This window comes from Serratia sp. YWN4, assembly GCF_055790845.1.
In genome coordinates this window covers 1613032-1843717 of record NZ_CM147696.1, presented here as the reverse complement: position 1 = coordinate 1843717, position 230686 = coordinate 1613032, and the positions used below count along the sequence as shown (strand labels likewise).

The 230686-nt window shown below is 53.6% G+C and carries 213 protein-coding genes, 5 pseudogenes and 1 riboswitch (2 of these 219 running past the window's edge); of the genes and pseudogenes, 95 read left to right on the top strand and 123 right to left on the bottom strand.

Going from position 1 to position 230686, the window contains the following annotated elements:
* On the top strand, positions 1-811 hold the 3' portion of the coding sequence (locus ACX9GT_RS08685; RefSeq protein WP_473189182.1) for an IS4 family transposase. It extends 563 nt beyond the left edge of the window; 811 of the gene's 1374 nt are visible here — the last part of the coding sequence; the start codon falls outside the window, past its left edge; it ends in the stop codon at positions 809-811.
* Positions 812-966: 155 nt separating this feature from the next.
* Here ACX9GT_RS08685 and apbC read toward each other — a convergent pair whose 3' ends face one another.
* Positions 967-2079: an iron-sulfur cluster carrier protein ApbC gene (gene apbC / locus ACX9GT_RS08680; RefSeq protein WP_473190703.1), complete on the bottom strand. Its 1113-nt coding sequence runs from the start codon at positions 2077-2079 to the stop codon at positions 967-969.
* Between the two features lie 162 nt (positions 2080-2241).
* Between apbC and metG the strand changes: the two genes are divergently transcribed.
* Positions 2242-4269: a methionine--tRNA ligase gene (gene metG, locus ACX9GT_RS08675; RefSeq protein WP_473190702.1), complete on the top strand. Its 2028-nt coding sequence runs from the start codon at positions 2242-2244 to the stop codon at positions 4267-4269.
* A 145-nt stretch (positions 4270-4414) separates the two neighbouring features.
* Here the strand turns inward: metG and ACX9GT_RS08670 are convergent, their stop codons facing one another.
* The gene (locus ACX9GT_RS08670; protein ID WP_473190701.1) at positions 4415-4804 is read right to left on the bottom strand and encodes an endonuclease domain-containing protein; all 390 of its coding nucleotides are present in this window, start codon (positions 4802-4804) and stop codon (positions 4415-4417) included.
* Between the two features lie 240 nt (positions 4805-5044).
* Here ACX9GT_RS08670 and ACX9GT_RS08665 point away from each other — a divergent pair, with 240 nt between their 5' ends.
* The 6 genes from ACX9GT_RS08665 (at position 5045) to sanA (ending at position 11398) form a co-directional block, all read left to right on the top strand.
* Positions 5045-6268, top strand: a complete 1224-nt coding sequence (locus ACX9GT_RS08665; RefSeq protein WP_473190700.1) for an MFS transporter — start codon at positions 5045-5047, stop codon at positions 6266-6268.
* A gap of 138 nt (positions 6269-6406) precedes the next feature.
* On the top strand, positions 6407-6814 hold the full coding sequence (locus ACX9GT_RS08660) for a CidA/LrgA family protein (RefSeq protein WP_473190699.1): 408 nt from the start codon (positions 6407-6409) through the stop codon (positions 6812-6814).
* Entirely contained in the window at positions 6811-7506 is a 696-nt protein-coding gene (locus ACX9GT_RS08655) for a CidB/LrgB family autolysis modulator (protein WP_473190698.1), read from the top strand. Before ACX9GT_RS08660 ends, ACX9GT_RS08655 begins: the two co-directional genes overlap by 4 nt.
* A 196-nt stretch (positions 7507-7702) precedes the next feature.
* Positions 7703-8587 carry a cytidine deaminase gene (gene cdd / locus ACX9GT_RS08650; RefSeq protein WP_473190697.1) on the top strand — a complete coding sequence of 295 codons (885 nt, stop codon included), beginning with the start codon at positions 7703-7705 and terminating at the stop codon, positions 8585-8587.
* Between the two features lie 190 nt (positions 8588-8777).
* Positions 8778-10475: an NAD-dependent malic enzyme gene (locus ACX9GT_RS08645; RefSeq protein ID WP_473190696.1), complete on the top strand. Its 1698-nt coding sequence runs from the start codon at positions 8778-8780 to the stop codon at positions 10473-10475.
* A gap of 176 nt (positions 10476-10651) precedes the next feature.
* The gene (sanA, locus tag ACX9GT_RS08640) at positions 10652-11398 is read left to right on the top strand and encodes an outer membrane permeability protein SanA (protein ID WP_473190695.1); all 747 of its coding nucleotides are present in this window, start codon (positions 10652-10654) and stop codon (positions 11396-11398) included.
* Here sanA and ACX9GT_RS08635 read toward each other — a convergent pair whose 3' ends face one another.
* Positions 11399-12517, bottom strand: coding sequence for a succinylglutamate desuccinylase/aspartoacylase family protein (locus ACX9GT_RS08635; RefSeq protein ID WP_473190694.1), 1119 nt, complete (start codon positions 12515-12517; stop codon positions 11399-11401). It lies immediately after the preceding gene.
* 14 nt (positions 12518-12531) lie between these two features.
* Between ACX9GT_RS08635 and ACX9GT_RS08630 the strand changes: the two genes are divergently transcribed.
* Positions 12532-12987, top strand: a complete 456-nt coding sequence (locus tag ACX9GT_RS08630; protein ID WP_473190693.1) for an Lrp/AsnC family transcriptional regulator — start codon at positions 12532-12534, stop codon at positions 12985-12987.
* A gap of 1 nt (position 12988) precedes the next feature.
* Here the strand turns inward: ACX9GT_RS08630 and ACX9GT_RS08625 are convergent, their stop codons facing one another.
* From ACX9GT_RS08625 to ACX9GT_RS08615, 3 genes and pseudogenes are all read right to left on the bottom strand, one after another.
* Positions 12989-13711: an ABC transporter permease gene (locus ACX9GT_RS08625; protein WP_473190692.1), complete on the bottom strand. Its 723-nt coding sequence runs from the start codon at positions 13709-13711 to the stop codon at positions 12989-12991.
* Positions 13711-14403, bottom strand: coding sequence for an ABC transporter permease (locus ACX9GT_RS08620; RefSeq protein ID WP_473190691.1), 693 nt, complete (start codon positions 14401-14403; stop codon positions 13711-13713). Before ACX9GT_RS08620 ends, ACX9GT_RS08625 begins: the two co-directional genes overlap by 1 nt.
* A gap of 43 nt (positions 14404-14446) precedes the next feature.
* A pseudogene (locus tag ACX9GT_RS08615) lies at positions 14447-14746 on the bottom strand (transporter substrate-binding domain-containing protein); the annotation flags it as partial.
* A 92-nt stretch (positions 14747-14838) separates the two neighbouring features.
* Here ACX9GT_RS08615 and ACX9GT_RS08610 point away from each other — a divergent pair.
* A complete protein-coding gene (locus ACX9GT_RS08610) occupies positions 14839-15981 on the top strand; it encodes an IS4 family transposase (protein WP_473187570.1) in 1143 nt (380 codons plus the stop codon).
* Positions 15982-16071: 90 nt separating this feature from the next.
* On the opposite strand, the pseudogene ACX9GT_RS08605 reads toward ACX9GT_RS08610, so the two are convergent.
* The 9 genes and pseudogenes from ACX9GT_RS08605 to ACX9GT_RS08565 form a co-directional block, all read right to left on the bottom strand.
* Positions 16072-16554 (bottom strand): annotated as a pseudogene (locus ACX9GT_RS08605) (transporter substrate-binding domain-containing protein); the annotation flags it as partial.
* Between the two features lie 24 nt (positions 16555-16578).
* A complete protein-coding gene (locus ACX9GT_RS08600) occupies positions 16579-17340 on the bottom strand; it encodes a dimethylarginine dimethylaminohydrolase family protein (RefSeq protein ID WP_473190690.1) in 762 nt (253 codons plus the stop codon).
* A gap of 257 nt (positions 17341-17597) precedes the next feature.
* Positions 17598-18608 (bottom strand): galactose/methyl galactoside ABC transporter permease MglC, encoded by a 1011-nt coding sequence (gene mglC / locus ACX9GT_RS08595; protein ID WP_473190689.1) that lies wholly within the window; start codon positions 18606-18608, stop codon positions 17598-17600.
* Between the two features lie 11 nt (positions 18609-18619).
* Positions 18620-20128, bottom strand: coding sequence for a galactose/methyl galactoside ABC transporter ATP-binding protein MglA (gene mglA, locus ACX9GT_RS08590; protein ID WP_473190688.1), 1509 nt, complete (start codon positions 20126-20128; stop codon positions 18620-18622).
* A gap of 70 nt (positions 20129-20198) precedes the next feature.
* Complete coding sequence (gene mglB, locus ACX9GT_RS08585; protein WP_473190687.1) at positions 20199-21191, bottom strand: galactose/glucose ABC transporter substrate-binding protein MglB; 993 nt, start codon at positions 21189-21191, stop codon at positions 20199-20201.
* A 178-nt stretch (positions 21192-21369) separates the two neighbouring features.
* On the bottom strand, positions 21370-22407 hold the full coding sequence (gene galS / locus ACX9GT_RS08580) for an HTH-type transcriptional regulator GalS (RefSeq protein WP_473190686.1): 1038 nt from the start codon (positions 22405-22407) through the stop codon (positions 21370-21372).
* A 129-nt stretch (positions 22408-22536) separates the two neighbouring features.
* Positions 22537-23718 (bottom strand): DUF418 domain-containing protein YeiB, encoded by a 1182-nt coding sequence (yeiB, locus tag ACX9GT_RS08575; protein ID WP_473190685.1) that lies wholly within the window; start codon positions 23716-23718, stop codon positions 22537-22539.
* Positions 23719-23790: 72 nt separating this feature from the next.
* Positions 23791-24453 (bottom strand): GTP cyclohydrolase I FolE, encoded by a 663-nt coding sequence (gene folE, locus ACX9GT_RS08570; RefSeq protein ID WP_473190684.1) that lies wholly within the window; start codon positions 24451-24453, stop codon positions 23791-23793.
* 255 nt (positions 24454-24708) lie between these two features.
* Complete coding sequence (locus ACX9GT_RS08565) at positions 24709-25860, bottom strand: YbfB/YjiJ family MFS transporter (RefSeq protein ID WP_473190683.1); 1152 nt, start codon at positions 25858-25860, stop codon at positions 24709-24711.
* 105 nt (positions 25861-25965) lie between these two features.
* Here ACX9GT_RS08565 and ptrR point away from each other — a divergent pair, with 105 nt between their 5' ends.
* The 4 genes from ptrR (at position 25966) to ACX9GT_RS08545 (ending at position 32122) form a co-directional block, all read left to right on the top strand.
* Positions 25966-26859, top strand: coding sequence for a putrescine utilization regulator PtrR (gene ptrR, locus ACX9GT_RS08560; protein ID WP_473190682.1), 894 nt, complete (start codon positions 25966-25968; stop codon positions 26857-26859).
* Between the two features lies 1 nt (position 26860).
* Positions 26861-27985, top strand: a complete 1125-nt coding sequence (locus ACX9GT_RS08555) for an S-(hydroxymethyl)glutathione dehydrogenase/class III alcohol dehydrogenase (RefSeq protein ID WP_473190681.1) — start codon at positions 26861-26863, stop codon at positions 27983-27985.
* Positions 27986-28001: 16 nt separating this feature from the next.
* Positions 28002-28844: an S-formylglutathione hydrolase gene (fghA, locus tag ACX9GT_RS08550; RefSeq protein WP_473190680.1), complete on the top strand. Its 843-nt coding sequence runs from the start codon at positions 28002-28004 to the stop codon at positions 28842-28844.
* Positions 28845-29029: 185 nt separating this feature from the next.
* A complete protein-coding gene (locus tag ACX9GT_RS08545; RefSeq protein WP_473190679.1) occupies positions 29030-32122 on the top strand; it encodes a beta-galactosidase in 3093 nt (1030 codons plus the stop codon).
* Positions 32123-32205: 83 nt separating this feature from the next.
* Here ACX9GT_RS08545 and dinQ read toward each other — a convergent pair whose 3' ends face one another.
* The 6 genes from dinQ to ACX9GT_RS08515 form a co-directional block, all read right to left on the bottom strand.
* A complete protein-coding gene (gene dinQ, locus ACX9GT_RS08540) occupies positions 32206-32301 on the bottom strand; it encodes a damage-inducible type I toxin DinQ (RefSeq protein ID WP_473191540.1) in 96 nt (31 codons plus the stop codon).
* Between the two features lie 372 nt (positions 32302-32673).
* Positions 32674-33582 (bottom strand): glutathione ABC transporter permease GsiD, encoded by a 909-nt coding sequence (gene gsiD / locus ACX9GT_RS08535; RefSeq protein ID WP_473190678.1) that lies wholly within the window; start codon positions 33580-33582, stop codon positions 32674-32676.
* Between the two features lie 8 nt (positions 33583-33590).
* Complete coding sequence (gene gsiC / locus ACX9GT_RS08530) at positions 33591-34511, bottom strand: glutathione ABC transporter permease GsiC (RefSeq protein WP_473190677.1); 921 nt, start codon at positions 34509-34511, stop codon at positions 33591-33593.
* A 53-nt stretch (positions 34512-34564) separates the two neighbouring features.
* Complete coding sequence (gsiB, locus tag ACX9GT_RS08525) at positions 34565-36100, bottom strand: glutathione ABC transporter substrate-binding protein GsiB (protein WP_473190676.1); 1536 nt, start codon at positions 36098-36100, stop codon at positions 34565-34567.
* Between the two features lie 24 nt (positions 36101-36124).
* Positions 36125-37975 (bottom strand): dipeptide ABC transporter ATP-binding protein, encoded by a 1851-nt coding sequence (locus tag ACX9GT_RS08520; protein WP_473190675.1) that lies wholly within the window; start codon positions 37973-37975, stop codon positions 36125-36127.
* 359 nt (positions 37976-38334) lie between these two features.
* On the bottom strand, positions 38335-38871 hold the full coding sequence (locus ACX9GT_RS08515) for a DUF924 family protein (RefSeq protein WP_473190674.1): 537 nt from the start codon (positions 38869-38871) through the stop codon (positions 38335-38337).
* A 114-nt stretch (positions 38872-38985) separates the two neighbouring features.
* Between ACX9GT_RS08515 and moeA the strand changes: the two genes are divergently transcribed.
* Together moeA and moeB are read left to right on the top strand one after the other, a co-directional pair.
* On the top strand, positions 38986-40224 hold the full coding sequence (gene moeA / locus ACX9GT_RS08510) for a molybdopterin molybdotransferase MoeA (RefSeq protein ID WP_473190673.1): 1239 nt from the start codon (positions 38986-38988) through the stop codon (positions 40222-40224).
* Positions 40225-40226: 2 nt separating this feature from the next.
* Positions 40227-40976, top strand: a complete 750-nt coding sequence (moeB, locus tag ACX9GT_RS08505; protein WP_473190672.1) for a molybdopterin-synthase adenylyltransferase MoeB — start codon at positions 40227-40229, stop codon at positions 40974-40976.
* Between the two features lie 38 nt (positions 40977-41014).
* Here moeB and ACX9GT_RS08500 read toward each other — a convergent pair whose 3' ends face one another.
* From ACX9GT_RS08500 to ACX9GT_RS08490, 3 genes are all read right to left on the bottom strand, one after another.
* On the bottom strand, positions 41015-42586 hold the full coding sequence (locus tag ACX9GT_RS08500) for a Fic family protein (RefSeq protein ID WP_473190671.1): 1572 nt from the start codon (positions 42584-42586) through the stop codon (positions 41015-41017).
* Between the two features lie 257 nt (positions 42587-42843).
* Positions 42844-44436, bottom strand: coding sequence for an ABC-F family ATPase (locus tag ACX9GT_RS08495; protein ID WP_473190670.1), 1593 nt, complete (start codon positions 44434-44436; stop codon positions 42844-42846).
* A 152-nt stretch (positions 44437-44588) separates the two neighbouring features.
* Positions 44589-44819, bottom strand: a complete 231-nt coding sequence (locus ACX9GT_RS08490; RefSeq protein WP_473190669.1) for a tautomerase family protein — start codon at positions 44817-44819, stop codon at positions 44589-44591.
* Between the two features lie 63 nt (positions 44820-44882).
* On the opposite strand from ACX9GT_RS08490, the gene ACX9GT_RS08485 reads away from it, so the two are divergent.
* Positions 44883-45362, top strand: a complete 480-nt coding sequence (locus ACX9GT_RS08485; protein ID WP_473190668.1) for a winged helix-turn-helix transcriptional regulator — start codon at positions 44883-44885, stop codon at positions 45360-45362.
* A 41-nt stretch (positions 45363-45403) separates the two neighbouring features.
* Here ACX9GT_RS08485 and ACX9GT_RS08480 read toward each other — a convergent pair whose 3' ends face one another.
* Positions 45404-45751: an antibiotic biosynthesis monooxygenase family protein gene (locus ACX9GT_RS08480; protein WP_473190667.1), complete on the bottom strand. Its 348-nt coding sequence runs from the start codon at positions 45749-45751 to the stop codon at positions 45404-45406.
* 2 nt (positions 45752-45753) lie between these two features.
* Positions 45754-46707 carry a cytochrome P450 gene (locus tag ACX9GT_RS08475; RefSeq protein WP_473190666.1) on the bottom strand — a complete coding sequence of 318 codons (954 nt, stop codon included), beginning with the start codon at positions 46705-46707 and terminating at the stop codon, positions 45754-45756.
* 80 nt (positions 46708-46787) lie between these two features.
* Here ACX9GT_RS08475 and ACX9GT_RS08470 point away from each other — a divergent pair, with 80 nt between their 5' ends.
* From ACX9GT_RS08470 to ACX9GT_RS08460, 3 genes are all read left to right on the top strand, one after another.
* Positions 46788-47471, top strand: coding sequence for an ArsR/SmtB family transcription factor (locus tag ACX9GT_RS08470; RefSeq protein ID WP_473190665.1), 684 nt, complete (start codon positions 46788-46790; stop codon positions 47469-47471).
* A 76-nt stretch (positions 47472-47547) separates the two neighbouring features.
* On the top strand, positions 47548-48255 hold the full coding sequence (locus ACX9GT_RS08465) for a glutathione S-transferase N-terminal domain-containing protein (protein WP_473190664.1): 708 nt from the start codon (positions 47548-47550) through the stop codon (positions 48253-48255).
* A 253-nt stretch (positions 48256-48508) separates the two neighbouring features.
* On the top strand, positions 48509-48955 hold the full coding sequence (locus tag ACX9GT_RS08460; protein ID WP_473190663.1) for a helix-turn-helix domain-containing protein: 447 nt from the start codon (positions 48509-48511) through the stop codon (positions 48953-48955).
* 80 nt (positions 48956-49035) lie between these two features.
* Here the strand turns inward: ACX9GT_RS08460 and ACX9GT_RS08455 are convergent, their stop codons facing one another.
* From ACX9GT_RS08455 to ACX9GT_RS08440, 4 genes are all read right to left on the bottom strand, one after another.
* Positions 49036-49284, bottom strand: a complete 249-nt coding sequence (locus tag ACX9GT_RS08455; protein WP_473190662.1) for a YdgH/BhsA/McbA-like domain containing protein — start codon at positions 49282-49284, stop codon at positions 49036-49038.
* Positions 49285-49345: 61 nt separating this feature from the next.
* Positions 49346-49636: a pentapeptide MXKDX repeat protein gene (locus ACX9GT_RS08450; RefSeq protein ID WP_473190661.1), complete on the bottom strand. Its 291-nt coding sequence runs from the start codon at positions 49634-49636 to the stop codon at positions 49346-49348.
* A 61-nt stretch (positions 49637-49697) separates the two neighbouring features.
* Positions 49698-50486, bottom strand: a complete 789-nt coding sequence (locus tag ACX9GT_RS08445; RefSeq protein ID WP_473190660.1) for a molybdopterin-dependent oxidoreductase — start codon at positions 50484-50486, stop codon at positions 49698-49700.
* 10 nt (positions 50487-50496) lie between these two features.
* Positions 50497-51108: a cytochrome b/b6 domain-containing protein gene (locus ACX9GT_RS08440; RefSeq protein ID WP_473190659.1), complete on the bottom strand. Its 612-nt coding sequence runs from the start codon at positions 51106-51108 to the stop codon at positions 50497-50499.
* 150 nt (positions 51109-51258) lie between these two features.
* Here ACX9GT_RS08440 and ACX9GT_RS08435 point away from each other — a divergent pair, with 150 nt between their 5' ends.
* Positions 51259-51972: a response regulator transcription factor gene (locus ACX9GT_RS08435; RefSeq protein ID WP_473190658.1), complete on the top strand. Its 714-nt coding sequence runs from the start codon at positions 51259-51261 to the stop codon at positions 51970-51972.
* Between the two features lie 3 nt (positions 51973-51975).
* Positions 51976-53442, top strand: coding sequence for a HAMP domain-containing sensor histidine kinase (locus ACX9GT_RS08430; protein WP_473190657.1), 1467 nt, complete (start codon positions 51976-51978; stop codon positions 53440-53442).
* 160 nt (positions 53443-53602) lie between these two features.
* Here ACX9GT_RS08430 and ACX9GT_RS08425 read toward each other — a convergent pair whose 3' ends face one another.
* From ACX9GT_RS08425 to ygbI, 3 genes are all read right to left on the bottom strand, one after another.
* Positions 53603-54223, bottom strand: coding sequence for a helix-turn-helix transcriptional regulator (locus ACX9GT_RS08425; RefSeq protein ID WP_473190656.1), 621 nt, complete (start codon positions 54221-54223; stop codon positions 53603-53605).
* Between the two features lie 191 nt (positions 54224-54414).
* Positions 54415-55212 carry a winged helix-turn-helix domain-containing protein gene (locus ACX9GT_RS08420; protein ID WP_473191539.1) on the bottom strand — a complete coding sequence of 266 codons (798 nt, stop codon included), beginning with the start codon at positions 55210-55212 and terminating at the stop codon, positions 54415-54417.
* 632 nt (positions 55213-55844) lie between these two features.
* Positions 55845-56609, bottom strand: coding sequence for a DNA-binding transcriptional repressor YgbI (ygbI, locus tag ACX9GT_RS08415; RefSeq protein WP_473190655.1), 765 nt, complete (start codon positions 56607-56609; stop codon positions 55845-55847).
* A gap of 261 nt (positions 56610-56870) precedes the next feature.
* On the opposite strand from ygbI, the gene ltnD reads away from it, so the two are divergent.
* The 6 genes from ltnD (at position 56871) to ACX9GT_RS08385 (ending at position 62586) form a co-directional block, all read left to right on the top strand.
* A complete protein-coding gene (gene ltnD / locus ACX9GT_RS08410) occupies positions 56871-57785 on the top strand; it encodes an L-threonate dehydrogenase (protein WP_473190654.1) in 915 nt (304 codons plus the stop codon).
* Positions 57785-59047, top strand: a complete 1263-nt coding sequence (otnK, locus tag ACX9GT_RS08405; protein WP_473190653.1) for a 3-oxo-tetronate kinase — start codon at positions 57785-57787, stop codon at positions 59045-59047. Before ltnD ends, otnK begins: the two co-directional genes overlap by 1 nt.
* The gene (gene otnC, locus ACX9GT_RS08400) at positions 59044-59694 is read left to right on the top strand and encodes a 3-oxo-tetronate 4-phosphate decarboxylase (RefSeq protein WP_473190652.1); all 651 of its coding nucleotides are present in this window, start codon (positions 59044-59046) and stop codon (positions 59692-59694) included. The genes otnK and otnC overlap by 4 nt, the downstream gene beginning before the upstream one ends.
* A gap of 3 nt (positions 59695-59697) precedes the next feature.
* Positions 59698-60474 (top strand): HPr family phosphocarrier protein, encoded by a 777-nt coding sequence (locus tag ACX9GT_RS08395; protein WP_473190651.1) that lies wholly within the window; start codon positions 59698-59700, stop codon positions 60472-60474.
* A 108-nt stretch (positions 60475-60582) separates the two neighbouring features.
* Positions 60583-61953 (top strand): GntP family transporter, encoded by a 1371-nt coding sequence (locus ACX9GT_RS08390; protein ID WP_473190650.1) that lies wholly within the window; start codon positions 60583-60585, stop codon positions 61951-61953.
* 102 nt (positions 61954-62055) lie between these two features.
* The gene (locus ACX9GT_RS08385; protein ID WP_473190649.1) at positions 62056-62586 is read left to right on the top strand and encodes a GNAT family N-acetyltransferase; all 531 of its coding nucleotides are present in this window, start codon (positions 62056-62058) and stop codon (positions 62584-62586) included.
* Between the two features lie 122 nt (positions 62587-62708).
* Here ACX9GT_RS08385 and ompX read toward each other — a convergent pair whose 3' ends face one another.
* Positions 62709-63227: an outer membrane protein OmpX gene (gene ompX, locus ACX9GT_RS08380; RefSeq protein WP_473190648.1), complete on the bottom strand. Its 519-nt coding sequence runs from the start codon at positions 63225-63227 to the stop codon at positions 62709-62711.
* 398 nt (positions 63228-63625) lie between these two features.
* Between ompX and rhtA the strand changes: the two genes are divergently transcribed.
* Positions 63626-64513 (top strand): threonine/homoserine exporter RhtA, encoded by an 888-nt coding sequence (gene rhtA, locus ACX9GT_RS08375; protein WP_473190647.1) that lies wholly within the window; start codon positions 63626-63628, stop codon positions 64511-64513.
* 211 nt (positions 64514-64724) lie between these two features.
* Complete coding sequence (gene nanQ / locus ACX9GT_RS08370) at positions 64725-65192, top strand: N-acetylneuraminate anomerase (RefSeq protein ID WP_473190646.1); 468 nt, start codon at positions 64725-64727, stop codon at positions 65190-65192.
* 44 nt (positions 65193-65236) lie between these two features.
* Here nanQ and ACX9GT_RS08365 read toward each other — a convergent pair whose 3' ends face one another.
* A complete protein-coding gene (locus ACX9GT_RS08365; RefSeq protein WP_473190645.1) occupies positions 65237-66442 on the bottom strand; it encodes an aldose 1-epimerase family protein in 1206 nt (401 codons plus the stop codon).
* A gap of 280 nt (positions 66443-66722) precedes the next feature.
* Positions 66723-67256: a shikimate kinase gene (locus ACX9GT_RS08360; protein ID WP_473190644.1), complete on the bottom strand. Its 534-nt coding sequence runs from the start codon at positions 67254-67256 to the stop codon at positions 66723-66725.
* Positions 67257-67790: 534 nt separating this feature from the next.
* On the opposite strand from ACX9GT_RS08360, the gene glnH reads away from it, so the two are divergent.
* The 3 genes from glnH to glnQ all read left to right on the top strand — a co-directional run bounded on the left by glnH (position 67791) and on the right by glnQ (position 70018).
* Complete coding sequence (glnH, locus tag ACX9GT_RS08355; protein WP_473190643.1) at positions 67791-68534, top strand: glutamine ABC transporter substrate-binding protein GlnH; 744 nt, start codon at positions 67791-67793, stop codon at positions 68532-68534.
* A 105-nt stretch (positions 68535-68639) separates the two neighbouring features.
* Positions 68640-69299, top strand: coding sequence for a glutamine ABC transporter permease GlnP (gene glnP, locus ACX9GT_RS08350; protein WP_459399242.1), 660 nt, complete (start codon positions 68640-68642; stop codon positions 69297-69299).
* Positions 69296-70018 carry a glutamine ABC transporter ATP-binding protein GlnQ gene (gene glnQ, locus ACX9GT_RS08345; protein ID WP_473190642.1) on the top strand — a complete coding sequence of 241 codons (723 nt, stop codon included), beginning with the start codon at positions 69296-69298 and terminating at the stop codon, positions 70016-70018. Before glnP ends, glnQ begins: the two co-directional genes overlap by 4 nt.
* 42 nt (positions 70019-70060) lie before the next feature.
* Here glnQ and rlmF read toward each other — a convergent pair whose 3' ends face one another.
* Positions 70061-71026 carry a 23S rRNA (adenine(1618)-N(6))-methyltransferase RlmF gene (gene rlmF, locus ACX9GT_RS08340; RefSeq protein WP_473190641.1) on the bottom strand — a complete coding sequence of 322 codons (966 nt, stop codon included), beginning with the start codon at positions 71024-71026 and terminating at the stop codon, positions 70061-70063.
* A 133-nt stretch (positions 71027-71159) separates the two neighbouring features.
* Between rlmF and ACX9GT_RS08335 the strand changes: the two genes are divergently transcribed.
* Positions 71160-71798, top strand: coding sequence for a flavin reductase family protein (locus ACX9GT_RS08335; RefSeq protein ID WP_473190640.1), 639 nt, complete (start codon positions 71160-71162; stop codon positions 71796-71798).
* Between the two features lie 48 nt (positions 71799-71846).
* On the opposite strand, the gene ACX9GT_RS08330 is transcribed toward ACX9GT_RS08335, so the two are convergent.
* From ACX9GT_RS08330 to ACX9GT_RS08290, 9 genes are all read right to left on the bottom strand, one after another.
* Positions 71847-72863, bottom strand: a complete 1017-nt coding sequence (locus ACX9GT_RS08330; RefSeq protein WP_473190639.1) for a family 8 glycosyl hydrolase — start codon at positions 72861-72863, stop codon at positions 71847-71849.
* 15 nt (positions 72864-72878) lie between these two features.
* Complete coding sequence (gene bcsD / locus ACX9GT_RS08325; RefSeq protein WP_473190638.1) at positions 72879-73355, bottom strand: cellulose biosynthesis protein BcsD; 477 nt, start codon at positions 73353-73355, stop codon at positions 72879-72881.
* Positions 73356-73357: 2 nt separating this feature from the next.
* On the bottom strand, positions 73358-77380 hold the full coding sequence (locus tag ACX9GT_RS08320) for a cellulose biosynthesis protein BcsC (RefSeq protein ID WP_473190637.1): 4023 nt from the start codon (positions 77378-77380) through the stop codon (positions 73358-73360).
* A 36-nt stretch (positions 77381-77416) separates the two neighbouring features.
* Positions 77417-79849, bottom strand: a complete 2433-nt coding sequence (bcsB, locus tag ACX9GT_RS08315) for a cellulose biosynthesis cyclic di-GMP-binding regulatory protein BcsB (RefSeq protein WP_473190636.1) — start codon at positions 79847-79849, stop codon at positions 77417-77419.
* On the bottom strand, positions 79846-81969 hold the full coding sequence (bcsA, locus tag ACX9GT_RS08310) for a UDP-forming cellulose synthase catalytic subunit (RefSeq protein WP_473190635.1): 2124 nt from the start codon (positions 81967-81969) through the stop codon (positions 79846-79848). Before bcsA ends, bcsB begins: the two co-directional genes overlap by 4 nt.
* 20 nt (positions 81970-81989) lie before the next feature.
* On the bottom strand, positions 81990-82793 hold the full coding sequence (bcsQ, locus tag ACX9GT_RS08305) for a cellulose biosynthesis protein BcsQ (RefSeq protein ID WP_473190634.1): 804 nt from the start codon (positions 82791-82793) through the stop codon (positions 81990-81992).
* Positions 82784-83299, bottom strand: coding sequence for a hypothetical protein (locus ACX9GT_RS08300; RefSeq protein WP_473190633.1), 516 nt, complete (start codon positions 83297-83299; stop codon positions 82784-82786). Before ACX9GT_RS08300 ends, bcsQ begins: the two co-directional genes overlap by 10 nt.
* A 387-nt stretch (positions 83300-83686) precedes the next feature.
* Positions 83687-84640, bottom strand: a complete 954-nt coding sequence (gene ybiB, locus ACX9GT_RS08295; RefSeq protein ID WP_473191538.1) for a DNA-binding protein YbiB — start codon at positions 84638-84640, stop codon at positions 83687-83689.
* Between the two features lie 37 nt (positions 84641-84677).
* A complete protein-coding gene (locus ACX9GT_RS08290; RefSeq protein WP_473190632.1) occupies positions 84678-85310 on the bottom strand; it encodes an FMN-binding negative transcriptional regulator in 633 nt (210 codons plus the stop codon).
* 131 nt (positions 85311-85441) lie between these two features.
* Here ACX9GT_RS08290 and ACX9GT_RS08285 point away from each other — a divergent pair, with 131 nt between their 5' ends.
* Together ACX9GT_RS08285 and ACX9GT_RS08280 are read left to right on the top strand one after the other, a co-directional pair.
* Positions 85442-85984: a LemA family protein gene (locus tag ACX9GT_RS08285; RefSeq protein ID WP_473190631.1), complete on the top strand. Its 543-nt coding sequence runs from the start codon at positions 85442-85444 to the stop codon at positions 85982-85984.
* 4 nt (positions 85985-85988) lie between these two features.
* On the top strand, positions 85989-88058 hold the full coding sequence (locus tag ACX9GT_RS08280) for a DUF2207 domain-containing protein (protein ID WP_473190630.1): 2070 nt from the start codon (positions 85989-85991) through the stop codon (positions 88056-88058).
* A gap of 64 nt (positions 88059-88122) precedes the next feature.
* Here the strand turns inward: ACX9GT_RS08280 and ACX9GT_RS08275 are convergent, their stop codons facing one another.
* Both ACX9GT_RS08275 and ACX9GT_RS08270 read right to left on the bottom strand, forming a co-directional pair.
* Positions 88123-88752, bottom strand: a complete 630-nt coding sequence (locus ACX9GT_RS08275; protein WP_473190629.1) for a LysE family translocator — start codon at positions 88750-88752, stop codon at positions 88123-88125.
* Between the two features lie 90 nt (positions 88753-88842).
* The gene (locus tag ACX9GT_RS08270; RefSeq protein ID WP_473190628.1) at positions 88843-89751 is read right to left on the bottom strand and encodes a DMT family transporter; all 909 of its coding nucleotides are present in this window, start codon (positions 89749-89751) and stop codon (positions 88843-88845) included.
* A gap of 135 nt (positions 89752-89886) precedes the next feature.
* Between ACX9GT_RS08270 and ACX9GT_RS08265 the strand changes: the two genes are divergently transcribed.
* Positions 89887-90321, top strand: a complete 435-nt coding sequence (locus ACX9GT_RS08265) for an Lrp/AsnC family transcriptional regulator (RefSeq protein WP_473190627.1) — start codon at positions 89887-89889, stop codon at positions 90319-90321.
* Here the strand turns inward: ACX9GT_RS08265 and dinG are convergent, their stop codons facing one another.
* From dinG to rfaQ, 5 genes are all read right to left on the bottom strand, one after another.
* On the bottom strand, positions 90322-92523 hold the full coding sequence (dinG, locus tag ACX9GT_RS08260) for an ATP-dependent DNA helicase DinG (RefSeq protein WP_473190626.1): 2202 nt from the start codon (positions 92521-92523) through the stop codon (positions 90322-90324).
* A 1059-nt stretch (positions 92524-93582) separates the two neighbouring features.
* A complete protein-coding gene (locus tag ACX9GT_RS08255; protein WP_473190625.1) occupies positions 93583-94068 on the bottom strand; it encodes a TspO/MBR family protein in 486 nt (161 codons plus the stop codon).
* A gap of 369 nt (positions 94069-94437) precedes the next feature.
* A complete protein-coding gene (locus ACX9GT_RS08250) occupies positions 94438-94929 on the bottom strand; it encodes a YjjA family protein (RefSeq protein WP_473190624.1) in 492 nt (163 codons plus the stop codon).
* Positions 94930-95175: 246 nt separating this feature from the next.
* On the bottom strand, positions 95176-96435 hold the full coding sequence (locus tag ACX9GT_RS08245) for an O-antigen ligase family protein (protein ID WP_473190623.1): 1260 nt from the start codon (positions 96433-96435) through the stop codon (positions 95176-95178).
* 41 nt (positions 96436-96476) lie between these two features.
* Positions 96477-97643 (bottom strand): putative lipopolysaccharide heptosyltransferase III, encoded by a 1167-nt coding sequence (rfaQ, locus tag ACX9GT_RS08240; RefSeq protein WP_473190622.1) that lies wholly within the window; start codon positions 97641-97643, stop codon positions 96477-96479.
* Between the two features lie 581 nt (positions 97644-98224).
* Here rfaQ and ompC point away from each other — a divergent pair.
* Positions 98225-99325, top strand: coding sequence for a porin OmpC (gene ompC / locus ACX9GT_RS08235; RefSeq protein ID WP_473190621.1), 1101 nt, complete (start codon positions 98225-98227; stop codon positions 99323-99325).
* A 65-nt stretch (positions 99326-99390) separates the two neighbouring features.
* Here ompC and ACX9GT_RS08230 read toward each other — a convergent pair whose 3' ends face one another.
* The 5 genes from ACX9GT_RS08230 to ACX9GT_RS08210 all read right to left on the bottom strand — a co-directional run bounded on the left by ACX9GT_RS08230 (position 99391) and on the right by ACX9GT_RS08210 (position 102855).
* The gene (locus tag ACX9GT_RS08230) at positions 99391-99876 is read right to left on the bottom strand and encodes a GNAT family N-acetyltransferase (protein ID WP_473190620.1); all 486 of its coding nucleotides are present in this window, start codon (positions 99874-99876) and stop codon (positions 99391-99393) included.
* Between the two features lie 23 nt (positions 99877-99899).
* On the bottom strand, positions 99900-100418 hold the full coding sequence (locus ACX9GT_RS08225; protein WP_473190619.1) for a GNAT family N-acetyltransferase: 519 nt from the start codon (positions 100416-100418) through the stop codon (positions 99900-99902).
* 59 nt (positions 100419-100477) lie between these two features.
* On the bottom strand, positions 100478-100789 hold the full coding sequence (locus ACX9GT_RS08220; protein WP_459399263.1) for an AzlD domain-containing protein: 312 nt from the start codon (positions 100787-100789) through the stop codon (positions 100478-100480).
* Positions 100786-101496 (bottom strand): AzlC family ABC transporter permease, encoded by a 711-nt coding sequence (locus ACX9GT_RS08215; protein WP_473190618.1) that lies wholly within the window; start codon positions 101494-101496, stop codon positions 100786-100788. Before ACX9GT_RS08215 ends, ACX9GT_RS08220 begins: the two co-directional genes overlap by 4 nt.
* Before the next feature lie 207 nt (positions 101497-101703).
* Positions 101704-102855, bottom strand: coding sequence for a glycerophosphodiester phosphodiesterase family protein (locus ACX9GT_RS08210; RefSeq protein WP_473190617.1), 1152 nt, complete (start codon positions 102853-102855; stop codon positions 101704-101706).
* Positions 102856-103162: 307 nt separating this feature from the next.
* On the opposite strand from ACX9GT_RS08210, the gene ACX9GT_RS08205 reads away from it, so the two are divergent.
* Positions 103163-103825 carry a helix-turn-helix transcriptional regulator gene (locus tag ACX9GT_RS08205; RefSeq protein ID WP_473190616.1) on the top strand — a complete coding sequence of 221 codons (663 nt, stop codon included), beginning with the start codon at positions 103163-103165 and terminating at the stop codon, positions 103823-103825.
* 493 nt (positions 103826-104318) lie between these two features.
* Here the strand turns inward: ACX9GT_RS08205 and ACX9GT_RS08200 are convergent, their stop codons facing one another.
* Positions 104319-104897: a hypothetical protein gene (locus ACX9GT_RS08200; protein ID WP_473190615.1), complete on the bottom strand. Its 579-nt coding sequence runs from the start codon at positions 104895-104897 to the stop codon at positions 104319-104321.
* Between the two features lie 591 nt (positions 104898-105488).
* On the opposite strand from ACX9GT_RS08200, the gene ACX9GT_RS08195 reads away from it, so the two are divergent.
* The 11 genes from ACX9GT_RS08195 (at position 105489) to ACX9GT_RS08145 (ending at position 113475) form a co-directional block, all read left to right on the top strand.
* A complete protein-coding gene (locus ACX9GT_RS08195) occupies positions 105489-106268 on the top strand; it encodes a MerR family transcriptional regulator (RefSeq protein WP_473190614.1) in 780 nt (259 codons plus the stop codon).
* On the top strand, positions 106255-106686 hold the full coding sequence (locus ACX9GT_RS08190) for a nuclear transport factor 2 family protein (RefSeq protein ID WP_473190613.1): 432 nt from the start codon (positions 106255-106257) through the stop codon (positions 106684-106686). The genes ACX9GT_RS08195 and ACX9GT_RS08190 overlap by 14 nt, the downstream gene beginning before the upstream one ends.
* Positions 106686-107402, top strand: coding sequence for an SDR family NAD(P)-dependent oxidoreductase (locus ACX9GT_RS08185; protein WP_473191537.1), 717 nt, complete (start codon positions 106686-106688; stop codon positions 107400-107402). Before ACX9GT_RS08190 ends, ACX9GT_RS08185 begins: the two co-directional genes overlap by 1 nt.
* A gap of 4 nt (positions 107403-107406) precedes the next feature.
* On the top strand, positions 107407-108675 hold the full coding sequence (locus ACX9GT_RS08180) for an NAD(P)/FAD-dependent oxidoreductase (RefSeq protein WP_473190612.1): 1269 nt from the start codon (positions 107407-107409) through the stop codon (positions 108673-108675).
* Positions 108672-109397: a DUF1365 domain-containing protein gene (locus ACX9GT_RS08175; protein WP_473190611.1), complete on the top strand. Its 726-nt coding sequence runs from the start codon at positions 108672-108674 to the stop codon at positions 109395-109397. The genes ACX9GT_RS08180 and ACX9GT_RS08175 overlap by 4 nt, the downstream gene beginning before the upstream one ends.
* Positions 109394-110623 carry a class I SAM-dependent methyltransferase gene (locus ACX9GT_RS08170; RefSeq protein ID WP_473190610.1) on the top strand — a complete coding sequence of 410 codons (1230 nt, stop codon included), beginning with the start codon at positions 109394-109396 and terminating at the stop codon, positions 110621-110623. The genes ACX9GT_RS08175 and ACX9GT_RS08170 overlap by 4 nt, the downstream gene beginning before the upstream one ends.
* Positions 110620-111111 carry a DUF2878 domain-containing protein gene (locus ACX9GT_RS08165; RefSeq protein WP_473190609.1) on the top strand — a complete coding sequence of 164 codons (492 nt, stop codon included), beginning with the start codon at positions 110620-110622 and terminating at the stop codon, positions 111109-111111. Before ACX9GT_RS08170 ends, ACX9GT_RS08165 begins: the two co-directional genes overlap by 4 nt.
* A complete protein-coding gene (locus ACX9GT_RS08160) occupies positions 111108-111623 on the top strand; it encodes a hypothetical protein (RefSeq protein WP_473190608.1) in 516 nt (171 codons plus the stop codon). The genes ACX9GT_RS08165 and ACX9GT_RS08160 overlap by 4 nt, the downstream gene beginning before the upstream one ends.
* Positions 111623-112144, top strand: coding sequence for a DUF3833 domain-containing protein (locus tag ACX9GT_RS08155; RefSeq protein ID WP_473191536.1), 522 nt, complete (start codon positions 111623-111625; stop codon positions 112142-112144). The genes ACX9GT_RS08160 and ACX9GT_RS08155 overlap by 1 nt, the downstream gene beginning before the upstream one ends.
* Before the next feature lie 171 nt (positions 112145-112315).
* Positions 112316-113245 (top strand): drug/metabolite exporter YedA, encoded by a 930-nt coding sequence (gene yedA / locus ACX9GT_RS08150; protein WP_473190607.1) that lies wholly within the window; start codon positions 112316-112318, stop codon positions 113243-113245.
* 71 nt (positions 113246-113316) lie between these two features.
* A complete protein-coding gene (locus ACX9GT_RS08145) occupies positions 113317-113475 on the top strand; it encodes a hypothetical protein (RefSeq protein ID WP_473190606.1) in 159 nt (52 codons plus the stop codon).
* Between the two features lie 5 nt (positions 113476-113480).
* Here ACX9GT_RS08145 and ACX9GT_RS08140 read toward each other — a convergent pair whose 3' ends face one another.
* The 9 genes from ACX9GT_RS08140 to ACX9GT_RS08100 all read right to left on the bottom strand — a co-directional run bounded on the left by ACX9GT_RS08140 (position 113481) and on the right by ACX9GT_RS08100 (position 121541).
* Positions 113481-114263, bottom strand: coding sequence for a phosphate/phosphite/phosphonate ABC transporter substrate-binding protein (locus ACX9GT_RS08140; RefSeq protein WP_473190605.1), 783 nt, complete (start codon positions 114261-114263; stop codon positions 113481-113483).
* Between the two features lie 5 nt (positions 114264-114268).
* Positions 114269-115021, bottom strand: a complete 753-nt coding sequence (locus tag ACX9GT_RS08135) for an ABC transporter permease (protein WP_473190604.1) — start codon at positions 115019-115021, stop codon at positions 114269-114271.
* On the bottom strand, positions 115018-115953 hold the full coding sequence (locus ACX9GT_RS08130; protein WP_473190603.1) for an ABC transporter ATP-binding protein: 936 nt from the start codon (positions 115951-115953) through the stop codon (positions 115018-115020). Before ACX9GT_RS08130 ends, ACX9GT_RS08135 begins: the two co-directional genes overlap by 4 nt.
* Positions 115953-117110 carry an ABC transporter permease gene (locus ACX9GT_RS08125; RefSeq protein WP_473190602.1) on the bottom strand — a complete coding sequence of 386 codons (1158 nt, stop codon included), beginning with the start codon at positions 117108-117110 and terminating at the stop codon, positions 115953-115955. The genes ACX9GT_RS08130 and ACX9GT_RS08125 overlap by 1 nt, the downstream gene beginning before the upstream one ends.
* A gap of 64 nt (positions 117111-117174) precedes the next feature.
* Complete coding sequence (gene osmF, locus ACX9GT_RS08120) at positions 117175-118098, bottom strand: glycine betaine ABC transporter substrate-binding protein OsmF (protein ID WP_473190601.1); 924 nt, start codon at positions 118096-118098, stop codon at positions 117175-117177.
* A 14-nt stretch (positions 118099-118112) separates the two neighbouring features.
* Positions 118113-119162, bottom strand: a complete 1050-nt coding sequence (locus tag ACX9GT_RS08115) for a fatty acid desaturase (RefSeq protein ID WP_473190600.1) — start codon at positions 119160-119162, stop codon at positions 118113-118115.
* Positions 119163-119257: 95 nt separating this feature from the next.
* Positions 119258-119926 carry a cell envelope integrity TolA C-terminal domain-containing protein gene (locus ACX9GT_RS08110; protein ID WP_473190599.1) on the bottom strand — a complete coding sequence of 223 codons (669 nt, stop codon included), beginning with the start codon at positions 119924-119926 and terminating at the stop codon, positions 119258-119260.
* Between the two features lie 40 nt (positions 119927-119966).
* Positions 119967-121100: a Gfo/Idh/MocA family protein gene (locus ACX9GT_RS08105; RefSeq protein ID WP_473190598.1), complete on the bottom strand. Its 1134-nt coding sequence runs from the start codon at positions 121098-121100 to the stop codon at positions 119967-119969.
* 252 nt (positions 121101-121352) lie between these two features.
* On the bottom strand, positions 121353-121541 hold the full coding sequence (locus tag ACX9GT_RS08100; RefSeq protein ID WP_473190597.1) for a DUF1127 domain-containing protein: 189 nt from the start codon (positions 121539-121541) through the stop codon (positions 121353-121355).
* Positions 121542-121716: 175 nt separating this feature from the next.
* Between ACX9GT_RS08100 and ACX9GT_RS08095 the strand changes: the two genes are divergently transcribed.
* Positions 121717-123174 (top strand): aminotransferase-like domain-containing protein, encoded by a 1458-nt coding sequence (locus tag ACX9GT_RS08095; RefSeq protein WP_473190596.1) that lies wholly within the window; start codon positions 121717-121719, stop codon positions 123172-123174.
* Positions 123175-123208: 34 nt separating this feature from the next.
* Positions 123209-123709 carry a 2-thiouracil desulfurase family protein gene (locus ACX9GT_RS08090; RefSeq protein ID WP_473190595.1) on the top strand — a complete coding sequence of 167 codons (501 nt, stop codon included), beginning with the start codon at positions 123209-123211 and terminating at the stop codon, positions 123707-123709.
* Here the strand turns inward: ACX9GT_RS08090 and ACX9GT_RS08085 are convergent.
* The gene (locus ACX9GT_RS08085) at positions 123706-124125 is read right to left on the bottom strand and encodes an NUDIX hydrolase (protein ID WP_473190594.1); all 420 of its coding nucleotides are present in this window, start codon (positions 124123-124125) and stop codon (positions 123706-123708) included. The two genes, ACX9GT_RS08090 and ACX9GT_RS08085, sit on opposite strands and share 4 nt — an antisense overlap.
* A gap of 115 nt (positions 124126-124240) precedes the next feature.
* Here ACX9GT_RS08085 and sseA point away from each other — a divergent pair, with 115 nt between their 5' ends.
* Complete coding sequence (gene sseA, locus ACX9GT_RS08080; protein WP_473190593.1) at positions 124241-125086, top strand: 3-mercaptopyruvate sulfurtransferase; 846 nt, start codon at positions 124241-124243, stop codon at positions 125084-125086.
* Positions 125087-125098: 12 nt separating this feature from the next.
* On the opposite strand, the pseudogene ACX9GT_RS08075 reads toward sseA, so the two are convergent.
* Positions 125099-125299, bottom strand: a pseudogene (locus ACX9GT_RS08075) (LysR substrate-binding domain-containing protein); the annotation flags it as partial.
* A gap of 53 nt (positions 125300-125352) precedes the next feature.
* Here ACX9GT_RS08075 and ACX9GT_RS08070 point away from each other — a divergent pair.
* From ACX9GT_RS08070 to ACX9GT_RS08060, 3 genes and pseudogenes are all read left to right on the top strand, one after another.
* A pseudogene (locus ACX9GT_RS08070) lies at positions 125353-125496 on the top strand (hypothetical protein); the annotation flags it as partial.
* 8 nt (positions 125497-125504) lie between these two features.
* Positions 125505-125663, top strand: coding sequence for a DUF4865 family protein (locus tag ACX9GT_RS08065; RefSeq protein ID WP_473191535.1), 159 nt, complete (start codon positions 125505-125507; stop codon positions 125661-125663).
* Positions 125664-125694: 31 nt separating this feature from the next.
* Positions 125695-126234, top strand: a complete 540-nt coding sequence (locus ACX9GT_RS08060) for a GNAT family N-acetyltransferase (protein ID WP_473190592.1) — start codon at positions 125695-125697, stop codon at positions 126232-126234.
* Here the strand turns inward: ACX9GT_RS08060 and ACX9GT_RS08055 are convergent.
* Together ACX9GT_RS08055 and ACX9GT_RS08050 are read right to left on the bottom strand one after the other, a co-directional pair.
* Positions 126209-127147 (bottom strand): cation diffusion facilitator family transporter, encoded by a 939-nt coding sequence (locus ACX9GT_RS08055; RefSeq protein ID WP_473190591.1) that lies wholly within the window; start codon positions 127145-127147, stop codon positions 126209-126211. The two genes, ACX9GT_RS08060 and ACX9GT_RS08055, sit on opposite strands and share 26 nt — an antisense overlap.
* Before the next feature lie 187 nt (positions 127148-127334).
* Positions 127335-127799: a YehS family protein gene (locus ACX9GT_RS08050; RefSeq protein WP_473190590.1), complete on the bottom strand. Its 465-nt coding sequence runs from the start codon at positions 127797-127799 to the stop codon at positions 127335-127337.
* Between the two features lie 638 nt (positions 127800-128437).
* Between ACX9GT_RS08050 and ACX9GT_RS08045 the strand changes: the two genes are divergently transcribed.
* Positions 128438-129796, top strand: a complete 1359-nt coding sequence (locus ACX9GT_RS08045) for a pectate lyase family protein (RefSeq protein WP_473190589.1) — start codon at positions 128438-128440, stop codon at positions 129794-129796.
* 109 nt (positions 129797-129905) lie between these two features.
* Here the strand turns inward: ACX9GT_RS08045 and ACX9GT_RS08040 are convergent, their stop codons facing one another.
* Complete coding sequence (locus ACX9GT_RS08040) at positions 129906-131363, bottom strand: tagaturonate reductase (protein WP_473190588.1); 1458 nt, start codon at positions 131361-131363, stop codon at positions 129906-129908.
* Positions 131364-131397: 34 nt separating this feature from the next.
* Positions 131398-132423 carry a zinc-binding alcohol dehydrogenase family protein gene (locus ACX9GT_RS08035; protein WP_473190587.1) on the bottom strand — a complete coding sequence of 342 codons (1026 nt, stop codon included), beginning with the start codon at positions 132421-132423 and terminating at the stop codon, positions 131398-131400.
* Between the two features lie 145 nt (positions 132424-132568).
* On the opposite strand from ACX9GT_RS08035, the gene ACX9GT_RS08030 reads away from it, so the two are divergent.
* Positions 132569-133474 carry a GntR family transcriptional regulator gene (locus ACX9GT_RS08030; protein WP_473190586.1) on the top strand — a complete coding sequence of 302 codons (906 nt, stop codon included), beginning with the start codon at positions 132569-132571 and terminating at the stop codon, positions 133472-133474.
* Positions 133475-133776: 302 nt separating this feature from the next.
* Entirely contained in the window at positions 133777-135066 is a 1290-nt protein-coding gene (locus tag ACX9GT_RS08025; protein ID WP_473191534.1) for an MFS transporter, read from the top strand.
* A 74-nt stretch (positions 135067-135140) separates the two neighbouring features.
* On the opposite strand, the gene ACX9GT_RS08020 is transcribed toward ACX9GT_RS08025, so the two are convergent.
* The 4 genes from ACX9GT_RS08020 to ACX9GT_RS08005 all read right to left on the bottom strand — a co-directional run bounded on the left by ACX9GT_RS08020 (position 135141) and on the right by ACX9GT_RS08005 (position 139177).
* Positions 135141-135668: a cysteine hydrolase family protein gene (locus ACX9GT_RS08020; protein ID WP_473190585.1), complete on the bottom strand. Its 528-nt coding sequence runs from the start codon at positions 135666-135668 to the stop codon at positions 135141-135143.
* A 120-nt stretch (positions 135669-135788) separates the two neighbouring features.
* Positions 135789-136892, bottom strand: coding sequence for a suppressor of fused domain protein (locus ACX9GT_RS08015; RefSeq protein ID WP_473190584.1), 1104 nt, complete (start codon positions 136890-136892; stop codon positions 135789-135791).
* Between the two features lie 92 nt (positions 136893-136984).
* Positions 136985-137860 carry an oxygenase MpaB family protein gene (locus ACX9GT_RS08010; RefSeq protein WP_473190583.1) on the bottom strand — a complete coding sequence of 292 codons (876 nt, stop codon included), beginning with the start codon at positions 137858-137860 and terminating at the stop codon, positions 136985-136987.
* An 18-nt stretch (positions 137861-137878) separates the two neighbouring features.
* Entirely contained in the window at positions 137879-139177 is a 1299-nt protein-coding gene (locus tag ACX9GT_RS08005; protein WP_473190582.1) for an SLC13 family permease, read from the bottom strand.
* Between the two features lie 497 nt (positions 139178-139674).
* Between ACX9GT_RS08005 and ACX9GT_RS08000 the strand changes: the two genes are divergently transcribed.
* A complete protein-coding gene (locus tag ACX9GT_RS08000) occupies positions 139675-140259 on the top strand; it encodes a hypothetical protein (protein ID WP_473190581.1) in 585 nt (194 codons plus the stop codon).
* Positions 140260-140442: 183 nt separating this feature from the next.
* Here the strand turns inward: ACX9GT_RS08000 and ACX9GT_RS07995 are convergent, their stop codons facing one another.
* A complete protein-coding gene (locus tag ACX9GT_RS07995) occupies positions 140443-141474 on the bottom strand; it encodes an IS630 family transposase (RefSeq protein ID WP_473187389.1) in 1032 nt (343 codons plus the stop codon).
* 249 nt (positions 141475-141723) lie between these two features.
* Between ACX9GT_RS07995 and amyA the strand changes: the two genes are divergently transcribed.
* Positions 141724-143214, top strand: coding sequence for an alpha-amylase (gene amyA, locus ACX9GT_RS07990; RefSeq protein ID WP_473190580.1), 1491 nt, complete (start codon positions 141724-141726; stop codon positions 143212-143214).
* Between the two features lie 128 nt (positions 143215-143342).
* Positions 143343-144194, top strand: a complete 852-nt coding sequence (locus ACX9GT_RS07985) for a PA4780 family RIO1-like protein kinase (protein WP_473190579.1) — start codon at positions 143343-143345, stop codon at positions 144192-144194.
* A gap of 46 nt (positions 144195-144240) precedes the next feature.
* On the opposite strand, the gene ACX9GT_RS07980 is transcribed toward ACX9GT_RS07985, so the two are convergent.
* Positions 144241-144705, bottom strand: coding sequence for a methyltransferase family protein (locus ACX9GT_RS07980; protein ID WP_473190578.1), 465 nt, complete (start codon positions 144703-144705; stop codon positions 144241-144243).
* Positions 144706-144840: 135 nt separating this feature from the next.
* On the opposite strand from ACX9GT_RS07980, the gene ACX9GT_RS07975 reads away from it, so the two are divergent.
* The gene (locus ACX9GT_RS07975) at positions 144841-145668 is read left to right on the top strand and encodes an AraC family transcriptional regulator (protein WP_473190577.1); all 828 of its coding nucleotides are present in this window, start codon (positions 144841-144843) and stop codon (positions 145666-145668) included.
* On the opposite strand, the gene ACX9GT_RS07970 is transcribed toward ACX9GT_RS07975, so the two are convergent.
* The 3 genes from ACX9GT_RS07970 to lsrG all read right to left on the bottom strand — a co-directional run bounded on the left by ACX9GT_RS07970 (position 145644) and on the right by lsrG (position 147572).
* Positions 145644-146237, bottom strand: a complete 594-nt coding sequence (locus ACX9GT_RS07970) for a LysE family translocator (RefSeq protein WP_473190576.1) — start codon at positions 146235-146237, stop codon at positions 145644-145646. The two genes, ACX9GT_RS07975 and ACX9GT_RS07970, sit on opposite strands and share 25 nt — an antisense overlap.
* Before the next feature lie 82 nt (positions 146238-146319).
* The gene (locus tag ACX9GT_RS07965; RefSeq protein ID WP_473190575.1) at positions 146320-147225 is read right to left on the bottom strand and encodes an EamA family transporter; all 906 of its coding nucleotides are present in this window, start codon (positions 147223-147225) and stop codon (positions 146320-146322) included.
* 50 nt (positions 147226-147275) lie between these two features.
* On the bottom strand, positions 147276-147572 hold the full coding sequence (lsrG, locus tag ACX9GT_RS07960) for a (4S)-4-hydroxy-5-phosphonooxypentane-2,3-dione isomerase (protein WP_473190574.1): 297 nt from the start codon (positions 147570-147572) through the stop codon (positions 147276-147278).
* A 173-nt stretch (positions 147573-147745) separates the two neighbouring features.
* On the opposite strand from lsrG, the gene lsrK reads away from it, so the two are divergent.
* Positions 147746-149311: an autoinducer-2 kinase gene (lsrK, locus tag ACX9GT_RS07955; RefSeq protein ID WP_473190573.1), complete on the top strand. Its 1566-nt coding sequence runs from the start codon at positions 147746-147748 to the stop codon at positions 149309-149311.
* A gap of 82 nt (positions 149312-149393) precedes the next feature.
* On the top strand, positions 149394-149735 hold the full coding sequence (yajD, locus tag ACX9GT_RS07950; protein WP_076941033.1) for an HNH nuclease YajD: 342 nt from the start codon (positions 149394-149396) through the stop codon (positions 149733-149735).
* Positions 149736-149759: 24 nt separating this feature from the next.
* Here yajD and ACX9GT_RS07945 read toward each other — a convergent pair whose 3' ends face one another.
* Positions 149760-150686: a LysR substrate-binding domain-containing protein gene (locus ACX9GT_RS07945; protein ID WP_473190572.1), complete on the bottom strand. Its 927-nt coding sequence runs from the start codon at positions 150684-150686 to the stop codon at positions 149760-149762.
* A 139-nt stretch (positions 150687-150825) separates the two neighbouring features.
* Here ACX9GT_RS07945 and ACX9GT_RS07940 point away from each other — a divergent pair, with 139 nt between their 5' ends.
* The gene (locus ACX9GT_RS07940; RefSeq protein WP_473190571.1) at positions 150826-151980 is read left to right on the top strand and encodes a methionine aminotransferase; all 1155 of its coding nucleotides are present in this window, start codon (positions 150826-150828) and stop codon (positions 151978-151980) included.
* A gap of 34 nt (positions 151981-152014) precedes the next feature.
* Positions 152015-152797 carry an ABC transporter substrate-binding protein gene (locus ACX9GT_RS07935; protein WP_473190570.1) on the top strand — a complete coding sequence of 261 codons (783 nt, stop codon included), beginning with the start codon at positions 152015-152017 and terminating at the stop codon, positions 152795-152797.
* 48 nt (positions 152798-152845) lie between these two features.
* On the opposite strand, the gene ddlA is transcribed toward ACX9GT_RS07935, so the two are convergent.
* Positions 152846-153952, bottom strand: a complete 1107-nt coding sequence (ddlA, locus tag ACX9GT_RS07930; protein ID WP_473190569.1) for a D-alanine--D-alanine ligase — start codon at positions 153950-153952, stop codon at positions 152846-152848.
* Positions 153953-154063: 111 nt separating this feature from the next.
* Between ddlA and ACX9GT_RS07925 the strand changes: the two are divergent.
* Positions 154064-154186 (top strand): annotated as a pseudogene (locus tag ACX9GT_RS07925) (type VI secretion system baseplate subunit TssG); the annotation flags it as partial.
* 32 nt (positions 154187-154218) lie between these two features.
* On the opposite strand, the gene ACX9GT_RS07920 reads toward ACX9GT_RS07925, so the two are convergent.
* The 8 genes from ACX9GT_RS07920 to ACX9GT_RS07885 all read right to left on the bottom strand — a co-directional run bounded on the left by ACX9GT_RS07920 (position 154219) and on the right by ACX9GT_RS07885 (position 163819).
* A complete protein-coding gene (locus tag ACX9GT_RS07920) occupies positions 154219-155160 on the bottom strand; it encodes a LysR substrate-binding domain-containing protein (RefSeq protein WP_473190568.1) in 942 nt (313 codons plus the stop codon).
* A 597-nt stretch (positions 155161-155757) separates the two neighbouring features.
* Positions 155758-156654, bottom strand: a complete 897-nt coding sequence (locus ACX9GT_RS07915) for a LysR family transcriptional regulator (protein ID WP_473190567.1) — start codon at positions 156652-156654, stop codon at positions 155758-155760.
* Between the two features lie 85 nt (positions 156655-156739).
* Positions 156740-157369: a helix-turn-helix transcriptional regulator gene (locus ACX9GT_RS07910; RefSeq protein ID WP_473190566.1), complete on the bottom strand. Its 630-nt coding sequence runs from the start codon at positions 157367-157369 to the stop codon at positions 156740-156742.
* A gap of 831 nt (positions 157370-158200) precedes the next feature.
* Positions 158201-158737 (bottom strand): fimbrial protein, encoded by a 537-nt coding sequence (locus tag ACX9GT_RS07905; RefSeq protein ID WP_473190565.1) that lies wholly within the window; start codon positions 158735-158737, stop codon positions 158201-158203.
* A gap of 50 nt (positions 158738-158787) precedes the next feature.
* Positions 158788-159855 (bottom strand): fimbrial protein, encoded by a 1068-nt coding sequence (locus tag ACX9GT_RS07900; protein ID WP_473190564.1) that lies wholly within the window; start codon positions 159853-159855, stop codon positions 158788-158790.
* Positions 159839-162397, bottom strand: a complete 2559-nt coding sequence (locus tag ACX9GT_RS07895) for a fimbria/pilus outer membrane usher protein (protein WP_473190563.1) — start codon at positions 162395-162397, stop codon at positions 159839-159841. Before ACX9GT_RS07895 ends, ACX9GT_RS07900 begins: the two co-directional genes overlap by 17 nt.
* Before the next feature lie 107 nt (positions 162398-162504).
* On the bottom strand, positions 162505-163188 hold the full coding sequence (locus tag ACX9GT_RS07890; protein WP_473190562.1) for a fimbrial biogenesis chaperone: 684 nt from the start codon (positions 163186-163188) through the stop codon (positions 162505-162507).
* 97 nt (positions 163189-163285) lie between these two features.
* Entirely contained in the window at positions 163286-163819 is a 534-nt protein-coding gene (locus ACX9GT_RS07885; RefSeq protein ID WP_473190561.1) for a fimbrial protein, read from the bottom strand.
* Positions 163820-164671: 852 nt separating this feature from the next.
* Here ACX9GT_RS07885 and map point away from each other — a divergent pair.
* The 6 genes from map to dld all read left to right on the top strand — a co-directional run bounded on the left by map (position 164672) and on the right by dld (position 172094).
* Positions 164672-165466, top strand: coding sequence for a type I methionyl aminopeptidase (map, locus tag ACX9GT_RS07880; RefSeq protein ID WP_473190560.1), 795 nt, complete (start codon positions 164672-164674; stop codon positions 165464-165466).
* Between the two features lie 533 nt (positions 165467-165999).
* Entirely contained in the window at positions 166000-166527 is a 528-nt protein-coding gene (locus ACX9GT_RS07875) for a fimbrial protein (RefSeq protein WP_473190559.1), read from the top strand.
* Positions 166528-166909: 382 nt separating this feature from the next.
* On the top strand, positions 166910-167743 hold the full coding sequence (locus tag ACX9GT_RS07870) for a TerY-P anti-phage system-associated VWA domain-containing protein (RefSeq protein ID WP_473190558.1): 834 nt from the start codon (positions 166910-166912) through the stop codon (positions 167741-167743).
* A gap of 7 nt (positions 167744-167750) precedes the next feature.
* Positions 167751-168470, top strand: coding sequence for a hypothetical protein (locus tag ACX9GT_RS07865; RefSeq protein WP_473190557.1), 720 nt, complete (start codon positions 167751-167753; stop codon positions 168468-168470).
* Positions 168471-168483: 13 nt separating this feature from the next.
* Entirely contained in the window at positions 168484-170148 is a 1665-nt protein-coding gene (locus ACX9GT_RS07860; protein ID WP_473190556.1) for a serine/threonine protein kinase, read from the top strand.
* Positions 170149-170387: 239 nt separating this feature from the next.
* Entirely contained in the window at positions 170388-172094 is a 1707-nt protein-coding gene (gene dld, locus ACX9GT_RS07855; protein WP_473190555.1) for a D-lactate dehydrogenase, read from the top strand.
* A gap of 78 nt (positions 172095-172172) precedes the next feature.
* On the opposite strand, the gene ACX9GT_RS07850 is transcribed toward dld, so the two are convergent.
* Positions 172173-172763, bottom strand: a complete 591-nt coding sequence (locus ACX9GT_RS07850) for a Yip1 family protein (protein WP_473190554.1) — start codon at positions 172761-172763, stop codon at positions 172173-172175.
* A gap of 302 nt (positions 172764-173065) precedes the next feature.
* On the opposite strand from ACX9GT_RS07850, the gene ACX9GT_RS07845 reads away from it, so the two are divergent.
* Complete coding sequence (locus ACX9GT_RS07845) at positions 173066-173470, top strand: acyltransferase (RefSeq protein WP_459402838.1); 405 nt, start codon at positions 173066-173068, stop codon at positions 173468-173470.
* 110 nt (positions 173471-173580) lie between these two features.
* Entirely contained in the window at positions 173581-174414 is an 834-nt protein-coding gene (locus ACX9GT_RS07840; RefSeq protein ID WP_473190553.1) for a DUF1460 domain-containing protein, read from the top strand.
* Positions 174415-174484: 70 nt separating this feature from the next.
* Here ACX9GT_RS07840 and ACX9GT_RS07835 read toward each other — a convergent pair whose 3' ends face one another.
* Positions 174485-174982: a 4Fe-4S dicluster domain-containing protein gene (locus tag ACX9GT_RS07835; protein ID WP_473190552.1), complete on the bottom strand. Its 498-nt coding sequence runs from the start codon at positions 174980-174982 to the stop codon at positions 174485-174487.
* Positions 174979-176919 (bottom strand): formate-dependent uric acid utilization protein YgfT, encoded by a 1941-nt coding sequence (ygfT, locus tag ACX9GT_RS07830; RefSeq protein WP_473190551.1) that lies wholly within the window; start codon positions 176917-176919, stop codon positions 174979-174981. The genes ACX9GT_RS07835 and ygfT overlap by 4 nt, the downstream gene beginning before the upstream one ends.
* A 418-nt stretch (positions 176920-177337) precedes the next feature.
* On the opposite strand from ygfT, the gene ACX9GT_RS07825 reads away from it, so the two are divergent.
* The 3 genes from ACX9GT_RS07825 to ACX9GT_RS07815 all read left to right on the top strand — a co-directional run bounded on the left by ACX9GT_RS07825 (position 177338) and on the right by ACX9GT_RS07815 (position 181773).
* The gene (locus ACX9GT_RS07825; RefSeq protein ID WP_473190550.1) at positions 177338-178786 is read left to right on the top strand and encodes a nucleobase:cation symporter-2 family protein; all 1449 of its coding nucleotides are present in this window, start codon (positions 177338-177340) and stop codon (positions 178784-178786) included.
* Between the two features lie 54 nt (positions 178787-178840).
* Positions 178841-180988 (top strand): formate dehydrogenase subunit alpha, encoded by a 2148-nt coding sequence (fdhF, locus tag ACX9GT_RS07820; protein WP_473190549.1) that lies wholly within the window; start codon positions 178841-178843, stop codon positions 180986-180988.
* A 158-nt stretch (positions 180989-181146) separates the two neighbouring features.
* A complete protein-coding gene (locus ACX9GT_RS07815; protein WP_473190548.1) occupies positions 181147-181773 on the top strand; it encodes a hypothetical protein in 627 nt (208 codons plus the stop codon).
* Positions 181774-181889: 116 nt separating this feature from the next.
* Here ACX9GT_RS07815 and ACX9GT_RS07810 read toward each other — a convergent pair whose 3' ends face one another.
* Positions 181890-182348, bottom strand: coding sequence for a (2Fe-2S)-binding protein (locus tag ACX9GT_RS07810; RefSeq protein ID WP_473190547.1), 459 nt, complete (start codon positions 182346-182348; stop codon positions 181890-181892).
* A gap of 80 nt (positions 182349-182428) precedes the next feature.
* Positions 182429-185644 (bottom strand): molybdopterin cofactor-binding domain-containing protein, encoded by a 3216-nt coding sequence (locus ACX9GT_RS07805; RefSeq protein WP_473190546.1) that lies wholly within the window; start codon positions 185642-185644, stop codon positions 182429-182431.
* A gap of 442 nt (positions 185645-186086) precedes the next feature.
* Here ACX9GT_RS07805 and ACX9GT_RS07800 point away from each other — a divergent pair, with 442 nt between their 5' ends.
* Positions 186087-186899, top strand: coding sequence for a MetQ/NlpA family lipoprotein (locus ACX9GT_RS07800; protein ID WP_473190545.1), 813 nt, complete (start codon positions 186087-186089; stop codon positions 186897-186899).
* A gap of 91 nt (positions 186900-186990) precedes the next feature.
* Positions 186991-188037 carry a MerR family transcriptional regulator gene (locus ACX9GT_RS07795; RefSeq protein ID WP_473190544.1) on the top strand — a complete coding sequence of 349 codons (1047 nt, stop codon included), beginning with the start codon at positions 186991-186993 and terminating at the stop codon, positions 188035-188037.
* Between the two features lie 136 nt (positions 188038-188173).
* Here ACX9GT_RS07795 and ACX9GT_RS07790 read toward each other — a convergent pair whose 3' ends face one another.
* Positions 188174-189547, bottom strand: coding sequence for an IS4 family transposase (locus tag ACX9GT_RS07790; protein WP_473190543.1), 1374 nt, complete (start codon positions 189545-189547; stop codon positions 188174-188176).
* Positions 189548-189871: 324 nt separating this feature from the next.
* On the opposite strand from ACX9GT_RS07790, the gene ACX9GT_RS07785 reads away from it, so the two are divergent.
* Positions 189872-190435, top strand: coding sequence for a GNAT family N-acetyltransferase (locus tag ACX9GT_RS07785; protein ID WP_473190542.1), 564 nt, complete (start codon positions 189872-189874; stop codon positions 190433-190435).
* 42 nt (positions 190436-190477) lie between these two features.
* On the opposite strand, the gene pbpG is transcribed toward ACX9GT_RS07785, so the two are convergent.
* A complete protein-coding gene (gene pbpG, locus ACX9GT_RS07780) occupies positions 190478-191407 on the bottom strand; it encodes a D-alanyl-D-alanine endopeptidase (protein ID WP_473190541.1) in 930 nt (309 codons plus the stop codon).
* Positions 191408-191567: 160 nt separating this feature from the next.
* Entirely contained in the window at positions 191568-192671 is a 1104-nt protein-coding gene (locus tag ACX9GT_RS07775) for an adenosylhomocysteinase (RefSeq protein WP_473190540.1), read from the bottom strand.
* An 83-nt stretch (positions 192672-192754) separates the two neighbouring features.
* Between ACX9GT_RS07775 and ACX9GT_RS07770 the strand changes: the two genes are divergently transcribed.
* Positions 192755-193444 (top strand): DJ-1/PfpI family protein, encoded by a 690-nt coding sequence (locus ACX9GT_RS07770; protein ID WP_473190539.1) that lies wholly within the window; start codon positions 192755-192757, stop codon positions 193442-193444.
* A gap of 122 nt (positions 193445-193566) precedes the next feature.
* On the opposite strand, the gene ACX9GT_RS07765 is transcribed toward ACX9GT_RS07770, so the two are convergent.
* The 3 genes from ACX9GT_RS07765 to ACX9GT_RS07755 form a co-directional block, all read right to left on the bottom strand.
* Complete coding sequence (locus ACX9GT_RS07765) at positions 193567-194250, bottom strand: outer membrane protein (RefSeq protein WP_473190538.1); 684 nt, start codon at positions 194248-194250, stop codon at positions 193567-193569.
* Positions 194251-194381: 131 nt separating this feature from the next.
* Positions 194382-195002, bottom strand: coding sequence for a response regulator transcription factor (locus ACX9GT_RS07760; protein ID WP_473190537.1), 621 nt, complete (start codon positions 195000-195002; stop codon positions 194382-194384).
* A complete protein-coding gene (locus ACX9GT_RS07755) occupies positions 195002-196321 on the bottom strand; it encodes a sensor histidine kinase (RefSeq protein ID WP_473190536.1) in 1320 nt (439 codons plus the stop codon). Before ACX9GT_RS07755 ends, ACX9GT_RS07760 begins: the two co-directional genes overlap by 1 nt.
* A gap of 127 nt (positions 196322-196448) precedes the next feature.
* On the opposite strand from ACX9GT_RS07755, the gene ACX9GT_RS07750 reads away from it, so the two are divergent.
* Positions 196449-197012 (top strand): DedA family protein, encoded by a 564-nt coding sequence (locus ACX9GT_RS07750; RefSeq protein ID WP_473190535.1) that lies wholly within the window; start codon positions 196449-196451, stop codon positions 197010-197012.
* Position 197013: 1 nt separating this feature from the next.
* Here ACX9GT_RS07750 and ACX9GT_RS07745 read toward each other — a convergent pair whose 3' ends face one another.
* The 5 genes from ACX9GT_RS07745 to ACX9GT_RS07725 all read right to left on the bottom strand — a co-directional run bounded on the left by ACX9GT_RS07745 (position 197014) and on the right by ACX9GT_RS07725 (position 204023).
* Entirely contained in the window at positions 197014-197637 is a 624-nt protein-coding gene (locus tag ACX9GT_RS07745; protein ID WP_473191533.1) for a LysE family translocator, read from the bottom strand.
* 71 nt (positions 197638-197708) lie between these two features.
* Positions 197709-200813 (bottom strand): efflux RND transporter permease subunit, encoded by a 3105-nt coding sequence (locus ACX9GT_RS07740; RefSeq protein WP_473190534.1) that lies wholly within the window; start codon positions 200811-200813, stop codon positions 197709-197711.
* Positions 200814-200823: 10 nt separating this feature from the next.
* The gene (locus ACX9GT_RS07735) at positions 200824-201912 is read right to left on the bottom strand and encodes an efflux RND transporter periplasmic adaptor subunit (RefSeq protein WP_473191532.1); all 1089 of its coding nucleotides are present in this window, start codon (positions 201910-201912) and stop codon (positions 200824-200826) included.
* 273 nt (positions 201913-202185) lie between these two features.
* Positions 202186-203754, bottom strand: coding sequence for a group II intron reverse transcriptase/maturase (gene ltrA, locus ACX9GT_RS07730; protein WP_473190533.1), 1569 nt, complete (start codon positions 203752-203754; stop codon positions 202186-202188).
* A gap of 116 nt (positions 203755-203870) precedes the next feature.
* Positions 203871-204023, bottom strand: a complete 153-nt coding sequence (locus ACX9GT_RS07725; protein ID WP_473190532.1) for a hypothetical protein — start codon at positions 204021-204023, stop codon at positions 203871-203873.
* 333 nt (positions 204024-204356) lie between these two features.
* Between ACX9GT_RS07725 and ACX9GT_RS07720 the strand changes: the two genes are divergently transcribed.
* The 3 genes from ACX9GT_RS07720 (at position 204357) to ACX9GT_RS07710 (ending at position 209223) form a co-directional block, all read left to right on the top strand.
* A complete protein-coding gene (locus ACX9GT_RS07720) occupies positions 204357-205118 on the top strand; it encodes an arylamine N-acetyltransferase family protein (protein WP_473190531.1) in 762 nt (253 codons plus the stop codon).
* 269 nt (positions 205119-205387) lie between these two features.
* Positions 205388-208069, top strand: a complete 2682-nt coding sequence (locus tag ACX9GT_RS07715; RefSeq protein ID WP_473190530.1) for a glycoside hydrolase family 3 protein — start codon at positions 205388-205390, stop codon at positions 208067-208069.
* Positions 208070-208158: 89 nt separating this feature from the next.
* Positions 208159-209223 (top strand): AraC family transcriptional regulator, encoded by a 1065-nt coding sequence (locus ACX9GT_RS07710; protein ID WP_473190529.1) that lies wholly within the window; start codon positions 208159-208161, stop codon positions 209221-209223.
* A gap of 5 nt (positions 209224-209228) precedes the next feature.
* On the opposite strand, the gene dusC is transcribed toward ACX9GT_RS07710, so the two are convergent.
* Positions 209229-210164, bottom strand: coding sequence for a tRNA dihydrouridine(16) synthase DusC (dusC, locus tag ACX9GT_RS07705; RefSeq protein WP_473190528.1), 936 nt, complete (start codon positions 210162-210164; stop codon positions 209229-209231).
* A gap of 164 nt (positions 210165-210328) precedes the next feature.
* Complete coding sequence (gene rhlE / locus ACX9GT_RS07700) at positions 210329-211693, bottom strand: ATP-dependent RNA helicase RhlE (protein ID WP_473190527.1); 1365 nt, start codon at positions 211691-211693, stop codon at positions 210329-210331.
* 304 nt (positions 211694-211997) lie between these two features.
* Here rhlE and ACX9GT_RS07695 point away from each other — a divergent pair, with 304 nt between their 5' ends.
* The 5 genes from ACX9GT_RS07695 to ACX9GT_RS07675 are packed head-to-tail and all read left to right on the top strand — an operon-like array spanning position 211998 to position 217744.
* Positions 211998-212696, top strand: coding sequence for a transcriptional regulator (locus ACX9GT_RS07695; protein WP_473190526.1), 699 nt, complete (start codon positions 211998-212000; stop codon positions 212694-212696).
* Positions 212697-212732: 36 nt separating this feature from the next.
* Positions 212733-213716 (top strand): secretion protein HlyD, encoded by a 984-nt coding sequence (gene hlyD, locus ACX9GT_RS07690; protein ID WP_473190525.1) that lies wholly within the window; start codon positions 212733-212735, stop codon positions 213714-213716.
* A gap of 9 nt (positions 213717-213725) precedes the next feature.
* Positions 213726-215495, top strand: coding sequence for an ATP-binding cassette domain-containing protein (locus ACX9GT_RS07685; protein ID WP_473190524.1), 1770 nt, complete (start codon positions 213726-213728; stop codon positions 215493-215495).
* Positions 215492-216628 carry an ABC transporter permease gene (locus tag ACX9GT_RS07680; RefSeq protein ID WP_473190523.1) on the top strand — a complete coding sequence of 379 codons (1137 nt, stop codon included), beginning with the start codon at positions 215492-215494 and terminating at the stop codon, positions 216626-216628. Before ACX9GT_RS07685 ends, ACX9GT_RS07680 begins: the two co-directional genes overlap by 4 nt.
* Before the next feature lie 9 nt (positions 216629-216637).
* Positions 216638-217744 (top strand): ABC transporter permease, encoded by a 1107-nt coding sequence (locus ACX9GT_RS07675; protein WP_473190522.1) that lies wholly within the window; start codon positions 216638-216640, stop codon positions 217742-217744.
* 52 nt (positions 217745-217796) lie between these two features.
* Here the strand turns inward: ACX9GT_RS07675 and ACX9GT_RS07670 are convergent, their stop codons facing one another.
* The 6 genes from ACX9GT_RS07670 to moaA form a co-directional block, all read right to left on the bottom strand.
* Positions 217797-218504: a Bax inhibitor-1/YccA family protein gene (locus ACX9GT_RS07670; RefSeq protein ID WP_459399368.1), complete on the bottom strand. Its 708-nt coding sequence runs from the start codon at positions 218502-218504 to the stop codon at positions 217797-217799.
* A 125-nt stretch (positions 218505-218629) separates the two neighbouring features.
* Entirely contained in the window at positions 218630-219082 is a 453-nt protein-coding gene (gene moaE, locus ACX9GT_RS07665) for a molybdopterin synthase catalytic subunit MoaE (protein WP_473190521.1), read from the bottom strand.
* Positions 219083-219084: 2 nt separating this feature from the next.
* Positions 219085-219330, bottom strand: coding sequence for a molybdopterin synthase sulfur carrier subunit (moaD, locus tag ACX9GT_RS07660; protein WP_473190520.1), 246 nt, complete (start codon positions 219328-219330; stop codon positions 219085-219087).
* Entirely contained in the window at positions 219327-219806 is a 480-nt protein-coding gene (gene moaC, locus ACX9GT_RS07655) for a cyclic pyranopterin monophosphate synthase MoaC (RefSeq protein WP_459399371.1), read from the bottom strand. The genes moaD and moaC overlap by 4 nt, the downstream gene beginning before the upstream one ends.
* A 3-nt stretch (positions 219807-219809) precedes the next feature.
* Positions 219810-220322 (bottom strand): molybdenum cofactor biosynthesis protein B, encoded by a 513-nt coding sequence (gene moaB / locus ACX9GT_RS07650; protein ID WP_473190519.1) that lies wholly within the window; start codon positions 220320-220322, stop codon positions 219810-219812.
* A gap of 121 nt (positions 220323-220443) precedes the next feature.
* Positions 220444-221430: a GTP 3',8-cyclase MoaA gene (gene moaA / locus ACX9GT_RS07645; protein ID WP_473190518.1), complete on the bottom strand. Its 987-nt coding sequence runs from the start codon at positions 221428-221430 to the stop codon at positions 220444-220446.
* Positions 221417-221560: riboswitch (molybdenum cofactor riboswitch) on the bottom strand. (Overlaps the previous gene by 14 nt.)
* Positions 221561-221822: 262 nt before the next feature.
* Here moaA and ACX9GT_RS07640 point away from each other — a divergent pair.
* Positions 221823-222743, top strand: coding sequence for a gluconeogenesis factor YvcK family protein (locus ACX9GT_RS07640; RefSeq protein ID WP_473190517.1), 921 nt, complete (start codon positions 221823-221825; stop codon positions 222741-222743).
* A gap of 1 nt (position 222744) precedes the next feature.
* Here the strand turns inward: ACX9GT_RS07640 and ACX9GT_RS07635 are convergent, their stop codons facing one another.
* Together ACX9GT_RS07635 and uvrB are read right to left on the bottom strand one after the other, a co-directional pair.
* Complete coding sequence (locus ACX9GT_RS07635) at positions 222745-222990, bottom strand: VF530 family protein (protein ID WP_459399375.1); 246 nt, start codon at positions 222988-222990, stop codon at positions 222745-222747.
* Positions 222991-223087: 97 nt separating this feature from the next.
* Positions 223088-225100, bottom strand: coding sequence for an excinuclease ABC subunit UvrB (gene uvrB / locus ACX9GT_RS07630; protein WP_473190516.1), 2013 nt, complete (start codon positions 225098-225100; stop codon positions 223088-223090).
* Between the two features lie 914 nt (positions 225101-226014).
* On the opposite strand from uvrB, the gene ACX9GT_RS07625 reads away from it, so the two are divergent.
* On the top strand, positions 226015-226725 hold the full coding sequence (locus ACX9GT_RS07625; protein ID WP_473190515.1) for an ABC transporter ATP-binding protein: 711 nt from the start codon (positions 226015-226017) through the stop codon (positions 226723-226725).
* A gap of 12 nt (positions 226726-226737) precedes the next feature.
* Here ACX9GT_RS07625 and bioD read toward each other — a convergent pair whose 3' ends face one another.
* Genes bioD through bioB form a run of 4 tightly spaced genes read right to left on the bottom strand, consistent with a single transcriptional unit; the run spans position 226738 to position 230356 of the window.
* A complete protein-coding gene (gene bioD / locus ACX9GT_RS07620; protein WP_473190514.1) occupies positions 226738-227424 on the bottom strand; it encodes a dethiobiotin synthase in 687 nt (228 codons plus the stop codon).
* Positions 227417-228184 carry a malonyl-ACP O-methyltransferase BioC gene (gene bioC, locus ACX9GT_RS07615; RefSeq protein ID WP_473190513.1) on the bottom strand — a complete coding sequence of 256 codons (768 nt, stop codon included), beginning with the start codon at positions 228182-228184 and terminating at the stop codon, positions 227417-227419. Before bioC ends, bioD begins: the two co-directional genes overlap by 8 nt.
* Positions 228168-229319: an 8-amino-7-oxononanoate synthase gene (gene bioF / locus ACX9GT_RS07610; RefSeq protein ID WP_473190512.1), complete on the bottom strand. Its 1152-nt coding sequence runs from the start codon at positions 229317-229319 to the stop codon at positions 228168-228170. The genes bioC and bioF overlap by 17 nt, the downstream gene beginning before the upstream one ends.
* On the bottom strand, positions 229319-230356 hold the full coding sequence (gene bioB, locus ACX9GT_RS07605) for a biotin synthase BioB (RefSeq protein WP_473190511.1): 1038 nt from the start codon (positions 230354-230356) through the stop codon (positions 229319-229321). Before bioB ends, bioF begins: the two co-directional genes overlap by 1 nt.
* Positions 230357-230447: 91 nt before the next feature.
* Here bioB and bioA point away from each other — a divergent pair, with 91 nt between their 5' ends.
* Positions 230448-230686 carry the start of an adenosylmethionine--8-amino-7-oxononanoate transaminase gene (bioA, locus tag ACX9GT_RS07600; RefSeq protein WP_473190510.1) on the top strand. It continues 1036 nt past the right edge of the window, so the window shows 239 of its 1275 coding nt (coding positions 1-239); the start codon lies at positions 230448-230450; its stop codon lies off the right edge, out of view.

The window sequence follows — 230686 nt, the reverse complement described above, 5'->3', positions numbered from 1 at the left end:
TATCTCGGTCTGTGACCGGGAAGCCGATATCTGGCATTACCTCGACTATAAAATCAGCCAGGGCCAGCGCTTCGTCGTCCGGGCGGCACAAAATCGCCGGCTTGAAGACAGCAGTGATAAACTCTTCGAGTTGCCTGCCACACTCACACAAACAGGCAGCCATTGGCTGAATGTCGTTCAAAAAGGAGGGCGCGCAGCCCGTCAGGCACAGATGTTCGTCAGTTACTGTCCTGTTGAAATAAAACATCCAAACCAGCCCGGAGCCTCCGTACCGTTGACGTATATCTGCTGCCGTGAAGAAGAGCCGGAAGGGGCCTGCTGGCATCTGTTAACCTCAGAAAAAGTGGGCTCGGCAGCAGAAGCGCGCGTCATCATCAGCTACTACGAACGTCGCTGGTTAATAGAGGAATATCACAAAGCGTGGAAAAGTGGTGGGACGCAGGTTGAGGCGTCTCGCATGCAAAGCCGGGCCAATCTGGAACGTATGGTGGTCATTCTTGCCTTTATTGCGGTTCGGGTGTTGGCGTTGCGTCAGGGCGGGCTGAGCGAAGAGACGTTGAATGCGTCCTGTGAACGCGTCTTAAGCCCAATAGAATGGAAACTGCTGTGGGTAAAACAGGAAGGAAAAGCGTTACCGAAGCAAGCGCCGACGCTGAAATGGGCGTATCTGAATCTGGCAAAACTGGGGCACTGGTATGACAGCAAACGAACGGGCCGTGCGGGCTGGGTAGTGATGTGGGAAGGCTGGTTCAAGCTTCAGGATATCGTTGAAGGGTATAATCTCGCGAAGTCTCTTGATCAGGAGATCTGATCAAGAGACAGCCCTGTGGGAGAGGGCCGGGGTGAGGGGCTTTAGTTCAGTGATCTTCCCCTCACCCTAACCCTCTCCCTGTGGGAGAGGGAACTGGTTAGCCTTAACTGACAAGCATTACGGCATGATGCCGGGTTGTCATAACTAATACGGTCTTATACCGCGCGGAAGAAAATCTCGGTCGGGATCGCTTCACCCTGCCAGTACATCTGCGCCGCAACGCGCCCCGCCAGTTGGCGATACATCTCGGCAAACTCGCTATCAGGGCGGCTGATGACCGTTGGCTGGCCGCGATCCAAATCTTCACGCAGTGAGATATGCAACGGCATCTGCCCTAACAGGCGGCTGTTGTATTTCTTCACCAGCTTCTCTGCACCACCGGTGCCGAAAATAGGTTCATGATGACCGCAGTTGCTGCAAATATGCATACTCATGTTCTCGACGATGCCCAATACCGGCACATGCACTTTCTCAAACATCACAATGCCCTTTGCGGCATCCAGTAATGCGATATCCTGCGGCGTGGTCACCACCAACGCGCCGGTAACCGGGATATTCTGCGACAGCGTCAGTTGAATATCACCGGTGCCCGGTGGCATATCCAGCACCAGATAATCCAGATCCGGCCAAATCGTATCCTGCAACAGTTGCAGCAGCGCTTTGCTGGCCATCGGGCCGCGCCATACCATGGCGTTGTCGTCAGTCACCAGATAGCCGATCGAGTTAGTAGCCAAGCCGTGTGCCATGATCGGTGCCATGTGCTGGCCGTCTGGCGACGTTGGCCGTTCATGTTCGGTACCCAGCATATTCGGGATCGACGGGCCATAAATGTCCGCATCGAGGATCCCCACTTTGGCCCCTTCGGCCACCAAAGCCAGCGCCAGGTTGACGGCGGTGCTGGATTTCCCCACCCCGCCCTTGCCGGAACTGACGGCAATAATGTTACGCACGCCCTTCACACCGGCCTGATCGTTGGCCCGTTTCAGGGTAACGATGTCCTGTTTCAGCTTCCAATCGATGGCTTGTGCGCCCGTTACGCGCAGCAATTCATCACTAACCGTCGCTTTCAGCGTTTCAAAACCGCTGTGCCAGGCGAATGGCATAATCAGTTCGATATGCAGAACCTTGTCCAGCATGGCACAGTGGTGGATCGCTTTCAGGGCAGTCAGGTTATTTTTTAACGTCGGGTGTTCAAAGGCGGCCAATACACCGGTCACCAGGGCACGCAGAACTTCAGGGTTGGTCTGCTCGGGGGATTTTGCGTTCATCCCGGCTCCTTGATTTTTTAAATGAATAGCATCCTCACAAGCATATCAGAACTGTGAGGTAACTCGCGCGTATAACCCGAAAGAAACCGCTCTGGCAGCAAAGAGCGCGATCGGTTAACATCAAAGCCCCTTTTTATTCATTACAGAAAGCAAGTTCTCACTATGGCTCAAGTCGCGAAAAAATTATTGGTGACGTGCGCGCTACCGTACGCAAATGGTTCCATCCATCTCGGCCACATGCTCGAGCACATCCAGGCAGATATCTGGGTTCGTTACCAACGAATGCGCGGCCACGAGGTTCATTTCATCTGTGCGGACGACGCACACGGCACGCCGATCATGCTGAAAGCACAGCAGATGGGCATTCAGCCAGAAGAAATGATCGCGGAAATGAGCCACGAGCACCAACAGGATTTCGCCGGTTTTGGCATCAGCTATGACAACTATCATTCAACCCATAGCGAAGAAAACCGTGAGCTGGCAAGCCTGATCTACGGCCGTCTGAAAGAGAACGGCTTTATCAAGAAACGCACTATTTCTCAGCTTTACGATCCTGAGAAAGGCATGTTTTTGCCCGATCGTTTTGTGAAAGGCACCTGTCCGAAGTGTAAAGCCCCGGACCAGTATGGCGATAACTGCGAAGTGTGCGGCGCAACCTACAGCCCGACCGAGCTTATCGAACCGAAATCCGTCGTCTCTGGCGCGACGCCGGTGATGCGCGACTCCGAACATTTCTTCTTTGATCTGCCTGCGTTCAGCGACATGCTGCAAGCCTGGACCCGTTCCGGCGCGTTGCAGGAACAGGTCGCGAACAAGATGCAGGAATGGTTCGAATCCGGCCTGCAACAGTGGGATATTTCCCGCGATGCGCCGTATTTCGGCTTTGAAATCCCGGATGCTGCCGGTAAATATTTCTACGTTTGGCTGGATGCGCCGATCGGCTATATGGGCTCGTTCAAAAACCTGTGTGACAAACGAGGCGATCTGGATTTTGATGAGTTCTGGCGCAAAGACTCCACCGCCGAGCTGTATCATTTTATCGGTAAAGACATCGTCTACTTCCACAGCCTGTTCTGGCCAGCGATGCTGGAAGGCAGCAACTTCCGCAAGCCAACCAACCTGTTTGTGCACGGTTATGTGACGGTGAACGGCGCAAAAATGTCTAAATCGCGCGGTACGTTCATTAAGGCGGGCACCTACCTGCAACACTTGGATGCCGACTGCCTGCGTTACTACTATGCCGCCAAGCTGTCCTCGCGCATCGACGATATCGACCTGAATCTGGAAGATTTCGTACAGCGTGTGAACGCCGATATCGTCAACAAAGTGGTCAATCTGGCTTCGCGTAACGCCGGTTTTATCAACAAGCGCTTTGGCGGGCAACTGGCCGACCAACTGGCCGATCCGGCCCTGTTCCAGACCTTCGTTGACGCCGCAGCCAGCATTGAAGAAGCCTATGCCAGCCGCGAAACCAGCCGCGCAATCCGCGAAATCATGGCATTGGCCGACTTGGCTAACCGCTATGTGGACGAGCAGGCTCCATGGGTGGTAGCGAAACAGGAAGGGCGTGACGCCGATCTGCAAGCGATCTGTTCGATGGGCATCAATCTGTTCCGCATCCTGATGACCTACCTGAAGCCGGTATTACCTGCGCTAACCGAACGTACCGAAGCCTTCCTTAACTGTGAACTGAGCTGGGATACCCTTGCACAGCCGTTGCTGGGCCATCAGGTGAACACCTTCAAAGCGCTGTTCAACCGTATCGATCTCGACAAAGTGAATGAAATGGTTAACGCCTCGAAGGAAGACATGGCCGCCGCAAAAGTGGTGACCGGTCCGCTGGCGGATGATCCGATCCAGGAAACCATCACTTTTGATGACTTCGCTAAGGTAGACATGCGGATAGCGCTGATCAAAAGCGCCGAGTTTGTGGAAGGTTCCGACAAGCTGCTGAAGTTGCAGTTAGATCTGGGCGGCGAATCCCGCCAGATTTTCTCCGGCATCCGCTCTGCTTATCCAGAACCGAAGCTGCTGGAAGGCCGCCTGACCATTATGGTGGCCAATCTGGCCCCACGCAAAATGCGTTTCGGCATCTCCGAAGGCATGGTGATGGCCGCTGGCCCTGGCGGGAAAGAGATCTTCCTGCTGAGCCCGGATAGCGGTGCGCAGCCGGGTATGCAAGTGAAGTAAAGCATCCGTGCAAGTCCCCTCACCCTAGCCCTCTCCCCCAGGGAGAGGGGACTGTTCAGCGCACATCTCAGCAATTTTATCTCACCTAACTTCCTTTGCCCTCCCTTCGGGAACTATTCCGTGAATTACTCAGTCGCCATCTCACCTAACGTCCTTTGCCCCCTCTCCCTCGGGGAGAGGGTCGGGGTGAGGGGCTGCTCTGCAAATGCTGTAAAATAATCTGCGCGACCCCCTCCCAGTTTTGAAAAATTTCATTGTTCCAAAAGCGAATCACCGTAAATCCCTGCTGCTCAAGAAAACGGGTCCGCTGCCGATCGTAAACAACCTGCTCCGCATGCTGGCCACCATCCAATTCAATAATCAACTTAGCTTGCCAGCAAAGAAAATCAGCAAAATAGGGCCCGACAGGGAATTGCCGGCGAAATTTAAACCCTGTGAAACGGCGATCGCGCAGTTGCAGCCACAACGCTTTTTCTGCCTCTGTCATGCAGGATCTTAAACGACGGGCCGTGCTCAAAGCGGTTACTTTCTTCATCAACACCTCCGCAACGAAGCCTATCGCCACAATTTCGGCTTAGCCATCCGTTCAAACGCACATTGCGTTCCTGATTCCAAAAAGTCGTCAGCCCTTTATTACTCGTTGGGAGGTTTATGACGGGCTACAGCCGTAGCCTCTTTTTTTAAACAATTTTTCAGATCCCCCCTTTCCAGTGCCGCAAAATCAGTTAATGTATCAACCTGGGTTAAATAACTGTATGCATTAACAGGGTAGGTTATGAAGGGATTCCCTCCGCTGATCAACACGTTGCTGGTAAGCTCGTTGGTATTGACTATCGGTCGCGGCGTGACGCTACCTTTTATCACCATCTATCTTACCGAGCACTTCCACCTGCTACCGAAAAGCGTAGGGATTATTCTCGGCATCAGCCTGGCAATCGGTATCATCAGCAGTTTTTATGGCGGCTATCTGGTCGATCGTTTTAATAAAAATTTCCTGATCCTGCTTGCCATCCTTTTATTTTCCCTGAGCTTCTTTGCTATTCCCTGGATCCCGCGCCCGGGGGGAGTCATCGCCGTCTTGGCCATCCTGCATACGGCCTATGCGGTACTTGGCATCGCCATCAAAGCCTGCTTTGCCCATTGGCTGCCAGTGGCTAAACGCATCAAAGCCTTCTCGATGAATTACACGCTGGTTAACGTCGGTTGGGCGGTCGGTTCATCACTGGGTGTTATGGTTGCCGGTTACAGTCCGCTGCTGCCGTTCTACCTCTCCGGAGTGCTGGCGTTACTGACGGTGACGGTGCTGAGTTTCCGCTTGCGCTATCAGCCTTCTTCTCCGATGGCGGAAACTTATGCTGCCCCGCTTGCCGTGCCCAACTTTCGCCAGACGGTGGGTATTCTGCGCCACGATCGGCGGCTGATCTATTTCACCATCGGCAGCGCGCTGGGTGCGGTAGTGTTCGGCCAGTTCACCGGCTATTTGTCGCAATATCTGATCACCGTATCCAACGCCGAATTTGCCTATAAAGTCATCGGCGTGGTGATGATCGTCAACGCCAGTATTGTGATCGCACTGCAATATCTGTTCAGCCGAGGTATGCGTCAGGACAACATGCTGCGCTGGTTGGCGCTGGGTACCCTGTTCTTCGTTCTGGGGCTGATCGGCTTTATGCTGGCAGGGCAATCAATAGGGTTATGGGCTGCGGCGATGGCCGTTTTCACCCTTGGGGAGATCATCGTGATCCCGGTCGAATATATGTTTATCGACTTCATCGCCCCAGCACACCTGAAAGGCAGCTATTACGGGGTGCAAAGCCTCAGCAATCTGGGCGGCGCGATCAATCCGGTCATGTGCGGCTTTCTGCTGAGCTACGCGCCGCCGCCGGTGATGTTCCTGGTGTTGATTGCTGCGGCACTGTTCAGCCTGCTGTTCTTTTTTCTGGGCCACCGCTTGGCAGAACGCCAGCGGCCACTTTCCACCCTCAGCAACGTGGAATAAGTGCAATGCCTACACTTAAACAGATCGGGATCCTGCCGAAGTGGCATACTATCCGCAAAGGTCATTCATGATGCGTTTTGTGGCGTAGCTCACAGTTTAATTGTATGATGAATACGTCAAGCTAAACGGGAAGGGGTTATGGGCAACGTATTCATGCTGTGCTGGAAATATGTTCGGGCAATCGTGCTGATTTATCTCAGTCTGTTTGCTGGCAACGCCATTGCGTCGCTGTTGCCTATCGCCATTCCCGGCAGCATCATCGGTATGCTGATCCTGTTTGCCCTGCTCTCCTCACAAATCCTGCCCGCCAAATGGGTCAAACCGGGTTGCCAACTGCTTATCCGCTACATGGTGCTGCTGTTTGTGCCGATCGGCATCGGCGTGATGCAGTATTATGACCAGATTATCGACGATCTCGGCCCGCTGGTGGTGTCCTGCCTGCTCAGCACCCTGCTGGTGTTTGTGGTGGTCGGCTATACCTCGCACTATTTCCACCGCGAACGCACTCTTCTCAGCAAGAACCAGAACGCGGGGGAAGATAAATGAGCCATGATATCTGGTGGTCTCTACCGCTGACGCTGATAGTGTTCTTCGGCGCACGCAAGTTGTCACAATGGCTTAAAATGCCGCTGCTTAACCCGCTACTGGTTTCCATGGCGGTGATCATCCCCCTGCTGTTGCTGACCAAGACGCCTTACGAGCACTATTTCCAGGGCAGTAAAATCCTTAACGATCTTCTGCAACCCGCGGTTGTCGCGCTCGCCTTTCCGCTTTATGAACAGCTCCACCAGATCCGCGCCCGCTGGAAATCCATCATTATCGTGTGCTTTATCGGCAGTATGACCGCAATGATCAGCGGTGGTGCTATCGCCCTGTTGATGGGGGCAAAGCCGGATATCGCAGCATCCATCATGCCTAAATCAGTGACGACGCCGATCGCCATGGCAGTGGCTGAGTCGCTTGGCGGCATCCCCGCCATTAGTGCGGTCTGCGTGATTCTGGTGGGTATTTTGGGGGCGGTTTTCGGCCATTCACTGCTCAATTTGCTGAAAATCACCACCAAATCCTCACGCGGTTTGGCGATGGGTACTGCATCACACGCGCTGGGAACCGCGCGCAGCGCAGAAATCGATTATCAGGAAGGCGCATTCAGCTCATTAGCGCTGGTGATTTGCGGGATTATTACTTCACTGGCTGCCCCATTCTTGTTCCCAATACTGCTGCATTTGTTCGGGTAATCATGCAAAACTTGCGAGACATCTCTTAAACTCGGTTTTAATTACATTTATTTCATTAAAAAAAAGACATCAATCACACTCGATTGTGAGAAGGTTACCTAGAATGTGTCAATGACTGGGGTAAGCGCCCGCAGCCAACAGAACTGCAACCTCACGTAATAAGCGCATATCCCGTTAACCTGTAGAGAGACTTTCTATGCACCCGCGTTTTCACACTGTTTACAGCGAACTGCCTGCGGCATTGCAATCTGCCCTGCTGCCTTATTTCGATGCGCCCGATTTCCCAGCCATGTTTCAAGCCGATCAGGTGGCAGCAATCAAGCAGCACTGCGGGCTGGATGATGATGCGCTGGCATTTGCCCTGCTGCCATTAGCGGCAACCTATTCGTTAACCCCTATTTCACACTTCCACGTCGGGGCGGTGGCTCGCGGCGTCAGTGGCAACCTGTATTTTGGTGCCAATATGGAATTCAGCGGTGCGCCGCTGCAACAAACCGTGCACGCTGAACAATCGGTGATCGCTCACGCCTGGCTACGGGGCGAAACCGGGTTGGTTTCTATTACCGTCAACTACACCCCTTGCGGCCATTGCCGACAGTTTATGAACGAGCTCAATAGCGGAACACATTTGCAGATTCTGCAACCAGGGCGCGCAGCGGCCACTCTGGGTGATTACCTGCCATACGCCTTCGGCCCGCAAGATCTTGAAATCAGCGAGCGGCTGATGAGCCCGATCGACCACGGTTTCCAACTGACGCTGGACGATGAACTAGCAAAAAGCGCGCTGGCGGCGGCCAACCACAGCCATGCGCCTTATAGCAACGCACACAGCGGCGTAGCGCTGGAAGCCGAAGATGGCACGGTGTATGCGGGCCGCTATGCAGAAAATGCCGCATTCAACCCCAGCCTGCCACCGTTACAGGCCGCGCTGGTGCTGATGAATCTCTCCGGTGGCGACTGCCTGCACATCCGCCGCGCGGTGTTGGCTGAAGCACAGGGTGCCATTTTGACCCAGTGGGACGCCACCCAAGCCACACTGGCAGCGCTGGGCTGCCAAAACGTCAGCCGAGTCACTTTCTAATCCCTGCGGCGGAACCCAGCAGTTCCGCCCTTATCCCTGCCAAAACACTTTCTTTGATTAAAAAGTCGTTTAACTGCCGATAATTACGTCAATTTGCTTCATAAACCCATAACAATTGCTGTACATCTTCTGCCGATCTTTTAGGATCTGCGGCTATTAAAGCTATCTGATACGTTTAAGAGTAAAACTGATGGAACTTGAATACGAAAGCAAACGCCCTCTCTACATCCCATACGCTGGCCCGATTCTGCTGGAATTCCCTTTGCTGAACAAAGGCAGCGCCTTTACCGAAGAGGAACGCAACCACTTCAACCTGCATGGCCTGCTGCCAGAAGCGGTGGAAACCATCGAAGAACAGGTTGAACGCGCCTACCGCCAGTACCAGGACTTCAAAAACGATAACGACAAACACATTTACCTGCGCAACATTCAGGACACCAACGAAACCCTGTTCTATCGCCTGCTGGATGCGCATCTGAGCGAGATGATGCCAATCATCTACACCCCGACGGTTGGCGAAGCCTGCGAGCACTTCTCAGATATTTACCGCCGTGCGCGCGGGTTGTTTATCTCCTACCCGAACCGCGAACACATTGACGATATGCTGCAAAACGCCACCAAGCAGAACGTGAAGGTGATTGTGGTGACCGACGGCGAACGCATCCTCGGCCTCGGCGACCAAGGGATCGGTGGCATGGGCATCCCGATCGGCAAACTCTCACTGTACACCGCCTGCGGTGGCATCAGCCCGGCGTACACCTTGCCGGTGGTGCTGGATGTGGGCACCAATAACCCGCAGCGCCTGAACGATCCGCTGTACATGGGCTGGCGTCATCCGCGCATTTCCGGCGACGAATACCACGCCTTTGTCGAAGAATTCATTCAGGCGGTGAAACGCCGCTGGCCAAACGTACTGTTGCAGTTCGAAGATTTCGCGCAGAACAACGCCACACCGCTGCTTAACCGCTATCGTGATGAAATCTGCTGTTTCAACGACGATATTCAGGGCACTGCCGCCGTTACACTCGGCAGCCTGATCGCCGCCAGCCGCGCTGCTGGCTGCCAGTTGCGCGATCAAACCGTGACCTTCCTCGGTGCCGGTTCCGCCGGTTGCGGTATCGCCGAGCAAATCATTGCCCAGATGAAGTCCGAAGGCCTGAGCGAAGAAGAGGCGCGTGCGCAGGTATTTATGGTTGATCGTTTCGGCCTACTGACCGACAAATTGCCGAACCTGCTCGACTTCCAGAGCAAACTGGTGCAGAAAAGCGAAAATCTGGCGCAATGGCAGGTGGAAAGCGACGCCATCTCCCTGCTGGAAGTGGTACGCAACGCCAAACCGACCATTCTGATTGGCGTTTCCGGCCAGCCAGGGCTGTTCACCGAAGAGTTGATCCGCGAAATGCACAAGCATTGCCCGCGCCCGATCGTCATGCCGCTGTCCAACCCAACCTCCCGCGTGGAAGCGCGGCCGGAAGACATCATCAATTGGACTGAAGGTGCTGCGCTGGTAGCTACCGGCAGCCCGTTCCCGCCGGTCACCTATAAAGATCAGGTATTCCCGATCGCCCAGTGCAACAACTCCTATATCTTCCCAGGGATTGGTCTGGGCGTTCTGGCCGCAGGGGCAAAACGCGTAACCGATGCAATGCTGATGGCTGCCAGCCGTGCGCTGGCCGACTGTTCACCGCTGGCTACCGACGGCCACGGCGCACTGCTGCCAAATATCGATGATATTCAGGGCGTTTCCAAATGCATCGCCATGGAGGTGGGTAAAGCCGCACAGTTGCAGGGAATGGCGGTGGTCACCTCAGAAGAGGCGCTGTCAAAAGCCATTGAGCACAATTTCTGGCGTCCGCAGTATCGCAGCTACAAACGCACATCGTTCTAAGATTTAAAGCTTGGGGGCACATCTTGCCCCCAATTTACTCTTTCATTCCCTTATCTGCACGAAACGCTGAAAAATACAGCGTAATACCTGCTGCAAGCGGCACAGCGCTTGCTTCAACCAGACAGGTAAAGTAGCCTTGAATTCTGTTTTTACCATTAAGCGCGTAAGGCAACACTATGTGGAAACGCCTGATAATTAGCCTATTAATCATCACTTCGCTGTTGATGGTAGCGGCTATCGCGCTCGATCGCTGGATAAGTTGGAAGACCGCACCCTACGTTTATGACGAGTTGCAAGGGTTGCCGCACCGCCAGGTTGGCGTGGTGCTGGGAACCGCCAAATATTACCGTACCGGTGTGATCAATCAGTATTACCGCTACCGCATTCAGGGGGCGCTTAACGCCTATAACAGCGGCAAGGTGAAATACCTGCTGTTGAGCGGTGATAACGCCCAGCAAAGTTACAATGAACCCATGACCATGCGCCGCGATCTGATCGCCGCTGGCGTTGCGCCAAGCGATATCGTGCTCGACTACGCAGGTTTCCGCACTCTCGATTCCATCGTGCGCACGCGTAAGGTGTTCGATACCAACGACTTCATCATCATCACCCAACGCTTCCACTGCGAACGCGCGCTGTTTATCGCGCTGCATATGGGCATTCAGGCGCAGTGTTATGCGGTGCCCTCGCCGAAAGACATGATGACGGTGCGCGCCCGTGAGATCTTTGCCCGCTTGGGAGCCTTGACCGACCTGTATATCCTCAAGCGCGAGCCGCGTTTCCTCGGCCCGCTGATCCCGATCTCTTCGATGCACGACGTGCCAGAAGACGCCCAGGGTTACCCGGCGGTATCGCCAGAGCAACTGGTGGAACTGGAGCACAAGCTGGCGGCAGAAAAGCGCAAAGCAGCGCCAAAACCCTAATCAGGCCGCCAAACCACCGCCCCCTTCAAAAGGCGTTTTCCCGGCAATCTTGGCGATCTCCGCGCCCAAGGTGACAAAAGGCGCGCTGCGGCAGGCATAAATCAGGCCACCAGCCTGGGCATACACGGCTTTTACCGTATCCGTCAGCGGATCGATAATTTCTGCCACAATCTCATTCGCCTCAACCCAATCACCGGGTTGGCGCAACAGCAGCAGAATGCCGCTGGCAGGGGCACGCACGATCTCACCGGCAGCAAACGGCAACATCAGCGTTTCCCGCTCAGGGACTACCGGCGTTTCCCCGGCAATTGCCCCGCAATATTGCAGATAACGGTAAAGGCGCTCGGCATCCGCGCTGGCCAGCGCGTGGCTGACATCCTGCTGACCACGTAGCTCCAGCGTAACCGCCATACAGCCCGGTTCAAACTGGTGCCACGCGCTATGGCTGGCCGCCAGCCGGTGCCAAGGCAAGCCACAGGCCTCATCAAACGAACCGCCGCCGCTGTCCTGCGACAGCAACACGGCACCGATATCCATAAAACGCGCCAGAATCTCCGCCTGTTGGCGGTGAGCCGGATCGGCATACATATGCAACATCGCCCGATCGTCACAGTGCAAATCCAGCACCAGATCGGCATCACACGCCAGCAACAGCAACTGCTGGCGCAGTGCGGCCACTTCAGTGCCAGCGGGCATTGCGCTGAGCGCCGCAGTCATGGCACTGCGTACCTGCTGCCGATAGTCGTTAGCATCGGTGAAACTTTGTGGCAGCAATGAATCACGCACCCACTGCGCCAGATCGGGAAAATCACGGTTAAAGTTGCCACCGCTGACCAGATCGAAACGGCCAACGCCACCGTTGAGCAACACCTGCGCCAGCCCAAGAGGATTGGCGACCGGCACCAAAATAATCTCACTGTGGATTTCGCCATGCCGCTCCGCCTGGCACAGCAACCTTTTGAGATAGTGCAACACCAACATCCCCGGCAGTTCATCGGCATGCAAACTCGCTTGCAGGTAAATTTTCTTGCCCACGCCAGGCTGGCCGAAATGAAAACTGGTTAATCGGCGCTGTCCGCCCAGCGCGTGTTCAGGTAGGTTATGGTGATTGATTTTCATTGGACGTCCCATCTATGGAAAAGAAAACGCGGCTTGACCGAATTGATAAAAAGATCCTTGAAATACTGCGCCAGGATGGCCGTATTTCCTATCGTAAGCTGTCCGAGTTGGTCAACCTGACGCCCCGCCCCTGCCTGGAGAGAGTGCGGATGCTCGAACGCGCTGGCATTATCCGTGGCTATAGCACCCTGATTGAGTTGCCGGAACCGGAGCATGCGTTTGTGGTACAGGCGCAAATTGCGTTGGCCGATCACGGCCAGTCGCAATCGGCGTTTGAGCAGGAAATGCGCCAAGCGCCAGAGGTGCTGGACTGCTGGTTGGTCAGCGGCAGCTTCGATTTTCTGGTGCGCATCGGTTGCCAGAGCATGGAGCACTACCGCCAGTTGGCCGACACCTGGCTGACCAGCAAAAAATTCCGCGTAGACAAAATCATGACGCTGACCGAATTGCAAACCATCAAACGCTCCTGAATCAACTCCGACGGGCAAACGCCAACCAGCGCCGTTCCGCACGGGAAAACAGGAAAATCAGCGCAAAAGTGCAGACCAGGTACAGCGCTGCCGCCAGCAAAAAGGGAATAAAGGGTGAATAGGTCGCCGCATAAAAGGAGCGTGCTACACCGGTGATATCCAACAGCGTGACGGTGCTGGCCAGAGAAGTGGCATGCAGCAAAAACACCATCTCATTGTTTAACGCCGGAATACCGCGCCGCAAGGTGGCGGGCAGCACCAACCGGCGGATAATCTGTGTGCGGCTCATGCCAAAGGCTTCACCGGCCACCCACTCTTGGCGCGGAAAGGTCACCATCATCCCGGCCAGCAGTTCGGCCACATAGGCGCTGGTATTGAGTACCAGCGCCAGCGTGGCACAGAAAGTGGCATCGCGGAACAGCAGCCAGAAGGGCTGATCGTTCTGCCAGCCCAGTTGCACCACATCGAACTGCGACAGGCCGTAGTAAATCAGCATCAGTTGCAGATAGAGCGGCGTACTGCGAAAGAAGTAACTCACGCTGCGGATCAGCATCGCCAGCGGGCGCGGGCCGTAAACCTGACCGACCGCCATCATGATCGCCAACATCATGCCGGGCACCACCGAGAGCAAGAACAGCTTGGCGGTCACGGCTAGCCCAGTGACATCGTTGCCGTCGCTCCACAGAAAAGTGGGTACCGCATCCAGTATCGTTTGCAGATTCATCAGTATGTATCTCTGGCCGTTGAGGAATACAGCGCATAGCGCCGCGCCAGGCGGCTGAACATCCAGCCGGAAAGTGCGGTAATCACCATATAGATCAGCGAGATCAGGAAATAGAACAGGAAGGGTTTCTGAGTGGCGCGCCCGGCCTGCTCTGCCAGCCACACCATATCCTCCAGCCCCAGGATCGACACCAGCGCCGACGCCTTCATCAACCCCAGCCAGTTATTGTTGATGCCGGGAATGGCAAAGCTCAGCATCTGCGGCAGCATTACGCGGCGGAACACCTGCCCTGGGCGCATACCGTAGGCCACGGCCGCTTCCAATTGGCCCTGATCCACCGTCTGAAAAGCGCCACGAAAGGTTTCGGTATAATAAGCGCCGAACACAAAGCCAATCGCCAATACGCCAGAGAGAAAGGTATTGAAGTGTACCGGGCCAATACCCAGCAGGCCGAGGAAACCGTTCACCAGCATCTCGCCACCAAAAAACAGCAGCAGCATAATCACCAGCTCAGGGATACCACGCACCAGCGTGGTATAGCCGGTCGACAGCCAGCGTAACCACGGCGGGCCAAACAGCTTGATGAGCGCATTGATCAGGCCAAGGATCAGCGCCAGCACCAGTGCCAACAGCATCACGCACAGCGACAGCCCGGCACCTTGCAACAGCAGCGGCAAATAGTCGATTACCATCCCGAACCTCCGTTAGCTCAATAGGCCCACAGCGTTGAACGCATTATTCGCCGTAGATATCAAAGCTGAAATATTTCTTCTGGATGGCGTCGTAAGTGCCATCGGCGCGGATAGCCTTGATCGCCTCATTAAGCGCATCGCGCAGCGCCGGGTTGGCTTTCGCCACGGCGATACCCACTTCCGAAGAGATGGTCTGATCGCGGATCACCGGGCCAGCAAAGGCAAAATTCTTGCCGCGTGGGGTATCAATAAAACTGTTGCCCGCCTGGATGTTGTCTTGCAGCGACGCATCAATACGCCCAGACATCAGATCGAGATAAACATTGTCCTGATTGGCATAGGAGCTTAGCTATCCCCTCATATGAGTGAGGCATGGTACGGCTTCTGAGGTATGATCTCCGTTATTGACCCGCTAATAACGAGCAGACAATCTCCATGCTTAACCACGAAATAATCCTTAACCACATTGATGACATATTCGGGCAGGACATGCATGCCAAGCGTGTATTGTCGCTCGCCAATGCAACCCACGGGGTGATTGAGTCGGGCTCATTGGCCATCCATGCAATTGGCAATGGGCTCTCTTTGGCAAGCGGCCTTGAGCGAAAGCACGCCGTCAAGCAGGTTGATAGACTGCTCACCAACACTAAACTAAACGTCTGGAGCCTGTTTGATGACTGGGTTCCCTATGTGGTGGCTGAACGTACTGACATCGTCGTCTCCATGGATTGGACTGAGTTTGATACTGATGACCACAGCACCCTGGTTATCAGCTTGCAAACCAACCATGGACGCAACACGCCGCTCCTGTGGAAAACCCACCAGAAATCCTTGCTCAAAGGGCAACGCAACGCTCATGAAAAGGCGCTGTTAACCAAGCTCAGGAAGACCTTGCCGCAAGGGGTTTTTGTCACCGTCGTGGCGGACCGTGGCTTCGGTTATATGGCGTTGTTTGAACGTCTTGAACAAGAGTTGGGTTTTGCCTATATCATTCGTTTTAAAAGCAATATTCTCGTTGGCTACCCAGGTATGGCTCAGGTGCCGGCGACTGAATGGCTTACCCCGACCGGGCGAACTCGCACGCTCAAAGAGGTGGAGCTTACCGGGCAACGACAGCGGGTCGAGCGGGTCTATTGCTGTCACAAGAGCGGTATGAAAGAGCCGTGGTTTCTGGCGAGTAATCGCGTCGATTTGAGCGCTGCCAAGGCCTTGAGTCTGTATGGTCAGCGCTGGGGTATCGAGAGCAGTTTTCGGGACATCAAGGACTACAGATTTGGCATGGGAATGGGTCAGGTTCGTGTCAAAAATCCGGCACGACGCGACCGATTATTTCTGTTCAGTGCGCTGGCGATAGTCCTGTTGACGCTGCTGGGCAAGGCGGGTGACAGCGTGGGTCTGGAACGAACGATCAAGGTCAATACCAGCAAAAGCCGAACGTATTCATTTTTCCGACAGGGTGTCATCTACTATCAGTTGCTGCCTAAAATGAAAGAAGCCTACGCGACGTTGTTGATGGAGAAGTTTACTTATTACCTGAGGCAGCATCGGTTATATACCCGCACACTTGGAATTATTTGAGTCTCTAAAAATGAGGGGATCATTGCAGCATCGGTTATATACCCGCACACTTGGAATTATTTGAGTCTCTAAAAATGAGGGGATCATTAAGGCATAGGAGACAATTTTCACCCCTTTCCCGGCCCACTGTTTTTTCGCGTAAGCCTCATGCACCGAACCGGTCTGCACACCCACCGTTTTGCCTTTCAGGCTTTGCACATCGGGCTGTAGCGGGCTGCCTTTGCGCGCCACCAGTTGAGCAGCGCTGCGATAATAACGGTCGGTAAAGTCGACCTCTTTCTGGCGATCTTCGGTGATATTGAGCGAAGCGATAATCGCATTGAACTTACCGGCGTTAAGCGCCGCAATCATGCTCTCAAACGGCTGTTTGACGAATACGCACTTTGCTTTCAGCTGCGTACACAATGCATTGGCGATATCAATGTCAAAGCCGGTGATCTCACCGCTGGGGGAAAGTACGTCGAATGGCGGATAACCGCCATCCACGCCAAAGCTGATGGTATCCAATGCCTTGGAGGAAAGCGGCGCGCACAGCACTGCGCTCGTCAGCAAAACCCTAAACCATTTTTTCATGATCTCATCCCCGTTGACTCAAACTCAGAAACGCAGTGACAGGCAGGTTAACCCACCGTCCATTTTTTTGAATTCGCTGGTATCCAGCGCGACAATCGGCATGCCCAATTTTTCTAATTGCGCCAAAGTGTAAGGGTAACCCTGCGGCGTCAACAAAGTATCGTTGATCCACAGCGTGTTGCCCGCATAGGATTCTTCTTCCGGGATCACCACAATATTGAAAGCGGCAAAGGCCGGATGCTGCCGGTAGCCTTCGGTCAGCAGCAGCGTATTGCGGCCAACGTAGTTGACGATCGATTTCAGATGCAGCCCGGCGCTCACCTCAATGGCAGTAACCCGGTAACCATGCGGTTCCACCGCAGCGGCAAATTCACTGATCCCCGCCTCATCGGTGCGAGCGGTCAGACCAATAAAAAACTGACGATCGACCAGCAGCACGTCGCCACCGTCAAGGTGCCCGCGGCTACTCATCTGCACCAGCGGGCGAAAACCCGCAAGCACCGGGGCAATGGTTTCTACTTCACCCTGGCGGCTGGGCGCGCCGGGATGGGTAATTACCGCCAACTCTGGCATCACCACCGCGGTATCTTCAACAAAGTGCGCATCGGGGAATGCCGGAGCGGCAGGCAATACCGTCACCTTCAGGCCGAGTTGCAGTAGCGCATTCACATATGCCAGAAACTGGCGGCGGCTTTCAGCCACATCGGGCGCCCCTAACTGGGCGGTGGTCTGGCCAGCACCGCAGGTATCGGCAGGCAATCGGGCAATGGCTTGGGTAAAGTGCATAGCGATTCTCTTGGTTGAAAAGTACAGAGGGTGTCTCTTTGATTATTAAACGGATTCCGCCGCCAAGCGGGTCGAATCACTGACCGGTACAACACATTTGCGCTGTATATTGCTCCGCTTTCGGCCTATTGGGCTGTTGCGGCAAAGCACGTGCGGATCGGGAAAGCAAAGCGGTCAAATCGGGGTAATTGGTATACGGCGAGGGTAAAACATGAGGAACCGCGTCCTTCAGGCTGAAGGGCGCGGTAAATAAAAGATTATTTCTTCTTGGCGTACTTCAGTGAATCCAACGCGACCGCAAAGATAATGATGCCGCCCTTGATGATGTACTGCCAGTAGGGGTTAACCCCGATATAGGTCAAGCCGTAGTTGATCACGGTGAAGATGATCACCCCGGTCACCACCCCCAACACCGTTCCTACCCCACCGGCAAACGACACCCCACCCACCACGCAGGCGGCGATCGCATCCAGCTCATACATAAAGCCGAGGTTGTTGGTGGCACTGCCGATGCGGCCCGCTTCCAGCAGCCCGCCGAAGGCATAGAACACCCCGGACAGCGCATAGATCATAATCAGGTTCAGCGGGACGTTAACGCCGGAGACTTTGGCCGCTTCCGGGTTACCGCCGATGGCGAAGATATTTTTGCCAAAGCGGGTTTTATTCCACAGGATCCAGACAAAGATAATCGCGATAATGGCGTAGAAGGTAATATACGACAGCTTAAAGTCACCAAAACGCAGAAAACCCTGGGCAAACGTGGAGAATTTCGGATCAAACCCCGCCACCGGTGAAGCACCCACAAAATCGTAATACAGCGAGTTGATACCGTAGACGATAATCATGGTGCCCAACGTGGTGATAAACGGCGTCACGTTGAGGTAGGCAATAATCAGGCCGTTCACCAGGCCGATCACCGCACCTATCGCACACACCAGCAGGATCACCAGCGGAATCGACCAGGTTTCCATGTGCGGGAACACTTTATTGACGTTATCCATCGATTGCAGCAAGGTCGCGGCCACCACCGCCGCCAAACCCACCTGCCGCCCGGCAGAAAGGTCGGTCCCTTGCGTGACAATCAGCCCGGCCACGCCCAGCGCAATAATGATACGCACCGAAGATTGGGTCAGGATGTTACTCAGGTTCATCAGGCTTAAAAACGTCGGATCCTGAATAATGATAATTGCCAGTAGCACCAGCAATACCACATAAATGCCACCCTCTTTAAAATAGGTGAACAAAGTTTTTTTATTAAGCGCGTTCATAATCACGATCCTTAAAGATGCAAGGAGGCTAATCGCAATATTTCATTTTGCGAGGTCTGTTTGGTATTCACAATGCCCGCAACCTGACCATTACTCATCACCAGTATTCTGTCGGTAATTCCCAGAAGCTCCGGCATTTCAGAAGAGATAATAATGATCCCCTTGCCCTTCTTCGCCAACTCGGTCATTAACTGATAAATTTCAAATTTAGCACCCACGTCGATACCGCGCGTCGGTTCATCCATCATCAATATTTCCGGCTGAGTCAGTAACCAGCGGCCAATAATGACCTTTTGCTGATTGCCCCCAGAGAGCGAACCGATATTGGTGCGGTGACCCGGCGTTTTTACCCGCATAGCATCGATCACCCATTGGGTATCGCTTTTCATCCGGGCATTATCCAGCAGGCCAACTTTATTTTTGTAATTACGGATATTAGAAATCAGCGAATTAAAACCGACGTCCAGATAAGCATAAATACCGGTTGAGCGGCGCTCTTCCGTCACCAGTGCAAAGCCGTGGTTAATGGCTTCGTTAGCGGTGTGATTATTGATGCTCTTGCCGTGTAGCTTAATGGTACCCGCCACTTTCTCGCGGATGCCGAACAGGGTTTCCACGATGTCGGTACGCTTGGCCCCCACCAGCCCGGCAATCCCCAGGATCTCGCCTTGGTGCAGATCAAAAGAGACATCGCGGATCGATGGCTGGCGCAAGGAAGTCAGGTTTTTCACCTCCAGAATCACCTCTCCCGGCGTATTCTGGCGATCGGGGAACCGTTGGCTCAGCGAACGGCCCACCATCATCGAGATGATCTTGTCCATATCCAGCCCTTCCAGCGGTTGGGTGGCGATCCACTGGCCGTCACGCAGAATGGTGATTTCATCACACAGCTGGAAAATCTCTTCCATCTTATGGGAGATATAAACGATGCCGCAGCCACGGTCTTTCAGCTTACGGATAATAGTGAACAGGTGATTGACCTCTTTCTCCGTCAATGAAGAGGTTGGCTCATCCATAATCACGATCTTGGCGTTATACGAGAAGGCTTTGGCAATTTCGATCATCTGCATCTGGGATACCGACAGCGTGCCCACTTTGGCACGTGGATCGATATCAATATCCAGTTCGTCGAAGATGGCCTTGGTATCTTTGTACATTTTGTCCTGATCGACAAACAGGCCTTTGGTCGGATAGCGCCCCAGCCACATGTTGTCCATCACGGTGCGTTGCAGAACCAGGTTCAATTCCTGATGCACCATCGATACGCCGTGTTCCAGCGCCTCTTTAGAACTCTTGAAATCTATTTCCTGCCCCTGGAACAGGATGCTGCCGGAATCTTTTTTATAAATGCCAAACAGACATTTCAATAACGTCGACTTACCCGCACCGTTCTCCCCCATCAACGCATGAATGGAGTGCGGACGAACGCGCAGATTAACATTATCCAATGCCTTTACGCCGGGAAATGACTTATTGATATCGGCCATTTCCAACAGCCACTCACGAGAGTTATCGGCCATAAATATACCTGGATTTTCTAATAATGAATTCCCCGCCGATAATCGGCGGGGTCATTGCATCGCAATGTGCTTATTTAACAAACTGAGACAGATTGTCTTTATCTACACCCACGTAAGGAATACGCACGATCTTGTTTTCAATCTTATATTGGGTGCCGTCTGCCGCTGGTTTACCCGCAGCCAGGTTTTTTGCCAGTTCAAAAGTGGCTTTCGCCTGGTTGTCCGCATCGTTCAACACGGTACCGGCCATCGCGCCCGACTTCACCATTGCCAGCGCTTCTGGCAATGCATCTACACCAAAGACCGGAATGCTGGTTTTGTTATGCGCTTTCAGGGCTTCAACTGCCCCCATTGCCATCGCATCGTTGTTGGCAATCACCACTTCGATCTTGTTGGCGTTCGGGCCAGACAGCCAGGCATCCATCTTGTCTTTAGCCTGAGCGGTGTCCCACATCGCGGTATCCATCTGCAACTGCTGAGTTTTGTAGCCTTTCTCATTCAGCGTTTTAACCACGTAAGTGGTACGTGCTTCCGCATCTGGGTGGCCCGGTTCGCCTTTCAACAGCACATATTGAATCTGGCCGTCTTTGTTCAGATCCCAGTTCGGGCTGGCTTTCCAATGTTTGGCAATCAGTTCGCCCTGGATCACGCCGGATTCTTTAGAATCAGTACCGACGTAATACGCTTTGTCGTAGCTGTCCAGCGCTTTGCGGGAAGGTTCTTTGTTGTAGAACACCACCGGGATATCGCTGGCACGTGCTTTATCGATCACCACCGGGGCCGCAGCCGGATCCACCAGATTGATCGCCAGCGCTTTCACCCCTTTGGCAATCAGCACGTCGATCTGATCGTTCTGTTTGGATTGGTCATTCTGCGAGTCATTCATTAACAGCGTGACGTCCGGAGACGCCTTGGCATCTTTTTCAATGGCTTTGCGCACTACCGACATAAAGTTGTCGTCGTATTTATAAATGGTGACACCAATACGAGTTTCTGCGTGAGCGACTGCGCCAAACATCATGCTTGCGGCCAGCGCGGCCAGGGTGAAAACCTTCTTATTCATTGTCTGTCTCCGGTTTATATAGGGTCGTACTTGGTATTAGAGCCATACCCGTCATACAGGAAGTTGCAGCGGTGCTCGCGACAACTTCCAATACTTTGGTTATAGAGCATAGACAGCGCGATGTTAATATTCTGTGAATTTTCTCACAGATTGAAAACGGTTACACAACGTTAAATGTTTAGAGAGTGACCGCCGCCTCACTTTGCCACGGCGCCACAGAATGGCGGCGCACCAGCGTCGGCATGAAAATATGCGAGGTTTGTGGCTCCAGCAACCCGGCCGCGCCTTTTAACGCCAGTTCAGTAGCCAAGGTAGCCATGGAAACAATGGGATAGCGAATGGTGGTCAGCTTTGGGCTGGTGTAACGCGCAATGGGAATATCATCGAATCCCACCAGCGAGAAGTGCTGCGGCACCGTGATACCGTTTTCTTTCAATACCGCCATGGCCCCGGCGGCCATGGCATCGTTGTAGGCAAACACCGCGCTCAGGTGCAGGTTGCGGCCAAGCAGCTCCACCATCGCCGCTTCGCCCCCCTGCAAATCTGGTGAACCATAGGCACGCCAACTGTCCGGCGGCGAAATACCCGCCGCTGCCATGGCCTGACTGTAGCCTTGCTGGCGCAGCGGGCCGTCTTCGATCGGATGATTGGACCCCAGATAGCCAATGCGCTGATGGCCCTGTGACAGCAGCAGACGCAGCGCCATCTCAGCCCCAAACACATTGTCCAGCCCAACGCAGCGGTGCTCGTAGCCTGTTACCACCCTGTTAATCAGCACCATGCCTGGCACCTGATCCATAAAGGCGATCAGTTCCGCATCGCTCAACGCTTTTGCGTGCACAATCAAAGCATTACATCGCTGGCGGATTAACACCTCGATCGCATGGCGTTCTTTATCCGCCTGATGATAGCTGTTACCAATCAGCAAGTATTTCTGGTTTTGCTGCGCCACAGTGTCTACCGCTTTCACTAAGGCACCAAAAAACGGATCGGAGACATCCATCACCACCACGCCAAGCGTATCGCTGCTCTGCGTGGCCAACGCCTGTGCGTTGGCATTTGGCCGATAACCCAATTCCGCAACCGCCTGCAACACCAGCTCACGCGTCTTGGGGCTGGTCAGGGCGCTGTTATTGAGCACACGTGAGACGGTAGCCACAGAAACGCCTGCACGCTTCGCGACGTCGCGAATGGTGATCGGATGGACAGAATTCATGGAGCATCCTGAAGTCGGGAAAGTGGACAATGGCGCTATCCTACCCCGTTTAAACTGCTCATCAGCGTGAATTACGTCACAGGAAAGAAAACGTTTACATACATTTTTTTAACCTACCTGCGCCAGATCTCAATTTGCTTTCTGATCGGCCTGCTCACCGGCAGCCAAAATCGTCAGCTTGCGCCACAGCCACTCCATCGGGCCCTGCGTGAAGTAACGCAACCACAGGTTGGAAAACAACAGGTTAACTAGCCAAACCAGTGGAACGAACGCCAGGAGCTGCAAACGATCAAACTGCTGGTAGAGGCCAAAACGGTAAAATAGCGTGGTGCAGATCAACGTCTGCAACAGGTAATTACTCAGCGCCATGCGCCCAACCTGCGCCAACCAATGACTGATACGCGAACGGGAAAAGGTGGGCCAAAAACCATAAACCAAGGCCAGATAGCCGATGGCCTGCAATGATGCCCCTAATTCACGCGGCACCTGCAACAAAAAACCGCTCCAGCGATAATCCCAGTTCAGATGCCACTGTAGCGCAACCCCAGGCAGTTGGATCAACAGTGAAAGCGGTATCATCCAAGCGGCCAAGCGCCGATAGTGGGACGGGGTATACCTGTTCCGCAACCAGCCGCTGCGCATCAACCCCGCGCCAAACAGCATCAAACCGGCCAGTTGCCAGCCATACTGTGCGCCAATCGCCAGCAGGCTGGAGGAAAGCAAATCCAGGCGGCTACGCCAGGCCTCCACGCCCCCTTGCAGCTTCCAGAATTTCTCATACTGCAATTGCGCCACGCCCGGTTGCCAGAAATTACCCGGCTCACCGTGCGACATAAACCCCAACAGCAGCAAGATCGCCACGCCGATCAAATACAGCACCGCACCGGTTTTCAGCAGCGTAATGGTATCTTTAGCATCACGAATCATGCGCCAGCACACCAGGCCGATAAGCCCGTAGGCCAGCAGAATGTCACCATCCCACAGGAAAATCGCATGCCCCAAGCCAAACAGCACCAGCCACGACAGGCGAGCGCGTATCCACACTTTGCCGCGGTGCAGCAGCAGTTGTAGACCCGCCCCAAACAACAGGGCAAACATCGCTAAAAATTTGGCTTGAGCAAACAGATCCAGCAACGCCCAGGTCCAGGCATCGCGCGCCGAAGGGATCCCAAGAAAAGCCGGATTGAGATAGGCCGCTTTCGGCAGGCCAAACGCGCTGATGTTCATCAGCAGAATGCCGAGAATGGCGATACCCCGTGCACAGTCCAAGGTCGCAATACGCGGCAGCGGTGCTGTTTCATGATGATTCATTTTATACCGCTATATTTTAGTCGTTAAAAAGGCGCCCTCAGGCGCCTGTTCTCTTCGTTACTAACGCATCCATCAACTCTGATGGCGCACCGCGCGCAGAAACTCCTGGCGGGTGATCTGGCTGGACTTGAACAGCCCCCCCAGAGAAGTGGTGGTCGTGGCGCTGGTCGCATCGCGGATCCCACGTGCCTTAACACAATAATGGACCGCATCAATCGATACCGCCACGTTATTCGTACCGAGCAAGGTTTGCAGCGCCACCAGGATCTGCTGGGTCAAACGCTCCTGCACCTGCGGGCGCTGCGCGAAGAACTGCACAATACGGTTGATTTTCGACAGGCCAATCACCGCGTCTTTCGGAATATAGGCCACCGTTGCTTTGCCATCGATGGTCACAAAATGGTGCTCACAGGTGCTGGTCAGCGTGATATCACGCACCGTGACCATTTCATCCACCTTCATTTTGTTCTCAATGACGGTGATTTTCGGGAAGTTGGCGTAGTCCAGGCCGGAGAAAATCTCATCAACATACATTTTCGCAATGCGATGCGGCGTTTCTGCCAGACTGTCATCGGACAGATCAAGATTCAGCAACTTCATGATTTCCGTCATGTGCTGTTTGATGCGGCTTTTACGCGTTTCTCGATCCAGCATTTCCCCGCACAATGGGGTTTCCAGGCCACGGGCTTCAAGCGCAGCGTGAACCAGTGCAGCTTCATTACTTAACGATGTCATGGGTATCTATCTCCAGCAGGCGGCTCCGACAATGCCTGTTATGCCGATAACTAGCAGATTTGCGGTGTCTCATTTTTTTAACTACCAGGTTCAGATGCGCTATAGCGTGAGCCCGGTCAAGATTTTCACCCACTCTAGATGAGAGTGAGACGTTTATCCAGTGATTGTGTTTCATGATTGCGTGAAATATCCGCATGCCGCCTGGGCAGGCTGGCTGCGGCTATTCCCTGTTTTTTGTATGGATTTCACTCAGCCTCATACCGATTTACGCACACTGCCTCGCGCAGGGGTATTAATGACCAGCAAGCCAGCGATCACCAACCCCACCACCGCCACATACAGCGCAGGTTCCAACCGTTGGGTCAGCGCGGTTGAAACCGCCGACAGCATTGGGCCGACCAGTTGGCCAATCGCATAGCCGGTGGTTAATAACCCCGCCATGTAACGCGCATGGTGGGGAGCCAGTTCCCTGCCATGCTGGATGGAAAGCTGTACCACGCTGAGAAAACCACCGCCGGTAAATAGCGCACCCAGCACTAATCCGATCACACCCGGCACCACTTCGGCACATAACACCCCTAACGCCTGTACCCACAAAGTGATCGCCAGCCGGGTCTGCGTGGTGAACTTATGGCGGGCTAGAATGCCGATGACAATCCCCAGCACCGCCGCGCCACCAAAAATCGGCCAGACAAACTGGGCAAACAGGCTGCCGGGGAAACGCGCCGCCGCCATCTGCGAAAGAAAGGTGGCGGGCAGGATGTAACCAAATCCGGCCAGGCTGTAGCTCCACACCAGCCGCTTCAATGCCGGAGTCAACACCAGCGGTTCCGGGGCCGTCTCCGGGCGGTGCAGCTCCCCGGTTCGTGGCAGATTAACGCTGATGGCTGCCACCAGCACCAAGGCCAGCATGCCGTACACCAGCCAAGCCTGCGCGGCGCTCAGCGCCAGGCTGTGGATCGCCACCGCCAGCATGCCGCTGATAAAAATGCCAGCTCCCGGCCCGGCAAACACGGCGGCGCTCAACGCCGGGCGGCCATAGTGCGCCAACCGTTCGTTGGTCCATGCCGCCACCAGCACCATCGACCAACCGCTGGCCCAGCCAATCACCAGGCGCACCGCACCGTGCCACCACACGCCTTCCACCACGGTGGACAACAGGGTGAGGATCACCACGCCCCAGACGCCGAGCCACAGGCGGCGCTCCACGTGGCGGCTGGCGCGCATGGCATCAAAAGCGCCGCACAGATAGCCTAAATAGTTTAACGCCGCCACCAGCCCGGCTCCGGTCAGGGTAAACTGCTGTTCAGCAATCATCAGCGGTACCTGCGGCGTGAAGGCAAAGCGGCCAATCCCCATCGCCACAACCAAGGCTATAAAGCCACTCAACGCAATTCTTAACGCCATCTGCGCGTCCTGATTGTTAGAAGAAAGTTGCGACTATCATGCAGCAGGATTAAACTCACAAAAACTGAATAATACTCACCAAGTTCATCACAAAAAGAGAAGGCTATGGATCTGACCCAACTGCGCATGTTTTGCAGCGTGGCCGAAACCGGCTCCGTCGCCCGTGCCGCCGAGCAGTTGCATCGCGTACCGTCGAACCTGACCACGCGTTTGCGCCAGCTTGAGCAGGAACTGGGTACCGATCTGTTCATTCGTGAAAAACAGCGCCTGCGTCTTTCGCCAATGGGCCATAATTTTCTCTGTTACGCCCAGCGTATTCTGGCGCTGAGCGAAGAAGCCATGAGCATCACCCACGCCGGGGAACCGGCGGGCAACTTTGCCCTGGGTTCGATGGAAAGCACCGCCGCCACCCGCCTGCCCAGCTTGCTGGCAGCCTATCACCAGCGCTTTCCGCAGGCCGCGCTTTCGCTGACCACCGGCACCTCTGGCGAGATCATCGAGCGGGTACGCGCGGGCACGCTGGCAGCGGCGTTGGTGGATGGCCCATTGCAGCACGCTGAACTGAACGGCTGCATCGCTTTCCCGGAACGCATGGTGATGATTTCCAGCCTGGACCATGCCCCGATTGAAAACGCGCACGATGCCAAAGGGGCAACCCTGTTCGCCTTCCGCGCTAGCTGTTCTTACCGCTTGCGGCTGGAGTCCTGGTTCAAGCACAGCGGCGCTATGCCCGGCCAGATCATGGAGATCCAGTCCTATCACGCTATGCTGGCCTGCGTGGCCAGCGGTGCCGGGCTGGCGATGATCCCACATTCGGTGCTCAATCTGTTACCGAGCTTCGAACGGGTGAAAGTGCACCCGTTACCGGCAGAAATTGCTGAAACCGCCACCTGGTTATTGTGGCGGCGCGATGCGTTCGGGCCTAACGTCCGCGCATTGAAAGAACTGATAATTGAACAGGCTGAAACGATGGCCACTAAAAATACTGAGGAGAAGTAGAATGGAAATGATCAAAACCCGTGCGGCCGTGGCCTGGGGCCCGAACCAACCGCTGACAATCGAAGAAGTCGACCTGATGCCACCGCAGAAAGGCGAAGTGTTGGTGCGCATTGTCGCCACCGGCGTTTGCCACACCGATGCCTATACGCTGTCTGGCAAGGATCCTGAAGGGGTATTCCCGGCGATCCTCGGCCACGAAGGCGGTGGCATTGTGGAAGCGATCGGTGAAGGCGTGACCAGCGTGGCCGTCGGCGATCACGTGATCCCGCTCTACACCCCAGAATGCGGCGAATGCAAATTCTGTAAATCCGGCAAAACCAACCTGTGCCAGGCGATCCGCGCCACCCAGGGCAAAGGCTTGATGCCAGACGGCACCACTCGCTTCTTCAAAGACGGCAAGCCGATTTTCCACTATATGGGCACTTCCACCTTCGCGGAACGCACCGTAGTGCCAGAAATTTCGCTGGCCAAAATCAGCAAAGAAGCGCCGCTGGAAGAGGTCTGCCTGCTGGGCTGCGGCGTCACCACCGGTATGGGTGCGGTACTCAACACTGCCAAAGTGAAAGCGGGCGACACCGTAGCAATTTTCGGTCTGGGCGGCATCGGCCTTTCGGCGATTATCGGCGCTCAGATGGCCGGTGCAAGCCGCATCATCGGTGTCGATATCAACACCAGTAAATTTGAACTGGCGCGTAAGCTGGGCGCTACCGATCTGATCAATCCAAAAGATTACAGCAAACCGATTCAGGAAGTGATCGTTGAGCTGACCGGCGGCGGCGTTGATTTCTCCTTCGAATGCATCGGTAACGTCAACGTGATGCGTTCGGCACTGGAGTGCTGCCATAAAGGCTGGGGCGAGTCGGTAATTATCGGCGTCGCCGGTGCCGGTGAAGAGATCGCAACCCGTCCATTCCAACTGGTGACTGGCCGCGTCTGGCGCGGTTCTGCTTTCGGTGGCGTAAAAGGTCGCAGCCAGTTGCCCGGCATTGTGCAGCGCTATATGGATGGCGAATTTGCCCTGAATGACTTTATTACCCACACCATGGGGTTAGAGCAGATCAACGACGCCTTCGATTTAATGCATGAAGGTAAATCGATCCGTTCGGTGATCCATTTTGATAAATAAGCCAGGAGGCAGAGAGATGAGCACGTCATTAGAACTTCTCGAAGAGCACCGCATGTTCGGTGGCTGGCAACAGCGTTACCGCCACGCGGCGCACAGCCTGAATTGCAACATGACTTTCAGCATCTATCTGCCACCGCCGCGTGATGATAATCCACCGCCGGTGCTGTATTGGCTGTCTGGGCTGACCTGTAATGATGAAAACTTTACGCTGAAAGCGGGTGCCCAACGCATTGCTGCCGAGCTGGGTTTGGTGTTAGTGATGCCCGACACCAGCCCGCGCGGCGACGAGGTGCCCAATGATGCAGGTTACGATCTGGGCCAAGGGGCCGGTTTTTATCTCAACGCGACCCAGGCCCCTTGGGATCGGCACTTTCGCATGTATGATTACATCAGCGATGAGCTGCCCGCGCTGATTCAGCAGCACTTCAGCATCAGCGATCGTCAATCCATCTTCGGCCATTCGATGGGCGGCCACGGCGCGTTGATAATGGCATTGCGTAATCCACAGCGCTTCCGTTCCGTATCGGCCTTTGCGCCGATTGTTAACCCTTGTCAGGTTCCGTGGGGACGCAAAGCCTTTGCCGCTTACCTGGGGGATGACGAAAGCCAGTGGTTGCAGTACGACAGTTGCCACCTGCTGGCAAACGGTGCAGAAAAACTGCCTATTCTGGTGGATCAGGGGGATGGCGATCAGTTCCTGGCCGATCAACTGCAACCGGCGAAGCTGGCCGAACTGGCACGCCAGCTCGACTGGCCGCTAACGTTGCGTACCCAGCCGGGCTACGATCACAGCTATTTCACCATTGCCACGTTTGTGGAAGATCACCTGCGCTTCCACGCCGAGCATCTGTTCCGCTGATTATTTCGCCGGTTTGTGGCCGCATCCTGCGGCCACAAACAGCGATTCCCGCCCCCGTTTTACCGGGCTGCACCCCATTTGTGATCCTCTTCGCTTTACCTGCGTGAACGCCTTTACAACCGGATCTTTGCCCTTCATGTTACCCCACATCATGAACGCGTAACATTTTCAGCCAAGGTATCCTCATGAATCCTGTTGGTATTCCGTCTGCTCCTGCCTTATTAGCCTCAACTCTTGCCCGGCGCGACTGGGAAAACCCGGCCTGCACCCACTACAACCGCTTACCTGCACATCCGCCGTTTGCCAGTTGGCGTAGCGAACAACAAGCGAGATACGATCATCCTTCAGCACAGCGAACCTTGCTCAACGGTGCCTGGAAATTCAGCTATTTCACGCAGCCAGAAGCCGTGCCAGAACGGTGGTTGCAGCAAGATCTGAGCGATGCCGATACGCTACAGGTGCCGTCTAACTGGCAGATAGCCGGTTACGATGCCCCGATCTACACCAACATTACCTACCCGATCCCGGTTACGCCGCCCTATGTGCCGCAGCAGAACCCTACCGGCTGTTACTCGCTCACCTTTGAGGTTGCCGAAAGCTGGCTGCAACAGGGGCAGACGCGAGTTATTTTCGACGGCGTCAATTCGGCATTCTATCTGTGGTGCAACGGTATCTGGATCGGTTATTCGCAAGACAGCCGCCTGCCCGCCGAGTTTGATTTGAGCCACGCGTTACGGCCCGGTGAAAACCGCCTGGCGGTGATGGTGCTGCGCTGGAGCGACGGCAGTTATCTCGAAGATCAGGACATGTGGCGCATGAGCGGCATCTTCCGTGATGTCAGCCTGTTGCATAAACCCAGCAGCCATCTGAGCGATATTCAGTTGCGCACGCATCTGGCCCCCGGTTTTTATCATGCAGAACTGGAAGCACTGGTGCAGGTTCAATCGCCAACGGCGGGTTGTTCCGTGCGCGTTCAGCTTTGGCAAGGTGATCAGTTGACTGCCGTACACCAGCAACCACTCGGAAGTGAAATTATTGACGAACGCGGTTGCTATGACGATCGCACCACCCTGCGTTTGCCGGTTGCGCAGCCCGCACTGTGGAGTGCCGAACAACCTCACCTGTATCGCGCCGTGGTTTCCTTGCTGGCGGCCGACGATTCATTGATTGAGGCGGAAGCCTATGACGTGGGTTTCCGCCAAGTCGACATCAGCGACGGCCTGCTGAAGGTCAATGGCAAGCCCATTCTGATCCGCGGTACCAACCGCCACGAGCATCACCCGGAACATGGGCAAGTGATGGATGAAGCCACCATGTTGCAGGATATCCTGCTGATGAAGCGGCATAACTTCAACGCGGTGCGCTGCTCGCACTATCCTAACCATCCGCTTTGGTATCGGTTGTGCGATCGTTACGGTCTATACGTGGTGGATGAAGCCAATATCGAAACTCACGGCATGCAACCAATGAACCGCCTGACGGACGATCCGACATGGTTCCCGGCTCTGAGCGAGCGCGTCACGCGTATGGTGCAGCGCGATCGCAACCATCCCTGCATTATCATTTGGTCATTGGGCAATGAATCCGGCCACGGCAGCGCGCACGACGCCCTGTACCGCTGGGTCAAAAGCAGCGATCCAACCCGACCGGTACAGTACGAAGGTGGCGGAGCCGATACCGCCGCCACCGATATTGTCTGCCCGATGTATGCGCGCGTGGACCAGGACCAACCTTTCCCGCAGGTGCCGAAGTGGTCGATCAAAAAATGGATCGGCCTGCCGAATGAGCATCGTCCGCTGATCCTGTGTGAATATGCCCACGCGATGGGCAACAGCTTCGGCGGTTTTGATCGCTACTGGCAGGCGTTCCGTAAACATCCGCGCTTGCAAGGCGGCTTTGTCTGGGATTGGGTGGATCAGGCGCTGACCAAAACCGGCGAAGACGGCGTGCGTTACTGGGCCTACGGCGGTGATTTCGGCGATACCCCTAACGACCGCCAGTTCTGCCTGAACGGCCTGGTGTTCCCAGATCGCACTCCCCATCCCGCGCTGTATGAGGCACAGCGTGCGCAGCAGTTTTTCCAATTTCAACACCAGCCAGAAGCGCCGCTGACCCTTGATATCACCAGCGAATATCTGTTCCGCGCCACCGATAACGAACAACTGTTCTGGCGGCTGGAGCTGGACGGGCAGTGCATCGCGCAAGGCGATCTGCTGCTGGAGATCCCACCGCAGGGCACCCAACGGCTGGTGCTGGGTGAGATGCCGCAGGTGCAAGGCAAGGGTGAGCTGTGGCTGAATGTCGAAGTCCGCCAACCAAAGGCAACGGTCTGGGCCGACGCGGGCCATCGCTGCGCCTGGGATCAGTGGCGCTTACCGCACGCACTGGCGCTGCCTAATGTCAGCACTGGCCCACTGCCGCAGTTAGTCACTCATCCGGATATGGTTGAAATCACCCATGGCCAGCAGCGCTGGCAATTTTGCACCACCAGCGGTTTGCTCACCCAATGGTGGCGTGACGGTGAGCAGCAGCTATTGAGCCCGCTACAGGATCAGTTTGTGCGCGCACCGCTGGATAACGATATCGGTGTCAGCGAAGCGACGCGTATCGATCCCAACGCTTGGGTAGAGCGCTGGAAAAAAGCCGGTATGTACGCGCTGGAAAGCCAACTGCTGTCATTCAGCGCCGATACCCTTGAGCATGGCGTGCAGATCTCAACCACGCACAGCTACAGCAGCCAACAACAGCCACTGTTTATCAGCCGCAAAACCTATCTGCTTGATGGTGAGGGGAAACTGCATATCAGCGTAGATGTTGATGTCGCCTGGGGAATACCGGCACCCGCGCGCGTCGGGTTGACCTGCCAGTTGGCAGAAACAGCCGCACCGGTTGAATGGCTGGGCCTGGGGCCGCATGAGAACTACCCGGATCGCCAGCTATCGGCACAGCAAGGGCGCTGGACGCTGCCGTTATCCGCCCTGCACACGCCGTACATTTTCCCCAGCGAAAATGGCCTACGCTGCAATACCCGCCGGTTAACCTTTGGCCGTTGGCAATGGCAGGGCCGTTTCCACTTTGGCCTGAGCCGTTACAGTCAGCGGCAGCTTATGGACACCACGCATCAGCATTTATTGCGCGAAGAAGCCGGTACCTGGCTCAACCTCGACGGCTTCCATATGGGTGTTGGCGGCGATGACTCCTGGAGCCCCAGCGTCAGCCCCGACTTTCTGCTGACGGCGAGCCACTACCATTATGAGGTTACTTGGATGCAGAAATAACCGCTACTACTGCATTTATGAACAGAAATGTTAAAGGCCGGGGAGTGGTTAGCCCCCCGGCCTTAGTTACGTTTCCACGATCATCAATCGATGAACTGTCGGATCAGTTCCAGCAGCGCAACAAGCACTTTCAGAACGATGAGAACTTTATCAATCAAAGTTTTCACCCGTTTCTCCATTAAATGGAGTGAGAACACCCCTGCTTACCCTTACACTGCCTGTCACAGAGGCTGCCCTTCATTGTTAGATGTGGACTGCTTCACTCCGGCCAGAGCACCGGAACCGGCACCACCCGTAATCCAGTCAGGGCTTGAATACGTTTACGCGCATACCAGAGTTCAGCAGTAAACAGAGCTAACCGGCTGATGATACCGACTATATAGCGATTTGAACATGAGAGAGATGTGGCCTATACTGATCGGGTTAGATGTGGACTGCTTCATCACGGTCAGAGTTACCAACTCCGCTCCGGTAAGTAAAAAAACCGACTTCACCAGTCGGTTTTTTTACGCCTGAAACTCACTGATTTCCTTAAATCTCTGAATACCCCCCTAACCTTTCAGCTTCGGATCCAGCGCATCGCGCAGCCCATCGCCCAGCAGGTTGAACGCCAGCACGGTGAGGAAAATCGCCAGGCTGGGGAAGATCGCCACATGCGGCGCGATCACCATATCGGCTCTGGCTTCATTGAGCATCGCGCCCCATTCCGGCGTTGGCGGCTGTGCGCCCAGGCCAAGAAACGACAGGCTGGCGGCGGTGATAATCGAGGTGCCAATGCGCATGGTGAAATAGACCACAATGGACGAAATGGTGCCCGGCAGAATATGCCGCATGATAATGGTCCAGTCAGAAGCGCCGATGCTGCGCGCCGATTCGATGTAGGTCAGGTGTTTCAGTACCAAAGTGTTGCCACGCACCAGGCGGGCAAACGCCGGAATGCTGAAAATCGCTACGGCGACAATCACGTTAGCCATGCCGCTGCCCATGATCGCCACCACGCCAATCGCCAGCAGAATACCGGGGAAGGCAAACAGCACGTCGCTGATGCGCATCACGATGCGATCCCACCAGCCTTCATAATATCCGGCCAGCAAACCAAGCAGCGTGCCGATCGCCCCGCCCACCAAAACCGAAAATACCCCGGCAGCCAGAGAGATACGCGTGCCCATCAGAATGCGGCTGAAAATATCGCGCCCGAGAGAGTCAACCCCCAACCAATGCAGCAACGAAGGGCCGTCGTTCAGCCGATCGTAATCGAAGTAGTTTTCCGCATCATAGGGCACCAGATACGGGGCCAACAACGCCGCAGCCACCAGCAGCAGCACAAACAGCCCGGCCAGTAACGCAATATGCTGCCGCCGGAAACGCCGCCAGAATTCATGCCAAGGCGTACGCACCGCATTAGGATTCACCTGCGGCATGGTTTTCAGTGCGGCATTTCGCCGCCAATGCTTAATCATGCGGCCGCCTATTGGTAGCGAATGGAAGGGTTGATCGCCGCATACAGCATATCCACCAGCAAGTTAATCAGAATAAACTCCAAAGAAAACAGCAGCACTTCGGCCTGGATCACCGGGTAATCACGCATTTCTACCGAATCCACCAGTAAGCGCCCCAATCCCGGCCAGTTGAACACCTTTTCCACCACGATCGAACCACCCAGCAAAAAGCCAAATTGCAGGCCCATCATGGTGACCACCGGGATCATCGCGTTGCGCAGCCCATGTTTGACGATCACCAGCGATTCGCGCACGCCTTTGGCCCTTGCGGTGCGCATATAATCCTCCTGCATCACCTCCACGAACGAGGCGCGGGTAAAACGCGCCATCACCGCGGCCACCGCCGCGCCCAGTGTGACAGAGGGCAGAATATAGTGCCGCCAACTGTCGGCCCCCACCGTGGGCAACCAGCCCAAGTTGACCGAGAATACCTGCATCAGCAGCATCCCCAACGCGAAGGCCGGGAAAGAGATACCTGACACCGCCAGCGTCATCCCCAGCCGATCCGGCCAGCGGTTGCGCCACACGGCGGAAGTCATGCCGATCGTCATACCAAAAATCACCGCCCACACCATGCTGGTGAGGGTTAGCCAGAATGTTGGCATAAAGCGTGAGGCGATCTCTTCACTGACCGGGCGTTTGGACACCATCGACGTGCCGAAATCGCCCTGTAAAATGTTCACGAAGAAACGCACAAACTGCTGCGGCAGCGGTTTATCCAACCCCAGATCCTGGCGCACCAGTTGCACCACCGCTTGGTCGGCGTCCTGCCCGGCCACCAATCGTGCCGGATCGCCCGGCAACAGATGGACAAACAGAAACACCAGCACCGCCACAATCAGCAGCGTCGGGATCAACTCCAGCAGGCGTTTGAGAAAGTAATTAAGCATGCGTATCCGCCTCAGCCCAACCTCCCCCAACGGAAGAGATTGGGCTGGGTGCCTTATTTCAGGTCTGCGTTGTCAAAGTTGAATGACGCATCCGGCATCACATAAAAACCGCTCAACTGCTTGTTATTTGCCGAGAGCAGGCGTTCTGTAACCAGAAAGATCCAAGGCGCATCGGCCCAGATACGATCCTGCACCTGTTGGTACAACGCCTGCCGTTTGGTGCGATCGGTGGTTGCCAGCGCCGCCGCCAGATTCTCATCCACCTGCGGGTTGCTGTAGAATGCGGTGTTGAACTGCTTCGGCGGTGCCGCCTGGGTTGAGAACAGCGGTGACAGCGCCCAATCGGCCTCACCAGTGGACGCCGACCAGCCGGTATAGAACATCCGCACGCCGGTCTCCTTCACGCCCACGCTTTCTACCTGTGCCGCACGCTGGCCCGCATCCATCGCCGTGACCGTCACTTTCACCCCAACCTGCGCCAACTGTTGTTGAGCAAACTGCAACACTTTCTGCGCGGTGCTGTGGTTGTGGGAAGACCATAAGGTGGTGGTAAAACCGTTCGGGTAACCGGCTTCTTTCAGCAGTTCACGCGCCTTGGCCGGATCGTATGGCCAAGGTTGGTAGCGGGTAGCAAAGTCGATCGCCGGTGGCACTGGCCCTTCGGCCGGTACGGCATAGCCTGAAAACGCGACTTTGATCAGCGCATCTTTGTTGATGGCGTAGTTCAGCGCCTGACGCACTTTCGGGTTGTCGAACGGCTTTTGCGTCACGTTCATGCTGATATAGCGTTGCAGAATCGACGGCGCGGCCACCAGATCCAGCTTGGCATTTTTCTCCAGCACGCTGGCCTGCTCATACGGGATTGGGAAGGCAAAGGTCGCTTCACCGGTTTGCAGCATTGCTGCGCGGGTATTGTTATCCACCACCGGGCGCCAGGTGATGGTGTCGAGCTTCGGCAGCCCGGCTTTCCAGTAACCGTCAAACTTCTTCACTTTGACAAAATCGGTCTGGTTCCAGGTTTCAAACAGATAAGGGCCGGTGCCGACCGGATGGAAACCGATCTCCTTGCCGTACTGCTTCAGCGCCGCCGGGGAGATCACCACCGCCGCCGGGTGCGCCAGGTTGTTGATAAACGCTGCAAAGGGGGTTTTCAACACCACTTTGACCGTATCCGGTGCCACTACTTCGGTCTTGTCGATCATTCTGAACAGGTTGTAACGCTTGAGACGATTATCCGGGTTGCTGGCGCGATCCAGGTTGATTTTGACCGCTTCGGCGTTGAAATCGCTGCCATCGTGGAATTTCACCCCCGGATGCAGCTTGATGGTGTAAGTCAGGCCATCTGGGCTCACCTCATAGCTATCCGCCAGCACGTTGACCAGTTTCATGTCTTTATCGAAGCCGAACAACCCTTGATAAAAGGATTTAGCCACCGCCTGCGACAGGGTATCGTTGGCATCGTACGGATCGAGCGTGGTGAAGTTGGAGGCCACGGCAATCACCGCATCTTTGGCAGCCCAGGCCGGGCCAGCGGCCACAGCCAGTAGAGCGGCGGCCAAAACATTGCGTTTGAATCTCTGCATGGTCATATCGTTGTCTCTCCTGAGGCAAGGCTAAAAGGCACCGGCAATGGGATGGTGGGCCACAAAGTGCCCCGGCCCAACCTGCACTAAAGGTGCGGTAACGGGTTCATCGCCCAATGCGCGGATCGGGCTGGGTATTTCATCCACCAGCAGCGGCTGGCGTTGATGAGCATGAGCCGGATCGGCAACCGGCACGGCGGCCATCAGCTTACGGGTATACGCATGCTGCGGGTTTTCAAATACGCTGCGGCGCGGGCCGATCTCGACAATCTGGCCAAGATACATCACCGCCACGCGGTGGCTGATGCGCTCCACCACCGCCATATCGTGAGAAATAAACAGGAAGGCAATGCCGAACTCACGTTGCAGATCGAGCAACAGATTGACGATCTGCGCCTGTATCGACACATCCAGCGCGGAGACAGACTCATCCGCCACCACCACTTTCGGGTTGAGCGCCAACGCACGCGCAATGCAGATCCGCTGGCGCTGGCCGCCGGAGAACTCGTGCGGATAACGCCGCGCATGTTCCGGTTGTAGCCCAACGCGCTCCAGCAGCCAAGCTACGCGCTTTTCAGCCTCGGCACCGCGCGCCACGTTATGCACCAGCAATGGCTCCATGATCGAGAAACCCACGGTCAAACGCGGATCCAATGAGGCATAAGGATCTTGAAAGATAAACTGGATATCGCGCCGCAGGTGCTGCAACGCCGCTCCTTTGAGCTGATTGATCTGCTGGCCGTTGAAAGTAATGGTACCGTGCTGGCTTTCCACCAGCTTTAACAGCGCGCGCCCGGTGGTGGATTTACCACAGCCGGATTCCCCCACCAGCCCCAGCGTTTCGCCGGGATACAGGTCAAAACTGATGTTTTCCACCGCATGCACACGGCGCGTTACGCGGTTGAGAATGCCGCTGCGCAAGTCAAAGCGCGTGACCAGGTTTTCCACCCGCAGGATCGGGGCCGCTCCGGCCAGCAAGGTGTTCTGCTGTGCGCCATTATCTTCGCTGCCGGGTAATGGGAATTTGGCTGGCAGGTCTTGATCCTTCATCGAACCCAGCCTTGGCACCGCCGCCAGCAGCGCTTGGGTATAGGGCTGTTGCGGCGCGGCAAACAGCGCACGGACTTCGCCCTCTTCTACCTTGGTGCCCTGATGCATCACCAGCACCCGGTCGGCAATCTCCGCGACTACGCCCATATCATGAGTAATAAAGATCACCGCCATCTGCATTTCCTGCTGCAACTCGCGGATCAACTGTAGGATTTGCGCCTGGATAGTGACATCCAGCGCGGTGGTGGGTTCATCGGCGATCAGCAACGCCGGTTTGCACGACAGCGCCATGGCAATCATTATCCGCTGGCGCATGCCACCGGAAAGCTGATGCGGGTAGCGCTCCAGCACATTTTTTGCTTCGGGGATACGCACCAAATCAAGCATATGCAGCGCTTCACGTTTGGCGCTGCGGTGATCCATCTTCTGATGCAGGCGCAAGGATTCGGCAATCTGCTCCCCCACCGGGAATACCGGGTTGAGCGAGGTCATCGGCTCCTGAAAAATCATCGCCATATCAGCACCGCGCAGAGTGCGCAGGGTGCTCTGTTTGGCCTGGGCCAGATCAAGAACCTGATCGTTGCGGCGGCGGAACTGCATCACACCGCTGGTCAGTTCACCACCGCCCTGCTCCACCAAACGCATCAACGCCAGCGAGGTGACGGATTTGCCGGAACCCGATTCACCGACAATCGCCAGCGTTTCACCACGATCCACGTTGAAGGCCAGATTGCGCACCGCCGCAACGGTTTCACCCTCTTGCCGGAATTGCACGCTCAGGTCGCTCACCGCCAGCACGCGCTGCGGCGGCAGGATGATGGAATTAGTCATACAGCGCCCATGGCAAAACGCGCCTGAATATAAGGTTGTTCCTTTTCAGCACTCAATATGGCACGAGTCATTTCGCCATAAATGGCAATCACTGGTTTGCTCATTGAACTGACGTCCTGTGTTAACCCAATTTGCCCAATATCCGCTGGAACCCATGAATAACTATTGTTCTGTCTTTCCCGACTATATTTAGCCCCGCATGTGATGTAAAGCGCAAAGTATCCGCTGCCTCTTGGGCAGACATCTGCTTAGATTATTTTGTACGTTGAAAGAGCTTAATAGAATAAAAACAGCCTGTTATCTCAGCACCTACCGCGTCATGTCATTGCGCCCAGCCAACTGGGCGCGGGCAAAAATATTCAGAACCCCGATCCTGGTTGCAGCAGAAATTCCCGCTCCTCTGGCGTAGATTCCCGGCCTAATATCGCATTACGATGTGGATAACGACCAAAACGTTCAATAATGGCTTTATGACGTAATTCATATTCCAGCCGATCGCGATGATTTAATTCGCTGTACAATACCAACGCCTGTTGATGAATCTGCGCTGATTCGGAATGCATAAACGGCAAATAAAGAAAGCCGCGCTGCTCAATGCTGAGTTGTTCGCATAATCCGCTGGCGATCGCTTCCTGTGCCAATACCAATGCCATACCGTCACAGGAAAAAGCACGCGGTGTGTCGCGAAACAGATTACGGCTGAACTGATCGAGCACGATAATCTCCGCCAACCGCCCTTCGATCGTCGCGCGCCAGTGCGCCAATTCTCCCTGTGCCGCCGCATGCCAAACCTGGCCGAAGCGGCTATGTAACAGACGATCAAAGTCATCATCTTTTTTAAACCACATCACCGGGTCAATCTCGGTAAACCAAAAATCCAGTATCTGTCTGTGCATGGTTGTTTCCTGTTGTTGTCCTCAGGATGGCATCATTCTCCCACCCGACGTTATCTGCCATAATAGCCGCACTTTGCCGAAAAACTCGCGCACGCTGATTACGGAGTTGACTTAATGGATCATTGCCATACTTCTGACCTTATCACCCTTGAGCAGGCACTGGAGACAATGCTCTCCCAGGTTGCGCCATTACAAGAGAGCGAATCCATTGCGCTGACCAGCGCCGCCGGGCGAATTACGGCGGCGGCAGTGATTTCCCCTATCGATGTCCCCCCCTTCGCCAACTCGGCGATGGACGGCTATGCGGTACGCACCAATGAATTAAACGCTAACGCGCTATTACCGGTGGCGGGCAAAGCCTTTGCCGGTGCGCCATTCACCGGCGAGTGGCCAGCCAATACCTGTATTCGCATCATGACCGGTGCCCCGATTCCGGCCGGTGCCGATGCGGTGATCATGCAGGAACAGGCGGAAGTAAGCGATGCTGGTGTGCGCTTCAACGCGCCGGTACGCAGCGGGCAGAATATTCGGCTGGCGGGAGAAGATATCCGCCAGGGAGCAGGCGTCTTACCCGCCGGGGTAAAACTGGGGGCCGCACAACTGCCGCTGCTGGCTTCGCTCGGCGTAGCTAAGGTGCAGGTGATGCGCAAGTTGAAGGTAGCGGTGTTCTCTACCGGTGACGAGTTGCAACCCGTCGGCCAACCGCTGCAAGTTGGCCAGATCTACGATACCAACCGCTTTGCGGTTCGCCTGATGCTAGAACAGCTCGGCTGCACGGTGATCGACTTAGGTATTATCCGCGACGATCAAGACGCACTGCGCGCCGCGTTCAACCAGGCTGATAGCCAAGCGGACGTGGTGATCAGCAGCGGCGGCGTTTCCGTGGGTGAAGCCGATTACACCAAGCAGATGTTGGATGAACTCGGCCAAGTCGGCTTCTGGAAGCTGGCGATCAAGCCCGGTAAGCCTTTCGCTTTCGGCAAGCTGCAACACGCCTGGTTCTGTGGCCTGCCGGGCAACCCGGTTTCTGCCGCGCTGACCTTCTATCAGTTGGTGCAACCGCTGCTCGCCAAGCTGGCTGGGCATAGCGAATGGCATTTACCGGCACGCCTGAAAGCCCGCGCTCTGACGCCGCTGAAAAAATCACCGGGCCGCCTCGATTTCCAACGCGGTATTTTCACCAGCAACGCCGCAGGCGAGTTGGAAGTGAGTACCACCGGCCATCAGGGTTCACACGTATTCAGCTCCTACAGCCAAGGCAATTGCTTTATCGTGCTGGAGCGTGAGCGCGGCTCAGTGGCCGCCGGTGAAATGGTGGATGTCGAACCTTTCAACGCTCTGTTGAGGAGCTGAATATGCTGCCGGAATTAACCGATGCCGAAGCGCTGCGCTATAACCGCCAGATCGTGCTGCGCGGTTTTGACTTCGACGGCCAGGAAAAGCTGAAAGCTGCCCATGTGCTGATCGTCGGGCTCGGCGGGTTAGGCTGTGCGGCGGCTCCTTATCTGGCTGCCGCAGGCGTCGGTCGCTTGACCTTGGTTGATTTCGACACCGTTTCGCTCTCCAATCTACAGCGCCAGATCCTGCACCGCGATGCCCGTATCGGCCTGCCCAAAGTGGACTCGGCGCGCGGTGAGCTGAGCGCGATCAACCCACATATCCGTATCGATACCGTCAATGGTCAACCGGATAAGGCGCTAATTGCTGCCTGCGACGTGGTGCTGGACTGCACTGATAATGTGGCAACGCGCGATCTGCTGAACCGCCTGTGCCATGCGCAGCGTAAACCGCTGGTTTCGGGTGCTGCCATCCGCATGGAAGGCCAGCTCAGCGTGTTTACCTATCAGCCGGAGGAACCTTGTTACCGCTGCCTGAGCCGCCTGTTTGGTGAGAACGCGCTCACCTGCGTGGAGGCTGGGGTAATGGCGCCTTTGGTGGGCACTATCGGTACGCTACAGGCGATGGAAGCGATCAAACTGCTGACCCATTACGGCCAACCGCTGGTGGGGAAATTGCTGATGTTTGACGCCATGAGCATGCAGTTTCGCGAGATGAAACTGCCGAAGGATCCGCAGTGTGAAGTGTGTGGTGGAAACACTGCGTAGTAGCACAACGTCAAACCCGGGAACAAGAGCCGAAGTGCTCATCCGTGCTTATCCTTGGCGGCAAGCACCTGTTTACCTAAATCAGTTAAGCGGTACTTTTGCAGGCGGCTCGTTGGCTTTTCAGGAATAGTCATCTCGATCAGGCCATGACTCACTGCGGGTTGCTGATAATATTCTCTAAAATGCTTTTCATCTTTTAGAATTAAAGCTGACATCAATTCAATACGTCCCATTTCACCGAGCAATACCCTGAGCAATCGTTCGACTTCGGGGGTGACTTCGGGGGTGACTTCGGGGGTGACTTCGGGGGTGACTTCGGGGGTGACTGGCTGGGGAACTTGTTCAACGCCAATAAACCCCATGTGCACAGGCAAACGAATCAAAAAGTAACTGCGTTCATCGTCGGTTTCAAACACCGGGGCAGGTGACCCGTTAGCCTGCATCACTCGCAAAATTTTTGGCACGCCAGTAGAACGACCTTCGGTTAAATCGAGTTCTTTCAAAAACTCACCAATACGGCGATTACGATAGCGGCGACTCACCGCTTTACCTGCTTGCAGATCTTGCATACGGATAGAGCGATCGGGGCCTGGAAAACTCAGCACCATCAGTTCTTCAGCATCAATGCGAATTTCAATGGGTTCGCGGATTTCATAAGAGCGATGATACACCGCGTTCACTACGGCCTCTTCAATCGCCGCCAGTGGGAAATTCCAGAAACGCTCCGCTTGAGGGCGATCCGCATGTTTAAGCACCGCCTCTTTTACATAGTTGCGGTTGATATAGTCCAAAGCATCGCGAGTAATACGCCCTAGTGGGCCTTTAAACACCTTCTCCTCAAAACGGTCACCACCGGCACCGTCGGGAAAATAAACCACATCAATCTGGGTTGCTGGGAAAAACGGCTCTGGTTGCTCATTAAAAAACAGTAGCCCGACATTTTTAGGGAATGCCCTTTCAGCCGGACCACCCACCACATTCATCCTGCGCCCTAAGGCTTCAATGTCTAGCTCGCGAGCTTCGCTTGCCAATTCACTATTAATTTCATGCAGAAAGTCGCGCATCAAATAGGGGGAAAGATCGTTCAGAGTAGCGGTTTGCCGATAGCGGTCATCAAACGGAACGGTAGCCGCCAGGCTTAATAACTCCCGTTCGTCTTCACCTGTTGCCCTAATAGTGCTGGTATGCTTACGCAGGTAATACGCCCAGTCACCCTTTTTATCACTTAAGCTGATTCTGGCTTTATATGGGCGTGTTTCACCACCCGGAGCCCAAAGTACCAAAATGGTTTTACCCTGAATTTGGTAAGCCGCCGTTAATGGATGAAAATGTGGCGCTATGGCTGAATGCCCCAGGTTTAGTAACTCTTTCTGAATGGCATCAATCTGCGTGGGCTCCAACCCTACGGGTGGCAACACGGGCTGACCATTGGCCTCAACAACGCCAATCACCACATAACCACCACCCAAGTTGTGGAAATCATTAGCAAAGGCACATAGGGTATGCAGGATGGACTCAGGATTCCAGCCTTCCTTATACTCAATACGTTCGCTCTCCACCGTGCGGCGGTGAAGGAGATCGTTGATGTTGATGGGGAGATTAGGTGTCATATTTCCCTGCTGGTTTATCGTTAGGGTGGCCTAACGCCAGAATAGTGGTACTCGACAATCAAACAGCATGGGGAGTATCCATGACTACTATACTTTCATTTTTTATGGTTATTGAATGTTTTTTCAGTTTAACTGGCATGATTGGAGATTGAAGGATGGGGTGGTGATTAAGTGCAGGGAACCCTTTGGATCCTGCACCTAATTTACAAAAATCAAGCGTTGTTTATGAAAAACGACGCTGAGGATGCATGAAAGACTTAAGCAATACCCTGGCTACGCAGATAATCTTCGTAGTTGCCGGTAAAGTCGATCACCTTGTTCGGGGTCATTTCCAGAATACGGGTGGCCAGTGAGCTGACAAACTCACGGTCATGGGAAACGAAGATCAACGTACCTTCATACATTTCCAGCGCCATATTCAGCGACTCGATGGATTCCATATCCATGTGGTTGGTCGGTTCATCCATCACCAGAATGTTCGGGCGCTGCATCATGATCTTGCCAAAGAGCATACGGCCCTTCTCACCACCCGACAGCACTTTCACGCGCTTCTTGATGTCGTCCTGGCTGAACAGTAAACGGCCCAGCACGCTACGTACCGCCTGCTCGTCGTCTTTCTCCTGCTTCCACTGGCTCATCCAGTCGAACACCGTCAGTTGATCATCGAATTCGTATTCGTGATCCTGCGCGTAGTAACCGATCCTGGCGTTTTCTGACCATTTCACGGTGCCATTATCCGGCTCAACATCCCCTACCAGGGTTTTCAGCAAGGTCGATTTACCGATGCCGTTGGCACCCAGAATCGCCACCTTCTCACCCACTTCAATCATCAAGTTGAGCTTGCTGAACAGCGGGCCGTTGTCGAAACCTTTGCTCAACGCTTCTACTTCCAGCGCGTTACGGAACAGTTTCTTATCCTGCTCGAAGCGGATAAACGGGTTCTGACGGCTGGAGGCTTTCACCTCCTCCAACTGAATCTTGTCGATCTGGCGGGCACGAGACGTCGCCTGCTTGGATTTGGAGGCGTTGGCGCTGAAGCGGCTAACGAATGACTGCAATTCGTTAATCTGTGCCTTCTTCTTGGCGTTGTCTGACATCAAACGCTCACGCGCCTGAGTGGCTGCTGTCATATATTCGTCGTAGTTGCCTGGGTATACGCGCAGTTCGCCGTAGTCCAGATCCGCCATGTGGGTACACACCATGTTCAGGAAGTGACGATCGTGCGAAATGATGATCATGGTGCTGTTACGCTCGTTCAGCACCTGCTCCAGCCAACGAATGGTATCGATGTCCAGGTTGTTGGTGGGTTCGTCGAGCAGCAGAATTTCTGGATTAGAGAACAGCGCCTGCGCCAACAATACGCGCAGCTTAAAACCTGGGGCGATTTCGCTCATCGGACCGTAATGCTGCTCTACCGGAATACCTACGCCGAGCAGCAGTTCACCCGCGCGGGCTTCAGCGGTGTAACCGTCCATCTCACCGTAGGCGACTTCCAGATCGGCCACTTTATAGCCGTCTTCTTCGCTCATTTCCGCCAGGGCGTAAATGCGATCGCGCTCTTCTTTTACCGCCCACAGTTCGGTGTGGCCCATGATCACGGTATCCAGCACGCTGAACTCTTCGAACGCGAACTGATCCTGACGCAGTTTACCCAGGCGTTCGTTCGGATCGAGGAACACGTTACCGGCGCTTGGCACCAGGTCACCGCCGAGGATTTTCATAAAGGTGGATTTACCGCAGCCGTTGGCTCCGATCAAACCGTAACGGTTACCGCCGCCAAACTTGACGGAAATGTTTTCAAACAACGGCTTACTGCCAAACTGCATAGTGATGTTGTTAGTGCTTAACACAGCGCTCGCTCTTCATATCATAGGGAATGTGATTTGGCGCGCATTATGCCATAACGAAACGCAGATATCGTGGGGAGTTTTGATGAAGATTTGTGCGATGGGGAAGCTGCGGAGATATTTCCTCAAGGAGTATCTCCGCAATGATCAGTATTTTATTCTCGTGGCGGAAACTTGGCGGCGATCATCGCGGCGCTGGGTTGCAGCCCGCCAAGGCTCCATTGCTCTGGCTCATGTTCATCGATTCTGACCCAGACTGACGCTCTGAAAGCCGGATCGCCCCGCCCTTCAATTTCCACCATCAAATCGGTGATACGCTTGAGCAATTCGCTTTTTTGCTCTTCGTTCATAATTCCTTTGATGGTTTGCACATTAACAAAAGGCACGCTAATCTCCTTGCATTGATATAAGTCTGATAATCAGACTCAGAATAAACAAGGTCACTGCTCATGTCAAAAATGCTCCGGATCCCCCCTCTCTCGGCTGAATTATGCGGTTTAGCCCAGGCCGCAGAAACCATCGGCGATCGCTGGACGCTCTTGATCCTGCGTGAAGCCTTCTATGGCGTGACGCGGTTCGAAGATTTACGCGTGGATATTGGCGCATCCAGGCACGCCTTGAGCAGCCGTTTGGCGGCCATGGTTGAAGATGGCTTATTGCGCAAAAACGCCTATCAAGAACCGGGAATACGGGAGCGCCATGAATATGTGTTAACCGAAAAAGGCCGCAGTTTGGGGCCGATCCTGATGGCGTTGATGGAATGGGGGCACAAGTATCTGCTTGGCGATAAGCCCCATGTCATGTTGACAGAAAAAGAAAGCGGCCAGCCACTGCAACAGGTGCTGATAACCCAGCAAGGTAAAATCGTTACGCTGGAACAGGCCCAACTGACACCGATTGTTCAGGCTGGCGCGACAAAGCCGCTTTAATAATTTTGGGTAAGTGCTATCTTCAGGTTCGCCCCAGACTTCTACTTCTGATGAAAGTGCTGACTATCTGCCGGTGCCTGTTCGCGCGGTTCCAGCCCATAGTCACGCACCACATCAGCCACCCGCAGCCGATAATATTCCAGCACGTCGTGCCGCCCGCGTGCCTGCGCCTTACGGTGCTGCTCCAGATTACGCCACTGCTGCACCGCCGCTTCATCGCGCCAGAATGATAACGACAGCAATTTTTGTGGATCGCTCAGGCTCTGAAAGCGCTCAATAGAAATAAATCCGTCGATTTCTGCCAATAGCGGCTTCAGTTCAGCCGCCAGATTAAGATAGGTTTCTCGCTGCCCTTCGGCAGCCTGCAATTCAAAAATGACCGCGATCATCATCACTCCTCAACAGTAAAAAATTCCGGCACATGCGCATTCTGCGAAACGCGCCAGCGAAAGTGGGCCAATAATTCTGGCTCAAGATTGAGCGCCAATAAATGACGAATGCCGCTCAAGGCAATAGATTGCGCCCAATCGGACCCAGGACACTGATGGCTGCCGCAGCCGAAGGCAAAACTTTCTTCAGCCGTCTTCAACGGAATCAGCACCACTTGCCCAACCGTCAACCGCTTACCAGCCAGTTCGGTCTCACGCAACGCAAAACGGCGAGTGGTGTGAATCGGCGGCGTTTCCTGTAGCACGGCAGCGAGGCCATCTTCCGCTGCCACATCCCGTTCCTGCATCAATAACAGCGTTTGCCCTAATAATCCGGCGGTGCCCTCACAGGCCTGAAAAAACAGCCCGATGGCATTGGCGATCGCCACCGAACGATCGCCAATATGTTGGCACAAGCGGGTGAATAATGGGCCATCGGCAGTCTGCATCCACTCATGCAATTTTCCGGCGGCAACGGCACCGCACGCCATCTGCTGCTCGCTGCCGCCAGGGGCGATGCAGCGTATAAAATCCAATACATTATCCACCAGCGCCGTACGTTCCTGATAGGCAACGCCCAGCATCTCCGCCAATACGCCAATCGGTAAGGCGTAATTGAAACGGGTTAGTTGCTCGGCCGTGAGCGCGCCGGGGGCCAATTGTTGTGCCACCCGAGTCGCTACCTGGCGAATCTCATTATCACTGAACGAGGTTAACACCGTGCTGATGGCAGCCTTCAGCTCACTGTGCCCAGCATCGTCACGCATGCGAACCAAGGCGGCAAACACAAGTTGCGCCGGGGTGTTAAGCAGCGCCATCGGCACGGGTTCATGTGGCGGGCGCACGCCAAGATCGGCATGAGTCAAGGCTTCACGTACCGCTTGCCGCGTGACAACGGAAAAGGGGCAGACCGTCATGAGATATTTCCTTCAGGTTAAACAGAGGAATTGGCATTGTGGCGTTAGACGAACGATAACACTTCGCTTATGCTCGAAATATGAATGATACCGATATTGAAGATCGCCTCGCGGCGTTAACCGCTGCCATCGCTGACCATACGCGAGCACGCATGCTGTGCCTGCTGATGGATGGCCGCGCCTATACGGCCACCGAACTGAGCGCGGCGGTGGATGTGGCTGCCTCAACCGCCAGCAATCATCTGGCACGCCTACAAGAACAACGCCTGATCGCCTGCGTGAAGCAAGGGCGCTACCGTTTTTACCGCTTAGCTGGTCAGCCAGTGGCCGATGTACTGGAAACCCTGATGGCGCTGGCTGGCGTTGAGCGGCCGGTCGTAAAAAGCACCACGCCAACCTCATTACGCTTTGCCCGCACCTGCTACGACCATATGGCGGGCGAAGTCGCCGTTCTGTTGCATAACCGCCTGTTTGAGCTGGCATGGTTGACCGGCGACAACGACTATCAGCTCAGCAACCAGGGGCAAACAGCCTTGGCACAGTTGGGTATCGACTGTTCCCCGGTGCTTTCTCGGCGGCGTTTTGCCTGCGGTTGCCTGGACTGGAGCGAACGCAAAGCCCACCTTGGCGGCGCACTCGGTGCCGCACTGCTAGCTGGGTTCGAAAAGCGTGGCTGGATCCAGCGCCAACTTGACAGCCGCGCACTGCAATTCACTGCGGCGGGTAAAAAGGCGCTAATCGCACATTTTGGCATATCCGTTTAACCCGATAACAGGCTAGGTTTACAGCCTGATTCATTGAGTATCCTGTTTGCGAATCCGTAAAACCTGAGGAGTGACCATGTTTGATCAAGCCCAATTCCCCATTACTCAACGCTGGCCTGCTAAGCACCCTGATCGATTACAGCTCTACTCGCTGCCAACGCCGAATGGGGTGAAAGTGTCCATCATGCTGGAGGAGATCGGTTTGCCTTATGAGGCACATCTGGTTGATATCGGTAACAACGAAACCTGGACGCCGGAATTCCTGTCGCTGAACCCGAACGGTAAAATCCCGGCAATCATCGATCCCGATGGCCCCGGCGGCAAACCGTTCGAACTGTTCGAATCTGGCGCGATCCTGCTGTATCTGGCAGAGAAAAGCGGCAAGTTCTTACCGCAAGATGCTGCGTTGCGTTATGAAACTATCCAGTGGGTCTTCTTCCAAATGGCGGCGGTTGGCCCAATGTTCGGCCAGCTTGGCTTTTTCCACAAATTCGCCGGGCGCGAATATGAAGACAAGCGGCCGCTGGAACGCTACCAGAAAGAGTCCAAGCGCCTGCTCGGCGTGCTGGAAAGCCGCTTGGCTGGGCGCGATTGGATCATGGGTGCCGATTACACCATTGCCGATATTTCACTGCTCGGCTGGGTACGCAACCTGATTGGTTTCTATCAGGCACGTGAACTGGTGGAATTCGACAGTTTCCCACTGGTCGGCCAATGGCTGGAGCGCGGATTAGCCCGGCCAGCGGTGCAGCGTGGAGTGAATATTCCTGCCCGCGAAGCCTAACGACGCTTGGGGATAGCCAAACGGGCTATCCCTTCTCACAGATATCTTTGGACCAGGCTCTGCCAGATCTGCTGTCACTGATACCCTGGTCGATTTATTCCCTTCCTCCCTGTAGAGCATTTTTCGCCACGCGGAATTCCCCAGTTAGCACTTGCGTCACCTGTCATGCAGGCCTATTATCAAAGAATAAACTTGGATTATTAATCTTATTTTACTGTGACCTGAATGTCGTACCTGCGGGAGGATTTAAACAATGGATCGTGCCAATATCATTCACGACTTGATGGACTGGATAGAAACACATCTGGATCAACCGCTGCTGCTGGACAACGTGGCAGCAAAATCGGGCTACTCCAAATGGCACTTGCAACGCATGTTCCGCAGTACCACCGGTCATGCACTTGGCAGTTACATCCGCGAGCGCCGTCTCTCGCAGGCCGCGCAGGTTCTACGCGCCACCCCTCGCTCGATTCTGGACATCGCCCTGCAATTTCACTTTGATTCCCAGCCTTCATTTTCGCGGGCATTCAAAAAGCAGTTTGGCGCAACCCCTGCGGTCTATCGCCGTACGTCACCACCAAGTGTGGCTGAATCATATCCACAGAACAACAGTTACCATAACGAATCACCCGGCCTGCATCTGTTGTACAGCGGCAAATGTACCGATGGTAAATGCACCCAATGGATGGGGCAGCGCTGAGCGACTTTCATAGCAAAAGGGACGCAGTCAGACTACGTCCCTCTAACTTGATATGCCGGAATTTGAAGGCATAACTCTCCCTATTTATACAGCGCCGCCGTGCCGTAAACGTGGTTATTCACTGAAACCGACGTAATGCGGTAAGCGCTGGCCCCTTGCTGCTGAGCTTCAGCGGCGATCATCTGTTCAAAACCACTCAACGTGGTTGCCTGGCTGGAAACCACGCCGATTTTTTGTAACTTTTGCGCATCAATGGCACTCACCGGAGTAGCGGCCAGAGCGGTACTGCCAATACAGGCCAGAACTACGGCCAAAATGATGTTTTTCATAATAAACCTCTCGATAACTGGAAATGATCGGCGGCCTAAGCCGCCGGATCTTGGCTAGGATTTACTGGCTCATTGCATCTTTCTTCATTTCATCTTTCTTCATGGCATCCTTAGCCATATGATCTTTCTTCATTTCATCTTTCTGCATGGCATCTTTGGCCATATGGTCTTTCTTCATGTGCTCTTTTTTCATACTGTCCTTAGCCATATTGTCTTTGGCCATGCCGTCGTGGGACATTTGGCTCATCTCATCCTTTTTCATGCCATCGTGGCTCATGCTGTCTGCTGCATAAACCCCGGAGACACCCAACATCAACGCGCTACACATCATCATTGCGAATAACTTTTTCATGATATTTCCTTTGGTTATTTAGAAGGCACCGTTCAGTGCATGGAGTTATTTAGAGCAGCGATCAACTGCCGCCAAACCAGTTGTAACCTTGATCTTCCCAGTAACCTCCAGGGAAGCGATTGGTGACCTCGATCACCTGAATATGTTTCGGATTTTTGTAACCCAATTTGGTAGGCATACGCAGCTTCATCGGGTAGCCGTATTTACGCGGCAGGATTTGCCCGTCATAGGTCAACGCCAGAATAGTCTGCGGATGCAGCGCAGTGGCCATATCGATGCTGGTGTAATAGTCGTCAGCGCATTTAAAACTGACATATTTGGCATTAAGATCGGCACCAATCGCTTGCAGGAAGGCGGCAAAAGGCACCCCGCCCCATTTACCGATGGCACTCCAGCCTTCAACGCAAATATGGCGCGTGACCTGGCTGATTTGCGTCATTTTGTGCAGTTGCGGCAGCGTCCAGGGCTGTTTGTGCAGCACCAGACCAGCCACTTCCAGCTTATAGTCGTCGCCGTTGATCTCTGGAGCTTCATCCTCGGCATAAAACGCGTTGAACGGGAATGGCCGGGTCATCATTGATTCCGGGTAGACCGGTGCCAGATGATCGGCATTAAACAGCCAGCCCTGTACCCGATCGTTAAACCGTGAAATCCGGCTCAATGCCTGCTCTACATGGGTGTTATCACTCAGATCGCACCCGGTAAGCATTGCGATGCCCCCCAGCGTCAGCCCATTGCGCAAAAAGCGACGGCGGGATGAGGATTCGAGCTGGCGTGCCAGCAGGCGCTGCGCTTCTTTAACTAGGCTCTGATCTTCTTGCAGGCTAATTGGCTGTTTTTCTGTTTTCATCGCATATTCCTTAGCGCCCACGCAGCATGGCAAGCAGAGTGCGGGGCACCAGTGCCACCATCACCAGATGGATCACCACAAACCCTACCAGCGCCGACATGGCAAAAAAGTGGATATAGCGGGCCATGTCATAACCACCCAGCAGCGTGCGCAGCAGGGGAAACTGCACCGACTTCCACACCACCAGCCCGGAAAGCACGATCAAGATGCTGACGACTATCACAAACAGGTAGGCCGCACGTTGTACCATGTTGTAGTGGCGCAAATCGGCATGTTGCAATTTGCCGCGCAGCGCCGCCCACAGATCGATAAAGAATTGACGTGGGCTGAGCGGCCAATACTGGCGTTTAAAACGGCCGCTAAACAGGTTAATCAGCAAATAACACAGGCCGTTGAGGGCAAACAGCCACATCCCGGCGAAGTGCCACTGCAATGCGCCGCCTAACCAGCCTCCCAAGGTTAATTCATTAAAAAATCTGAAGTTAAACAACGGTGAGGCGTTGTAGATCCGCCAACCGCTGGTGACCATAATCAGCATCGCCAACGCATTCAGCCAGTGCGTCAACCGCAGCCACAGCGGGTGGATAAGGCTGGTTTTCTCTGGCGTGATCGACATACTCATGGTGTCTCTCCTGGCAGAACCTGTTTCGGTGAATTAAGTATTAGCCATATTTGTTCCCCAATACCTCACGTAAAGTTAAATAAAATGTGACAACTCTGATGGCAGGGGTTGTGTAGACTTCAGTAATGGCTAAAAAACGCGGTGGGAAGAATGGATAAGGCAAAACGCATTTTGATCGTCGAGGACGATGCCAATATCGCCGAACTGTTGCAGTTGCATCTGCGCGACGAAGGTTATGACATCAGCCACGCCGCCGATGGCAACCTGGGTATGGCGATGCTGGAACAAGGCGGCTGGGACGCCCTGATCCTCGATCTGATGCTGCCGGGGATTGATGGGCTGGAAATCTGCCGCCGTGCACGCAACATGACGCGCTATACCCCGATCATCATTACCAGCGCACGCTCCAGCGAAGTTCACCGGGTGTTGGGGCTTGAGCTGGGTGCTGACGATTATCTCGCCAAGCCCTTCTCGATGCTGGAACTGGTGGCACGAGTCAAGGCGCTATTCCGCCGCCAGGAAGCGATGACACGCAACCTGCGCATGGAAGCGGGCACCTTGAGTTTCCACGGGCTGATCGTCGATCCTATCGCCCGTGAGGTGCATCTGAACCAGCAACCGGTAGAGCTGACGCCGCGCGAATTCGACCTGCTGTATTTTTTCGCCCGCCATCCGGGCAAAGTGTTCTCGCGCCTCAGTTTGCTGAATCAGGTGTGGGGATACCAGCATGAAGGTTATGAACATACCGTCAATACGCATATCAACCGGCTGCGGATCAAAATCGAAAGCAACCCGGCTGAACCCGAGCGCATCCTCACCGTCTGGGGCATGGGCTATAAATTCGCGGCCACGCCGCAAGAGTGAATCATGAAAAATCTCACGCTCACACAACGCCTGACGTTGGTTTTCGCACTGCTGCTGCTGATCTGCTGTTCGATCTCCGGCGTATTGCAGGTGCGCAGCAGCACCCAATACAGCCAGGCGGTGATTCAACGGCTTTCTGCCAATCTGGCGTTGCATATTGCCACCAGCAATCCACTGCTGAGCCCCAAAGGATGGGACGACCACTCGGTGCATACCCTGTTTGATCGCCTGATGGCGGTCAACCCGAGCGTGGAAGTTTACCTGCTGGATAAACAAGGCAATATCGTTGGCAATGCCGCGCCTGCCGGGCGCCTGAAACGGCAGAAAGTCGATCTAGCTCCCATCCAGGCGCTGCTGAGCGGGGCAAAAATGCCGATTTATGGTGACGACCCACGCAACTTGAACGCCAACAAAGTGTTCAGCGTTGCCCCGCTGAAGGTCAACGGTGAGATCGAAGGCTACCTGTATGTGGTGCTGCTCGGTGAGGATTACGATGCCTTGGCCAACAATGCGCAGGTGAATTCCGCACTTTATTCGGCGCTGTGGTCAATGGGGCTGGTCGTGCTGTTCGGGCTGCTGGCGGGGGCTTTTGCCTTCCGTTGGGTAACTCGCCCGATCCGCCACCTGACTCAGCAGGTCAGCGAACTGGACAGCGACGGTATCGCCGCCTTGCAGGCTTACGCTAATAACACTCCTGAGAGTAGCGGCCACGACGAAGTCAGCCAGTTGCAACAAGCCTTTCGCCGTATGGCGCAGCGGATTGCCGAGCAGTGGCAGGCACTGTCACAGCAGGATCAGCAACGGCGCGAGTTTATCGCCAATATCTCGCACGATCTGCGCACGCCGCTCACTTCGCTGCATGGTTATCTGGAAACGCTGTCGGTGAAATCGGCCAGCCTGGCGGAAACCGATCGCCAACGTTATCTGGAGATCGCACTGGCACAAAGCCGCAAGGTAGGCCGGTTGGCGCAGGAACTGTTCGAACTGGCGCGGCTGGAATATGGGGTAGTAAAACCGCAGAAGGAACCGTTCTCACTCAGTGAATTGGTACAAGATGTGTTCCAGAAGTTTGAGCTGGCCGCCGAAGCGCGCCAACAGCAGCTGCGTGCCGATATTCAGCCGGGGATCCCACTGGTGAATGCCGATCTGAGCATGATGGAGCGGGTGTTGACCAATCTGCTGGACAACGCTATCCGGCATACGCCTCAAACCGGCGAAATCACCATCCGCCTATGGACACAGGGCAATAAGGTGATGGTACAGGTGAACGACAGCGGGCCGGGGATCCCACAAGAATTACGTGCAGATCTGTTTATCCGCCCGTCAATCCTGAATAACGCCCGCCGCCACGCCGGAGGTTTGGGTTTGATGATTGTAAAGCGCATCCTGCAATTACATGACAGCGATATCACACTAGTGGAACAACCGCACGCAGGTGCCTGTTTCCGTTTTTCGGTTCCGGTGTACTGAGCGCAACGGCGGCAATTGTCGTCGTTATATGTCATTCAAGGTAACGGTAACGCTCTGTGACAATCAACCGTTATTCAGTTTATACCGTTAACTTTAATACCGTAATCTTGGTGGCAAATATAGAAAGAATATAGCAAAAAAAAGAGTCGTTACCCGGCATTTATAAAGGGTAATAGCGGGTACGGAATACCAGAATAAGGCGCATAAAATCCGCCTGATTTAACTGTAGCTTGCGCATAATATTAAGCTTATGGGTACTGACCGTTTTGTAGCTGCGTTGGGTAACATCGGCAATACGCTGAGGATCGGCACCGCTCGTCATCAGAGCCAGAATACGCCATTCGCTGTGCGAAAGCGGCTGTATCGGTTGCCCTAGCAGGCTCTGGATAGATAGACTGCGATACCCCTTGATATCAATAGCGGTAGACAGGCAATCCAGATCATCACGTTTGGACACCAAGGACAAGTGAGGCTCCATTGCCAGAATAGCAAGAATGCCAGTATGCGTAATATCGGTGAATATCACAAAAGCAGCATCCGGCCAGAATACTCTGGAGGTTAAAACAAATTGAGTAACGTTATACAAGTTTTCAGAATGGCTATAGAGCTCCATGATAACGGTTTGTTTCTCGTTATCACCCAGCGCAATTTCTATTTCTTTCAGGTGTTGAAAACTGCAAGTGCGAGTATGCTCAGGATCAATCAGCGTCTGTAATCCTTTTCTCACCCAAGGAGAAGGATCAAAAAAAATGAAATCACCTTCATAAGTAGCTTTCTTCATAACAAATTACCATCGAATAACTGTAAGAATATTGGAAAAAACGCAAAGCATAGCCTCTTGAATGCCAAAATATAAAAGGGCATTTTTTAATGCGCTGCATTGAGATTAATTATTTGATTTTAATAGTGTGTTCTTGGTGGCATATTCCATTTCCCCTGCTGGTGTTTCATCCTGACACCCGATGATAATGATTACATTAGCGGTGAGTTTTCACTTTCCAACCCGGAGCAAATTTCTACTTTATGCTCACGAAGAACCTTACAGCGCAGAAAAAACAGCCTGGAGATACCGGATATATACGACTTAACCTGATTACTACGTACCAGCAGCAGATACTCATCTGCATTGCACTGCACTTTTTGCAGCTCGGCGTAAGCCAGAACATCATCACCAACGCCGGTATCTGCCGAGGTTGACATGAACACCTTACACTCGCCTGCCTTGCCCAAATACGTTTCCTCACGGGAAACCGAGCTAAAGCTATAAATGGCAATACCGCTAATCACAACAAAAACAAACGCCAGAATTCCCCAACCGTAATGAATATGTCTCGCTGGTGAAGAACGAGCCGTTGCTGACAGTGGTTTCACCTCCGTATGCACCGTGGGTTTGGCTAACGGTACATCGTCGCTAACAAACGCCTCATCCTCTTTTTTACAGATTTCCACCTGTATTTCGTGCCGCAACATAAAGCCCACTTTAGGCACGGTAACAATAACCTCATCATCAATGCCTAATGCCTTGATCACTCTGCGTAATTTACTGACACACTGATTAAGATTATTGTTGCTGGAGACCATACCGTAGTCATCCCATACTTTCTTGAATATCACTTCTCGGCTAACAGCATCGCCATGGTGGGCAATCAACAACTGCAACAGACGTTTTGAAGGATTCGAGATAGGTAAGGGCTCATCGGAGAAATCACACAGGCTCAACGCTCCGTTATCAGCGTCGAAAAGAATACGGTCATTAAATCTATATTTCATGTTATTCACGGGTTTTCACTATAAGAACAGCCTAATCCTGGCATCTGTTGTTAATAAAGCATTAACTAAAGTGTAAAAAGCTAACTTTGGTAAATCCTACTTTATACTTTGGTATCAATGTCTTAACACCAAAGAGGACTATCTTGTTTTTTTCCTTCCTTGGAGTAAGAATTTTCTCATAACCCGAGCCAAAGGTTATACAAACACGCCGCACATTGATATATTTATATATGAAACAATCAAAAGTTAGATTTTTATTTTGTAAATAACAATTTTTAAGCTCAAAACAGATATAAATCATCTGTTTAAGTAAATTTTAATGTAAAAATAGTGATGCTTTAAGAAGTGAGATCTTTTGCTTTACGAAAAAATGAGAGCAAATAGCGGTTTCAAACGGGGCTTATGCTTTGAAATCAATGTGGTTCAGTGTTGAAAACGCTCAAGTGAAAATAGAAATCTTCGAATTCTCTCTCCAAAAACGTCACTTCATCTCGCAGATCGATGACAAAATATTAACAAAGGAAATTAAGCTGGGCAGTCACTGCGATTACACAAGTAATAGGCTGTGTCCCTTGATGGCATGTGGGTGTCACTGGTGGGCCAATGAAGGGACAATGCCTCATAAATGTTGGTCAAATATTGGCCATCAGCAGCGAAATATTCGCCTGCGTAATCGCTTCCTGTGCCGCTTCCGGTAGATTGCCATCGGTGATAATCGCATCAAATACCGCGATCGGCAGCGCCAGATAGGTGGCCACCTTGCCATATTTGGACGTATCGCTCAGCAGGATACAGCGGCGGCTCGCTTCAACAATCGCCTGCTTCACCACCACCTTATCTTCATTGGGCGTTGACAGCCCACGCATACTCCACGAAGAAGCCGAGATAAACGCCAGATCGATAAACAGGTGACCCAATGCCTGGGCCGCTGCGGCCCCCACGCAGGAACGGTTTTCACGGCAGACGGTTCCACCGGTGTGGATCAGCTTGCATTGGCTGTGTTCAAGCAGGTAAGCCGCGATCACAAAATCGTTGGTCACCACGGTGATATCGTCACGATCGCCAATCTGCCGGGCCAGGGCCAGCGTGGTGGTGCCCGCATCCAGATAAATGCAGCTGTTAACCGGGATCTGGCGCGCGGCCAGTTGCCCAATCGCCGCTTTCTGCTGGCTGAACATGCCCTCTTTATCTTGATGCGAAGGTTCTGTTGCCACCCGTTCAGCCGACTGTACGCCACCAGAAACGGTAATCACGGTGCCTTGTTCTTCCAGTTTTTGCAGATCGCGCCGGATAGTCATATGCGACACCCCCAGCCTTTCGGTCAGTTCGGCGATGCTGACCACGCCGCGCTCAGATACCAGCGCTAAAATTTGTTGGTGGCGTTCAACAGGTATCACGATTCCCTCTCAATAACCGCAGTGATAATAATTGTGATTTTACGTCAATTTTCGTGCAGAGAAAGCAAAGCTTTCCAGGCTGTGAAGCCCATCATAATCACAAAAAACATTTAAAAGCATTATGTTAAGGAAAGTTTCTGCTATGTATGGCCTTTTTCTTTATTGTTAATAATTGTGAAGATGATCACCGATAACCGCCGCTAGAACGCTTACATTTAACACAACAAAACAAATAATCACTAAAATTAACAGGAGTGTTTTATGACACAGCCAGGAAATTATTCAGTTTGCATCGTCGGCTTGGGCTCTATGGGCATGGGGGCAGCAAAGTCGTGCATTAATGCCGGGCTCACCACTTATGGTGTCGATCTCAACCCACAGGCGTTGGCCACTCTGCAACAGGCCGGGGCCAAGCAGGCAGCCACCAGCGTGGCAGGATTTGCGGCTGAACTGGATGCCGTGCTGCTGCTGGTGGTCAATGCGGCACAGGTGAAACACATTCTGTTTGGCGACCACGGCCTGGCAGCACAGCTTAAACCCAACACGCCGGTGATGGTGTCTTCCACCATTGCCGCCGCCGATGCCAAAGAGATCGAACAGGGGCTGAAAACCTTCGGCCTCAACATGCTGGATGCCCCGGTTTCCGGCGGCGCAGCCAAGGCCGCAGAAGGCCAGATGACGGTAATGGCATCAGGCAGTGAAGCCACCTTCGCCCAGTTGCAACCGGTCTTGGACGCCGTCGCCGGTAAAGTCTACCGCATCGGAGAAGAAATCGGCCTGGGTGCTACGGTAAAAATCATCCACCAACTGCTGGCAGGGGTGCATATTGCCGCCGGGGCCGAAGCGATGGCGCTGGCGTCACGCGCCGGTATCCCGCTGGACGTGATGTACGATGTCGTCACCCACGCCGCCGGTAATTCCTGGATGTTTGAAAACCGTATGCGCCACGTAGTGGACGGCGACTATACGCCAAAATCCGCCGTGGACATCTTCGTTAAAGACCTCGGGCTGGTGGCCGACACCGCCAAGGCGCTGCACTTCCCGCTGCCGCTGGCCTCCACGGCATTCAATATGTTCACCTCCGCCAGCAATGCCGGTTATGGCAAAGAAGACGACAGCGCGGTGATCAAGATTTTTTCTGGCATCAACCTGCCAGATAACAAGAGGAACGCATAATGCTGCTCGGAGTGATTGCCGATGATTTTACCGGCGCGACCGATATCGCCAGCTTCCTGGTAGAAAACGGTTTACCCACCGTCCAACTGAACGGCGTACCGCAGGACGATGCGCCAGTGAGCGCCCAAGCGGTGGTGATCAGCCTGAAATCACGCTCTTGCCCGGTCGATCAGGCGATCGAACAATCGTTGCAGGCGCTGGCCTGGTTGCAACGCCAAGGCTGCCGCCAGTTCTACTTCAAATACTGCTCCACTTTCGACAGCACCGCGCAGGGCAATATCGGCCCGGTGACCGATGCTTTACTTGATGCGCTGGGCGAACAACAAACGGTGATCTCCCCCGCGCTGCCGGTCAACGGACGCACGGTGTATCAAGGGTACTTGTTCGTGATGGATCAACTGCTGTCTGAATCCGGCATGCGCAACCACCCGGTCACGCCGATGACCGATAGCAATCTGTTGCGGCTGATGGAAGCGCAGGCAACCGGGCGCTGTGGGCTGGTGAATACAGCGGAGATGGATCGCGGTGCTGGTGCGGTAAAAGAAAAACTACAGCAGTTAGCGCAGCAAGGCGTGCGCTATGCGGTGCTGGACACCCTGAATGAGCAGCATTTGCTCACCCAAGGGGAAGCGCTGAAAACCATGAAGCTGGTGACCGGCGGTTCCGGGCTGGCGATCGGCATTGCCCGCCAATGGGCGCAACCGGGCCTGGAAAAAGCCCAGTCAGCCGGTGCGCCGCAGGGTAACAAAGCCGTGGTGCTTTCCGGCTCCTGCTCAACCATGACCAACAAACAGGTCAACCGCTATCGCCAACAGGCTACGGCGCAGGCTATCGACGTGGCGCGCTGCATCAATACTACCGATCGCAGCGCCTATGCCGCCGAACTCAGTCGTTGGGTGGAGCAACATGCAGCAGCCGAACTGGCCCCGTTGCTGTACGCCACCGCCGAACCGGAGCAGTTGCAACAGACTCAGCGGCAATATGGCGTTGAAGCGGCCAGCCTGGCGGTGGAAGCGCTGTTTGCTGACGTGGTCGCACGCCTGCGCCAACAGGGATTCAGCCGCTTTATCGTCGCGGGCGGTGAAACCTCCGGCGTCGTTACCCAGGCGCTGGGGATCCGCGGGTTCCATATCGGCCCCTGTATTTCGCCCGGTGTACCTTGGGTGCGTGCTATCGAACAACCTGTCTCACTGGCCCTGAAATCGGGCAATTTCGGCGATGAAAACTTTTTCGCCAGAGCACAAATGGAGTTTCCTGTATGACGACCACCGTTGGCCAACCTTCGGCCGCCGAGCAGCAGGCCAGAGAAGAAATGGTGCGTTTGGGCGCTTCTTTCTTCCAACGCGGCTACGCCACCGGTTCAGCGGGCAACCTGTCGCTGCTGCTGCCGGATGGCACCCTGCTGGCTACCCCCACCGGTTCTTGTTTAGGGGAGTTGCAGGCCGATCGGCTGTCAAAAGTCAGCCTGAGCGGTGAGTGGATCTCTGGTGATAAGCCGTCAAAAGAGATCAGCTTTCACCGTGCGCTGTATCAGCACAACCCGGCTTGCAAGGCGGTGGTGCATCTGCACTGCACTTACCTTACCGCCCTCTCCTGCCTGCAAGGGTTGGATACGGAAAATGCCATCAAGCCCTTTACTCCTTATGTGGTGATGCGCGTCGGTCAAGTGCCGGTAGTGCCTTACTATCGCCCTGGCGATCTACGGCTGGCGGAAGATCTCGCCAAGCTGGCACCGGCGTATAAAGCGTTCCTGCTGGCCAACCATGGGCCGGTCGTCACTGGCGAAAGCCTGCGCGAAGCAGCAAATAATACCGAAGAAATGGAAGATGCGGCGAAGCTGATTTTCACCCTCGGCAACCGCCCGATTCGTTATTTAACCGATGATGAAATTGCCGAGTTACGGAGCTGAAAAATGCCAAAATTTGCTGCCAATCTATCGATGATGTTTACCGAACTGCCGTTTCTGGATCGCTTTGCCGCCGCCGCGGCTGCCGGATTCAAAGCGGTAGAGTTCCTGTTTCCGTATGAATATCCGGCCGATCTGCTGGCAGAAAAACTGCGCCAGCATGGGCTGCAACAGGTGCTGTTCAATACCGCCCCTGGCGATACCGCTGCCGGTGAGTGGGGGTTGGCGGCACTGCCCGGCCGCGAAGCAGATGCCCGCGCAGATATTGATCGAGCGTTGGAATACGCGATTGCACTGCAATGCCCATGCGTACACGTGATGGCGGGCGTGGTGCCACCGGATGAGGAGATTGCCCGTTACCGGGAAACCTTCATCAGCAATCTGCGCTATGCCGCCGATAGCTTCGCTCCCCATGGCATCAAGGTGTTGATCGAAGCGCTCAGCCCGCCGGTGAAACCCAACTATCTGTTCTCCAGCCAGCATCAAGCGGCGGATCTGGTTGCTGCGATCGATCGGCCAAACGTCTTTGTCCAATTCGACTTCTTCCATGCGCAATTGGTGGACGGCAACATCAGCAATCTGGTCACCTCGCTGGCCGGGCGCTATGCCCATATCCAGATTGCTTCGGTGCCGGATCGCAACGAACCCGATAGCGGAGAGCTGAATTACCCTTGGCTGTTCGCGCTGCTGGACAAGGTGGGTTATCAGGGCTGGATCGGCTGCGAATATAAACCGCGTGGTGAAACCAACGCCGGGCTCGGCTGGGTGAAGCCGTACCTGTAAAGCGGGCAGTTCACCAACACCAGTGATTAACAACATAAAAATCAAACGCACCCGTATCGCCTTAGGGCGATCGCGGTGCCGGACTCTTATCAGAATAAAGGCGCTACCATGTCTACCTCTATGCTACTGATCATTGCCCTACTGGGTGTATTGCTGCTCCTGCTGATGGTGATCAAGGCCAAAGTTCAGCCGTTCGTCGCCCTGCTGGTTGTCAGCCTGTTAGTCGCGCTGGCCAGCGGCATCCCGACCGGTGAAGTGATGAAAGTGATGACCGCCGGTATGGGCGGCGTGCTGGGTTCAGTAACCATTATCATCGGTCTGGGTGCAATGCTCGGCAGGATGATCGAACACTCCGGCGGTGCCGAATCGCTGGCGCAACGCTTCAGTAAAGCGCTGGGGCCAAAACGCACCATCGCCGCGCTGACCATTGCCGCCTTTATCCTGGGTATCCCGGTGTTCTTCGATGTCGGCTTTATCATTCTGGCACCGATTATCTACGGCTTTGCCAAAGTAGCCAAAGTCTCACCGCTGAAATTCGGCCTGCCGATGGCGGGCGTAATGCTGACGGTACACGTTGCCCTGCCGCCGCACCCCGGCCCGGTGGCGGCGGCAGGGTTGCTGCACGCGGATATCGGTTGGCTGACCATTATTGGCCTGCTGATCTGTATTCCAGTAGGGGTTATCGGTTACTTTGCGGCGAAGTACCTGAACCGCAAAGCCTATCCGCTTTCTATTGAAGTGCTGGAGCAGCTACAGTTGGCTGCGCCGGAATCCACATCTGACAGCAAAACACCGCTCAGCGATCGCATCAACCCGCCAAGTGCCGGGCTGATTGCCGCGCTGATCGTCATTCCTATCGCCATCATTATGCTCGGCACCGTTTCAGCCACGCTGCTGGAACCGGGTTCGGCGCTGCGTGACGTGCTCTCTTTGATCGGTGCACCGGCCGTGGCCCTGATGATCGCCCTGCTGCTGGCGTTCTACTTCCTGGCAATGCGCCGTGGCTGGAGCCTGCAACACACCAGTGACATCATGGGCGCTGCGCTGCCTACCGCGGCGGTGGTGATCCTGGTCACCGGTGCCGGTGGCGTGTTCGGTAAAGTGCTGGTGGAATCCGGCGTCGGCAAAGCGTTGGCGGAAGTGCTCACGACTATCGGCCTGCCGCTGATCCCGGCGGCGTTTATCATCTCTCTGGCACTGCGTGCCTCGCAGGGTTCAGCCACCGTGGCAATTCTGACCACCGGCGGGCTGCTTTCCGAAGCGGTTACCGGCCTTAATCAGCTACAGCTGGTGCTGGTCACGCTCGCTACCTGCTTCGGCGGCCTGGGGCTATCTCACGTTAATGACTCTGGTTTCTGGATCGTCACCAAATATCTGGGTCTTTCGGTGGCCGATGGCCTGAAAACCTGGACGGTATTAACCACCCTGCTCGGCCTGAGCGGCTTCGTGTTCACCTGGTTGCTGTGGCTGGCGGTATAGCCATGTGCTGATGATGTGCCAAAACAGTATATGAGGTAAATTAATGGGGCGAATCTCTTCGCCCCTACACTTAAGCCTCAGCCCTTGTTCAGGAAGATCTTCATGACCACCATCACTACCGCACCCACGCTGATTACCGAACGCCTGATACTGGATGCCCACCGGCTGGACGATTTTGCCGATCTGGCGGCCATGTGGGCCGACCCTGCCGTTGTCCGTTATATCGGCGGCACACCGCGCAGTCAGGAAGACAGTTGGGGCCGTCTATTGCGTTACATTGGTCATTGGCCATTGTTAGGTTACGGTTATTGGGCGGTGCGTGAGAAAGCCAGTGGCCACTACCTTGGCGGTATCGGTTTTGCCGACTATCACCGCGAGATCGCTCCCGCGCTGGATGCGCCAGAAATGGGCTGGACGCTAATCACCGCCGCCCAGGGCAAAGGCTATGCCACCGAAGCGCTGCTGGCCGCGCTGGCTTGGGCAACCGACCATTTCCCGCAGGGGAAAACGGTCTGCATTATCTCGCCAGAAAACCGTCCGTCGCTTGGGCTGGCAAAAAAAATGGGCTTTGTAGAAAACCACCGCAGTGAGTATCACCAGCGACCGATTGTGGTGATGCAGCGTTTGCTATGAGAAAGAGATTACGAATCAGCCAATTCGCCCTCGTCAAAAGCAAAAAAATCCGCCCAAAGGCGGATTTTTCAACGGGTGTGGCACTAAAGCCACACGCTCACGCCCAACGGCGTGGAGAAAACTTAGAAGCGGTAACCAGCACCAACCATCCAAGTACCAACGTCAACGCTACGGATGCGGCTCTGCTCGTAACCGAAGTCCAGAGCAACTTGTTGCATTGGGTTGAATTGCAGACCAGCGCCGTAAGAGAAACCGTAATCGCTGTTGCTGTTGTTGTTAGAACCGTCTTTAGCGTTGCTGGTGAATTTACCGTAACCCACACCGATCACGCCATAGATGCTCGCCCAGTCGTTGAAACGGTAAGCAGGGCCAGCAGTGATGCCGCTGTACTGTACTTTGTCGTAGAAACCGCTTTCAGTACCGTTCTTTTCCAGATGGGTAAAGGAACCGATCACACCCAGCGGGCTGTTGTCGAACTCGTAACGGTATTTCAGGTTGAAACCATCGGCTTTGTTAGCAACGCCTTGGAAATCACCATGAGCATAACCAGCGGATACAGTGCTCTCACCGGCGAATGCGGTACCGGCGCTAACGGCTAATACACAAGCTGCTACTGCGGAAAGACATGCAATTTTTTTCATAAACCACCTCAAACACGTTTTATTATTAAATACTACCATTTGTTCATACATTGAAAATATAGCAAAAATCAGCGTGAAACTCTGCTTTTAAAACAGTGTCTAAAGCTTTGTATCGTGTAACAGAAGATTACAAGAACACTGCGTCGATTCAATTTCCCTATATTTTCAATCGCATCCTACGCGTTTTTGTGACAAAAATCACCTATTCAATCGAGATAGAACGCTTAGATGAGGACTATTTTTCACACACTTGCTCAATCTCTGTGCAAAATTTTGACAGTTTCATTGCGATAACACGCTTTTCTCAGACACCCCGACACCAATTCATTTACACTGACGCCCACCTGTTTTCGTTATGCTTTCTCAAGAGTTGGGAAGCCCCCACAAGGCTTGAATGGATGTCTCCATCTAGAACTGCTAAAGCATCTTCCACGCTGCTGCCCGTTTGCTTGCTTATCATCGCGATGATTTCGATCCAGAGCGGTGCCTCGCTGGCGAAAAGCCTGTTCCCGCTGGTTGGCGCCGAAGGGATCACCACCTTGCGCCTGGGCATCGGCACGTTGATTCTGTTTATCATCTTCCGCCCCTGGCGAATGCGTTTTGCGGCTGGCAGCAGGCTACCGCTGTTGATTTACGGTCTGTCGCTGGGCGCAATGAATTACCTGTTTTACCTTTCCCTCCGCACGGTTCCGCTCGGCATTGCCGTGGCGCTGGAGTTTACTGGCCCGCTGGCGGTGGCGATGTTTTCTTCACGCCGCCCTGTGGATTTTGTCTGGGTCGCACTGGCGGTTATCGGCCTGGCGTTCCTGCTGCCGTTCGGCCACGACATGGGCAGTATCGATCTCTTTGGTGCCGCATGCGCTCTGGGCGCCGGTGCCTGTTGGGCGATATACATTATCTTCGGCCAGAGAGCCGGGGGAGATCACGGGCCGGGCACCGTGGCTGTCGGATCGTTAGTCGCTGCCATCGTGTTTTGCCCGATCGGTGCCTGGCAGGCCGGTAGCGCGCTGTTGAACGTGGATATTCTTCCTGTGGCGCTAGCCGTCGCCATTCTCTCTACCGCACTGCCTTATTCGCTGGAAATTATCGCGCTGCCAAAGATCCCTGCGCGCACCTTTGGTACGCTGATGAGCCTGGAACCCGCGCTGGCCGCGCTTTCGGGCATGATCTTCCTCAATGAGCATCTCAGCCATGTGCAATGGCTGGCATTAGCGGCCATTATCGCCGCGTCAATGGGCGCTACGCTGACCATCAAACCCAAACCGCAGATTGAGAGCCTCTCTTAACCTTTTGCTGCGGGAAAATAAATCCTGATTCTGTTGCGTGATTGCAATCGACTTAACTGTTTCTGAGTTTGACAATGGACATACTTGAGACAGGTCTTTTGTGGTAATTTTCTAATTTCATTACGTTATATACCCAAGAGCTTGCAAGTTGCGCCAACAACAACGCCGCAGCTTAGAGAAGGGAAGGTATAATTCATTACGGAGAATCAGGATGATATACGGTAGTTTGTACAATCCTCGCTTTGGACGCGGCCTTTCACCCGTTTTAGCCAATATCCTCAATACCGTTCGCCAATACGATTTACCCGGCCTGGCGCTGGGGCGGCACGAGATCGATGGCGACCGCGTTTTTATGAATGTTATGGAAGTAGTGACAGAACCCGCTGAAAACAAGCGCGCTGAGATTCACCAGGAGTATCTGGATATTCAAATCCTGATCGGTGGCGAGGAAAGGATTGACTATGGTCTGCCAGGCAGTTGGGACAGTGACGACCCCTACGATGCCAGTAAAGACCTGCAAATGCTGGACATCAAACGCAGCCCGCAAATTTTAAACCTCACCCCCGGTATGTATGTGATTTTCTTCCCGCTGGAACCGCATAAGCCCGGATGCCAAGTGCATGGGGCAAAAAATATCAAGAAAGTAGTGGTGAAAGTGCATTACGAGTTGCTGCTGTAGCGGTGTTGAGCCGGTCAGTTGACCGGCTCAATTACCTCTAAAAATTACTCAACAGCAATCGGTGTTTCCACCAACTTCACCTCGCGATCACCCTGCAATGTTTTGATCTTGTTTTGGTACTCTTTTACCTTTTCAGCACTGTTCAGCAAAGTGTAAGTCAGTTCGAAGTCCGTGCTCTGCCCTGGCTGCAACTGCTTGATACGCCCCTGCTCACGCTCAATTTTTACCGGATAGGCATAGCTGGTGCCCGGTTCAATACCGGTCACATAGCCTTGGCGTTCAGCATCGGTATTTTTCCACAATGTCAGCACTGGGAGTTGGTGAGTATCAAAACCTATTGCCACGCCGCGATCGCCGTTCTTATTGTTCATCATCGCCAGGGTTTTCCCCTGTGCATCAGCGTAAGGCACAATATTGAACACCATTTCGTCGAAACCCTTGGTCGGCCCAAGGTAGGTATGCCAATCCTTCAAGCCGCTCTTGGCATAATCGTTAAACGGTGAGATTTCCTTGATTGCCGCGCTGAATATCGCCCCTTGCTCCAGCAAAGGTTTGCCAAAATTGCTGTGATAGATGATCTGATAATCACGCGGATAGTCAGCGCGGTTGGTCAGGCGATCGTGAACGGTGAACTGCTGGGTTCCAGGCACATAACGCAACTCAGTCCAGGTTTCCAGATTGCTTTTCTTAAAGGTATTCTCTTTCAGTAAACCGCGAATGCGAACTTCATAAGGCGCTCTTTCAGCAATTTCTACCACCACTTTCGAGGCAGGTGTATTACCGGCACGGCCATGCAGCGTGTACAGCGTGCCATTCTCCACGCCAGGGTGCCCGGTCCATTCATAGCCGCAGCGCACCATCATTTCGTTGAAGCCATCCAGCCAGCCCAAGCCATTACGGCTTTCCAGGTTGATATAAGCCGGGTTGACCACCTCATCCACCGGTGAATCCCAGCCGAGCCTGACGCCTGAGCCATTCACGTGCAGAATATCCATGCCACGTGTCGGGCTAAGAGCAATAGTCAACCCAGGGCTGGTCAGAGTGATCACTTTGGAGCCTTCCTGCTTGCCACCATGCAATACTTGCTGTTGCAAGCTGAAACGTGGCCCCGGAATGTTCAGCTTCTGGCTGCTTATCTGCCAGTTGCCCAATTCAATACCGTTTTCACCGTCGGTCAACACAATCGTCTGTGCACCGGCATATCCAGAAATCAAAGAGATAGCAATCGAAACTGCAACAAGCTTTTTCATTTATTAATCCTTTTTGTTTAGCTGAATGGTTTTAGCTAATGCCATCACAAAGTAGATTTTATACTCAAATTAAAATGCGAGATGGGTCACTTTTCCCAGACTACGTTCATAAAGAACGTTAATTTCCCTATTCAGGTCATATTTTTTTATGAATGGATGTTTTTTACTTGCAGAATAACTAGATTTATGTCGCTTTTTTCAGACAGGAAAGCTGAAATATTTCAGCTAAAACAAAAGATGATATGAAAGCGCCCAGCCATAGCTGAAACGATAAAGCTAATTAAGGCAGGTTAGCAAGGAAGGAGGCCGTTTCAGCAGGTGAACGCAGATGAATGAAGCGGATATGGCTGTTACCAGCCTCCTGCATCTCGGCCAGATACTTTCTACGGTTTTGGCGGTAAGTTTTTAACGTCCACCAGAGGATCGACTCACGACTGAAGAAGGAACGACGGAAACTCTCACAGTTTCCGGTTCCGGGCCACAATTCAGTCTGCCGCCAAGCTCGCAGTATGGCTCGGCGCGTGGCTTGCCACAGCGTGCGACAGAAACCGTAATCGACCCAGACCACCCAGTCGACTTCGCGCCACTTGAGCGCTTTGGTACGGGTATAGTTGCCATCGAGTACCCAGCCCGCAGTGGCTTCTGCCAACGCCAGGTTAACCCGCGCCAGAAACTCGTCACCATGAGTTCCCTGCCAGTCAGGCCGCCAATAGAGCCTGTCCATCTCGATATAAGGCACCGCCAGTTTTTGCGCCAATTGGCGCGCCACGGTGCTTTTACCACTGCCGCTGGTGCCCACTACGTTAACTTTCATCTCTTCGGCCTGCTTGTTGGAGGGCAGGAAATTCTATCGAAGCGATCATTCTCTATCAATATGAATTCAAAAAGGAAAACACCCCGCAGGAATAAGCACTTGCAGGTTATTTTCTTTTATCCGCAGCCAGGGTTGTATAATAAACAACCCACATTACACTGAAAGAGTGCACTGAGAGGCGGGCGGCCCTATCCACCCCCGTTTTGCCGTGCGGTTCGAACACTCCTGCACCAGAGACAAACATGTTGCAGGAGCAAAGTTAGAGTTAGTTATCAATATTGAAGCATAACTGTTAATTATAGGTTGTTTCACACCCATTCTTTGGTTAATGATAGCCCGGTGCACCATGGTCGTTACATTGCACCATTATGGTGCCCCACAATGGTGCATAATAATAAGATATATCCTTCTGGATATAACATTACAACATAACCATTTGTTTTTGAAATGATTGCAAACTTGGCACGATTCTTCCATGGCACTAAATGCAACATAGAAAATGGGTAATCCGCAACCTGTACAGGAATTCCTCTCATGAAGTCAATTTTTAAAGTTTCCCTGGCCGCACTTTCCCTGGCCTTCACCGTTAGCTCCCACGCCGCAGACAAACTGGTTGTCGCCACTGACACCGCTTTCGTTCCATTCGAATTCAAGCAGGGTAACCAATATGTTGGCTTTGATATCGACCTTTGGGCCGCTATCGCCAAAGAGCTGAAGCTGGATTACACCCTGAAGCCAATGGACTTCAGCGGCATCATTCCTGCGCTGCAAACCAAGAACGTCGATCTGGCACTGGCCGGGATCACCATTACCGACGAACGTAAAAAAGCGATCGAATTCTCCGATGGCTATTACAAAAGCGGCTTACTGGTGATGGTTAATGCGAATAACGATAGCGTGAAAAGCATTGCCGATCTGGATGGCAAAGTGGTGGCAGTAAAGAGCGGCACCGGTTCGGTGGATTACGCCAAGCAGCATATCAAAACCAAAGACCTGCGTCAGTTCCCGAACATCGACAACGCCTATATGGAACTGGGCACCCAGCGTGCTGATGCGGTATTGCACGACACGCCAAACATCCTGTACTTCATCAAAACCGCTGGCGCTGGCAAGTTCAAAACCGTAGGCGAATCGCTGGAAGCCCAGCAATACGGCATCGCATTCCCGAAAGGCAGCGACGAACTGCGTGAAAAAGTGAACGCCGCGCTGAAAACCCTGCGTGACAACGGCACCTACAACGAAATCTACAAAAAATGGTTTGGTACCGAGCCTAAGTAATTGATTAAATTGGTCAGTCATTAAGTTAAGCACAGGGGAGGTGTACCCACCCCTGCGCTTTGTTGTATCTGATTCCCTCGTTTGGGATCACCGGGAGAAAATACCATGCAGTTCGATTGGAGTGCCATCTGGCCTGCCATCCCCATTCTGTTAGAAGGTGCCAAAATGACCCTGTGGATTTCGGTCCTCGGTCTGATTGGTGGCCTGTTCATCGGCCTGGTTGCCGGTTTTGCCCGTACCTACGGCGGTTGGATTGCCAACCACGTGGCGCTGGTGTTCATTGAAGTGATCCGCGGCACGCCGATTGTGGTGCAGGTGATGTTTATCTACTTCGCCTTGCCGATGGCGTTCAGCAATTTACGCATTGATCCGCTCAGCGCCGCCGTGGTCACCATCATGATCAACTCCGGTGCTTATATTGCCGAAATCACTCGCGGTGCGGTGCTGTCGATCCACAGCGGTTTCCGCGAAGCCGGGCTGGCGCTGGGGCTGTCACGCCGTGAAACCATCCGCTATGTGATCATGCCGCTGGCGCTGCGCCGTATGCTGCCGCCGCTGGGTAACCAGTGGATTATCAGTATTAAGGACACGTCGCTGTTTATCGTGATTGGCGTGGCGGAACTGACCCGTCAGGGCCAGGAGATTATTGCCGGTAACTTCCGCGCGCTGGAAATCTGGAGCGCCGTGGCGGTTATTTATCTGATTATTACCCTGGTGCTGAGCTTCGTTCTGCGTCGGCTGGAAAGAAGGATGAAAATCCTGTGATTGAATTTAAAAACGTCTCCAAGCACTTTGGCCCAACCCAGGTGCTGCACAATATCGACCTGAATATTACCCAGGGCGAAGTGGTGGTGATTATCGGGCCTTCCGGCTCCGGTAAATCCACCCTGTTGCGCTGCATCAATAAGCTGGAAGAAATCACCAGCGGTGAGTTGATCGTCGACGGCCTGAAGGTTAACGATCCGAAAGTGGACGATCGCCTGATCCGCCAGGAAGCGGGCATGGTATTCCAGCAGTTCTACCTGTTCCCGCACCTGACCGCGCTGGAAAACGTGGCCTTCGGCCCGACCCGCGTGCGTGGTCTGAAAAAGGCCGATGCTGAAAAGCTGGCGCGCGAACTGTTAGCCAAAGTCGGGCTGGCCGAGCGCGCTCACCACTACCCTTCCGAGCTTTCCGGCGGCCAGCAGCAGCGCGTGGCGATCGCCCGTGCGTTGGCGGTGAAGCCGAAAATGATGTTGTTCGATGAGCCAACCTCGGCCCTCGACCCGGAACTGCGCCACGAAGTCTTGAAGGTAATGCAGGATCTGGCCGAAGAAGGCATGACGATGGTGATCGTCACCCACGAAGTGGGCTTTGCTGAAAAGGTGGCCTCACGCCTGATCTTTATCGATAAAGGGCGAATCGCCGAAGATGGCAACCCGCACGATCTGATCAATAACCCACCGAGCCCGCGCCTGCGCGAGTTCCTGCAACACGTTTCCTGATCGATTACAGCAAACCAGCGGGCACTGAGCATGCCCGCTTTTTTATTGCCAACGTTCTGCTGCCCAAGCGGCTTGCTGCTCGCTATTGTAGAAGGTCCAGGCTACAAAGCGGCTGATCTTCTGCCCCTGAGCCATTTCGATGGTGCGCACCTCAACCGCCCCCGCCTGCTTTAACGCAAAATAGATTGCTGGCAAGGTGGTGTTTTTGGAAATCAGCGAAGTAAACCACAGGCAGTTTTGCGCTTTGCTGACGCTCTCTTCCACCATCTTGCGCACAAAGGCTTCTTCCCCACCTTCGCACCATAATTCATTATTCTTGCCGCCAAAGTTTTGCACCGGCTTGTCAGCGACTTCCCCTTTGCCCAGTTTGTGCAGCTTGCGGCGCGTACTGGCGCGCGCTTCCTGCTCAGAACCGTGGAACGGCGGATTGCACAGCGTGGCGTCAAAACGCTCCGCCACGCCAATGATGCCGGTGAAAATAAACTCCGGCTGCTTTTGCTGGCGCAGGCGTACCGTGTTTTTCAGCGTCGGGTTCATAGCAACAATCATTTTGGCGGCATTCAGGGAAACCGGATCGGTTTCCGAACCGGTAAAGCGCCAGCCATATTCGCGCTGACCAACGATCGGGTAAATACAGTTGGCCCCGACGCCAACATCCAGGATCGCCACCCCTTTACCGCGTGGGATCACGCCTCCGTTGCTGGTTGCCAGCAAGTCAGCCAGGTGATGCACGTAGTCGGCACGCCCAGGGATCGGCGGGCAGAGATAATCGGCAGGAATGTCCCAGTGTTCAATACCGTAAAAATGCTGCAACAACGCCCGGTTAAGCATTTTTACCGCCGCCGGATCGGCGAAATCTACCGAGATATCGCCCCAGGCATTGGGTTTCACAAAAGGTTCCAACTCCGGGCAACTGGCAATCAACGCTGGGAAATCATAGCGTGAACGATGGCGATTGCGCGGGTGCAGGCCGCTTTTCTGTTGCGGGAAGCTTTTCTTTTTTTCCACCGTGGCGGGCTCTCTGAAAGGGTTTTCTGGCGCGTAAGATAGCACAAAGCCCGCTAAAAAGAGCGGCAAGGCGCTTGCAGCCGAGGTGAAAAACGTCAGAATGGAGGTTTGATCTTTCCCTACAAGAGCGATTATGAGCAGCAAACCGCGTTATTACTATGAACCCGCCGCAGGCCATGGCTTGGCGCACGATCCGCTGAACGCCATTGTCGGCCCACGCCCGATTGGCTGGATTTCTTCCCTAAGCGCCGCGGGTCAACGCAATCTGGCCCCTTACAGCTTCTTCAACTGTTTCAACTATCGCCCGCCTATCATCGGTTTTGCCAGCACCGGCTGGAAAGACAGCGTTGCCAACATCGTAGAAACCGGTGAGTTTGTGTGGAACCTGACAACGCGGCCATTGGCAGAAGCCATGAATAACAGCTCGGCGTCATTGCCACGCGGTGAAGACGAATTTGCCTTCGCCGGATTAACGCCAATCCCTGGGCGACGGGTGAAAGCGGAGTTGGTCGCGGAAAGCCCGGTGAACTTTGAATGCCGCTTAACGCAGTGCATTCAGTTGCAAAATGCCGCTGGGGGAAACATCGAAACCTGGCTGGTATTGGGGGAAGTGGTGGCGGTACATATCGACCAAACGCTGCTGGATGAACATGGCGTTTATCAAACCGCAGCCGCACAGCCGGTACTGCGCGCCGGGGGCCCTACTGCCTATTACGGTATCTCCGAACAACACCGCTTTGATCTGGTGCGCCCGGATGTACGTAAGCCCTAGAGCTCAGCGTTCAGCCTACTGCCATTACAGGCTGAACACTTAGCAGAGTTAACGCTGGCTGGCCACCGACCAATAGGTCAGCAGATACAAGCTGGCAGAATAATAATCTTCATCCGCGGCCAAACGGTTGGTCAATTGTCCCCCGGCCCCCAACACCAGATCCCTGACCGCCATCATGCCGGGGCTTTGGTTATATCCGGCACGCGCACCGCTCATCACATCAACCCAGGCGGGAACGGCTTGGCGGTCATAGCCTTGCCAGAACCTGACGAAAGGGGTGAGCGCCGGGTTATTATCCTGATACCAGTGGATATATAAGGGAATGCGCACCGCATCAAACCCGAAACGCGCTGGCCAGCCACTCGCAGGAGTCATATGACCATCGGCAAATAACGTGACCCAATCTGTTGGGATCCGCGCTTTGCCGAATGACATTTTATTGATTAAAGCCAGACCATCGTCACTCAAGTTTTTCCACACCAGCAGATGCGTGTAATCGTAAAATGCCTTCCATGCAGGAAAAGCAAAATAAGAAGGATTCACGGTTATCGAGTTAGCTTGCTTAAAACCGCTGACGCCCGGCAGCATCACGTTATAACCGGCATATTTTACTAACGTATGCCGCAGCAGTGACTTTTGGATTTCAGAAGAGCTCCTGAGATACTCCCTGACATTCCATTTTTTACCCGCCTCTAACAATGCCCAGGCGATAAAGATATCGCCATCGGTGGCATTGTTTTTGTCCGCTATTGGAACGGCTTTGCCAGGTTCATAACGCCAGGAAAACAGCCCGATATCTTTGCGATATAACGTTGCGTTCGTCCATTGCCACATACTGTCAAAAGCCTGCCGGTCATTATTATAGACCGCCAGCAACATGGCATAACCCTGCCCTTCGGTGTGGCTGATGTTATTATTGCCGGTATCAACCACCCGCCCATCAGGTAATAAAAAACGCTGTTTATACTGTGCCCAGCCGCTATCTTCCGCGAGCGTGCAAAAGGAAAACAGTAACCCCGTCAGTAGAGCCAAAATTCGGATCCAGCCCTGAGTATATTTCGCCACAACATTCACCTTTAATTACCCGTTTCTGTAGCTAAAAACCAAGGTACGTTCTTCAGATTGATGGCTTTGGCGCAGAGAAACATGGGGCGCCCCGCCCTGAGCCAGCAGCCAGGTGGCATATGCCCCTTCCAGCACGGTCGCAAAAGACAGGTTCCACATCGGCTCATTGTCAGGTTCGGGTGCTTGGGGGTAGGCATAGTGTGTCAGCACTATTTCCTGTTCGCCAGCCTCAACCTGTACCCTTCCCCAATCAAAATGGCCCAGCACCGCGTTGATGCCATCCTCAAGCTCACCTACCGTTTGTGCCTCGGGTAAAGGTGTTTTCTCCGCCAACTGCCCCCCCATCAAGCGCAGAAAATCCCGACCATCCGCATTATCGGCAGAAGCAAAAATGCCAGAAAAAATCACGGCTATCAGACTCTGCCAACCGGGTTTAAACTGTTGGCGACGGTAATAATCGAGTTCATAGGACGCATTATTAATATCTTGCATGGTTATTTCCCATCTAACAGATATTTAAAATAGAGCAAAGCAGAGCTCTCGGAATAGCTGCCGAAAGTGTCATAACCCAACTGCCCTCCGACCAACATACTTGGCGTAACTTTATAAGTTCCCCCGGCTTTCAGGCTGTAGCCAATACCGCTTTTATCTTCAGCGGCATACATAGCTTCCTTACCATAGCCTTGGCTGACCAATCCCTCTAACTGTGACTGAAGATCGGGATCATTGGGGAAATACTCGCTTTCTTTGCTGTGATAAGACTGATAACCCACGTTTCCACCCAGCATATAAGTGAACTCATTCTGTTTCTTGGTAAATTCAACCGGCAGCGAGATACTGATATAATCCTGCGGGCTGAAATATCCCCCCTGACCATAGCTGAAGTAACTCAGGTTCTTGTCAAAGTTCATATAATTGACGTTGACGCCAACCTTCAGCTCATCTTCATCATCTTTATAAGGGCGAATATAAGCCCCTAAAATGGCATTGATACTTTTATTACTGGCAACATTATCGCCCAGATAGCTGTAATAACCCGCCCCACCATAAGCACCGACGGTACCATCATCAAATCCCAGATTCAGGCCACCGCCGTTCTTGGTGACTGCCCCCCATTTCTTGCCGGTAATCACATCCTCAGTACCGACATAAGAGAGCAGGCTATCAGCGACCGCTCGCCGTTCAAGCGTCATATCCAACGTGGTGTGAGCGCCGACTTTGGGCGACCATTTCACACCGCCGATAACCGAACTGATCCCTGTACCCAGCGGGGTACTGCCTACATCCAGTTTGTAGCTGTCGCCACTCAGTGCCAACGCCAGTTCAACGCCGGTTTCCTGCTGTTGCCCTGGGGAATCAGCATAGAAATCATTAGGGTTATACTTCTGTGGCTGAGTCACCTGGCCATCAAGCAACTGCTTATCCGCATAGGCTTGTTCCTGCGCAATCGTTGCAGCATCACATTCTGCCGAGGTGGAATCGATCGAGCACAGGTGATCCCGCGTCGCGTGAATCTCCTGATAACGCAGGTCGGCCGCCTGCGCAGCGGCAATGGAATTCTGCGAGGCAATAATCGATGCCTGCGTCGCCGCCTCTACGGCCTTGGCCTGTTGCAAAGCACCGGTACCAAAGCGGACATTAGCAGCGTTGGACGGGGTGCCCGATTTCAACATCACCGGAGTCACATTAAAGGTGACTCGCCCATTATCGATTGGCATACCCGACACGCTGATCGGGCTTTTTATTTCCGTAATATTACTTAACCCGCTCTCACCGCTGCTGTTATCACGCAACGCGATATTTCCCTGCACCCAGGTCGCCGTTTTGTTTTGCACCTCATCCATTAGCTGCTCAATCTGCTGCAACGTAGGATTCTTGACCGGTAGGCGTGGGGCACCGGTAGCGTAACTGCCTGCCAGAGCAGGGGCCGCTACCTGCCAAGGCAACACCTCACCATAGGCAGAAGGCGTAGTGCTCAGGTTGGATGGCGTAAATGCCTGCCCAGCAAACGGGTTGTCCGCCAGCCTTAGCCCACCAATCAACGCCTGCCCGTTCTCGGCCGAGACGTTCACGCCATTCAGGCGGCTTTTCGCTTCGCGCAACAGAGACATGGCTTGCGTGTAATTGCCATCGGCCTGGGCAACACGGGCGGCAAGCAACAGTTGATCCGGCGTTTTTATCGCCGGTAACCCACCCACCAACTGTTTAGCTCTGCTGACATCCCCATCAGCCAACGCAATCCCTGCTGCACCTTCACGCGCCCCCTGATTCAGGCTGTTACGGCTCAAGAGATAGTTATAGACCTGCCCGGCTTCCTTGTTCATTTTACCGGATTGATAGAGGCGCCCCATGGCCAGCATGATGTCGGCATTTTGCGGGTCGCTCTGTAGGGCCGCGATCAATTTGTCATAGGCAGCGCCATATTGCCCTTGCAGGCGCAGTTTATCGGCTTCATTGATCACGCCACCGCTGCGTAACTGACCGATCTCTCTTGCAGAACTTTTTGCCAGCAGCGCCGGATTGTTCAACCATGCATCGGCTTCCTGGCTTAGCCCGGCCTGATTAAGCACCGCGATCTGGGCTGCATAATCGCCAGCACTGCCTTTAACCCCGTGGCGCATATTCTCACGCACCAGTTGCACCGCCGTGGAGGTATCACCAACCGCCATCAGATCTTTAGCCAACTCCCCCAACGCTGCGGGTTCAGTTGGCGGTTTCTGCGCCATTTGGCGCAGGATCACGGCAGCACTGGCGGTATTGCCCTGCCGAATGTAATTTTCGGCACTGGCACGTTGCTGATTGACGGAAGCCACTGCGGCTAATTCCCGCATATCCCGAGTCTGCTTCGAAGCCGGGATACGCGCCATCAGCGTAGAAACGTTCAGCCAGTCATTGCGTTCAGAGGCAAACAGGGCAGCAGCATAGAGCCCGTCTGTTGGGGCTCCTACCTGCATCAGAGGGGAAATCAAGGTTTGAGCCTGAAGTTCCTGCCCCTGTTTATACAGAATGCGTGCCATATCCAAACGTACCCAAACGTTCGATGGCTGTTTTTCCAAAGCCTGTTGCAGAATCATCAGCGCACGCGGGGCATCATTGCTCTGCACCGCCAAGGCAGCCTCTTTGCGCAATGGTTCGACGTTGACACCCGCGACCGCCTGTATGACTTTAGGCCGAAGATTGGCAGGGATCGTCTGTAAAACCAGTTCTGCCTCTTTATCCTTGTTACGCTGTTGCAGTAACAGATAATAGAGCCCCAGCTTCGCATCATTATTCTGCGGGTTCTGCGCCAGCAGCCCACGATAGCTCTGCTCTGCCGCCGCAAAATCCCCTTTTCTGCGGGAAACATCCGCTCGGAACAGCGTAACGGCACTGCCTTTATCACCCGTAGCATTGACCAGCGGCGCGGTGAGGGCCAAAGCCTCGTCCAGCCTACCCGCATTAACCGCCTGTTTGGCTTTGGCTAATGAGCCATAGAGGTTGGCATCCTGAGCTAAGGCGCTCCACTGCGCACTTTGTGGGCCGCCCTGTTTCGCCGCCTGAGTGAGATAGCTCTCTGCCTGGCTGAAGTCGCCACTGCGCATAGCGGTAAACCCCATGCCTGCCAAGGCATCCTTATCATTGGGGTTACTGGCCAGAATACTTTCGAACTGGCTTTTCGCTCCCCCCAACGCCCCTTTATTCAGTTCGGCGTACCCGGCGCTCTTCGCGGCTCCGGCAATATTCTGCTCATAATAAGCCGCAACGGCTTTATCTACCGGATGCCGCTGCTGATAGGCATCGTACAGTGGCTTATCGGCGGGTTGCGGCGCCAACCATAATAGAGCCTGCTTCAAGCCCTGATCGGCATCTGTGTTGGTAGGAGCCATGCTAGCCAGCAGATTAATCCCGTCCCGGCGTGTCGACTCCTGATAAGTCATGACTTTCCCCAGCACCACCTGGGTTTGAGTGTCATTGGGCTGCAAGGCAAGGCGCTGTTTCAGGCCATCAATCGCCTCCTGCCTGCCTGCGGGCGTTCCCGCCAAGGTGAGGTAATACTCATTGGCCAGGTTGTCCAGCGGGGTTTTGCCATTGAAAATGGCCTGATAGCTGGCAATCGCCTGGGGGAAATTCCCCTTCGCCGCATACTGCCGGGCCTGAGCCAACAAATTCTTCGCCGCTGGCGACTGAGCCACCGTATTGCCATCCAGCGCTTTCAAGCGCGGATCGTTGGGCGCTACCGTACTCAGTTTCTTCCGCCATTGTTCAGCCTTGGCCTTATCTCCGCCCTGCATGGCATACAAAGACAACAGATACATTGCCTCGGTATTGTTCTCATCCATCAGCAGAACTTTCTGCAAAGCCCCCTGGGCCAACTCATCATGAGATTTATCATGCCAATAGGCTGCCTGTTCAAAGAGGGCTTTCAGCGCCGGATTGCTGTCATCGGCCATCGCAGAGACTGAGAATACCGTCAAGCCAGCCAAAGAGACCGAGTACAGTTTCTTTTTCAGCAATAAGTTCAATTGGTTATACTCCATGGACAGCTCCTGTATAACTCTGGGGCGAGACATATTTTAATTTTCATCTTCTGCATCTCTCCCTAAACGTTTGGCTGCATGTCTTCTTAACAGAACATAAAGACTCAACCCCAACACCACGGAAATCACTAAACCACCCAGCGATAAAAGCACCACGTGTTTACTGGCGTACCAGATAAAGATCAGATACCAAGGAAGCTCTCCGCTGGGGAACTGAGCGCCAACCTGAAAACTGTGCACACCGTTCTGATCGGTAATCACAGCCAGATCGCCACGGATCCCGGCGTTAATCTTCAATGATTTCAGGTCAGTATAAATCTTGCTCATCCCACCATCATCGGTAGCACTGGCCACCACCACCACCCGCTGGGGATCCCAAGCGGAACGGAAGCTGAGAAAACCTCGCCAGTCAGCGAGTGAAGACAGGTAGCGATCCGCATCAATGCCCTGTGTCTGCCAGTTACCTTTCAGATAGGCTTGCAGTTTTTCCCTCATTGACTGTGGCTTAACCGTCAGCAATCCGCTCGGATCCAGGGCAAACGGCACATCCTGCAACAGCCGCTGATAAAACGCTGACTGGGCCAGAGAGGCCACCACCAGCACATCCCGCCCCCTGAATTCAGGATCGTCCACTTCATTGCCTTTCAACCCGAACCTGATGTCGGCATTGCTGATGGCATTTCCGGTCGCAGCGCCTGCCCGAGCAGCCAGATTAAGCAACGCTCGAATCTCATTTATAGTCGGTTTTTCAGCTAATAACAGGACGGTCTGAGAAAAATCAGCCAGCCTGGTGAACGGGAAGGTGGCACCAACGTAATAGGAAAGATTTGGCAGTTCGGTGAAATGATACGTTTTACTCAGATCGATGTAAGAATCGGGGCCGATACGGCTCTTGATGCTGTCGCTGTCCGCAGGATTACAGGAGGAACTATCTTTAGGCACAATAGAAAAATAGAGTTCCAGCATGTTATCGCCGTAAATCAGATAGGGCGGTAAAGGCAGGCTGTAGCTCTCCTGACGGGTATCCCCACCAAATTCGCGCCACAATAGTTCCAGCAACCCCGATTTATTCACCGACAAGTTACGTAAAAAAGTTCCGTTCAGCGTGGCACTCAACTGTGACTTACTTTCATCAATCCAACTATCGGTAGGGAAACGGTAATTGATTTGCAGCGGGACGTTTCTGCCGTCCCAGATAAACAGGTCCGGCGCCGCACGGAAAGCAATACGTACCGCGTCATGATAAACACCGCTGACGGTCAGTTCATCAACATCAGCCACCAGCTCACTAAAATTGACCGGATGGGTGGTGTTGATCCAGCGCGGAGCATCATAGGGAAGACGCAAAGGGATCGTCACCGGCTTCACCGCCAACATCGGCGTTTTCTCTGGTAACGGCTGGCTGACCAGGCGATAGGCAGCCTGACGCATCTCGGCGCTGCTCTTCCCCATCACCAGCAACAACTTATAAACCGGGTTCAGCGGATTATCGATGACCTGAAGCGTGGGGCCATCGGCCTGCGGTAACGTCAGTTCGCCAATCTGCTCCCCTGGCCGAGCAAAAATAATCCCGTTCTGCTCAGGGAGTGCGTCCTGTAATACCTGGAAATCAAGATTGTTATGACGCGTCAATATACCCAGGTAAGAACTGACCATCGCCGCTGCGCCAACATCCTCCGGCCTTTTGGCCTGGCTGAAAACGATGTTCACCACCGACGGTTGCATAGCCTGGGGATCGAAAAATGGGCGTGGGAAACGGCCAAGATTTTGGCCGATATTCAGCACCTGGCCTTCCATCTGCACACGGCTGGTCGGCAGCACTTTTATCCAGTATTTATTCGACACGCCCTTTTCACACAGCATGGCCGCATCATTACTGTTTTTAATACTGAAGCTCAGATTGTTATGCGCCACCACCATGGCTGCCGGGATAGAGACCTTGTAGGTCACTTTGGCCTGATGCAGTTTGTTCAGCAAATGCTGGCTCAGAGGCTGCCCGTTAAGCATCAGATGCAGTTCAGTATCCCCCTCCATCAGGGCGGGTGAGACTTCCACATCCAGCAACAGGCTGGCAGCGGTCACCACCGAATCCACCGGCAAGGTAAACGTAATCCCCGATTGCGGCTGCCAGTTGCTCAGCGTTAATCCGGCCGGTTGCCCCATCTCGGTAATGCTGAGAGTCGATTCAACCGACTGATTTAAAGCAGCCTGGGCTAGCGCGGGTTGTGCTGCATCACTATCAGCCTGAGTGCTCCCTGCGGCGGTTTGATCTCCCGTCACCGGCACCCCCTCTGGCTGCACCGGGGGATCAACTGGCCGGGGTAACGACGGTAAACCCTGAACTTCGCTGCCTGGAGAAACAGGCACCCCAGGTTCCGCCGCCTTCAATGAATCAGACAGGCAAAACCACAAAAACAGACTGCTTGCCAGAACCATGGCGGTTGGTAGCGTTCTTCCCACTACACTCATATTATTTGTTCCTTTTCCTGGCCCTGTTTTACATCAGGCTGCTGCTTACGCTGCTGTTTCTTTGCCCGACGATCCTGCCAAGAGAAATAGAACAGCTCAAAAATACAGCGAAGGATCCCAAGGAATGAACGCAATGGCCGATCGGGCGCATGGGGCTTATCACGGAGCCAGGCATCAGCCCTGGCCAGAACCACTCTCACCAGTTCCCGCCGTTTTTCGATCGGCAGTTCCTGAAACATCAGCCGGGTAACCGATTTATCGACATCAATGACTTCTACAGGGAAAGAAACCACACCAGACTTCAAGGCCAACTCAACTTCTTCAATAGGATCGTCCAGGAAACGCTCATCCGGAGTTTTCAGCCTTACCCCGCCCATTGAAAGATCCAGCGTTTCGGTACGCATCGCTGCACCGCTGGCAAAATAGAGAACGGCAGGAATGGTGGCATCAATACGGATAGTTTTTCTGACCTGGCGTGTTTCCCGCGCCACCGCAATGGAAGCGAGCAGTATAATCATACTGAAACTGGCCCAGCCGATATTCAGCATAATAACCTGGGGGTTTGCACCATAGTGTTCGGGCATAACCAGGCGAATAACGCCCCATGCCGTGCCCAAAAGTAGCAGCGATACGGCAATAATGTGCGGCCGCACAATATGGAAGTCAAAATAGTTATCGTCCAGCAACGCCCCTTTATCCGTTACGTTAAACTTGCCATGCTTTGGCGAAATCATTGCCAAGAAGGTGGGAATAACCAGATGGAAACACATGACGGTTTCATAGACTTCCCCCCAGAAGGAATAACGGTATCGTCCCGTTGCTCTGGAGTTGATATAGATCGACATCACCAGATGAGGTAATACGTAGGCGAAAATCAACCCCGCCGATGACGCAATAATATTCAGGTTGAACAACAAATAAATCAACGGTGCGGTACAGAATATCACCCTAGGCAAACCGTATTGAAAATGCAGCATGGCATTCAAATAACACAAACGCTGCTGCCAGGTCAGGCCGCGCCCAAACAAAGGGTTGTCTACCCGGAAAATCTGCGTCATTCCGCGTGCCCAGCGAGTTCGCTGGATCACATGCAGCCCCAGACGCTCTGTCGCCAGGCCCGCAGCCAAAGGAAGTGCCAAGAAAGCCGAACCCCATCCCAAACGCTGCATTTTCAGCGCGGTGTGCGCATCTTCGGTAACGGTTTCAACAGCAAATCCGCCCACTTCCTCCAACGCCTTTCTGCGGATAACCGCACAGGAACCGCAGAAGAACGTCGCGTTCCAGTTGTCATTACCTTGCTGTACCGGCCCGTAAAACAGTGCCCCTTCGTTAGGCACTTTGCTCGCTTCAGATAAATTGCGCTCGAAAGGATCGGGTGAATAGAAATAGTGCGGGGTCTGGATCAATGCCAAACGCTCATCAACTAAAAAGCTGCCCACCGTGGCCTGCAAGAAAGCCCGGGTGGCCACGTGGTCACAGTCAAACACCGTGATCAATTCACCGTTAGTCACTTTCATTGCGCTATTAAGGTTGCCCGCTTTGGCATGCTTGTTGTCATTTCTGGTGATATATCCCACACCAGCGTCAGCGCAAAATACGGCAAACTCATTACGTTTACCGTCATCAAGCACATAAATCTTCATTTTGTCTTTGGGATAATCAATGCATTGTGCTGCCAGCACCGTATCACGCACCACATCCATGCTTTCGTTATAGGTAGGAATATAAATATCCACCGTCGGCCAGAGTGAAACATCATCAGGCAACGGTTCAATGGTTCTCTTTAATGACCAGGTCGTCTGTATATAGCCAAACAGCAAAATAACCAAAGCATACAGTTCGGTCATAAACAAGGCGATCCCCAGCACGGCTTCCAGGGTCGAATTGAAATGCAGGGTTTCTGTCGCGCGCCAATATATATAGCGTAATGACATCAGCGTCGACATGACGATCATGATCAGGGTGATTTTTTTGCTTTTACTCACCCCTAGAATAAATACGATGGCGATACAAATGAAACCAAAGATGTATTGATTATCACTGCTCATTGGCACAATGATAATAAGAACAATCAAGGGTAAGGCCAACAGTAGTAAGAAAGAAAAAAGTAATTTATTCATAGCTGACCAAACTGTCCTTATTAAGAACCATAAATAGACGCAGTATGATGATAAGAACCATCTCCCACACTCAGCCCCAAAATAACTGCTACTTTTTTACTAATCTGATCAAGATCGAATGCGGCTGCCGAAACAGGACTGATGTCCATGATCGCCCGCTGTGATGCGTTTGCTTCAGGTACGCACTCATCGCGATGAATCGTACCCAACAATTTATTCTGTAAGCGTTGCTCAAAAAAATGCGTTACGTCCCTGCTCAGAGTGCGTCTCATATCACTCTGATTAACCACATAATACTCGCCCATTTTATTATTGAGCGGTTGACTCATAAACTTATGCTGTTCGATAGGCGGCAGCAGGCTGAGAGAGGCCGTATCGGCCAGCAGGACAACAATACGCATATCTGCCACTGTTTCCATGGCTTTCAGCGCAGCATTGCGGCCTGGAGGCATATCGGCAATCACCACCATATCTGGAATCTGAAGCACTGCGCTGAGACCACGCTGAATGAACATCGGTTCATTCATCAGGTTATCCTCAAACAGGATCCTCTCGTTTTCCGTCACTTCACCACAGGGTAAAAGAAACAGGTTTGGCCCGACTTTGAGGATAAACTGACTCCAATCAGACAAGGTTCCTGATTGAGCAACAAAGCCGCGATTATCGGCAATAGGTACGCCAAAATGCAGGCGCAGTGCATTCTGCGTATCAAAGTCCACCACTAAAACTTTACTGCCGCTGCGGGCCAAAGCATAAGCCAAATTAGCGGCAACGGTAGTTTTCCCTACCCCTCCCTTGGGAGAACAAACGCAGACTAACGGCATGAGGCAATAATCTCTAAAAGTGGCTTGAGTAAGGTATCACGGCCAGTATTGGTGGCTTCTCCAGCAGAAGGCGTTTTCTTGCTGAACATTTTTTTAAAACGCTGTGTATCCAGCGGTTGAGAAGGCGACGGCGGCGCAGAGGAAACCACCGGTACTGCACGCGGTTCAGCTCTGCCTGGTTCAGCAACCGGAGGGATCATCTGTTTAAAATCATGGAAAGCATGCCCAGGCAATGCTTGATTTTGGGCTGGAGCAACATTCGGCTGTGTGGGTTGGTTCAAACTCAAGGGCGGAGTAGAGGAGAATTCGGTGGCACTCACCGGCGTCGGTTGCATGCTGCGCTCAATGCCAGAAGAAGCGCCATTGCCCCCTTCCGCCACTTGCTCAACGATAGCCCAACGGTGCAGCGCCAATGAACCATCGTCCTTAGGAAATTCTTTATAATCAATATCTTTCATATTGATTTTATCTTTGAACTGCTGAACATCATCATATTTGCTCATCATCCATACCTATAAGATTAGACTTCGCATTCTATGCAATGCATGCAAATTGCCCATGCTGAAAACGTGATTCACAATCCCCAATACGCATACATTACTGCACAAGCATTTAAGCGCCCCTTCTCATGCGTTTTAGATATATTAGTCTGCGAACCCTGTTTTACAACATTGAATGGTTCAGAACTGGGGGATCTACCTCATCAAGTAGATCTATTTCGAGTTTCATCAGGCAGATACCCCCCACTACCCCAAAATGCCTTTTTGAGTGTAATCCACTTTTGTAAAGTTATACACCTGCGTTTTTAAAGTTTTCTTGCCGATAAACAAACCATGCCACACTGCCGATACCGTTTCAGTTCACTTTTCGGCACTGGGTGCGCAAAGACTTTCTCAACGCAGACGGGCCAGCCCCTGCTCCAAGGTTTGCACTTCACCGGTTGCCACCAGGCAACAGGCGATCTGCCGGGAGATAGGCTCCGGGATCGCCACTTCACCCGCCAGACAACGCTCAATCCAGCGGGCGGTGGTTGCCGCATCTTTGGCGGCAGGCAGTTCAACCGGGGCATCCTGCTGCGGCCGCTCCAACAGAATCCGTTGTTCGCCATCAACGATATAATGAATCTGCGGGCAGCGCTGCGGATTGGCATAGGCTTCGCCTTCCGTACCCTGCATCAGCAAGCCGCGCGCGCCGATCTGGCGGAAAAACGACGCCACACGCCCAACGTATTCCGGGTGTGAAACGCTGGCAAGACGCAGCACATCTTCATCAGCAAACGGCGTGGCCAATTTAGCCAAGGTGTGGGCGCTATTACGCACGCCCATCCTCCAGCGCAGGTCCAACTGGGTTTCCATTGAGGGGGAAAGCGCAGATATTGGGATAAAGACCGGCTGACCGCTCTCCAACCGCTGCTGTGCATGACAAGAGTCTTCAGACCACGGCACGCCAAGCAGGCGGAAGATTTCCGCACTGGTGACGCGCGTGCTGTCATTCAGTACGCCATGCACCACCACCGGTAACCCTACTCGAGCCAGCAACAAAGCCAGCAAGGGGGTCAGATTGGCCTGTTTGCGCGCGCCATTGTAGCTTGGTAACACCACCGGCATCGGGCGGCCTTGAGGCTTTTGCAAACGCATTACCCGCTGCTGCATCGCCTGATAGAAACCGAGCATTTCAGCCTCGGCCTCTCCTTTGATACGCATGGCGATCAGTATGCCGCCCAACTCCAACTCTGGAACCTCCCCCGCCAGCATCGCCTGATAAAGCTGAAACGCGGTTTCCTGATCCAGATCGCGTGCATGATTCTTACCACGACCTACTTCTTTGATAATTTTTGTGTAATCCATCATTCAGTTCCGCTGATTCATTTTGCCATAGCATAACTTACCCACGACACCGCTCAACCTCATCGGCCAACTGCTGTTGCGCACTGTCACCTGCCCGCAGCCCAACGATCACACTGCTGACATCTTCTGCATTGCGATTCTGGCTCATTTTCCATTTGCCCTCTCGCCGTATGACAACAATTTCAATCCCGACAATGCCCTTCATCTGACCGGCAATATAGTTGGCAGGAGCATCATCAATGCTCCAGGGTTCCGGCTGTTTACTTTCGTTTAATCTCGTTAACCCTTCCAACTGCTGGCGCAGCCAGAGCGGATCTTCCGTCACCGTTGGCACACCCCACATCTGCACCGCAGCATAATTCCAGGTTGGCACCACTTTGCCGTTCTGGCGCTTGCTTTCATACCAGCCCGGCGAGATATAACCCTCCGCCCCCTGAAACACCACCATACACTCCTGCACCGTTTGCAGCGCCTGCCAATGAGGGTTGGCGCGTGCCACATGGGCTCTCAGTGTCACCAGCCCTTGCGGATCAACATCAACAAGAAAAGGCACCGGATCCGCCAGCAGCCCCTGAGAACCGTAGCTGATTAACAGCCCCAGCGGGTTGGCACGCACTAATGCCAGTTGGGTTTCAAAATCGTCTTCACGGAATGAGGTGGGTTGATACATAGCGGGTAACGTCCTTATCGTCAGGAAAGTTTTTATATATGTATCACGATTTACCGCAGATACCCGAGTGAGATAATATCCGCAGATATTCCAAGGAATTATGTTGCTTTTGCCAAATATGGATTGAAAAAATGGAAATTTATATCGGTTTAGCCGTCATTGCCGTGGTGCTGATCTGGGCAATCATCACCTATAACCGCTTTATCTCCCTACGCCGTTTCAAAGACGAAGCCTGGAGCGGTATTGCGGTACAACTCAAGCGCCGCCACGATCTGGCACCGAATCTGCTGAGCCTGGTCAAACGCTATGCTCAGCACGAGAAAGAATTACTGGAAGAGATCACCCGCCAACGTAGCAACCTGGTGGGCAACACGCGCCAGATTGCCGAGAGCGAGCGGCAATACTCCGGCACTCTGGGGCGTATCTTTGCCCTGGCAGAAGCCTACCCAGAGCTTAAAGCCAACGAGAATTTCCTGTCTCTGCAACAATCCCTCGCGGAAATAGAAGAGCAATTGCAAATGGCGCGCCGTTATTTCAACAGCACGGTGCGCGATTTCAATATTCTGGTGGAGTCTTTCCCAAGCTTACTGCTGGCCCGCGCATTTAATTTTAACGTGGACGCGTTTTTTGAGCTTGAGGATCCTGAAGATGCCAAGTTACCACGGATGGAATAACCGGATGGCAAGCTGGTCTGGCAGGATATTACGCATTTTCTGGCTGCTTTTAGTGTTTGCTGCGGGAGTCGTTCAGGCGGCTACCGATGATCTTGCCATCAGCGTGCCGGTTGCCGCAGCGACCAAAAGCGAAACGCCGCAGGATACCGCTCATTTCGTTCGCGATTATGAGCATATTTTATCGTTTGATGTCCGTGCGCGTTTTAATGCCGACGGCAGCATGCTGATGAGCGAAAACATCAAAGTACAGTCTCTGGGCCAACAAATACGCCGGGGGATTTTCCGCACGCTGCCGTTAAGCTGGAACCGACAGGACGGTAAAATTTTCAGCGTCGACTATCAGATCAAGAACGTCTTACGCGATGGTGTGGCTGAACCTTTCAGCGTAGTTAAAGAAGGGAAGACGCTCACCGTCCGTATTGGCAACGCTGAACGCTTCTTGGAACCCGGCATTTACAGCTATGAGATCCAGTATCAAACCCGTAACCACTTCAGCCGATTCCCCGATTGGGATGAGCTTTACTGGAATGTGACCGGCAACGACTGGGCATATTCTATTGATAAAGCCAGTTTTCATCTGGAACTGCCCGAAGCCAGCGCATTTTTGAACAGCGCAGGCAAAGACACGCGGTTGCGATCCATTGATATCTATACCGGTAAACAAGGTGCTAAAGGGCAAAATGCTCGGATCCTACCCGATGGCAGCGCGCGAACCGTGCAACCGCTAAAACAGGGTGAAGGGCTGACCGTCGTCTACACTTGGCCACGCAGCATTCTTGCCAGCGCGCCAGCACCGGAAGCCGCTTCACCGTTGGTGCACTTGTTGTTACCAACGGCGAAAACCTGCGCGCTGTGGATACCGGTGTTCCTGCTGATCGGCTACTACCTGCTTTGGTGGCGTAAGAATGTGACTGCCGCCGGGCTAAAAATGCCGCCAATTGTGCCGCTGTACGCGCTCCCTGCCGATATGTCGCCGGGTTATCTGCGCTATATCACTCGGCGTAAGTACGATGACGTTGCTTTCAGTAGCGATCTGCTGAACCTCGTGGCTAAACGCGCGGTGGCTATTAAGGTAAAACAAACTCAATCGAAAGGATTCTGGTTTGCCAAAGGCCGTACGGTGGAAGAACAGTGGTTATCGCTACAGTCCGGAGAGAGTAGAGAGCGGTTAAATGCTAATGACAAAAAGTTGCTAAGTACGCTGTTTATCAGTAATCGCAAAAACATTAATCTCAGCAAGGCCTATCAGCGGCCAATGCAGAACGCCCGTAAGGAGTTGGAGCAACGCTGTAAAGAGCAGCGGGATCTGTTATTCAGTAAATGGGCTAAACCTCTACGGCACGGCATATACCTCATGCTGCTGGTGCCTGTTATCTGCGGCGCGCTATTCAACCTTGGTGTGGCAATAGTCACCATTCCAGCCTTATTGCTCTTGTTATTAGGTATGACATTACTTTCTTTACCGCTGAGATTCTTATTTAACCCGAGGAAAATATTGAATACCTGGGGAGGTATCCCGCTGTTTCTAGCGCTGGTATTTGGGCCTTTCACCACCTTTTTTAGTGGCATTTTCATGTTTGGCATGTTGCCTTTGACGCAATTTCCTGCTGGGTACGTTGGTGCTCTGCTGGCCGCCATCCTGCTCTGCATGATCTTTTGCTGTGCAGTACCGCGTTACACGCAGCAAGGGTTGAATCATTTAGCCACGGCCCAAGGGTTGAAACTGTACCTTGGCGCGGCAGAAAAACATCGCTACCAGGCACTTTACCCGCCCGATAAACTGGTTCCCCACTTTGAACGTATGCTCCCTTATGCGCTAGCGCTCGGGGTTGGCAAAACCTGGGCAAATACCTTCGCGCAATACCTAAGCAGCACCGGGGCCATGTCGGAGGTGTTTGCCAATGCGGATTGGGATAACGTGCATCATTTCAGCCGATCTTGCCGTTCATCCTCTATGGCAACCCCCACCAGCCGTTCAGGCTCGAGTTCGAGCTCAGGCTCCAGTGGTTCGGGTTCTTCCGGCGGCGGATCGTCAGGGGGTGGTTCTGGTGGCGGTGGAGGCGGCGGCTGGTAACAATTGCGCCACGCCAGAATAAACGGCGTGGCGCTGAATCAATCCACTTTTACGTACAAAACGATTATTTACGACTATCAAAAATCAGCTTGCAGGCCAGCCCGGCAAACACGCTGCTCAGCAGATAATTAGGCCAGCGGGCGCTGAATCGCTGGCCAGTAAAGCGGCTTTTCATCCTGTTTACCATTACGATCACCGCTCCGTTAACTACCAAGCCCATTAGGTTAAGCAGGGTTGCCAGAACCAGCATCTGTAGCACCACCGAACCCGCCCGTGGATCGATAAACTGTGGAAACAGCGCCAGCACAAACAGCGCCATTTTGGGATTGAGGATATTAGTCAGTAACCCTTGTTGGAAGATCCGCCTTGCTGGAATGGGTTTTAACCCAGTAGATAGCTGCAAGTGACTGCCCGAACGCAGCGTTTTCCATGCCAGATACAGCAGATAGGCTGCCCCCAACAAACGTAACGCATCATAAGCCAACGGCACAGCGACAAACAGTTGCGAAAGGCCCAGCGCCGCCGCTAACGCGTGGCAATAAGTGCCCACCTGAATCCCCGCCAGCGATGCAAAACCAGCACGCTGCCCCTGGCTGAGGCTGCGAGAGGCAATCAGCAACATATCTGGGCCGGGAGTCACCGTCAGCGCCAGACAGGCACCTGTAAACAACAGCAGTGTGGAAACGTCAATCATATTTCACCTGGGCACACGATATAGCTGGAAAACGAAAGTCCAATATTAACCGGGCTATGTTTTTTTACCAAAGCCCAAAGCGGCTTATTTCTACGACTCAACTGACGGCTTATCATATTTAAGCCGCCGCGCACGCCCATCACCCAGCAGATTCATCCCAGCGGCAGCCAGCAGAATCATTGCCGCTCCAGCAAATTGCAGCGCCACCAAATGGTGACCAAACGCTAGCCGATCCACTCCCATAGCAGCAATGGGGTAAATAAATGATAGCGAGCCAGTCAGATGGGTCGGCAGTTTCTGAATCGCCCCGTACAGCAGCACATACATCAAGCCGGTATGCACTATGCCAAGCGTAGCCAACATCCCCCATTGAGCAGGGTTAGCCTGGGCGTGAAAATTGACAAACGGCAACAGCATCACTACCCCTACCGTAACCTGAATCAAGGCGATCAGATGGGGTGGCGTTCCCTTCAGGCGTTTTGTGGCTAACGCCATCAACGCATAGAAAAATGCTGCACCGAGCGACAGCAAAATCCCCCACAGATAGGTTTGCTGCCCGCTAGGTGAGTTCGGCTGCGCCAATACCACCAGCATCGTGCCGATAAAGGCCAACAGCAGCCAAAACAGTTTGCGAACCGTCAACTTTTCCCCAAGAAACAGCGCCCCAAGCCCCACCAACATAAAAGGTTGGGTGTTGTACACCGCGGTAGCGATGGAAATGGAAGCATACGAATAGGCAGCAAACAGCAACAACCAGTTCACCACCAGCGCCACGCCACCGGCAATCGCCAACAGCAAAGTGCCGCGCGTTAACCGCTCGCGCTTTAGCTGGCCCAGCAGAGCACATACCGCTAACAGCACCAGTGCGCCGATAGCGCAGCGCCAGAACACCACGTTAATGACTGGCTGGCCCGACATCAGCACGAACCAGCCAATGCTGCCGGAGATCAGCATAGCAACCACCATCTCCAGCGAACCGCGTTTTATCTCTGCATTCATCCTCAATTCCTCCCAAATAAACTGAGTATTAGCTTGCGGTTTTCCGGCCCGGCTTTCCATGGCATAAAAAAGGCAGATATGCTTAACTGCCTTTATAACGCAGGTTAAAATCCGAATTTACCTAATGGAGAGATTATGGATGATATCGATCGTCAGATTCTGACCATTTTGACTACAGATGCGCGCATTTCCCTGAAAGCATTAAGTGCCCAAGCCGGTCTTTCTTCCCCCAGCACCTCGGAACGGCTGCGACGGCTGGAAGAAAGCGGCGTGATTCAGGGCTACACGCTGAACGTCAATCTGCAAGCACTTGGCTATGGTTTTCAGTCACTGGTACGCATCAAGCCCTTACCCGGTATGCTGAAAAAAGTGGAGTTGATGCTGCAACAGATACCGGAAGTGATCGAGTGCGACAAAGTCACCGGTGAAGACTGCTTTATCGCCCGGTTGGTATCACACTCGATGGAACAGCTCGATCAGGTGATGGATAAGCTGGCCGAGAGCGCGCAGTGCAACACCTCAATCGTGAAAACTACACCGGTAAAACGCCGCTTGCCACCCCCGCTCTAATCAGCGGGCACGGCGGCGGGCAAACGGGTTTTTGCCCTTTTTCTCTTTTTTCGCCGCGCTGGCGGCAGACTTCAGTGCCGCCAGATGCGCCTTATCGGCTTCAGGCACCTCGCGCTGTTCGATCGGAAACACCGGCAACGCCGCCAGCAACCGCGAACCGTAGCTTTTGGTTAACAGGCGACGATCGTAAATCACGATTTCACCGTGGCACTGATTGCTGCGAATCAATCGCCCCACCTGTTGGATCAGGTTGAACGACGCGCTCGGCAGGCTCTGTACTTCAAACGGATAGCGGTTCAGCGATTTAAGCCATTCACCTTCGGTCAGGATCACCGGGCTGTCGATCGGCGGGAAAGCGATCTTGTGAATATGTACCTGAGTCAACAGTTCCCCTTTAAGATCCAGCCCTTCGGCAAACGACTGCAACCCCACCAGCACGCTGGCGGTGCCTTTCTCCACCCGTTTGCGGTGTTCCTCCACCAGCCGATAGCGTGGCTGATCGCCCTGCACCAGCAGCATCAGGCGCAGATCGATCACGTAGCTCAAAAAGGTTTGCATGGCCCGGTGGCTGCTGAACAGGATCAGCATCCCTTTATGCTTGCCGCTGGCCTGCTCGCCACGGAAGAACCGCGCCATCTCTTCCAGATGCTCGGCCTCATTGACCATCGCCGGTTCAAAGCGCATTTTGGGAATGACGATCTTACCTTGTTCAACATGGTTAAACGGCGAATCCAGAGTTTCGAAGCGATCGCCCGCCTTCTCGCTCAATCCGCTCATCTCTTGCAGGCGCGAGAAACTGTTGAGCGAACGCAACGTAGCAGAGGTGATCACCACGTGCGGTACTTTGCGCCACAGCAGTTTTTCCAACTGATCGCTGACGCGGATGCCCACGCAGTGCAGGTAGAGATGTGTGACGTTATCGCGCAACTCACGCGCCACCCACTTGGAGATCGGCGCGTTGGAGGATTTATCCAGCGCCGCCAGCCGCCACAGCTTGCTCATTGCTTCCAAGTAGCCCAGCGTGCGGCTCATCTGGATGATCGAACGGTGCAAGCGCACAATATCGTGTTTACCGGTCTGTTCGGTGAGATCGTTAAGGATAAATTCGGCCAGGCCACGTAACCCATCGGTGAGTTTAAACAGGCGCGCGCAGATCTCGACCATCTCCGCAGGCAGTTCGCCCATTTCGAAACGGTGCTCGGCATGGCTACTGTCGAGCGGTAAATAAGCGTTAGCCTGATGCTCAAAAATCTGGATCAGCTCACGCAATTCTTCGCAGTGGTTTTTCAAGCGTTCACTGTTCGCCAGCCCCGGTGGATTTTTTGGCCGGTACTGCGTCATGCACTGCTCCACCTGGCGCACGATCATATCGAGCTGCATATTGGTCCACAGCGCGGTGATCTCCCCTTCCATCTCCAGCGCATCCCGCGCTACTTCCGGCAGGTGATGGCCTTCGTCCAGCACCAGCAGCAACTCTTTCGGGTTCGGCAGCACCGACTCGGTTTCCAGCGCCGCCATCACCAGGGCATGGTTGGCCACCACCACATCGGCGGTTTCGATTTCTTTACGCGCAATATAGAACGGGCATTCGCGGATGTAATGGCAGTTGCGGCCCAGACAGTTGGCCTTGTCGGTGCTCAGTTTGGCCCACAACGGATCGTTGATCGATAACTGATAATGATCGCGCAGGCCATCCCATTCATGGCGGCTGAGGGCTTTCGACAGTTTCTGGCACAACGCCTGCTCTTCACCATTGGACGGCGCCAGTTCATTCTCATCCAGATACAGCATCAGATCGCCCTGCTCGGCCACGTCGGTGCTCATCGCCGCCAGATTGCGCGGGCAAACGTAGCGCCCACGGCCAAATGCGCCGGTAAATTTCAGATCCGGGATAATCTTTTTCAACAGCGGCAAGTCTTTACTGTAGATCTGATCCTGCAACGCCACGTTGGCGGTGCTGACCACCAGCGGTTTGCTCTCGGCACGGCCAACGGCAATGCCCGGAATCAGGTACGAGAGCGTTTTGCCTACGCCGGTCGGGGCTTCGATCGCCAGATGGCGTTGGTAATCCCCGGCAAGGGTTTTCGCCACTTCAGCAATCATCTGCCGCTGTGGGGCGCGGGAAATAAAGTCCGGTATTTGTTGTTGCAGGGCTTTGTACCACTGGCCGATCTGATCTTTAACTGCGGGGGAGAGCGCCATTCAACTCTTATCTAAACGAAATGATGGCGCTATTGTCCCACAGACTGCCAGCGGCGTCAGCCCGAGTTACGGCAGGCTTGCCAACAATGCGCAGCGCCCCGCACTAAATGAACCCTCTGAGGTTTTAAAATCGTCACGATGGACCGCTGAGTGATGTACGGATAGCTCGTTGCTGCCATCCCCAGAAGCAATAAAACCCGTCATTTTATTGGAATGACCTGTTTGGCTGCATGCGCTGAGCATTGTGTTTAGCTTAGCGATAAATGATAAAAGCCCCGACCGTTGCAGTCAGGGCTTTTAGGGTACTACAGATTTAAGATTTAACATTAATCAACTTACTGACTTTGTGTTACTTTCGATACTATTTCAAATGTACTCGTTTATCACAGATAATATTGGGCACTAAGAAAACTAACTCCATCCTCCCATATACTGACTGATTGATACAATTCCTACTCGCCACAGAACAACATCTAAAGCAAGAGTAGGTTAAACTGGCACATTCCCCCTCGCGATATAAAGATTTTGATGCATGGCCTTACTTTCGTTGCGATATTTTTACAACATCTCTTTAACAAACCGCAACATCAACAAACCACAATAAAACATAGCCTTACATCATCGCGTTATCGTACACACCCTGCGATTGTCGATACTGACTACATGGCCTTAAAACATTATTGAGTTGAGTTTGTTACTTATACCCAACTGCAATTATCCCATACAAAAACTATTTCGTAGCCTTTATCGCAAAAAACACTAAATAAACTATTAGAACACGTTTTAAGAACTCTTTATATAAACAGCGAATCATTAATGCACCGCTGTTAAACGCTAATTTACGTTCTTTTCCATGTATGTCAATACTGTTTTTAAGAACATGTTTTTATTATCAGCAGACTTGAGTTCAAATAAGCTGAACATCAAGCTCCTTTAAATAGTGCCACCTCCCCCGCTGACCGGTAAACGGGCAGGATGTCTTTATTTTTGAAGGGAATTATTCGGCAAACGCTCGCTCCATTTCTCAGATCCAAGATAACTCACGGAGCGGAAATACTTTTAGTTGAGCCAGTAAATCGCTGCATTCAAGATCGTGGCAAATCCAATCCATACCGCGTAGGGAATAAACAACCATGAGGCTATTTTGTCGTGTTTTTGCGCCTGGATAATAAAAAGTAACACCGTAATCAGCAACAACGTGATAATAATCAGTGCCTTCGCAGGCTGATGCTCCAAGAAAAATACGGGGGACCAGAGCCAGTTCAGTGCCATTTGCATCGCCCATAAAACCATTGCGAGGCTCTTGGATGCATGCCGCCAGATCCGCCAACCAGCAACCGCAATCATGATATAGAGCAACGTCCAAACGGGCGCAAATAGAGCATTAGGCGGGTTAAAGGACGGTTTCACCAAATTGGCGTACCAGGCATCGGGGCCGGTTAAAACGCCAAGCACCGATCCCATCCCAACCACCCCAACAAGAAAATAAACCAGTACGAGAAGATCGGTCGAACGTTTTCTAGTGTCTTTTACTGCAAGCGTCATATCATCAGTCCATGTTTAATATAAAGAATATACAAAAAGTTATGTGGCATATCACAACGTTGGAGGCTGAATTCGATGGCTCAATATATCAAGCATAGTACGACTTTCGGCCAGAGCCTGGGCATGCTGGTGAATTTTCAGCGCGCGCAGCGGCGTAACCGATCGTTATGTGTCCGCTTATGCCAGATCTGCATCATATCGATACGCGGCAATGCTAGAGATAATGGGTAAAGACGCAGTTATGGAGCGCGGGCAACGGCCCTTCAGATGCCAACGCCTCCGCATTAAAACTGCGTTAACCTGGAGGCGATGACTATTACGGTGAGCGAAACCGGGCGGTGGCACAGAACTGCGCCACCACTCAGTGGATCAGGAGATAAAGGATTTGCCCTGTTTAAGCACGAGGTCACAGGCTTTCTGCTTCACTTTCTCGGTGATTTGCGAGGTGCCCAAGTTGTTCAGATCCAGTTTATTGCCATCACCGGTATTCAACAAACCGCCAAGGCCTTGCTGATAATCCTCGCTCTTGGCGTTAGCCGTGCTGGTGATCCCCAGTTTACCAAGCAACGTATCCTTTACGGTTTCGGTGCCGCTCTCAGAAAGGAGGTTGTTTTTCACGCAGTATTGCAGGATGCTTGCCGCGTTGGTCATGCTGCCAGCGCTGAGCGCCTTTTCCCCTCCGTTCAGCAACCCGGTCAATGAAGATAAGGACATGCCCTCACTGTTAGCACTGCCCCCTGATTTACCCAGTTGACTGGCGGCACTGTTGAGGGTATCCATCAGCCCAGTTGCCTGAGCGGTATTTGCAGCCATCACGGTGGTCATGGCTAGCGCCAGCAATAAACGATTTGTAGTGCTCATAACGGAAAAACTCCAGTATATCTGCAAAATGGCGGCGTCAATTAGGCGTCAGTTATCTGAATCATAGCGTTGGATGCTACGTATTCTGACAAGTTCCTTTTATTCGAGTAACACGATGTTTTTCGGATTACAGGAAATATCGGTGTATAAAAACAGCTAACGCAACCAGTGACAGTCAATCTGGATTATCAAAATACGCTTTATGGCTTATTCGCCTCTCACCTACCTTGACATGTTACGCCTGGCTTAAGTCTGGTGGTCGGCATGTTTTCCCCGGGCACACAGTCTGGGGCAGCTTATACTTTGCGTTACCGTCAAACTCGCCAGTATCGCCGCCAGCACCATAAACAGGTGCCCTTCGGCAGAGTCCAGCAGAAACGAGTTGAACAGATGGCAGGCCATGTAGCTACCCAGCATGGCTACCAACAGATTGCGGCAGGCGATCGGTTGACGCCAGGCCGCTCGCAAGTAGCACAGCATCCAGCCCAGAAATACCACCAATCCCAGAAGACCGTTCTGGACCGTCTCTAGCAGGTACTCATTATGCGGATTATGTACGCTGTAGCCCGTCTCCGCGTTGCCGTACCAGAAGCTGCCAGCCCCATTCCCCAACAGTGGAGCCTGTTTTATCAGGCGTAACGATTCACGGGCGAAAGCGGTACGCTGCCCCATTGAGTTGTCACAGGCCTCATAAGCCTGGTCAGCCGATGCCAGCACACAGTGGCGAATCTCTTGCAGGCCCAGCGTCAGGCGTTCCGTAGCACGATTCGGTATCAGAACCAGAGCCAGGGCAACCAGCAGACAACACACGAAAACCCCGATACGTTGCCAGCGGGGTAACGTCAACAACAGCCAAAGCCCCACACCGACCAACAGCGCCACGTAACCGGTACGCCCTTGCACCATCAGCAACACATTGGCCGTCGCCAACCCAACCAGTACCGCGTATCCCGCGCGTTTCAGGCCAGATTGCGTAAACGCACGAGACAGCCACAGCAAAGCAGCGAACGCCATAAATACGTTTTGGGTTATTTGCAGTTTGAAAACCGTAGGGTTCAATGGATCAAGGCCGCCCAGCGTGACATGCCCGACACCCGACGTCAGACTGACGGCCAGTATCACAGCATTGGCCAGCAAGAATCCGTTGATAAACCGGGTAAGTAACCGAAAGTCAGTCAGGAAGAACAGCGACAACGGCAGCACATATAGCAGCTTTTGATATTTACCGACCATCTTCGGGCCATAGTCATGATGCTGGGTCAGCAACGAGAGGGCCAGCAGGGCAAACATCAAGGCAGGCAACCAGATCAACGGGTGTTTGAGCAATGGCATCACATGGCGAAAATCCCGTTGCCACAGTAAGCAGACCACGACCAGCCCCAACGCGATATTCATCAGTGCGTTGGAGGTTGGCAAAGAGGTACCGAGTAAAAATGCGGTGAAGCTAAACAACCGAAAACGGCCTAGGGTGAAGGGGGATGCAGAAAACAGGTTTGTCGATGACATGGCGATAGACTTATATCAGAGTGGATTGAGCACGGTGTCGGTCACTGTGCAGCAGACGCTGTGGCCGAGTTCACGAGTTGATGATCAATGGCACGGATGACCGCCTCAACCGGGATAGCCTCCAGATAGCGTTCCGGGGTATCGGTGTCTATCTCGTCAGGCATGGGTAACGGGCGATAATCTCCTGCCCACAATAGGGTATATGGAGCCTGCCAGGGCGACCACTGCGCTAAGTTACTGGGGCCGAACAAGACGACTGAGGGGATTTGCAGGGCCGCCGCCATGTGCATCGGCACCGAATCCACACCGATAAACAGCTTCGCCCGATCCATCAACGCCGCAAGCTCCGGTAAGTCCAGTCGGCCCGCCAAGTTGGCCACCCGTTGCAACTGGGTACACCCCGCCAGAATGGCGGCAACCATGGCGATTTCATCCGCAGAGCGCCCTCCGGTCAGCACCACAGTTTCCCCCCTGGCGGTGAGGTGGTTGATAACCTGCGTGAATCCCAAAATCGACCAGGTCTTGAACGCCCAGCGGGCAGTGGGTTGGATCAGCACAAAGTTCGTCAAAGGATAACGCTGGCTGAGCCTGTCAACCTCATCAATATCGCACTGCCGGTAAGCCTGCTTCACTCGGGTTATCAGGGTAGGTAAGGCCAACGGTACCAGAATATCGAGATTATTCAGCACGGTATGCTGTTGTTTATGCCCATCAACCTCCACCAGCAGGGAATGGCAGGCACGCCACAACCGGTTGTGGCGTGTGGGATAACGAAAGCCCAGACTGAAGGTCGGTTTCAGAAAACGACAATACAAGGCCGCCCGCCACTGGTCGGACAGATTGATGATCAGGTCATAGCGAGCGCTACGTAGGCTGTTCCACAGGGCGTGTTCACCACGATATTGTACCTTGCAGCTTTGGTGTTTAAGACTGCGATCTACGGTATAAGCCAGGTAAACATCCCGATTACCCGCCAGCATCGCTTCCGTGCCGTCATACACCAAGACGTCAATCAGCGCATTGGGGTAATTGACCCGCAACGTTCTGAGCAGAGGTGTGGTCAGCAGGACATCGCCAAAATGACGCAACTTGATAACCAGGATGCGCTGTACCTGCTCACGATGCAGCAACAGATTGGGGAGTCGACTGTCAGGTAACAGGGCTTGGCAAGCCCCCGTCGATAAGGTTGAAGATGGGGTTATCGTCATATTTCGTTGTCCTGGAACAATACAGAAGCCTCCTTTTTTCACGGATATCGAGACAACCCTCACTCGTAGGCAATACGGTTGGCCTATCTCCGCAAAACAGCGTGAAGAGTCATCAGTTCGGCAGGCACCTCGTCGCCTGCGTATTTCACTGCGTTAGCATGCTACATCTATCGATAATACAGATCAATAAATCAATATTGATCGTTATAATCAACCAAAAGCATGGTTCAATCAAACCGTATTGATCGTTTTTATCTATCAAAAATCATATCAGCATCACTGAAATGGCATAACAGGAGGGAGAAGGGAAGCACCTGTAGCAGGCGGTGCAGTATCAGTCGATAATTGGCGTAATAGGCAAGATCGGCACCGGTAAATCCAGTCTGGAAGTGGTTAACCTTAACCGAAACAGCATTAACCCAACACATTATTTCCCCCTGCCATACAGATATAAATAATCTGTCATAAATAGATCACACAACTACGGTAAAAATGCTGCGTTGCGAACGATCAGGCAGCACATTAAAGCCGTAACACAACTGATGATAAGCGTCTTTCAATCATATAAAGCAGGGAAAACCATGAAACCTAATCTTCTTGCCGTTATTATTCCGGCACTTTTAATTGCTCAGGCCGCACAGGCAGCAGAAATCTACAATAAAGACGGCAATAAGCTTGATTTTTATGGTCGTGTAAAAGCACTGCATTATTTTTCTGATGATACCGGTAGCGACGGTGATAAAACTTACGTCCGTATCGGTTTTAAAGGTGCGACACAAATTAACGATCTGCTGACCGGCTATGGCCAGTGGGAATATCAGATTGCGGCCAACCACAGCGAAGCTGATGGCACAAGAGACACCAGAACCCGCCTCGGTTTTGCCGGTCTGAAAATGAAAGATTTTGGCTCGTTTGATTATGGCCGTAACTACGGCGTCATTTATGATGTCGGCTCATTTACCGACATGTTGCCGGAGTTTGGTGCAGACTCCTTTATCAAGACCGACAACTTTATGACCGGCCGAACTACCGGCGTGGCAACCTACCGTAACAGCAACTTCTTTGGTATGGTCGATGGCCTGAAGTTTGCTTTGCAATATCAGGGGAAAAACGAGAACGATCGCGGCGATAACCTCAGCAAAGCCAATGGTGATGGTTTCGGTCTGTCTTCCAGCTATGAAATCATTGATGGCCTGACTTTTGGTGCTGCCTATGCAGCCTCTAACCGAACCGAAGGCCAGAAGTTGAGCAGTTACGGTAAGGGTGAAAAGGCTGAAATCTGGGCAACCGGGGTGAAGTATGATGCCAACAGCGTCTATCTGGCGGCCAACTATGCCGAAACCCATAACCTGACGGCGATTTCAGGTACCGCAACCATTAATAATGCGGCCAGCAAAGTGAGTGGTTTTGCCAATAAAACCCAGAACGTGGAACTGGTTGCCCAATATCAATTTGATTTTGGCCTGCGCCCATCGCTGGCTTACGTACAGTCCAAAGCTAAAGATATTGAAAATATCGGCGATACCGATCTGGTAAAATATTTTGATGTCGGGAGCTATTACTACTTCAATAAAAACATGTCCACCTATGTGGATTATAAAATCAATCGGCTCAACAGCGATAATAAGCTGGGGCTGAAAACGGATAACGTGATCGCTGTGGCTCTGACCTATCAGTTTTAATATGTAACCACCACTGCAAATTTCTCTTATTGAATTACTTTACCGGGCTGCTGCGCCCGGTTTTTTCATGACAGTGTTTTCTGCCAGAATAAAGCACGCCCCGTCGTTTCCTGTAATTGATAACCGGCAAAACCAAATTTACGATAGCTGGCTTGCGCCACTGCATTCCCCTCCAGCACTTCCAGCGTGATCTTGCAACAGCCACGCTGGCGCGCTTCAACCTCTACCGCCGCTAGCAGATGCTGGCTGATGCCCAAACCACGAAAAGCAGAGGCAACCGCCAGATCGTGAATATTCAGCAACGGCTGGCAACTGAAGGTGGAAAAACCTTCAAAACAGTTGGCCAACCCGGCTCCATTACCCTCCACCAACGCCAGCAGCGTCAGGGCAAACGGCCGTTTTGCCAGTTCAGCCACCAGATGGGTACGGGCATAATCACTTAGCGGTTCCGCGCCCCCCATAGGATCACGGGCATAATGATCCAACAGTTCGATAATTAACCCTGCGTGCTGCGGGTTACCATAGTCAGCCCTTATGACTTCAATGTTCATTCCCTGCCCTTAAATCGTCAGCATCACAGCAATTTATACATATAGCTGGTTGAATCCAGCGAAGCGCCGTTGCTGGCGCGGGCGTAGTACGGGATCATTCCGGCCAGTTGGTATCCCAGTGAGCGATACATCCCCTCCGCCGTATCACCGCTCAGGGTATCGAGCACCAGCAACTGCCGCTGGTGAGCAACGGCCAAGCACTCAGCCTGCTGCATTAACTGGCGGGCGATCCCTTTACGCCGTGCATACGGATGCACCATCAATTTAGCGATCTCTGCCCGGTGGCGGCCATTATCCGGCATATCCAACAACAGTTGGACGGTGCCGACTACCCGGCCTGCTTCGCACGCCACCAGTATCAACCGATCGCCACGATCGATCGCTGGCAGCAGGCGCAGCCAGAAAGCGGACGCCTGCTCAAGACTGAAGGGCTGTACAAAACCAATGCTGGCTCCCTGTAATACGCTGGCATGTAATATCTCGGCTAATTCAGGAATAGCGATTTGCGTTGCGTTAGCATCCAGTTGCTGTATCTCAATCATGGTTATGGCCTACAGATCACAAAGGTGTAATGGCTGGCTCAGGGCCAGATGCATAGAATTTAGAACAAAGCACGTAACAGGGTAAACATCAACATACTCAACACCACTACCGCCAGCATATTACGCAGGAAGAAAGCCAGAACGACCGCAAACACCGCGGCCCACAGATAAGGATTCTCAGGCAACGCACGCCATTCATCACCGTTAAAGGCAATAATCGGCCCGCAGATAGCCGTCAGCACCGCTGGCACCGAAAAACTCAGCAGAGTCCTCATACGTTGCGACAAACGTACCGGCAGGCTTGGCGCTAAAAAGCAATAACGGTTGAAAAAGACGATCACCCCCATCAGCACAATGGTCAGCCAAATCATGCCTGCCCCCTGCTGCACAGCAGCCCAACCACCATGGCCGCTACGGTAGTGATAATCAACGCTCCCGGCACCTGATAATGGTGCAGGCCGATCGACAACACCAGCGCCGTCAGTACGCAGGCGAGCACCGGCAGGTTACGGATCATCGGCACCACAATCGCAATAAAGGTGGCGGCGATCGAGAAATCAAGCCCGTAGCTGTCGAGATTGCTGACACTGCTGGCAGCAACCACTCCCAGCAACGTGGCAAAGAACCAGCACAGATAAAACGCCAGCCCGGCACCCAGCGCATACCAGCGGTTAAAGCGTTCCGGGCCTTGATTACCGGTCAGTGCAAACAGTTCATCGGTCAACAGGAAAGCCAGCAGGACACGCCATCTCAACGGCAACGGAGCAATACATTCACGCAGGCGCAACCCATATAAGAAATGCTGCGCGGTAACAAAGAAGGTAGAAACCAGGATCGCCAGCAAACCGGCTCCGCTCTTGAGCATCCCCATGGCGACCAGCTGTGATGCACCGGCAAAAACAATCGCCGACATCCCCAGCCCCTCGGCCCCCGTCATACCACTCTGGATGGCCATTGAGCCCGCCAGGATCCCCCAGGGCAACACCGCCAGGCAGAGTGGCAAGATCGCCACCGCTCCCTGCAACGCCGGGCGCAAGCGCAGCATTGGCGGTTCTGCGAGAGTTGATTGATAAGTCAATACATTTACCTTTTTGAATAAACCCGCGTTTAAGCCGGATAAATTAACGCTTTGATTTGAAATTTTTATTGTCTGCTTAAAAAACAGCAGGCTCTACTGAGCCTGCTAACTTTACTCTGGCAATTTAACGTTGTCACCACCACGATACCAGAAGCACCGGCATCAACAACGCACTTCACAGCCACAAGGATGTACAGCCAATAAGCGCTATTTTCCTGGCCCTTGAATAAAAAGATTACGCGCTTTCACCGCCAGGTCTGGGTAGTTCGAAAACATGCCATCCATCCCCAATTCAAGATAGGCCTTATATTCCAGAGCCGCAGCAGCGGGATCATTTTTTGCAAATGTCCAACCATGCACTTTTAAACCTGCCGCATGTGCCTGCTCAATATATTCCTTCGCGATCGGGTAATCGGCACTGTTGATCAGCAGGCTAATCCCCTCGGCAAAACTGGCAATATCTTCAAAAGAAAGCAGTGGTTTTTCACCCACCGCAATGCGCAAACGGGCAATACCATCGTCCCCCATGGATGCCACACCCAAAACAATGTGCGGCATTGGGTTATTCTGCGCCTGTTCTTTGTTCCTCATACTGCGCAAAGTGACATCGCTGAACGACTGAATAAACACTTTGCTGCTGGCCGTGTAGTTATTACGCGACAGGATATCGAGGATCGCATCCTCCATTATCGGATCGGCCTGTTTGGCCTCAGGATAAATACCGATTGTGCGCTGTGTTACTGCATTCTGCTGTTCAACAAAATCGATCACCTCTTGAAATGTCGGAATCTCGAACGGGCTGGCGGCGCTGGGGGTAAAACCAGGATAGCTTTCTTTGGCCGTTCCCACCGGTTTCACCGTTAGCGTTTTAATCTCTGATAAGCTGAAATCAGCCACTTTATATCCGCCGTTACGCGGTGGATATAATTCAGCAACGTCGGTCGTTCGGCTTAACGTATCATCATGCATTGCCACCAACTCGTTATCGAGAGTCAATTGGAGATCGGGCTCAATATAATCAGCCCCCATCTGTATGGCGAGTTGGTAGCCTGCCAATGTATGCTCAGGGAGATAACCACTGGCACCCCGATGAGCAATCACCAAAGGCTGTTCAACGGCTTTTTTATCCTGTTCTACAGCTTGCGTGGAATGGTTATTATCACAGGCTGCCAGCAGTGATATCATCGACAGCATAGTCAGTGTTATAAATTTTTTCATCCAGAGAGTCCTTTCGGTATTGGGCCTAATATTTTTATTTTTCTCAGTAACAGACAGAATATCACCAGAGAAAATAAATACTTTCTGTGAGTGCTTGCATAAAAACCCCACACTTAGTTGATTTATCAAAAATAATGCCATTTTACTGTTAAAGAAAAATTTCAGATTTATGATTATCAATCTGAGGTATTTTCGTGATCCTTAAAGCGGTTTGATCTTAATTAAATAGCGATACTATCGTTATTCATTAGCATCAATCGAACAAACGAGAATCAGATATGCCCGTGCTGAAAAGATGTTTTTGTCGGAAAAAGCCGCATCAGCCGTTTTTAGTTCCGGCTATCACGGTTGTTGTCATGTTTTAAGGGGAATAATATTGAGTTGGCTGTACGATTGCGTTAAATTTAACAAGCAACATCTTGGAATACACCAGGCCGGACGGTGAAATATGTCGAGAATCAACTTAGAGAACGGGGAATGCACAGCACATTCGGTCAGTGACCGTTTGCTCAAGCTATTGAAAACCTGCGGCCCACAACAGGCTTCAGAAGCCGGGAAAGTGCTTGGCACTACCGGTGAAGCCGCTCGTCAGCAGTTCGTCAAACTGGCGAAGGATGGGTTAGTCGAGGCTAAAGCCGAAACCCGTGGCGTTGGCCGCCCGGTGCAGCTCTGGTATCTCACCCCGGCAGGCAATGCCCACTTTCCTGATGCTCATGCCGAACTGACGGCCCAACTGCTGCGCACCGTACGCAACAAGCTGGGGGAACAGGCGCTAGATTTATTGATCGACAGCCGCGAACAGGAAACCCGCAGCAATTATCAACAGGCGATGGCCGGGGCTAGCAATTTACGTGAGCGCGTTGCACGCCTGGCGACCCTTCGCTGCCACGAAGGCTACATGGCCGAATGGAGCGAATTGCAAGACGGAACCTTTCTGCTGGTAGAGAACCACTGCCCTATTTGCACCGCCGCCCGAGTTTGCCAGGCATTTTGCCAGGCTGAGCTGAATGTGTTCACCGAGGTGCTGCAAGCACGGGTTGAGCGTTCCGAACATATTCTTGCCGGCGCACGCCGCTGCGCCTACCGGATTTTACCCCGGCAGAGCCTCTAAGGCTGTAAGTGTAAATGAAGTTGTCGCCCAAGATTGATTTATGCGGCCTGTTTATCCCGCTCCGAATTGAGCGTTGCGCTATCCCGCCGTTGCCAGTTTAGTGTCTACAGTGACCAGCGGGTTGGCGTAACGAGTTGGAATTGCTGCTGAATCGGATTTCGGGGAATTTGGTGATGCTACGCCTATGCTGTATGTAGTTAAGGCTGCATTACAATCGGCCTACACACCAGCGGAGGGCGACTAATTGCCTCGTTTGAATTTAAGGCTGTTGGCTTTTCAAGGTTTTCTCTAATCTCATAGGGCCTGGCGAAAACACCTGCCAGGCTCCTCTCACAATATCGACTATAACCAAAATAATTCGAGTTGCTTGTAGGCGGCAACGGAGTGAAGTCCTAGGAGCATAGGTAACTATGTGACTATGTGACTATGTGACTATGCGGAATGAAAACAGCCAACCCCCAGCAACTCGAAGTAGGAAGGGTATATTTAGTTATCAGAGTTTTGTTACCCGGCCTTCACCCAAATGGAAATTACATAATTCGTTTAACATTTCCATTCCAGAGTTAGTTTGTGAATCAAAAGTATCCTTGGTTATTTTGGCTATGACTTGAACTTTGCTCCCTAACTCCAGAGACTCTGCCAGTTTCGCCGAAGCCATTCGGTCAGGAAGATTGACTATTGCACTACAATCCGGTGCCTTCGAATCATTGAAGACTATACTGTACTCATCTCTTTTGGTTTTCAGAGTATCGAGGTCAAATTTACCACTTTCCGACTTGATATCAGTGATCGTCCCGGTAAATAACAGTGTTTTTCCGCTCCATTTCTTTTTGGCCTGTACCACATTTTTTTTCTCATCGGCCCGCAAATCAGCTAGAGAGGCTGCGGTGGCATTACCATATCCACTAACGGTATCATTCAGGGAGCTCATTGCACCATTCACCGAGCTTAACCCGTCATTTAGCGATTTTAACCCATCAGTTGTTGCACAACCTGTCAATGACAACAGTACAATACTCAGGCATGGCAATGTGACTCTATGTTGGAAACAGTTTGATTTTATGCGTGGCATTGATTAACCCTTATGAAAGATTTGGAAAAAAATCTAATTACTTGAAGTATCTCGGGATATTTTAATGAATTCCCGTTACCTCGTGGTACCCATGACAAGTGAGTAAATCAAGATAGAAGTAGTTTTGGATTTTTGAGAATGATTAAAAACTCTACTATAGCCTACGAAAATGCCCTTAAACTATGTAGTATAAAAACTGCCCGGAGCACAATTTTTAATCTTTATTAATCGAGGGCCATTATTACATAGTCAAACAAAAATACCAGTTATTCTTCAGTCCCCCATCTTACCTTGAACGTGGCGCCACTCAGTTGTGATTGGCTAATTATGTAGCCTGAGCAGGTCGTTTCTGCTCTACCCAAAATAATTCGAGTTGCTTGATAAAATCGTAACGCGTGTTCGAACAACACTTGTGCTGGCCCCTGGCCCAGCATGGGCCGAGTTGCGCAGCCAACACCCAAGTAACTTGAAGTATAAAGGGTATGTATCGTTTCTTGCTTGGATAAAGTTGTACAGTTTTTATTTTTTTGTACAACTTTGCATTAAGCCGCTATGGTTAATGTAGTGAGTGTTCCAAGCAGGGAAAATGGCATGGCGTTATACACGATTGGCGAGGTTGCACAACTTTGCGGCATTAATCCGGTTACGCTGCGCGCCTGGCAACGGCGCTATGGACTGCTGAAACCACAGCGCACCGAAGGCGGCCATCGCCAGTTCAACGAAGAAGATGTGGCCCGCATCCACAATATTCTCCGCTGGATTGAGCGCGGCGTACCGGTCAGCCAGATCAAACCTTTGCTGGACGGCTCCGCAGTACCCGACCACAGCACCAACTGGGCAACGCTGCAACGCCAACTCCTGGCCTTGCTCCAGATCCCTTCGCCTGCCAAACTGCGTAGCCGCATCTTTGAGCTGGGCCGCGAATATCCTCCCCAGGCCCTGATCGAACATGTGCTGCGGCCGCTGCGTTCACAGCTCAAAAATCACCATGAACTGTTGCACATGCTGCACAGCCTGCTGGATGGCGTGATCATTGAATACGCCGCCTTTTGCATGGTCGGAGCACGTAAAAAGCCCGGTGCAAGCGCGTTGCTGTTGAGCTGGGGAAACTCCGATCGCACCGAATTGTGGATGGTCGCCATCCAACTGGCCAAAAGCAATATGCGCGTTGATATCCTGCCGGATCCTTTGGAACATCCGCAACTGACAATGCTCAAGGCCGATCGCTATTTTATTTGTACCGAAGGCGTGCTCAATACCGCCAAACGACGGCAATTGGCCACCTGGCGCGAAGCCGGGCTGGATATCACACTGATTGACAACAACGCTCTGTTAACTCTTCCCATGGAGCAGCCCCATGAGCACCCCTGAAGCACTGTTGGCACGTTTTTCACACTTCTATACCCGGCTGGATGAGAGCCAACTGGTCGATCTGCCCGAGATTTATCACCCCGACATCCGTTTTGTCGATCCCGTTGGTGAGCATCTGGGCCTAAAGGCGCTGGATGCCTATTTTCGCCAATCACTCAGCAATCTGAGCTATTGCCACTTTGCCATCACCGATATTCAGCAGCATCAACAGCAGGCCTACGTGTGCTGGCACATGACCTATGCCCACCCACGCCTGCGCCGTGGCCGTGTCCTCACGCTGGAAGGCGTCAGCCAGTTGCGCTTTGCCGAACAGCGCATCGTTTTTCAGCGCGACTACTACGATCTGGGTGCCATGCTTTATGAACATATCCCGCTGCTCGGCCAAGCCGTGCTCAGCATCAAGAAGAGGCTCCAATGATGAAACGCGTGCTGATCACCGGGGCCAGTTCGGGTATAGGGCAGCAATTGGCGCTCGACTATGCCGCCGAGGGCTGGCAGGTGATCGCCTGCGGGCGCGATGCCGCCCGGCTGGCGGCACTCAGCACGCAGAATTCCAACATCGTCTCGCGTCGTTTCGATATCACCGATCTGGCGGCCACCCGAGAAGCCTTGGCGCACTGCCCGGCTGAGTTAGTGATCCTGTGCGCCGGAACCTGTGAATATCTGGATAACGGCGTGGTAGAGGCGGAAAAGGTGGCCCGCGTGCTCAGCACCAACCTGTTGGGGCCGGTCAATTGTCTGGATGCCCTGCTGCCACAGTTGGCACCCGGTGCGCGGGTTGCCCTGGTGGGTTCAACCGCCAGTCTGATCCCCCTGCCGCGTGCCGAAGCCTACGGTGCCTCAAAAGCCGCCTTGGCCTATTTTGCCCGCAGCCTGGCGGTGGATCTGGCAAAGCGCAGTATCGGCGTTTCTCTGGTGCTACCCGGTTTTGTCACTACACCGCTCACCGATCGCAACGATTTTGCCATGCCGATGATCATCACGCCCCAGCAGGCTTCCGGCTATATCCGCCGTGGCCTGGCAACAGGGGCTGCCGAAATCGCCTTCCCTCCGCTGTTCGCCGCGCTATTACGGCTGGCAGCCTTACTACCACAGGCCGTGCAACGCTGGCTCGCTAAGCGCATGGTGAGGTAATTTAATGAAAATCGCCATTATTGGCAGCGGCATTTCTGGCCTGACCTGTGCCTGGAAACTGGCCCATGAACATCAGGTGACGCTGTTTGAAGCCAACGATTACCCTGGTGGCCACACCGCTACCGTGGACGTCACGCTGGCAGGCCGCAGCTACGCTATCGACACCGGATTTATTGTTTACAACGAGCGCACTTACCCACAATTTATTGCGCTGCTGGCAGAGTTAGGCATCAGCGGCCAGCCGACGGAAATGAGTTTTTCGGTCACCCATCCGCGCAGCGGGCTGGAATACAACGGCCATACGCTCAATACGCTGTTCGCCCAGCGCCGTAACCTGCTTAACCCGCGTTTTTACCGCCTGCTGGCAGAGATTGTGCGCTTTAACCGCCAGTGCAAAAAACGCCTGGCCGCTGGCGGAGCTGGCAACGAAACGCTGAACGACTTCCTGCAACAGGCCGGATTTTCCACCTATTTTGCCCAGCACTACCTGCTGCCGATGGGGGCCGCGATCTGGTCCTCTTCCATGGCGGACATGCGGCAGTTCCCGTTGGCGCTGTTCCTGCGCTTTTTTGATCACCACGGCCTACTGGATGTCACCAATCGCCCGCAATGGTTTGTGGTGCCCGGCGGTTCGCGCGAGTATGTGCGCCGTATATTAGCGGCACTGGCGGGCCACCTGACGCTGCACCTGAATACGCCGGTGCGGCGGGTAGAACGCCAGCCACAGCGGGTAGTGATCCACAGCGCCCAGGGTGAGCAGCATTTCGATCAGGTGATCTTTGCCTGCCATGCCGATCAGGCACTGCAATTGCTGGCCGATGCCAACCCGCTGGAACAACGCGTTCTGGCCCAGTTACCCTATCAGGCCAATGAAGTGATCTTGCATACCGATGTACGCCTGTTGCCGCGTCAGCGCCGTGCCTGGGCCAGTTGGAACTATCTGCTGCCCGCCAGCAGCGAGCAGTTAGAAAACCAGCGTGCTAGCGTGACCTACAACATGAACATCCTGCAAGGCCTCAACGTACCGCACACCTTCTGCGTGACGCTTAACCCGCAACAGCCGATCGACCCGGCACACATCCTGCGCCGCTTCAGCTACCACCATCCGGTATTCAATCAGGCCAGCGCACTGGCACAACAGCAGCGCGCGCTGATAAACGGGCAGCAAAACACCTGGTTCTGCGGGGCTTACTGGTACAACGGTTTTCATGAAGATGGCGTGCGCAGTGCGCTGGACGTCACGCAGACCTTGTTGCAGGTAAAAGCCGCATGAACAGCGCCCTGTACGTCGGCCATGTGCGCCATCGCCGCTTCAGCCCGGTGCTGCACAGCTTCGATTACCGCCTGTTTATGCCGCTGATCGATCTCGACGAACTGGCACAGCTGCCTGCTCTCGGCATTGCGTTAGAACGCTTTGCTCCGGCGTCGTTTTATCGCCGCGACTATCTGGGTGGCGGTGATATCAAAGCCAAAGCACAGGAGCGCATTGCCGAGCTGACCGGCGAAAGGCTGAACGGCCGCGTTATGCTGCTGTGCCAGTTGCGCTATTTGGGCTGTTACTTCAACCCGGTCAACTTTTATTATCTGTATAACGCTGACGACGAACTGCGCTGGCTGCTGGCCGAGGTGCGCAATACCCCATGGAATGAACGTCATACCTATGCGGTAAAGCCAGACGGCACGCTGCCGGTGGACAAAGTCTTTCACGTTTCGCCGTTCAACCCGATGGACATGACCTACCGCTGGCGGCTCTCCCCCCCTGCCCAGCGGCTACGCGTGCATATCGAAAATCACCGAACCAGCCGCGAGTTCGACGCCACCCTGCTGCTTTACCGGCAGCCGTTGACGCGGGCCACCCTGCGCCAACAGCTGTGGCGCTTGCCGTTGATGACGTTGAAAACCGCCGCGGCCATTTACTGGCAAGCACTGAAATTATGGCTGAAACGCGCGCCCATCTACCCTCACCCCGCCTCTGGCGGCAAGGATAAACCATGAGTTCACCGGAATACTCCCTGAGCCGTAGCACAGCTATTTCCGGCCGCAGTAAAGGCGCACGCCGTATTATTTTTACCTTATTGCAGCAGTTGCAGGGCGGTGGCCTGTTGTTGCGTGAGCCCGGTGTCGGTGAAATCCAGTTTGGCGATGCCAGCGCACCGTTACAGGCCGAAGTCGAGGTGTATGACCTGCGCGTTTACCGGCGGATCCTGCTGGGTGGTAGCATCGCCGCTGGCGAAAGCTATATCGACGGAGACTGGAGCAGCCCCGATCTCACCGGCCTTTTACAACTGCTGGCCAGCAATATGCAACTGGTCGATAAACTGGAGGCACGTTTGAGCTGGCTGACCGCTCCGTGGCACGGATTGGTGCATCTGTTGCGCAGCAATAGCCGCCGCCAGGCGCGGCGCAACATCGCGGCGCATTACGATCTGGGTAACGATTTTTATCAGCAGTTTCTCGACCGCGAAATGCTGTATTCCAGCGCGTTATACCGCGAAGCCGACATGACGCTGGAACAGGCACAGCAGGCCAAAATGCGCCGCCTGTGTGAACAGTTGGATCTGCAACCGGAAGATCACCTACTGGAGATTGGCACCGGCTGGGGCGCACTGGCAGAATTTGCCGCCCGCGAGTACGGCTGCCGGGTTACCACCACCACTATTTCGCAGGCGCAGTACGACTATGCCTGCCAGCGCATCGAGCAGGCCGGGCTGAAAGATCGCGTCACTTTGCTGTTTGAGGATTACCGCCAGCTCACCGGCCAGTACGACAAGCTGGTATCGGTTGAGATGATCGAAGCCGTAGGTAAACGCTTTTTACCGCTGTTTGTGAAGCGCTGCCAGCAGTTACTCAAGCCCAAAGGCAAAATGGTGTTGCAGGCGATCACCATTACCGATCAGCGCTACCAGCAATACAGCCGCAGCGTGGATTTTATCCAGCGTTACGTATTCCCCGGCGGCTTTTTGCCTTCTGTCACCGCGTTATGCGAAACCCTGACACGCCACAGCGATTTGGTGATGTGCGATCTGCACGATATCGGCCGCGACTACGCGCGCACGCTGCAAGAGTGGCGGCAGCGCTTTGAGCACCACTGGCCTTCATTGCACAGCCAAGGGTTTGATGAACGTTTTCAGCGGCTGTGGCGTTTTTATCTGTGCTACTGCGAAGCCGGTTTCCTGGCGCGCACCATCAGCACGGTACAGCTCAGCGCTGAACGCCGATGAAATTAGGTACGGGATTCTGGCTGACCAACCTGGGCTTCAATGCCTACTGGACGCTGGCCATCCTCTGGGGCGAACGCGGGCTTCCTTTGCTGTTGGTCGGCGCAGCGCTGGCGCTGGCCTTCACCCCAGCCTGGCGGCGTAAATGGGTGTTGCTGGCGGCGCTGCTCGGCATTGCCATGGATGCTCTGTGGTGCTACTTCGGCCTATTCGAATTTACCGGCCAAAATGGCGTGCCGTTGTGGATGTGCGCATTGTGGCTCACGTTCGCTTGCTGGTGGTCTTGCTTACTGAGCCGGATCAGGCTGACGCTGCCAATGTTGGTGCTGTTGGGCGCAGTTAGCGGCCCGCTGGCTTACGTGATTGGTTGGAAACTCAATGCAATGGCACCGCAGATTGCGCCAGAAATGATGATCCTTGCCCTGGCCTGCGGTTGGGCGATTTATCTGCCCGTAATCAGTTGGCCAATGTTACGTAGGGGAATGCCATGAAGATGCTGTTCACTCTGTTGCTCTGCCTGAGCAGCCTGGCGGCACAGGCCAGTGAATGGGTCACCTGGCCGACAGTAGGCAGCGCCACGCTGCGCTGGGGGCCGTTTGACATCTATTTCTCGGTATTACGCACGCCAGACGGGCGTTATCGGGCGGATAACTGGCCGCAGGCGCTGAGCATTAACTATCAGCGCGATATCGCCACCGAAGATCTGGTAAAAGCCACGCAGGAACAGTGGCAGGCGATGAAAATAACGGTGCCAGCTGCGCAACAGCAGCGCTGGCTCAGCCAGATGAGCGCTATCTGGCCCTCTGTGCAGCCCGGTAGCCAACTCACCTTTGTGGGCGACCATGACGGTGGCCGTTTCTATTATCGTCCACAGCCGGGTCAACCCATCCAACCGATCGGTGAGCGCTTCGACGGCGCTTTCCGCGATGCCTTTCTCGCGATATGGCTGTCACCCGCCAGCCAATTCCCCACCATGCGGCAACAGCTGACTGGAGACTCATGATGAATATCAAACATCTGTTAATGGCGTTGTTGTTTTTGCTGGCAGGGTGCAGCGCAGATATCAGTGACTATCAGCACGATAAGCCCACTTTTGACCTGTTCGGCTACTTTAGCGGCGAAACCCGCGCCTGGGGAATGGTGCAGGATTATCAGAACAAACAAATCCGCCGCTTTGAAGTAGTGATTCAGGGCGAGGTTGTTGGCAATACCCTGACGTTGAAAGAAAAGTTTGTGTATAACGACGGCGAGCGTCAAACCCGCGTCTGGCGCATCATCAGAAATGAAGATGGCAGCTATCAGGGCACGGCTGGCGATATCATCGGTGTCGCGCAGGGTAACACCGCGGGCAACGCCTTCAACTGGCGCTACGCGATGAACGTGAAAACCGAGAATGGCACGGTGAAATTGCACTTTGACGACTGGTTGTATCGTCAGGATGAAAACCATCTGTTTAACGTGACATCGCTGCGCAAATTTGGGGTAGAAGTCGCCAAAGTGACGCTGTTTTTTGAAAAACAATAGTTACTCCCGGCTTTCTCTCACCGGGAGAGAGCCGCCTTATGTGGCATGACGCCCCAACAACACGCTCTTTTCCCCACTCCTGCGGCAAGCACAAAAATGCATTGCTTATCCTCCCCACGTTAGGGTTTACTGAGTGCCCTAATAAATCACCGCCTACCGAATAAAGAGCCCATGCTGAGCCAACAAAACCGTCATCTCCTGCCATTAATTGGAGCGCTGTTCACGCTATATATTGTCTGGGGATCGACCTATTTTGCTATCCGTGTTGGGGTCGAAAGCTGGCCACCGCTGATGATGGCGGGTATCCGCTTTCTGGTGGCGGGCATTATCCTGTTCAGCTTCCTGGTGCTGCGCGGCCACGCGTTACCGACGCTAAAACAGTGGGTTGCCGCCGGTACCATCGGCATCCTGTTGTTGGCAGTCGGTAACGGCCTGGTCACGGTGGCAGAACATCAGAACGTGCCCTCCGGCATTGCCGCCGTGATGGTGGCAACCGTACCGTTGTTTACCCTGTGTTTCAGCATGTTATGGGGAATGCGCAATACCAAGCTGGAATGGACCGGCATCGCACTTGGCCTGGTGGGCATCGTGCTGCTTAATACCGGTAACAATCTGGTGGGCAACCCGACCGGCGCACTGCTGATCCTGCTGGCATCGGCCAGTTGGGCCTTTGGTTCGGTGCTCAGTTCGCGTATTTCACTCCCCGCCGGGCCAATGGCCGGTGCGGCAGAAATGCTGGTGGCCGGGGTAGTGCTGATGGTTGCCAGCCAACTGAGCGGCGAACATCTTGATAGCATGCCCAGCCTCAGCAGCTTTTTGGCCCTTGGCTATTTGATCGTATTCGGTTCAATGCTGGCGATCAGCGCCTATATGTTCCTGCTGAAAAATGTGCGCCCGGCGGTGGCGACCAGCTACGCCTATGTGAACCCGGTGGTAGCGGTATTACTCGGCGTCGGCTTTGCTGGTGAAACGCTGGCGGCGCGTGAATGGTTGGCTCTGGTGGTGATCGTCTCTGCGGTGGTGCTGGTCACGCTGGGCAAATACCTGTTCACCCGCCCGGCCAAGGTGCAGCGCGCTCAGGTAGCAAAAACGCCCGAGTAAGATAAACGATGATTGTTTCGCTGAAGGGGCTATAATTCCCGCTGTTTTGACTCACCTGCGAAATATAACTCATGCTGAAAAAAGCGTTCGTCATCGTCATCGCCCTATGTGCCTTTGGTTCTCTGGGCGGCGTATTCCTGGCCGGGCTGAATATCTATACCCGCTCCACGACTCCACTTGAAGCAGCGCCTGCCAGCACCGCTCCGGTAGCCACTCTTCAGACCAAGTGATGGTGCTATAGCGCCGTCACCCCCAGCGCTGCCGCCTGTTGCTCATGTTCGCGGATGATCTGATAGGCCTCGCGCGGCACCAGGCTGAAATCACCGATCAACAGGCTTTCACTGGCCGGATTGCTGACCATCGCACTGGCCGCCGCGCGTAGCAGCGCCAACTGCTGTGGCGTTGTGCCCGCTGCGGTAATCAGCGGCAATCCTGGCACCGCTGCGGTGCGGCCAATAATCTTCAGCCCGGCCACCGCCTGCGGCTGTGCGCGTTTGAGCAAGGCAAAGCTGACACAATCGATCGCCGCAATATCCGCCTGCCCGCGGTGGATCATCTTTATTGATTCATAATGAGCACCGGAAGCGATCGCCTGGCGGAAAAATTGCCCTTGCCGCGCCAGCGGCGCAATCAACGCCAGCAGGCTGTTATAGCCGGATTGCGAATCCCGGCTGTTATAGGCCGCCACCCGACCACGAAAATCCTCCAGCCGTTCCCCCGGTTCGTTATCTCGCACCACCAGCCAACTGCTGTAATTCGCACCGCTGCATCCTTCCACGCGATAATGGTAGGTGCCCACCAGTTGTACCTGCGGCAACATCACCGCCAACGGATAACCGCAGGTCTGGCTCAGCAGCAGATCCGGGCTCTGCCAGTGCGCCAACAGATCCTGCGGCCAGCTCAATGCCTGTGGCACCTCAACCATACCAAGCTGCCGTAATTTATTACGCAACGCCTGCCAGAAGGGTTCAACCTGTTGATGGTTGACGCCATACATGGGCAAAGAGACTGCCTGCATTTTGTTTACCCCGCAGAAGATAACACCGCACGCCAAGTGGTCAGGTAGCGCACCCAGCGTTCGAACAGCATATCGGTGATGATCGCCAACAGCGCCACCACCACCGCCCCTTGGATTACGTAAGCCGTATTGAAACCGCTCAGCCCGATGATGATCGGCGAGCCCAGCGTTTTGGTGCCCACCGTGGAGGCGATCGCCGCCGTGCCGATATTGATGATCACCGAAGTGCGAATACCCGCCACAATCACCGGAGCCGCCAGCGGCAGCTCAACGCGCCACAGGATCTGCCAGCGGTTCATCCCCACCCCCTGCGCCACCTCGCGCGTGGCGGCCGATACCGATTCGATCCCGCTCAGCGTTCCTTGCAGAATCGGCAACAGGCCGTACAGCACCAAAGCAATAATCGCCGGTTGTTCGCTAAAGCCCATCACCGGCACCGCAATCGCCAGCACCGCCACCGGTGGAAAAGTCTGGCCGACGGCCACCACGGTTTCTACCAGCGAGCGGAACTCACGCCCCGCCTCGCGCGTCACGGCAACCCCGGCACTGACGCCAATCAGCACCGCAATAACGCTCGATACCGCCACCAGCAGCAAATGTGCTTCTACCAGCGAGAAAAAGCTGTCCTGCTGATACACCGGCCTGTCCAGCTCGGGGAACCAGGCAGCAAACAGCCAATGCAGGTGGTTCATACCAAACACCAGCGCCAGCAACAGGGCAAAGGTCCACGGCAGCGGATCGCGCCACCAGCTTTTCATGACAGTGCCTTTTGCGCGATCAAGTCGCTGAAATGCAGCACGCCAAGCGCTTCACCCTGCTCGCCAATCACCGGCAGGCGTTCGCTGCCACGAGCAACAAATACCGACAGCGCATCGCGTAGGCTCATCGCCGCCTGAATCGGCTCCCCTGCGGCGCTGCCTGGGCGCATACGCTCAGCCACCGTGCCCAGCGCCAATAGCTTGATGCCGCGATCGCTACCGCCAAAAAAGTCTCGTACAAAATCATTTACCGGTTCGGTCAGCAGCGCCAGCGGCGTGCCCTGCTGCACCACCCGACCCTGATCGAGCAACACAATGCGGTTCGCCAACCCCAGCGCTTCGTCAATATCGTGGGTTACCAGCACAATGGTGCGGCCAGAAAGCTGATGAATCCGCGCGATTTCATTCTGCAAGGTCAACCGAGTAACCGGATCGAGCGCACCGAAGGGTTCATCCATCAGCAAGACCTCAGGATCGGCGGCTAACGCACGCGCCACGCCAACCCGCTGCTGCTGCCCGCCAGAAAGCTGATGCGGATAACGGCGGCGAAAGCGCTCCGGCTCCAGATGCAGCAGTTCCATCAATTCACTGACCCGATCGCGGATGCGCGCCCGCGGCCACTTCAACAATTGCGGCACGGTGGCGATATTCTCCTCCACCGTCCAGTGCGGAAACAGGCCGATCGACTGAATGGCATAGCCCATACGGCGGCGCAGATCCTGCGGCTTGAATTTATGGATCTCTTCACCAGCGAAATAGATTTTGCCTTCGTCATGTTCAATCAGCCGGTTGATCATCTTTAAGGTGGTAGATTTGCCGGAGCCGGAGGTGCCGATCAGCACGGTAAATTCCCCTTCTGCAATATGCAGCGAGAGGTCATCAACCACCGGTTTACCCTGAAAAATCTTGCTTACCCGATCAAAGCGAATCATCAGCGTGTCACTTCCAGCAGTGAAATTATGAATTTGAACAGCGAGTCCAGGATCACCGCCATGGCGATCACCGGCAGCACCCCGAGCAGCACCAGATCCAGTGCGCTACTGAGCAACCCTTGGAACACGATGGCACCAAAACCACCGGCACCGATCAGTGCAGCCACCACCGCCATGCCCACGGTTTGTACCGCCAGAATGCGCACGCCGGTGAGAAACAGCGGCAGCGCCAACGGCAGTTGTACGCAGAAAAAAGCCTGCCCGCGCGTCATCCCCATACCGCTGGCCGACTCGATCACGCTGGCCGGAACGCTTTGCAGGCCCGCCACCACGCTACGCACCAGCGGCAACAGGGCATACAGCACCAGTGCGACGATCGCCGGTGCCATCCCAATGCCGCTGATGCCCAGCTTCGCCAGCCAAGGCAGCGCCGCCGCCAGCCAGGCCAGCGGGGCGATCAGCAGGCCAAACAACGCGATAGAAGGCACGGTCTGGATAATATTCAGCGTAGAGAAAATCGGCGTTTGCCAACGCTCTGAGCGATAACACAGCACGCCCAGCGGCACGCCGACCAGCAACGCCGGAATCATGGTAGCCAGCAAAATAGTCAGATGCTGCAACAGCGCCGCGTCGAACACCTCCTGCCGGTTGTGGTACTCCTTAAGCAGCGAAAGCTGATCCAACTGGCCGCTGAACAGCAGCAATAGCGCAGGCAGCATCACCAGCAGATTGCCCAACATGCGCCACAGGTGCGAAGGGGTAATTCGCGCCATGGCATCGGCGGCAATCAAGCCACAGAGCGCCGCCATCAGCCAGTAGCCGCTGCCCCACGAGGTGCGCGCCAGCGACGAGCCCTGCAATGCCAACTGCTGCGCCGCATGGCCGCTTAACCAAAAGATCAGCGCCAACAATAGGCTGGCCGTTAACGCCGTCAGCAACGCATTGCGCCGCACAGAGGCCAGCAGGCTGAGAACGGCCAGAACCAACAGGGGCAACAGCAGCCACAGCGCCGGGCCGTGTAACAGCGATATCAGGGAAATACTCTTGCCAGACAGCAGGCGATTGGGGGCATAACTGAGAAACGGCAGGCCAAAGGCCGCCAGCAGCAGCATGATGAATAAGGTCAGTAGTACGCGGTTTTTTAAAGCAATAATCAAAGCGACTCCCCGCTCCATTACCCGTTGGGGCCGTTTTACCGGCCCCAATTCCCAAGAGTTAAGGCTATTTAATCAGCCCTTTCTCTTTAAGGTAGTTTGCCGCCACCTGTTTGGCATCCTGCCCTTCCACGGCGATCTGCGCGTTCAGTTTTTGCAGCGTTGGGCCATCCAGCGTAGCGAAAACCGGCTTCAACAGCTCGGCAATATTGGCATGCTCTTGCAACGTGGCTTCACGAATAATCGGTGCCGGTGCATAAATAGGCTGCACACCCTTTGGATCTTGCAGGGTTTGCAGCCCCAAAGCCGCCACCGGGCCGTCGGTGCCATAAGCCATCGCCGCATTCACCCCCGAAGTCTGCTCTGCCGCCGCCTTGATGGTTACCGCCGTATCGCCACCGGCCAGCGACAATAACTGATCCTGAGTCAGCTTAAAGCCATAAGCGCTCTGGAAAGCCGGTAAGGCATCCGGGCGCTCAATAAACTCTGCCGATGCCGCCAGTTTGAACTTACCGCCGCTGTTGATCCACTGGCTGAGATCCGCCAGGGTTTGCAGATGATGAGCTTCCGCTACGTCCTGACGGACCGCAATGGTCCAGGTATTGTTCGCCGGGGCGGCATCCAGCCAGACGATATGATTGTTGTCGTAATCGAGCTTCTTCACCTTCTCAAAACCGGCATTGGCCTCTTTCCACGCCGGATCTTTTTCATCGGAGAAGAAGAAAGCCCCATTGCCGGTATATTCGGGGTAGATATCAATTTCGCCGGAGGTGATGGCACCGCGCAGCACCTTGGTGGTGCCCAGTTGCAGTTTATTGGTGGTTTTGATGCCGTTAGCTTCCAGCACCTGCACGATGATGTTGCCGAGCAACGATCCTTCGGTATCAATCTTGGAGCCAACGCGCACCGTATCCGCCGCTTGCGCTGCACTCGCCGTCAGCAAGCTCAGCGCCAAAGCCAGAAAACGTCCACGTAATGAGGTAATCGCCATGCCTGTTCCTCTGATTAATGATCGGTTGGAAAATCCTGAGCAGCACCGGCCCAGCGCGCGAGTGATATCGTTGGCCAGCCGCGCTGCTCGCCGTCTGCCAAATCCGCAGCGGCAAACGGATGCACCTCAACGGCGATCGGCGTAAAGGCATAATCAGCCAACCACACGCCATATCCCGCTACCACAAACCCCTGGCTGCGCTGGCGGTAAGCCTGTTGCTCCGCCAGATACACTTTACGCAATCCGTACCATGGCAAGCCAGGTAAATCATGATGCACTAAATGATAGTTCAGATTGAGGAACAGCAAGCGCCATGGCCAAGATGCCTCGTTAATAACAGAACGTGCCTGCGGTGCTTCCACCGCGCGATGTTCAAAAAACGATCTAACCTTAGTCAGGCCCAGCGCCGGATAACTCACCGCCAGCAGATAAAACCCGGCAGAAAGACCCTGAGCCTGCAACCAGATCAACATCGGCACCAGCAGCGCGCCATGAACCAGCCACATCGCCAGAGTACGCACATCCCCCGCCAGAATGGCTCTCAACGCGTTGATCAGCGTGGATGTAATGTCCAGCGCCGGGCCAAGCACTATTCTGCCAATCAGGGTGTTACGTGCCTTAGCCAGCAACGGCAGCAATATTGGCCAGCGCTGCCACCGTGCCTGGCTGAAGTAATAGCTTTCCGGATCGTTTCCCGGCAGCGTTAAATATTGATCACGGTGATGTTTTAGATGGGAATCGCGATACAGCCCGTAGGGGTACCACACCGCCAGCGGCAGCAGGCCAAGCAGATGATTCAGGCGCGGCCAGCGTGTCGGGTGGCCGTGGATCAGCTCATGCTGTAACGACATATAACCGGTGGTGGCGACAATCAGCAGCGGCGTGCCCAACCAGGGGCCCAGCAGTGACCAGTAATGCACCACGCCAAACCAACTGCCATACACCAGCGCAATAATGCCCCAGGTCGGCAGTTCCAGCCGCCAAGACCATTGCCGGGCAAGCTGTTGGATCCAGGTACGTTGTGCGCCGTGCAGATAAACACTGTGTGAGTAATTTGAAGACATTTTCCGGCTCGCAGTGAGAGATTTCCCTCAGTATCTGCGAACCGGTTCGACGGGCAAAATAACCAAAGTGGCAAAGCAAAGTTAAAAATCAGCAACTAACGCGGGGCAAACTCGATCACTACATTTTTGAAAGCAAGGTAATCTTGCTCACGGTTCATCCTCGGCAACTCAGCCTGTTGTACGGCGTTACTGGCCGCCTGGCATAATTCTTTATCTCCTTGGAGCACCTCAAAACCTTGCAGTGAACCATCCGGCAGCAAATGTAGTTTGATAGTGCAGGTTTTCGATTGATAACTTTTGGGTAAATACATTTTCTCCGTGATGGCCGACTGTATTTGTTGCGCATGAACATTGATGCTTAGCGCCGTCACATCATCGGCAATCGCCTGTATTTTCGGTTGTTTAGGGAAACTCACTCTAACGATTTTTTCCTTTTGCGCGGCATGAGCAGGGAAGCTCATCCGGCGCATTGAAGCCGCAATATATTCGCCGAACTGGCCAGAAGGTTCAGAGCCAATCATGCGTACGTTTTGCAATGCCCCTTTATCATCAACATCATAAGTAATGATGATAAAGGCATTTCTGTCACGCTGAAGGGTGTCTGAAACCTCTAACCACTGCTTGCGGCTAAGCACAAAACTTTTTCCCAATAGCGCCGAATTGGTGCCGTTAATAATCTCTATTTCCCGATTTTCAGAGCGATTCCCACAACCTGCGAGCAAAAATAGTGATGCTAAAACCAGTACACATGACCGGATGTTCATGTCGCTATATCCCTGTTTATCTGACAGAATCGATAAAACATTATGGGTACTGTGACAAAAATTTCCAACAGCGCTGTTCGGCAGAAGCGGCGATCGCATCCAGCACGCAGGAGACTTTCCAACCTTCGGCAAAATCTGGCCACATTTTCTCCCCGGCGGCGATGCCGTTAACCAGATCGCGGATCTCGACCGTTTTCTGATCGTTAAAACCAATACCGTGCCCGGCGCTGATGCAGAATGCGGCGTAATCCGGATGCTGCGGCCCCACCAGAATAGTTTTGAACCCTTGGCGTTCCGCTGGCTCATCGTGCCGGTACAGTTTCAGCTCCGCCATCCGTTCCTGGGTAAAACTCAGCGTGCCTTTGGTGCCGGTGACCACATAGCTCAGGCCCATTTTGCGCCCGCAGGCAATGCGCGAAGTTTCTATCGTGCCCATCGCGCCGTTGGCGAAGCGCACCAGCGCACTGGCCTGATCTTCGTTTTCCACATCACACAGCACTGCCGGGTTTTTAGGGTCAGGCCGCTGTTTGATGAAGGTGTGCAGATCGCCGGAAACCGCCACAATCTCCCCCACCAGATAATGCGCCATATTGACGATATGCGCCGCCAGATCGCCCAGCGCCCCCAACCCGGCGCTGGCCTTGCGACAGTGCCAGTCGATCGGCGTGCGTGGATCGGCCAAATAATCCTCATTATGGGTTCCGTAGAAATGCACCACTTCACCGATCTCGCCGTTGGCAATAATCTCCCGCGCCAACTGGCTGGTCGGGTTTTTCATATAGTTGAAACCGACCAGGGTTTTTACCCCTTTGGCCCGTGCCGCCTGCTCCATTTCAGCGGCATCTTGCGCATTCAGCGCCAGCGGCTTTTCGCAGTACACATGTTTGCCGTGGCGAATAGCGGCCAGCGCCATCTCTTTATGCAGGAAGTTCGGCGCACAGATATCCACCACGTCAATGGCAGGATCGGCCACCAGCTCGCGCCAGTCGGCGGTTGAGCGTGAAAAGCCAAACTCCGCCGCCCGTTGTGCAGCCAGTTCGGGTGTGACCTCTGCCAACATCTCCAGCACCAGTTCCCCTTTCAACGGGAACACCGTATTTACCTGGGCATAGGCAATAGCATGGCACCGGCCAATATAGCCGGTGCCAATCAATCCAACGCGCACCTGTTTCATCGCTTTCTCCTGGGCCACTCTTCGCTGACGCCACATTAATGGAATTAATTTTCTTATATTTATATATATGAAATTTAAATTTCAATAACAAGCCCGCAGCAAAGTTAACCTCATATCCGTGATAGCGTTCATAGAACGCTGCCGACTTTGATGTAACAGTGAATTTAGTCTTGCAAAGCAAGGCAGAATATTTATTTCAAATTATGCGATAGAGACCCTGGTGTTGGTGACAAAAGCGTTAATCGATATCCCTCATTTACGCCAAAAAGGTTTACGCCCTTCATGCCGTGCCTGCGCCCGGCTTAGGCCAATATCAGCCAACTGCTCATCGCTCAAGAGCAGCAGCGCTCGGCGTGTCTGGTGACGTTGCAGACAAGATTGTAACCAGCGCCATAACGCCTTGCGTTGAGCGGGTTGGCATTCGACAGATATTGTCATCATTATGATCTCCCTATGTTTATCACCTGGGTTGATGATGCAATGCCAGCCGAAAAGAATACAGATTCAACAAAGTGGTATTTTTTCCATACAAAGGCTGTTTTCAGGCCGCTGAATGGTCTATTTTAAAACCATCTGTACCGGTTTTTTGCTGGTTAACGTAATTCTGGAAATCTGTATGACACGCTACGCCACCCTGGCCGCCATTCTCAGACAACGCATCGAACAAGGGCTGTATGCCGCAGGCGAGCGCTTGCCTTCGGTACGCACGCTCAGCCTGGAGCACGGCGTCAGTATCAGCACCGTGCAGCAGGCTTATCGCCTGCTCGAAGAGCACCAGTTGGTTGAGCCACGAGCAAAATCAGGCTACTTCGTACGCAGGCCGCATCTGATCGCAGAACTGCCTGCGGTGAGCCGCCCGGCGCAGCGCCCGGTGGATATCTCGCAATGGGAGCAGGTGCTGGAGCTGATCCGTAACGAGCCGCGCAGCGATCTGGTGCAACTGGGGCGCGGGATGCCAGACGTCAGCGAACCCACGCTCAAACCACTGCTTAAGGCGCTGAGCAACACCGCCCGCCACGGCGACTTGCGCAGTTTGTATTACGACAACATTCAAGGTGTAGCCAGCCTGCGCGAGCAGATCGCCCGCCTGCTGCTGGATTCCGGCTGCCAGCTTGATGCTGAACAACTGATAATCACCACCGGCTGCCAAGAAGCGATTTCCGCCGGGTTGCGCGCCATTTGCCAAGCCGGGGATATCGTTGCGGTCGACTCCCCTTGTTATCACGGCACCATGCAAACGTTGAAAGGCTTGGGTATAAAAGCGCTGGAGATCCCGACCGATCCCCTGACCGGCATCAGCCTGGAAGCCTTGGAGATGGCCTTGGAACAGTGGCCGGTGAAAGTGATCCTGCTGACCCCGAACTGTAACAACCCGCTGGGTTACATCATGCCGGATGCCCGTAAAAAGTGCCTGTTGAGGCTGGCACAGTGTTACGACGTGGCGATTATCGAAGATGACGTGTATGGCGACATTGCCTACAGCTACCCTCGGCCGCGCACCATCAAATCTTTCGACGATGACGGGCGGGTGCTGCTGTGCAGTTCGTTTTCCAAAACGCTGGCCCCCGGCTTACGCATTGGCTGGATCGCCCCTGGCCGCTACCTTGAACGCGTGCTGCACATGAAATATATCGGCACCGGTGCAACGGCCACTCAGCCGCAACTGGCGATTGCCGAATTTATCCGTCACGGCCACTACATGCAGCACCTGCGCCGCATGCGTATCCGCTATCAGCAAAACCGCGATCTGATGACCTGCTGGATCACCCAATACTTCCCCGCCGGTACCCGCGTCAGCCAGCCGCGAGGCGGGTTTATGCTGTGGATCGAACTGCATGAGGAATTTGATACCCTGCGCCTCAACCGCTATCTGGAAGATAAAGGAGTGCAAATTGCCGTCGGCAGTATTTTTTCCGCCGCAGGCAAATACCGTAACTGCCTGCGCATCAACTACGCACAAAAACTGACCGCTGACGTTGAACGCGCGGTGAAACAGATTGGTATGACCATCGCACAGATTATGCAGAGCCAGTCCGAGCCCGTAAAACAAGTGGACTTCAGTGCGCCAGAGTGAAAAATTATCACCATTTTCTTACCGGGAGATCAGTATGCAACCCAAGATCTTAGTCAGTGCTTGCCTGGCCGGTTTCAAGGTGCGTTATAACGCATCCCATAAAACGCTGGTCAATTCCACGCTGGAACGCTGGCAGCAGGAAGGGCGGTTGGTGGTTTGCTGCCCCGAACTGGCGGCGGGCTTTTCCACACCGCGCCCACCGGCTGAAATTGCCGCCGCAGCTAACGGTGCTGAAGTGATTGCTCGCCGGGCCAGCGTGATTGACGCTGGCGGCAACGATGTGACCGAACCCTATCTGCTGGGGGCGCATCTGGCGCTGGATACCGCGCGCCTGCACCATTGCCGCTTTGCGCTGCTCAGCGATCGCAGCCCTTCCTGCGGCAGCCAGACGATTTATGACGGTTCATTCGGCGGCCAGACACAGCCCGGTAGCGGTGTTACCGCAGAATTGTTGCGCCAGAACGGCATTGAGGTGTTTTCCGAACATCAGGTTGAAATGTTGATCGCCCGCGTTGAGGCAGTTGAACACGCCTAACGTTGTGCCAGATAGTCCGCCAGCCGCTGGCGCAAATGGGCGATGCCCTGTGGATGCTGCACAAATTCGGTCATGGGCATCATTTGCCAACGTTGCCCCTCGTCACCGAAACGGATAGCGGCGATCTGCGTTAGCGTGATTTTACCAATCATAAACCAGGTGGGTGGATAGCCGGGGTGGATCCCGGCGTAACGTTGTTGCCACAGAATCTGGCGTGCTGAAAGCCGAATACCGAACTCTTCCAGGGTTTCTCGCTGCACGCACTGCAACGGCGTTTCTTCTCCTTCGCGCCCGCCGCCGGGCAGATCCCAGCAGCCGGGCCACGGAATACCGGGCTTTTCGTCACGCTGATATACCAGCACGCCCTCGCCGCACAGCAGCGCGATTTTTGCGCCGCCAAAGTCGTGGTCAATCATCCGCATTTACCCTCAAATTTCTCCCCATAAACATCATATCCTCTTCATCTTGCACATGTCGCCTTGGCGCTGGTGTATAGTAAAAACCCGATTTGATAACAGGCGGATAACAACAATGAACTCTCCATTTTTGGTGACTGCGCAGTGGCTTGAACAACATATTAACGATGAAAATCTGGTGGTGGTCGACGTCCGTATGTCTCCGGTCGGCCTGGTGCCCAAAAAGGATATGCTGGCCGAATTTGCACGCGGCCACATTTCTGGCGCGGTCTATTTCGATATTGATAACGTGGCCGATAAAAATACTTCGTTGCCCCATATGCTGCCAACGGCGGAGGAATTCAGCGCCGCAGCCGCTAAGCTGGGTATCAGCGAACAACACACCATTGTTTTCTACGATGAAGGCAACCAGTTCTCCGCGCCGCGCGGCTGGTGGACATTCCGCAACTTTGGTGCGCAGAACGTTTACGTATTGGACCAAGGTTTAAACGGCTGGGTTGCCCGTGGCAACGAGCTGGCAACCGGCGCGGCCGAGCCCAAACCTGCCACCTTCAACGCCCACTTTAACGTCGAGGCGGTGGTCAATATGCAGCAGGTTGAGCAGGCCATGCAGGATAAAGTGCAGATCCTCGACGCCCGCGCAGCACCGCGTTTTCATGCCCAAGCCCCGGAACCCCGCCCCGGTTTGCACCGTGGGCACATTCCCGGCAGCATCAATATTCCGTATGGCGATCTGCTGGAAGATGGCCGCTTCAAATCACTGGCAGCGCTTAAAAAAACCTTCCTCGAGAAAGGCGTGGATATCACCGCGCCGATCATCGTCAGTTGCGGTTCTGGCGTTACCGCCGCCGTGCTGGCATTGGGTTTACAGTCGCTGGATGCCCATCAGGTGAAATTGTATGACGGTGCCTGGAGCGAATGGGGTTTGCTGAGCGGCAACCAACCCATCGCCCAAGACTAGGTGATGCTTAACTTACTCGCGTAATCGCTCAATAATAATCTGCGCCAATTGCCGGATGGCATCATCCGGCTGTTCCTCGGCCCGATGTAGTTTCACGCCAATCTGCTGTAGCGCGGGCAGTGCTTCGGGTGCCAAGCGGGCCAACCCCGGTGGCAACCCGGCATCGGTACGTACCGTGACGCCCAATCCGGCGCTGACCGCCGCCCAATTTCCTCACCGGCAACGGCTTCAGAGGAGTCAGCCAGGCATTTGGTTGGCCGCAGGTTAGCCATTGGCTGCCCTGGGTGGTGAAGATGGTGCCAGAAAACCTCGCCGAGGCCCGTTATGCCACGCTGGAGTCCTGCCGATTGCCGCTTATAGCGATCTCGCCCTGTTGCGCGCACAGCAACAGGCTAATCCATTGGCCTTAGCCAGCATTGTGGCGTTCGATCCGGCACACTGGCAGTTGGTCAGTTTCCATCTGTGGCCCCAACGGCCACAGCAGAGCAATGCGCAAACGCAGTGCTACGCGGTGGGGCATATCTCTGCGCCGTTGGATACCACCGCGCTGTTCCATGAGGTGAACTCGAGGGTATAATTCCCCTCTCTTCCTTGGTATGGATACGCTTATGTTCACTGTCCGTCAGGCACAGCTTGCTGATTTAACCACCGTGCGCGAGATCGGTATCGCCAGTTATATTGCCCATTTCGGCGCGCTTTGGCATAGCCAGAGCGAAATGGAAGATTTTCTCGCCAAAGATTTTTCCGTCACCGCGCTGACCAATACCTTGCAGGATAAGCAGGTTTGCTGGTTACTGGCTTATGAAGAAGAAACCCCAGTGGGCTTCGCCCGGCTGAACCTCGACAGCCCGCTGGCGGCAACCGCCACCCGCGGCGCGGAACTACAGAAAATCTATTTCCTGCTGGGATTCGCCGGGCGCGGTTATGGCGAGCGTTTATATACCGAAGTACAACGGCGAGCGATTGAAAGTCAGCAAAAAATACTCTGGCTGGATGTACTGAAAACCAACGTTTCCGCTCAGCGCTTTTATCAACGGCAAGGGATGGCGATCGTTGGCGAGAATCGTTTTACCACCGCCAGTCAGTCGGTGGAACTCTGGTATATGGCCAAGACGCTGCCACTCACAGCCACTTCGGATCTTGGGTAAAAGAGATGGTCAGCCAGCGGTGCGGGCCATCTTCGCCGATGGCATCGGCAATCTTGTCGCGGATTTGATCAAACTTGTATATTCCGCTGTCTTCCATACTTTCGGGAACCACGATGTGGATCTCAATAAACAGCCCGCGCCCCATGCGCGTGGCGTAGTTAGAATAATCCAGAAAGCCATATTCCAACGTCAGCTGCGCCATAATGGCTTCGATTTTGCAGTCGAGGCTGTCGGGGGTCATCTGCAACACTTCTCTTACCGCAGATCTGACCGTTTGTATCGGGATTGGGATCAGTACCAGGGTCAACACCGCCAGCGCAAAGGGATCGGTATACACGTTCAGGTATTCGTAGCGGGTGCCTTCCATCAGCCAGGTAAAAATAAATGCCACCAACAGCGCGGAACTGATACAGGCCGACATCAACCAGCTTTTGGTATCCAACGCAATCAGTTCTGACTGCACCTTTTTATTCAGCCGACGCTGTTTAAAATAGAGCGTGAAACAGAAAATACTGACGGTGACGGCATATACCATCGCCCAGCCCAATTCCAGTTCGCGCCCGCCGTCGGCAATCCCTTTGATGGCGTTCACGAAGGCGTACAGGCACAGCAGGGTCAGCAAGCTACCGTTAAACGCTAACACCAGCGGCTCAACATGCCAGAATCCATACTGAAAACGGCGGCTGTAGGGCTGCCCGAGCAGGCGCGATACCAGCAGCGATAATGAACACATACCGGCATCCAGTGCAGAAAACATGCCGTCAAAAACAATCGACATGGAACCGCAGACAATGCCAAACACAATGCCTGCGCTGGCAATAAATAGCGTGCAGTAAATTGATCGCTTAAGGATTTTTTGTTCGATTTCAGTGCTGTGTAGTTTTTGCTGAATATCCGCTGGCGCAGTTGTCATATTATTATCTTAATTCCACAGTCATCAGACGATGTCCTACCCATTGCCCAACTCATCAAGCCCAGAATTGAACCGGTATCGTACAGAGTATGATCCACAAAACCTAAGCGCGCAAAAGACAGGGCAAGCGGTGAACGGGCAAAAAAAACGCCCTCAATGAAGGCGCTTGATGTAGCAATGCGGAAAGTTACGCGCCGCGTATGCGTTGGGTTAACCCCTTCAGGAAATAACGCAGCATCTGATCGCCGCACGGACGATAATTTTTAGTGCCTTGTTTGCGGAACAGTGCGCTCAGCTCCGGCTTGGAAATACGGAACTCCACCGCGGTGAAAATCTGGTGCAGATCGATATCTTTCAGCTCAAACGCCACGCGCAGTTTTTTCAGCACCAGATTGTTGGTGATCGGCAGTTCTACCTCAGGCGCAGGGAATTTGTCGTCCTTGCCGCGTTTGAAGAACACCAGGCCATTAAGGAAATGGGCCATCACTTCGTCTGGACATTGCTCAAAACCCGGTTCGCCCTCTTTGATCAGGTAGGCCGCCATGGCTGCCGCGCTGACGTCAAAACCGTCCAGTTTGACGATCTCAACCATCTTCGCATCGTTAATACTCAGCATGTAGCGCACGCTGCGCAGCACATCATTATTGATCATGGAATTGCCTTTAGCTTATCAACCGGGGAGGTGTAGATGTTGCTACACCTTACATGTGCGGCAGTATAGGGATCCGGCGGGGGTTTCTCAATCGGATTTCCACCGGCCAATATCGGCTGGCCGATGAGAATTAATGCTTTTGCGCCCCCCGGCTAATGCACGTGGAAGGCAGGCTTACCGAGATCGATACCCAGAGAAGCCATAGCGTTGTTTGTTAAATAGCTTGAGCTAACACTCGTTTTTAATCTTTTCGTCTTGACTAATAATAGTCATTAATTAATAGAAACCCGTTTCTCTGGCTGAACCTAAAATAATCATTGGAGGCTCATCATTAATATCAATCCACCTGATAACCTCAACGCCTGGTTTCATTTTTTTTGAAACGAAGCCATATTTAAACCGGAATAAAACCCGTTCGAATTATTATTAGTCAACCATTTTCAACCCGATTAACCCAGCTATTTTTATGAGTTAATAAACTCAAAAATAAATTGGTGAAATTCATACCCATTTTTCATCGCTGACTATAATCAATTTTGGCATCGCTATCGGTAATGCAGTAATGAACAAGCATCGGTAGGCATGCCTAATAATTAGCCTGATCATATATCTTTTATTTAAATAAGGATGATTTACTAATGAATGATACCTTTGCTGGAGCACAAGAATATAACCTGACTGGCTTTGCTTATGGTAATACAGGTGGAGGGGTGATCCCAGAAACAGATCCTGCCTATATAAAAGTGTATAGCGCCCTGGATTTTGCTACGGCCATTAGGGGGCAGAACCGATATAAAGTTATCGAAATCATGAATGACCTGGATCTGGGTTGGAACGAGATCCCAGAGGAGGTGAAAGTAGTCGCTGGCAGCAAGATGGTATCGCACAAAGCGCCATTGACCCATCCCGTCCTTATCCGAACCGGGGTGACTAAAATCTATATCGATGATTTTAAAAATGGCCTCACTATCTTCTCAGCCAACGGCGCCACGATAAAACATGCAGCCTTAGATATTAGACGCAGCAATAATGTGATTGTTCGAAACCTTGAATTTAACGAACTCTGGGAGTGGGATGAAAAAACCAGAGGGGATTATGATGAGCAGGATTGGGACTATATCACCCTTCAGGAAGATAATAAGGTCTGGATAGACCATTGCACATTCCACAAAGCCTACGACGGTATTGTAGACATGAAAGCAGGGACTTCCGGTGTCACGATTTCCTGGTCAATGTTCAAGAGTGACGATGGGGCTGCAAACGGTTGGGTTAGACAACAACTCAGCGCAATGGAGGCTAACCGTCCTCAATATCCGATGTACGATTTCATTCGCAAGCAGGGTATCTCTCAAGTGGATATTGCTGCGGTAGTACAAGGGCATAAAAAAGCCCACCTTGTTGGTGCCAATCCCATGGAGGCCAGCAATGCAGCTCTGCAACTGACGTTGCACCACAACTACTACCACAATGCGCAGGATCGTATGCCGCGTTTACGTGCGGGTAATGCACACGCTTTCAATATTATGATGGAGTGTTCGAGCAACTGGGAGGTGAAGAATCGTATTCCACCAGAGGCGGCAGCGCTCATTGCAGCCGAAGGTTTCCACTTTGATGTGATTAGCAACGGCTCACTGTCGACAGAAGGTGGTGCCCTCTTGATTGAACAATCCTACATCAATGGTGTTCGCTACCCCTTACGCAATAACCAACAGTCAGGCACTCCTCCCGCTTATACCGGCAAAATCAAAGCGGAAAACATCATGTATATATTGGGTGATCTGCAATTTAATGGCAGCAGCGATGATCCAGATAGCCCATTGGGCCCAAATCAAGCGCCAATCATTCCATTCGCCTGGAATGGTTTCACCTCTCTGCCATATGAATATCATCCAGAATACGTTCCTGCGATCGTTAACCGGCTGAATAGCCCAATCAACGGCGCGGGTGCAGGTATCCTGATATGGGATCGTCAGGATTGGTTGCGTACGAGTTATTAAACCGATCGGAAAAGCTGCTCAGCGGTAATAAAACCGGCTTTGCAGAAAAATAAGGATATAACCAACAGGAAATGACGTTAAACGCCATTTCCTGTTTTAGAAGTACCGATTAATTCTTGTCGAGGCCGTACAGCGCGGTGCGCATCCCGTCTTCCAGAATTACCCGCAGATTGGCGGTCACGGCAGCGGTCAGGCCCGGCACCGCATTGAGGTTTTGCTCCCAGTGATTCTCATCGGCCAACACGGTTTCCACCAAAGTGGTTAGTTGGATATCGCGGTGTGCAACCCCGGCCCACAGCGTGGCATAGCGCTCCAGCCAATGAGCATCATCCTGTAGCGGATAGTTGCCCAGTTGCCGTTCACCACGGTAAAACGCGATCAACGCCGCAAACGCAAAAGTCAGCCGCTTTGGCAGCACGCCGTTCTTCTGCTGGCCAGCCAATAACTGCGGCAGGATACGCGTGCGGAACTTGGTCATCCCGTTCAGCGCAATAGATAGCAGTTGGTGCTGAATGAACGGGTTACGGAAACGGTTCTGCACCGCTTCGGCAAACGGCCGCAGTTCTTCCTGTGGCAAATCGAGCACCGGCATGATCTCTTCGGCAATAGTGCGTGCCACAAAATCACCGACCTGCGTGTCGCTCATGGCTTCACCCACGGTATTCAGCCCGGCGAGGAACGCTACCGGCACCAGCGCGGTGTGCGCGCCGTTGAGGATCGCCACTTTGCGCTCTTTGTACGGCTTGATGTCGTCAACGATATGCACATTCAAATCGAGCTGATCCAAGTGCAGCTCTTTCGCCAACCACTGCGGCCCCTGAATCACGAACAGATAGAAATGCTCAGCCGTATCCAGGAAGCGATCCTGATAGCCCAACTGCTGCTGCAATTGCTCCTCTTCACCGCGCGGATAACCGGTCACGATGCGGTCCACCAAAGTGGAACAGAAGGTATTGCACTCATTCAGCCAGTCGCTAAACGCCTGCGGCAGTTCCCACTGTTGCGCATAGCGCAGCACATACTCTTTCAGCGTTTCACCGTTATAGTCGATCAGTTCGCACGGCAGCAGCACCCAGCCTTTGTCAGCGGCACCGGCGAAATGGCTGAAACGCTCATACAGCAAACGCGTCAATTTAGCCGGGAAACTGGCCGCGGGCGCATCCTCCAAGCGGTCTTGCGGCAGATAAGCGATGCCCGCTTCCGTGGTGTTGGAGAACACAAAGCGGATCGCCGGGTCACGCGCCAGCGCCAGATAACCGGTATAGTCCTGATAAACGTTTATTTCACGGTTGACGGAGCGAATCAGGCGCGGTTCGCAAACTGCCTCGCCCTGCTCATTCAGCCCACGAATAATAGTGGTGTACAAGCCATCTTGGGTATTCAGCGAAGGAGGCTGATCGCTATCGATCGGGCGCACCACCACTACACCGGCATTCAGGCCGGTGTGTTCATTCAATAAATCAATTTGCCAGTCGATAAAGGCACGTAAAAAGTTACCTTCGCCAAACTGAATAATACGATCGGGATAGTGTGCGCCAGGGTATTCACTGCGATTTAATTGTTTCATGATGGCTCCTGCATCCAGTAAAATAGAGTTAAAGTTAGCTAAAGCGAATAACGCCTTTAATCAGTTGTTTATTATTAATCACGTCTACTTCGTATTTTTCTGCCAAAGTGGCAAAGTCAAACTGGTGGGAAAGCATCATTTTTGCCGTTATTTTCCCTGCCGCCATGAGTCGCCCCACTTTAACGAAATCTTCTTTAGTGGCATTACGACTGCCCATCATGGTGGTTTCTTTTTTATGGAACTCCGGGTCAGAGAATTGCAAGTCCCCTTTAAATAAACCGACAAAGGTAATACTGCCGCCGTGGCGGATCAGGTTGACGCTGTGGTTCATCGCCTGCTGATTGCCGGTGGCATCAATGATTTTTGCCGCCAACATGCCATCAAACTGCGCCCGCAAGGCCGCTTCAAAGCCGCTGTCTGCCGGGTTCAACGTGGTCAGCCCAAGCACCTGCTCTACATGGGCACGGCGTTGCGCGCTGGTATCCGCCACCACCACTTTTGCCCCGTCCGCCTTGGCGATTGCCGCCACGCCCAGCCCGATCGGCCCCGCGCCCACCACCAGCAGATGATCGCCCTGCACTACCGCTGCACGCCGCAGCGCATGGGCACTGATGGAAAAAGGCTCAATCAGCGCCGCCGCTTCCGGCTCCACATCATCCACCGCCAGCAGATTGCTCACCGGCACGCTGAGATATTCACTGAAACCACCGTCCTGATGAACGCCGATCACCGAAATATTTTCGCAGCAGTTGGGCCTGCCGCTGTTGCAGGCACCGCAGTGCTGGCAGGAAACATAGGGGATCACCGCCACACGCTGCCCAATCTGCAACCCGCTGACGCTGCCACCAACGCTGACAATTTCACCGCAGATTTCATGGCCCAGCACCCGTGGGTAGCTGAAGAAAGGTTGTTGGCCCGACCAGGCATGGATATCCGTGCCGCAAATACCTACCGTGATCACTTTCAGCACCGCTTCGTGCGGGGCGGGTTGCGGGATCGGCCGTTGTTGATAAACCAGCTTGGTCGGTTCCTGACAAACTAACGTACTCATTGTGGCCATGATTTGCTCTCCTGTGATATGCCAGCTGTTATCAATGAAAAACAGGGACAACGGTTGCCTGACAACGAATATTTGTGAGTCAGCACAAAATAAACCGGTTTAAATTGGTTTTAAATGCGTAAAAAACCTTCCTTTGAGAAAAAACATGAGCAGAACCCAGAACCTGAGACAGAACGTGGTGAACCAGATGCTCGACGGCATCATCAGAGGGCATATCCGATCGCCGCTGCCCTCCCAGGCCGCGCTGGCGGAGATGTACAACATCAGCCGCACCACGGTGCGCCACACGTTGACACATCTCTACCAGCAGGGCGTGCTGGAGAAGGTCAACGATAACTATGTGATCCTGCGGATGCCCCTGGCAGAGGACGGTTTCGACTGCACGAGCCAATCGCTGGAGGAGCAGGTCAAGGCGTTTGAGAAAGCCTTCTTTCAGATGATCAACCAGAAACAGTTGCGTGCTGGTGATTCATTCACCGAACTGCAACTTTCACGCACGGTCAACGTCAGCCCGATGGTGGTCAGGGAATTCCTGCTGCGCTTTAGCCGCTACAATCTGATCGACAACGTGCGGCGCGGCCAATGGTGCATGAAAAAGCTCGATCAGAACTACGCCGAGCAGCTTTTTGAACTGCGCCAGATGCTGGAAACCCACGCCCTATCGCGCTTTATCAACCTGCCTGCCCAGGATGAACGCTGGCTGCAAGCCAAAGAACTGCTGAGCCGCCACCGTCAGTTACGTGACACCATCAGCGATAATTACCGGCTGTTCTCCGAGCTGGATCGGGATTTCCATGGTCTGATCCTGTCTGCGGCCAATAACCCTTTCTTCAACCAGTCGCTGGAGATCATTTCAGTGATCTTCCACTTTCACTACCAGTGGGATGAAACCGATCTCAAACAACGCAATATCATTGCGATTGAAGAACATATGGCTATTTTAAGCGCGCTGATCTGCCGCAGCGATCAGGATGCCGCCCGCGAGTTGCACCGCCACCTCGATACGGCCAAACAGTCGATGATTCGTTCTATCCAGCAGAATGCTGTCTAAAATTTTCTGTTTTTTATCGATAAAAAACACCTTAAAACGGTATTTAAAACCGATAAAAAACAGGAAAATTATAACTGCCGCACGGAACCGATTAAAAAAATCACCGCCGAACATTCTCGCCACCTAGGCTTATTTTCGCAAGGCTAACAAGACTGCTGTCACCCTACAAATTATCCTGGCTCATACCCAGGAATAATAAATATTATTAATGTGGAATGCCGGAGAAAAAAAGAATGGAAAAAATAAACACCATCAGCCATGGAAAGGAACAGGAGGAGAATTATGCCGATTCCATTCACCCGATGCCACTTGGCGGAATAATAGCGCGTTCGGCAAGAATTAAAAAAATCCAGACTACCGCGATGATTCTTTTATTTCTTGCGGCGGTAATTAATTTCCTCGATCGCAGTTCACTTTCCGTGGCGAACTCCACGATCCGCGAAGAAATGGGCCTGAGCGGCACGGAAATCGGCCTGCTGCTCTCGGCTTTTTCACTGGCTTATGGCATTGCACAACTGCCCTGCGGGCCGCTGCTGGATCGCAAAGGGCCACGCATTATGCTCGGCCTCGGGATGTTCGTCTGGTCGCTGTTCCAAACCTTCTCTGGGATGATCCATAACTTCACCCAGTTTATCTGGGTGCGTATCGGCCTCGGCATCGGCGAAGCGCCAATGAACCCGTGCGGCGTAAAAGTCATTAACGATTGGTTCAACATCAAAGATCGCGGTATGCCGATGGGTATTTTCAACTCGGCTTCCACCATCGGATTGGCCATCAGCCCACCGATCCTCACCGCCATGATGCTGCTGCTCGGCTGGCGTGGCATGTTCATCACCATCGGTGTAATGGGGATTGCGCTGTCCATTGGCTGGTACATGCTGTACCGCAACCGCCAAGACATCAATTTGAGTGAGCAGGAGCAAAACTATCTTAATGCTGGCAGCGTCAGCGCAGGCCGTGAACCGATGAACTTCAAGGAGTGGCGTTCACTGTTCAGGAACCGCACCATGTGGGGGATGATGATCGGTTTTAGCGGTATCAACTATACCGCCTGGCTGTATCTGGCCTGGTTGCCGGGTTATCTGCAAACCACTTACCATCTGGATCTGAAAAGCACCGGTATGCTGGCGGCGATCCCATTCCTGTTTGGTGCCGCAGGCATGCTGTCTAACGGGTTCGTCACCGATTTCCTGGTGCGCCGTGGCATGGCACCGCTCAAAAGCCGCAAAATCTGTATCGTCGCCGGTATGCTGTTGTCCGCCGCGTTTACCTCAATCGTGGCTCAGGCGACCACCACCACCAGCGCCGTAGCCCTGATCAGCATGGCACTGTTCTGCATCCACTTTGCCGGAACATCCTGTTGGGGGCTGATCCACGTGGCGGTCACTTCACGCATGACCGCTTCGGTGGGCAGCATTCAGAACTTTGCCAGCTTTGTGTTCGCCTCGTTCGCCCCGGTGGTCACCGGCTGGATACTGGATACTACCCATTCATTCAGCCTGGCTTTAACCATCTGTTCCTGCGTGACCCTTATCGGCGCGCTGTCTTATGTGTTTATTGTCAAACAGCCGATTACCGACAAAGCGGCCTGATAAGGTCATTATCTTCGGTTCACACCACCGCACTGCGGCAATTTAAACGGGCCGTTCAGGCCCGTTACCGATCATCAGAAACAGATCTCTTCTGCCGCAACCGCGCGGATCGGAATGCCAAAACTTTGAATATTCGACAGCGTGGCGTTGTGATGGGCGCGGATTTGCAACCCGCTGGCGTGCGGTTTGTCGTGGCTGGTGTGCGCATCTGCCGCCAGCACCACCGGATACCCCAGCCCAGCGGCGCGGCGGGTGGTGGTATCGACGCAGAACTCGGTGGAATAGCCGCAGATCACCAGTTGCATCACGCCGTTGGCAATCAATAGTTTGCCCAGATGAGTGCGCAGGAATGAATCCGGCGTGGTTTTATCTATGCGATGATCGCTGGCTTGCACCTGCAAATCGGGGTGAATTTGCCACGCGTCGCTGCCATGCAGCAGTTCATCATGCGCGGTCTGGTGCTGAATAAAAATCACCGGCACCCCAGCCTGGCGGGCGCGTTCGCTCAATTGGTTAATTCGCGCGATGACCGCATCGGCTTCTGCCGGTGGCGGTACAAACAATCCTTTCTGCACATCAATAATCAACAGCGCTGATTTCATGACCCTCTCCGTTAGTTTTATGCCCGCCTCATACTATGCCAAATCACGATCGGCCAGAAAGAAAAAAACCACCGGCACTCAGGCGGGTGGCTTATCTGGTGATTCTTACGCTTCAGACGATCACGCCAGCGGTTGCCGCGGGCGGAAAATATGGTCAACCCCTTGTTCACGCAGTTTGTTCACCAGTTCGTACCCGCCGTTCGGGGTGGCCTGCGCCCGTTCACGTTCAGTGGCAAACACCGGGCTGGCCCAAAAGATATTCACCGGATCGCCATACTGCTGCGGTAGCACCAAACGCCCATTGTCAGGGTAAAACGAGGAAGAAAGCACATAGCCTTCATAACCCAGCGGAGCCACTTCAGACACCAGCGTATGCCCTTCGCCGAACCAGGTGAGCTTCGCCCAAGGCACATGCGCAAAACCTGCCAGCGCACTGGCCATCTGAATGGCATACTCTTCGGTCAGATACTGCCCATCAATGGCGATACCCATTTCCATGCGGCGATACTGTGAGGCATCGTCATTGAACAGGATCTCCACCCACGGCATCGGCCGGATGCTGACCCCGATGGTCAGAAAATAGTAAATACCGTCGCGCTCATGCTGGGTGATGGCCATCGGCGGCCACTTGCCCTGATCGATAGCGTAATACTTCACCGAAGGGCCAAAATGCTGTGCGTAACGCGCCTGATACTCACTTTGCATTTTCGGCCACGGGTTGCCCTCTTCACGCTGCCAACTGCGCCAGAACTGCCGGGTATTATCCGCCAGCGCATATTGGGTATTGGTCGAGGCACAGCCCAGCGGGTAGGCCAGCGCGCTTTCTTTGATACAACTGGCGGAATAGCATACTGAGTGATCGATATACAGGCTCCAACCGGGTATCACCGCCAGCAGTTGGCCGTGATACCACAATGCGGCACCATCATCGCTTTCCGCCCAGATCACCGTCAGCCCTTCTGCCTCCAGCGGCGCTTCCCCGGCCGGATTGCGGCAATACTCAGCGGCCAGCATCGGTGGCAGCCCGGCTTCCAGCGCAGCGCGATCTTCCTGCAAGGGAGCAAGGCCCAGGTTGCGCAGCCAGCAGGCCCGCACCTGAAAACGCTCCGCCTGTTCTTCCGTGGGGTAGATATAAAAATAGGCGGCACGACTGTCTTGCTGAACCACCGCGACCAGTGTCTGGTTCTCATTACTCACTTCAGCAAGTAGGGTTGACTCGTTCATATCACCTCAATCAGATTACGGCGCAGAATAATGCTGCGCACTATACCCAAATATAGCGGTGTGGCACAGATTCTGCTGGCCGAGATGGCGCGTTAACCCGCCGTTTTCGCCATCCGCCGCATCGCCCGCTGATAAGCACCATTGCGCACCGCAGCACGTAACACCCGCCCGACACCGCTGGCCCCAACGCGTACCAGCCGCCGTTTTAGATTCCCCGGATTGTACCCCAACTGCTGCTGCGCCCAATCGGGCAACAGATCGATGCCCGCCTGCATCACCAAAGCACCAAACGGCCGCGCCAGCGCACTGGGAGCCGGTGCCGCCAACAGAATACGTGCCACCTCCAGGGTACGTTCATCACAGACCAGCTGCGGGCGCATCTGTTGCAGATAATCGGCCACCGCCGCGCATGAAGTAGGAACCTCACGCGCCCCCAAGGCTTCGGCGACGCGGGCTGCTTCGCGGTAATACTCATCCTGTTTAGTGAGGGAAAGATGCGGATTGCGGTAACGCAGGTGTGAAGCCAGAAAACGGCTGCTTTCTGCCACATGCACCCAGGTCAGCAAATAGGGATCGCTGGCAGCATAGGGTTCACCACGGCTATCCGCGCCCTTGACCTGCAAATGGATGGCTTTAACCTTGGCGATCAGGCGTTCGGCCTCCGCCGTCGGGCCAAACGTGGTGACAGAGATAAACTGGCTGGTGCGGCGCAGGCGGCCCAGCATATCCTCGCGGAAATTGGAGTGATCCCAGACTCCGGCCAACGCCAGCGGATGCAGCATCTGTAGCAGCAGCGCGCTGACGCCACCGCACAGCATTGAGGTGAAGTCGCTGTGGACCTGCCAGGTCACCGACTGCGGGCCAAACAGCCCTGGATCGCCGCGCGGGTTCTCAAAATCGACTCCGCCGAGTGCCAGCCCGGTCAGGCTGAGCACCTGTTTTTCAATCGCAGCGCGTAGCATTTCCATCCCACCACCCTTCTCTGTTCAGCCCATCCAGCCCAATAATCTGAACCACAGGTAATCCAGCGGCACCAGCAGCCCAAAGGTCAACGCCGCCAGCAGCAGGCACAGCTTCAATCCTTCACGCGGCGGCACTTTACCCATGCCCATCGCCACCACGATCGGCGATGCCTGATACGGCAGCAGCGGCGTAGCGTAACCGATCACCTGCGTCATCAGCACCGTGATCAACGGCAGGCCGCTGCCATCCGCCAGCACCTGCGCCAATGGGGTGAACAAGGCGGGCACACCGTTGGCCGTCACAACAAAATTCAGCATGGTGGTGATGCCAATCAGTGACGCAAAGGCGACAAATGGTCGATCCGGATTTTGCGGCATCACGCTCAGCAACGCATTCCCTAACCAATCGCCCAGCCCGGAATGGCTCACCAGCGCCGTCAGCCCGAGGATCCCCGCCACATAAATACAGGTGCGGATGTTGACCCCGGCCGCAAATTGCTCACCGGTCAGGAAACCGATGCGCGGTAACAAACAAAAACAGGCAGCGGCCAGGCCAACCCAGGCCGGGGCAATATCATGCCAGCGATCGGTGAGCCACAGCAGTACCGTGGCCAACAGCAACAGGATTAACCGCCATTCCGCCGCGCTGAGCGCAGCCTGCTCCGGCATTTTCTCCACTTTCTGCGGGGTAGCACGGAACAGCCAGCAGATACACAGCGTCAGCAGCACGCCCTTTGCGATTCCAAGTATGGGCGCGTGCAGCATCAGATAGGCAATATAGGTGAAGTGAATACCGAAGGCGCTTTCTGCCGCCCCGCTCATCACCAGATTAGGCACGTTGGCAGGCAAGATGCTGGCAGACAGTTGAAAAGTGCCAAAACCCACCGCCAGTGCCAAACCAAAACGGCCACGTGAGCCTTCCGCCAGCCCGGCGCGCTCCGCCAACGCCATAACGATCGGCATCAGCAGGGTAATGCGCCCCATATTCGATGGCATGACAAACGCCAGCGCATAGCTGATCGCCACCACGCCGCCCACCAAACGTAACCAGGAACCGGCCAGATGAGGCAAAATGCGGTTGGCAAGCCGATCGGCCAACCCGGTGGAGCGAATGGCGGTGCCCAAAATAAACCCGCTCAGCACCAGCCAAAATGCCGAAGAGGCAAAGCCGGAAAACACCACACCGGCCGGTGCCAGTTGTAACAACATTACCGCGGCAAAAAACAGCAGAGCCACCAGGTATTCAGGCAAACGGGACGTCGCCCACAGCGCGATCACCACCAGGGTAACCAACGCAGAAACTCCCATTGGATGCCACATCATGCCCGTTACTCCCTGTTTAACGTTGTTCTTTTGTTATCAATAGGTTGTATATTCACACAAGGACAAGGGCTGTTTGGTGAAGACGCTCACAATTCAACGAGCCATACTGATTCATATTAATATGGTTGCCGCCATTTTTAGCGCACCTCAAGTGGTTATCGTAAGGAATATTTAGACGCTGAAATCAATCAGAATATTATTAAAAAAGTTACCAGGCACCGAGTAATGCTCTTTCAGACATCCCATATTGACAGCACTCTATCTTTAGTGCCAACGTAACTAAATAGATACGCTCATTCAGACAAAAGATAATCATCTTAGACTGAAAGCATTAGTCAGTAATATCACTTAATGGAGAATGTATAGCAGATTAAATCGAAGTAATAGGACAGTTAAAAACCAAATAGTGGAACTGGTGGTATCAAACATTCTGACTGCACCGCCTCCAAAAATAGATAAGGATTAATTAAATTTCATTATAACCATAGGATTTGATTATGAATGTTAGGCTTTTTTCAAGTTCCCTTTTACTCATCTTCTTAAGTTACCTTTTTTGTGGCTACGCAAGTGCAGTCAGTACAGGCACACTTACGGTGAAGTTTGGTCAGACAACGGAGGATTCGTATAAGGAAACTCACCCTAATGCCGTAAAAATAGGTTTTAATAAAGAGCTGAAAGGTAACATCTACAAAGAAATGCCTAACGATCACAAAGATGTACGTAAAGACATCGTTTTTGAAGACCTCGGAAATGTTTATGTTTTGTTTGATCAGAATAAGAATTTAGTCGCGTTACAAATGCAATTTAAAAGTGATTACTTTGGTATTCTCAGTACCACTCTAACTAAAAAATACACTGAGATCATAAAGAAAAAATCACTTTTCGGTAGCAACTACATGGAGCTGTACAACGAGGGTGTTTCTATTTATCTGGTAACCCCTTCTTTCTTCTCAAACACCTCGCTATTCTTTGTAAGAACCAAAGAGAAAGAGGAGCTTTTAAAAACCATCCCCAATAATATGCTTGAAAACGAGAGTAAGATTCTGAATTTCATCGTGAAAAAATGTTTTCCGCTACAATAGCGTTATTAAGCAGGCCAACACGCCACCGCCAAGGTCAGATAAAATTACGTGCAGGCTATATAGATGAAGAGTGCTTTACCGCTGGCGTAAAGGCTCTCGCCTCACCCAGCGTAATAACCTGACGCTGCCAAGTAGCCATGCTCTTATTCCCCTTTTACCTAAAGTAGCCCATGCTATACCCGATTAACTTGAAGACGCTTGCTTTAGCACCTGAAAATTGTCATTCAGCCGGGACGATAATGAACCCGCCATCTCAGGGAGCGTTGTCGTAAAAAAGTTAAATATAGCCGTTCGGAAATCAGGCTTACTGGCAAAGTAACGGTTGTTCCTTGCACATTCGTGCATCAGCTTCCATAACCGTTCTATGGGATTCAAGTTGGGGCTGTAAGGTGGCAGGGAATGCAATTTTATATTGCAGACAAATGCCCAATCTTTGACCAGGTTTGTTTTGTTATACCCCGCGCCATCCAGAATAATATGAATTGGCTGCTTATAGTCGGGATAACATGTTCTTATCTCATTGAAAAATTGACAGATAGTGTATTCATTAATCGTTTCGTAATCATGAATGACTGGATGGGCAGCATCATTCAGATCCAGCGCGCCCAGAATGTTCATCCGAGTACGGCTTCCTGTTGTTTCAACAGTCTTTTTTTCCCCTTTTTTTATCCAGCCGAAGCTCAGTTTTGTCGCCTGAGTCGGATGCACTGCATCCAGAAAAAGGATCGGTTCACCTCTCGTGGCAACTTTTAATTCTTCATAATATTCAATGAACTGTTGCTGTTTCTCTTCACTGAATTTATGGGGTACGCCTGAGGGTTTCTTATAGCTGAAGCCATGCCGGTGCAGCCATTTGTTCATTCCTGGGACGCTGTATATGACACCCCATTTTTGTGCCACGTAGGCCACAATCTGGACAGTATGATGGAATAAATGTTGAGTTAAGTGGCTGATAAGCTGTTCGGTTTTTTCTGTGCTGAGCATGCCATCAGAGCCACCATTTTCGGGTTTCAACTTCCCTTTATTCAGATATTCGCTGATATGGTGGTCAACAGTGGTCTGATGCAGGCGCAGAGCCTGAGCAATCATGACCGAACTCCAACCTTCGGAGGCGAGAAGTACGGCTTTAATACGATCGCAAACGTGTTTGTCCCGGCTGGAATCATGCCGGCGTTCGAGTTCGATTTTTTGCTCAGCGGTGATAAATATCTTCATGGGATGAAAGCATGATCCTCTTCATCAACAAAATCAAGCATCTTCAATGATCACGGGTATATACCCAAAATAATTCGAGTTGCTTGTAGGCGGCAACTGAGGGAAGCCCCAGGAGCTTACTCAGGTAAGTGACTGGGGTGAACGAAGGCAGCCAACACCCAAGCAACTTGAAGTATGACGGGTATAAAGCCTGATAACGGTTATTGACTGTGCTTACTTTCTTTTTCTGGCTAACTGGGATGCTGGCTCATGACAAAAAAAACCACATTGCTGCAATTTTTCCATTGGTATTACCCTGATGGCGGTAAATTGTGGCAAGAGACCGCCGAGCGGGCACCCGCTCTGGCCAAGTTGGGCATCACGGATCTCTGGTTGCCACCGGCCTATAAAGGGGCCTCTGGGGGGTATTCGGTGGGTTATGACTGCTACGACCTGTTCGACTTGGGTGAATTTGATCAAAAAGGCACTCGCGCCACCAAATACGGCGATAAACAGGCGCTGGTTCATGCCGCCACCGTGCTGCGTGACCACGGCATACGGGTGATTCACGATGTCGTGTTCAACCACAAAATCGGCGCCGATGAAAAAGAGTCGGTGCATGTCTATAAGGTCGATCCCAATAACCGTAACGATATCGCCGACGAAGGCATCGACGCGCTGGCCTATACCCGCTTCACCTTCCCTGGGCGAAAAGGGGCCTATTCTACCTTTATCTGGGATTACAAATGCTTCAGCGGGATCGATTACATCGAACAGCCGGAAGAAAAAGGCGTCTTCAAGATCGCCAATGACTATGGCGATACCGGTTGGAACGATCAGGTTGACGGCGAGAAAGGCAATTTTGATTACCTGATGGGAGCCAACGTAGAGCTGCGCAACACCTCCGTCGCCGAAGAGCTGAAATACTGGGCACGCTGGCTGATGGAAACGCTGCCCTGCGACGGGTTCCGTCTGGACGCCGCCAAACATATCCCGGCCTGGTTCTTTAAGGAATGGGTCGATCACGTGCGCAACGTGGCACAGCGCGATCTGTTTATCGTGGCGGAATACTGGTCACACGATCTGGCGACGCTGCAACAGTATTTGGATCTGATAGATGGTAAAGTCATGCTGTTCGACGTGGCGCTGCACCTGAAATTCCATCTGGCATCGAAGCAAAGCGATCAATTCGATATGGCACAGATCTTCACCGATACGCTGACCGCAGCCGATCCGGCCCATGCGGTGACGATGGTCGCCAATCACGATACCCAACCGTTGCAGGCGCTGGAAGCACCGGTCGAGCCCTGGTTCAAACCGCTGGCCTATGCCCTGATCCTGCTGCGTGAACAAGGCGTTCCCTGCGTGTTTTATCCGGATTTGTACGGGGCCAGTTATACTGACAAAGGTGATGATGGCGGTGATTATCATATCCAACTCTCCATTATCCCTGAATTGGAAAAGCTGATCCAGGCGCGCCAGCGTTTTGCCAATGGCGCGCAGATTGACTATTTTGACGACAAAAACTGCATCGCCTTCAGCCGCAGTGGCACCGCCGAAGCCCCTGGCTGCGTGGTGATACTGACTAACGGGGTAGCAAGCAGCAAAACCATCGCCTTGGGCGAAAATTTTGCGCATAAATCCTGGCGCGACTTCCTAGGCAACCGTCAGGACGATATCATGACCGACGAACAGGGCAACGCCGCCTTCCCGGTCAACGGCGGCAGCGTTAGCCTGTGGGTATTGGCAGAATCAATGTAAACTCTGGCCGGTGTGGCAGCATTTGATATCATACCGGCGGTAAACTCACTTTTGCCTTTCTGGTCTAAATTACGGTATCAGCATAAGCAAACCATTCACACCAGAGCCTAAATAGGGTACAAGGCTGCATGAAAATTCCAAAACGACTCCAGCCATTGGTAGATGATGGTTTAATCGACGATGTCATCCGCCGTTTGAAAAGTGGCAAAGAAGCCGACGTATTTATCGTGCGTTGCGGTGAAGAGATCCGCTGCGCCAAAGTGTATAAAGAAGCCGAAAAACGTAACTTCAAGCAGGCCGTGCATTATCAGGAAGGCCGCAAGGTACGCAACAGCCGCGATGCACGCGCCATGAGCAAAGGCTCCAAATTTGGCCGCCAGCAGCAGGAAGAAGCCTGGCAGAATACCGAAGTGGATGCGCTCTACCTGCTGGCTAAAGCAGGCGTGCGCGTGCCGCAGCCGGATATTTGTCTGGACGGCGTGCTGCTGATGGAACTGATCACCGATGACGAAGGCCTGGTGGCTCCGCGTTTGAGCGACGTGACCTTAACGCCGGAACAGGCGCTCAACGATCACGCGTTGATGATGAACTATGCGGTACGTATGCTGTGCGCTGGCCTGGTGCACGGCGATCTCTCCGAGTTCAACGTGCTGATGGATAAAAACGGGCCGGTGATTATCGATCTGCCGCAGGTGGTGGACGCGGCTGCCAACAATCATGCCAAAAGCATGTTTGAGCGCGATATCAACAATATGACCCAGTATTACGGCCAATATGCGCCGGAACTGCTGGGCAGCAAGTACGCCAAAGAGATTTGGGCGCTGTATCAGGAAGGGAATCTGACGCCGGAAACCGAACTGACCGGTAAGTTTATCGAAAGCAACAAACGCGCCGATGTCAGCTCGGTACTGGACGAAATCCAGGCAGCCAGCGATGAACATCAACGCCAGTTGCAGGCGCGTAACGAAAACGAAGAGTAATCCATTCCCCCGGCAAACCGCCGGGGAGTTTCAGCCTGAAACCAGGTCACAGCCAGCGCCGCACCCGCTGGCAAAACGCCGCATACTCAGCCCCGAAACGCGTACTGAGAAACGCTTCTTCACGCGGAACTTGCACCTTGTGCAGATAGATAAAGAACAGTAACCACCACAGCCAGACGCCGATTCCCCCCAACAGCACAGCCCAAGCGGCCAACAGCAGTAGCTGCCCCAGATAGATCGGATTGCGGCTGAAGCGGAAAATACCGCTGACCAGCAGTGCCTTCACCTGCTGCGGTTTTTCTGGATGCAGCGTGGTTCCTGCACGGAAAAAATGCAGGCAGGCGCTGAACGTGATGGCAACAGAGGCCACCAACAGCAAGGCAGCCCCCAACAGGGTGGGAAGATGCCACTGCCAGCCCTCAACAGACAGGCTATGCGTACCCAACATGCCCGCAGCGCAGGCCACCAGCACCACCGGCGGCAGAGTCAGCCAGTGAGTCCATTTTTTCATTGTGTTGTATTCCCTATGTTCAGTGGATTTCAAGCAGCTTGCAGAAATGCGCCCAAAGATTAACACGACCATTCCCCTGCCCTGGCACTTTAGGCTATAACAGTTCACACCTCTCCAGCCGCCAAGGAACACAGCATGGCCGATCACTGCCCGCAATTCTGGCGCGACCCACGCCTGCCGTTTGTTGAAGCGCGTGCCATCGCCGATGGCCGCAAGGTCTGTTATTCACTGCACAGCCATGAGTTTTTCTCTATTGGCGCCATTACCGCTGGCACCAGTAGCTACCTCAATGGTGAACAACGCCTGGAGGTAAAAACCGGTGATGTGGTGATCATCAACCCGCAGCAGGCGCACGGCTGTAACCCGATTGGCGATCGGCGCTGGGCCTATATCATGTTTTATATCGACACCGATTGGCTTGCCAGTTTACAGCAGGAAAATGCGCGCGATACGCAACAAGGGTTTACCCCATTGACTGCCATCGCCAGCCAGGATCCGATCTTATTCAGCGGCCTAAATCACCTTTATGCCTTGCTGATCGATCCGCTGCGCAGCCACTTGGAAAAACAGATTGCGTTGGTGGATTACTTCAGCGAACTGCCGCTGCGCCTGGGAAGCGCACCAGCCATAACGCTAGAGATCAACCCCAAGCTGGAAACGGCCGCCGCATTTATCCGCAACCACTGCACCCAATCGCTGACGCTGGAGGCGATCTGCCAGGCATCAGCCTTGTCGCCCTCCTACCTGATCCGCGCGTTCAAGAAACGCTATGGCATGACGCCGCACGCCTATCTGGTCAATCAACGCATTCAGTATGGCCATCGGCTGTTGAAACGCGGCTTCCCCATCGCCGCTGCCGCCAGCGAAAGCGGCTTTGCCGATCAGGCGCACTTTCAGCGTACCTTCAAACAACTGCTGGCGGCCACACCCGGCCAATATCAAACCCCTTCGGCCAATAAATAGCAGGCGCTGGCCGCCAACAGCAGCGCCATCAAACGGTTAAAGCGCTGCACGTTGCGCGCACTTTGCAACAGGCCGCTGAGCATCGCACCGGTATAGGCCCAACAGGCCACCGAAACATAGCAAATCACAAAGTAGATCGCCGCAAACTGCCATAACAACTGCATCTCACCGTCACCGACAAACGCCCCCATGCTGGCCACCGAAGCCAGCCAGGCCTTCGGATTCAGCCATTGCAACAACGCACCATACCAATAAGAAGGCGCTTTTTGCCGATCGCCCCGCCCCAGTTGCCCACCGTCAGCCGCAAGCTGATAGGCCATATAAAACAGAAAACCCACGCCAGCCCAGAGGATCACCTGCGTCAACCCTGGCCACAGCGCCAACAGCTCATGCAAACCGAGGCCGATCAACACCAGCAGCAAGGTGAAACCCAGCGTAGCGCCGGTAACATGGCGCAGGCTGGCGTTAAAACCAAACTGCGCCCCGCTGCTGAGCGCCACGATATTCACCGGGCCGGGAGTAATGGAAGAAGCCAGAGCAAAGGCGGCCATAGAAAGATAAAGCGTCATATTCAGCACCTGTAAAAAATTCACAGGTGCCAGCGTGCCGCTTCGCGGCGAGAGAGTATTGAACGAAATTGCCCTTCGCCGACTATTTTCTGGCAGCCACTCGCCAACGCGGCAAGCCGAAGGTGTTCACCGCCATTCCCGCCAATACCAACAATGCACCACCAATTTGCAGGGAAGACAGCGTCTCCCCCATCAGCAGCCAGGCGCTGGCCAGCCCCACCAAGGGCACCAGCAGCGCCAGCGGGGCCACACGCCAGGTTTCGTAACGCGCCAACAGACTGCCCCAGATGGAATAACCCAACAGGGTGGCAGCAAACGATAGATAGACAAGCACCCCTACGCTGCTCATTTGCAGATGCAGCAAGCTATCAAGCACCTGCTGGCGATCGTCAAACAGCGCACTACAGGCCAAGAACGGCACGATCGGGATCAGCGCGCTCCACACCACCAGCGGTAAGATCCCCTGCTGTGGAAATATCGCCATGATTTTTTTGTTGGTGAGGTTACCGGTAGCCCACGAAAATGCCGCGCCCAGCGTCAACAATAATCCGGCCAAAGGCACCGCAGACGCCCCCTGATTACGCAGGCTGGCCTGTGCCAGCAACAGCATCCCCAAGGTAGCAACCGCCATTCCGATCGCCTGATGCACGCGCAGCCGTTCGGCAAAAACCAGCATCCCCAACAGCAACGTGAAGAAAACCTGTGCTTGCAGCACCAGCGAGGCCAGCCCCGCAGGCATTCCCACCTTGATGGCACAAAAAAGGAAGGCAAATTGCCCAAAGCTCATGGTCAGGCCGTAGAGCGCCAACCATTTCCATGGCAGTTTGGGTTTGGGCACCAAGAATATCGCGGGAAACGCCACCAGTAAGAAGCGCAAGCCAGCCAACAGAAACGGCGGCATTCCCTGCAAGCCGTATTTGATAATGACAAAATTCATCCCCCAGATAATCACTACCAGCAACGCCAACAACCGATCGCGCAATGTCATCCCTACCTCACACCTTAAAGATCGTAGCGTATTCTTATGTTTTTCCTGGCTTAAGTCACCGGCATTATACCAATAAAGGTGGTTTTCTTACGCGGGCCGGTCATCAAGGCCTCCAGCTTTTCCACACACAACAGGTAATGTGGCGTTTGCTTGTGCGCGGCCACCGCCTGCTCATCTTTATAGGCTTCGTAGATATAAAACCGCGTCGGTACCTGTTCATCGCGCAGTACATCAAAGCGCAGGTTACCCGGTTCGTTGATAGCACCAAGATGATTGGCGCGGAATACCTCAAGAAATTCGTCAACCTTGTCCTGCTTAACGTTAATCTCCACCAGCGTAACGTGCATAACTGCTCCTTTTCTGAGTCTTGCCGATAAACCAACCCTAGGGGGGATTTACGGCCGTTGCCTCTCCTTGGCGGTAATTTTGCAGCGCAGCTCACAGATCGTTATCCCCCAGCCACCGCATCCCTGAAGAGCGACATCTATAGTTAAGATCTGAACCCCTGAGAGTGTGAACTATGCAGAACTATTTGATGGCACTGGACGCAGGAACAGGCAGCATTCGCGCGGTGATTTTTGATCTGGCAGGCAACCAGATCGCGCACGGTCAGGCAGAGTGGCAGCACCTGGCGGTAGAGGGGGTTCCCGGTTCGATGGAGTTCGATCTTGCCCATAACTGGCAACTGGTTTGCCAATGTATCCGTCAGGCATTACAGCGCGCCAATGCCAGTGCACAACAGATCCGCGCCATCGCCTGCTGTTCAATGCGCGAGGGAATTGTGCTGTATAACCGGCAAGGCACGCCCATCTGGGCCTGCGCTAACGTCGACGCCCGCGCCAGCCGTGAAGTCAGCGAACTGAAAGAGCTGCATAACTTCACCTTCGAACAAGAGGTGTACCACTACTCCGGCCAGACGCTGGCGTTAAGCGCCATGCCGCGCCTGTTGTGGTTGGCCCACCATCGGCCAGATATTTATCGCCAGGCCGCCACGGTGACGATGATCAGCGACTGGCTGGCCAATATGCTCAGCGGCGAACTGGCGGTCGATCCTTCCAACGCGGGTACTACCGGCATGCTGGATCTGGTCAGCCGCAACTGGCGGCCAGAACTGCTGGACATGGCCGGTCTGCGTGCCGATTTGCTCTCACCGGTGAAGGAAACCGGTACGCTGCTGGGCCAGGTGACCGCCAAGACGGCGCAGCAAACCGGCCTGCTGCGCGGGACACCGGTAGTGATGGGAGGCGGCGATGTGCAGCTTGGCTGCCTGGGGTTGGGCGTTGTCCACGCCGGGCAAACGGCGGTGCTGGGCGGTACGTTCTGGCAGCAGATCGTCAACCTGCCGCAACCGATCACCGATCCAGACATGAACATCCGCATCAACCCGCACGTTATCCCCGGCATGGTGCAGGCAGAATCCATCAGCTTCTTTACCGGGCTGACCATGCGCTGGTTCCGTGACGCCTTCTGCGCCGAAGAAAAACTGCTGGCAGAACGCCTCGGCGTGGATGCCTACAGCCTGTTAGAAGAGATGGCGGCACGCGTGCCGCCGGGGGCTTATGGCGTAATGCCGATCTTCTCTGACGCCATGCACTTTAAAACCTGGTATCACGCTGCACCGTCGTTTATCAATATGTCGATCGATCCGGAGCGCTGCAATAAACAGACGCTGTTCCGCGCGCTAGAGGAGAATGCCGCGATTGTTTCTGCCTGCAATCTGGCACAAATCGCCAAATTTTCTGGCGTGCAACCACGCTCGCTGGTGTTCGCCGGTGGCGGTTCGAAGGGGAAGCTGTGGTGCCAGATCCTTAGCGACGTCACCGGCCTGCCGCTTCAAGTACCGGTGGTAAAAGAAGCCACCGCGCTGGGTTGCGCCATTGCCGCAGGTGTCGGTGCTGGCCTATACGAATCGCTGGCAGAAACCGGCGAGCGGTTGGTGCGTTGGGAACGTGAATATCAACCCAATAGCGCCAACCACGAACTTTATCGCCAGCAAACCCTGACCTGGCAGGAGGTGTATGCCGATCAGCTCACGCTGATCGATCACGGTTTAACCACCTCGCTGTGGAAAGCGCCAGGATTATAAGGGTGCGTAGCGGCCCACGCTCGGCAACCCGACCGTTTGTGATAATATTAGCCATAACTTTGTTCTCAACAGCAGGCATCACATGGCATACATTCCAAAAAACTACGCGAAGCTGGAAGTGGGTTATCGCGAAAAGGCATTGAAGATTTTCCCTTGGGTATGCGGGCGTTGTTCGCGGGAATTTGTTTATTCCAACCTGCGTGAACTGACGGTTCACCATATCGATCATGACCACAGCAACAACCCGGAAGACGGCAGCAACTGGGAGATGTTGTGCCTGTATTGCCACGATCACGAGCACTCCAAATACACCGAAGCCGATCAGTACGGCTCAACGGTTATCGCTGGCGAAGACGCGCAAAAAGACGTTGGCCTGGCGACACATAACCCGTTTGCCAATCTGAAAGCGATGATGAAGAAGTAGCGGCTGACAAGCCCCTTTACCCTGTCAGAGTAAAGGGGTCATCGGGCGGTATTTTTCCAATCTGGCGCGGCTGGCCTGCGCCTCTTCCCCAAGCCAATCCACCAGTTCGGCCAATGCAGCAGGTATTACCACGCGTTCAGGATAAACCAGATAATAGGCTGCACCGCTGAGCACGCTAAGCGGGAACGGCGTCACAATCCGGTTGGCCTGAATATCCTCTTCCAGCAGGCAGAGATCGCCAATCGCAATGCCGAACCCTTGCAACGCCGCACTGGTCGCCAGATCGAGCGTATCAAAATGCTGCGCCTTGGCGGAAGGCAACGCCTCATGCCCGGCCGCTTTCAGCCACAGCAGCCAATCGCGGCGATCGCGCGTTGGGTGCAGCAGGGTTTTCTGCGCCAGATCGGCAGGTTCCGGCGGCCGATTCAGCGCGGGCAGATAAGTGGGCGTGCAAACCGGGGTCAGGATTTCGTCAAACAGATGCTGCACCACCAGCCGTTTTCTCTGCGGCTCACCGAACACCACGGCGGCATCAAAATGCTCGGTGCCAAAATCCACGCCGTGCGATACCGATGCGGTCAGTTCGATATGCATCTCCGGCTGCTCATTCTGCAAACGGATAATGCGCGGCAGCACCCAGCGCATCGCGCAGGTCGGGCATTTGATCCGCAGCGTGCCTGGCTGCGCACCAGCCCGTGCCAATGCCTCGTCCAATTGGCCCAACGCCTGCTGCACCGGTGCCAATAGCGAAGCTCCCTGCACGGTCAGCACCAACCCGCGCGCCCGGCGGCTAAACAGCGGGTAGCCCAATTGCTGCTCCAGGCCAAGGATCTGACGGCTGACCGCCCCCTGCGTCAGATGCAGCGCCTGCGCCGCATGAGTGAAATTAAGGCGCTGCGCCACCACCACAAAAGTTTTCAGCACGTCGAGCGACGGCAACGATATCTGCATGATGAGTCTCTTTGTTAATGCAAAACTCTGGCTTAGCCATGATAAAAACGCATGGCTAGCATGACGAATTTTCTCTTGTTCCCCGATCCTAACTCATGCTTAATCGTTCCACACTTCATTCTTTTGCCCGGAGCCCATCATGCAGAGCGCCTGCTCTCAACGCTCGAAACTGCCGGACGTCGGCACCACCATTTTCACCGTGATCGGCCAACTGAGCGCCGAACACCAGGCACTGAATCTGTCCCAGGGCGCGCCGAACTTTGCCTGTGATCCGTTGCTGGTGGAAGGCGTTGCCCAAGCCATGCGTGCAGGTCATAACCAATACGCACCGATGAGCGGCGTGGCCGCGTTGCGCCATGCCCTGGCAGAAAAAGTGGAACGCCTGTACGGCGCGCGCTACGACGCTGACGACGAAATCACCGTGATTGCCAGCGCCAGCGAAGGGCTGTATTCCGCCATCAGTGCGCTGGTGCACCCAGGCGACGAGGTTATCTACTTTGAACCGGCCTTCGACAGCTACGCGCCGATCGTCCGCCTGCAAGGTGCGACACCGGTCGCTATCAAACTTTCGCTGCAAGACTTGCAGATCGATTGGGACGAAGTGGCTGCCGCGATCAACAGCAAAACGCGCATGATCATCGTCAACAGCCCGCATAACCCCACCGGTAGCGTGTTTGGCGAACAGGATATCGAGCGCCTGACCGCGCTGACGCGCAACACCGACATCGTTATTCTGTCTGATGAGGTCTACGAACATGTGGTGTTCGACGGCGGTATCCATCACAGCATGGCGCGCCACCCGGCCCTGGCGGAACGCAGCGTGATCGTTTCTTCATTCGGCAAAACCTACCACGTCACCGGTTGGCGCGTGGGTTATTGCATGGCACCGGCGGCGCTGATGGATGAGATCCGTAAAGTGCACCAGTTTATGGTGTTCTCCGCCGACACCCCGATGCAGTATGCCTTTGCCGCCGCGTTGAATAACCCGCAAAGCTATCTGGGGCTGGCAGATTTCTACCAGCAGAAGCGCGATCTGCTGGCCAGCGCCTTGCAGAATTCGCGCTTTGAATTACTGCCAAGCTATGGCAGTTTCTTTATGCTGGCTCGCTTTAGCGGCTTTAGCAGCGAAAGTGACAACGACTTTGCGGTGCGTTTGATCCGTGAAGCCAAGGTGGCCACCATCCCGCTGTCGGCGTTTTACAGCGATGGCACCAATACCGGCATTATCCGGCTGAGTTTCTCGAAAGATAATGACACCCTGCTGGAAGGCGCACGCCGCCTGTGCCAGGTGTAATCCATTGATTTTTGACCATGGGAAAAAGGCATTGATGAAGAAAACATTGAATACGCTGATCGCCGCGGGCTGCCTGCTGGCTGCCGGTTCCACCTTCGCCGCGGAAAACAGCCTGCGTTTTGGTATTGAAGCGCTGTATCCGCCGTTCGAATCCAAATCCGCCAGCGGCCAGTTGGAAGGGTTTGATATCGATCTGGGCAACGCCGTCTGCACCGCCGCAAAACTGAAATGCAGTTGGGTGGAAACCTCGTTCGACAGCCTGATCCCAGCGTTGCAGGCGCGTAAGTTCGAAGCGATCAACTCAGCGATGAACGTTACCGATCAGCGCCGCCAGGCGATTGCCTTCACCGATTCGATTTATCAGGTGCCTAACCGGCTGATCGCCAAAGCCGACAGCGGCCTGCTGCCAGACGCCAAATCACTGGCCGGTAAGCGCGTAGGGGTTTTACAAGGCTCAATTCAGGAAAACTATGCCAATGCGCATTGGGCTCCGCAGGGCGTTGACGTGGTGTCTTATCAGGATCAGAACCAGGTGTATCTTGATCTGACCTCTGGCCGCCTGGATGCCACGCTGATCATGGCCCCTGCCGGGCAGAGCGGTTTCCTGGCGCACCCGGATGGCAAAGGCTTTGCCTTTGTCGGCAATGCGGTGCAGGACGACAAAATCCTGGGTGAAGGCATCGCGTTTGGCCTGCGCAAAGACGATGCCGCGCTGCTGAAACAGCTGAACGAAGCCATCGCCAAAGTGAAGCAGCAAGGTACGATCACCGAGCTGTCGAAGAAGTATTTTGGTGATATTGATGTGACGGTGAAGTAAGCCGTTGCCCCTCATTCCCAACAAGGGAGTGAGGGGCAAAATAATCACTTACGCGCGATCAAACGCCGAGCTGTTCAAGCCGCGATCCTGCTGATGGCGCTCCAGCGCCAACTCGATCAACACCGTAATCAACTGGGTATAACTCACCCCGCTGGCTCCCCACAGTTTCGGGTACATGCTGATATTAGTGAACCCCGGCAACGTATTGATCTCGTTGATGATCACCTGATTATCTGGCGTCAGGAATACGTCGACACGCGCCATCCCCAGGCAATCCAAGGCGTTGAACGCCTGCAACGCCACGCTGCGGATTTTGTCGCTGGTCGCCTGATCGAGTGCCGCTGGCACCACCACCTGAGCGCCCTGCTCGTTAATGTATTTGGTGTCGTAAGAGTAGAACTCATCGCTCAACACGATTTCACCGCAAACGCTGGCCTGCGGCCGATCGTTACCCAGCACCGCACATTCTATCTCACGGCCAACAATCGCCGATTCCACCAACACTTTGTGATCAAAGCTGAACGCCAGCGCGATCGCCCGTTCAAATTCGGCCAAGTCGTGCACTTTGCTGACGCCAACGGAAGAGCCCTGGTTGGCCGGTTTAACAAACAGCGGCAGCCCCAGCGCCTCCGTCAATTGCGCAAAACCGTATTGGTGGCGGTTGGCGCGCGTCAGCGTCACAAAAGGGGCGATCGCCAGCCCGGCGTCGCGCAGCAGGCGTTTGGTGACGTCTTTATCCATACTGACCGCCGAGCCCAGCACCCCCGCGCCAACAAAGGGTATATTGGCCATGCGCAGCAACCCTTGCAGCGAACCGTCTTCCCCTAGCGTACCGTGGACGATCGGGAACACCACGTCGAGCTGGCCCAGCGCACCGGCACCGTCGGCAGCAATCAGTTGCTGCTTCTCCTGCCCCGGTATCAGCGCGACGTTTTTATTGGAATGATTGAGCGCAATCAGCGCCGGATTTTCCGCATTCAGCAGGAAATTAGAGGCATCGTTAATGTGCCATTGCCCTGTTTTATCAATCCCCAACAGCGTGACGTCAAACTTCTCTTTGTCGATTGCATCCAGAATATTTTTTGCCGACTGGAGCGAAACCTCATGTTCCGCCGATTTACCGCCAAAGATCACCCCAACACGTAGTTTAGTCACGCCCGAAATCCTTCTGAAAAGTCATGGCAAAAAAGCCACTCATCACAATAAACGTATTGGTTGGCACCAGCAATCCTGCGTTCAGGAAAACCCTCGTGCTGAAGAGTAAAGTTTTTAGATACCTGCAACCTCCGGGCGATGACGCAGTTTTACCTTATCTGGCGCAAATACAACTGCTCGGCCACCTTTAAGGCGGGTGGCACTGACAAGACCTCAGGCAGCCTGATGGCCTTGAAAACGTGATTGCCTATTATTGATGCAGCCCCCTAAACTAAATTACACTGGCCGTCAAAGTTATTTACTGCCTCCCAGTAATCGCAATGTTTACCAATGCTAATTTTAAACTCATCTAATAACCATTGTGCACCTGGAGATAGCGGAAACTTACTCTGATGCATTACACAATATAAAGCGCTCGGTATTTTTTCATCGACGTTAATCGTGATTAAGTTATCTTTAAAGAACGAACCTGTAAAAATAGCCGCCGGTGCAAGCGTTAAGTAATCCGTATTCAAGACCATACTTAGCCTGATTTCACCGGACTCTCCCCTAAGTATTGTTTTATTACCAATGTCGGGAAGTATTACAGATTCCACTTCCTGCTGGTAGCCGAATGTGTTTGAAGGCAAACACCAATCTGCGTTACTAAGGTCTTTTATTGATGAACTTTTTTCTAATGGATGTCCTTTCCGTGCAACAATATAAAAAGGCATGCTAAAAAAAGCATCGATGATAAAGTCGCTTATTGATATATTATCCGCTATGATAGAAATACAAAAATCCAATTCACCACTGCGCGCCTTAGGCAGCAACTCTGTCAGTTGACCTTCCACGAGATTAATATTAATATCAGGAAAATACTTTTGAAAACGCTTTATAGTTTCAGGTAAAACCGTATAGGTTAGAGAGGATGAAAAACCAAACGTTATACTGCGATCTCTAAACTTCACAATATCTCTGACCTCATTTTTTGTTGATTCTATATCTCTGAGTATTTGGTTGATGCGTACTTTAAATACTTTACCCGCCTCAGTTAGCGTAATGCCGCTTGTCCCTCTGATTATTAAATCAACTTCTAATGACGCTTCTAGCTCTTTGAGGCTGCGTGTTAGAGCGGGTTGCGTAAGGTGCAGTGCAGCAGCCGCAGCTCTTATGCTTCCTAAGTCAGCAACCATTTGAAAGACTTTCATTTGCTGTAACTTAATCATATGAAGTATTACCTTTTACTTTGCACACCATGTCTTATAGTATAAGTATATATTCGAGTTACAAAAAAACTAATTTTAAGTTTGTGCCCGTACAAGCCGCATAGCCTACGGATACTATTTACCTAGAACTCATTTTTTAGGGGTATCTGAATAGGCTTCTGAGGTTTAACTTGACTATTAATCCATTAGGTGAATTGAATGACTATTCCCATAAAGTGCTATGCATTACTATACTGCTGTTATAGCAAACAGCAACTATGATATTGGGTTTTTGAGCCATGTAATATTGGCTAATACCGTCATACATGGCTAATTCACGATAAATAGAAATAATATTGAAACTTGCCAATCACATAACTGCTAGTTCGCGTCTATTTTCAACTGAACATTCACGTTATGTGAGTAAAACATGGGGTTTTCATCGTGATACCAAGTCAACGTTAGTAGCCAAACGATGAACCTGTGTACATGATCATTACCCTGTACTGTATAGATAGTTTCCTGCATCAAAGTATAACTCCTTTTAACGATAGCACACCCAGAAATTGACCAGGATGCTATTTCCTTTCGGTGCAAATTATTATCCTACGCACCTATTCAGTGGCATATCTCCCGCAGTTCAGTAATGAATTCTGTCGCTGTTTTTTTTAATGGGAAATGGCGTAAATATACAATCTTATACGATATATCAGGGAGATTCTCCTTAATGTTAACTTTATAAAACTGGCGCCCTAATAAACTATTTTCTATCAGTACCTCTGGAACCAGAGTGATGAAATCAGATTCTAAAGTCATCAATAAAGACATTATTCCACCGCCGAAAAAAACAGGACTGTCAATTTTTATTTTATCTTCAAATGAAGATTTAAGATTTTTATAGTAGTCTACTTTTGATTTTGGTAAAAACCACGTTGAATCATTGAAGTCAATTATTGAGTTAGCACTGCCCAATGGGTTATCCGTACCTGTTAGAATACACATTCTAGCGTTAAAAAAAACCTCTTCAACGAGATCGTTGTTAATAAAATGCTCACTGGAAGGATGAATGATAAAGTCCAATTGCCCAGCGCGCAGCATCCTAAGCAATGTCATTAACTCATCCTCGACAATTTTTATTTCTGTTTCGGGGGAGTTAATTTGAAAATCACTGATCTTTTCTGGTAACGCTGAAAATAAGGAGAAAGAGGAAACTCCCAGAGATAGCTTTTCTGTAATCTTATCTTCACTGACACGTTTTACATCATTAATAATTAGCTCGTATGTGTTAATTAAAAATTGAACACGCTCCTCAAGAACCTTTCCAGCCTTGGTAAGATTAACACCTTGTTTCCTCCGCACAAATAGGGGAACACCTAAATTCTTCTCTAATTCCTGCATTGAATGAGTAAGTGCAGGCTGAGTTAAATGGAGTATTTTTGCTGCCTTGCGGAAACCTCCATTTTTCACTATAGCCATAAACACTTGTAACTGATTTACTTTAGGAAGTATGTTCATTAACACTTATCCCTAAATTGGATAAATAAATTTCATCGGCAGAATTTCAATATGATATTAAAAATTAACGCATTAATTAAAAAGATCATTGATTAAAAGTACTAAATCTATTGTTAGGCATAACAAAAGAGTGCAGTGATCGAATGCCAAGTTTCGACAATCCCGCGCGTTTGTGGCTACTTACGGTTTTATATTTAATCCCTAAATGACTTGCGACACACTTCATGTCTTTTCCTTTCAGAAGATGGTGTAGGACAGTCATTTCTCGTTGAGATAGTTTCAACTTTTCTGTTGCTTTTTTATTATTACCAGGATTATTTTCCTTGTTCAAAAAAGAAATAATGTTATCTTCTAACTCTCTTAATTTCATTGAGACATCCAGAACAATGCAGGAATCACTAAAATTCCGCATGTAATGCTTTAATACCCCCAAATACATTGAGTCCGTGACTATGACTACTTTACAATTGGCTGAGAGGTTATGAAAATAACTCCCTGTCAGATTCAGCAGGAACCCTGGAGCGTAGTCGTTATAAAGAAAAGTTAAAAAAACAATATCACACCCTGATTTTGGCAAGGTGAGGTTGTTATTTTTACATACACTAACGTCTATATCTGAATTTATTGCTTTATGTTCAGACTGCTCTTTCAATAAATGCTCAAGGCCTACTTTAATGAAGTTGCATGAGCCTTTTATTACTACTTTCTTTTTCATCTATCTTTACCTTTCAGTTTCATTTTATATATTGAGTTTTTCATTCATATGTTCAGCAAAACCTTTTCTGTGAAAAAAACCGGCTGCAATGAAAGTTATTTTTATTAGCTGTTGAGATTTATCTCTATGTAGAACTACCGTTTATCTTCCTTCGAAAAGTAGAGCTATGGTGCTGATTTATGCTCAGGTAAACCATCTAATAAGGACACATAAAATAAAAACCTAACCCAGTAATCTCACATATTATGATGTGATTTTGGATTTTATTTTACTAAGAAAATTCTAATTTATTTATCTTGATTCAGGAAGCAACGTTTTTTTATATGCGATAAAAAAACATAATCAATATCGATTGAATAGCATTTCATAACATTCGCTAAAATGATGTTTTTGTTTTATTTTCAACAGACTAGCATCGTACATTTCAACAGGTGCTATTAAAATATGAGGCTTGTAGCTTTATGTGTTTATGCAAAAAATGGCATTATCTTGAAAATTATTTAGACAGCAAAAACACCATCTGATTGCATATACCCTAATTAAGTATGGTTATATTTAAGTAGTAAGAGTGTGCGCCATCAGAAGCATAGAAAATTATGCAACCAGGATGAAAAATCTGTCGGCAGCAGACTTGAACGCAGCTTACAGTGGCTTCAAATGGACCCGGCAAAAAGATGGATAAAATAATCGATCGCAGCCAACATCGGTGCGACTTAAAGCATGATGAGTATAATACTCAGTGCTAGACATGATACTGAACATTACTTTCCACCGTGTTGCTCCGGTTTCATTAGGCATGTGTTTCTTAATAATACATTTCTCCAGTGATCATTATTGGTAGGTGAACGCTACCTGCATAACACCACCGATCGTGCCAGGGGTGACCTCTCCCGTACTGGTATACACTCTGGCGGCAAAAGCAAAACTCGTGGTTCTGGTGGTTGCCTCAACGGGTAATACCCAGGTTGACTGATCTGGCCGCACCGTAGTCCCTGTATAGGGTTCATCATGTGTCTTGACCTTAATCCCTACCCCTGTCGCACTTCCAGTATTGGCAAACAGGGTGGCGTCGTCCTCATCAGGAACACCGGAGAATGTTGCTACTACTCTACTGGTTCCGGTTGGGCAGTTTTTCAGCGCAATGTTAAAAAACTGCTCTGTGCCACCATAAGTACCTGCTACCTTCATGCTGGCGACTTTAATATTACCCAGATCAACAGTTAAGTCAGAATTCGCAGTGTCCAGCGTACAAGGTGATGCGATGACTTTGCCGGTGATATTAACCTGAACGGCATCGGCTAAGGCCTGCTGAAGACCCGAACTCAATATCAACATGAATAAGATAAATTTTTTTCTGCTTTTTTTCATAATCTCTGCTCTAAATAATGGGTATGCTCGAAAAGCCAATTCACTTGATATTATTGATAAGTGATATCCAAGACCATGGCGCTATTGGCCGTGCCACCGGTCACCTTGCTTTTCGTCTGGTAATATTGCGCCGTAAAAGGGAAGATTTCCTGACCACCGGCTGAAGTTTTTAGCACAAGATTATTATCCAAAACCAGCGGTTTGGAGTTATAAAGAATTTGAATCCCCACCCCGGTTGCAGCTGCTTGAGAACTGGCATCAGTTAGCTGCAATACGCCATCGGCGGAGGTGTCCGTATTCTTCTCACCGATCATCTTGACGTTGATCTTGGTACCAGCATCGCAATTGAGCCCTAAAGAAAAACCTTTTGGGCTAAGCGTCTTATTAATGGCTGTAAAATCATTAACATTCACATCGGACAACGGTACCTGGATCACCGGAGTATTAATGGTACATGCCACATTGTTGACGCGTACCATATCCAGAGAAATTGGAACACTACCTGCGGATGATAGCAGGGTAGTACCTCCTACCTTAATTTCAGCAATCTTCCCATAAAAGATATTCGAGCTAATCGGGCCTATTTTATAAAATCGGATCATAGGCTGAAATTGCAGAGATTCCATATTAACATTAGTAAGCCCCAAAACGGCGGCTCCATTAGGATCTCCAAATAAATTACCCGTAGGGCGAATAAATATATCCCCGGATATGTACCCTTTACCTGAGTAACCGGCTCTTCCACCAATAGCGATTCCTACTCCGGGTATACTGGTGGAGTATATGTTTCTATTATCTATAACAGAATGAAAACTCAAGTTTGTCGCTATTCCCACGTTAGCCCACTCACCCTGTAGAGTTGTCCTGCATCTAAATACCTCAGCGGTGCTAGGGTTGTATATCAAGTCAGAGATTGGCGAGTTCAACGGCGTATCTCTTTGGACGGTGAGCGTGATGCTAGAAAAAGTAAAAGCCGTTGAAGTATATCGCGTGCACGTCACAGCAGAGTGACTGAGCGAAGAAAACCCAATCAGACCTAATGCTAACCACAGTTTGGGTAAGAATATTTTTTTAACCATTTTGAATATCATCTTTTTTATATTATTTGCATTGGCCATTCAGTTCATGAATGCCCGTAGTCGCTGATTGCTGTTTTGCCAGAGAATAATGTACCTGACAGGTTTGATGCTGTTCGTTGCCCCATTTGGCGGTGAGCAGGCCACGTTCGGCCAGGCCGGTCAAATAGACCTGGCCATTGTCGCCGACGATAAACCCCTGGGCGTTTTTTTGTGCCTGGTCACTCACGGTGGCACCGAATGGCAGCGGAGATCCATCTGCTTTGAGCAACGTCATCATGGCACGTGCTCCCACCTGTGCTTCAAAGCCCACTCGCACTACCGCACCGCGGGTTGGTACCAGGTTCTGAGTGGTTTGTGCCAGTTCGACCTCATCCGGCAGAGTTTCGGTATTCAACTGCACCTGATTTTTACGGTAGGGGGTGCTGTAAGGCACGATGGCATAGCCCCGCCAGTCGGTTTTCACGCCGCTGGTGTTATTGACACCAACGCCTGCGGCACCCGGAGCGCTGACCAGCGCCACGGTTTCCCCTAACGGTTGTCCGAAGGTCACACCATTCCTATGCGCTATCACACCGCCTTGCAGACCATAGTTTACGCGTCTGCTCTGCGGGTCATAACCATAACCGGCGTCGATCTGGCCGTAGCTGCCACGGTAATCGGCGTTTAAATTGCCGCTGTTGCTACTGTTGTTGCTGTCATAGCCTTGCTGCACACCCCAGTTTAAATTGTTACCTGCCAATGAAGAGCCATTGATCCCCACGTTGTGAATGGTGCCAGCTTTCTGGCTGCTATTCATGCTGTAGCTGGCGTAGGTGTTCCCCAACCAGCGGTTCAACGGTATGCTGACATTGAATGCGAACAGATGATTCCTGTCGTAGATCTCACCACTTGCATCGCTATTGGCGGTTGAATTCTCGTTATAGCTGTAATTCAGAGCGTAGCTGATACCGTTCCAACTGTTACTGTAACCCGCGCCGATCGAACGCTGGTTTCGTTCACTGTTCCAATAGTCTTCATTAATCAGGCTCAGTGAAAGGGCACCCGCCCCTTGCCACAGATTCTGGCTCAACGTAAGTTCGGCACGATTGCGCCTGCGTTCAATACCTGGGGCGCTATTCTGGTCACGGTAGGTATCCATGACTTCCTGCATATTGTGGAAACCGTCGGTAGAGTACCGATACCCTGCAATCGCAAAGTTAGTGCCGGTCTGCACCATGTTTTTACTGTAGCGGATGCGCCATGACTGACCCTGTTCTTTGGGCTCGTTTTGCATCGTGGATTTAGCATGAGTAATATCGGTCGACAGCGCGCCGATACTACCCAGGTTTTTCCCAATGCCGAATGCCAGAGACTGATAGTTCTGCGCAAACTGCATACCGCCATAGCTTGTCAGCCCAAATGGCAAACCGTAGATTGCCGTTCCCTGGGCAAAAGAGTTCTTCTCTACGCTGCTGTCATAGGAACGATATTGCCCACCGGTCACGGCGTACTTTAAAGCGCCCTCGCGCTGTAGTATCGGCAACGAGGCAAAGGGCACCACTAATTGCTGCTCGCCCCCGTCAGCTTCTTTGATCGTCACAAACAGATCACCACTGCCCCCGGTAGAGAACATATCGTTGATTTCGAACGCGCCGGGCGTCACGTAACTCTGGTAAATCACATAGCCGTTCTGACGGATAGTGATCTGCGCATTAGTGCGGGCAATGCCACGCACCACCGGTGCATAGCCTCTCAGGCTGTCGGGCATCATGTCTTCATCTGAAGCCAGTTGCGCACCGCGAAATGGCATACTGTCGAACACATCGCTGGGTGACGTTCCATCCCCTAAAACCAGTTGGCTTTTTAAGGCGATGAGATCGCGTTGAGCATAGGTATAAACCGTATTCCACGTATTTTGCCCGTCGCTATCGCGATTCCAGGTGGTGTAGCTGCGTAAGCGCCACGATCCGGCATTAAACCCAGGCCGCAGATTGGCGAACTGGCTGTTCCTGTTGGCAGAGTTACCCTCGCGCGCCTGTGTAGTGGCTCCATTCAGGCTGTAATTAAGCAACAACGCGGTGATCCCCTGATCCCATTGGCTTTCTGGCACATAACCTCGCGCACTTGAGGAAATGGCGGCCTGCGGAATACTGATCATCAATTGCTGGGAAGCGAATTGAAACTCAGTGCTGGCTTGAGGGATCACGCTTAGATCGGCGCATTCTGTTTCCTTATCGCCCATGCCTGGGAACAGGTGGGTTTTAACCCCCATTTCCGCTAACTGTGTCACGCTTAAACAAGGCTGTAGGCTTTCTTTGCCTTGGGCATCTTTTAACAGGCGGAACTCGACCTCATTTGCGCCCTGCGGTTCGTTATTGAGATAAATGTCGACTCGGTAAGTGCCTGGAGCTTGTAAGTTTTCATCTTCAAATACGGTCAGATCTGTAGTGGCCTGATGAGGGTTATCAATTCCCAGCAGTGCTGGATTAAAATAGTCACGTGCCTGGGTTTCAAAAGAAACCGTCCCCAACATCACGGTAATTAAATACGACAACTGGCTGATACGTGGTAGTCTTCCAGTCTGATTTTTATAATTATTCATCTATTTTATCCTACATATTAACTGGAAGAATTAATCTCCACGAACTTTCACTGATACCAAATGCTTGAATATGTTTTTTTCTTGTGTCCTATGTTCAGAAATATTATTTACAGCATGCTGCTATGTTCTTTGCCAGAAGCGCCATAGTCATTGATGACTTTCCAAGTCACGCTGTTACCGCTGCTCCCCGCTGGCAAAGTGAAACTGGCCGTTGCCCCAGGAGCTACATAGGTTGCCTCTGTCACTTCTTTACCCATCACTTTCACTTCTTGAAAGTTCATATAAAACGGCGTTGGATTGGTCACTTTCAGACTGTTGCCACTGCGCTGCCAACTGAGTTTGTCAGCCATTTCTTCTGGGCTGCCTTTTAAACCATCTGGGCGATAAATCAATTTTATGCGCGTCTTTATGGCTATTTGTAATACGTTCTGGTTCTCAACATCACTTTTTTTGGCAGCTGGAATAGACTTTATATTCATCCAAAATAACGACTCTTTATCCTCAGACAAATTACCCCCCGCACGAACTACGCGCAGGACGTTTTGCTGTCCGCCATTAAGTCGGAACAGCGGCGGTGTGACGATAAAAGGCGTTTTCGCCCCAACTTCCGAGGTATCTTCTACCCAGGTCTGAATAAGGTAAGGTACGTTGTCTGGGTTACTGACGCTTAATGAAGATTCCTTTTTGGCTCCGTCATAAACCAGGCGAGTAGCCCCCACGACCACACCGGCTTGTACTGTGCTGGCAGCCACAAGCAGCGATGCGAACAGCACGGTAGTAAAAATTTTCATACACATTCCAATCTTGAGAAAAAATAGGCAGACACATTTTTTCTGTGTCTGCCAAGAGTGGCAGTATCAGCCCTGCAAGCAGGGCTGATACTGGCTCTTAGTTGTAGTTGATGGTGAAGTTGGCAGTCGCGTTCGCTTTACCTGCTTCAATCGAGGTATAGTCAGAGATAGCGATATAGCTTGCTACGAAGTTCAGCTTGTTGGTCACACCTTCTGCCAAAGTGTAGGATTTAGACTCGCTAAACAGTGGCAACACGGTATTCGAATCGTCAGATAGCTGGATGCCAACACCTTTTGCAACACCGCTTTCGTTAGTGAGCATCAGTACACTGTTGTCGCCCGCAGCGGAAGTACCGTCAAACTTCACACGTGCCCCTTTGGCAGCGTCAGGACAGTCCGTCAGTTCTAAGGTAAACTTGGTTGCTGACGCCTTGGAACCCGCACCATCAGTGAAGGCTGTCTTGGCAATTTTCCCCAGATTCACTTCCAGTGATGGAGATGCAGCGTCAACCTTACAGGCAACATCGGTAATTTCACCGGTGAATTTTACCTGTGCATCGGCTGCTGCCACATAAGCACTAAATACGGAAGAAGAGGCCAGTACAGCCATAGCAATAAAATTCTTTTTCATTAAATAAAACTCCTTGAATATAAATAAACTGGCGACATCATTTTAAATTAAATGCCATCCAGACTTGTGCTCTTTGATGAACAACATGAGAATAACCCTTAAAAAAAGGTTATTTTCAATGCATTCATTTTGAAAAAACTCATTAAATCGTCTTAAATCCGTCAAATTAATATTGATGGTTTTTTACAAGTGAAAAAATTTTAAGAAGAAATCAATTTATTACTTATTTATGATGCCTTGACATTATTGATAAAGTGGTGATTGGATTTATTTAATTCAAGCTCAGCATTTACTCATGTTATTTGTAAGGGTATCGGTTTAGAAAATCCTAACTGCTTATTTTTAATACTTTACAATGGTATTTCTCAGGCTATAGAGCAGCTATCAAAAATGATTCCTAGTGATTTACAGTGCGTCCTGCATTATGTCTACTTGTGCAAGTTTTTAGCTTCTTCCTGCTGTAGCAATAGAACATGCACATAGTTTACAAGTTAGAACGGAAGCGTAAAGACAACATTTTCTTATAGCGTATAAAATATTTTGATAACCTGATTTTTATTAAATAAACCAATGAGTTTTTTGGTGCTCTAAAGCGTATTGGAAGCACTTTTCAGTCTCTCTCACATATTTTTTCTTTCACCTGTCAGGCAATTTTAGGTTTTACGTGTGTTTATTGAAGTTCTGTAGTCTGAAGCCCCTGGCAACGGACCATCTTCCGCCAACTAACTCAAACTTCTCTTTGCCAATGCATAACGCATTGGCCTGCGCCAAGGAATACCAACCCCTCCCCTGCAAACCGTATATAATTCACCTACAAATCGCTTATGGATTGACACTAAAGGAAATGATCGGGTGAAAGAGATTGTCATCAAAACGCCGGAAGAGATTGCCAAAATGCGCCACTCTGGTGCGCTATTGGCCAAGGTGTTTGCTATGCTCGATGGGGCGATCCGCGAAGGCATCACTACCATGGAGATTAACGATCGCACCGAGGCGTTTATCGTCGATGAATTGAAATCACGCCCCGCCAGCAAGGGCCAGTATGATTTCCCTTACGTGCTGAATACCTCGATCGACGAGGTGATCTGCCACGGCATGCCTTCGGCCAGTAAAATCCTGCGTTCCGGCATGATCGTCAACGTGGATATCACGCTGGAAAACGGCGGCTTTATTGCCGACTCCAGCAAAATGTACGCTATCGGTCAGATCGCTCCGGTCGCCAAGCGGTTGGTAAACAACGTGTATGAGGCCATGTGGCAAGGTATTCGCGCAGTGAAACCGGGGGCTACGCTGGGGGATATCGGCCACGCGATCCAGCGCCACGCCGAACAGGCCGGGTACAGCGTCGTGCGGGAATACTGCGGCCACGGCATTGGCCGCGCAATGCATGAAGGCCCGGCGGTACTGCATTACGGCCAGCCGGGAACCGGCACGGTATTGCAGGAAGGAATGGTGTTTACCATCGAACCGATGATTAACCAGGGCGATCACCGCATCAAGCAGAAGAAAGATGGCTGGACGGTGGTCACCCGCGACAAAAAGCTGTCTGCCCAATGGGAGCACACCGTGGCGGTTACCGCAAGCGGGGTGGAGATCCTGACGCTACGTGACGAAGAGCGCCAGGCCGGGTATACCGAGCGCTACTGAATAAGACGCCATTCGTCGGTTTAACCGAAGATTCCCCACCCAACGGCGATGACTGCGATCGTGATTGCCTGCACCCTACGGCTTAATGCCAGTCACTTAAGGTGGCTGGCATTGTTTTTTTAAAGAACACGTCGAGCGTTGCTCTTTGACCTTTCTCGAGTAACTTCGCCTTCACCTGCCTGATAACTCATAGAACTATTTCAATTGGCTTAGCCTCGTTGGCGCCGGTAATGCTGAACATCACCTATCAATAAATAGGAACGACGGTTGGCACTTACATTTTTTTACAGGTTGTACAAATAACAACAAAGGGGCAACCAAAATCCCCATCAAGAGTCTGGGAATAAACGTAAGCTCAACCCATCATTTAGAGCTTGATGTTGCTCAGCGTTAAATGATGCCACTGGTTATTCATCGGAAAACAGATGGCGAAAGAATAATTTGATGACGATGCCTATCAGCAGAATGTCATTGAGTTTAATCACATGAAGCGGCATTAAATAATGCCTAAAGACGGATTGAATAGAGATTTTATGAAAAAGAACATCATTAGTGCTGCACTGCTCTCTTTGGTTATTGCCACTCCAGCCGTATTTGCTGCTGATGGTACCATTAATTTCGTCGGTGAAATTACTGACGTGGCTTGCACGGTTGATACCGACTCGCAGAACCTGACGGTAACCTTAGGCAAAGTCTCCTCCAACGCTTTCAACGGCATCGGCAGTAAAGCAGCACCCACCCAATTCCAACTGGTGCTGAAAGATTGCCCGGTAGCAGCCACCACCGCAGTGGTGAAATTTGACGGTGCCAGCGTTGCTGGCGACAACAGTGTACTGGCACTGACCTCTGGCGTAGATAGTGCTGAAGGCGTAGCCATCGAACTGTCTGATGCCAGCCAGCAGGTAGTTAATCTGTTTGAGAACTCCCAACCTTACACGCTGGAAACCGGCGTTGGCTCTGTCACCAACCTGAACTTTGTTGCCCGTTACAAGGCGATCTCTGACACCATTACTGCTGGCATTGCGAATGCTAGCGCCCAGTTCACGATTATTTATCAGTAAACACCCGGTATAGATTGGAGTGGGTCAGCGCATATTGATTACATATCCTGACCCACTTTATAGACTATAGGCAGTTACTTTCTTGAATAAACAATCCAGAAGCCTATAGAAAAAAGCCATGACTTATTCATAAAAGTCATAACAATCACTCCTGCCGGTCTGTTATTACAAATTCTTCTCTTTAACGCCAAGTACGTGGATACCAATCCCCTCAAATTAACCGCTTACCCGGTATCAACCAGCAAAGTGGTAGCCAACTTTTTGGCACACAGTGATGCTAATCAGATATTTGTTAATATTCCGGGATATTCTGGAGAGACGCTTCTCGCATTAACCGATCTAATTGATATAATAGGCACAATTTTTAGGGGGAGAAAGATCCATGGTTTACGAAGCTCAAATCAGCCGCAATAACCCGACAGCATTCCTTTTCGTCGTCGATCAATCGGGCTCCATGTCCGATAAGATGTCCTCTGGCCGAAGCAAGGCGGAGTTCGTCGCTGACGCGCTTAACCGTACCTTAATGAATCTCGTCACCCGTTGTACCAAGTCAGAAGGTGTTCGAGACTACTTCGAAGTTGGTGTTTTAGGCTACGGCGGCCAAGGCGTTTCTAACGGTTTCTCCGGCTCGCTTGGAGGCCACGTCCTCAATCCAATCTCCGCCCTTGAGCAGAATCCAGCTCGCGTGGAAGATCGCAAGCGGAAAATGGACGATGGCGCAGGCGGTATCGTTGAGACAACCATAAAATTTCCAGTGTGGTTCGATCCTATCGCTAGCGGTGGTACACCTATGCGCGAGGCGTTGACCAAAGCCGCCGAAGAACTTGTGGTTTGGTGCGACGCTCATCCGGACTGCTATCCTCCAACGATCCTGCATGTTACTGACGGTGAATCTACTGATGGAGATCCAGAAGAAATCGCCAGCCACTTGCGCCAAATCCGCACTAACGACGGAGAAGTCCTGATTCTCAACATCCATGTCAGTTCCCTCGGAAACGATCCGATCCGTTTCCCCGCTTCGGACATCGGCTTGCCGGATGACTACGCTAAGCTGCTGTTCCGGATGTCCAGCCCACTGCCCGAGCATTTGGTTCGGTTCTCGCAGGAGAAGGGCCATACCGTCGGCATGGAATCCCGCGGTTTCATGTTCAACGCCGAGGCGGCCGAACTCGTCGATTTCTTCGACATCGGAACCCGTGCTTCGCAATTGCGTTGAACTACGGATGAAGCGGGAATTCTCAGGAACAGTTCCGAAGGACTCTGGTTGCCCCGAGGCAAATGAGGATAAATTCGCCTTCTCCGAAGACGGGAGAAGGCTCGCTCTCTGCGATGGAGCAAGCGAATCCTTCAACTCGATGTTGTGGGCCTCTCTACTCGCCCACAGATTCGTAGCCGATCCGAAAGTCACTCCTGAGTGGGTGACTTCCACTTTAGTGGAATACTCAGCCGCTCATGACTTTCAATCGATGTCTTGGTCCAAACAGGCGGCATACGAGCGAGGCAGTTTCGCGACGCTCCTAGGTGTTGAGCAATTCGAGGAATACAATGCCGTGGAAATTCTCGCCATTGGAGATAGCATCGCCATGTTGACCGACGGAGGAAAATTCATTCGTGGATGGCCTTTCATGGATCCTGAAAGATTCAAAGAGCGCCCGACCCTGCTTGCAACTATCGCCGGGCACAACGATTTCATTGGCGGCGGCGGTTTCTGGACATCGCATGGGAAAACCTTTCATCTCAAAAACCTTACCGAGCCTCGGCTAATGTGTATGACCGACGCTCTCGGCGAATGGGCACTCAGAGAGGCACTGGCTGGCGGCTCCGGCCTTACCGAGCTGCTTTCACTTCAAACGGAGGAGCAGCTCTCAGAGCTGGTCCTTAGGGAACGAGCAGTAAAACGGATGCGTGTCGACGACTCGACACTGCTTGTCCTGTCGTTCTAATGCGGAAAGAAAGATGCCTTATCCGTCTCTTGAGCAATACAATCAAGCTTTCCAGGCTCACTCTACGTTACTGAGCGATCCTGAGTTAAGGGCCGGTACGATCACAACTACAGGGTTAGGTCTGCCACTCGCCATCAGCGGTGGCTTTGCTCTGACCTATACGATCCAAGCAGGAGTTAAAAAATACGCCGTTCGCTGCTTTCATCGGGAATCAAAGGCATTGGAACGTCGCTACGAAGCGATCTCCAGGAGAATTTCTGGCCTGCATTCGCCGTACTTTCTCGACTTCCAGTTTCAGCCGCATGGGATCATGATCGAAGGCAAACCGTACCCTATCGTCAAGATGGCTTGGGCGAAAGGGGAAACACTTGGTGAGTTCCTCGAGGTTAACAGGAATTCTCCGCAAGCTATAACGAAGCTTTCAGCATCGCTCGAGTCACTCGCAGCCTTCCTAGAAAAAGAAAAAATTGCACATGGAGATTTCCAAACCGGAAATCTGATGGTTTCCAACGGTGGCGCAACCGTGCAACTGATCGACTACGACGGGATGTTCGTTGATGAAATCAAAACACTAGGAAGTGCTGAGCTTGGTCATGTCAATTTCCAACATCCCAAGCGCAAGGCTACGAATCCGTTCGATCATACGCTAGACCGTTTCTCGCTGATCTCTCTTTGGCTGAGCCTTAAAGCCCTGCAAGCTGACCCATCAATATGGGATAAGACAAATTCGGAACTTGATGCAATCGTTTTTCGAGCTAATGATTTCTCCGATCCGCAGTCGTCCTCCGTCATAGGTATGCTCGCTTGCAGCAAGGCTCTATCGTCCGACATCAAGAATTTTGCTGCTGTCTGCACTTCGTCAATGGAGAAAACGCCTACATTGGCGAATTTCATTGCCGGTAAGAACATACCCGCATCGGTAGCAGTGCTCAATATTACTGGAGTAGTTCAACCTGGCAAGCCGAAACCTGTCTACATCGGTGCCTACGATATACTGTCCGCTATTGATTACGACGCTTGCTTGCGACGTGTAGGCTACAAGGTGGAGGTCATCGGAAAAATCATTGAAATAAAGTTCAACCAGGCACGGAACGGCAAGCCATATATCTTCATTAATTTCGGGGATTGGCGTGGCCGTATCTTTAAGATATCGATATGGAGTGAAGGTCTTAATACCTTATATTCTAAACCCGATTCGTCATGGGTCGGAAAATGGATAAGCGTTATCGGTCTTATGGAACCGCCCTATGTTAGCGATAAATACAAGTATTCACATCTCTCAATTACGGTAACAACCGTCGGCCAGATGACAATTCTCTCAGACACCGATGCCCGTTGGCGTCTTGCTGGCCCCAAAATCACTCAGCAAGCCGTAATCTCCACAAGCAGTAACCAGGAAACCTTGGAGCGAATAAAGGGCAAACAGACCTCAGTAACCCCGCAGATTTCAAGCCCCCCGACTTCTACAGCAAACCAAGCGGTTCTTAACAAGATACGGGCATCGGCACCACATACCGTTCAGGCAAAAGTATCAACACCGCATGTTGCTCCAACAAAAGTGTCGCCATCCCTACCTTCAGCCCCCTTCCCAAGCGGGCCTGGCATCACTCCTTCATCAAAACCGCAAAAGCAGGAAAAAGGGATTCTTGAGAAGATTTTTAAATGGTTTTTTAGATAATTATCTTCATGTCTTCTAAGAAATACTTTCCCGCTCTTAGCACTAGAAGCTAAAATTAAACTTTTAAAAAAGTAGCTTTAAAAAACCATATAAATCAAATATGTTTTGTTAATTACTATCCGAACCTATGATTAACCAAGGCGATCGCCACTAGCGGCGTGGAAATCCTGATGCTGCGTGACGAAGAGCGCCAGGCAGGATATGCAAGATCGCGACTCAATAATAACAGGGAGCTAGCCATGACCAAGTCCGCTGACCAAGCATTTATCGATCAGCTCAAGAATATCGTTGGCAACATGCAAGTGCTGACCGGCGAACGCAACACCGAACGTTATCGCAAGGGCTTCCGCTCCGGCGAGGGCAAAGCGTTAGCCGTGGTGTTCCCTACCCGCCTGCTGCAACTGTGGCAGATCCTGCAAGCCTGCGTCGATGCCGATAAAATTGTCATCATGCAGGCCGCCAACACCGGTTTAACCGAAGGTTCGACACCCAGCGGCAATGATTACGATCGCGAGATCGTGATTGTCAGCACCCTGCGGCTCGATCAGCTTCAGGTGCTGGATCAGGGCAAACAGGTGATCGGTTTCCCCGGCAGCACGCTGAATAAACTGGAAAAATTGCTCAAACCTTACGGCCGCGAACCGCATTCGGTGATCGGTTCTTCATGCATCGGCGCTTCGGTGATCGGCGGCGTATGCAACAACTCCGGCGGCTCGCTGGTCAAACGCGGCCCGGCCTACACCGAAATGGCGCTGTACGCCAAGCTGGATGCCGATGGTCAGTTGCGGTTGGTCAATCATCTGGGGATTAAGCTCGGTGATACGCCAGAAGAGATCCTCAACCGTTTAGAGAAAGGGGATTACCGGCCAGAAGATGTCGAATACGGCGAACTGCGCGCCTCCGACAACGAATACGCCAGCCGGGTGCGCGATGTAGATGCCGACACCCCTTCCCGCTTCAACGCCGATAAGCGCCGTTTATACGAAGCCTCTGGCTGCGCGGGCAAGCTGGCGGTGTTTGCCGTGCGCCTGGATACCTTTGCCAAAGAAGATAAAGAGCAAGTGTTCTATATCGGCACCAACGACACGGCGGTGTTGACCGAACTGCGCCGCCATATGCTCAGCCAGTTCGAAAATCTGCCGGTGGCCGGTGAGTACATGCACCGCGATATCTTCGATATTGCCGAAGTGTACGGCAAAGACACTTTTATGATGATCGACAAGCTCGGCACCGACCAGCTACCTCGTTTCTTCACCCTGAAAGGCTTTGTGGATGCCCGCCTCAACAAACTGCCTTTGCTGCCGCGCAATCTCACCGACTGCGTAATGCAAAAGCTCAGCAAGCTGGCACCCAGCCATCTGCCGAAACGGATGAAAGAGTACCGCATCCGTTTTGAGCACCATCTGCTGCTGAAAATGTCGGGCCCTGGGGTGGAAGAAGCGCAACAGTATCTGCAAAGCTACTTCGCGCAGGCCAACGGGGATTTCTTCGTTTGCACACCGGAAGAAGGCAAGAAAGCCTTCCTGCATCGCTTTGCCGCGGCGGGTGCCGCCATACGCTACCAGGCCGTGCATAACAATCAGGTGGAGGATATTCTGGCGCTGGACATCGCCCTGCGCCGCAACGACAGCGAATGGTTTGAAACCCTGCCGCCGGAAATCGACAGTCAGTTGGTGCATAAACTGTATTACGGCCACTTTATGTGCCACGTGTTCCATCAGGATTATGTGGTGAAAAAAGGCGCTGATTGCCACGCATTAAAAGAACAGATGCTGGCGATCCTCGATCGGCGCGGTGCGGAATATCCAGCCGAACATAACGTCGGCCATCTGTATCACGCCAAGCCGGAGTTGCAGGCCTTCTATAAAGAGGCCGATCCCACCAACAGTTTTAACCCCGGCCTGGGTAAAACCAGCAAGCAGAAGTTCTGGGGCGATCGTCGCTGATAACTCGCAAGCCTTAAAACGCAAAAACCCCTTATGCCGCAACAGCATAAGGGGCAATAACAGAACCTATTGCAAGCTTCAGAAGAACCAGGAACCATACCCCCACAGCACCACCGTCAACCCAAGCAACAGCTCAAGTAACAGGACGCCGATAGCCAACGTCGAACTGGAAAAGATAAACCCTTCTTTGCGATCGATATTCAGGAAATTCGGAATACCGATGTACAGCAGATAGGCGGAATAACTGAGGCCGATAATACCGGCCAACAGACACAGCCAGAGCACCGGATACAGCGCCACTACCCCACTGAGGAACATCGGCGTCGCCACATAACCGGCAAACACCATGCAGCGGTGCAGGCTGGGGCGAGTCTCATAGCGCCGGGCCATCCAGTGGATCACTTTCCCCATAGCCGCCACACCGGCCAGCATCAGCAGGTAAAAGGCGATAGCGGTGTAGAAAGCGGTAAGCATATCCAGGCGGATGGCATTGCCGCTCCCCGAGAGCCACCCCAGCCGCGTGGTGCCGATATAGGTACAGACAACCGGTATCAACGCCATTAACAGAACGTGGTGGGTGTACAGGTGCGAGATGCTTTCATTCTCGCTTTGAATGTTTTTGAACTCGGTGCGGGGATGCGCCAGCAGTCCCCAAACATGATTAACCATGAAACACCTCCTCATTTCACCGCAGAGCGCCAGCGGCGAACCATTAACATTTTTAACGGATAACATACCGCACGAGGATGGCGGCCACGGGGCACCTTCCTTGTATCCAGTATAGTCTTTGGTTGAAAAAACGTACGCAGCGGCGGGAAGGGCCAAATAGCGCGATGCAGTTACCTGCCTGCAACTTCAAGTAATCAGTGTATAGTCAAGATGTTGCACTACTTTAATGGAGGGACTCTATGTCAGCTAAAATCCGCACCCGCCAAAGCGGGATTAATCAAGTTCAGGCCGGGCAGAACGTGATGGTGATCGAACCCAGCAATCTGTACGGTTGCCAATTGGGTGACGATGTGTTCGTCGGGCCATTTGTCGAAATCCAGAAAAACGTCAGCGTGGGCGCGCGCAGCAAAGTGCAATCCCACAGCTTTATCTGCGAATACGTCACCATCGGTGAAGACTGCTTTATCGGCCATGGCGTGATGTTCGCCAACGATCTGTTCAAAAACGGCGCGCCCAACGCCGATCCGGCCAGTTGGGGGCGCACCAGGATCGGCAACCGGGTTTCCATCGGTTCCGGCGCTACCGTGCTGGCCGTTGAAATCTGCGATGATGTGGTGATCGGTGCCGGGGCTGTGGTCAGCAAAAATATCAGCCGTAAAGGCATTTATGCCGGTAATCCGGCCAAGCTGTTGAGGGAGCTTGATTAATTGAATCAGGCAATGGGCATCGAGTGGATTGCCGTTATGTTTATGCTAAGTTTACTTCCCCCCTGCAATAATGATAACCGTTATCATTTAACGCTAGGGTAGGAAAAAAGATGCGCCGATTGCTTTTAATCACGTTGATCCCGGTAATAGTAGGATGCAGCGCTAAAAAACCTGTCGAGAACCCGGTAGAATTAACGCCGGAAACGGCTAACCAGCAGAAGATAGCGATGAAAATGGACGATGACACAGTCAACAAACTGCACGCCATACTGGCGCTGCACGCGGCGGTTCCTGAAGCCGATAAAGGCCAGACGATCGATCTGCTCTCGCAGACTTTCCTTGGCACCCCTTATGTTGCCAATATGCTGATCGGCACTGCCAGCACGCCGGAACAGTTGGTGATCGATTTTCGCGGATTGGACTGTTTCACCTACCTGGATTACGTTGAAGCACTCAGAGAAGCCGCTACCGACGGGCAATTTATCGAGAACCTGATCCAAACCCGCTACGTGAAGGGTGAGATCGATTTCCTGCATCGCAAACATTTCTTCAGCGATTGGGCACAAAAAGAGCAGGTGCTCGCCGACGATATTACCGCGCAGCTTAGCCCGCACGCCGTCACCATCGTGAAACACCTCAATCGTAAAGCCGATGGCGAGGCTTACCTGCCCGGCCTGCCGGTGGTGGAGCGCAGTATTACCTATATCCCCAGTGAATTTGTGAACGATCGGGTGATGAGTCAGTTACAGACCGGCGACTACATCGGCATCTATACCAAACTGGCCGGGCTGGACGTCACCCACACCGGTTTCTTTATTATGACGCAGGATGGCCCGGTGCTGCGCAATGCCTCTTCGCGTAAAGAAAATATGCAAGTGGTGGATTCGCCGTTTAGCGCTTACGTGATGAATACGCCGGGCATTGTGGTATTACGCCCGCGTTAATCTCTGCCTGCGCTGGATTCGGTGGTTAGTTTTATACTGAACGAACGTTTGACCCGCTATCAAGCCGGGTTTATCTATCAACACAAAAAACCACTGGGTTCAACACGCTGGCGGTAGCGATTTTGCGCTGCTTTTGTAATGCCGCCAACTGTGCTTCGGTCACTTTACTCAATGCCGCCGTTGGGCAAACGTCCACACAGGCGGGGCCGCGCTCACGCGCCGCACACAGATCGCATTTCACTATCACGGGCGGATATTCCGCAGTAACTTCAATGGTAATTGTGCCAAACGGGCAAGCCAGCGCGCAACCCTGGCAACCGATGCAACGCCCGGCATCGGCCTCCACCCGCTCCGCCCCCATCGTCAACGCACCGGTTGGGCAGGCTGTCACGCACGGCGCATTCTCACATTGGTGACACATCACCGGCACGCTGAGGTTATCCAGACGCAGCACCTTCAGGCGCGGATGAAACTCTGCGCCTTCAGCCACATGTTCCAGCGCGCAGGCTATTTCGCAGGTGCGACAACCGATACAGGCCTGCGGATTGGCAGCAATAAAACTGGTCATATCCCCTCCTTCTGCGTAAACATGGCCAGCATCTCCTGTGCCGCCTGACGCCCGGTCATCATCGCCGTCACCACCAGATCTGCGCCATGTAGCGCATCGCCACCAGCAAATATCCTGTCGTTACCGGTTTGCATCGTTCCGCGCCCTTTACCGCCAGTACAGATTTGCCCCCAACGATCGAGCTTGATACCGTGCCCACGTAGCCACGGCATATCATGCGCCTGGAAACCAAAAGCCATCACCAGCACATCGGTCGGCAACTCAAACTCTGAACCGGCAATCGCTCGCGGGCGGCGACGCCCGTCTGGCCCCGGCTCACCCATCTCGGTGCGAATCATCCCAACGGCACTCACCTGCCCTTTACGATTACGCAGAATGTACTGCGGCTGGACATTGAACTGGAATTCCACCCCTTCTTCCCGAGCGTTGACCACCTCTTTCTTCGAACCCGGCATACTGAGCTCATCGCGACGGTAGGCACAGGTCACGCTGGTAGCACCGCGGCGGATCGCGGTACGCAGGCAATCCATCGCCGTATCGCCTCCGCCCAATACCACAATCCGTTTGCCCTTAATCTCGGTGAGCGGATATTCCGCGCTCTCTGCAAGCCTCATCACTTCGCGAGTGCTGGCAATCAGGAATGGCAACGCCTGAATCACCCCTGGGGCGTCTTCTCCTGCCAGACCAGCGGTCATCATGCCGTAAGTGCCAACGCCGAGGAAAACAGCGTCGTAGTTAGCCACCAGATCGCTGAACGCTACGTCGCGGCCAATTTCCTGATTCAAATAGAAGCGAATGCCCATCTCGCTGAAGATTTCCCGTCTGACGCTCAACAAGCCTTTATCCAGCTTGAACGGCGGTATACCGAAGGTCAGCAGCCCACCGATTTCCGGATGCCGGTCGAAGACATCCACCTGGACCCCTGAACGCGCCAGAATATCGGCACAGCCTAGCCCGGCAGGGCCAGCACCGATCACGGCCACCCGCTCTTTACGCGGTGCAACATCGCCCACCTTAGGGCGCCACCCCATCGCCAGCGCAGTATCGGTGATATAACTTTCCAGATTACCAATGGCTACGGAACCGCCCGCCTGCTTCAAGGTGCAGGCACCTTCACAAAGCCGGTCCTGCGGGCAAACCCGGCCACAAATTTCTGGTAACGAACTACTCTGGTGGCATAACTCCGCCGCCTCGATAATTTTTCCTTCATTAACCAGCCGAATAAAATCTGGAATAGCGTTGTGTAGCGGGCAGGTCCAGTTACACCATGCTTTTTGTGCGCAATAGAGACAGCGTTCGCTCTCGTCTTCGGCGGCGCATGCCCCTAACGGGTGGTATATCTCTTCGAAGTGGGTTTTTCGCGTTTCAGCATCCCGCTTGTTCGCACCAACGCGTGGCGATTGCCCCAGAAATGACTCACGTCGCGCGCCTCGCTGCTTCCGCAACGGTTGCCCCTGAGCAGCGCGAATTTGTCGTTCGCGGCGTAGCTGATTGAGCGCGGCTTCATCCACCAGGTGCAACGCCAAGGTCGGGCAACTCGCTACACAGGCTTGCTGCCCGGAAGGATGCTGACGACACAGATCGCACTTCTGCGCCAGCAGTGGCGCGTCATCGCCATGAGCCACCATCTCAATGGCACCAAACGGACAGGCCATGACACAATTTTTACAGCCAATGCACGCCTCCTGCTTAAGCTGAATGCTGTCGTTAGTCAGCCAGAGCGCCTGCGTCGGGCAGGATGCGACGCAGGGGGCATCGTTACAGTGGCGGCAGGTGGTGGCGCTGCTGGCGTTACGCTGGGATACCACGTGGATGCGCGGAAGGAAGTCACGACGCTGCTGTGGCCAGGCATCCTGATGATGTGCGGTTACGCAGGCGATCTCACAAGCATGGCAACCAATGCAGTTCGCGACATCGGCAACAATAAACTTATTCATTTGCTCCCTTTTATCATTCTGACATTCACATAAGGTCGCGATGCAATAATCAGGCGATGTTTACCTCTCGAACGGGCAGAAGTTTATTTTTGCGAACTGGCTCAAAAAAACACACCGTTCGGCTGCACGAGGCGTATCAAAAAAACCGCTACAGAATCATGTGGCGATCCAGAATGATTCGATTCCTCTCATTATGAGAAACCTACCGTCTGTCCCTTTCCCCGATAACCCTCCCATCGCCAGCCGGGAACGACTTTTTCTGTGATAGTTGACTCATTTCAACAAATTTATCGCCTTAGAATAAAAAACTGGCATTCCCTAAGCATGGATATAGCGGACTTTTTCATCATTTTTGTTCGCCACTCTTCCCAGATGGCCGCTCGCGGCTATCTGTTGGACATTCAAGGAGAAAGAAATTATGAGCGCCATTGATTCTCAACCCCCCTCAATCACTGGTAGCCCCCATGCGACAGATGAGGTGGATCGTGTCCTCCCCCCAGGAAAACTGATTATTTTGGGGTTACAGCACGTTCTGGTTATGTACGCAGGAGCCGTTGCCGTCCCACTGATGATTGGTGATCGGCTAGGTTTAAGTAAGGACACTATCGCCCTACTGATCAGTTCTGACCTGTTTTGCTGTGGCGTGGTGACGTTATTGCAATGCATCGGTATTGGGCGGGTAATGGGGATCCGCCTGCCGGTGATCATGTCGGTCACTTTCGCGGCCGTCACGCCAATGCTGGCTATCGGTATCCGTCCTGATATTGGGCTAATGGGCATTTTTGGTGCCACCATCGGTGCCGGTATTATCACCACCTTTATCGCACCGCTGATTGGCAAACTGATGCCGTTGTTTCCTCCGCTAGTGACTGGCGTAATCATTACGTCTATTGGCCTGAGCATCATGCAGGTCGGCATCGACTGGGCGGCGGGCGGTAAAGGCAATCCAGAGTATGGCAGCCCGGTTTATCTTGGCATCTCGTTTGCCGTGCTGTTGTTTATCCTGCTGGTAACCCGCTTTGCCAAAGGCTTTCTCTCTAACGTCGCGGTGCTGCTGGGGATTATTTTCGGTTTTGTTCTGTCGATGATGATGAATGAAGTCAACCTGAACGGCCTGCATGACGCTAAATGGTTCGCCATTGTCACGCCGATGGCTCTGGGGACACCGGTTTTCGACCCGGTATCGATTCTTATCATGACCGCGGTGGTGATCATCGTGTTTATTGAGTCGATGGGGATGTTTCTGGCCCTGGGCGAAATTGTCGGGCGCAAGCTCTCGCCGCAGGATATTGTGCGCGGCCTGCGCGTAGACGCTGTCGGTACCTTATTCGGCGGCGTATTTAATAGCTTTCCGCACACATCGTTTTCGCAGAATATCGGGCTGGTCAGCGTCACCGGCGTTCATAGCCGCTGGGTCTGCGTCGCTTCAGGCGGAATTTTGATTACCTTCGGCCTGGTGCCGAAAATGGCAGTACTGGTTGCATCAATCCCACAGTTTGTGTTGGGCGGTGCCGGGCTGGTGATGTTTGGCATGGTGCTGGCAACGGGGATCCGTATCCTGGCTCGCATCAACTATTCCACCAACCGCTATAACCTCTATATCGTCGCCATTAGCCTTGGCGTGGGCTTGACGCCAACGCTATCGCACGATTTCTTCTCTAAATTCCCAGAAGTCCTGCAACCCCTACTGCACAGCGGGATCATGCTGGCCACCTTCAGCGCCGTGACTCTGAATCTGTTTTTCAACGGTTACAACAAACACACCGGTCTGATCCCCGATAGCCACGCCGTTAAGCGTCAGCCGCGTACGGTTCGCATGTGGTTGCTGATGCGCAAGATCAAACAGCAGCAACAACAGGACGAATGATGAGATGTTGGTTTGCCGCAGCGTTGCTGAAACATTAAAAGGAGCCTCATTCTCATGAAAGACGTCATCACCGTGTGCCCCTACTGCGCAGCCGGTTGTAAGATCAAGCTGGTGACCGAAGCAGGGCAAATTATCCGTGCCGAAGCGGCGATGGGCAAAAATAACCAGGGTACCCTGTGTCTGAAAGGCTACTATGGCTGGGATTTCATTAACGATACGCAGATCCTCACGCCACGCCTGAAAACCCCAATGATCCGTCGTCAGCGAAGCGGCAAGTTAGAAGCCGTCTCCTGGGAGGAAGCGCTCGATTACGTCGCCACTCGCCTCAGCGCCATTAAAGATCGGTATGGCCCAGATGCGATTCAGACTACCGGCTCTTCCCGCGGGCCGGGTAACGAAACCAACTATGTGATGCAAAAATTCGCGCGCGCCGTTATCGGCACCAATAACGTTGACTGCTGCGCACGCGTCTGACACGGCCCTTCGGTTGCAGGTCTGCACCAGTCGGTCGGTAATGGCGCCATGAGCAATGCCATCACAGAGATTGATCACACCGATCTCGTGTTTATCTTCGGGTATAACCCGGCAGACTCGCACCCTATCGTGGCGAATCACGTGATTAACGCCAAGCGCAACGGGGCGAAAATTATTGTCTGTGATCCGCGCAAAATCGAAACCGCGCGCATCGCCGATATGCACATTGCGCTGAACAACGGCTCGAACATCGCGCTGCTCAACGCCATCGGGCAGGTGATTATTGAAGAAGATCTGTACGATAAAGCCTTTGTCGCCAACCGTTCCGAGGGCTTCGAGGAGTACCGCAACCTCGTCGCAGGCTATAAGCCGGAGTCGGTAGAAGATGTCACCGGTGTCAGCGCGCAGCAAATTCGCGCCTGCGCCCGCCTGTACGCCAAAGCCAAATCCGCCGTCATTCTGTGGGGCATGGGCGTAACCCAATTCTATCAGGGCGTAGAAACCGTCCGTTCGCTGACCAGCCTGGCGATCCTGACCGGCAACCTGGGCAGACCGAACGTCGGCGTGAACCCGGTTCGTGGCCAGAACAACGTTCAGGGCGCTTGTGATATGGGGGCGCTGCCGGATACCTATCCGGGGTATCAGTACGTCAAGTTCGCAGAAAACCGCGAAAAGTTCGCCAAAGCCTGGGGCGTAGACAGCCTACCTGAGCACACCGGCTACCGCATCAGCGAGCTGCCGCACCGCGTAGCGCAAGGGGAAGTGCGGGCCGCCTATATTATGGGCGAAGATCCGTTACAAACCGATGCTGAACTGCCTGCCGTGCGTAAGGCGTTTGACGATCTGGAGCTGGTTATCGTTCAGGATATTTTCATGACCAAAACCGCCGCAGCGGCGGATGTGATCTTGCCCTCCACCTCGTGGGGTGAGCATGAAGGGGTTTATACCGCTGCGGATCGCGGCTTCCAGCGTTTCTTTAAAGCGGTGGAACCGAAGTGGGATCTGAAAACCGACTGGCAGATTATCAGCGAAATCGCCACCCGCATGGGCTACCCGATGCACTACAACAACACCCAGGAGATCTGGGACGAACTGCGGCACCTGTGCCCGAACTTCTACGGTGCCACCTATGAGAAAATCGGCGAACTGGGGTATATACAATGGCCCTGCCGCGACGAATCCGCAGCGGATCAGGGCACCTCTTATCTGTTTAAAGAGACATTTTCGACGCCGAACGGGCTGGCGCAGTTCTTCACCTGCGACTGGGTAGCACCGATCGACAAACTCACCGATGAATATCCACTGGTGCTCTCCACCGTGCGCGAAGTCGGCCACTACTCTTGCCGTTCAATGACCGGTAACTGCGCGGCCCTGGCACTGCTCGCGGATGAACCGGGTTACGCGCAGATCAATACCGCCGATGCCGAACGCTTGAACATTGCGGATGAAGCGCTGGTGTGGATCAACTCGCGTAAGGGCCGCGTCATCACCCGCGCGCAGGTCAGCGATCGGCCGAACCAAGGGGCGATCTACATGACCTATCAGTGGTGGATTGGCGCCTGTAACGAACTGGTAGCGGATAACCTGAGCCCGATAACCAAAACGCCAGAGTATAAGTACTGCGCCGTTAACATTGAGAGGATTGCCGATCAGCGCGCCGCCGAACAGTATGTGGTTGAAGAGTACAACAAGCTAAAAGCCCGACTGCGCGAAAGCGCAATGGGTTAAATCACCATGCGGCGAAAAAGCGCTGGGTTGACGAAACCAACCCGGCCTAATCGCTGTCTCAGCAACGCATACATGCTCGGCAACTCCGCACCTGAGCAACCTGGCAAGTGTCAGCGTCTAACCAATCCCTGTTAAGCCAATAATCTCGGTGTATGTCCATGTATAGAAAATTGACGTTAGCCATGATGGCCTGCTTCCTTTCCTTAACACTCGGTGGATGTGTCGTAAGTATTCCGCCTGCCCCCTGGTTTGAGGGGGACACAGATTGGCCCAGTGCCCATCAGGTCAAAGTTGAAAGAAATGGCAAGCAAGAAATTATCGAAATCATAATAAACATAACCTGTGCCGACGAATCTGCTTTGTGGATATCTCTCTATGCGCACAACTACAGCCGGGCAAATCACAACGCTAGAACTCCAATAATGTACTCAAGTCAGAGAGCTTATATAAAAAAGGAAAATGGAGAACGAATCATCTCCGATTCAGAGTTTTACGATGATCTCAGCTTAAAGACGGGAGGCATACCCTCTAAGCGGTGCAGTGGCACAACATCCTCCGCAGGCAGTAGACCCGCCGTAACCTACTCAGCATTGCAGGCGGAAACCATAAACCTGAATGGTGGACAGGGAGGAGTTGTCCTTCGATTTGAAACAGCACTACCCGTTCGAGGTTCGCGATGGACTTTGCATCTTGGGCAGTTAACTGTTGATAACATCAAAATTGATATTCCGGAAAAGACCATCATTCTCAGAGGACGGGAATGGCGCACGCAACTTATTCAATAGCGGGTCAGCGTAGTCATGCCCTATGTCCACGGGCGGATATTAGGGTGGATTATCAACAATAAGCCTAGGCGGCCGGGGCTCCCCGGCCGCCGCTTAGCTGGGCCGGAGAATTTTCATCACGATTCCAACGCATGGTGAATAGAGTCAATAATCGGCTGATAGCCGGTACAGCGGCAGATGTTACCCTCCAGCGCATCCTTGAGCTGCTCATCGGTCGGCTGCGGTTCTTTGCTCAACAAAGCAGTGGTGCTCACCAGCACTCCGGGTGTACAGAACCCGCACTGCACGCCGCCCTTTGCAACAAACGCCGCCTGCAATTTTTGCGTCAGCGGATTATCGTTCAGCCCCTCCAGGGTGGTGATTTCCGCCTCATCGCACTGCCCGGCCAGCACCAGACAGGAACAGACCGCATTGCCGTCCATGATCACCGTACAGGCGCCACATTCACCAATCGAACACCCCTCTTTGGTAGCGGTCAGATGCAGAGTATCGCGCACCAGATCCAACAGACGCATATTCCCTGTTACGTTGGCTTCCACCAGTTTGCCATTCACCTTCACTTTGATTGTGCTCATTATTTTATCCCATTATGCAGAGCGCGACCTCGCCCTGTGATTGCCCACCCGGTTAAACGACACGGGCGGGCACGACAGCATCAGTTCCCACACATCTGCTGCGCCTGCGCCATCATGTCGCGGAACATACTGATGAACACCGGCTGCTTATAAGCCGCCGACCAGCGTTTACCAATGGCGGCATAAATCAGCTTATCCAACACTTCACAGGCGCTGGCGATGGTTTCACTCGTCAGCTTCTGGCCCTGCAAGCAGCGCTCTACGTCCAGCATCCGCTGCGGCTTACTGAACAGTGCTCCATCCACCAGCCGACAGTAGCTAACGGCCCCGCCAGCATCAAACTCCAGCAACGCAGTCAGGCTCTGACGCGTAATATTCAGCGCGTTACGCCGCCCGAGCTGATGGTAAAAGCCTTGCGCATTCGGCCTGGCCAGCGGTGGCAATATCACCCTGGTCAGCAATTCGTCCGGCTGGCGCTGAGTTTTATATCCAGAGAGCAAAAATTCACCAAGCGACAGCGTGCGCACGCCCTTGTGGGAACGCAACTCCACGTGCGCGTCGTAGATGATGGCTGGCGGGATCGAGTCACCGCAAGGAGCAGCATTGACGATATTGCCGCCGATGGTTGCCCGGTTACGAATCTGGTGCGATCCCACCGTATGGCACGCCTGCACCAGCAGCGGGTAACGTTCACGCAACAGCGGATGATCGGTAATGCGATTGAAGGTCACCGCCGCACCAATAGCTATCTCGTGGGTATGCGGATCTTCGCTCACCTGGGTCAACGCCGTCAGGCGAGAGATATCCACCAGCTTCATCGGCCGGGTCTGCAATCTCCCCTGCACGATAACGTCCGTACCACCGGCAATGGCCGTGACGCCATCATTTGCCAATAGCGCTAACGCTTCCTCCAGGCTATGCGGACGCGTTATCGTCACATCAGTCAGGCGCAATACCTGTTTTTTGTTTTCCGCCTCAAGCATCATTTCACTCTGACGGGTCGGTTTTTTCAGGTTATAGCCAAGAATCACCTGTTCCAGCGTGAGCGGTAAGATGTTGAAGCGCGTACCCAGCGCAAAGCTGACCGCGTTGTTAATCGCCGCCGCCGCCAGTTCCGTAGCCGGTTCACCGATCCCTTTAGCCCCGAGCGGCCCGGCGATATCCGGATTCTCGACGCCAATCACCGTTATCGGCGGAATATCTTTGATGGTCGGCAGCAGATAGCTGTCAAAGTTCTCCGACTTCACCTGACCATTTTCAATGTTGAAATCCTCCAGCAGCGCATAGCCGAAACCCTGCGCGATCCCGCCGCAGACCTGCCCTTCAAAGCCGACTGGATTCAGAACATGCCCGACATCGTGCGCGGCAGTCACATGCAGCAGGTCGGTCTTACCGGTACTGGTATTGACCCGCACTTCGGCTATCTGACAACCATAAACCCAGGTGAAATAAGGGCTGCCGCAGCCTTTTTCTTCATCCCAGTGGATAGGCGGCGGCACAAACCAGCCATATTCGGTGAGGCTGACACAGGCCCATTTGGTGCTGTTGACCGCTGTTTTGAAATCGATGCGCTGACTCTCATCCTGCTTGTTGATGATATCGCCGCCCTGCCAGAGTGTGTCGGCAAGGCTCTGCGTACCAATGCTATCGCCAACCACGCTGAGAATGCGCTGCTTGATCTTCTCCGCCGCATCAAGAATAGCCCCACCGCCAACCATGGTCCCGCGGGTGGCGGCAGTGGAGCCACCGTCGCCAATCACCGAGGTTGGCGGTTCACTGAAGTGAATTTCCGTCAGCGCAATGCCAAAGGCTTGCGCTGCAATCAGCGACATGGTGGTTTGCAGACCCTGGCCGTTTTCCGATACCGAGGTCGAAATATTCACGCTCCCGTCTTCATTGACCTGAATCAGCGCCGTCGAGGTATCGACACCTTCCGCACCAATAGAGCAGCCGCGATAGCTTAGCGCCAGACCAATACCGTAGCGGTTAACTCCCCCCTGCTGATTCAACTCGCGGTAATGCTGCCGCTTAGCCATAAACTCCGCCGAGGTTGTCGCCTTTTTCAGCACCTCCACGGCCGAGACGGTATGTTTATCAAACACTTGCCCCGTCACCGAAGCATCCCCCTGACGCAGGGCATTCTTTTCGCGCAGCTCTATCGGTGACATCTGCAGATAGTCGGCAATCTCATCCATAAAAGATTCGTTGGCGTACACCACCTGCGGAGAGCCGAAGCCGCGCATCGCCGAGGTATAGCTGTTATTGGTGTAAACCCCTGTCACTTCGATATGCACATGAGGAATACGGTAAGGCCCAGCCGCCTGCACCGAGGAGCGCCAAGTGACAAACGGCGTCGACGCCGCATAGCCGCCGCTATCGGCCAGAATATCGATTTTAATCGCCAAAATATGGCCTTCGTCATCAAAGCCAGCTTTGTACTTCATTTTATAGGGATGACGTTTACAGCTTTCGATGATCGATTGCTCGCGGTTATAGGCAAACTTGATCGGCCGCCCGGTCAGATGCGTCAACAGCGCCGAACGGCAGGCCAGATGATCGATCACGTCGTCTTTGCCACCGAATGAGCCCCCCATTACCGCGCGTTTAACGTTAATCTGGCTCTGCGGGCACCCCATAAACTTCGCCACAAAGCCGCGCACACGATGCGGGTTCTGAATAGAACCGGAAATAATCAGACTACCATCGGTGGGATCAAGCCAGGTGAGAATCACTTCCGGCTCAATGTAGGCATGCTCCTGAAAACCGACCTCATATTCACGTTCCAGTAAGTGGCTGGCCTGAGCAAATCCCTGCTGAACATCGCCTTTGAGGGTATGATGATAGGCCGCGATATTGTCGCTCCGTTCGGGGTGAATCAGGCGCGCTCCCGGTGCCAAGGCCTGCTCGACGTCGGTGATCGGTGTATAGGGCGTGTAACGCACGTGGATTTTATCGGCGGCTTCGCAGGCCGCCGCATAGCTGGTTGCCGCCACCACGGCGATCACATCGCCGTGAAACACCACTTCGTCTTTAATAATCGGCAGATAGTCTTTGACGATGACCCCAACAGCCGGCGTACCGGGAATATCTTGGTAGGTGGCGATCTTGACTACCCCAGCAACCAGCAGGGCGTCACTCAGATCAAGCTGCTCCACTTTACCGGCGGGAATATCCGCATAGCGGCAAACTCCAAATAACATTCCTGGCAAAACGATATCATCACCGTAAATGGCAGTTCCCTTAACTTTTGCCATGCCATCCACGCGCCCTGACAGCGCTGAACGTAATGCACACATAACATTCCCCTATTATCGTCCGTTGATGGCAAACCCGGTTTAGCCATGACAGGCGGTAGCAATTAACCCACGGGCAAAGCCTCCTCACTGTCAACAGATCCAATATTTATGCCAAGAATACGATGTCTGACTTTTACGCTTTATTTTTGCCACTGTTGCCACATAACGCCTTAATCGGCGAAGAAAAACCCACGTAACAAAATCCACAATTCCCCGGTAGCGCGTTCAATTTCTCAAATTGATAAGGCGTATTTTCTCATAATAATAATCGCCGCTCTCCGCAGACCGGTGTTTACTACAGAAGCTCAGTACAGCGTTCAGCAAAGATGCGCAGAACTGCAATGCTTCTTTATACTGAGTAATCGTTTGACTTCACCCTAAAGCCGGGTTTATCTATCAGCACTAAACCCACTGATTTCATTGTTTTTTCAGGGAGATTCCTATGACCATAACCTGGCGCTTTACCGCCTTGGCGACAGCACTGTCGGCAACGCTGCTATTACAGGGCTGCGATCAACAAGCCGATCAAAACCATATCAAAGTCGGTGTGATTAACGGTGCCGAGCAGGATGTGGCCGAAGTCGCCAAACAGGTGGCCAAAGAGAAATATGGCCTGGAAGTAGAACTGGTCGGTTTCAGTGGCTCGCTGCTGCCCAACGACGCCACCGATAAAGGCGAACTGGATGCCAACGTATTCCAGCACCGCCCGTTCCTGGCTCAGCAAAATCACGATCACGGCTACAAGCTGGTGGCCGTCGGCAATACCTTTGTGTTCCCGATGGCGGGTTACTCGAAAAAAATCACCTCAGTGAAAGAGTTACAGGATGGCGCGGTGATTGCTATCCCCAACGATCCTACCAACCTGGGCCGCGCGCTGCTGCTGTTGAAAAAGGTCGGGCTGATCGATCTTAAAGAAGGTAAAGGCCTGCTGCCGACCTCATTGGATATCAGCGCCAACCCGCACAATTACCAGATTATGGAGCTGGAGGGCGCGCAGCTTCCGCATGTGCTGGACGATCCGAAAGTCGCCGTCGCGGTCATCAGCACCACCTATATCAATCAAATCGGCCTGACCCCCACCAAAGACGGCATTTTCATTGAAGATAAAGAGTCGCCATACACCAATATTGTGGTGGCCCGCGAAGACAATAAAGATGCGCAGAACGTGCAGAACTTCGTGAAAGCCTATGAATCTGATGAAGTGGCCAAAGCCGCAGAAAAAATCTTCAACGGCGGTGCCGTAAAAGGTTGGTAGTACAGGTTGCAGGCTCCCTCGTTTTTCTTCTTGACCCTTACGCCACGTCAGGCCTTATACCTTATGACTTGAAGCCGCAGGAGGTAATCAAATGCGATTAAAAGTGGGCGAACTGGCGCGCCGTTCGGGAATTACCGTCAGAACGCTGCATTACTACGACAGCATTGGTTTATTGATCCCTTCTGCGCGCTCCGACGCCGGGTATCGTCTGTATAACCGGGCTGATATTACCCGCTTGCACCATATTCAGGCCTTGCGCCGTATGGGCGTCACGCTGGCGGAGGTCGGAGCCCTTCTGGCACGTTCAGAGCTGTCACTGCCCACGGTGATCGAGCAGCAGATTGCCATGCTCGATCGGCAATTGGTGCAGATCACCGCCTTGCGTGGCCGGTTGCAGCATATGCATACGCAACTGACCATGGGCAATGAACCCGAATTAAACGACTGGCTGACAACCTTGGAGTCAATGACGATGTACGATAAATATTTTACCGCCGACGAACTGGCACAGTTACCCTTCTACCAGGCTGATGAAGCACGCAATCAGGAATGGGGAGAGATGGTCAGCAGCGTGTCTGTGCTGATGGAAAGCGGTATCAACGCAGAAGATCCACGCGCTCAGGCCATTGCGCGCCGCTGGATGCGCACGCTGGAGCGCGATACCGCTGGCAATCCCGCGTTTCTAACCCGTTTGAATACCATGCATGCCGATGAACCCTTGATGCGCGAACAAACCGGCATTACCTCGGCCATGACCGATTACGTGACTCGTGCCTTTGCCGAAACCAAACTGGAGATTTACAGCAAATATCTCAACGAGCAGGAATATGCCTACGTGCGTGCTCACTATTTTGATCGCATGCAGGAATGGCCGGGGTTGATCGCCCGCTTCCGGCAGGCAATGAGCGAGGGAGTCCCCGCTGAATCGGAACAGGCGCGACAACTGGCCGCTCACTGGTTGGAACTGTTCCGCTCCTATGCCAGCGACAACCCGGCGACCCAGATGAAAATCCGTCAGGCGATGGAACAGGAACCGACGCTGGTTGAAGGCACCTGGCTCACGCCACCCCTGCTGGCTTACTTGCGTGAATGCATTGCACAACTGATGCAACAAGTGGGATCGCGGCCCGCCTCATGAGTGCTGTGATAATGCATCAGCAACCTATTATCCCCGCCACAGAGTGTAATGCCGGTCAGTTAAGCGCAAAGCTGCATAATTATGCAGCAGGTGCTAAAGGTGTGGCCTCCCTCTCCCTGTGGGAGCTGTCTCTTGATCAGATCTCCTGATCAAGAGACTTCGCGAGATTATACCCTTCAACGATATCCTGAAGCTTGAACCAGCCTTCCCACATCACTACCCAGCCCGCACGGCCCGTTCGTTTGCTGTCATACCAGTGCCCCAGTTTTGCCAGATTCAGATACGCCCATTTCAGCGTCGGCGCTTGCTTCGGTAACGCTTTTCCTTCCTGTTTTACCCACAGCAGTTTCCATTCTATTGGGCTTAAGACGCGTTCACAGGACGCATTCAACGTCTCTTCGCTCAGCCCGCCCTGACGCAACGCCAACACCCGAACCGCAATAAAGGCAAGAATGACCACCATACGTTCCAGATTGGCCCGGCTTTGCATGCGAGACGCCTCAACCTGCGTCCCACCACTTTTCCACGCTTTGTGATATTCCTCTATTAACCAGCGACGTTCGTAGTAGCTGATGATGACGCGCGCTTCTGCTGCCGAGCCCACTTTTTCTGAGGTTAACAGATGCCAGCAGGCCCCTTCCGGCTCTTCTTCACGGCAGCAGATATACGTCAACGGTACGGAGGCTCCGGGCTGGTTTGGATGTTTTATTTCAACAGGACAGTAACTGACGAACATCTGTGCCTGACGGGCTGCGCGCCCTCCTTTTTGAACGACATTCAGCCAATGGCTGCCTGTTTGTGTGAGTGTGGCAGGCAACTCGAAGAGTTTATCACTGCTGTCTTCAAGCCGGCGATTTTGTGCCGCCCGGACGACGAAGCGCTGGCCCTGGCTGATTTTATAGTCGAGGTAATGCCAGATATCGGCTTCCCGGTCACAGACCGAGATAACTTGCTGTTGCGTATCGCCGAGCCGCTGCGCCATGAGTTCAGACGCCTGCTGCCATTTGTAACTTTCTTTTTCTTCGTAAGCGCGTTGTTTTCGCTGGTGTTTCTTACCGTATTCAGCGATGTCACGACTCCAGCGCTGCTGGTCGATAAGGCCCACCACTTGTGCCGTTTTGGGTGAGTAAAGCAAGACAGAATGCGCCAGTAGCCCCCGTATTTTAGGGCTGGTCGTTGTATTGCCGAGTTCGTCAAAAGCCGTGGGATGACTGAAGTTGATGGAAGTCGTGTCCTCTAATGCAAGGAGAAGTGGGTGCTCTTTGGCGGCGCTTGCCGTTGCGATGAAACCCGCATCAGCGACGGCTTCCGGCGAGACATTGGGGTTACGCATGAGGCGGTATGCGCCTTCGACTTCGGCAGGGGAATGTGATGATTTCACAATAGAAAGTCCTGTGTGTTGAGCCAGTGAAGCAGTGAGTTTCACCAGGCGATGAGTCCTGCGTTTGTCGCCGAGTTGAGCAAGACCGAAAGTGTCTTGAGCCCATGAATCACAATCAGAAAGCACCATACTAAAAACCGAAGGAAGGGAGAATATCAAGACAGATCAACAGACAGGAAAAAAGTTCAAAAACCCCCGACGAGTATGTCGGGGAGTTGTGTATAAGAGACAGCTGTGGGAGAGGGCCGGGGTGAGGGGCTTTAGTTCAGTGATCTTCCCCTAACCTTCTCCCCAAGGGAGAGGGAACTGGTTAGCCTTAACTGACCAGCATTACGCCACAGAGTGGCGGTTTTCTGCCATATCTTTTTTATCAATAACACATAAAAAGCCAATTTACCTGCTTGCCTAGCACAGCGCATAATGTGCTGATTTACCCCCTAGACAAGGATCACTATGTCACTTGCAACCCCGCAGGCGGTACTGGTTATCGATGATGCCAGCACTGAGGATATGGCCGCCATTCAACAGATTTACGCCCATCACGTGCTATATGGACCTGCCTCGTTTGAAGAAACCCCACCTTCGCAGGATGAAATGCTGGAACGACGCAGCAAAGTGCTAGCGGCTGGGTTACCGTGGCTGGTGGCCAAACTGGACGGACACGTGGTGGGGTATTGTTATGCCACACCCTACCGGCCACGCCCGGCTTACCGCTACACGGTTGAAGATTCGGTCTATATCGCCGAAGGGATGCAAGGGCACGGCATTGGCAAAGCGCTGCTCAGCACGCTGATTGCCCGCTGCGAACTGGGCCCGTGGCGGCAGATGCTGGCAGTTATTGGCAATGCCAAGGGCAACCCTGGCTCGCTGGCGCTGCACAGTAAACTCGGCTTCAGCAGCGTCGGCACGCTGAGTGGCGTAGGCTTTAAATTTGGTGGCTGGCTGGATACCCACATCATGCAACGCACGCTGGGTGAAGGAGATCACACTCTTCCGGCCACTGGCGATCGGTCTTAATGGAAAATCACCTGCCGCACCCCGGCAGGTGATGCAGATAGGTTATTCCGTCTCGTTTTTTGCCAAACGCCCGTCTTTCTGGCGGCGATAGTCACGCGCCGCCGCCGGGATCGGCGTTACCTTACCGGTTTCAATCCAGGTACGCAGACGGTTGGCATCCGCAAAGTGGGTATATTTACCAAAAGCGTCCAACACCACCAGCGACACCGAACGGTTGCCAATCACGGTACGCATCGCCAGGCAATGCCCGGCCTGATTGGTAAAGCCGGTTTTGGTCAGCTGTATATTCCACTTCTGGTTATAAACCAAGTGGTTGGTATTGCGGAACGGCAAGGTGTAGTTGGGATCTTTGAACGTCGCCATACGTTCAGTGGTGGTGCTCAACTGGCCGATCAGCGGATACTGCTTGGTCGCCAGCAGCAGCTTGGTGAGATCACGCGCGGTAGACACGTTGTGAATCGACAACCCGGTCGGTTCTACGTAATGGGTGCGCGTCATGCCCAGAGATTTGGCCTTGGCGTTCATCGCCTTGATAAAAGCGTTATAACCACCAGGATAATGATGCGCCAGGCTGGCAGCCGCGCGGTTTTCTGACGACATCAGCGCCAGCAACAGCATATCTTTACGGCTGATCTCACTGTTCAGACGCACGCGTGAATACACCCCTTTCATTTCCGGCGTCTTGCTGATATCCACCGCCAACACTTCATCCAGCGGCAAATGGGCATCCAGCGTCACCATGGCCGTCATCAGCTTGGTGATCGACGCAATCGGCACCACTTCATCCGGGTTGCGGGCATAAATCACCTTATGCGTTTGCATATCCAGCACCATCGCACTGCCTGAAGCCAGCTCAGGCTGGGTGGCGTGCAATGCAGCAGTTTTTTCACTGGCCAGCGCGCGCGGCACCAAGCCGGTGCCCACTTGCAAAGCGAGCAAAGTTAGAACCAAAACTCGGATTTTCACATGCATGTCTCTTAACGGAAAAAGAGGGAAACCTAATGCGTTGAATTATAAGTGAGGGATATGGAATTGGCACTGTGATTGTTAGTGGCTATTTGTGACAAATTCTGTCGAAGGGAAAATTGTGCAAACCGCGAGCGCACTGGCCTGTACGCCCGCAGAGCAAAAGTTACAGTGCAGGTTGCCAGGCCGCTTGCGGCAACAGATACACCCCGGCGGGCTGTTGTGCGCCAATTCCGACAATATGGCCAATCCCCGCCGCCATCACGGCCAGAGTGACATCAAAGGCATTCAGGCTATCGCCATAACCCGCCGTCAGGTTAAACATTGAGCCATTCGCCAACAGATACAGCGTTTTTCCTGCCAGTTGGTAAGCGTTAACAAACGGCAGCGGTTCGCTGCACGGCAAGGCTTGGAGGAAACCGACATCAATCTCTTCCGCCACATGGCCCACATTGAGGATAAATACCCCCTCCTTCGCCTGCTGCAAGTGCCCGGCAGACAGCACATTCTTCGCCCCGGTTGCCGTAGCAATCACGTCGGCCTGTGCCATGGCAGCGGCCAGATCGACCACCGCCCAGCCATCGTAACGCGCCTGCAAAGCCCGCGCCGGATCGATTTCTGCCACAATCACCTGCCCACCATAGGCCTTCGCGGCAGCAGCCACGCCCTGGCCCACCAGGCCGTAACCGATCACCAGCACGCATTTTTCGTGCAGTGTTAAATGGGTGGTCTGGAAAAAGGTGTGCCAAGCGGTCAGGCCCACCATATGGCGGTTATGCAGCCCCTCTTTTACCGGTAGGTCATCCCAGTTGAAAATCGGGTAACGCGGCGTAATGCCGCCCAAACGGTTGATGCCTGAACCGGTGGCTTCCAGCCCGGCTTTGATCTGCGGGCCACTTTCTGACTGGTGCAAGCGCGTGGTGAGATCGGCCCCCATTTCACACAGGTGAGTCGGATTCCAGGCCAGCGCGCGATCAAAAGACGCCGACCAGTCGGCATCGCTCATATCACGCCAGGCATAGGCTTCGGCACCGTGGCGTTCCAACCAGGCCACCACATCGTCCTGAACCGTTGTCGGGTTGCAGGTGGTGAGATAAATTGCCGCCCCTTTGCCCAATAACCCTGCCACCAATGGTGCCATTTTCAAATCCAGGTGCATATTGCAGGCCAGACGCACACCGTGCAGATCCGGCAATGCCGCAACCGCCGCACGAGTGCGCGGCATATGGCGCATCGCCCAACTCAACTCACTGTCAAAATCCTGATACATTTGCTACTCCTCCACTGCGTTACACCGATGGGGCATGGCAGCTATTATCACTCAGATCGAACAAAAAAACCGAGGTGACTATTATGGCAGAAGCGTTAGTGATTGTTTTTCCGATCTATCAGGGGGTGACTCTGTTGGACTTCGCCGGTCCATACCAGTTTTTGTCCCGCTTGCCGAATACTGAAGTGATAGTGGCTTCATTGGGTGGAGAGACGGTGAGCGCCGATGGTTTGCATTTTTCTGCCCTGCAACCGCTCGAACAGATTGAACGCTGCGATGTCCTCTGTGTTCCCGGTGGCGGAGGCTGCACCCAGGCCATGCAGGATGAGCGCTATATGGCGCAGATTCGCCGCTTGGCGGCCGGGCCGCGTTATCTCACCTCGGTTTGCACCGGTTCGCTGATCCTGGCCGCCGCAGGGTTGCTCAATGGCAAGCGCGCCACCTGCCATTGGTCGATGCGAGAAAGCCTGGCACTGTTCGGTGCCATCCCCAGCAACGAGCGTGTGGTGCGTGACGGGCATATCATCACCGGTGGCGGTGTCACTGCCGGTATTGATTTTGCCTTGGCGCTGATTGCCGAACTACGCGGCGCAGAAGCCGCCCAGGCGATCCAGCTCGGGCTGGAATATGCTCCAGCCCCGCCGTTTAAAGGCGGTACCCCCGAACTGGCTCCTACTGCAATTGTTCAACAGGTACAGGCAGCGATGGCGGAAAACCTGCTGAAACGGCACGCTTTGGTGGCACAAATCGCGGCCGATATGGATCACGGTTAGAAGAACGCAGGGTATCGATAAGGAGGCGATGATTTCCCGCTTATCCAGTCTGGCAAGCGGGAAATCATTATAGACACGAGGTAATAATAGACACAGCGGCAATCAATAAAGCTCAGCAAAGATTAGAACAGATAACGAGCGCCCAGCACCACTTCGCTGGAAACCAAGCGTGCTTTCATTTGTTCGTCTTTCAGCCCTCTAACGTTGTTGAAGTTATTGTAGCCACTTTCAACGTTGCCCATATCAACGTAACGGTAGCCCAGATCGAAGTTCAGGCGTTCAATCGGTGCATAGCTGATCCCGGCACCAAGGGAGTAAGCCAGGTTGGTTTGGGTATTTGAACCATATTGACGCGAGGTATTACCCTGCCAGCCATCAGATTCAACTTTAGCGATACCTAAACCAAGAGTGCCATAAATTGAGAAGTCATAACCCAGCGCATAGTCACGGTAAGCGTTGAGCATTAAACGTTGTACATCCACTTTATGGTGATTAAAGCTGCTGGCAAAAGTGGTTGAACCGCTGGTGTATTCGCTTTTTTTCTTGAAAACGTATTCCCCTTCGGTGCGCCAGCCATTACCAAACTGATAACCCGCCGCAACGGCACCGTTAAAGAAACTCTCTCTTTCGTTACCGCTGACAAAATTCCCAACGCCTGGGCGGCTGCTGGTATCCATATTTTTTGCCGATTGCTCAACATGCAGTAACTTCAATGAGCCGTAATAACCTTGCAAAGCATCATCAGCAAAAACCTGGCCGGAAACAGCCGCTAAAGAAATAACCAGCACAAGAGGTTTAATATTCATGCGTTCCTCACTTTAAAGAAAATGAATGATGATGTACAACAGCGCAATCATCGCAATCGATGCGGCTAAAATAGCCAGCCTGGAGCGAGGAAACAATTCGGTCGATTACCTAACTTTCTAGGTATTTTTACCTAGTCCGTATCTTTAGTCAGCAGCCCGCCATAAATAGTAATCAATTTAACCAAGGAATTAATCTCCAGTTTGGCAAACAGATTGGCGCGATGCGCTTCAACGGTACGCGGTGAAAGGGCTAAATCATTGGCAATTTCTTTGCTGGATTTACCCGCCATAATAAGCAGGGTTATTTCATATTCACGCGCAGACAGGGTACTGAGCCTGTCTGTTAATTCGGTATTTTCTGTGCGTTGTTTCTCTAATAAACGCTGATGTTCCAAGGCGGCGCTCACCGTTTCGATCAATAAATCCGCGTCAATAGGTTTGGTCAGGAACTCAAAAGCGCCATTTTTAAAAGCACGACGGCACAGTTCAATATTGCCGTGGCCGGTCATGATGATAACGGGAATATCCAACCCTTGCCGTTGCCACTCTTCCAGCAGCATCAGCCCGCTTTTACCCGGCATGCGGATATCCAGCAGCAAACAGCCCGACAAGGCCTGTGGCTCCTGCATCTGTTGCTGAAAATCCAGCACATTTTCATACGCAAGGGTTTGCCAACCCATGGTGGCCAATAATGAACTGAGCGAACAACGGATGGCCTGATCGTCATCAATCAGGTAGATAAACTGCTCCATCACGCCTCCTGAGCGTTAAAAGGGAACCACAGGGTGAAACAGGCACCCTGCCCGGCAATATTCTCCGCTTTAATACTGCCGTGAAGGCGCTGAATTAGCGTTTCGGCCAGCGCCATTCCTAGCCCTAAACCCTCTGGGCGCGTGGTGAAAAAAGGCATAAACACCTGTTGCAGCGCCTGTTCGGAAAGCCCTGGCCCGCCGTCCGTAATCACCAGCGTAATGCCTTGCTCTGAAGCTGTTGCGCCGATCGCCACCCAGGAAGACCCGGCCGCCTGGTGCTGCTGCGCCTGCATGGCATTAGTGAGGATGTTATGGAGGATTTGCTCAATCCACAGCGGCTCCGCCAGCAGGTTGGGCAAATTTTCGGGTATCCGGTTGATGATTTTGACCTTCCCAGTTTGGATCTCGTTTTCCAGCAACATGGTGACGCGCAACCAGATTTTACCCAGATTAACCGCTTGCAAAGCCACCTGATCATGGGTCAGTTTTTGCCGGAACTGCAACAACAATGCACTGATGCGTTTTATCTGTATCACGGCCGCATCCAACAGCGGTGGTACCTGGTGTGCCTGCTGTTGATCCAGCAAGCGCAGCGCGGCCTGGTTATAGCTCAGAATCGCCGTTAACGGTTGGTTCAGTTCGTGAACAATACCGGTGGTGATTTCCCCCATGGCATTAAGCCGGGTCAATTCCGAGAAATGCTCACGCAAAACGGCAATATTGCGCTGGCGTTTTTGCACACGGTACTGGCTGGTAAAATAAACGATCCCCGCCCAGCCGAGTGACGATAACAGCAGCAGTAGCCAAGGTAACCGCGCCCAGTCAGGCTCGCTGCTGGCAGAGAGTGCAAAAGGCTGCAAAGCGCTGGCCACCTCTTTATCCCACTGCCAATAAGCGGGTTGCCAGGTGCCGCCTAATTCGACCAGCGGTGCATTCTGCCAGCTTAGGCGAACGTGTCGAAAATAGTGGCTCTGCGGCAGTTCCGCCAGTAACTCGTTGAGATCGATCAGCAACGCAAAGTGCTGCGCATTGAGCCAATAAGTGCCATTACCGGCGGGCAACAGAGTATTGCTTGATGCTGTAGACCGCAGCGGTTTCCAGGCCAGGATCTGGGGAAACTTTTCCTGGATCACCGAAGGATCGCTGGTCACGGACAGTAATGACAGGATCGTTTCATGCTGAGAGAGTTTTACCGTGATATCGCGATGTAAAATACGAAAATCAATTGATTGCTCTTCATATTGCTGCTGCAAGGCATAAATAACCAGCCCACTGCCTGAGAGTAAAGATAAAATCAACCAGATACCGACCTTGAGCATAATAATTCCATGTTATTCTTAAATTTATTTATTAATATCGAGCCAAGAGATTCAAGACCCTATTATCCAGCCAGGCTCGCAAAGAACGCTTAATATCAGCCCCTGGTGGCAATCAATAAGGAATAAAATGACGGATTTGGCCCACTATATCACGCAATATGGCTACTGGGCGCTGTTCATCGGCTGCCTGCTGGAAGGGGAAACCATCACGCTGCTGGGGGGTATTGCGGCACACAACGGGTTTTTGCATTTACCACTGGTGATTGCGGTGGTGGCACTTGGCGGCACCTTGGGCGATCAGTTGCTCTATTTTGCCGGGCGCTACTTTGGTGGCCGGGTCATTTCACGCCTGAAGAATCAACAGCAACGTATTGCGCGCGCACAACGGCTGATTGCCCGCCACCCGATGCTGTTCGTGATCGGCGTGCGTTTTATGTATGGCTTTCGCATTATCGGCCCGGTGCTGATCGGGGCCAGCAAATTGCCGCCTTCGCTGTTCATCCCGCTGAATATCCTCGGCGCGATCCTGTGGGCCACCCTCTTCGTGCTGCTCGGCTATTTTGGTGGTCAGGCTATCGGCAGCTTCGTCAGTGGTTACGACAAAAAGCTCTACAGCCTGCTGTTCTGTGCGCTGGTGATCGCCGCCATCCTGCTGCTACGCTATTGGTGGCGGCGCAAACGTCAGGCATAAGCTATTTGTTGAACATCAGTTTCAAGCCCAGCAACGCCAGAACGCTGCCGCCCAAGCGATCAAACCAGGCTTTGAAACGCAGATAAACACGGCGCGGGCGTGGCGATGACAGCACAAATGCCACAAAGGCATACCACAGCAGATCAACCGTCAGGGCAATCAGCGGCAGCACGATATACAACACAGGAGAAATAGTGTGGCTGAGCAGCGCGGCAAACACGCTGCCGAACACGATGGCGGTGTTCGGGTTGCCCAACTGGGTCAGCAACCCGGTGGTAAATGCCCGGCGAAAGCCCAACTGCGGCCCGCCAGCCGTCTCCACCGTTAATGGCTGGCTGGCGCCACGCAGCATCCTGAACGCCAGATAGATCAGATAAGCACCACCCAGCATTTTCAGCGTGGTGTAAAGCCAAGGCAGCGCCAGCAACAGCGACTGTAAGCCCAACAGAGCGATCAGCGCGAAGATAAAACACCCCATCCCCATGCCGAGTGCCACCGCCATCCCATCACGGCGCGACGAGGCCACGGCGGTGCGCGCCACCAGAATAAAACTTTGCCCTGGGCTCATCGCCCCCAGCGTAATCGCGCCGGTAATGCTCAATACTGACAACATCGTTTCGCTCATCATATCCCTGTTCTCCACGGCATCCAGGGTTCAAATTTGCGCGTCAGTAAAAGCAAAAGCAACGAAAAACATCACTGGGCGAAGCGTGATTTCACCCATTCGCGTAACCGCTGAATATGCAGGTACAGCGCGGGGATAAAGAAGATCCCCACCAGCGTCGCTAACAGCATGCCGCCAAACACCGTGGTACCGATGATCCGGCGGCTCATCGCCCCGGCACCGGAGGCGAACACCAGCGGCATGACCCCGAGGATAAAGGAGATCGCGGTCATCATCACCGCGCGAAAGCGTTGCCGCGCACCGTCCTGCGCGGCTTCAGCAATACTCGCCCCCTCTTCGCGCCGTGCTTTGGCAAATTCGACGATCAAAATAGCGTTTTTGGCCGCCAACCCAATCAGCAATACCAGGCCAATCTGCGCGTAAACGTCGTTGGCGAACCTCATCAGTCGTAAACCGGCAACCGCCCCCGCCACGGCAAAAATCACCGACAGCATGACTACCAGCGGAATACTCCAGCTTTCATACTGCGCCACCAGGAACAGATAGGCGAACACCAGCGCCGCCAGATAGATCAACAGAGCCTGATTACCGCTCTGCTGTTCCTGCCAGGACAGGCCGCTCCAACTGTAGCCATAGCCTTGCGGCAACTGTTCTGCCAACAGGGATTCCATCACTTTCATCGCCTGCCCGGAGCTGACGCCCGCTGCGGCTGAACCATTGATCGCCACCGACGGGAACTGGTTGAACTGGTTAATAAAAGGCGCACCAACGGAGGGCGTAAGCCGCACCAGATTGCCCAGGCTGACCAACGCCCCGGAATCGCTGCGCACGTTGATGCGGTTGATCTGCTCACTGCGCTGGCGGAAATCCATCTCCTGTTGCAGTTGCACCCTGAACATACGGTTATTCAGGGCGAAATCCCCCACGTTCAGGCCACCGAGCGAAATTTGCAGCGTATGGAAGATACGGCTGACCGGCACCTGCATCAGGGCCGCACGTTCACGATCCACCTCCAGGCTGATTTCAGGCACCACGGCGCTGTAGGTGGTAAACACCCGCGTCAGCTCTGGCCGCTGGTTGGCGGCAAAAATAATCCCCTGGCTGACCTGCGCCATCTGCTGCGGCGTTTGCCCACTCTGCGCCAAAATGCGCAGGTCAAAACCGGCGGCATTGCCCAACCCGGCGATCGCCGGTGGATTAACCACCATGATCATCGCCGATGGGATCGCCGCCAGCCTGCCCTGCAACTCCGCCAACACCCGGTCGGCGTGCTCCCGCTGGCCCCAAGGCTTCAGCATCACAATGGCAAAACCGGCGTTCGGTGAGTTGCCGCCGCTCAGCAGGCTGAAACCGGTGATCTTGATCACATCTTCCACCGCCGGGTTCTGCGCCACCTGCTGATGCATCTGATCCATCACCGCCTGCGTGCGCTCAAGGGAAGCGCCATCCGGCAACTGTACGTTAACGAAGAAGTAGCCCTGATCTTCCTCCGGCAGGAACGAGGTCGGCAAGCGGCTGTAGCCATACCAGGTGCTCAAGCCGATCACCAGTAACGCCGCGATGCTGGTGAGCGCTCGCTTGCTGGCTAACGCGGCCAGCCGCACATAGCCATCGCGTAGGCGATCCATTCCCCGGTTAAAGCCGCCGAACAGACCGCTTTGTGCCAGTTCCCGCCGCCGTAGCAGCGTGGCGCACAGCGCCGGGGAGAGCGTCAGCGCATTGATGCTGGAGAGGATCACCGCCGCCGACAGCGTAACGGCAAACTGGCGATACAGCTCGCCGGTAATCCCCGGCAGAACGGCGATCGGTACAAACACCGCCATCAATACCAGCGTGGTAGCCACGATCGGCCCGGCAATCTGGCCGATCGCCTTGCGGGTGGCCTCCGCCGGGCTAAGGGACACATCTTGCGCCAGCAGGCGCTCGACGTTTTCCACCACCACGATGGCGTCGTCCACCACAATGGTCAGCGCCAGAATAATGGCGAACAAACTCAGGGTATTGGCGGAATAGCCGAAAGCGTACAGCACGGCAAACGTACCGAGCAGCGAAACCGGGATCGTCAGCGCCACGATAAACGTAGCACGCAGGCTTTGCAGGAACAGGTAGACCACCAGCAACACCACGGTCAGCGTCAACGCCAGCGAAATGGCAATTTCATGCAGCGTCGCCGTTACCGGGCGGGTGGAGTCATATTTAATCTCGTAGCTCATATCGTCAGGAAAAGCGTGCGACAGCCGCGCCATTTCCTGCCGCACCGCATTGGCGACGTTAAGCGCGTTGGCCCCCGGCGTGGGGTAAACCACCAGAAACGCCGATTCCAGCTGGTTGGTCGCGGCATTCACCTGATAGTTTTGCGCCCCTAGATCAACACGCGCCACATCCCCTATCCGCACCGTACCGCCGTGGGCACCGCTGCGGATAATCACCCTGGCAAACTCTTGCGGATCGGCCAAACGCCCCTGCCCGCTGACGGTCAGGGTTTGCTGCTGTTGCGCGGGCGACGGGGCTGCACCGATCTGGCCCGCGGCGGCCTGCACGTTTTGTTCCTGCAACGCCTGCACAATCTCCTGCACGCTGATGTTGCGCGCTTCCATCCGTTGAGGATCGAGCCATACCCGCATGCTGTAATCACGTGCGCCAAATACCTGCACATCCCCTACGCCGCTGATGCGTGCCAACGCATCGCGCAGTTGGATACTGGTGTAATTGCTCAGAAACAGCGTGTCGAGGCTGCCTTTGGGGGAAAACACGCTGACGCCCAGCAACAGGTTCGAGGCGCGTTTACGCACCGAAACCCCGTTGTTATTCACTTCCGCTGGTAACTGGGCGCTCACCTGCGAAATGCGGTTCTGCACTTCAACCGCCGCCATATCCGGATCGGTGCCGCTGGCAAAGGTGATGCTGAGTTGATAACCGCCGTTATTCGAACTGTTGGACTCCATGTACAGCATATTGCTGACGCCATTGACCTGCGCCTCGATCGGCGAAGCCACCGCCTGCGCCACGTCGCGCGCGCTGGCACCGGGATAGAGTGCGCTGACAGAAACCACCGGCGGCGTAATATCAGGGTATTGCTCCACCGGGATCACCCGCAGAGAAACCATCCCTACCAGGGTGATCACCAACGCAATCACGATGGCGAATTTCGGGCGACGAATAAAGAAATGCAGCATCACCATCCCCTTATTGTGGCGCAGCAGCGCTGGCGGGCACGGCGTTCACCTGCATACCTGGCCGGACATGCTGCACACCGGCGATAATCACCCGTTCCCCGGCGTGCAGCCCGGAAGTCACCTGATATTGTTGCTGATGCTGTTCACCCAGAATAATCGGGCGAACTTCGACAAGATTGTCGGGCGTCACCACCAGCACAAAGTGGCCCTGTTTGTTCTGCTGAAGCGCCGCAATCGGCACCAGCGTGATCGGCTGTGACTGCGTGGCCGTCAGGATCACGTTTGCCACCCCGCCCGGCAGCAACAGATGATTAGGATTGGCAAAACGGGTGCGTAGCGTCACGGTGCCAGTATGGGCATCAATCTGATTATCCACCGACTCAAAACTGCCCAACTCCGGGTAAGATTTGCCATTTGCCAGTGTAAGACGTATGGCGATATTACCCTCGGCAAACTTGCCCTCTCCGCTCTTGCGCTGGTAGACGGCGGTGATGTAGTCGCGCTCATTCACGGCGATCGCCACACGGATCGGATCAAGCTGAACGATATTCACCAACGAGCCACTGCTGGCGTTGATCAGGCTGCCAACGTGAAAACGGCTGTGGCCGATACGCCCGGCGATCGGCGCTTCGATACGGGTATAGCTGAGCTGTAACTGCTGCGCATTGAGCATCGCCCGCGCCTGCGCGACGGCGGCTTGGGAGGTATCACGCTGCGCCACGGCAGCATCAACATCGGCTTTGCTCACCGCGCGGTTATTACCTAACTGCTGCAAACGGTTCAGGTTCACCTGCGCCAGGCGAGCGGTGGCGGTGGCGCTGTCCAGTTGCGCCTGGGCCTGGGCCACGGCAGAGTGGTGCAATGAAGGCTCGATCTCATACAGTAATTCTCCCGCCTTCACCATCTGCCCTTCGGTAAACAGCCGTTTGGCGATAAACCCTTCGGTCCGGGTCATCACGTCCACTGCCTGGATCGACTCAATCCGCCCCAGATAATGCAGCGCCCGCTCAGGCTGGCGTTGTTCGATCACAGCGACGGTAACGGCAGGAAGGGGAGCCGCCAGCACCGACGCAGCGGCGGGCAGCAGCAATAACAGCATAAAACGACGGGCACAAAGTTTAATCATACGGGCCACTTATCAATGAGTGACGAACCTGAATTGCTTAAAATTATAGTTCATCCCTTGAAACTCATATCATTCTCAAGCAGTTACTGATGCAGCTTTTGATGACCACGGTGCGCCGCTGGGTAAATGTCGGGTAGCAGCAGCGTATTACTACGCCACCGCCCCCTAAGAACCGTACGTGCGGATCACTCCGCATACGGCTCAAGCCATTCCTCAGCACCGTTAACTGGCACCGGGCAACCTAACTCAAGTGTTGGCAATATTGCGACGAGCTAAGTAGGGTTCCCAATCCTTGTCGAAAGGATTAGCGGCACTCCGTATTCTGGTGTGCCTCTTGATCGGAATAGATGCCATCCTGAAAAGTTCTCTCATTCGAACATCGCTGGTCGGCTTCGTACTAAAAATCCACGAGCGATATCTTCCAACCCGGAAATACCGATTCTTTATCCATCGCAACCCTTTGGTGGAATGTCTGTATCTTGCCCACCGCCAGAGTCTGTGCCAAATGTAAGAGTCTATTGATGAGAACGTCGCTTTAGCCACTATATGTCGGTGATACATCCCCCAGCCCCGTATTATCGGGTTGAGCCTCCGAATCAACTGATCTTGAGTGACATGCGCACATTCTTTAATTATTTTCCTGAGCTTTGCGCAAACTTCGCTGATACTTCGCTTTGAAGGTTTGATCAGAAGTTTATCTTTGTACCTTCGTACATTTTGCCCCAGAAAATCGAACCCTGCCGCGATATGTGTAATCCGGGTTTTCTCTTCCGACAGTTCCAGACCGCGAGCCGTCAGAAAGTGGCGGATCGCCGGGAGTATTTGCTCTTCGAGCATTCCCTTTGATGCGCAGGTTACCACGAAATCATCAGCATAGCGGACTACATGGATCTTGAATTTCTTTTGCGATCTTCGGGACAGACCTGAGAAGGCTTTAACCGTAGATTCCAGACCATCCAATACCATGTTGGCTATCACAGGGGAAATAATTCCGCCCTGTGGTGTTCCCGCCCGCGTCTCATACAGGGTTCCTTTATCAATATATCCGGCCTGAAGCCACTTACGTAAAACAGCTTTATCCATTGGTATATGTTTCAGTATCCACTCATGGCTGAAATTGTCGAAACAGCCACGAATATCGCCTTCAAGTACCCATTCCGCCGAGATTTTCCGGCAAAGTACATTGAAACATTTCCCGATAGCATCAGCAGTTGAACGATAGGGCCGAAAACCATAGGAGTTCGGATCCGCCAGAGTTTCGGATATGGGTTCCAATGCCAGCTTCCATAATGCCTGCATGGCACGACACCGCATACACGGGATACCCAGCGGTCGCTTCTTACCGTTACTCTTGGGAATATATATTCTGCGTAACGGCATTGCTTTGTAACCGCGATGCCGTAGCGACAACATTCCCTTCCATCTGGCTCCGGGAGTGGACCATATTTTGCCATCGACCCCCGGAGTTCTTTTGCCTTTATTCTCAGTTACACGTCTTACGGCAAGCATCTTGCCACAATACGAGCGGGTCAGTAGACGTTGCAAAGCATTGACTTTGCCCCATCGACTTTCCTGCGTTGCCTTGGCGATACGCACCTGAAGTCGTTGCACTTCCATCTGAATTCGAGCCCAGTTAGCCTGTTCCCACAACCCCGATTCGTGAGAGGATGCACCAGCATAAGGCGCTTTCGCTACCTTTTCCGTCATCTGCTTTTCCTCATATAACGATTGGTCAAAGTTTTCTCGCCATGAATAACCATGCGGAAGTAGGCCCGCTTTCGCGTCAGGTAATCTTTCAACCTGTATCCTGACCATTACAGTCAGGCCTTCGCTTTCTCCGCACTCCTTTACCCACAACACCAACAGCGCTCCTTACGGTTTGCCTGCCATCAGATGGCAGTGCTATGGGCTTACCCTGTTTCGTTAATCTTTCAGAGCAGGTCGGATCCTTCCTGATTGCCGGCAGCCATATTGTCCATGATGTCCCACCACTCCAGGGCCATACCCGACTGCATACCATTTTGGTTCAAGCCTCTCAGCACGTTTGGCTTGTCAGGAATAACGGCAATTAAACGGAAGTTCACATATGTTGATCGTACCTGTTCATCCCTTGCTCCTCTCCGCCTTCGTGCTGGCAGATTCCACCTATCCTCACGGTTCGGTGTACCGAATATCGGCGGCTACGTTGTCCCCAGAGCTTCACACCTAGCTGTTACCGGCTCTGCATGTCTGGGTAGGGAACGGCTGATGGAGCAGCCGGTTTCATCAGGCTAACTTCTCTGTGAAACGGAAATTTTAACGACTTTTCAGGTCGCACGAGTGGCTCCCCTTTGCTTGCCGATGCAGCACGTATTGCTCCCATTTCCGCCTTAATTCCCGCTAATTTATGCAAAATTTCCCGTTCAGCGAGAATTCCTGTGGATATACAACGTTACCTACAACATCTTCACTTCACCGGGGTTCCGCAGGTCGATCTCCCAACGCTGCAAGCCTTACACCGCTGCCATATGCTGGCCGTTCCGTTTGAGAATCTGAGCATCATTTATCGTCAGGGAATTCATCTGGAAGAAAACGCCTTGTTCAGCAAAATCGTTGAACATCATCGCGGGGGATTCTGTTACGAACTGAACCGGATATTTGCCCTGCTGCTGGAGCAGATCGGTTTCAAGGTGCAGTTTATTTCCGGTGAAGTCCGTGCCAGAGAGGGTTCTTTCGGCCCAGCGTTTGACCATATGGCGCTGATTGTGCAACTGGATCAGCCCTATCTGGTGGATGTCGGGTTTGGCGATTCTTTCCTCACCCCACTGAAAATCACCACCACCGAGCAACAACCCCAAGTCAGCGGCACCTTCAGCCTTGAGTTGACAGGGGATTATTACTGTCTGGAACGCCGCCATGGTGACCAGCGCTCACGCGCCAAAACGCTTTATCGCTTCACGCTGCAACCACGGGCAGCGGAAGATTTTAACGCCATGTGTCACTACCACTACACTTCGCCGCAGTCACACTTTACCCAGAAACTGGTCTGCTCACGCCCAACGGAACAAGGACGCATCACCCTCAGCGATTCAAAGTTGATCATTACGGAAAATCATCGCCGAAAGGAATCCACGCTGCATTCCGAAGAAGAACGCCGGGAAGCATTGAGACAGTATTTTGCTATTGAATGGGCAAGGTAAGCATAAGCGTTGTTGAACCCAGCAAGCCGTAGATAACCGCGCCACGCCGCTGTAATACTCTGCTATACAACACTTTTACCCTCATCCATTCCAGGATCCCGCCTGTTTCACCTCTGGTGTGACCGCAGTCAAATTTAAGCCAAACTGTATTATCAAGTTAAAAAAACGTTCTTCGTGGGTAATATTTTGATGCCCGAAAAATATAGATTAGTCCTCGGATACTCTGGTTTTTTACCTCACCCTACCCATCTGAATTCATGGAAAGAAATATGAAAAAACCAATTAACTGCATGAATCACCCGGATAAAAAAACGCTGAAACTCCTCTCTGGGCTACTCTGTTTCTCTGCATTAACCCTCGCTGGATGCGACAACGGTTCCAACAACGCCAGTAACCAGCAAAACGGCGATAAAATTGAGCGCTTGCTGGCGCAAATGACCTTGGAAGAGAAAACCTCTTTCCTGCACGGATTGGTTAAAGGCTTTGATATGTCGGACTTTGGCGACCCGGAAAACAAAGCCAACGTCGGCTTTATTCCTGGCGTGCCCCGGCTCAATATCCCACCGTTACGGCTCACCGATGGCCCTGCGGGAGCACGCTACACCAAAGGCTTGACCACCGCGATGCCTGCTCCTGTCTCGCTTGCCGCCAGTTTTAACCCAGAGCTTGCCAAGCAATACGGCGCGGCCATCGGCGCAGAAGCCCGCGCGATCGATCAGGATGTGCTGCTGGCCCCGATGGTCAATATCGTCAGAATTCCGGGGGGCGGGCGTAACTTTGAAACCTTCGGTGAAGACCCGCTGCTGGCCGGAGCAATGGCCAGCGCAGAGATTACCGGTATTCAGGATCAAGGAGTGATGGCCACCATTAAGCACTTTGCGGCCAACAATCAGGAAACGGATCGTATGACCATCAACACCATTGTTGATGAACGCACGATGCGCGAGATTTATCTGCCAGCCTTTGAACAGGGGGTTAATGCCGGTGTCGCCTCCTTTATGTGCTCCTATAACCGCCTGGCCATCGACGGCAAAAACAGCGATTACGCCTGCGCCAACAAGACGCTGCTGACGGATATTCTGCGCACTCAGTGGAAATACGATGGCTTTGTGATGACGGATTGGTACGCCGCCGTGCTGCCGGGGTTACAAGGCCTGGAAGCGCTGACGCCAGCCCCGCTGAGCGCCGGTCTGGATATGGAAATGCCAGGGGGCAACATGTTCGGCACCCTGCTGATTGATGCCGTACAGAATAAGGAGATGCCGGTCGCTACCGTCGATAAAGCGGTATACCGCATTCTGACCCAGATGGATAAGTTCCATTTGCTGGATGGCACGCCTCCAGCCAAGAAAACCATCGATCAGTTGAAAGATCAGAACAGCGTTATTGCCAAAGAAACCGCGATTGATGGGGCGGTGTTGTTGGTCAACGACAACAACGCACTGCCGCTACAGGCCAAAAGCATCACATCGCTGGCCGTGATTGGCCAAACGGCAGCCAGCCTCAACTATGGCGGCGGTGGCAGTTCGCGCGTTAAGCCGCTGAATATGAAAGCACCGCTCGCCTCGATTGAGGAACGGCTTGCTAGCGGGCAGGTCAGCTATCAACCCGGCGTGGATCTCGACGGCATCGCCATCCCGGCATCCGCACTAAGCCACGATGGGCAACCTGGGCTGCTGAGAAATGATGGCGCAGTCGACAACGCGCTCGATTTCACCACCGCCAATCTCAACCCATTGGCCCCCAACGGTAAACAAGTGATCACCTGGTCCGGTAACCTGACGGCACCAACCACTGGCGATTATGAACTGAAGATTCAGGTGAAAAATGGCGGTGCCAGCCTGAAAATCGATACTGGCGATCAGAATGGCAATCCGCAGATCGGCATTGCCGACAGCAGTTCGATTTCTTTTGCCGATATCTCGCTGATCTCCACCCGCGATGGGCTGCAATGGGCGGGTTATAAAATCCACCTTGAGGCAGGCGTGCCACAGCCGATTACCATCACCGCCATCCCAGGCGTTGGCAGTGACTTTGCCACCGATCTGGCCGATCCGCTGAAACCCACCAGTTTCAGGCTGGCCTGGATGACCCCGGAGCTGAAGCAGCAGCGGTTTGACGATGCCGTCAACGCCGCCAAAAAAGCCTCAAACGTGGTGCTATTTGCCTATACCGAAGGCAACGAAGGGAAAGACCTGATTGAGTCGCTCAACCTCCCCGAAGATCAGGATGCCCTGATCCAGGCGGTGGTAGAAGCCAACCCGAATACGGTGGTGGTACTAAACGTCGGTTCATCCATTGAGATGCCTTGGCTGGATGGTGCGCACAAGCCTGCTGCGCTGCTGAACATGTGGTATCCCGGCCAGGAAGGGGCCGATGCTACGGCGGAGATCCTGTTCGGTCAGGCATCGCCGGGCGGGCGCTTGCCGATCTCGATACCGTTCAAGCTGGCAGACTATACCCCAGCCAACGAGCCGCAAAGTTTCCCTGGCGTAGACGGCACGGTGACTTACGAAGAGGGGATATTTGTTGGCTATCGCTGGTACGATCAACACAGCGTCGCCCCGCGTTTCGCGTTCGGCCATGGCTTGTCTTACACCCAGTTCTCCTACAGTGAACCGACCGTGACCGCCACCGCAGACGGCTATAGCGTCAGTTTCTCGGTCACCAATACCGGGGCAACCGCCGGTGTGGATGTTCCACAGGTTTACTTAGGTGCCCCAGCCACCCCAGCGGTGCCGATGGCGAAAAAAGCGTTGGCCGGGTTCAGCAAAGTGAAACTGGCCGCCGGGGAATCCACCAAGGTGACGATACCGATCGCAAAACGCGCGTTGTCTTATTGGGATATCAACACCGCACAATGGCAGGTTGCCAGCGGCCAGCGCGCCGTGTATCTGGGTTCGTCTGCCAGCAGCGTAGAGGAAATTGCACAAATTCAGGTTGCTAAATAGGCGCTTGCTCAGCGTGTAGGTTGGTGATAAGAGTGAAATACCCTCGGGTATTTCACTCCCTCCCTTGCCATGGATCGCGGGATAACAGCATGAATAACAGCAAAACGGTTTCCAATATTGTTTCCCGAACTCTGTTTTCCTTTCTGCAACAGCTAGACGTACCCGCAGCCTTGATCCATCACCGCACCGGGATCTCCCCCTATGAGCTAACCCAATCAGATAGCCGGGTTTCTGCGGCGCAGCACTATCGCCTGATGATTCTGGTGGAAGAAAAGCGTGAATTCCTGTTTAACAACTATCAACCGGATTTCGCCCTAACGGATATTTTCCGCTCCTGGGGCACCCTGTCTTCGCTGTTGACCAACAGCGGCAGCCTGCGCCAAGGGGTGGCAAACTACCTGAAATACCGCGATATCATTGGGCAGACCGATCATATTCAGGTCTATGAAAATGATGAGCAACTGATGCTGGAATACCTCAACAGCGGCCCCGAAATACTGAGCGCTTCGCTGGCATCACCATTGGGCAATTTTATTATTCTGGCGGAACTCATCGGCCACTACGATCGGCAAACTTACGCTTCGATTCAGGTTACGCTGAAAGGTGCCTGCTCCAGCGCAAGGCAATCTCAGCACCTGTCAGCGCTGTTGGGTTTCAGTTGCCAGATGAGTGCCGCACGCAACACCCTCACTTTCAGCAAGCAACATATAGACAGGCCTTATGATTTTTATAACCGTAAACTGTTTGAAACTATCCAGAAAGCCGCCGATAGCGAGATCAACACCCTGAGCAGCAACGCTGCCCCACTCACTATGCAGGTGAAAAACTGCCTCAGAGCGCATTACCAGAATCCAATATCGCACCAACCCAATCCGGCCAATGAGATCTCGCTGATTTGCCAGAAGATGTCGATACCGCGCTGGACGCTGCAACGTAAATTGCTGCACGAAGGCCAGAATTTTACCGAGTTGGCACAGCAGACCAAAATGGAAGAGGCTTGCCGCCTGCTGCAACAGCGTAACCTTACCCTCAGCGATATCAGCGAACTGCTCGGCTTTTCCTCTCAGGCCGCCTTCAGCCGCTTCTTCCGTAACAAGATGAACGTTTCGCCGCTGCGCTACCGCAATGGGTTCGCCGTTTATGATCAAGGGTAAGCCGATCAGTTCGCCCGGTTAATCGCCCGCGCGATCTCGCCCGAGGTTTTCAGCACGCGGACCTCGGTAAACAGCGCGCTGGCTTCCTGATACTCTTTACGCAGATAGCTCAGCCACTGTTTGATGCGCGCCACGTGATACAAACCGGTATCGCCCTGCTTTTCCAGATGGATATATTTTTGCAGCAGCTGCACCACCTGCGGCCACGGCAGGCGCGGTTCATTGTATTTCACCATCCGGCTCAGGTTAGGCAGGTTCAGCGCACCGCGCCCCAGCATCACCGCATCGCAACCGGTCACCTGCATACAGTCCTGCGCGCTCTGGTAATCCCAGATTTCACCGTTGGCGATCACCGGAATAGACAGCCGCTGGCGGATCTCACCGATAGCGGGCCAGTTGATGCGATCGGCCTGATAACCATCCACTTTGGTGCGCCCATGCACTGCCAGCTCGGTGGCTCCGGCCTGTTGCACCGCGTCAGCGATTTCAAAACTGCGGCTGCTCGAATCCCACCCCAAGCGCACTTTAACCGAAACCGGTAAATGGGCGGGCACCGCGGCGCGCATCGCTTTGGCCCCTTGGTAAATCAGTTCAGGATCTTTCAGCAAGGTGGCACCACCGCCGCTGCCGTTAACGTGCCTTGAAGGGCAACCACAGTTCAGATCGACGCCATACGACCCCAGTTCTACGGCACGAGCGGCATTTTCCGCCAGCCATTGTGGATACTGGCCCAATAATTGAACCCGCACCAACGTGCCAGAGGGTGTGCGGCTGGCCTGTTCAAGCTCGGGGCAGAGACGATAGAAGGATTTTGCGGGCAACAGTTGATCGACCACGCGCAGGAATTCGGTGATGCAGAGATCGTAATCATTCACCTCGGTGAGCAATTCCCGCACCAGAGAGTCGAGAACCCCCTCCATCGGAGCTAAAAATACGCGCATGCCAACTCCTGCTGAAAAAGACGCGCAATGATACGGGCGAAAGGCCGCACCAGACAAGCCGCGAGCCGATAAAAACCTAACCCGGCTTACGTAATATTATGGCCTTCTGGCAGGCGTAAAAAAGCCGCCAGAAATTTGGCGGCCTGATATTGCGTTGGAGTAGCTTATTCGCCCGGCTTGCGGCTACGCGGACGGCGCGCAGGAGCACCGGAACGCGGTTTGCCATCACCCTGCGGGCGGGCGCTGCCGCCACCGCGATTTTCGCGTTGACCGCCGCCATTGCCGCTGCGTTGCCCACCGTGACCCGCACGCTGACCACCGCCGTTGCCATGTGGCGCACCACGGCCACCGCCCTGACGCCCGTTGATGATCGGCTCCGCCTTGATCGACGGATCCGGCTCATAACCCGGCAGGGCAATGCGTGGGATTTCACGCTTCAGCAGGCGTTCGATGTCGCGCAGCAGTTTGTGTTCATCCACGCACACCAGCGAGATCGCTTCACCGGTGCATTCGGCACGGCCGGTACGACCAATGCGGTGCACGTAATCTTCCGGCACGTTTGGCAGCTCGTAGTTCACCACGTGCGGCAACTGATCGATATCCAGACCGCGCGCGGCGATATCGGTGGCAACCAGCACGCGGATTTTGCCGTCTTTAAAGTCGGCCAGCGCACGAGTACGCGCCCCTTGGCTTTTGTTGCCATGGATAGCCGCGGCGGTAATGCCATCTTTATTCAGCTGTTCAGCCAGATGGTTCGCGCCATGCTTGGTACGGTTAAATACCAGCACCTGCTTCCAATCACCTTCGCCAATCATCTGGGAAAGCAGTTCACGCTTGCGCTTTTTATCCACAAAGTGAACGCTCTGCTCGATCTGCTCGGAAGCGGTGTTGCGGCGAGCCACTTCCACCGACGCCGGGTTGTGCAGCAGTTTGCTGGCCAGCCCTTTGATCTCATCGGAGAAGGTGGCAGAAAACAGCAGGTTCTGGCGCTTCGCTGGCAGCTTGGACAGCACACGGCGGATATCATGGATAAAGCCCATATCCAGCATGCGGTCTGCTTCATCCAGCACCAGAATTTCAATTTTGGACAGATCGACCGCGTTCTGATGTTCCAGATCCAGCAAGCGACCCGGTGTTGCCACCAGAATATCGACGCCGCCGCGCAGCTTCATCATCTGCGGATTGATGCTCACGCCGCCAAACACCACCAGTGAACGCAAGCGCAGGTGTTTACTGTAGGATTCGACGTTTTCGCCGATCTGTGCAGCCAACTCGCGGGTTGGCGTCAGGATCAGCGCCCGTACCGGGCGGCGGCCTTTGATCGGGTGGTCATGCTTGCTCAGCAATTGCAACAGCGGCAGGGTAAAACCAGCGGTTTTACCAGTACCGGTCTGGGCGCTGGCCATCAGGTCACGGCCTGCCAATACCACAGGGATTGCCTGACGTTGAATTGGCGTAGGTTCGCGATAGCCCTGTTCTTCAACAGCGCGCAGAATTTCGGCACTTAAGCCGAGGTTTTCAAATGACATAGTAGAGAAAAACTCCAGATCCCCCCTAACCTAACAATGTTCGGTGCAGTTTCCTGGGAGGATGATCAGACGGGGCATAAGGCGGCGCTCGCGTTTCTGTTTGCGGCACAACCTCGGCATACCACGAGGGATTGGCACAAACTGCAGTGCACCAAGCGGCTGATTGTAACAGAAATCAAACAAAAAAAAGCAATTTTGCGTAATAAGAGCCCGCGATCCGATAATGAGCCCAAGCTGTTGTTTACATTTCGTACTTCCGGGCCTAAAGTTAATCAATCATATGATTAACTTTTGTGAGTCAGTCATGCCATCAACAGAACATCAGCACACGCCCAGCCGGGCACGCGGTGAACAGGCGCGCCAACAATTGCTCGCAGCCGCCATTGAAGTGTTCGGCGAATACGGCCTTCTGGGAGCCACAACGCGGGAAATCGCCCAGCGCGCCGGGCAGAACATCGCTGCCATCACCTATTATTTCAACTCGAAAGAGGGCTTGTATCTGGCGGTTGCACAGTGGATCGCCGATTTTATTCAGCAAACCTTCCGCACGCAGAGCCAGGAAGTCGAAGATTTTTGGCTGCTGCCTGCGCCACAGCGCCCGCCGGAGCGGTATCTCTACCACCTCAAGCGTGGCTTGCTGGACTTCAGTGAGTTAATGACTCAGCCACAGACGCTCAACATGAGCAAGATCATGTCGCGCGAACAGCTTTCCCCCACCGACGCCTATCCGCTGATCCACCGGCAGGTAATTGCGCCCTTGCACCAGATGCTATGCCGTTTGCTGGCGGGCTATACCGGCCTCGATGCGCAATCGACCAAGATTGTGTTGCACACTCATGCGCTGATTGGCGAGGTGCTGTCGTTCCGCGTCGGGCGTGAAACCGTGCGCCGTCAGGCGGGCTGGCAGCAGATTGGCAGCGAAGAAGCCGCACAAATCAGCGCCGTGCTGGCAGAGCATATCGAGATTCTGGTTAACGGGCTGCGCCAGCGTTACGGCGCATAGATCCCTTCTTTCACACTGCAACCGGCAGGAAGCATTATGAACAAGAAAAGAATTGGCATTATTGGCATCGTTATCCTGTTAATTACCGCCGCCTACGGCATCTGGCATTACCAACAGCAGCAGGAAAAACCGCTGACGCTGTACGGTAACGTGGATATTCGCACGGTGAATCTGGGCTTCCGCGTCGACGGGCGGCTCGCCACGCTGGCGGTTGACGAAGGGGACAGCGTGCAGCCGGGGCAACTGCTCGGCAAACTGGATGATGCCCCTAACCTTAATGCGTTGCAGCAGGCACAGGCCAACGTCGCCAGCGCTACCGCTAAGCTGGCGCTGTTGCAGGCCGGTTATCGTGATGAAGAGATCGCCCAGGTGCGCTCAGAAGTGGCGCAGCGCCTCTCGGCCTTCAACTATGCCGATAGCTTCCTCCAGCGGCAGCAGGGTTTGTGGGCGAAAAAGGCCACTTCCGCCGATGCGTTGGAAGACGCCCGTACCCTACGCAATCAGGCGCAGGCCAACCTGCAAGCGGCAAAAGATAAACTGGCGCAATACCTGAGCGGCAACCGCCCGCAAGAAATCGCCGAAGCCAAAGCCAATCTGGCACAAAGCGAAGCGGTGCTGGCACAGGCGCAGTTGAATCTGCAAGACACCACGCTGATTTCCCCCTCCGCTGGCACCGTGCTAACGCGTGCGGTTGAGCCCGGCACCATGCTCGGCGCAGGCAGCACGGTATTTACCCTGTCGCTGACCCAACCAGTGTGGGTACGCGCCTATATCAATGAAGCTAGCCTAGGCAAAGCGGTTCCAGGGACGGAACTGAGCATTTATACCGACAGCCGCCCCGGCAAGCCTTATCACGGCAAGATTGGTTTTGTTTCACCGACGGCCGAATTTACCCCGAAAAGCGTCGAAACGCCGGATTTGCGTACCGATCTGGTTTATCGCCTGCGGGTGATTGTCACCGATGCCGACGATGCATTACGCCAAGGCATGCCGGTCACCCTCCGTTTCACACAGCCGTAAGGAAGGGTGATGGAACAGGCACATACCATTGAACTGGTGGCGCTGGAGAAGTGCTTCCCGTCACTCGCCAAACCGGCGGTTGCCAGCCTGACGACTACGTTGCGCAGCGGCGCGGTCACCGGGTTGGTCGGCCCCGACGGCGCGGGCAAAACCACCCTGTTACGCATGCTGGCCGGATTGCTGAAACCCAGCAGTGGCCAACTGCGCGTCGCCGGGCTGGATCCGATCGTTCAAGATCGCCAACTGCACGCCATTCTCGGCTACATGCCGCAGAAATTCGGCCTGTATGAAGACCTGACGGTGATGGAAAACCTGACGCTGTACGCCGACCTGCGCGGCGTCACCGGCGATCTGCGCAAACAAACCTTCGAACGGCTGCTGACCTTTACCGATCTGACCCGTTTTACCGAACGCTTGGCGGGCAAACTTTCCGGCGGCATGAAGCAGAAACTCGGGCTGGCCTGTACCCTGCTCGGCCAACCGCAGGTATTGTTACTGGACGAGCCCGGCGTTGGGGTCGACCCGATTTCGCGCCGCGAACTGTGGCGCATGGTGCATGAACTGGCCAACGACGGCATGCTGATCCTGTGGAGCACCTCGTATCTGGACGAAGCCGAACAGTGCCGCGAAGTGCTGCTGATGAACGAGGGCGAATTATTGTTCAGCGGCGCGCCGCAGGAGCTTACCCAACGCATGGCCGGGCGCACCGTGCTGATCGAGGTTCCGGCTGGCAGCCACCGTGCGCTGCTGCAACGGGCGATCTGCCTGCCTACCGTCAGCGATGGCGTGATTCAGGGCAAGTATCTGCGCTTGATCCTGAAACCGGGAGAAGACCACCAGCAGATATTACGCGAGCTGGAGCTACCCACTGCCGAACTGACTGAAGCAGATCCGCGTTTTGAGGATGCGTTTATCGATCTGCTCGGCGGCGGGCCAAACAGCAAGTCGGCATTGGCGGAAATCATGCCCACCGTGGCGGGCGATAGCGCGGAAATCATGCCCACCGTGGCGGGCGATAGCGCGGAAACGGTGATTGAAGCACAGGGGTTAACCAAAAGGTTCGGTCATTTTGCCGCGACCGACCATGTGGATTTCAAGGTGCAACGGGGTGAAATCTTCGGCCTGCTTGGGCCCAACGGGGCCGGTAAATCCACCACCTTCAAGATGATGTGCGGCTTGCTGGTGCCAAGCGATGGCAAAGCGCTGGTGCTGGGGATGGATCTGAAAACCAGCTCCGGCAAAGCGCGCCAGCACCTGGGCTATATGGCGCAGAAGTTCTCGCTGTACGGCAACCTGACGGTGGCGCAGAACCTGAAGTTTTTCTCCGGCGTATATGGTCTGAGCGGCAAAGCGCAGCGCGACAAAATCCACGAGATGTCCACCGCCTTCAACTTCGGCCCGATCCTCAACCAAGCGCCGGACTCGCTGCCGCTCGGTTTCAAACAGCGGCTGGCGCTGGCCTGCGCGCTGATGCATGAGCCGGATATTCTGTTTCTTGATGAGCCCACCTCGGGAGTTGATCCCCTCACCCGGCGTGAGTTCTGGCTGCATATCAACGGCATGGTGGATAAAGGCGTCACGGTGATGGTCACCACCCACTTTATGGATGAGGCGGAATACTGCGATCGCATCGGGCTGGTGTATCGCGGCAAGATTATCGCCGCCGGTACGCCGGACGATCTCAAACAGCAGGTTGCCAGTGCTGAAAATCCCAATCCTTCAATGGAACAGGCGTTTATCGAGCTGGTACAGGGTTACGATCGGGAGGAAACCTTATGAGCGATAACAGCGGCTTTTCCTGGCGGCGCCTGCGCGCGCTGTGCCTGAAAGAAACGCGGCAAATCCTGCGCGATCCGAGCAGCGGCCTGATCGCCTTCGTCATCCCGCTGATGTTGCTGTTTATCTTCGGTTACGGCATCAATCTGGACTCCAGCAAACTGCGCCTGGGGATCCTGCTGGAACAGCACAGTGAAGAAGCCCGCGATCTGGCCAACGCCTTTGCCGGTTCGCCCTATATTCAACCGACCATCAGCGATAACCGCCAGCAGCTGATGCAAATGATGCAGGCGGGCAGCATCCGTGGGCTGGTGGTGATCCCGAACGACTTCGCCGAACATATGGCACGGCCGTCCGATCGCGCACCATTGCAGGTGATTACCGACGGCAGCGAACCCAATACCGCCAACTTTGTGCAGGGTTATACCCAGGGGGTTTGGCAGATCTGGCAACAGCAGCGCTCCAGCGATGGGGGGCGGGAAGATAAACCGCTGATCGAGGTGCAGATGCGTTACTGGTTTAACCCGGCGGCGATCAGCAGGCACTTTATTATCCCTGGGGCGATCACCATCATTATGACGGTGATTGGCGCGATTCTGACTTCGCTGGTGATCGCCCGTGAATGGGAACGCGGCACCATGGAAGCACTGCTGTCCACTCAGGTGACGCGCAGCGAACTGCTGCTCTCCAAGCTGGTGCCTTACTACTTCCTCGGCATGATCGCCATGGTGCTGTGCATGGTGGTTGCGGTGTTTGTGCTCGGCGTGCCCTACCGGGGTTCATTGCTGATCCTGTTTGTCATCAGCAGCCTGTTCCTGGCCAGCACGCTCGGTATGGGGCTGCTGATTTCCACCATCACCCGCAACCAGTTCAACGCGGCAATGGTGGCGCTGAACGCCGCTTTTCTGCCTTCGATTATGCTTTCCGGCTTTATTTTCCAGATCGACAGCATGCCCGCCGTGGTGCGCGCGGTGACCTATATCATTCCGGCGCGATATTTTGTCAGCACGCTGCAAACGCTGTTTCTGGCGGGCAATATCGGCAGCGTTCTGCTGGTTAACCTGCTGTTTCTGATCGCTTCAGCGGTGGTGTTTATCGGCCTGACGGCCTGGAAAACCCCGCGACGACTGGATTGAGGAGAGAATATGTTTCACCGTCTCTGGACACTGATCGTCAAAGAAATGCAGTCGCTGCTGCGCGATCCGCAAACCCGCGCCATTCTGGTGATGCCGGTGATCTTACAGGTGCTGTTGTTCCCGTTCGCCGCCACGCTGGAAGTGACCAATGCCACCATTGCGGTGTACAGCGAGGACAGCGGCCAGGCATCGATCGAGCTGACCCAGCGCTTTGCCAAAGCCAAAGCGTTTTCGCACGTCTTGCTGCTGCGCAGCCCGCAGGAGATCAAAACCACCATCGATAACCAGAAAGCGCTGCTGCTAATCCGCTTTCCGGCCAACTTTTCGCGCGATATCGCCAGCGGTAATACGGCAGCGTTGCAGTTGATCCTCGATGGCCGCAACTCCAACAGCGCGCAGATCGCCGCCAACTATGTGCAGCAGATTGTGCAGGATTATCAGAACGAGCTGATCGGCGGGCGCGCCAAGCCCAATAACAGTGAGCTGGTAGTGCGCAACTGGTATAACCCGAATCTGGATTACAAATGGTTCGTGGTGCCTTCGTTGATTGCGATGATCACCACCATCGGCGTGATGATTGTCACTTCGCTTTCGGTAGCGCGTGAACGTGAGCAAGGCACGCTGGAGCAGTTGCTGGTGTCGCCGCTGACCACCTGGCAGATCTTTATCGGTAAAGCGGTGCCCGCGCTGGTGGTCGCCACTTTTCAGGCTTCGATCGTGCTGTTTATCGGTATCTTTGCCTATCAGATCCCGTTTGCCGGTTCGCTGTTGCTGTTCTACGCCACCATGCTGATTTACGGGCTTTCGCTGGTGGGATTCGGGCTGCTGATTTCGTCATTGTGCGCCACTCAGCAGCAGGCGTTTATCGGCGTGTTCGTATTTATGATGCCGGCGATCCTGCTCTCCGGCTATGTTTCACCGGTAGAGAATATGCCAGTGTGGTTGCAGCACCTCACCTGGGCGAATCCTATTCGTCACTTCACCGATATTACCAAGCAAATCTACCTCAAAGATGCCAGCTTCAGCATCATCTGGCACAGCCTGTGGCCATTGCTGGCGATCACCGCCACTACCGGCAGCGCGGCTTATGCGATGTTTAGAAGGAAGATTGCTTAACAGAGGGTTCAAGCCGCAGCTAACCACGCTGCGGCTTGAAAGACGACGGGTATTAGCGGCGGTTGCCCAGAATACGCAGCAACATCAGGAACAGGTTGATGAAGTCAAGATACAGCGTTAGCGCGCCTACGATGGCGTATTTACGGAAGCCATCTCGGTCATCAGCATTCAACTGCTCGCCCAGGGCTTTCAGTTTTTGCGTGTCATACGCCGTCAGGCCGACAAACACCACCACGCCGATATAGGTAATCGCCCAGGTCAGCGCCGGGCTTTTCAGCCAGATGTTCACCAGCGACGCCAGCACAATGCCGATCAAGCCCATAAACAGCATACTGCCAAGGCCGCTCAGATCGCGCTTGGTGGTGTAGCCGTACAGGCTCATGGCACCAAACATCCCGGCGGTTACCACAAAGGTGCTGGCGATCGACGCGCCAGTATAAACCAACAGGATACTGGATAGAGTAAGCCCGGTTAACGCTGAATAGAGCATAAACAGCCCGGTAGCCACAGTGCCGCTAAGGCGGTTCACCATACCGGAAATCACAAACACCAGCCCTAACTGAGCGATAATCAGGCCGAAGAAAGTAATGTTGCTGGAGAAAATAAAAGACATGATCGCTTCACTTTGTGAAGCATACCAGGCCACAAAAGCGGTCAACAGCAAGCCACAGGTCATCCAGCCATAAACCTGCGCCATATAAGCCTGAATGCCGCTGTTGGCACGCTCGACGATCGAACCATTACGTGGATATCGGTCCATGACGGTTACCTTTTACATGTGAACTAAGTTTTGGGGAAACACCCCTGCCAGTAATAAGCGTATCACAGAAAACGTTATGCGGAACCGGCAAAGGTATTGATTTATTTCCGCTGTTGATGCGGGATTTACCAGCGTTTTGCCGCTTGCCGATCGGTATCGCGGGCTTCGACCCAACGCTCCCCTTGTTCCGTGGCTTCGCGCTTCCAGAATGGCGCGCGGGTTTTCAGGTAATCCATGATGAACTGTGCGGCTTCAAACGCTTGGCTACGGTGCCCGCTGGTGACGCCGACAAACACAATCTCATCGCCAGGGAACAGATCGCCGACGCGGTGGATCACCGTGACCCGCTGCAACGGCCAACGGGCACGCGCTTCGGCCACAATCTCTGCCAGCGCTTTTTCGGTCATGCCCGGATAGTGCTCCAGCGACAAGGCGCTGACGCCATCCCCCAGATTATGGTTACGCACTTTGCCGGTGAAGGTGACTACCGCGCCGTCGTCGTCACACTGCGCCAGCCATGGGTACTCTTCGCCAACGCTAAACGGGGCAGCGCCGACGCGGATACGGGTATTTTCCACGCTTAACCCCCGGTGACCGGCGGGAAGAACGCCACTTCATCACCGGCGCGCAGCGGATGCTCGCTCGCCACCAGCGATTGGTTGACCGCCGTCAGCAGCTTGCCGGGCTCCAACGCCAGCGCCCAACGTTCGCCGCGCTCGCACAGCGCTTTACGCAGTTCTTCTACCGTAGGGTATTCCGCTGGCACGCTTAGCACACTGGTGCCAACCAGTTCACGCACCTGCGCAAAGAAAAGAATATTGATCATAGCTCCACCTTGAAATCACCGGACTTGCCACCGCTTTTCGCCAGCAGCCGCACCGGGCCGATCACCATGTCTTTCTGCACCGCTTTGCACATATCGTAAATGGTGAGCGCCGCTACCGAAGCGGCGGTCAACGCTTCCATTTCCACCCCGGTTTTGCCGGTCAGGCGGCAGCAGGTTTCGATGCGCACGCGGTTATGTTGCGGCTGCGCTTCAAGCTGCACTTCCACTTTGCTCAGCATCAACGGGTGGCACAGCGGGATCAGTTCCCAGGTGCGTTTCGCCGCCTGAATACCGGCAATGCGCGCGGTAGCAAACACATCCCCTTTGTGGTGGCTGCCATCGATAATCATCGCCAGCGTTGTGGCATGCATTTCAACAAAGGCCTCGGCACGCGCTTCACGCACCGTTTCCGCCTTGGCAGAAACGTCCACCATATGGGCTTCGCCTGCGGCATTGATATGGGTTAACTGGGTCATAAATTATTTCTTCACATGGGGCAGGAAATTGCACGGACGATGGCGCGCATCCAACTGCTCTTCAATAATGCGTTCCCAAGCGGTGCGGCAAGCGCGGGTGGAACCCGGCATGGCGAAGATCACCGTCCGGTTGGCGATGCCCGCCAGCGCACGCGACTGAATGGTCGCGGTGCCAATCTCTTCAAACGACACCATGCGGAACAGTTCGCCAAACCCTTCCACTTCGCGGTCAAACAGCGGCAATAAGGCTTCGGGCGTGTTATCACCGGCGGTAAAACCGGTGCCACCGTTGATTAACACCGCCTGCACGGTATCGCTGGCAATCCACGCGGAAACCTGCGCACGGATCTGGTAAATATTGTCTTTAACGATGGCGCGACCTACCACCTGATGCCCGGCTTCCTGTGCCGCTTCCTGCAAGTATTGGCCGGAGGTATCTTCCGCTTCGCCGCGGCTGTCCGAAACGGTCAGAATGGCAATTTTTGCTGGAATAAATTCGCTGCTGGTCTGGCTCATAGCTAAATATGCTCCCCTATTATGGATACCCACTAGGTTTCAAGCCGTAGCCTGACAAAGGGATCGGCGCATAGCCCCTCACCCTAACCCTCTCCCCCAGGGAGAGGGAACTTGGTTAGTATCAGCCGCCGATAAACGATAAGTTCTGCGTGATGCCACTATTACCCTGATGCAAGAAATGCGTCTGCTTTTTGCTAAGCAATCCGCCCTGAATACGCATTTTCAGCTCTTCGAGCTGAGCATCATCCACCAGCAGATCGCGCAGAGTAATACCTTGTTCGCCGAACAAACACAGATGCAGATTGCCAACGGCGGACACCCGCAGCCGGTTGCAACTGGCACAGAAATCTTTCTCGTAAGGCATGATCAGCCCAATCTCACCCTGATAATCCGGGTGGCTGAACACCTGCGCCGGGCCATCGCTGTAGCCACGCGCCAAACGTTGCCAGCCCTGCTGCTCCAGTTGCTGGCGGATCACGTTGCCGGAAATATGGTGCTTGCGGAACAGTTCACTGCCTTCGCCGGTTTCCATCAGCTCAATAAAACGCAGTTGGATCGGGCGATCCTTGATCCAATGAAGGAACGCGGCCAGTTGCTGGTGGTTAACGTCACGCATCAGCACCACGTTGACTTTCACCTTGCGGTAACCGGCAGCAAAAGCGGCGTCGATACCGGCCATCACCTGACGAAATTTGTCCTGCCCGGTAATGGCGTGGAACTGACGTGGATCGAGGCTGTCGACGCTGACATTAATCGCCGTCAAGCCAGCATCGCGCCAGCGGGCCACGTCACGCGCCAGGCGGTAACCATTGGTGGTCACCGCCAGCGTGCGTATCGCCGGGTTTTCGCGCACGGCGGCGACGATCTCGGTAAAGTCGCGGCGTAAAGAGGGCTCGCCGCCGGTCAGGCGTACTTTTTCAGTACCCAGTTCGGCAAACGCGCGGCTGACGCGGCGGATTTCGTCCAACGAGAGAAAGGTCTTGGGGCTGCCGTTCGGTTTGTAGCCATCCGGCAGACAATAGGTGCAACGAAAGTTACACACGTCGGTAATCGATAGGCGCAAGTAATAGAACTTGCGCTCAAAAGCATCAATGAGTTGCGGTACCATAACACCTTCCAAATACGGGAGATGCGAGCGTTTCCACTCTGCACCCTGGTGGCTGACTTCGCCACGGCCCAGGCACCCTATCGTTCCTGTCGAACAACGTAGGCACAAGGGCTAGGAGTTTGGATTTCAATCCCGATTACCGAGGTAACCCGGATGAAACCGTGGTTTTCAGCAGAATTCTAGCGCGAAACAAATGCGATAGCCAACGCGCAATTACGCTATATAATTATGTATACAGCGTTTTTTACGAATCCAAATCTGGTTAACCATAGTAAACACCTGTTACGCAGGCGAATTGACCAGAATCACGCAAACCACACTCTTTTTCGCGTTTTCTCGTCAGATCCGCTACTTTATGCAGGCAGTCAACGCCCAGTGTATTAAGGAATTTTATGCGTAATCGAACTCTTGCCGATCTCGATCGGGTGGTGGCATTAGGTGGTGGTCATGGTCTTGGCCGCGTGATGTCGTCTCTGTCGTCTTTAGGTTCCCGTTTAACCGGCATTATCACCACGACCGATAACGGCGGTTCGACCGGCCGCATCCGCCGTTCCGAAGGCGGTATCGCCTGGGGTGATACGCGTAATTGCCTGAATCAGCTGATCACCGAACCCAGCGTGGCTTCTGCGATGTTTGAATACCGTTTCAGCGGTAATGGCGAACTGGCCGGGCATAACCTGGGCAATCTGATGCTGAAAGCGCTGGATCATCTCAGCGTGCGCCCGTTGGAGGCGATCAATCTGGTACGCAATCTGCTGAAAGTCGATGCAGCGCTGATCCCGATGTCGGAACAGCCGGTGGATCTGGAGGCGCACGATCACGAAGGCAATCAGATTTATGGCGAAGTGAATATCGACCAACTGGCGCAGATGCCGCAGGAGTTGATGCTCTCCCCGCATGCAGTGCGTGCCACGCGTGAAGCGGTTGATGCTATTGCGCAAGCTGAACTGATCCTGATTGGCCCAGGCAGTTTTCTCACCAGCCTGATGCCGCTGTTACTGCTTGACGATCTGACCCAAGCCCTGCGCCGCAGCAGCGCCAGTATGATCTATATCGGTAATCTGGGGCGTGAGCTGAGCGTTGCTGCCGCAGCACTGACGCTCAAACAAAAGCTGGAGCTGATGGAAGAGAAAATCGGCCGGAAAATGATTGATGCGGTGGTGGTTGGCCCGCATATCAACACGGATGAAATGCACGATCGCATCGTGGTAAAACAACCGCTGGAAGCCGCTGACATTCCTTACCGTCACGATCGCCAGTTACTGCGCCTGGCGCTGGAGCAGGCACTGGTGCAACTGGCCACCCGCACCTAGATCAATCCTTGCCGCGGTGCCACGGGTTATCGCTGACGGTGTCGATATAGAGATCTTCCACCTGCTTGCGCGCCCACGGCGTGCGGCGCAAAAACTTCAGGCTGGACTTGATGCTCGGATCGCTGCTGAAACAGTTGATACGGATGCGTTCAGCCAGCCCGCTCCAGCCATACTGTTCCACCAACTTGTTCAGTAATTGTTCCAGCGTAATACCGTGTAACGGATCTTTTGATGGATGTGCAGTCATGCTCGGCAACTCATATCAATAATTGGGGCGCATACCTTAATCAGCAAACGCATACGCGGCAAGGAGTTTATCCCCGCCACCTTTCAAGCTAGCACAGTTATGAAATCGCAATAAACTGCTCGCGCAACTGATGGATTTCGTCGCGCACGGCGGCGGCCTGTTCGAACTCCAGGTTCTGCGCATGGGAATACATCTGGCCTTCCAACTCGCGGATTTTCTGATCCAACGCTTTTGGCGTGAGGTGTTTGTACTGCGCCGCGCTTTCTGCCGCCTTGCCTCTGCCTTTGTGCTTGCTACGCGAACTCGGGTTCCCCAGTTGCATAATATCGGCCACTTTCTTGTTCAAGCCCTTAGGTACAATGCCGTTGGCTTCGTTATGCGCCTGCTGCTTGGCACGGCGGCGTTCGGTTTCACCGATCGCCTTGGCCATGGAATCGGTAATTCTGTCGCCGTACAGAATCGCCTTGCCGTTGAGATTACGCGCTGCACGGCCGATGGTCTGGATCAGCGAGCGCTCTGAACGCAGGAAGCCCTCTTTATCGGCGTCCAGGATCGCCACCAGCGACACCTCAGGCATGTCCAATCCTTCCCGCAGCAGGTTGATCCCCACCAGCACGTCGAACTCACCAAGGCGCAAATCACGGATGATTTCAACACGTTCTACGGTGTCAATATCCGAGTGCAGGTAACGCACCCGCTCACCGTGTTCCTCCAGGTATTCCGTCAGGTCTTCCGCCATGCGTTTGGTCAGCGTCGTCACCAGCACGCGTTCGTTGATCGCCACACGTTTGCGGATCTCGGAAAGCAGATCGTCAACCTGAGTAGTGACCGGGCGGACTTCCACCAGCGGATCCAACAGGCCGGTTGGGCGCACCACCTGATCGATAATATCGCCACCGGATTTCTCCAGCTCATATTTACCCGGCGTGGCAGAAACATAGATGGTTTGCGGGGCCAGCGCCTCAAACTCTTCAAAGCGCATCGGCCGGTTGTCCAGCGCCGAAGGCAGACGAAAACCGTATTCCACCAGCGTTTCTTTACGCGAACGGTCGCCTTTGAACATGCCGCCGATCTGCGGAATAGTGACGTGCGATTCGTCTACCACCAGCAGACCATCGGCAGGCAGGTAGTCGAACAGCGTCGGTGGCGGCTCGCCCTCACCGCGCCCGGAGAGATAGCGCGAGTAGTTTTCGATGCCCGAGCAATAGCCCAGCTCATTCATCATCTCCAGATCAAACTGGGTACGCTGCGCCAGCCGCTGCTCTTCCAGCAGCTTATTGTTCGCCAGCAACACCTTGCGCCGCTGTTCCAGTTCCACCTTGATCTCTTCCATCGCCTGTAAGATACGTTCCCGCGGTGTGACGTAGTGGGATTTAGGGTAGATGGTGAAACGGGGCACCACCTGCTCAATCTGGCCGGTGAGCGGATCAAACAGCGACAGGCGTTCCACCTCTTCGTCGAACAATTCGACGCGCAGCGCCAGTTCGTCCGACTCCGCCGGGAAGATATCGATCACTTCACCGCGCACGCGGAAGGTAGCGCGCTGGAATGCCTGATCGTTACGGGTATATTGCAGCTCAGCCAAACGGCGCAGGATCGAGCGCTGATCGATGATCATCCCTTTGGTCAGGTGCAGCATCATTTTCAGGTAAAGATCGGGATCCCCCAGACCATAGATTGCGGAAACCGAGGCCACCACCACCACATCACGCCGCTCAAGCAGCGCTTTGGTGGCCGAAAGGCGCATCTGTTCAATGTGTTCGTTTATTGAAGCGTCTTTCTCGATAAAGGTATCGGAGCTGGGAACGTAGGCTTCTGGCTGGTAGTAATCGTAGTAAGAGACAAAATATTCCACCGCATTCTCGGGAAAGAACTCTTTCATCTCGCCGTAGAGCTGTGCCGCCAGGGTTTTGTTCGGCGCCAGCACCATGGTTGGCCGGTTGAGATCGGCGATCACGTTAGCGATAGTAAAGGTCTTGCCCGACCCGGTCACCCCCAGCAAGGTCTGGTGTGCCAGGCCATCTTCCAGCCCCATTTCCAGCTTGCGAATGGCCTCCGGCTGATCGCCGGCCGGTGCAAATTCTGAATGCAGTTTGAAAATTTTGCTCATATATACCCTGAATAATTCGAGTGGCAACCGGGCGACGAGGATAGCATCTGCGAGCAGCGGCTCCTAAGTATGGAAAACCCTAGCGATCTCCGCCAGCGCTTATAATACTGGATATAAAACCAGCTTCAAGTGGATTTGTCGCTTTAACGTGCGTTAACCCTGCGTCTGCGCACCAAGGAGGTTAGGGTAGCGTGACATTTTTATTGTCAACCACCATTTTATCCCCAGACTCCGGCAATAATTAACATCTCGATAGCATTCAGAGTAAAAATGACGCGTAGATCGTCCAGCCGTTATTGGCTTGCTTGATTTTAATTAACTTATTGATAATTATATATTTTATAAAAAAGACGAGAATACGGGCAACACGAACACAACCCGCGTCCGCTCTCTGTTTACGCCGCTTTTCTAAGGATAATGCACAAGGTTATCCACAGGAATGGTGGATAACTCACACCACCCCATGGGGGCCGGGAGTTACAGAAAGAACGGTTTTCTCGCTAAAATGTCGTCTAAGCCGATTTTTTAGTTATTTTTTCACAAAAATCTGGCTTTGGTTATGACAATTAATACTAAAAAGAGTCATTGCCTGGATCTCATTTTCTCTCTTCCCATTCCAGGCTGCTGCCTGTTGTTACCAGCTGCTGGAACTTGCACCATTTCCCGTCAACGCCGCACCACAAAAGTGCAAGAAAACGCTCGTGCTCGTGGCGGATCTTTTTCCGGCTCCCGCAACCCGCTCCGCCAGCACAGCCGCAGCAATTAACAAATCGGCAACACTGGCCATTTTGCGCTATACCCATAAAGTTGGCCTGAGAATTGCTGAATTCTTTTACACACCGCGCAACTGCACCCGAAAACGGAGTGGCTCATCCCATCCACGAGTGAACACGCCTCTTTGAGGAGAATGCAAAATGCTAAGTTTACGCGCAGTAAATCAATATTATGGGCATAACCATATATTGTGGGATGTCAGCCTTGAACTACCGCGTGGGCAATGTACCACGCTGCTTGGCCGCAACGGCGTGGGTAAAACGACGCTGGTTAATTGCATTATGGGGCACCTGCCGATTGTCAGCGGCAGCATGACCTGGCAACTGGCCGATGAACCACCGCAAAATCTGTTGCAACAGCCGATGGAAAAGCGGGCGGCACTGGGGATCAGCTACGTGCCGCAAGGGCGGCAAATTTTCTCCCAACTGAGCGTGGAGGAAAACCTTCAGATAGCGCTGCTGGCCGGGCATGACAAAACCCGGCGTATTCCGCCGATGATTTACAGCCTGTTTCCCCAGTTGCGGGCCATGTTGCTGTATCGTGCCGGGGATTTGTGTGGCGATGAGCAGCAACAACTGGCGATCGCCCGCGCACTGGTGCTGGAACCGGAGTTGCTGATCCTCGATGAGCCAACTATGGGCATTTCCCCTTCACAGGCGATCGAAGTCAGCAATATTATCCGCAGGCTGAACCACGAATTAGGCATGACCATTTTGCTGGTGGAGCATACATTGCCGTTTGTGCGCCACGTGGCGGATGGCTTTTTCCTGATGGATCAAGGCCGCAACGTGGCTAACGGCACCTTGGAACAGCTCGATGAAGAGTTAATTAATACCTATCTGGCAGGGTAGGCTTTTGGCAACTCAGCCAGCGGATTGCAAGACAGCAAGATCGAGATACTGACCCAGCGCCTGTTGCTCTACCTGCGGCAGGTGCGGGATCTCTCCCAACAGAGGTGCTGGCAGCATACGGCGCAGCGTAGCGAGGTACTCCTGGTGGCGCTTGCCGGGTTCGGTGACATCGTTGGCAATCCAGCCAGCCAAGCGTAAACCTGCCTGCTGAATCGCCTGCGCCGTGAGCAACGCATGGTTGATACAACCCAGCTTGATGCCCACCACCAGGATTACCGGCAACTGCTCCCGTTGCACCCAGTCGGCAAAAGTATGCTGCTCCGAAAGCGGGGTAAACCATCCCCCTGCCCCTTCCACCAGCAGCCAGTCGGCGCGCTGTTCAAGATGGCGTAAACCAGCAGAAAGCCGGATCAGAGAAATCGGCCGATCTTCTGCCAGGCTGGCGATATGCGGCGACGTCGGCTCCGCAAAGGTGTAGGGGTTTACTTCGGCGTAATCCAACGGCACGCTGCTGTTTTTCTGCAACACCAGCGCATCTGTATTGCGCAGGCCATCGGGCGTTATCTCACTGCCGGAGGCCACCGGCTTATAACCGGCACAGCGCAAACCTGCCGCACTGGCGGCCTGCAACAACGCGCTGCTGGCCACGGTTTTGCCGACTTCCGTATCGGTTCCGGTAACGAAAAAGCGCTCAATCACGGTAAATCACTCCATAAATCAGATGATAACTGAGTGGAAACTGGCCACGCTGGCGCGGATAAGCCGCCTGCAATGCCGCCAACCGCTGGCGGGAAAGTAACCCGGCCTCGCGCCCCTGATGCAGGTGCGTGGCACCTATCCCTTTCAGCGAGCGCATCAGCGCCATCACGTCCGGGTATTCGAGGGTTTGCCACTCGGCTTGCAGATGGTGGCGATAGTCGCCACAGGTGGCGGCGATCTGCGACGGGGAGAGAAAATCATTCACATGACGTTCGCCGTCCACCTGTTGCCAGGCATCTCCCAGCTCATGCAACGAGTTCGCAGCCAGCGTGGAAAACAGAATCACGCCGCCGGGCCGCGTCACGCGGTACAGTTCCGCCAACGCACGCGGCAGATCGCCGCACCATTGCACCACCAGGCTGCTGAAACTGATATCGACCGCCGCTGTGGGCAGCGGGATCTGCTCGATATCCCCCAGCAGGTAGTGATCTGCCGCCTGCCGTTGGCGGGCAAAGGCCAGCATGCCCGGAGCCAGATCGAGCGCCGTCACCTGTTTGCCCAATTCGCGCCAGCGGCGGCTGAAATAGCCAGTGCCACAACCGGCATCCAACAGTTGCTGCCCAGAATGGTTCCGCCCCATCCCCAGTAAGCGTTCACCCACCTCACGCTGCAACACTGCCGCGGCATCATAACTTTCCGCCGCGCGGCTGAACGCCGCAGCCACCGCTGGCTTGTTCACCCGATCAGCGGCTAACGTCATGCAACACCTCCAGCAAACGGTCGATGTCCTGTGGCTGATGGGCCGCCGTGAGGGTAATGCGCAAGCGTGCGCCGCCCGGCGGCACCGTTGGCGGGCGAATGGCGCTGACCCACAGCCCCTGCTCACGCAGGCGTTGCGCCAAGTCGAGTGCGCGCTGGTTATCCCCCACCAACAGCGGTTGGATGGCGGTATCTGAATCGGTTAACGCTAACGGCAAACTAGCCACCCCGGCACGAAAACGCTGAATATGACGTTGTAACTGGCTGCGCAATTCGTCCCCTTGCTGGATACAGCGTAACGCCGCCTGTAAAGCACAGGCCTGCGCCGGTGGCATGGCGGTGCTGTAAATCAGATGGCGGGCAAACTGCAACAGATATTCCGCCAACGGCTCATCGCACAGGATCGCGGCACCGCTGACGCCAAACGCTTTGCCAAAGGTCACCACCAGCACGTCTGGGCGCACTCCCTGCTGCCAGCAACTGCCACGCCCCTGTTCACCGCGCACGCCGATACCGTGCGCGTCATCCACCATCAGCCAGGCTCCGGCATGTTGCGTCAGGCGGTGCAGTTCAGCCAGCGGCGCGCTGTCGCCATCCATGCTGAAAACGCCTTCGGTGATCGCCAACTGCTGGCCAATGCAGGGTTTCTCCAGTAATGCCGCCAATGCCTGCGGCTGGTTATGGCGAAAACGCCTCAGCTGAGCCGGTGAGTGGGCGGCAGCTTCCAAGATTGACGCATGGCTGAGTTTATCAGCCAGAATGCGATCGTCAGCCTGCATCAGCGCTGCCAGCAAAGCCTGATTGGCGGCATAACCGGAGATCAACAGCAGCGCACGCGGGTAACCGAGCCAATCTGCCAGTTGTTGTTCCAGCTCATGGTGCGGCTGGCAAAAACCGGTGACATGGCCCGAACCGCCGCTGCCAACGCCATAGCGCGCAGCGCCCTGCTGCCAGGCGGCGATCACCTCGGCATGTTGGCTAAGCCCCAGATAGTCATTGCCTGAAAAGTTAAGATAGCGTTGATCGTTAAGCTGCAAATGGCGGCCATTGCCGCCCTGATTGACCTGCCGCTGACGGTAAGCGGCGGCACGTTGCCGCTCGCCCAAGGCCTGTTCGATGCGTAGTTGCCAGCTCATTACAGCGCCGCGTTGTAGAACTCAGCGGTATCGGCATGCAGCAACTGCTCTGCCAGCACCTGCTGTTGCTGATTGTCGCCATGTGCGGTGGCGGTCTGCTGCGGGTTCAGCCCCAGTTTGCGGAACAGTTGCAGATCTTTGTCTTCGTCCGGGTTTGGGGTGGTTAGCAGTTTGCAGCCGTAGAAGATCGAGTTGGCACCGGCCATAAAGCACATCGCCTGGGTCTGCTCGCTCATCTGCTCGCGGCCCGCAGACAGGCGTACATAGGACGACGGCATCATGATGCGCGCAATGGCAATGGTGCGGATAAAATCAAACGGATCAACGTCAGCGTTATCGGCCAACGGCGTGCCTTTGACCTTAACCAACATGTTGATCGGCACGCTCTCCGGCGGCTTGGGTAAATTGGCCAGTTGCACCAGCAACCCGGCGCGATCGCTCACCGTTTCCCCCAGCCCGACAATGCCGCCAGAACAGACCTTGATGCCCGCCTCGCGCACCTTATCCAGCGTGTCTAAGCGTTCCTGATAGGTGCGGGTGGTGATGATGCTGCCGTAAAACTCCGGCGAGGTATCCAGATTGTGGTTGTAATAATCCAGACCCGCCTCGGCCAGGCGCTCCGCCTGGGTGCCATCCAGCATGCCCAGCGTCATGCAGGTTTCCATGCCCAGCGCTTTTACCCCCTGCACCATCTGTTGCAGATAAGGCATATCGCGCTCGTGCGGGTTTTTCCAGGCCGCGCCCATGCAGAAACGGGTCGAACCGGCGGCTTTGGCCTGACGCGCAGACTCCAATACCTGCTCCACCTGCATCAGCCGTTCGGATTCCAGCCCCGTTTTATAACGTGAGCTTTGTGGGCAATACTTGCAGTCCTCCGGGCAGGCCCCGGTTTTAATCGACAGCAGCGTGCTGACCTGAACCTGTTGCGGATCGAAATGCTGGCGGTGAACGGTTTGCGCTTCGAACAGCAGTTCCAGCAAGGGTTTATCAAACAGGGCTTGGGCGTGCTCTACTGTCCAGTGAATGCGATCGGCCATTGACGGCGTCTCCAAAGAGAAGAAAAAGTGTCGTCAGTGTAAATATTGCGGATATACTGTCAACCATTCTGTTTTGTTTTGGTTTACAACAATGTCCCTCACTGATGACGATCTCGCCTTCGATCAACGCCATATCTGGCACCCCTACACCTCGATGAGCCATCCGTTACACTGTTATCCGGTGGAGGCGGCTCGCGGCGTTGAGCTGCAACTGGCGGATGGCCGCCTGCTGGTAGATGGGATGTCATCCTGGTGGGCCGCCATCCACGGCTACAATCACCCTCAACTGAATCAGGCGGCAACACAGCAACTGGAGAAAATGTCGCACGT

What these genes read in the sequence shown, in the direction of transcription:
- gsiC (WP_473190677.1), bottom strand. Translation starts at nt 34,511, where the DNA reads ATGCTTAATTACTTTCTCAAACGCCTGCTGGAGTTGATCCCGACGCTG.
- ACX9GT_RS08645 (WP_473190696.1), top strand. Translation starts at nt 8,778, where the DNA reads ATGGAACTTGAATACGAAAGCAAACGCCCTCTCTACATCCCATACGCT.
- ptrR (WP_473190682.1), top strand. Translation starts at nt 25,966, where the DNA reads ATGGATCTGACCCAACTGCGCATGTTTTGCAGCGTGGCCGAAACCGGC.
- sanA (WP_473190695.1), top strand. Translation starts at nt 10,652, where the DNA reads ATGTGGAAACGCCTGATAATTAGCCTATTAATCATCACTTCGCTGTTG.
- ACX9GT_RS07710 (WP_473190529.1), top strand. Translation starts at nt 208,159, where the DNA reads ATGAATAACAGCAAAACGGTTTCCAATATTGTTTCCCGAACTCTGTTT.
- ACX9GT_RS08200 (WP_473190615.1), bottom strand. Translation starts at nt 104,897, where the DNA reads ATGCCACGCATAAAATCAAACTGTTTCCAACATAGAGTCACATTGCCA.
- yeiB (WP_473190685.1), bottom strand. Translation starts at nt 23,718, where the DNA reads ATGAATCATCATGAAACAGCACCGCTGCCGCGTATTGCGACCTTGGAC.
- ACX9GT_RS08225 (WP_473190619.1), bottom strand. Translation starts at nt 100,418, where the DNA reads ATGATTGAGATACAGCAACTGGATGCTAACGCAACGCAAATCGCTATT.
- ACX9GT_RS08425 (WP_473190656.1), bottom strand. Translation starts at nt 54,223, where the DNA reads ATGAAGAAAGCTACTTATGAAGGTGATTTCATTTTTTTTGATCCTTCT.
- moaD (WP_473190520.1), bottom strand. Translation starts at nt 219,330, where the DNA reads ATGATCAATATTCTTTTCTTTGCGCAGGTGCGTGAACTGGTTGGCACC.
- ACX9GT_RS08270 (WP_473190628.1), bottom strand. Translation starts at nt 89,751, where the DNA reads ATGAATGCAGAGATAAAACGCGGTTCGCTGGAGATGGTGGTTGCTATG.
- amyA (WP_473190580.1), top strand. Translation starts at nt 141,724, where the DNA reads ATGACAAAAAAAACCACATTGCTGCAATTTTTCCATTGGTATTACCCT.
- ACX9GT_RS08185 (WP_473191537.1), top strand. Translation starts at nt 106,686, where the DNA reads ATGAAACGCGTGCTGATCACCGGGGCCAGTTCGGGTATAGGGCAGCAA.
- dinG (WP_473190626.1), bottom strand. Translation starts at nt 92,523, where the DNA reads ATGGCGCTCTCCCCCGCAGTTAAAGATCAGATCGGCCAGTGGTACAAA.
- ACX9GT_RS08250 (WP_473190624.1), bottom strand. Translation starts at nt 94,929, where the DNA reads ATGAGCACTACAAATCGTTTATTGCTGGCGCTAGCCATGACCACCGTG.
- ACX9GT_RS08545 (WP_473190679.1), top strand. Translation starts at nt 29,030, where the DNA reads ATGAATCCTGTTGGTATTCCGTCTGCTCCTGCCTTATTAGCCTCAACT.
- ACX9GT_RS08085 (WP_473190594.1), bottom strand. Translation starts at nt 124,125, where the DNA reads ATGATTGACCACGACTTTGGCGGCGCAAAAATCGCGCTGCTGTGCGGC.
- ACX9GT_RS08020 (WP_473190585.1), bottom strand. Translation starts at nt 135,668, where the DNA reads ATGAAATCAGCGCTGTTGATTATTGATGTGCAGAAAGGATTGTTTGTA.
- ACX9GT_RS07745 (WP_473191533.1), bottom strand. Translation starts at nt 197,637, where the DNA reads ATGAGCGAAACGATGTTGTCAGTATTGAGCATTACCGGCGCGATTACG.
- ACX9GT_RS07675 (WP_473190522.1), top strand. Translation starts at nt 216,638, where the DNA reads ATGTTTCACCGTCTCTGGACACTGATCGTCAAAGAAATGCAGTCGCTG.
- otnK (WP_473190653.1), top strand. Translation starts at nt 57,785, where the DNA reads ATGCTGCTCGGAGTGATTGCCGATGATTTTACCGGCGCGACCGATATC.
- ACX9GT_RS08060 (WP_473190592.1), top strand. Translation starts at nt 125,695, where the DNA reads ATGTTCACTGTCCGTCAGGCACAGCTTGCTGATTTAACCACCGTGCGC.
- ACX9GT_RS08135 (WP_473190604.1), bottom strand. Translation starts at nt 115,021, where the DNA reads ATGAAAAGCTGGTGGCGCGATCCGCTGCCGTGGACCTTTGCCCTGTTG.
- ACX9GT_RS07915 (WP_473190567.1), bottom strand. Translation starts at nt 156,654, where the DNA reads ATGAACATACTTCCTAAAGTAAATCAGTTACAAGTGTTTATGGCTATA.
- ACX9GT_RS08100 (WP_473190597.1), bottom strand. Translation starts at nt 121,541, where the DNA reads ATGATGACAATATCTGTCGAATGCCAACCCGCTCAACGCAAGGCGTTA.
- ACX9GT_RS07790 (WP_473190543.1), bottom strand. Translation starts at nt 189,547, where the DNA reads ATGGTGCTTTCTGATTGTGATTCATGGGCTCAAGACACTTTCGGTCTT.
- ACX9GT_RS08005 (WP_473190582.1), bottom strand. Translation starts at nt 139,177, where the DNA reads ATGATGTGGCATCCAATGGGAGTTTCTGCGTTGGTTACCCTGGTGGTG.
- ACX9GT_RS08275 (WP_473190629.1), bottom strand. Translation starts at nt 88,752, where the DNA reads ATGATTGACGTTTCCACACTGCTGTTGTTTACAGGTGCCTGTCTGGCG.
- ygfT (WP_473190551.1), bottom strand. Translation starts at nt 176,919, where the DNA reads ATGAATAAGTTTATTGTTGCCGATGTCGCGAACTGCATTGGTTGCCAT.
- cdd (WP_473190697.1), top strand. Translation starts at nt 7,703, where the DNA reads ATGCACCCGCGTTTTCACACTGTTTACAGCGAACTGCCTGCGGCATTG.
- ybiB (WP_473191538.1), bottom strand. Translation starts at nt 84,640, where the DNA reads ATGGATTACACAAAAATTATCAAAGAAGTAGGTCGTGGTAAGAATCAT.
- ACX9GT_RS07685 (WP_473190524.1), top strand. Translation starts at nt 213,726, where the DNA reads ATGGAACAGGCACATACCATTGAACTGGTGGCGCTGGAGAAGTGCTTC.
- ACX9GT_RS08030 (WP_473190586.1), top strand. Translation starts at nt 132,569, where the DNA reads ATGAGCAGAACCCAGAACCTGAGACAGAACGTGGTGAACCAGATGCTC.
- apbC (WP_473190703.1), bottom strand. Translation starts at nt 2,079, where the DNA reads ATGAACGCAAAATCCCCCGAGCAGACCAACCCTGAAGTTCTGCGTGCC.
- ACX9GT_RS08420 (WP_473191539.1), bottom strand. Translation starts at nt 55,212, where the DNA reads ATGAAATATAGATTTAATGACCGTATTCTTTTCGACGCTGATAACGGA.
- ACX9GT_RS08655 (WP_473190698.1), top strand. Translation starts at nt 6,811, where the DNA reads ATGAGCCATGATATCTGGTGGTCTCTACCGCTGACGCTGATAGTGTTC.
- ACX9GT_RS08360 (WP_473190644.1), bottom strand. Translation starts at nt 67,256, where the DNA reads ATGAAAGTTAACGTAGTGGGCACCAGCGGCAGTGGTAAAAGCACCGTG.
- ACX9GT_RS07935 (WP_473190570.1), top strand. Translation starts at nt 152,015, where the DNA reads ATGAAGAAAACATTGAATACGCTGATCGCCGCGGGCTGCCTGCTGGCT.
- folE (WP_473190684.1), bottom strand. Translation starts at nt 24,453, where the DNA reads ATGACATCGTTAAGTAATGAAGCTGCACTGGTTCACGCTGCGCTTGAA.
- ACX9GT_RS08095 (WP_473190596.1), top strand. Translation starts at nt 121,717, where the DNA reads ATGACACGCTACGCCACCCTGGCCGCCATTCTCAGACAACGCATCGAA.
- ltnD (WP_473190654.1), top strand. Translation starts at nt 56,871, where the DNA reads ATGACACAGCCAGGAAATTATTCAGTTTGCATCGTCGGCTTGGGCTCT.
- ACX9GT_RS07890 (WP_473190562.1), bottom strand. Translation starts at nt 163,188, where the DNA reads ATGAAAATTTTTACTACCGTGCTGTTCGCATCGCTGCTTGTGGCTGCC.
- hlyD (WP_473190525.1), top strand. Translation starts at nt 212,733, where the DNA reads ATGAACAAGAAAAGAATTGGCATTATTGGCATCGTTATCCTGTTAATT.
- dusC (WP_473190528.1), bottom strand. Translation starts at nt 210,164, where the DNA reads ATGCGCGTATTTTTAGCTCCGATGGAGGGGGTTCTCGACTCTCTGGTG.
- ACX9GT_RS08555 (WP_473190681.1), top strand. Translation starts at nt 26,861, where the DNA reads ATGGAAATGATCAAAACCCGTGCGGCCGTGGCCTGGGGCCCGAACCAA.
- ACX9GT_RS08015 (WP_473190584.1), bottom strand. Translation starts at nt 136,892, where the DNA reads ATGAACGAGTCAACCCTACTTGCTGAAGTGAGTAATGAGAACCAGACA.
- yajD (WP_076941033.1), top strand. Translation starts at nt 149,394, where the DNA reads ATGGCATACATTCCAAAAAACTACGCGAAGCTGGAAGTGGGTTATCGC.
- ACX9GT_RS08285 (WP_473190631.1), top strand. Translation starts at nt 85,442, where the DNA reads ATGGAAATTTATATCGGTTTAGCCGTCATTGCCGTGGTGCTGATCTGG.
- ACX9GT_RS08430 (WP_473190657.1), top strand. Translation starts at nt 51,976, where the DNA reads ATGAAAAATCTCACGCTCACACAACGCCTGACGTTGGTTTTCGCACTG.
- ACX9GT_RS08395 (WP_473190651.1), top strand. Translation starts at nt 59,698, where the DNA reads ATGCCAAAATTTGCTGCCAATCTATCGATGATGTTTACCGAACTGCCG.
- moaC (WP_459399371.1), bottom strand. Translation starts at nt 219,806, where the DNA reads ATGACCCAGTTAACCCATATCAATGCCGCAGGCGAAGCCCATATGGTG.
- dld (WP_473190555.1), top strand. Translation starts at nt 170,388, where the DNA reads ATGACCAAGTCCGCTGACCAAGCATTTATCGATCAGCTCAAGAATATC.
- glnP (WP_459399242.1), top strand. Translation starts at nt 68,640, where the DNA reads ATGCAGTTCGATTGGAGTGCCATCTGGCCTGCCATCCCCATTCTGTTA.
- bioF (WP_473190512.1), bottom strand. Translation starts at nt 229,319, where the DNA reads ATGAGCTGGCAACTACGCATCGAACAGGCCTTGGGCGAGCGGCAACGT.
- uvrB (WP_473190516.1), bottom strand. Translation starts at nt 225,100, where the DNA reads ATGAGCAAAATTTTCAAACTGCATTCAGAATTTGCACCGGCCGGCGAT.
- ACX9GT_RS08610 (WP_473187570.1), top strand. Translation starts at nt 14,839, where the DNA reads ATGCTTAACCACGAAATAATCCTTAACCACATTGATGACATATTCGGG.
- ACX9GT_RS08460 (WP_473190663.1), top strand. Translation starts at nt 48,509, where the DNA reads ATGGATCGTGCCAATATCATTCACGACTTGATGGACTGGATAGAAACA.
- ACX9GT_RS08280 (WP_473190630.1), top strand. Translation starts at nt 85,989, where the DNA reads ATGGCAAGCTGGTCTGGCAGGATATTACGCATTTTCTGGCTGCTTTTA.
- ACX9GT_RS08265 (WP_473190627.1), top strand. Translation starts at nt 89,887, where the DNA reads ATGGATGATATCGATCGTCAGATTCTGACCATTTTGACTACAGATGCG.
- fghA (WP_473190680.1), top strand. Translation starts at nt 28,002, where the DNA reads ATGAGCACGTCATTAGAACTTCTCGAAGAGCACCGCATGTTCGGTGGC.
- dinQ (WP_473191540.1), bottom strand. Translation starts at nt 32,301, where the DNA reads ATGGAGAAACGGGTGAAAACTTTGATTGATAAAGTTCTCATCGTTCTG.
- ACX9GT_RS08180 (WP_473190612.1), top strand. Translation starts at nt 107,407, where the DNA reads ATGAAAATCGCCATTATTGGCAGCGGCATTTCTGGCCTGACCTGTGCC.
- ACX9GT_RS08500 (WP_473190671.1), bottom strand. Translation starts at nt 42,586, where the DNA reads ATGACACCTAATCTCCCCATCAACATCAACGATCTCCTTCACCGCCGC.
- ACX9GT_RS08210 (WP_473190617.1), bottom strand. Translation starts at nt 102,855, where the DNA reads ATGGCATTATTTTTGATAAATCAACTAAGTGTGGGGTTTTTATGCAAG.
- ACX9GT_RS08465 (WP_473190664.1), top strand. Translation starts at nt 47,548, where the DNA reads ATGTTTGATCAAGCCCAATTCCCCATTACTCAACGCTGGCCTGCTAAG.
- bioC (WP_473190513.1), bottom strand. Translation starts at nt 228,184, where the DNA reads ATGACGTTAGCCGCTGATCGGGTGAACAAGCCAGCGGTGGCTGCGGCG.
- ACX9GT_RS07825 (WP_473190550.1), top strand. Translation starts at nt 177,338, where the DNA reads ATGAGCGCCATTGATTCTCAACCCCCCTCAATCACTGGTAGCCCCCAT.
- ACX9GT_RS08110 (WP_473190599.1), bottom strand. Translation starts at nt 119,926, where the DNA reads ATGAACATCCGGTCATGTGTACTGGTTTTAGCATCACTATTTTTGCTC.
- ACX9GT_RS07695 (WP_473190526.1), top strand. Translation starts at nt 211,998, where the DNA reads ATGCCATCAACAGAACATCAGCACACGCCCAGCCGGGCACGCGGTGAA.
- ACX9GT_RS08040 (WP_473190588.1), bottom strand. Translation starts at nt 131,363, where the DNA reads ATGAAACAATTAAATCGCAGTGAATACCCTGGCGCACACTATCCCGAT.
- ACX9GT_RS08665 (WP_473190700.1), top strand. Translation starts at nt 5,045, where the DNA reads ATGAAGGGATTCCCTCCGCTGATCAACACGTTGCTGGTAAGCTCGTTG.
- ACX9GT_RS08520 (WP_473190675.1), bottom strand. Translation starts at nt 37,975, where the DNA reads ATGACTAATTCCATCATCCTGCCGCCGCAGCGCGTGCTGGCGGTGAGC.
- ACX9GT_RS08130 (WP_473190603.1), bottom strand. Translation starts at nt 115,953, where the DNA reads ATGATTCGCTTTGATCGGGTAAGCAAGATTTTTCAGGGTAAACCGGTG.
- ACX9GT_RS07910 (WP_473190566.1), bottom strand. Translation starts at nt 157,369, where the DNA reads ATGAAAAAGAAAGTAGTAATAAAAGGCTCATGCAACTTCATTAAAGTA.
- pbpG (WP_473190541.1), bottom strand. Translation starts at nt 191,407, where the DNA reads ATGCATGTGAAAATCCGAGTTTTGGTTCTAACTTTGCTCGCTTTGCAA.
- ACX9GT_RS07945 (WP_473190572.1), bottom strand. Translation starts at nt 150,686, where the DNA reads ATGCAGATATCGTTGCCGTCGCTCGACGTGCTGAAAACTTTTGTGGTG.
- glnH (WP_473190643.1), top strand. Translation starts at nt 67,791, where the DNA reads ATGAAGTCAATTTTTAAAGTTTCCCTGGCCGCACTTTCCCTGGCCTTC.
- ACX9GT_RS07670 (WP_459399368.1), bottom strand. Translation starts at nt 218,504, where the DNA reads ATGGACCGATATCCACGTAATGGTTCGATCGTCGAGCGTGCCAACAGC.
- ACX9GT_RS08220 (WP_459399263.1), bottom strand. Translation starts at nt 100,789, where the DNA reads ATGATTTGGCTGACCATTGTGCTGATGGGGGTGATCGTCTTTTTCAAC.
- ompC (WP_473190621.1), top strand. Translation starts at nt 98,225, where the DNA reads ATGAAACCTAATCTTCTTGCCGTTATTATTCCGGCACTTTTAATTGCT.
- ACX9GT_RS08455 (WP_473190662.1), bottom strand. Translation starts at nt 49,284, where the DNA reads ATGAAAAACATCATTTTGGCCGTAGTTCTGGCCTGTATTGGCAGTACC.
- ACX9GT_RS07885 (WP_473190561.1), bottom strand. Translation starts at nt 163,819, where the DNA reads ATGAAAAAGAATTTTATTGCTATGGCTGTACTGGCCTCTTCTTCCGTA.
- ACX9GT_RS07800 (WP_473190545.1), top strand. Translation starts at nt 186,087, where the DNA reads ATGACCATAACCTGGCGCTTTACCGCCTTGGCGACAGCACTGTCGGCA.
- ACX9GT_RS07835 (WP_473190552.1), bottom strand. Translation starts at nt 174,982, where the DNA reads ATGACCAGTTTTATTGCTGCCAATCCGCAGGCCTGTATCGGTTGTCGC.
- ACX9GT_RS08010 (WP_473190583.1), bottom strand. Translation starts at nt 137,860, where the DNA reads ATGGAAATGCTACGCGCTGCGATTGAAAAACAGGTGCTCAGCCTGACC.
- ltrA (WP_473190533.1), bottom strand. Translation starts at nt 203,754, where the DNA reads ATGGTCAGGATACAGGTTGAAAGATTACCTGACGCGAAAGCGGGCCTA.
- ACX9GT_RS08195 (WP_473190614.1), top strand. Translation starts at nt 105,489, where the DNA reads ATGGCGTTATACACGATTGGCGAGGTTGCACAACTTTGCGGCATTAAT.
- ACX9GT_RS07680 (WP_473190523.1), top strand. Translation starts at nt 215,492, where the DNA reads ATGAGCGATAACAGCGGCTTTTCCTGGCGGCGCCTGCGCGCGCTGTGC.
- otnC (WP_473190652.1), top strand. Translation starts at nt 59,044, where the DNA reads ATGACGACCACCGTTGGCCAACCTTCGGCCGCCGAGCAGCAGGCCAGA.
- ACX9GT_RS07715 (WP_473190530.1), top strand. Translation starts at nt 205,388, where the DNA reads ATGAAAAAACCAATTAACTGCATGAATCACCCGGATAAAAAAACGCTG.
- ACX9GT_RS07840 (WP_473190553.1), top strand. Translation starts at nt 173,581, where the DNA reads ATGCGCCGATTGCTTTTAATCACGTTGATCCCGGTAATAGTAGGATGC.
- ACX9GT_RS07980 (WP_473190578.1), bottom strand. Translation starts at nt 144,705, where the DNA reads ATGAAAAAATGGACTCACTGGCTGACTCTGCCGCCGGTGGTGCTGGTG.
- ACX9GT_RS08090 (WP_473190595.1), top strand. Translation starts at nt 123,209, where the DNA reads ATGCAACCCAAGATCTTAGTCAGTGCTTGCCTGGCCGGTTTCAAGGTG.
- mglB (WP_473190687.1), bottom strand. Translation starts at nt 21,191, where the DNA reads ATGAATAAGAAGGTTTTCACCCTGGCCGCGCTGGCCGCAAGCATGATG.
- ACX9GT_RS08670 (WP_473190701.1), bottom strand. Translation starts at nt 4,804, where the DNA reads ATGAAGAAAGTAACCGCTTTGAGCACGGCCCGTCGTTTAAGATCCTGC.
- ACX9GT_RS08245 (WP_473190623.1), bottom strand. Translation starts at nt 96,435, where the DNA reads ATGTCATCGACAAACCTGTTTTCTGCATCCCCCTTCACCCTAGGCCGT.
- ACX9GT_RS07805 (WP_473190546.1), bottom strand. Translation starts at nt 185,644, where the DNA reads ATGTGTGCATTACGTTCAGCGCTGTCAGGGCGCGTGGATGGCATGGCA.
- ACX9GT_RS07760 (WP_473190537.1), bottom strand. Translation starts at nt 195,002, where the DNA reads ATGGAGCAGTTTATCTACCTGATTGATGACGATCAGGCCATCCGTTGT.
- ACX9GT_RS08105 (WP_473190598.1), bottom strand. Translation starts at nt 121,100, where the DNA reads ATGAAACAGGTGCGCGTTGGATTGATTGGCACCGGCTATATTGGCCGG.
- ACX9GT_RS08440 (WP_473190659.1), bottom strand. Translation starts at nt 51,108, where the DNA reads ATGAGTATGTCGATCACGCCAGAGAAAACCAGCCTTATCCACCCGCTG.
- bioB (WP_473190511.1), bottom strand. Translation starts at nt 230,356, where the DNA reads ATGGCCGATCGCATTCACTGGACAGTAGAGCACGCCCAAGCCCTGTTT.
- gsiD (WP_473190678.1), bottom strand. Translation starts at nt 33,582, where the DNA reads ATGATTAAGCATTGGCGGCGAAATGCCGCACTGAAAACCATGCCGCAG.
- ACX9GT_RS07770 (WP_473190539.1), top strand. Translation starts at nt 192,755, where the DNA reads ATGGCAGAAGCGTTAGTGATTGTTTTTCCGATCTATCAGGGGGTGACT.
- ACX9GT_RS08140 (WP_473190605.1), bottom strand. Translation starts at nt 114,263, where the DNA reads ATGCAGGCAGTCTCTTTGCCCATGTATGGCGTCAACCATCAACAGGTT.
- bcsA (WP_473190635.1), bottom strand. Translation starts at nt 81,969, where the DNA reads ATGAATAAATTACTTTTTTCTTTCTTACTACTGTTGGCCTTACCCTTG.
- ACX9GT_RS07860 (WP_473190556.1), top strand. Translation starts at nt 168,484, where the DNA reads ATGCCTTATCCGTCTCTTGAGCAATACAATCAAGCTTTCCAGGCTCAC.
- rfaQ (WP_473190622.1), bottom strand. Translation starts at nt 97,643, where the DNA reads ATGACGATAACCCCATCTTCAACCTTATCGACGGGGGCTTGCCAAGCC.
- ACX9GT_RS08230 (WP_473190620.1), bottom strand. Translation starts at nt 99,876, where the DNA reads ATGAACATTGAAGTCATAAGGGCTGACTATGGTAACCCGCAGCACGCA.
- ACX9GT_RS07755 (WP_473190536.1), bottom strand. Translation starts at nt 196,321, where the DNA reads ATGCTCAAGGTCGGTATCTGGTTGATTTTATCTTTACTCTCAGGCAGT.
- ACX9GT_RS08475 (WP_473190666.1), bottom strand. Translation starts at nt 46,707, where the DNA reads ATGACGGTCTGCCCCTTTTCCGTTGTCACGCGGCAAGCGGTACGTGAA.
- ACX9GT_RS08390 (WP_473190650.1), top strand. Translation starts at nt 60,583, where the DNA reads ATGTCTACCTCTATGCTACTGATCATTGCCCTACTGGGTGTATTGCTG.
- ACX9GT_RS07895 (WP_473190563.1), bottom strand. Translation starts at nt 162,397, where the DNA reads ATGAATAATTATAAAAATCAGACTGGAAGACTACCACGTATCAGCCAG.
- ACX9GT_RS08385 (WP_473190649.1), top strand. Translation starts at nt 62,056, where the DNA reads ATGACCACCATCACTACCGCACCCACGCTGATTACCGAACGCCTGATA.
- gsiB (WP_473190676.1), bottom strand. Translation starts at nt 36,100, where the DNA reads ATGACCATGCAGAGATTCAAACGCAATGTTTTGGCCGCCGCTCTACTG.
- ACX9GT_RS08435 (WP_473190658.1), top strand. Translation starts at nt 51,259, where the DNA reads ATGGATAAGGCAAAACGCATTTTGATCGTCGAGGACGATGCCAATATC.
- lsrG (WP_473190574.1), bottom strand. Translation starts at nt 147,572, where the DNA reads ATGCACGTTACGCTGGTGGAGATTAACGTTAAGCAGGACAAGGTTGAC.
- ACX9GT_RS08625 (WP_473190692.1), bottom strand. Translation starts at nt 13,711, where the DNA reads ATGAATCTGCAAACGATACTGGATGCGGTACCCACTTTTCTGTGGAGC.
- ACX9GT_RS08155 (WP_473191536.1), top strand. Translation starts at nt 111,623, where the DNA reads ATGAATATCAAACATCTGTTAATGGCGTTGTTGTTTTTGCTGGCAGGG.
- ACX9GT_RS07940 (WP_473190571.1), top strand. Translation starts at nt 150,826, where the DNA reads ATGCAGAGCGCCTGCTCTCAACGCTCGAAACTGCCGGACGTCGGCACC.
- ACX9GT_RS08045 (WP_473190589.1), top strand. Translation starts at nt 128,438, where the DNA reads ATGAATGATACCTTTGCTGGAGCACAAGAATATAACCTGACTGGCTTT.
- sseA (WP_473190593.1), top strand. Translation starts at nt 124,241, where the DNA reads ATGAACTCTCCATTTTTGGTGACTGCGCAGTGGCTTGAACAACATATT.
- ACX9GT_RS07735 (WP_473191532.1), bottom strand. Translation starts at nt 201,912, where the DNA reads ATGCTGTTATTGCTGCTGCCCGCCGCTGCGTCGGTGCTGGCGGCTCCC.
- ACX9GT_RS08620 (WP_473190691.1), bottom strand. Translation starts at nt 14,403, where the DNA reads ATGGTAATCGACTATTTGCCGCTGCTGTTGCAAGGTGCCGGGCTGTCG.
- ACX9GT_RS07995 (WP_473187389.1), bottom strand. Translation starts at nt 141,474, where the DNA reads ATGAAGATATTTATCACCGCTGAGCAAAAAATCGAACTCGAACGCCGG.
- ACX9GT_RS08470 (WP_473190665.1), top strand. Translation starts at nt 46,788, where the DNA reads ATGAATGATACCGATATTGAAGATCGCCTCGCGGCGTTAACCGCTGCC.
- ACX9GT_RS07795 (WP_473190544.1), top strand. Translation starts at nt 186,991, where the DNA reads ATGCGATTAAAAGTGGGCGAACTGGCGCGCCGTTCGGGAATTACCGTC.
- ACX9GT_RS08175 (WP_473190611.1), top strand. Translation starts at nt 108,672, where the DNA reads ATGAACAGCGCCCTGTACGTCGGCCATGTGCGCCATCGCCGCTTCAGC.
- ACX9GT_RS08165 (WP_473190609.1), top strand. Translation starts at nt 110,620, where the DNA reads ATGAAATTAGGTACGGGATTCTGGCTGACCAACCTGGGCTTCAATGCC.
- moeA (WP_473190673.1), top strand. Translation starts at nt 38,986, where the DNA reads ATGGATCATTGCCATACTTCTGACCTTATCACCCTTGAGCAGGCACTG.
- ACX9GT_RS08055 (WP_473190591.1), bottom strand. Translation starts at nt 127,147, where the DNA reads ATGACAACTGCGCCAGCGGATATTCAGCAAAAACTACACAGCACTGAA.
- ACX9GT_RS07765 (WP_473190538.1), bottom strand. Translation starts at nt 194,250, where the DNA reads ATGAATATTAAACCTCTTGTGCTGGTTATTTCTTTAGCGGCTGTTTCC.
- ACX9GT_RS08600 (WP_473190690.1), bottom strand. Translation starts at nt 17,340, where the DNA reads ATGCACTTTACCCAAGCCATTGCCCGATTGCCTGCCGATACCTGCGGT.
- ACX9GT_RS08300 (WP_473190633.1), bottom strand. Translation starts at nt 83,299, where the DNA reads ATGATGAGCAAATATGATGATGTTCAGCAGTTCAAAGATAAAATCAAT.
- galS (WP_473190686.1), bottom strand. Translation starts at nt 22,407, where the DNA reads ATGAATTCTGTCCATCCGATCACCATTCGCGACGTCGCGAAGCGTGCA.
- ACX9GT_RS08320 (WP_473190637.1), bottom strand. Translation starts at nt 77,380, where the DNA reads ATGGAGTATAACCAATTGAACTTATTGCTGAAAAAGAAACTGTACTCG.
- ACX9GT_RS08290 (WP_473190632.1), bottom strand. Translation starts at nt 85,310, where the DNA reads ATGTATCAACCCACCTCATTCCGTGAAGACGATTTTGAAACCCAACTG.
- ACX9GT_RS07810 (WP_473190547.1), bottom strand. Translation starts at nt 182,348, where the DNA reads ATGAGCACAATCAAAGTGAAGGTGAATGGCAAACTGGTGGAAGCCAAC.
- ACX9GT_RS08255 (WP_473190625.1), bottom strand. Translation starts at nt 94,068, where the DNA reads ATGACGCTTGCAGTAAAAGACACTAGAAAACGTTCGACCGATCTTCTC.
- ACX9GT_RS07785 (WP_473190542.1), top strand. Translation starts at nt 189,872, where the DNA reads ATGTCACTTGCAACCCCGCAGGCGGTACTGGTTATCGATGATGCCAGC.
- ACX9GT_RS08635 (WP_473190694.1), bottom strand. Translation starts at nt 12,517, where the DNA reads ATGAAAATCAATCACCATAACCTACCTGAACACGCGCTGGGCGGACAG.
- ACX9GT_RS07845 (WP_459402838.1), top strand. Translation starts at nt 173,066, where the DNA reads ATGGTGATCGAACCCAGCAATCTGTACGGTTGCCAATTGGGTGACGAT.
- mglA (WP_473190688.1), bottom strand. Translation starts at nt 20,128, where the DNA reads ATGGCCGATAACTCTCGTGAGTGGCTGTTGGAAATGGCCGATATCAAT.
- ACX9GT_RS07870 (WP_473190558.1), top strand. Translation starts at nt 166,910, where the DNA reads ATGGTTTACGAAGCTCAAATCAGCCGCAATAACCCGACAGCATTCCTT.
- yedA (WP_473190607.1), top strand. Translation starts at nt 112,316, where the DNA reads ATGCTGAGCCAACAAAACCGTCATCTCCTGCCATTAATTGGAGCGCTG.
- ACX9GT_RS08000 (WP_473190581.1), top strand. Translation starts at nt 139,675, where the DNA reads ATGAATGTTAGGCTTTTTTCAAGTTCCCTTTTACTCATCTTCTTAAGT.
- ACX9GT_RS07875 (WP_473190559.1), top strand. Translation starts at nt 166,000, where the DNA reads ATGAAAAAGAACATCATTAGTGCTGCACTGCTCTCTTTGGTTATTGCC.
- ACX9GT_RS07775 (WP_473190540.1), bottom strand. Translation starts at nt 192,671, where the DNA reads ATGTATCAGGATTTTGACAGTGAGTTGAGTTGGGCGATGCGCCATATG.
- bcsB (WP_473190636.1), bottom strand. Translation starts at nt 79,849, where the DNA reads ATGAGTGTAGTGGGAAGAACGCTACCAACCGCCATGGTTCTGGCAAGC.
- ACX9GT_RS07900 (WP_473190564.1), bottom strand. Translation starts at nt 159,855, where the DNA reads ATGGCCAATGCAAATAATATAAAAAAGATGATATTCAAAATGGTTAAA.
- ACX9GT_RS08115 (WP_473190600.1), bottom strand. Translation starts at nt 119,162, where the DNA reads ATGTCTTCAAATTACTCACACAGTGTTTATCTGCACGGCGCACAACGT.
- ACX9GT_RS07965 (WP_473190575.1), bottom strand. Translation starts at nt 147,225, where the DNA reads ATGACATTGCGCGATCGGTTGTTGGCGTTGCTGGTAGTGATTATCTGG.
- ACX9GT_RS07970 (WP_473190576.1), bottom strand. Translation starts at nt 146,237, where the DNA reads ATGACGCTTTATCTTTCTATGGCCGCCTTTGCTCTGGCTTCTTCCATT.
- ACX9GT_RS08365 (WP_473190645.1), bottom strand. Translation starts at nt 66,442, where the DNA reads ATGAAAAAGCTTGTTGCAGTTTCGATTGCTATCTCTTTGATTTCTGGA.
- nanQ (WP_473190646.1), top strand. Translation starts at nt 64,725, where the DNA reads ATGATATACGGTAGTTTGTACAATCCTCGCTTTGGACGCGGCCTTTCA.
- osmF (WP_473190601.1), bottom strand. Translation starts at nt 118,098, where the DNA reads ATGGCGATTACCTCATTACGTGGACGTTTTCTGGCTTTGGCGCTGAGC.
- ACX9GT_RS07975 (WP_473190577.1), top strand. Translation starts at nt 144,841, where the DNA reads ATGGCCGATCACTGCCCGCAATTCTGGCGCGACCCACGCCTGCCGTTT.
- moaB (WP_473190519.1), bottom strand. Translation starts at nt 220,322, where the DNA reads ATGAGCCAGACCAGCAGCGAATTTATTCCAGCAAAAATTGCCATTCTG.
- ACX9GT_RS08035 (WP_473190587.1), bottom strand. Translation starts at nt 132,423, where the DNA reads ATGGCCACAATGAGTACGTTAGTTTGTCAGGAACCGACCAAGCTGGTT.
- ACX9GT_RS08170 (WP_473190610.1), top strand. Translation starts at nt 109,394, where the DNA reads ATGAGTTCACCGGAATACTCCCTGAGCCGTAGCACAGCTATTTCCGGC.
- moeB (WP_473190672.1), top strand. Translation starts at nt 40,227, where the DNA reads ATGCTGCCGGAATTAACCGATGCCGAAGCGCTGCGCTATAACCGCCAG.
- ACX9GT_RS08445 (WP_473190660.1), bottom strand. Translation starts at nt 50,486, where the DNA reads ATGAAAACAGAAAAACAGCCAATTAGCCTGCAAGAAGATCAGAGCCTA.
- ACX9GT_RS08660 (WP_473190699.1), top strand. Translation starts at nt 6,407, where the DNA reads ATGGGCAACGTATTCATGCTGTGCTGGAAATATGTTCGGGCAATCGTG.
- ACX9GT_RS07625 (WP_473190515.1), top strand. Translation starts at nt 226,015, where the DNA reads ATGCTAAGTTTACGCGCAGTAAATCAATATTATGGGCATAACCATATA.
- ACX9GT_RS07905 (WP_473190565.1), bottom strand. Translation starts at nt 158,737, where the DNA reads ATGAAAAAAAGCAGAAAAAAATTTATCTTATTCATGTTGATATTGAGT.
- moaA (WP_473190518.1), bottom strand. Translation starts at nt 221,430, where the DNA reads ATGGTACCGCAACTCATTGATGCTTTTGAGCGCAAGTTCTATTACTTG.
- mglC (WP_473190689.1), bottom strand. Translation starts at nt 18,608, where the DNA reads ATGAACGCGCTTAATAAAAAAACTTTGTTCACCTATTTTAAAGAGGGT.
- ACX9GT_RS08485 (WP_473190668.1), top strand. Translation starts at nt 44,883, where the DNA reads ATGTCAAAAATGCTCCGGATCCCCCCTCTCTCGGCTGAATTATGCGGT.
- ACX9GT_RS08160 (WP_473190608.1), top strand. Translation starts at nt 111,108, where the DNA reads ATGAAGATGCTGTTCACTCTGTTGCTCTGCCTGAGCAGCCTGGCGGCA.
- ACX9GT_RS08050 (WP_473190590.1), bottom strand. Translation starts at nt 127,799, where the DNA reads ATGATCAATAATGATGTGCTGCGCAGCGTGCGCTACATGCTGAGTATT.
- ompX (WP_473190648.1), bottom strand. Translation starts at nt 63,227, where the DNA reads ATGAAAAAAATTGCATGTCTTTCCGCAGTAGCAGCTTGTGTATTAGCC.
- ACX9GT_RS08190 (WP_473190613.1), top strand. Translation starts at nt 106,255, where the DNA reads ATGAGCACCCCTGAAGCACTGTTGGCACGTTTTTCACACTTCTATACC.
- ACX9GT_RS08480 (WP_473190667.1), bottom strand. Translation starts at nt 45,751, where the DNA reads ATGATCGCGGTCATTTTTGAATTGCAGGCTGCCGAAGGGCAGCGAGAA.
- metG (WP_473190702.1), top strand. Translation starts at nt 2,242, where the DNA reads ATGGCTCAAGTCGCGAAAAAATTATTGGTGACGTGCGCGCTACCGTAC.
- ACX9GT_RS07920 (WP_473190568.1), bottom strand. Translation starts at nt 155,160, where the DNA reads ATGATTAAGTTACAGCAAATGAAAGTCTTTCAAATGGTTGCTGACTTA.
- ACX9GT_RS07635 (WP_459399375.1), bottom strand. Translation starts at nt 222,990, where the DNA reads ATGACTGCACATCCATCAAAAGATCCGTTACACGGTATTACGCTGGAA.
- ACX9GT_RS07985 (WP_473190579.1), top strand. Translation starts at nt 143,343, where the DNA reads ATGAAAATTCCAAAACGACTCCAGCCATTGGTAGATGATGGTTTAATC.
- ACX9GT_RS07740 (WP_473190534.1), bottom strand. Translation starts at nt 200,813, where the DNA reads ATGCTGCATTTCTTTATTCGTCGCCCGAAATTCGCCATCGTGATTGCG.
- ACX9GT_RS08450 (WP_473190661.1), bottom strand. Translation starts at nt 49,636, where the DNA reads ATGAAAAAGTTATTCGCAATGATGATGTGTAGCGCGTTGATGTTGGGT.
- ACX9GT_RS08145 (WP_473190606.1), top strand. Translation starts at nt 113,317, where the DNA reads ATGCTGAAAAAAGCGTTCGTCATCGTCATCGCCCTATGTGCCTTTGGT.
- rhlE (WP_473190527.1), bottom strand. Translation starts at nt 211,693, where the DNA reads ATGTCATTTGAAAACCTCGGCTTAAGTGCCGAAATTCTGCGCGCTGTT.
- ACX9GT_RS08025 (WP_473191534.1), top strand. Translation starts at nt 133,777, where the DNA reads ATGCCACTTGGCGGAATAATAGCGCGTTCGGCAAGAATTAAAAAAATC.
- ACX9GT_RS08205 (WP_473190616.1), top strand. Translation starts at nt 103,163, where the DNA reads ATGTCGAGAATCAACTTAGAGAACGGGGAATGCACAGCACATTCGGTC.
- rhtA (WP_473190647.1), top strand. Translation starts at nt 63,626, where the DNA reads ATGTCTCCATCTAGAACTGCTAAAGCATCTTCCACGCTGCTGCCCGTT.
- lsrK (WP_473190573.1), top strand. Translation starts at nt 147,746, where the DNA reads ATGCAGAACTATTTGATGGCACTGGACGCAGGAACAGGCAGCATTCGC.
- ACX9GT_RS07750 (WP_473190535.1), top strand. Translation starts at nt 196,449, where the DNA reads ATGACGGATTTGGCCCACTATATCACGCAATATGGCTACTGGGCGCTG.
- ACX9GT_RS07865 (WP_473190557.1), top strand. Translation starts at nt 167,751, where the DNA reads ATGAAGCGGGAATTCTCAGGAACAGTTCCGAAGGACTCTGGTTGCCCC.
- ACX9GT_RS08515 (WP_473190674.1), bottom strand. Translation starts at nt 38,871, where the DNA reads ATGCACAGACAGATACTGGATTTTTGGTTTACCGAGATTGACCCGGTG.
- ACX9GT_RS07640 (WP_473190517.1), top strand. Translation starts at nt 221,823, where the DNA reads ATGCGTAATCGAACTCTTGCCGATCTCGATCGGGTGGTGGCATTAGGT.
- ACX9GT_RS07850 (WP_473190554.1), bottom strand. Translation starts at nt 172,763, where the DNA reads ATGGTTAATCATGTTTGGGGACTGCTGGCGCATCCCCGCACCGAGTTC.
- bcsQ (WP_473190634.1), bottom strand. Translation starts at nt 82,793, where the DNA reads ATGCCGTTAGTCTGCGTTTGTTCTCCCAAGGGAGGGGTAGGGAAAACT.
- ACX9GT_RS08565 (WP_473190683.1), bottom strand. Translation starts at nt 25,860, where the DNA reads ATGGCGTTAAGAATTGCGTTGAGTGGCTTTATAGCCTTGGTTGTGGCG.
- ACX9GT_RS07815 (WP_473190548.1), top strand. Translation starts at nt 181,147, where the DNA reads ATGTATAGAAAATTGACGTTAGCCATGATGGCCTGCTTCCTTTCCTTA.
- bcsD (WP_473190638.1), bottom strand. Translation starts at nt 73,355, where the DNA reads ATGCAAGATATTAATAATGCGTCCTATGAACTCGATTATTACCGTCGC.
- ACX9GT_RS08335 (WP_473190640.1), top strand. Translation starts at nt 71,160, where the DNA reads ATGAGCAGCAAACCGCGTTATTACTATGAACCCGCCGCAGGCCATGGC.
- ACX9GT_RS08630 (WP_473190693.1), top strand. Translation starts at nt 12,532, where the DNA reads ATGGAAAAGAAAACGCGGCTTGACCGAATTGATAAAAAGATCCTTGAA.